The organism is Pseudomonas sp. B5(2017) (assembly GCF_002112825.1).
GTDB classification, from domain to species: Bacteria; Pseudomonadota; Gammaproteobacteria; order Pseudomonadales; family Pseudomonadaceae; genus Aquipseudomonas; species Aquipseudomonas putida_Z.
Genome location: NZ_NEIR01000013.1, coordinates 1 through 223509, shown reverse-complemented (window position 1 = coordinate 223509; position 223509 = coordinate 1). Strand labels below are relative to the sequence as shown.

Sequence of the window (223509 nt, the reverse complement as noted above, 5' to 3'; positions counted from 1 at the left end):
ACCATGACCGCATCAGGCTGAAACTCAATGGCCTGAGCCCTGTCAGCTACAGGACTCAGGCCACGGGCTAAAACTGTCCAACTTTTCGGGGGCAGTCCAAAAGACCGGTGCCTCACATCTGATCCGCTTTTTTTCCATAAACCTGAATCTGTAACGGTATCAGCCCAAGCCCGACAATATGCCCATTCCCGCATCACACTTGTAGAGGTTCCAATGGGCAAGCTCGCGCTATTCCTGGGTGGTTTTCTGCTGCTGACCATTCTGATCGGTATTCTTGGCACCATTCCGCCAAGCTGACGTTAACCACCTATATCCCTCGCGGCCTGCCTTTCCTTCGGGCGGGCCCATTCCTCTTCATTGTTGGCCGATTCACCCTACCGATTTGTACGATAAGTCGTTCTTTGCACTGGGAAAACTGTCCACAAAAAACGTGGGTAGGTCTGTGGATAAAGTGCTGCAAGCCAGGCCTGCGGCGGGCTCTGTTAAATTGAGCAGAATTTGAACAGCCATTTCAGGGCGTTGTTTCAGTAGGCCAGGCCGGCGCGGCGCAGGGCAGCCAGCAGGTCGCGTACCCGCGCCGGCAGCTCGCCGGCGGGGTACACGGCATGCATCTGCGGGTCCTGGCCGTTGCTGGAGGTCAGGCGGTACTGCGGGCATACCCGCACCAGCCGCCCGGCCTTGACCTGCGCTTCGCCGACCCAGGCGGCCAGGCGGGCGATACCGGCACCGGCCAGGGTGCTGTGGTACACCGCGTCACCTGAGTCCAGGCGCAGCCTGGGCCTGGGGCGCAGGCTGGTGATCTGGCCGTCGCGGCAGAAGTGCCAGGCCTTGAGTATGCGCGGGGCAGTGTGCAGGATCAGCGCGTGGCCTTCGAGGTCCTCGGGTTGTTGTGGCGTGCCGGCCAGTGCCAGGTATTCAGGGCTTGCATACAGGTGGCGCTGGTAATCCCACAGCGGGTAGCCGATCAGCTCGCTCGACTGCGGAAAGGCACCGCGCACCACGAAGTCGAACTTGCCTTGCAGCGGGTCCAGGGCCCCGTCGCTGTACTGCACGTCCAGGGTTACGTGGGGGTGGCAGCGGGAAAACTCGGCCAGCACCTGGGGCAGTACATGTTCACCCAGTACCTGCGGCACGGCGAAGCGGATCCAGCCTTGTGCACTACCGCTGAGCGCGGCCAGTTCGTCGGCGGCATCACGTTGCACATCCAGCAAGCGTTCGGCGTGTGGCAGCAGGCGCTCGCCGGCTTCGGTCAGGGTCACGGCATTGGCGTTGCGGTTGAGCAGTTTGCTCCCGGCGTTGTCCTCCAGGGTTTGTACCGCGCGGGTGACCGCGCTGGGTGAGCGCCCCAGGGCGCGTGCGGCGGCGACGAAGCTGCGCTTGTGCGCCACGCTGACGAACGCCTGGATTTCCCGCAGCATGTCCAATGCCATTGCCTGCTCCTCGTTGCAGTTTTTGCAATATGGCATTTCAACACAAGCGCGGCACTTTGATTAGCCTTGCAGCGTCTTCACTGCCTGGAACCGCGTCATGATGGATATCGCTGTGCTTTCCGTGTTCGCCTTCGCCGCAGGGCTGATCGACGCCGCCGTGGGGGGCGGTGGGCTGATCCAGATCCCGGCCTTGTTCAACGTGCTGCCCACCGCGCAACCGGCGGCATTGCTCGGTAGCAACAAGCTGGCGTCGGTGTGTGGCACGGCCTTCGCTGCGCGTTCGTTCATCCGCAGGGTGACGCTGGACTGGGGGTTGATCGTGCCGGCCGCGCTCAGTGCCTTCGTCATGTCGTTCGCCGGTGCCGCCACGGTGTCGCTGGTGCCGCCCAGCGTGATGCGCCCGGCGGTGCTGGTGCTGATCGTGCTGATGGCCATCTACACCTTCTGCAAGAAGGACTTCGGCACGTTGCACAAACCCACAAGGATCGGCTGCAAGGAGCAGTGCCTGGCGGTGCTGATCGGTGGCGCGATCGGCTTTTACGATGGCCTGTTCGGGCCGGGCACCGGCAGCTTCCTGATCTTCCTGTTCATCCGCTTCTTCGCTTTGGACTTCCTGCATGCCTCGGCATCGGCCAAGGTGGTGAACATCGCCACCAACCTGGCGGCACTGGTGTTCTTCGTGCCATCGGGCAACGTGCTGTACGCCATCGCCTTGCCCATGGCGGCGTGCAATATCCTCGGTGCGCTGACCGGTACCTGGCTGGCGGTGCGCAAGGGCGCGGGCTTTGTACGCGGGCTGTTCCTGGTGCTGTTGTGCGTGCTGATCGCCAAGTTGACGTGGGACTTGCTGGCCGGCTAGTTCACATCACCTGGCGTTGCGGCTCGGCCTGCTCGACGCGGTTGCGGCCATGGGCCTTGGCCCGGTACAGCGCCTGGTCGGCGCGCGCCAGCAGTTCGTCTAGGGTGGGGGCCGGCATGTCGGCGGCACAACCGGCCAGGCCGATACTCACGGTAATTTGCAGGTGTTGGTCGGCCTGCACCACATGCAGGTCCTGCACGGCGCGGCGCAGGCGTTCGGCAGTGAACTTGGCCCGGTCTGGTGCCAGGCCCGGGAGGATCACGACAAACTCCTCGCCGCCCAGGCGGGCGAACAGTTCGCCATCGTGCAGCTGGTCCTGCAGGGTGCCGGCGAACTGACGCAGCACCTGGTCACCGACCGCATGGCCGTGGGCATCATTGATCGACTTGAAGTGGTCGATATCCAGCATCATCAGGGTCAGCGGCAGCGCCTGGGCGTGTTGCTGGCGGCTTTCCAGCAGCGCGTTGGCGCGGCGGGTGAAGGCGCTGCGGGTGAGCACGCCGGTGAGGTGGTCGATGGTGGCCTGATGCGCCAGGCGGGCCATCAGGCTGCGGTTGGCCTGGCTGACGCAGGCCACCACCAGCGGCCCGAGTACCAGCATGGCGATGCCCAGGCGCGCCGACATCAGCGTGGTTACCCCGGGCTCGCTTTGCGGCACGCTGAAATGCATGAGGTTTTGCGCCACCGCCACGATCAGCGTGCTGCCGGCGGTGAGTGTCAGCAGTGAGACCAGGAACGGTGAATAAGTCCAGGCGCACCACAGCAGCGCGGCAATCGGGAAGGCAATGGCCCCGGGGCCGCCGAAGGCAATGCTGGACGCCAGCGAGGCCAGCAGCATCAACAACGGCGCCAGGCGGATGGCCTGGGCGCCACCGCGCACCAGGGCTCGCGCCGAGGGCGCCGTCAGCAGCACTGGCAGCACCAGCACGCTGGTCGAGAACTGTTCACTGAACCAGGCCAGCCAAGTGGCGCGCAAGGACTGTTCGAACCACGGCGCGGCCATTGCCGCCGCCATGCTGGCCGCCACTATCGCCCCGGCGGCACAGGCACCGAACACGCTGAGCACGCCGTGGGGGGTACGCATGCGCCGGTGCAGGCGCGGCAAGCGCGAGAGCAGTAGCCAGAGGGTGACCACCACGCCCAGGTTGCACAGGTTGAACCACAGGGCCGGTACCCAGGCGCTGCCACACAGCAGGTCGGCGCCGACCATGGCCAGCCAGACCAGGGCAAAGCCCGTCAGCGTGGCCTGGCGGGGGTAGCGCAGCAGCACGCCGGCCAATACCGCGTTGACCGGCCAGAACAGCGACAGGGATTCGATCGGGCGGGCGAGGATGCCGCCCAGCGTCAGGGCGAAGGTCAGGCCGAGTAGAACGACGTAGTGCAACAAGCGCGATTGGGCTGGAAAAACCATGGGCTCGACCGGCAAAGCGGAAACGAAATCCAGGACAACGGCTTGAAGCACCTGGGGCAATTGCGCATAAGTGTGTTTCGTCAGAGGACTTGATGTCAATCTGCCGCGATCGGTCGAGATAATGCCAAATTGCCTTCATTCGAGATGTGTCACCTCACAGCCCGAAGAACCACGGCACCATCAACACGGTCACCAGCATCACCAGTACGGTGAACGGCACGCCGACTTTGACGAAGTCGGCGAAGCGGTATTGCCCCGGGCCCAGTACCAGCGTGTTGACCGGCGATGACACCGGCGTCATGAACGCCGCCGAGGCGGCCAGCGCCACGGTCATGGCAAACGGGTAGGGCGACATGCCCAGCTGCGTGGCGGTGCTGACGGCCACGGGGGCCATCAGTACTGCAGTGGCCGTGTTGGAGATGAACAGGCCGATCACCGCCGTGACCGCGAACAGGCAGGCGAGGATGGCGCTGGGGCCGGCACCGCCCAGCACGCTGACCAGGCCGCCCACCGCCATGTCGATGCCGCCGGTTTTCTGCAGTGCCTGGGCAAAGGGCAGCATGCCGACGATCAGCACCAGGCTTTGCCAGTGGATGGCCCGGTAGGCGCTGTTCATGTCGATGCAGCGGCCTGCGCCCATCAGCAGGCATCCGATCAGCGCGGCAATCACATTGGGTACCGCGCCGCTGACCATCAGCCCGACCATCACCGCCAGGCTCAGCAGCGCCTGTGGTGCGCGGGTGCGGGCGGGCGCGACCAGGTCGATTTCCGCGGGCAGGCTCAGTACCAGGAAGTCCTTGGGCTTGCCTTGCAACTGGCGCACGGCCTTCCACGGGCCGACTACCAGCAAGGTGTCGCCCAGGCGCAGCTTTTCTTCCACCAGCTGTTCTTCGATCGCCACCTGCTCGCGGCGCAAGCCCACCACGTTGAGGTCGAAGCGAGTGCGGAAGGCCAGTTCGAGGATGCTCTTGCCGAGCAGTTTCGAGCCTGGTGGCAGCAATACCTCGGCCATGCCCAGCTCCTGGGACTGGTCGATGAAGTAGGCGGCCTTGAAGTGCAGTGGCTCCAGTTGCATGGTCTGGCACAGGCTGCGCAGGTCGTCGCGGTTGGCGAACAGGTCGAGCAGCAGCACATCGCCCTGGTGCAGCACGGTGCTGGAGTCGGCGGCGATCACCCGCGTGGTGAACTTGTGCTGGCGCTCGATACCGATCACGTTGGCGCCATGCCGGGTGCGCAGCTCCAGCTCGCCCAGGGTATGACCGATCAGCGGCGAGTGAGGGCGGATGCGCAGGCGCCGTTCGCGGCCGTTGAGCTTGTAGTCCAGCACCAGGTCCAGCAGGGTGCGGCGGCTTTCCACGCGGCCGTCCTTGCGCACTTCGCCATTCAGCCAGTGCCGGGTCAGCAGCATGTAGCCGATGCCCAGCACCAGCACCACCAGGCCGAACGGGGTGAAGCTGAAGAAGCTGAAGCCCGCTTCGCCATGGCGCACCAGTTCGCTGTGCACCACCACGTTGGGCGGTGTGGCCACAAGGCTGAGCATGCCGCTGATCAGGCCGGCGAAAGCCAGCGGCATCATCAGGCGGGCGGGTGATAGCTGCAGGCGTGCGGCGATGCTCAGCACCACCGGAATGAAAATGGCCACCACGCCGGTGGAGCTCATCATCGAACCCAGCCCCGCCACGGCCACCATCAGCAACACCAGCAGGCGCGCCTCGCTGTTGCCGGCCCGCTCGCTCATCCATTCGCCGATACGGTAGGCAATGCCGGTGCGCACCAGGCCTTCACCGATCACGAACAGGGCGGCGATCAACACCACGTTGGGGTCACTGAAGCCGGCCAGCGCCTGCTCCACGGTGAGGATGCCCGACAGCGGCAGGGCGAGGATCACCAGCAGCGCGACCACGTCCATGCGCGGACGGTTGATGACGAACAGGGTGATGACGATGGCCAGCAGGCCGAGGACCCAGAGCAGCTCTTGGTTCATGGGGAGGGGGTGTTCCTTCACACGGGGGCACGATAGACAGTAGCAGCCAGTGTGCCGGATTGCGGTGAAGGGGGTGTTGATGTGCTGCAACAAAAAGGGCCGCTAGGCGGCCCATCGCTGGCAAGCCAGGCTCCCACAATGACTGCGCATGGCTTGAGGTCAGGGAGCTGGCTTGCCGGCGATGGGCTGCGCAGCAGCCCCTCAGGTCACCGGATCAGTGACGGTGACGGCGGTGCTTGCCGTTGTTGTCGCCCAGGTGGTTGCCGATGGCACCACCGGCTGCGCCACCCAGGCCAGCGCCCACGGTGGAGCCGGTCTTGCCGCCTACCGCGCCGCCCAGCAGCGAACCGCCGGCCGAGCCCAGGCCACCGCCGATGGCGGCTTCGGTACGGTTGCCCTTGCGTGCACCTACCGCACTGCCGGCTGCGCCGCCGAGGCCGGCGCCGATGGCCGCCCCCGTTTTGCCGCCGATCTGTTGACCGACAACGTTACCCAGAACACCACCCAGGCCACCGCCAATGGCGGCGGTACCGTCACCGGCGAAAGCGCCCTGGCACAGCAGCAGGCCAAGGGCAAGGGAAGGCAGAGTCAGACGCATGATACGAACCTCAAAGGAATCATCAGGTTAAGGTGCCGCGCAACGGGCGGCGGGCCAGGGTTGAAAAAGACGCTTCAGCGGTAGTAGCGGTCACCACGGTATTGACGATTGTCATCATCGTCGTCGCGGTCATGCCGATGGTGGTGGCGATGGCCACGATCGCGATCACGGTCACGCCAGCCATCGTCGTCGTCATGGTAGCGATGGCTATGGCACCCTGCTGTCAGCAGGACAACGGCAATCAGCGAAAGGCTTGCAAGACGGGTCATCACGATATAGGTCCTTGATCCGCAAAGGTTTACGGCACACCCTCTGAGACTGGAAAGGATCCATTTGGTTTCGCTGGCAGGCAAAAATTTGTCGTGCCAGCGATGAGCGGCGGGGAAAATGTGGAATCAGTGGGTTGGCTGAATTGCCAGCACCACACCGTTGGTGATCTGCACCAGCACGTAGCGCCCCCCCATGTTTACCCAGTGGCTCTCCTTTTCCGGCGCTGGCAGGCCCTTGGTTTTCCAGTCCTTGATTGCCTGGTCATCGCGTTTGTACTGGTCGGGTGCCTTGTCGCCGACCTTGAGCTCGCGGTTGTGGGTTTCTGGCGCGGTGATGCTTTCTTCGCCGGAGGGGGCTGCGGTGGCAGCGAGGGGCAGGCAGGGAAGGGCGGCGAACAGCAGGTAGTGCAATTTCATGACGTTCTCCTTGTGGCGGAATGCCTTATCTGCGACAGCCACCTGCGCGTGACAATTCACTCGCGATGCTTGCCAGTGCTAGAGTCGCCTTCTTTTTTACCCTGAGGATGGAACATGCGTGCGATTCTGCCGATGGCTGCGGCGCTGATGCTGGTCGGTTGTGCTTCTGCGACCATGGAAACGGCCCGCGGCGGCAAGCCGACCGCGCAGCTCGACTCGCACAAGGCGCCGGAACTGGTGGCCCAGTGCATCCAGTTCAGCTGGCAGGAAGAGAAGGTTTTCGGTGACGACGCCAGTGGTTATCTGGAACCACGCAAGCAGGGTGGGTTCACGGTGTATACCCGTGAAGCCGAGGCGTTCGTGGATGTGTACCCGCAGGCGGGTGGGGCGCGGGTGGATTACTACGCGCAGAAGAACGACGGTGTGGCCCTGCAGCGCCGGGCGGCGGCGGCGACCTGCCTGTAAGGGCTGGCGACTTGGCAGGGGCTCTGTGGGGTCGGGTGGGAGCGGGCGCGCCCGCGAACACCGGCGTAGCCGGTGCCAGCCACCGCGTTGTTTCTTCGCGGGCACGCCCGCTCCCACAGGGACCGCACCAGCATTACAATTTTTAGCAAGGCTTTTGTGTCGCAGGGAGATTGGTGGAGGCTAGCATGAGCCCCCGCGAATCAAGGAAGACACCATGGACCGCTCACTGCAACTCAACCGCGCCAGCTGGGATGAACGTGCCCCGCTGCACGCTGCTTCCAACGACTACGAAGTCGAACGGCTCGTCCAGCATCCCGAACACCTTTCCGAAACCGTACGCTTCGACCTGCCGTTGCTTGGCAATATCGACGGGCTCAACGCCGTCCACCTGCAGTGCCACATCGGTACCGATACCCTCTCACTGGCGCGCCTTGGCGCCAAGGTCTGTGGCCTGGACTACTCCGCGGCTTCGCTGGCCGAGGCGCGGGCGCTGGCCCAGCGCTGTGCGGCACCCATCGCGTATGTCGAGTCCGATGTCTACGACGCCGACAAGGTGTTGCCGGCCGGCACGTTCGACCTGGTCTACACCGGCATCGGCGCGCTCTGCTGGCTGCCTCGCATCGAGCCGTGGGCGCGTACAGTCGCGGCCCTGCTGAAGCCGGGCGGGCGGTTGTTCCTGCGCGACGGGCACCCGATGCTGATGGCAGTCAACGAAGACCACCAGGACCGCCTGCAACTCGAATACCCGTATTTCGAGCACGAAGAACCGACGGTGTGGCACAACGACCAGACCTACGTCGAAACCGAGCAGCGCCTTTCCCACACCGAAACCCACGAGTGGAACCACGGCCTGGGCGAGGTGATCAGCGCCTTGCTGGCCCACGGTCTGCAGCTGACCGCCCTGGTCGAGCACCAGAGCATCCCCTGGGAGGCGCTGCCGGGGCAGATGGTCAAGGGCGACGACGGTGAATATCGCCTGCGCGAGCAGCCCGCACGCCTGCCCCTGAGCTACACCCTGATTGCAGTAAAAGCCTGATCAGGACAGGTAACCACCGTCGACATTGAGTGCGGTACCGGTGGTGTAGCTGGAGGCATCGCTGGCCAGGTACAACACGGCGCCGGCCATTTCCTTGGGGTCGGCCACGCGCTTGAGCGGGATCTGCTGCAGCGCGGCATTGAGGATGGCGTCGTTCTTCACCAGTGCCGAGGCGAACTTGGTGTCGGTCAGGCCTGGTAGCAGGGCGTTGCAGCGGATCCCGAACGGCGCGCATTCCTTGGCGAAGACCTTGGTCATGTTGATGACCGCCGCCTTGGTCACCGAATAGATGCCCTGGAACAGGCCGGGCGAAACCCCGTTGATCGAAGCCACGTTGATGATGCTGCCGCCACCATGCTCGCGCATCAGCTTGCCGGCCTCGACCGACATGAAGAAGTAGCCACGGATGTTCACGTCCACGGTCTTTTGGAAAGCTCCTGGGTCGGTATCCAGCACGTTGCAGAACTGCGGGTTGGTAGCGGCGTTGTTGACCAGGATGTCCAGCCGCCCGAATTGTTCGCGGATGCCGGCGAACACTTGCTGGATCTGCTCCAGTTCACCGATGTGGCAGGCCACCGCCGTTGCCTTGCCACCGGCGGCGATGATGGCATCGGCCACCTGCTGGCAACCGTCGAGCTTGCGGCTGGACACGATCACATGGGCACCTTGCTGGGCCAACAGGTGGGCGATGGCCTCGCCGATGCCACGGCTGGCGCCGGAAACGAAGGCAATCTTGCCGTCGAGGTCGAACAGGTGGGTCTTGGACATGCTGTTTTCCTTGTTATCCGTCGTCGAGGTCGGGGCTCAGAGGCAGGACTTGGCGATGACCTGCAAGGTCATCTGCTCCAGCAAGCGGTTCATGTGGATGAACTGGGCGAAGCGCTTGTCCTGGGTCTGGCCGTGGTAATAGCGGTAGTAGATCTGCTGGACGATGCCGGCCAGGCGGAACAGGCCATAGCAATAGTAGTAATCGAAGTTGTCCAGGCGGATGCCGGCGCGCTCGGCGTAGTAATCGACGAACTGGCGGCGGGTGAGCATGCCCGGCGCGTTGCTCGGCTGGCGACGCATCAGCTGCACCGGCGCCGGGTCATCGGCCTCGATCCAGTAGGCCAGGCTGTTGCCCAGGTCCATCAGCGGGTCGCCGAGGGTGGCCATTTCCCAGTCCAGCACACCGATGATGCGCATGGGGTTGTCGGCATCGAGGATCACGTTGTCGAATCGGTAGTCGTTGTGCACGATGCCGGGCCGCGGGTGGTCGGCGGGCATTTTCTCGTGCAGCCACGCGGTCACCTGTTCCCAGCGCGGGGCGTCGGGCGTCAGGGCCTTTTCATAGCGGCTGGTCCAGCCCTCGATCTGGCGCTGCACATAGCCTTCCGGTTTGCCCAGGTCGGCCAGGCCGCAGGCGTTGTAGTCCACCTGGTGCAGTTCCACCAGGCGGTCGATGAAGCTCTTGCACAGGGCCTCGGTGCGGTTGGCGTCAAGGTCCAGCTCGGCCGGGATGTCCGAGCGCAGGATGATGCCCTTGACCCGTTCCATCACGTAGAACTCGCCGCCGATCAGGCTGCTGTCGGTGCAATGCACATAGGCCTTGGGGCAGTAGGGGAAGCCGCTGTTCAGCTGGTTAAGGATGCGAAACTCGCGGCCCATGTCGTGGGCCGACTTGGCCTTCTGCCCGAACGGTGGACGGCGCAGCACGAAGTCGCGGCCCGGGTAGCTGACCAGGTAGGTAAGGTTGGAGGCGCCGCCAGGGAACTGGCTGATGCTCGGCAGGCCATCCAGGCCGGGGATGTTGGCTTTGAGGTAAGGGGCGATGACAGCCGCGTCGAGTTCTTCGCCGGGGCGTACCTGGGTGGACTGGTCGGTGAGCGTCATGCGTTTTCCTTATTCTCGATCGCAAGGACTATTGGCTAATCTAATGGTCCGCCGGGGATGGGACAAGCGTGCCAGATGCCATATAGGTGAGGGTGTTGCTGCCTGATCAACTGCCTTGATGAAGCGACTGCCCCTATCGCCGGCAAGCCAGTTCCCACAGGTACAGCGGCAACCTCGAGAGCAACGCTGTACCTGTGGGAGCTGGCTTGCCGGCGATAGGGCCCGAACAGGCGGGCAAAAAAAAACCGAAGCCGGTCAGGCTTCGGTTTTTCGATTATCCGCTATTTCCAGCCCTCAGGACGGGAACAGCTCGCTGAGCTTCATCGACAGCATCATGTCGCCTTCAACGCGCAGCTTGCCGCCCATGAATGCCTGCATGCCGTCGGTTTCGCCGCTGACGATACCCTTCAGGGTTTCGCTGTCCATTACCAGGGTGCAGTTGGCATCCGGGTTTTCGCCTTCCTGCAGGTCGCAGGTGCCGTCCTTGACGATCAGCGCGTAGTGCTTGTCTTCGTCGGTGATGTTGAAGCCGAACACCAGGTCCAGGCCGGCGGCAGCGGATGGGTTGAACTTCTCTTGCATCTTTTTGACGGCATCAGCTACGGAGGTCATGGCGCATTCCTTATAGAGTGATTTACACGTCCCCGCAGGGACACAACAAGCCGGGCTCATCGATAGGTGACAAGCTCCGGCGCCCTCAACAGCTGCACATGGGCCTGGCTGTTGAAGGAAGCCAGTGCCACGTCGCGGCCGCGGAACTTCAGCTGGCTGAGCGACGTGTTGATGATCTGCCAGTTCAGCGCGAACGCCTGGCCGGGGGTAATACGGGTAACCAGGTGGAGCAGGGCGGCAATGGTGCCGCCCGAGGTGAATATGGCGATATTGTCGCCGCTACCGGCGGCATCCAGTACGCGCTGCAGGCCGCCTTGCACGCGGGCGGTGAACGCCTGCCAGGTCTCCAGGCCATCGTCGGCATGTTCGCCATCGTGCCAGCGCTGCACCATCAGTGCGAACAGGCGCTGGAACTCGCTGCGGTGCTGCGCGCCATTGCGCAGGATGTGCAGGGCGTCGGGCTCCTGAGGCAGCAGCCCGGGCAACAAGGCGCGGATCACACCATCGGCATCGAACTCATTGAATGCTGCATCGGTCTCAACAGCCGGCACCGGGCAGCCATTGGCGTGCAATGCATCCAGGGCCAGGCGCGCGGTATCCTGCTGGCGGCGCAGGTCGCCTGCCACGCAGCGGTCCAGCCTTACACCGAGCTGGGCCAGGTGCTCACCCAGGGCCTGGCTCTGGCGCTCGCCCACGGGCGAGAGGACATCGTAGTCATCGGCGCCGAAGGAGGCTTGGCCATGTCGGATCAGGTAGAGGTTGCCCACGAAAGGTTCCGGCCTGTTGGAGGTTGCTGCGAGGTTAGGATGCGGCACACGGGCTGTCAACGAAAAAACATACAAGCGTTTGAAAAGGTTGTTTGAAAGGTGTTGCCAGCGTTTGCCACGGCTGGCAGCACCTCAGGCGCAACGGTATGCTTGCTACAGTTACGCGCCGTAGTGGCGCAAGTCTTTAAGGAGTCAACGTGGAGTTTCTTGCAGAATACGCAAGCTTTCTCGCCAAAACCGCCACCCTGGTCATCGCCATCCTGATAGTGCTGTCGGCCATCGCCGGGCTGCGCGGCAAGGGGCGGCGCAAATCGGGTGGGCAATTGCAGGTCACTCGCCTGAACGAGTTCTACAAGGACCTGCGCGAGCGCCTGGAATCCGGCCTGCTCGACAAGGCCCAGCTCAAGGCCTTGCGCAAGCAGCAGGCCAAGGCGGAAAAGCGGCAGAAGAAGGGCAAGGCCGAGGAAAAGGGCCGGGTCTTCGTGCTGGACTTCGATGGCGACATCAAAGCTTCTGCCACCGAAAGCCTGCGCAACGAAATCACCGCGCTGCTGACCCTCGCCACCCCGCGTGACGAAGTGGTGCTGCGCCTGGAAAGCGGTGGCGGCCTGGTGCATAGCTACGGCCTGGCTGCATCGCAGCTGGCGCGCATTCGCCAGGCCGGCATCCCGTTGACCGTGTGCATCGACAAGGTGGCCGCCAGCGGCGGCTACATGATGGCCTGCATCGGCGAGAAGATCGTCAGCGCACCGTTCGCGGTACTGGGTTCCATCGGCGTGGTGGCGCAGCTGCCCAACGTCAACCGCCTGCTGAAGAAGCACGACATCGATTTCGAAGTGCTGACCGCCGGTGAATACAAGCGCACCCTGACCGTGTTCGGCGAGAACACCGAGAAGGGCCGGGAGAAGTTCCAGGAAGACCTGGACATCACCCACCAGCTGTTCAAGGACTTCGTTGCCCGCTATCGCCCGCAGCTGCACATCGACGAAGTGGCCACCGGCGAAGTCTGGCTGGGCGTCGCGGCACTCAACCGCAAGCTGGTGGACGAGCTGCAGACCAGCGACGAGTACCTCAGCGAACGCGCGCGCAACGCCAACCTGTTCCACCTGCACTACGCCGAACGCAAGAGCCTCCAGGAGCGAATCGGCATGGCTGCCAGTGGCACCGTGGAGAACACAGTGGTGGGCTTGTGGAGTAAACTCGGCCGTCTGCGCTAACACCTTGAACCCGTTGAAATTTTTTTTCGTTCAGGGGGTTGCAAGGTTAAAGGAATGAAGACATAATGGCGCCCATCGAAACGCAGCAAACTTTGAAAAAGGTTCAGCGTTTCAAGGAGATAGCGAAGCGCAAGCTGCTAGATCCGACCTTTGAGGCCGAGTAGCAAAGTGGTTATGCTCCGGATTGCAAATCCGTCTACGCCGGTTCGATTCCGACCTCGGCCTCCACCATTCGAAAGCCCCGCAACCATTGAGGTTGCGGGGCTTTTTTAATGCCTGCGGATTTTGTTGACCCCGGCCATTTGGGACAATCCTGGGACACTCGAAGATATTGCATGTCCCACGGGTCCCCGGCAAGATCCGGTGCATGGTCACTATCGAGCAGCGCCCTACTCGGTCTATTGCGATGGCCAGGTACCCATCCTTGTCGAGTTGCCCAACCTTGCGGTTGTGATCGGGGCAAGTCCTCGTGAATTTGCCGGTGTCGGGGTCGTAGTGGATCTTCTCTTTCAGGCGCTCGTACGTGAGCTCTCGTGTTTTCATGAGTGCAAACGTCCTCGCCCGCGCATGTCGGCGGGCTTGAGTTGTAGGGGAGGGGTTAGGCGCGGTGGCCGCGTTCGCAGAACCAGTCGAGCGCGTCGTAGATTAGCGGGTTTTCGTACCAGTCTTCGATCTCGCGCTGCTCATGGCGGTCGCGGAAGAACATTGGCCCGAGGTAGTTGTGCCAGCTCATGAGCACCCTGGTGCCGTCGGCCAAGCGTTCACGATCCCGGCGCAATTCCTCGAGCTCCGCGCTGGACACGATGGTGAAGTGAGTTTTCTTCTTGCTCACGGCTGATACCTCTCATCAATCCAGCGCCCAGGCGCCAGAGCGGGTGTAGGTTCGGGTTGGGTTTCGTGCGGGGAAAGCTGGAGCTGGTTGCCGGCCTGCAGCTGGCTGTCGGGGATGCAGCTGATGCCGTCGCGCCAGTCGAAACCGAAGGTCCAGCAGGTTGCGCCGCGCTCGTCGTCGTGGAAGACGTCAACACCTTTGGGTAATTCGCCTGCGCTGGCGCCGGTGGCCAGCAGCAGGAGGCAGAGGGCGAGGCGGGTCATTAATAGTCATCCCAGTTCAGTTCTTTGATGAAGTCGCCACCCGAGCACAGTCGCTCGTCTGCAATCGCGTCCACGCCATTGAGATCTTCCAGAGCAGTCTTGGCACGCTCCATGGCGAGCTGGGCATGTCCGAGCTGGCGCCGCTTCCTCACTTTGTAGGAATGAAGGGCCTTCGCTTTATCCGGGTACGCAAACCGGCGCCTATACGATGCTCTCAGCACGCGCTTGATGTGCGGGCTCTTGCGACCTTCGGCCACGCACATCCGGCCAGGCCAACAAAGCGATAGGGAGCAATCCAATAGCAGTGTTCCGACTCGCGAACCACGACAAAGCGCTGGCAGACAATCGTCACCCCGTCAGGGCTAATCTCGTCGATATAGCGGAAGTGGTCCGGCCAAGCCGGTTGCTGTCTTCAGGCATGACTTCGTCCTTGGCAGCCATATCGCGGCAGTTGGCGAAAAAAGTTTAAGTTCTGGTGACTTTAATCTGTGGCGGGGTGTCCACCGGTCACGAGGAGTGCTTCGCTCCTCATCAGCTGTGGATCACATGAGCTCTATTAGCAAGGATCAACAGTTTCATGCGTACGAACTGCTTCGAAAGCTCGATACCTACACGGCTCAAACGATGAGTCAGGTTGTGTATGGTGTGACGTCCTCCTCCAACTGGCGATCGGATTGCGACCAGCACCGACGCATTTTTGAAGAATGGATGGCTTTTGCTGCAACGATGCACCTGCCTGAGCCGCCGGACGAAGACTGATCGCCGCTTGTCCGATTCAGTTTTCAGTATCTCCCGCTGCGGTTGATAACCGCTTCGTGTTCGCTATTGTGAAAGTTCACCTATCGCATACAACTAAAGTCGTAGGAGATCGACATGAGGATACGCGGTGAAGTTTTCTGGCAATGGGCTGATCCTTCGCTTCACCACCGCACTCATGACGAGACCCTTGGCGATGGAACGCACATAGATGTCCAGGTGCGACTGTCGCGCGCAGGTAGCACGCAAATGTTCATTGGAGTCTATGCCTCGACGGGCATGGCCCTTCACGAGGAGGCGTTCGATTCCCGTCCCGGTGAATCAATGACCAGGGCTTTAGCCTGGGGCGTTGGACGGGCTCGCCGCATTGCTACAGAAACTCTCCCAAAACTCGACCAGGTAGCCTGCTCGTGATAGGGGAGAGGGGTTGCTGGTGCGTTTCGCGGTAGCCAGCCAGGAACAGCAGGTAGTCGCTGCGGGGGCGCTGGTCTTCGAAGCCATTACTGTCCTTGCGCAGTTCTTGCTCGCTACCAGGATCAGAACCAGAGACAGGATGACGACCGTATAGGTCGAAAGCTTCGCATGCAGGCGCAGGCGCCGAGAGGCATGAAACCTTCCGCTGACCAGGCAAGCGCTCGGTAATTAGGCCGGTCCTGTCTGAACACCTGGCCGAACCGTTCTTCGGTGCCGGACCACCAGATCACCCGGGAAGGATCCTCCTGGATGGTCCTAATCAGCTTGGCCTCGTTCTTCTTCCAGCAAAGGTCGCAGTTGCCGTAGTCCGAGTCCATGCCAAGGTCAAAAGGTTGCTCGGCCCAGAAAGCTGCCACGTTCACCTTGATGACGCCGGCGACGTAGGATGGGCATACGCATCGGCGCTGAAGCCCAGCATGGACAGAGCTTTCTTGATGGCGTCGGTCAACGACTCCTTCGGCGCCTCACCATCAGTGGTCATGCCGTACTTGGTCTTGTACTGGTGCCGGGTGCACCCGTACTGCTCGACCTCGCCGCGCTGGCCGTCCTGCATGAACCAGAGCTGGACTTTGACGGTGTGGCCGATCCCCCGGCCCAAGCAGATTCGCTTGTCGCCTTCGCCGGAAAACACCTCGTGACCGTCGTCGAATCGCTCCTCAAGCGCCTTCCAGCCCCAACCGATACCGACCGGGCCGAACATTTCGGTCGCCTTCATGACCATCGCGGTGCCGTTCAGGCTGGTGATCTTCTGGCCGCCGACCTCGGCGTTCTTGGTGTAGCGGGTATCGGTGGTCTGCACCTGCTCCCAGATGCGCATGTTGGTTGTGGACATTGGAAAACCTCGCGCCAGGCCGGCGCCGTCAGTTGAAATAGGGGAAATGCCAGGTCAAGCCCTGATGTAGGCCAAGCGGCCTGGGCGTCGGCTATGGTTGTGCGCTCTGGCGGGCATTTGCGCCTCACCGAGACGCGAAGAAAAGCGGCGATAAATTCTTGCAGATGCTGCGTTATAGCGGCGGCGGATGGTTTGGTTTACGGATTTCTAAACAAAACTTGCAGGATTTTGCGTTTATTATGTCGGCATTTTTCAGTATCTGGCTCTAATTCCCATGGGTGCTTCAAATTCCCTGTATAGTGACTGCGTAGCCGTTTTCTGCGGCTTCTCACTAAGAGGTAGCTTTTATGCACCAGGCCATATCCCCAGAGACGCAGCGTGCCCATGAGCGCTTGAATGAACAGACTGACTTGTTCATCAAGCAGGGAGGCCAGATTGAAAGCGTTCCTTCTGGAGTCAGCGGCGTGCTAGCGAGCAAGCCGAAGGTCGTTTGGACGAACCCTCACACGGCCAAGCCGATTCACAAACGATAGCGCGCCCAGATGCACTGCTTGCTCGCTCCATGGTGAACGTGAGGGCACAACCGTGTTTGATGCGCCAAGTGATTCAGATATTTCCGTGCGGATTGGAGTGAGCGAGGCGGATGTAGCTCTTTACCGGGGTGATACATTTCGATTGAAAGATGGTTCGTGGCTCATCCATTTTTCCTTCGCAATGCCCCAAGAGCTACGGCAAAGCCTTACTGGCAGTTTCACCCTCCTTTTCAAGATTAAAGAAACAGGCGACAGGCGTATGAGTGAGCTGGATTGAGCATACGATCTGGACGCCAAGTCAGCCCAAGCCCTGTCCCAGTGGTCCGTTTTATCTCTTCTGGAAGAGTGGGAAGCGCATACTCAAATAGCTCAGGACTTCTGAGCATTGAGAGGTGTGTATGTCCAGAGATAGGTATGGCGTAGATAGTGACAGACAGGTCAGTCAGCCAGCCGATAATGAGGGGCGGCTACAGAGATCAGTCGATCAGAGTGAGAGCGCTTTCCAAGAGAACTGTGACGACAATTTCGACAGCCCTCCCTTTCGAAGAGGGCAGAAGCAGGGCCCGCCGGACCCATCGAGGGTATCCCATGCAGAGCGTTATAGTTATCACAAGCGCCCATTGGAATAACGTTCAGCTGTAGATGGGCCTAAATGTAAAAGCCTGGCCCGGTGCCGGGCTCTTTGGGTGTTGATTTCGCGCCAAATGACCAAGTGGCGGGCCCGCTGGTAGGAGTTCACACCCGAACCTCGTAGCCCACGGTCCACTCTCCGCAGATGCAGGCCCGGCAGTTCCAGGCCTGCGGATTTTCGATACTGGCCAGTTCGGCCTGGTGCATCGCGGCCGCGAAGGTCGGACCCTTGAACAACATCAGCACCCGGTCGCCGGGCATTGCCTGACTCTCGGGCAGTTCAGCGACCTGCTCATCAATGAGCGTGGTGATCAGTGGCGTTGTCATGCAGCCTCCTTGCGCCGAACGGCAATACGCCGAATGCGCTCGCAGTAATGTTTGAACTCGTTGGAGTCGATGACGAGGATCGAGGATGGAGAAGTAGGCGACGACCATCGTCTCGGCCTTCGCATCCTCCACCGGGCCAGAGCCCGGTAGAAGCATCGTCTCGATTGCTGCCTCGATGGCGCTCACCGCCACGCTGTGGGGATTCATTCCGCGTCCTCGGCCTGGGCCAGCACCGCTTCCTTGGCAAAAGGAGTGAGTAGCTGCCGGGCTATCTCTTCAAGCTGGACCATCGCGAACTCATCCACCGCTTGGGCGAAGCGCTCGTAGGTCACGCCACGCTGGTGGAAGTTGCGCTGGAAGACTACGTTACGGCGCGCCAACAGTTCCGCGATGCCATCGTCGAACCAGCGCGCCTCAGCTTCCTCAGCCGCGCTCTCGCTCACCGGAGGCGGCAACTGGTTGTCGTACTGCCATTGTGCTGCTCGAAGTGCGCCCATGGCGGTCCTCCTGGTGGTTGTGCGGCCGCATTGGCCAGGAGCCAGGCGAAGGTGACCAACCCCCCCCCCCGTGAAAGGTGGCCTGGCGCCTGCCAATGCGGTCGTATGTGAAGGAAGGGGATGCGGGATGCATAGGTGATTCATCTGTTCGGCTGAGCGGGATTCGAACCCGCGACCTCCCGTGCACTGGCCTCTACCTGACTGAGTTACCAGCCTCAAGCGGCATTGGCATGCCTGCCTTTTCCGCGAGCAGATGAATCACCGATACACCCTGCGATGGGGAGCAGGGCATCGGGCAGTTAACGTCAGGCGGACTTGGCGCTATCAGCCTTGATCGGTGCCGACGAGCAGCGTACGAACGTGCTGCAGAAGCTCGAGGCAGCCTGCGGCGGCCGGACGATCCGTGTTGGTGGCCGCTGGATGTTCCAGGCCGTGGCCTATTACGGCCCTTATGACTTCGAGATCACTGAAGACATGGTGGTCGGCACCATCACTGGCAGCACCGAACCGACCAATGACGATGTGCATGAGCGTTTTGTATGCCGTAGAAGCATCAGCCCAGTGCTCCAGCCCCTTGGTAAATCTCCGCTTCTCATCATCGGGCGTTCGCGCCCTTCATGTGAGTAGTTGGGCGGGTGTAAGGTACACAGATGGGGTGGATAGTAGGTTTGTTTGTGGGCGTGGTAAGTCGTGAATAGCGCTCGGATAAAGTCGCGTAGTGCGCTGATGTATGCAATTGCCTTAGAATGCTCGCCTTTCACCCCTCAAAGGAATGAATACGTGGTGAGCAATAACGCAATCTGCTGCCCGCAATGCCAAGGTCAAAACGTCCAGCTTCTGTCTATCATCCATGCTGCTGGCACTTCTCACATACAAGCAACCCACCAAGCGCAGTCCCAATCCGGATTCGGACCAAGCGTGACCGTTGAAACTTCAGGTCGGCATCAGACCAATTTGGCGGCAAGCGTCGGCCCACCTCCAGGTAAGCGCTTGCTTGGCCCGGTCATTCTTACGGGGGTTGGCGCAATCATCTTGTACGATGGCCTCAAGCTTATGAACACCTTCTGGGGCGTTGATTGGTCAAGGTTCTTCATAGGCGCGATATTTATCACCGTCGGTGTAATTGGCTTCGTTCGCCACTGGAAATTCAACGTCGCACAGTACGACAAATTGGAAGAGTGGCGCCGCACTTGGATGTGCCACGCTTGTGGCACTCGATTCATTCCGTAAACGGTATCGAGAGGGCACCTGCGGGTGCCTTTTCTTTTGGCAGAGCTGTTCAGTATTGCGCTGGAGGAGGGGAACGATGCCGGACGCTATCGTCCCATGGCATCCGTATCAGCGAACCCTTGATCAGCCTAAATCCCCCTCAACGATGAGCAACTCACGACGATAGGCGCGTAATGCCATCGCCTTTGCTTGCGAATAGGCGGGATCGGCATAGCACGCCTGGGCCTGGGCATAACTGTCGAACTCGACCGCCAGCGCCCGTGTGCTGGTATGCGACTCGACCAGCGCTGTCGAATCGAGAACCTTGAGCCTGGCGCCATAATGCTCGGCGATTGGCGCCCACAACCGGCCATATTCCTGCTGCGCCTGCGTGTCGGTAACAGCAGTCCCCAGAATGATCCAGTAACCTTTCATCAATTACTCCTGTTTGCATGTTCTGTACGAGAAGCCTGCCTCAGGGAGCCAGCCAGGAGGATTGCCACAATCCTTCATGGCGCAGGAAGCGCGCCCGTTGCTGAACGGGTCGTGTGAGATCCAACCACTCCAGCGCTCGTGGCTCGATGCATATGATTGCGAAGTGCTCGAAACCGCCCAGGATGCGTTCGTAGGCGACTTCAGGGCTTTCAATCACCTGTCCCGGCACAGCGCCATGACGGAACAATGCCTGTGTCTTGTCACGCGCCGCCGACCAGCAGCGTCGTCGATGCCCGATATCCTCGACCAGGGTGGCAAGCCCCTCCATGCGCACCTGGGTCAGGCCGCAGGGGCTCAGTGCCGTTAATGCAACGCGTGGGTCAACGGCTATCTGTGTGCATTTTGCCGAGCGCCTGTCCGCGTAAAAGTACAGCGCGCGTGCACGGGCATCGGCATCCCGCAGCACAACTGTCCTGGACACGGGCCATCCTTGCTCGTCCAGGGTGGACAGTTGCATGAGCCGATAAGGGTTGCGCACGGGGCCGACCGGGATCGCCAACTGCGCCCATATGGTCTGAAGCAGATCGTCCAGCATGAAAAAACCCATGTTCCATGAAACGAGGGCCGCAGCAATGCTGCGGCCACGGACGATCAAATGCTGCGTGTTACGCCGCCATCGACCCTGATGTTCTGCCCGGTGATGTAGGCCGCGCCTTCGCTAGCAAGGAACGCAATGGTCGCAGCGATTTCTTCGCTGGTGCCGTAGCGCTTGAGCGGCACGCTGTCGCGGCGTTGCTCGGTGCTCGGCAAGCTGTCGATCCAGCCAGGGAGGACGTTGTTGATGCGCACGTTATCGCCGGCGAAATTGTCGGCGAAGATCTTGGTAAACGCGGCAAGGCCCGAGCGGAATACAGCAGAAGTCGGGAACAGCTCGCTGGGTTCGAACGCCCAGGCAGTGGAGATGTTGATAATCACTCCGTTCTTCTGACGCTGCATGTAAGGCGTCACCAGGCGAGTCGGGCGAATGACATTGAGCAGGTAAGTATCCATGCCCTTGTGCCAATCCTCGTCGCTGATTTCCAGGATTGGCGCGCGCGGACCATGGCCGGCGCTATTGACCAGCACATCGATACGGCCCCACTTCTCCACGACAGCATCGACCAGGCGTTGCAGGTCTTCAACCGACTGATTGCTACCGGTTACACCAATACCGCCGAGTTCGGCAGCCAACGCCTCGCCCTTGCCCGAAGAGGAGAGAATCCCAACCTTGAAGCCGTCGGCGGCCAGGCGTCGTGCTGCCGCTGCGCCCATGCCGCTGCCACCCGCCGTGATAATCGCAACTTTTTCTACTGACATGCTACCTCCAATCTCTCAATGCTGATTTTTCAGGTGCATTCACCTTAGCAGCAGTCCTACTGGTGAGGGAGACAGCTAAACTTCACTGTTGCGATAGATTAACTATCGACAGCTTGTTGCTTGAGCCAGTGTTGGACGACGCTCAATGAGTCCGGCTGTTTCATCTTGCGTGGCCAGACCAGATAAAACGACTTGTCGACCCTGAGTTGCTGGGTAAAAACCTGCATCAGTCGGCCTGCGGCAATGTCATCACCGACGAACGCAGGGCTGGCCAAGGCAATGCCCTGGCCGCTGATTGCCGCTTCAATGGCCAATGAGGTCTGATTGAAGCGCAGATTTCTGGCTGTGGGTTGCAGGTGATGCGGGAACAGCTCTGCCAGGAACTGAGGCCAGAAATTATGGGCATCGTGCAACATGACGAAATCCTGCAACTGCGCAAAGCTGGCAGGTATTTCACTGCCTTCGAACAGCCTTGGGCTGGCCACCGCAACGATTCGCTGCTCCATCAGCAGCTCGCTATTCAAACCTGCTCCGAACTCGGGCTTGCCATAGCGGACAGCGATATCCACACCATCGGTGCTGAAGTGCGACAGCCGGTCGGTTGCCAGCACACGCAAATCGATGTCTGGGTGGCTCTGCGCAAAATTGCCGAGCCTGGGAATCAGCCATTTCGAGGCGAAGGTAGGTGTAACGCTGACTGTCAGGTGAGAAGTCTGCGGCCGAAGCAGGCGTGTTGCCTCGTCGATCATGGCCAGTGCACTGCGAATGCTTCCGCTGTAGCCCAGGCCCGCATCAGTCAACGCCAAGCCACGGGGCAGGCGTTCAAACAAACGCAGATCCAGGCTCGCCTCCAGCCCGCGTATCTGCTGGGCAACTGCCGCCTGGGTCACGCCCAGCTCCTCGGCAGCCACACGGAAGTTCAAGCGGCGAGCCACCACTTCAAAAACACGCAACGCGTTCAGCGAGGGCAAATCAGGGAAACCGTCTGGCATGGCAATGAAGATTCTATCGAGTTTGGCAATTGTTCTGTCTCTCTGATGCTTTCACAAGGTTGATAACCTGATCGGGCTCGAAAGATTCACTGTGCCGAGGCTACTCCCTGAAACTAGCTAAAGAAACCTGTGCCAATCGAAAGCATCGCTTGGCTAGCTTGCTGAAACGTTTCTTCGTGTCTATAAAGGGGAACAACTCCAAGAAAGGCAACCTGTCATGCCCCTCCTCAAATTCTTCGTTGCTCTCGGCGCCCTGTCCGCAGCCTCCCACACCATGGCCTGGGATTACGTTCTGCTCGACACAGACAAAGCCGCCCGGAACTGGCAGATCACCAGCCAGCAACTTGGCATAAAAACCGACAAGCCCTTCAGCGTTACCTTGCGCACTTTGCACGGAGGCCGGCAAGAGGGTGTCAGCATCGTCGACATCGATAACGGTACGATGAAACTTTCGGTAGTGCCGACCCGCGGAATGAACGTCTTGCAGGCGTCGGTCGGCAATGTGCGCATGGGCTGGGATTCGCCGGTCAAGGAAGTGGTCAACCCGTCCTTCATCGAACTCAATGGGCGCAATGGTCTGGGCTGGCTGGAGGGCTTCAACGAACTGGTCGCCCGCTGTGGTTACGAATGGGTCGGCCACCCCGGCGTCGACAATGGCGAGCTGCTGACCCTGCACGGTCGGGCCGCCAACATACCTGCGAACAAAGTCACGCTGCACATCGATGAGAAACCACCATACGCCATCAGCCTGCGTGGCGAACTGAAAGAGCAGGCGTTCAAGAAGGTCGACTTCTCCGTCGTGACCGAATTGGTCACCGAACCGGGCAGCGTGATGTTCGCCCTCAACGATACCCTGACCAACAACGGCGATTATCCGAAGGAATACCAGGCGCTGTATCACAGTAACTTCAGCACCCCGTTTCTGGAGCAGGGCGCTCGGTTCGCCGCGCCAGTGAAACAGGTGTCGCCGTTCAACGACAAGGCAAGGGAAGATCTGGCCGATTGGCAAACCTACCGAGCGCCCACCAAGGACTATGACGAAACGGTTTTTAACGTGGTGCCGTATGCCGATGCCCAGGGCAATACGTTGGCCGTGTTGCATGACAAGGCTGGCAGTCTGGGCGTTTCGGTCGGCTTCGATACTCGGACATTGCCTGTATTTTCACTGTGGAAAAATACCGATACCCAAGGCCAGGGTTATGTGACCGGGCTCGAGCCGGGGACGAGTTTTTCCTACAACCGCCGTTACCAGCGGCCACTGAACCTGGTGCCGACAATCGGACCGAAGGAACACAGGCAGTTCCACATCAGCTACAGCTTGTTGGCGGACAAGGTGGCAGTGGACAAGGCCTTGAAGCAGGTTGGCGAGATACAAGGAGGGCGCGAAACCGAGGTGCGGCAGACGCCATTGGTTGATCTGACCAAGGGGTAACGCCCGCCAGGGCATGTCGGCCTCGTCGACTAGTCAGAACTATCAAAGTTGTTGGTTTCATGCCTTTGCTGAAAGGCTGCTTTCGACCCAAAACGGACGCTAAAAGATAACTGGTTTCGTAAGCGCGACGCGTACTCTGTGGGAGCGGGTTTACCCGCGAAGCAGGCGCCGCGGTGGATGGCACCGGCGGTGCCGGTGTTCGCGGGTAAACCCGCTCCCACAATGATTGCTGTTGGGCAAAATGACAGCCAAGGGTCGATAGCTGTCTGTCGCCTACGGCCGCAGGATCCATCGCCCGCCGCTCCGTCCATTCAAACGCTAGCCTTCAGGCGGGGATATCCCGCAAACGAATTCATCCGATCCCAGGCGGTGCGAGCCGAACTCCACAACATAGCCAACCCCGCGGCGCTCCGCCTCGGCCCTGGCAGTCTTCTGGTCGGCATAAACATCGACGAAATGCCAGGGATGCCGGTCTCTCAGTACGCCCCATCCAAGCACCCAGCCGTCATTGTCCGGATCGGGTGGCAGGTTTTTCGCCAAGCTGCGGATACCCATACATTGACCCCGATGTGCTAGCCAGTTTGCGGCTTGCGAAGCAACTACAAACCACGACTTGGACAAAAACGTATATGGAGCATAGCGTTTACTCGAAACCAGAGCCCAAGGCGCGCCCATTGGTTCGCTTTACAAGGGACGGAAGCGATTTCTGACTGCCTGCGCTCGAATGCAGCAGGGTAGCGTGCGCTGCACCAACAGCCAGCGCACATGGGCCATCACCCCTCGAACTGAATCACCATCCGCCCTTTGATCTTGCCCTCCAGCATCTCTTCGAAGATCTGGTTGATATCCTCGATCGGCCGCAAGGTCACCTTCGGCACCACTTTCCCTTCCGCCGCAAACTGGAAAGCTTCCTGCAGGTCCTGGCGGGTACCGACCAGCGAGCCGATCACCTCGATACCGTCCAGCACCAAACGAGGGATATTCAGGTTCATCGCTTCCGAAGGCAGGCCGACCGCAACCAGGCGGCCACCCGCACGCAGGGCATCAACGGCCGAGTTGAAGGCAGCCTTGGCAACGGCGGTAACCACGGCGGCATGGGCGCCACCGGTCTTGGCCTGGATGACCTTGGCGGCATCCTCGGTGCGTGAATTGATGACCAGGTCGGCGCCCATCTCGCTGGCGAAGCGCAGTTGCTCTTCGTTGACGTCGATGGCGATCACTTTGGCGTTGAAGACGTTCTTGGCGTATTGCAGGGCAAGGTTGCCCAGGCCGCCAAGGCCGTAGATGGCGATCCATTGGCCAGGGCGGATGTTGGAGATCTTCACCGCCTTGTAGGTGGTGACGCCGGCGCAGGTAATGCTGCTGGCGGCAGCGGAGTCGAGCCCGTCGGGCACTTTTACCGAGTAGTCGGCCTTGACGATGCAGGCTTCGGCCATGCCGCCGTCCACGGTGTAGCCGGAGTTCTTCACTTCGCGGCACAGGGTTTCGTTGCCGCTGTTGCAATACTCGCAATGCCCGCAGCCCTGGTAGAACCAGGCCACGCTGGCGCGGTCGCCCGGTTTGAGCGAGGTGACGCCTGGCCCTACTGCCTGGACCACGCCGATGCCTTCGTGGCCTAGCACCACACCGGTCTTGTCACCGAAGTCGCCATTTTTCACATGCAGGTCGGTGTGGCACACACCGCAGCATTGCATCTTCAGCAGCGCTTCACCGTGCTCGAGGGGGCGCAGGGTTTTCTCCACCACATCCACGCGACGGCCTGGTGCAACAACAGCAGCTTTCATAGGAGCCTCCGTGTCTATCCGAATGAGCTTGGGTTATCGCCGGGTTTAGCATAGCCCTTGCCTGGTGGGGCAAAACTGCTTCAGGTCATGGTCTGGGGTGGGAGGCTTGTGCGCAGCAGGTACCTGCCCTGCGCGGGCACGTGTAGGAGCGGCCTTGTGTCGCGAAAGGGCCGCATAGCGGCCCCGGGGATTTCAGCGATGCCGCATAAGTTGTTGGGGCTGCTTTGCAGCCCATCGCGACACAAGGCCGCTCCTGCCGGGTTCTGCGTAAGGCTCGCCACAAAAAGAAAAGCCCGCGGCAATAATGCGGCGGGCTGCAAGAACATACGGAGCAGGGCCAGTGTGCCCATCCGGATGTCAGTATTTCGTGAAGGTCAGGTCATGAGGCTGTCATGCATGCATTTTGCCTGGTCTGGCCCTGCCGCCGACACAGTCATAAAAAAGCCCGCCTTGGAAGGCGGGCAAGCAACGTTTGAAGGGAGAGCCTGCAGAGTGGACCCGGCCGGTTAACCGAGCATTAAGCGGTAACGCATTGACCTGCGCAGCCGATCAGCCTATACAGGCCTGCCACCAGCCCAGGAGCCAGCATGCACGACGAAGACGACCTGCACGAACCCGAGCACGATCACCTGCTTGACCACGAATTCCTCTACGACGATATCGAGCCTGAAGCGGATGCCCAGGGCGCCGAGGACGAGGTTGAGGAAGACGAGGAAACGCTGGATGACCTCGATGACGAGGAGCGCGATCACCCAGCCTGGTTCGACGACTGCGAAGACGACTGACTCAGCGCCCGTCTACCGAGAAACGCCCTGGGCCGCTCACTGCCAGCATCAACAGGCCGCCCATGATGCTGAGGTTTTTCAGGAACTGGGTCATGTTGGCGCTGCGCTCAGGGTCGACCATGCTCCAGAACGGGTGACCCAGCAGCGCCGTGCCCAGCACGAACAGCGCCAGCAGGAAGGCCAGCGGCCGGGTGTAGAAACCGAGGATCAGCAGTATGCCGACGACGAACTCCATGAGCACGGCAACTGCCGCTGCCAGCATGGGGGCAGGGGCGCCCAGTGAAGTCATGTAGCCAACCGTGCCTTCGAACCCGGTCAGCTTGCCCCAGCCAGACAAGACGAACAGGATCATCAGCAGCACACGGGCAATCAGGATAATGATGTCGCGTTGACCATCGAACAGGGAGTAGCGCATGGCGGTGTTCCAGTGGACGGGTACAAGCTCCACTCTAGCAGCTGCGCAAAGGATTGCTGGCGGGCAGCAAAAAGGCGCCGCAAGGGCGCCTTCGCAAAGAATTTGGTGCGAGTGGCGGGACTCGAACCCGCAAGGCTCACGCCGACAGATTTTAAGTCTGCTGTGTATACCAATTCCACCACACTCGCACGCTTGAAGGGGTCGTGACGACCAGCTCGCTTCTAAGCAGAAGGGCTTCGCAATCAAGCGCGCTTTATAACCCATTGTTATAGTTGAGTCAACCACAGCACCTATGATCAACAGAGTGAAGGGTCGATCGATTGGGCAATTGACACCTTGCTGTCATTACGCCACTGTTGCCCCTTTATTGGATCCAAAGAGTATGCGGTGATGAATCAGTCCAGTGCTTCCGAGCGTATCGTACGCCCACGGCTGTTCTGGCGACTGTTGTTCGTGCTGGTAGTCGTGTTGGGGGCGTTTCTCTACCTCAGCCTGATCAGCCTGGGCGGTTACCTGCTGATGCTGGGGTTCGATGCCGAACACCCTCAACCGCAGCGCCTGATGGCCCTGGCCGGTGGCGGGCTTATCCTGCTGGTCGGCTTGTGGCTGCTGAAAGTGGCGATGCCGCGGCGCATCAGCCCGGTGCTGGTTGAGCCAGAGCGTTGAACCTCGCCCTATCTTCCCTCCTGCCGTACCGGTGGAGCTCGCATGGTTTCAGCTGACTGCCTCGACCACCCTGTCATGCCTGCCCACCGCTATGAACAGCTGGTTCAGTCGGTGGTGGATTACGCCATCTACATGCTCGACCCGTCCGGCCATGTGGTGTCGTGGAACGCAGGCGCGCAACGCATCAAGGGGTACCGTGCCGATGAAGTGATCGGCCAGCATTTCTCGTTGTTCTTCACCCCGCAGGATTGCACCGAAGGCCGCCCGGAGCGCTTGTTGCGCCAGGCGCTGGAGCAGGGCGTGGCGCAGGATGAAGGTTGGCGCGTACGCAAGGATGGCACGCAGTTCTGGGCGCTGGCCGCGCTGGATGTGATTCGCGATGACCAGGGCCAGGTCGTCGGCCTGGCCAAGGTGACCCGGGACATCACCGACCGCCGCGAGTCGGCGCTGCAACTGGACGCGGTACGCGCCCAGCTGTTCCAGGCACAGAAGCTGGAGGCCCTCGGTCAGTTGACCGGTGGCCTGGCGCATGACTTCAACAACATGCTTACCATCATCATCAGCTCGGCGCGCCTGGCGCTGGCCACACAGGACCCGGCACGCGCCCAGCGCATGCTGCAGCATATTCTGGATGCCGGGCAGCGGGGTACCGAACTGACCCAGCAGCTGCTCAGCTTTGCCCGCCACCGCAAGCTTGATGTGTCTTGCGTCGCCCCGGCGAACCTTATTGCCGCCACCCGTGGTCTACTGGAGCATGCGCTGCCCGGTTCGATTGACCTGGAGGTTGTGCTGCAGCCAGACCTGCCCCTGATCGAGGTGGATGCCGGGCAATTGCAGATGGTGCTGCTCAATCTGTTGTTCAATGCCCGCGATGCCATCACGGGGCAGGGCCGGATCGGCTTGACCGTCGATGTGGTCGAACTGGCCGGCGAGGTGGAAGGCCTGCACGGCGGGTTTGTGCGTTTCGAGGTGGAAGACAGCGGCGAGGGCATCGCGCCAGCGGTACTGCCGCGGATCTTCGAACCGTTTTTCACCACCAAGCCCTTTGGCAAGGGGACTGGCCTGGGCCTTAGCCAGGTGTATGGTTTTGCCAGGCAGAGCGGTGGTGCCATTTGCGTGGACAGTGAGCCCGGCCGGGGAACTTGCATGCAACTTTACTTGCCAATCTATCAGCAGGCGGACAGCCAACTCGACAGGTAGAACACCATGGCACAGGCACTCAGGCGGCTGGTGACGGGGATCGATGGGCTCGATGCGTTGCTCCAGGGTGGCCTGGTGGCTGGCGCGTCCTACATCATTCAGGGCCCGCCGGGCGCGGGCAAGACCATCCTCGCCAACCAGCTGGCCTGCGGGCATGTGCGCGGCGGTGGCAGGGTGCTGGTGGCCACCTTGCTGAGCGAGTCGCACGAGCGGCTGTTCCAGTACCTGGCGACCTTGGAGTTCTTCGACCCGGCACTGGTCGGCGACCCGATCCAGTTCGTCAGTGCTTTCGACACCCTGGAGCAGGAAGGCCTGGACGCCGTGGTACGGCTGCTGCGCCAGGAAATCGCCCGCCAGCAGGCCAGCCTGCTGATCGTCGATGGCGTGCTCAATGCCCGGGTGCGTGCGGAAACAGCGCTGGACACCAAGAAATTCGTTTCCGAACTACAGGGCCATGCGGCCTTCGCCGGTTGCACCGTGCTGCTGCTGACCAGTGCCCGGTTGGAGGAGGGCAGCCCGGAGCACACCATGGTCGACGGCGTGATCGAACTGGGCGAGCAACTGTTCGGCAGCCGCGCCGTGCGCCATATCCAGCTGCGCAAGACACGGGGCAGTGCGGCGTTGTCGGGGCGCCATGAATGCCTCATCGATGGAGCCGGCATGCATGTATACCCGCGCCTGGAGTCGCTGTTCAGCCACCCCAGCCAGGCGGGCAGCGCCACCTTGGAGCGCGTCAGTAGCGGGGTGGCGACCTTGGATGAAATGCTCGGTGGCGGCCTGGCCACGGGCTCGGTCAGCCTGCTGATCGGGCCCTCGGGTATTGGCAAGACGTCATTGGGCCTGGCTTTTCTCGGTGCCAGCAGCCCGCAGGCGCCGGGGCTGCATTTCGGCTTCTACGAAACGCCGGAGCGCCTGCGAATCAAGGCCGCGTCGCTGGGTTACGATTTTGCAGCCATGGAGCAGGGCGGCAGCCTGCAGCTGTGCTGGCAGCCGACCACCGAGGGCCTGCTGGACCAGGTCGGTGCGCGCCTGCTCGAGCGAGTCGAAGCGCAAGGCAGCAAGCGCGTGCTGATCGACAGCCTGGGGGCGTTCAGCCGCCTGGCCATCGACCCGGCGCGGCTCAATGCGTTTTTCCGCGCTCTGGCCGGCGAGCTGCGCGCACGCGATATCAGCGTGATGCTCACTTGGGAAATGCGCGACATCTTCGGCGCGGAGATCAGCGCCCCGGCCCCGGACCTGTCGAGTATCGTCGACAACCTGATGCTGATGCGCTTCGTCGAGCTGGATTCGCAGCTGCGGCGCATGCTGTCGATCCTCAAGGTGCGTGACAGCCACCATGACCCTGCCTTGCACGAGCTGCTGATCGGGCCGCAAGGCATTACCCTGCGCAAGGCGTTCGAAGGCGCCTGCGGTGTGCTCTCGGGAACGCCGGTGTCGCAGGGGAGCGGGTGACGGGGCGGGCGATGAACACCATCCTGATCGTCGATGACGAGTACCTGATTGCCGATATCCTCGGTTTTGCCCTGGAGGACGAAGGTTTTCTGGTGGAAAAGGCGAGCAACGGCTGCAAGGCGCTGGAGGCACTGAAGGAAAAGCGCGTTCAGCTGGTTATCACCGACTACATGATGCCACTGCTCAACGGTGAGGAGCTGGTGCGCTCGATGCGTGAGGACCCGGCCTTGAGCGAGTTGCCGGTCATCCTCATGAGTGGCGCGCAGGCCAACCAGGGATGCCCGGAACTGTTCGCCGCGGTGTTCGACAAACCGTTCGACATGGACTGTATGATCGCCAAGGTGCACGAACTGCTGGGCACCTGAGGCGCGGGGCGATCAAGCGCGTCCGTGCGGCTTGAGGCAGGTCGCTCAGTGCGAGTCGTCGTGCTTTTCCGGGGCCGGGCTGCCAGCCTGGATACGCTTGAAGATTTCTTCGCGGTGGACCTGGACGTCTTTCGGTGCATCGATACCGATCCTCACCTGCATCCCTTTGACGCCCAGAATGGTGACTTTGATGTCATCGTTGATGACGATGCTTTCGCCAACCTTGCGGGTGAGTATCAGCATGTAGTTCTCCTTGGTGATGTAAAAGTCCGTCGGGCTAGTTGCCACGGCGGCGGGAGCTTGTCCCTCTTCCTTCTCATTAAAGACGCTTTCGGCGGATAGTAATTCCCCGACAGACAAATTCTGTTGCGTGTCTTCAGTCGCAGGTGCCGAAGCAAACCGCCAGCGGTTTGTCGGCCAAGGTGCTCGGTGGCAAGAATAGGGGGCTTGGCGGCCAATGGGAAATTTCTTCGCATCATGGTCTGAATAGACCGGGTTAATGGTCATCCTGTTCCTCGAGTGCCTGAAGAAATAACAGCAAGGCTACTTCTTCACGGTCCAGGCCTTTGCGTACACGGTTCTTCGGCAAGTTGGCCAGGCGCCCCAGGGCATAGTGTTCAAGTACAGCCGGGTGGATGTAGCAGCGCCTGCACACCGCCGGCGTGTTGCCCAGGCGTGATGCTACCTGGCGGACGATGGCGGCGACCTGGCGCTTGGCTTCGCTCTCGGGTTCCCAGGCCAAGGGCCTGAGCAGGTCCAGGGCCAGGCTGCTACCGGCCCAGGTGCGGTAGTCCTTGGCGGTGAAGTCGGCGCCGGTCAGCTGCTGCAGAAACTGGTTGACCTCGCTGGAGCCGACACTGTGGCGCTGGCCGTCGTCGTCCAGGTACTGGAACAGCGCTTGCCCGGGCAGCTCCATGCAGCGCTTGAGCAGGTTGGCCAGGCGCCGATCGTTGAGGCTGACGTTATGCTCGACGCCACGCTTGCCGCGGAACTGGAAGCGGATGCTGCTGCCCTTCACCTCGACATGGCGGTTGCGCAGGGTGGTCAGGCCATAGGACTGGTTTTCACGCAGGTAGCGCTGGTTGCCGATGCGGATCAGGGTGTGGTCCAGCAGGCTGACCACCAGCGCCATTACCTTTTCCCGGTCCAGGCCTGGCCGGGCAAGGTGGGCGTGCAGTTGTGCACGCAGTTTCGGCAGGGCCTGGGCAAACGCCAGCATGCGCCCGTACTTGTGCTGGTCGCGTACTTCGCGCCACTGCGCATGGTAGCGGTATTGCTTGCGGCCACGGGCATCGCGACCTGTCGCCTGCAGGTGGCCTTGCGGGTCGGCGCAGATCCACACCTCGGTATAGGCCGGGGGGATTACCAGTGCGGCGATGCGGGCGAGGGTTTCGCTGTCGCGCACCCGCTGGCCGTCGGCATCCAGGTAGATGAAGCGGCCCCGCCAGCGCCGCCGGGTCAGGCCCGGCTGGCTGTCGTCGACGTAGTGCAGGGAGCGCGGCAGGGGGCAGTCAAGCATGGCTGGCAGGCCTCGATCAGGTCACTGATCAATGGACATCAGCCACGGGGCCGATGCTCAGCCCAGTAACGCCACCGACTTGATCTGGGCGAACAGCACCTGGCCCGGGTGCAGGCCGAGCTGGTCTGCCGAGAAGCGGGTGATGCGTGCGAGCAAGGCGTTGCCGCCGGCATCCAGGCTGACCAGCACATGCGCCGGGTTGGCGGCCGGGCGGCTTTCGCGCACGCGCACCGGCAGGCGGTTGAGGATGCTGGAAGTACTGTCGGCTGCCAGGGCCAGGCTGACGTCACGGGCCTGCACCTTGACCCGCAAGGTGCTGCCCATCGCCTGGGCCGGGTGGGTGATACGCAACAGTGGCCCATTGTTGCCGGGCAGGCGCAGGTCGAGCAGGTCGTAGTGCGGATCGTGCCCCACCACCAGGCCTTCGAACACCACGCCGGCATCCTCGCCCTCGGCAAGCGACAGGTCGAGACGGGCCAGGGTTTCGCCGATCGGGCCGCTGGCCACTGCCTGGCCTTGCTCCAGCAACACCAGGTGGTCGGCCAGCCGCGCCACTTCCTCCTGGGCATGGCTGACATACACCAGCGGGATGTCCAGTTCGTCGTGCAGGCGTTCCAGGTAGGGCAGGATTTCGCGCTTGCGCGGCCCGTCGAGGGCAGCCAGCGGCTCGTCCATCAACAGCAGGCGCGGGCTGCTGAGCAGGGCGCGGGCAATGCCCACCCGCTGTGCCTCGCCACCGGACAAGGTTGCCGGCCGGCGTGCCAGCAAGTGGCCGATGCCCAGCAACTGGCAGGCCTGGTCGAGGCTGACCTTGCGCTCGGCAGCGGCCACCCGGCGCCAGCCGAACTCCAGGTTGCCGCGTACCGACAGGTGCGGGAACAGGCTGGCCTCCTGGAACACGTAACCCACCGGGCGCAGGTGTGGTGCCTGGAAGTAGCCACGGGCGCTGTCTTCCCAGACTTCGCCGTTGACCTCGATGTAGGCGCTGGCGGCCCGTTCCAGCCCGGCCAGGCAACGCAGGCAGCTGGTCTTGCCAGAACCGGAGTGGCCGAACAGCGCGCTGATGCCTCGGCCGGGCAGGTGCAGGTCGACGTCCAGGGTGAAGTCGTCGCGCGCCAGTTTCAGGCGCGCCACAATCGATGCGCTCATATCAGCTCCAGCCAGCCTTGCCGCGGCGCCCAGCGTACAGCAGGAGCAGCACCAGGAACGAGAACACCAGCATGGCACCTGCCAGCCAGTGTGCTTGCGAATAGGCCATGGCCTCGACATGGTCGAAGATCTGCACCGAGACCACGCGTGTCTTGTCGGGGATATTGCCGCCAATCATCAACACCACGCCGAACTCGCCCACGGTGTGGGCGAAACCGAGGATGCTGGCGGTGATGAAGCCCGGGCGGGCCAACGGCAGCACCACGTGGACGAAGGTGTCCCAGGGGCTGGCGCGCAGTGTGGCAGCCACTTCCAGAGGGCGCTGGCCAATGGCGCCGAAGGCGTTCTGCAGCGGCTGGACCACGAACGGCATGGAATAGATCACCGAACCGATCACCAGGCCGGTGAAACTGAACACCACGCTGCCCAGGCCGAGCGCCTGGGTCGCCTGGCCCAGCCAGCCATGCGGGCCGAGGGCGATCAGCAGGTAGAAGCCGATCACCGTGGGTGGCAGCACCAGCGGCAAGGCCACTACCGCGCCCACCGGCCCACGCAGCCACGAGCGCGTGCGCGCCAGCCACCAGGCGATGGGCGTGCCGACGATCAGCAGGATCAGGGTGGTCAGGCTGGCCAGTTTCACGGTCAGCCAGATGGCACCCAGGTCACTGGCGTCCAGTGGCATCAGATTTCATAACCGTAGGATTTGATCACTGCCGCGGCTTTCGGGCCTTTCAGGTAGTCGACCAGGGCCTTGGCGGCGGGGTTGTCCTTGCCTTTTTCGAGGATTACCGCGTCCTGGCGGATGGGCTCGTGCAGGGTCGAGGGAACGATCCAGGCCGAACCGCTTTCGACCTTGCCGTCCTTGTAGATTTGCGACAGGGCGACAAAGCCCAGCTCGGCGTTGCCGGTGGAGACGAACTGGAACGCCTGGGTGATGTTCTGGCCTTCGACCAGCTTGGGCTTGGTGGTTTCGGTCAGTTTCAGCTTGTCCAGCACCTGGGTGGCGGCCAGGCCGTAGGGAGCGGTTTTCGGGTTGGCGATGGACAGGTGCTTGAACTGGTTCTTCTTCAGCACTTCGCCGTTGGCGTCGACATAGCCAGGCGTGGCCGACCACAGGGCCAGGGTGCCGATGGCGTAGGTGAAGCGCGAGCCCGGGACAATGGCCTTTTCCTGCTCGAGCTTGGCCGGGGTGCTGTCGTCGGCAGCCAGGAATACCTCGAACGGCGCCCCGTTCTTGATTTGCGTGTAGAACTGGCCGGTGGCGCCATAGGCGGCGACCAGCTTGTGGCCGGTGTCTTTTTCGAAGTCCTTGGCAATGGCCTGGATGGGGGCTGTGAAGTTCGCTGCGACCGCGACCTGGACTTCATCGGCCCAGGCAGTGTTGAAGGCGAGCAGGCTGGCCAGGGCGGTGGCAGCCAGGTGGGACGGGCGGATACGCATGAAGACAGTTCCTTGGGGGTTATCGTTATAGCCTGAACTATATAGCGATAGGCCGTGGGCCGGGAAGGGGCAAGGTAATGCGTAAGCAGGCCAGGCCCTTTCGCGGGTAAACCCGCTCCCACAGGGGCCCCCCAATATTCGAATTGTGGGAGCGGGTTCACCCGCGAAGAGGCCAGACCTGCTTATGCAGACGCCTGGCGGCCGATCACGGCCAGCGCCTTTTCGGCAATCTCCCGGGTCAGCTCGCCCGCCGGCATATGCCTAGCCAGCCGCAGCGCCTGCCCCGACCACAGGTTGCTGAAATCGCTATTGCCCTGCGGATCCGTAATCGCCCGCAAAGGCATCAGCGCTCCGCCGGCCAGTGGGAAGCGTGGCGCAAGGTCGCTCATCGGCCCCAGCTCACGCATGATGCGGTTGTTGATGCCGCGCGCCGGTCGGCCGGTGAACAGGTTGGTCAGCGCCGTGTCGCTGGCGGGTGCACTGTCCAGGGCCTGGCGATGCGCCGGCGAGACCTTGGCCTCGGGGCAGAACAGGTACGCTGTTCCGATCTGCACTGCCGAAGCACCCAAGGCCAGTGCCGCCAACAGGCCGCGGTGGTCAGCAATGCCGCCGGCGGCAATCACCGGCACGCTGACCGCATCGGCCACCTGTGGCACCAGGGCGAAGGTGCCGATCTGGCTGGTGATATCGTCGCTGAGGAACATGCCGCGATGGCCGCCCGCTTCATAGCCCATGGCAATGATCGCATCACAGCCGTGGTGCTCCAGCCACACGGCTTCCTCTACGGTGGTGGCGCTGGACAGCACCTTGGCACCGCTGGCCTTTACCCGTTGCAGCAGGTCGGCCTGGGGCAGGCCGAAGTGGAAACTCACCACCTCCGGGCGCAGTTGCTCGACCAGCTGGCAGCTCTGTTCGTCGAAAGGCGCGCGGTTGGACACCGGCGTGGGCGCCGCGAAGTCTGCGCCCACTTCGCTGTAATAGGGCTCGAGCGCCTGCTTCCAGCGTGCATCGCGCTCGGCATCGGGCGCTGGCGGCTGGTGGCAGAAGAAGTTCAGGTTCAACGGGCGGCCCGGGCAGCCGGCGCGGAAGGCGGCGATCTCGGCGCGCACCTGGTCGCCCGTGAGCATGGCGCAGGGCAGGGCGCCCAAACCGCCCGCCAGGCCCACGGCAATGGCCATGCCCGAGCCCGTCGCACCGGCCATGGGGGCCTGCAGAATGGGCAACTCGATGCCCAGCAGGTCGAGGATGCGGCGGTCGGGCCAGTGGCTCATGCGGTTCTCCTTGCGCGGGCGAGCGGTACGGCGGGGCGGGTGTTTACAAGGCTTTGCTGACCTGGATGTCGCTGATCTTGTCGGCGTCTTCGCCGTGAATCTTGCGCAGGGCTTCCAGGGCTTGTTCGAGGGAGGCGTCGGGCATCAGTGCGAAGTCCCAGCGGCGCTGGCCGTCGAGCTTGTACTTGATGACGTACTTGGTGGTCTGGGTCATGGTGGCCTTATCTGAGTTTCGACGATGAACGACGGACGATCTTGATCTTGTGGGTCAAGGTTGGCTTGCGGGTGACCGAGATCGGGCGGGTTGTCACGGTATCGATGGTGATGTTCCAGAAACCGGTGCTGGGCACGGTGATCTTCGCCGGGAACTTGTCGAAATGGCCACCGTGGTAGGTGTGACGGCCGCCGTTCTTGAAGCTGCGGAAGTTGGCGTCGTTCATCAGGCGGATGTTGCAGCGCTGGGAGCACTCGATGACGACGATGTCGTCCTCGTTCAGGTGCTCGCGCTGGTGTACGAATTTCATGTGATGCTCCGCAAGGATTGGTTCTGCAAAGGCGAAAGATACCACGATGTCGGGTTACACTGCCGCGCTGTTCCGCCAGGCGTAGATAAATCTGCCAAAGCAGGGAGCAAAACAGCCTGGCTGTGGTCGAAGCGGATTCTTGAAGGCAGAGGTGCTGCAAATGAAGTGGATGGTGGCGGCGTTGGCGGTGACGCTGGGTGGCTGTGTGAGTGTTACGGAACTGGAACAGTCGCGTGAAACGCTGGATGTGATCTCCGGCAAGTCCCCGCGCGCGTATGCCGATTGCGTCAAGCAGAAGCTGGCCGATACCCGCGACCCGCTGGTGGAAGAGCAGCGCGGCGATGGCCTGCGGCTGATCGTGCCGCAGAAGATCAGCTCGGGCGTAGGCCCGGCGGCGCTGGTGGATATCGACAAGCGTGGCAGCGGCAGCAGCATCAAGCTGCACGAGCGGCTGAACAACTTCCCGCTGCGCCTGGGCGACGTGCGCACCGCAGCCACCCAATGCATCTCCGGTAGTTGATCCAGGGCAACTGATCACGCTCCTTTTGCTTATATGTTTTAGGCCTAAGCATATAACAATAGAAAAGGAGATTCGTGATGACACCGTTGAGTCGCGTCGTGATCGGCAGCCTGCTGATCCTGGCCTGGCCCGCGGCGCATGCCGCCGATGGCCAGAAAGTCTTCACCCAGGGCGGGGCCAACCCCGCCGCCATGGCTTGCCTGGGTTGCCATGGCCCGGACGGCAAGGGCATTGCCGCTGCCGGCTTCCCACGCCTGGCCGGGCTGCCGGCCGCTTACCTCAGCAAGCAATTGCATGATTGGCGCAACGGCAGCCGCAAGCAGCCGGTGATGGAGCCGCTTGCCAAGGCCCTGAGCGAGGATGAGATCAAGGCTGTCAGCACCTATCTGGCCAGCCTGCCGGCAGACCCTGCAGGCGACCTGCGTCGCCAGCAGATTGCCGATGATCCCACCACCCGCATGGCCCTGTACGGTGACTGGAGCCGGCAGATTCCTGGTTGCGTGCAATGCCATGGCCCGGGCGGTGGCGGGGTTGGCGAACACTTTCCGCCCTTGGCCGGCCAGCCCGCCAGTTACCTGGTGGCGCAGCTCAATGCCTGGCGGGACGGCACCCGCAGCAATGACCCCAACCAGCTGATGGTCGGTGTGGCCAAGGCCATGACCGATGACGAGATCAAGGCCGTTGCCGAGTTCTTCGCCCGCCCCGCCAGCCAGGAGGTCAAGCCATGAAACCGATGATTCCAGCCCTGCTGCTGCTGGCCATGGGCAGCGCCCAGGCCGCCCAGATCGCCATGGAAGACCAGTCGCAGTTGAAAGTGCCTGGCGTGCAGGCCGCGCCGCAGTTCGTGCCGCCAGCGGAAAGCGAGTTGCCTGACAATGCCTTTGGCAAGATGGTGCGCGAGGGGCATGCTTTGTTCGTCGACACCCGCAGGTTGATGCCTGAGGCCGTGGGCAATGGCATGAACTGCAGCAACTGCCACCTTGACCAGGGGCGGCTGGCGCATTCCGCGCCGATGTGGGGGGCGTACCCGATGTACCCCGCGTACCGCAAGAAAAACGACAAGGTCAACACCTACGCCGAGCGTATCCAGGGCTGTTTCCAGTTCAGCATGAACGGCAAGCCGCCTGCGGCCGACAGCCCGCAGATGACGGCGCTGGCGGTGTATTCGTACTGGCTGTCGACCAAGGCGCCGACTGGCGTGGAGATTGCCGGGCGAGGTTACCCGGAGGTGCCGCAACCCAAGGGCGGGTACGACTTCAAGCGCGGCCAGCAGGTTTATCGCGAGCAGTGTGCGATCTGCCACGGCGACAACGGCGAGGGGCAGAAGGTGGCGGGCGAGTATGTGATGCCGCCGCTGTGGGGCAAGGACTCCTACAACTGGGGCGCCGGCATGCACCGCATCAACACCGCGGCGTCGTTCATCAAGTACAACATGCCGCTGGGCAAGCCGGGCAGCCTGAGTGACCAGCAGGCCTGGGATGTGGCGGCCTGGGTCAACCGCCATGAACGGCCGCAGGACCCGCGGCTGGTGGAAGGCTCCATCGAGAAGACGCGGGTGAAGTTCCATGCCAATGACGGGGTGAACCTGTATGGGCAGAAGGTCGATGGGGTGTTGATCGGGCAGGGCACGGGTAGCTGATGTATTGCCTGTGCCGGCCTCTTCGCGGGTAAACCCGCTCCCACAGGTACTGCACAGCATTCAGAGCCTGTGGTGATCCTTGTGGGAGCGGGTTTACCCGCGAAGAGGCCAGTACAGGCAACCCCGATTTCCTGTCATCCAACGGTCATGGATGACAGCAATATTTACGATCCCCCGGAACTATCTACACTGGGTTATCTCTATCTTCCCATCGATCGGCCACAGGTAGGGCATTGTAAGGTGACTGCCGCCTGATTAGACTGCGCCGAATTCCACAGGCCTAGCCTTTTGTAAGGACGTATATGATCAAAAAATGCTTGTTCCCGGCAGCCGGTTACGGCACCCGCTTCCTGCCCGCTACCAAAGCCATGCCCAAGGAAATGCTGCCGGTGGTCAACAAGCCACTGATCCAGTATGGCGTTGAAGAGGCACTGGATGCCGGTCTGAGCGAGATCTCCATCGTCACCGGGCGCGGCAAGCGTGCTCTGGAAGACCACTTCGACATCAGCTACGAGCTGGAAAACCAGATCAAGGGCACCGACAAGGAAAAATACCTGGTTGGTATCCGTCGCCTGCTCGACGAGTGCTCGTTCTCCTACACCCGCCAGACCGAAATGAAAGGCCTGGGCCATGCCATCCTGACCGGCCGCCCGCTGATCGGCGACGAGCCGTTCGCCGTGGTGCTGGCGGACGACCTGTGCGTGAACCCGGAAGGTGACGGCGTACTGACCCAGATGGTCAAGCTGTACAACCAGTTCCGTTGCTCGATCGTCGCCATTCAGGAAGTCGATCCGCAGGAAACCAACAAGTACGGCGTGATCGCCGGCGACATGATCCGTGACGACATTTTCCGCGTCACCAACATGGTCGAGAAGCCAAAGCCGGAAGATGCCCCGTCGAACCTGGCGATCATCGGTCGCTACATCCTGACCCCGGACATCTTCGACATCATCGCCAACACCGAGCCGGGCAAAGGTGGCGAGATCCAGATCACCGACGCCCTGATGCAACAGGCGCAGAACGGCTGCGTGATCGCCTACAAGTTCAAAGGCAAGCGTTTCGACTGCGGTGGCGCCGAGGGCTACATCGACGCGACCAACTTCTGCTTCGAGAACTACTACAAGACTGGCAAGGCTTACTGATAAGCCGCTACTTGTATCAAAGCTGATAACTGGGGCTGCTTTGCAGCCCTTCGCGGGCGCGCCCGCTCCTACAGGTATTGTGCAGGCCTTCAAGGTTGCGCCGGTACTGTGGGAGCGGGCGGGCCTGCGAAGGGTCGCAAAGCGGCCCCAGTGCGTTATGCTGGGCGCCTGCCTAGGGGAGTGAATACATGGCCTACGATTTTGATCTGTTCGTGATTGGTGCCGGGTCCGGCGGGGTGCGCGCGGCGCGGTTTACCGCCGGCTTTGGCGCAAAGGTGGCAGTGGCCGAGAGCCGCTACCTGGGCGGTACCTGCGTCAACGTGGGTTGCGTGCCGAAAAAACTGCTGGTGTACGGCGCACACGTCGCCGACGAACTGGAGCAGGCCGCAGGCTTCGGCTGGACCCTGGAAGAAGGGCATTTCGACTGGGGCACCCTGATTGCCAACAAGAACCGGGAAATCGAGCGCCTCAACGGCATCTACCGCAACCTGCTGGTCAACAGCGGGGTCACCCTGCTGCAGGGGCATGCGCGCCTGACCGGTGCCAACGAAGTGGAGGTGGACGGCCAGCGCTACACCGCCGAGCACATCCTCATCGCCACCGGTGGCTGGCCACAGGTGCCGGACATTCCGGGCAAGGAACTGGCCATCACCTCCAACGAAGCCTTCTACCTCAAGGACCTGCCACGCCGGGTGCTGGTGGTGGGCGGTGGCTACATCGCCGTCGAGTTCGCCGGCATCTTCCAGGGCCTGGGGGCGGCTACCACGCTGCTGTACCGTGGCGACCTGTTCCTGCGTGGTTTCGACGGTTCGGTGCGCACGCACCTGAAGGAAGAACTGGAAAAGCGCGGCCTCGACCTGCAGTTCAACGCCGACATCCAGCGCATCGACAAGCTCGAGGACGGCAGCCTCAAGGCCACCCTCAAGGATGGCCGCGAATTGGTCACCGATTGCGTGTTCTATGCCACCGGCCGGCGCCCGATGCTGGACAACCTGGGCCTGGAAAACACCGGTGTCGAGCTGGATGCACGCGGTTACATTCGGGTTGACCAGCAGTACCAGACCACCGCGCCGTCGATCCTGGCCATTGGCGACGTGATTGGCCGCGTGCAATTGACTCCAGTGGCTCTGGCCGAGGGCATGGCCGTGGCCCGGCGCCTGTTCAAGCCCGAGCAATACCGCCCTGTGGACTACCAGAACATACCCACCGCGGTATTCAGCCAGCCGCCCATCGGCACCGTGGGCCTGACCGAGGAGCAGGCGCTGGAGGCCGGGCACAAGGTGCAGGTATTCGAGAGCCGCTTCCGTGCGATGAAACTGACCCTGACCGACATCCAGGAAAAGACCCTGATGAAGCTGGTGGTCGATGCCGAGACCGACAAGGTGCTGGGCTGCCACATGGTTGGCCCCGACGCCGGCGAGATCATCCAGGGCCTGGGCGTTGCCCTGAAGGCCGGTGCGACCAAGCAGCAGTTCGACGAAACCATTGGCGTGCACCCGACCGCGGCCGAAGAGTTCGTGACCATGCGCACAGCGACACGCTGATCCCAACGCAACGCATACCGTTGTAGGAGCGGCCTTGTGTCGCGATGGGCTGCGAAGCAGCCCCAGTATTTCTGCAATCGTGAGATACACAGGGGCTGCTTCGCAGCCCATCGCGACGCAAGGCCGCTCCTACAGGAGTGATCCGACCATGGAGTCAGGAGGTACGACCCCGCAATCCTTTGCTCAGCCCATTCCCTTCTATTAATTATCCTCGGTTATAGCCAAAACCAATCACAAGCATGAGCTTTGCCAATGAGCCTTTGTCGGGACCAGCGGTTAGGATTCTCTCCATCAACTGATTCCAACCCCATGAAGGAGCGTCTCTCATGCCAATCATCAACAGCCAGGTCAAACCGTTCAACGCCACCGCCTACCACAAGGGCGAGTTCGTCCAGGTCAGCGAAGCCGACCTGAAAGGCAAGTGGTCTGTCGTGTTCTTCTACCCGGCCGACTTCACCTTCGTCTGCCCGACCGAGCTGGGTGACCTTGCTGACAACTACGCCGAGTTCCAGAAGCTGGGCGTGGAAATCTACGGCGTGTCCACCGACACCCACTTCACCCACAAAGCCTGGCACGACACTTCGGACACCATCGGCAAGATCCAGTACCCGCTGATCGGTGACCCGACCCACGTCATCTCGCGCAACTTCGACGTGCTGATCGAAGAAGCCGGCCTGGCCGATCGCGGTACCTTCGTGATCAACCCGGAAGGCCAGATCAAGATCGTCGAACTGAACGACGGTGGTGTAGGCCGCGATGCTGCCGAACTGCTGCGCAAGGTTAAGGCTGCCCAGTACGTTGCCGCTCACCCAGGCGAAGTTTGCCCGGCCAAGTGGAAAGAAGGCGAAGCCACCCTGGCTCCATCGCTGGACCTGGTCGGCAAGATCTAAGCCGATGCGCATATCGCGGGCGGTAGCCAGCCGCCAAAGCTGAAGTACCTACCGCCCCGTAAAAGCGCCCGGGCGACCTCGCCTGGGCGTTTTTGTATCCGAGTTTTGTAAAAGGAATCGCCCGTATGTTGGACGCCACGCTTAAATCGCAACTGAAAACCTACCTGGAGCGGGTCACCCAGCCGATCGAGATCGTTGCCTCCCTCGACGACGGCGCGAAATCCCGCGAATTGCACGACCTGCTGGTGGAAATTGCCAGCCTGTCGAACCTTATTACTTTCAGCGCGGACGGCAGCGATGCTCGTCGTCCATCGTTCTCGCTGAACCGCCCGGGAGCCGACATAAGCCTGCGCTTCGCCGGCATCCCCATGGGCCACGAATTCACCTCGCTGGTGCTGGCACTGCTGCAAGTCGGTGGGCACCCGTCCAAGGCCAGTGCCGAAGTGATCGAACAGATCCAGGCGCTGGAAGGCGAATTCACCTTCGAAACCTACTTCTCGCTGTCGTGCCAGAACTGCCCGGACGTGGTCCAGGCGCTGAACCTGATGGCGGTGCTCAACCCCAACGTGCGCCACGTGGCCATCGACGGCGCGCTGTTCCAGGCGGAAGTGGAATCGCGCAAGATCATGGCGGTGCCGAGCATCTACCTGAACGGCGAAGTGTTCGGCCAGGGCCGCATGGGCCTGGAAGAAATCCTCGGCAAGATCGACACCAACGCAGCCGGCCGCCAGGCCGAGAAGATCAACGCCAAGGACGCCTTCGACGTGCTGGTGGTCGGTGGTGGCCCAGCCGGCGCTTCGGCAGCCATCTATGCCGCGCGTAAAGGCATCCGCACCGGTATCGCGGCCGAGCGTTTCGGCGGCCAGGTGCTCGATACCCTGGCCATCGAGAACTTCATCTCGGTACAGGAAACCGAAGGGCCGAAGCTGGCCACGGCGCTGGAAGAACACGTCAAGCAGTACGACGTGGACATCATGAACCTGCAGCGCGGTGAAGCGCTGATCCCGGCCACCGATGGCGGCCTGCACGAAGTACGCCTGGCTGGCGGCGCCTCGCTCAAGGCCAAGACCGTGATCCTGGCCACCGGTGCCCGCTGGCGTGAAATGAATGTGCCGGGCGAGCAGGAATACCGCGCCCGTGGCGTGGCCTACTGCCCGCACTGCGACGGCCCGCTGTTCAAGGGCAAGCGCGTGGCGGTGATCGGTGGTGGCAACTCGGGTGTGGAAGCGGCCATCGACCTGGCGGGTATCGTCGCCCAGGTAACGTTGATCGAGTTCGACAGCCAGCTGCGTGCCGATGCGGTACTGCAGCGCAAGTTGCACAGCCTGCCGAACGTGAAGGTGATCACCAGTGCGCTGACCACCGAAGTGCTGGGCAATGGCGAAAAGGTGACCGGCCTGCGCTACAAGGACCGCACCACCGACCAGCAGCATGAAGTGGCGCTGGAAGGCATCTTCGTGCAGATCGGCCTGCTGCCGAACACCGACTGGCTGAAAGGCACCGTCGAGCTGTCGCCGCGTGGCGAGATCATCGTCGATGCCAAGGGCCAGACCAGCATCCCGGGTGTATTTGCGGCGGGTGACGTGACGACTGTGCCGTACAAGCAGATCGTGATTGCGGTGGGTGAGGGGGCCAAGGCATCGCTGGCGGCCTTTGACCACCTGATCCGCACTTCGGCACCGGCGTAAGCCTGTACCGGCCTCTTCGCGGCTAAAGCCGCTCCCACAGGTACTGCGCAGATTTTGCAAACTGTGCAGATCCCTGTAGGAGCGGCTTTAGCCGCGAAAGGGCCGGTACAAGCAAAGCAATAACCGAGGATGTCTATGATTACTGCAGACACCCTCAGGAATCACACCCATGACCCTGATCAGCCGCGAACCCTGGTGGCTAGTCCCCCCAAAACCCGGGCAGCAAGAGCAGGACCTGCACTGGGGCTATCTGGAAATCTACGCCGACGGCCGCACCGTGTTCGTCGACCAGCGCCCCAGTGACCGGGAGCTGGCCGAGCGCAAGAGCTGCCGCAACTTCCCCGACCCCGAGCCGTGACGGCTCAGCCTTCCAGTTCGGCCAGGCGTGCCTCCAGCGCCGCGATGCGCGCTTCGAGGGCTTCGATGCGCTCTTCCGACACATTGCCACCGCTGCTGCGTGCCCCGCCTTCCTGCTGCCGTGCGGCCAGGATCGCCTCGATTTCCGCCGGGTCGCCCAAGGCATGGGTGTAACGGTCTTCGCGCTGGCCGGCCTGGCGTGGCAGGTGCAAGGCCAGGCCGCGCGAGATCAGGCGCTCCAGCTGGTGCTGGATCTGCTCGGTGTCGTCGAAGTCGTGCAGGCGGTTGCTGCGGGTCAGCAGTTCGTTGAGGGTTTGCGGCCCGCGCAGGAACATCAGGCCCATCAGCACCAGTTGCGCCGGCACCAGCTCCAGCGCCTTGTCCACCCGTTGTTCCCAGCGGTCGGCGCGGCTGCCCATCTGCAGGCGGGTCATGTCTTGCCCCTCGAGGGCGCGCAGGGCCTGGCCTACCTGGCCTTGGGTGAGGTTCATCACCGGCTCGCGACTGGTTTTCTGGTTGCAGGCCAGGACCAGGGCGTTGAGGGTCAGCGGGTAGCTTTCCGGGCTGGTGGCCTGCTTTTCGATCAGCGAGCCGAGAATACGGATCTCGATGCTGTTGAAGCGGCCTTCGCCGGCGGTTTCGTGTTCTGACATGGCCCTGTCTCATTGCTGGGGAAAGGCCACTAGGGTAGGTAATGCCATCGTGTTAGGCAATTGGCACCTGTGGGAGCGGGTTCACCCGCGAACACCGGCGCAGCCGGTGCCATGCACCGCGTCGTCTGATTCGCGGGTGAACCCGCTCCCACAGGGCCCCGGCAAACTCAGGCTTTACGCTCTTCAGCCTGGCACGCCGCCGCGGTAAACAGCACATCGGTCGAAGAATTCAGCGCCGTCTCGGCCGAATCCTGTAGCACGCCGATGATGAAGCCAACCGCCACCACCTGCATGGCAATTTCGCTAGGGATGCCAAACAGGCTGCACGCCAGCGGAATCAGCAGCAGCGAGCCACCGGCCACACCCGAGGCGCCGCAGGCACAGACCGCCGCCACCACGCTGAGCAGCACGGCGGTCGGCAGGTCCACCGGAATACCCAGGGTATGTACAGCCGCGAGCGTCAGCACGGTAATGGTGATGGCGGCACCGGCCATGTTGATGGTCGCACCCAGCGGGATCGATACCGAGTAGGTGTCTTCATGCAGGCCAAGGCGCTCCGACAGGGCCAGGTTGACCGGGATGTTGGCCGCCGAGCTACGGGTGAAGAACGCGGTGATACCGCTTTCGCGCAGGCACAGCAGGGTCAGCGGGTAGGGGTTGCGGCGGATTTTCCAATACACGATCAGCGGGTTCATCACCAGCGCCACGAACAGCATGCAGCCGATCAGCACCGCCAGCAGGTGCAGGTAGCCGAGCAGGGCGTTCAGGCCCGACTGGGCCAGGGTGGCGCTGACCAGGCCGAAGATGCCCAGCGGGGCGAAGCGGATGACCACGCGCACGATCAGGGTCACGCCATTGGACAAGTCCTCGACCACGGTGCGGGTGGTTTCGCCGGCATGGCGCAGGGCCACGCCCAGGCCGATGGCCCAGGTCAGCACACCGATGAAGTTGGCGTTGAGCAGGGCGTTGATCGGGTTGTCCACCGCGCTCAGCAGCAGGTTCTGCAGCACCTCGGTGATGCCGCCCGGCGCGCTCAGCGTAGCGTCGCCGGTGCTCAGCACCAGGTTCGACGGGAACAGCATGCTGGCGACCACCGCGACTACCGCGGCGCCGAAGGTACCCAGCAGGTACAGCCAGAGGATCGGGCGGATGTGGGTTTCCTGGCCGTGGCGGTGGTTGGCGATCGAGGCCATGACCAGGATGAACACCAGCACGGGTGCCACCGCCTTGAGGGCGCTGACGAACACCTTCCCGAGGAAGGCCATGTCGCGGGCGATGGCGGGCGCGAGCAGGGCCAGGGCGATGCCGGCGATCAGGCCGATGACGATCTGCGTCACCAGGCTGGTGCGGTTGAGGAAGCGGAGGACGGGGGTCATGTGCAGCGATATCCCAGCATGTTCAAAAAGGGCGCGACTTTACCATAGACCTTCGTCGAGCAGGGCGGCCTGAAGAAGTCAGCGCCCGCGCCGCCGCGACACCCGCGCCTCGATGTTCTTGCGCCCGATCAGCAGCGGCGGCTTTTCCACTACCGGCTCGTCCGCCAGCCACTTGTACATCACCAGGCAGTCCACCAGCCCCAGGCGGGCATGGCGGTAGGCCTTGGGCAGGCGGCCAACGGTTTCGAAGCCCAACTTGTGCCACAGCGCCACTGCCACCTCATTGGTGGCCACCACCGAGTTGAACTGCAGGGCCAGAAAACCTTCCTGGCGCGCCTGTTTCTGTGAGTGCTCGCACATCAAGCGCGCGACGCCGCGGCCGCGTGCCGCTTCACAGACCATGTAGCCGCAATTGCCCACGTGCCCACCAGGCCCGGCGGCATTGGCCTTGAGGTAATACGAACCCAGCATCGCGCCGTCTTCCTCGGCCACGAATGTGCGCACGGGCAGTTCCAGCCACAGCTGGCGGGCCTGATCGAAGCTGAGGGCCGGGTCGAATGCGTAGGTTTCACGGGCCTGTACGACGGCCTGGAAGGTGGACCAGAAGTGTTCGAAGTCTTCCGGTGTCATGGGGCGGATGTGGATCATGCGGGTTCCTGCAAGGGCTGGGCCGCCAAGTCTGGGTGGCGCGGCGCCGTCGCGCAAGGGCGGCGACGCCAATTGCGCTCAGCCGTTGGCCTTGCCCACCGCATCCATGGCACGTGCCGAGTAGACCAGCGCGGCACCGGCGTTCATCGCCACGGCCACGCCAAGGGCCTCGGCGATTTCCTCGCGGCTGGCGCCGTGCTTGACGGCCTGCTGCGAATGCACCGCGATGCATCCATCGCAGCGTGTGGTCACGGCCACGGCGAGGGAGATCAGCTCGCGGGTCTTGGCGTCCAGGTGGTTGGTCTTGGCCCCTGCGCCGCTGGCAGTCATGTAGCCGGCCACGGTGTCAGGGGAAAGCTGCTTGAGATCGCCGATGCCGGCCATCAACTGCTTACGGTAGGCGTCCCAGTCCATCATGCTCATCGTCTTCACCTTGGGGAGGTTGCGAGTGGAGCTTTCAGGCTAGTCGAAGAGTGGAAAGTGTGAGGCTTGTACTTTGGTTGGTTGCGCGCAGGCCTTTTGGCTGCGCGCAACCACACCGATCAGATGTAGATGAACACCAGCACCAACGCCGCGACGAATGCCCACTTCTCCAGGTAGTAGCGCGTGCGGTTGCGCTTCTTCATTGCCTTGCCACGTTCGCGGATCTTGTAGATGCGGGTGAACAGCCGGTTGATGCCACCGGTCTTGTCGCCGGCATCATTGGGTGCGGCGGCAGCGGCCATGACGTTGCGGCTGAACCAGCGGTTGAACGCGGTCGCCCAGCGGTACTTGAGCGGGCGTTCCACGTCGCAGAACAGGATGATGCGGTTGTGCTCGGTGGTATTGGCCGCGTAGTGGATGTAGGTCTCGTCGAAGACCACGCCCTCGCCATCGCGCCAGGAATACTTCTCACCGTCCACGTCGATGTAGCAACCGTCGTCGTTCGGCGTGTCCAGGCCCAGGTGGTAGCGGTACGAACCGGCATACGGGTCACGGTGGCGCACCAGCTTGGCGCCCGGCGGCAGGGTGGCGAACATGGCGGCCTTGACCGTGCCGATACCTTTGAGCAACTCGGTGGTGCGTGGGCACAGGGTCATCGCCGACGGGTGGCTTTCGCCGTACCACTTCAGGTAGAAGCGCTTCCAGCCGGTCTTGAAGAATGAGTTGAAACCGACATCATCGTAATTGTCGGACTTCTTGATTTCGCCCACATGCAGCAGTTGTTGGGCTTCCTCGCGGATCTCCTGCCAGTGGTCCTGCAGCGTCTGCAGTTCAGGAAAGGCCTCTACTGGCAGGTAAGGCTTGGCCGGGTGCCTGGAAAACAGGTACAGGAAGCTGTTGACCGGGGCCAGGAAACTGGAGTGGTCGCCCAGCTGACGGGTCAGCTTGTGGCGAACGCGACCGCGCAGGTGAACATAGGCGATCGAGAGGACGAAGATGAGGACTAAGGCGATTTTCATGGGCGGATACGTCAAGTAATGGCCATGCGTGATGGCTAAGCCCGCCAGCATAAACAATCGAGCCGATGCTTTGTAGGAGAATGTTACGCAGCGATGGCAGACCTTGGTACAAGCGTCACCGCTGTACCAAGGTCTGCATGGCGATGCATCAGGCCAGAGTAACCTCGATGCTGCCATCGGTGATGCGATGGTCCTTGCCATCGTAGCTGATGACATAATCAGTGAATGTGGCGGTCAGGGTCCTGTTCTCCACGTTCCACTCATGCTGCAGGCGGCCCCCGGTCAGGGGATAGTACAAACCGCCAATCAAGAAGAGCAGGCGTGCATGTTGCTGATTGAACAGCATCATGATGCCTTGGGTCGCGTTGTCCATTTGCTGTTTTGCGGTGAGTCGGATGCGCCCGTCCTCCAACTCCTTGGATTTGATGGTTTGAGCGTCAAGGTTGCCTAGCAAGGGGAATATAGCGGGGTCGAGGTTGGCCTTGACCCAGCCGGTGCCGGAGATGTATTGCGTCGCATGGTCGGCCAGCGACAAGGACAGCGAGCCATCCACGATATCGACCTGGCCCATGGTGTCTACGATGGTGAAGTGGAACGTTGCCACTAGCGCCTTGGTAGTCTGATCCATCTGGACAATTCGGATTTCCCCTTCGGTCGCCCAGCCTGAGCGGCCAATCGAACTCGAGCCGAAATAGGCGTTGATCTCGGCTTTCTCGCCTGGACCGATCTTGTGGGATTCGCCTGTTACCAGGCGGCTTTCCGGGATATTCATGATTATGAAGCTATGAACGTTCTCTGAATTATCCTTGTAATGAGGGGCAAAGAACGAGCAGTTGCCAGAACTGATATTCGTATCTACTTCATTAGCCTTGAACGCGTATTCACGCTGGCCCCACTTCAGTTGCGCTTGCATGGCAGGCTGGGTATTCCGTGTTTGCTGGTGCTGTTTCATGACCGTATCTATGTGATTGAATTGAGGCCTCAGCGTATGGTTTGGGTCTCTGCCCGCGAAACTGACAGACCTGCGGGTTTCCCAACGCATCAGTACGTGCTTTGCATCTCGAGGAGCGGCACGATGACACCGGTCAGCGGACGAATCGAAAAACCATTCAAGCGCCTGTTCTTCGCCTTGCCGGTGAGCGATGCCCAGCGCCGCGCCCTGGCCCAGTGGCGACGTGGCCTGAGCCTGCGCAGCGGCAAGCCAGTGCCGGCCGCCAACTTCCATGTGACACTGCTGTTTCTCGGCGATGTGGATACCGCCCATGTGCCTGCGATTTGCGCGGCGGTCGACCAGCTGGCAGTACCGGCCACGGCACCACGACTGATACTGGACCGCTTGCAGGTGTGGCAGCGGGCCAGCGCCCTGGTGCTGGAGGCGCAACAGACCCCACCGGCCCTGCTGCAACTGGTGTACAGCTTGCAGCAGGCGCTGCTGCCGTTGGGGGTGGAAGCGGCCGACCGCGAGTATCGCCCGCACCTGACGCTGGCCAGGGATTACCGCGGCCAGCCGCCAGAAGCCAGCAGCGCGCCGGATTTCTACCTCGCCGCCCGCCATTTCACACTGTACGAGTCGCGCAAGGGCGCTTACTGGCCATTGGCGCAATGGCCGCTTTCAAGCTGATTCAGGCCATGGCCTCGCAGCCTGCGAACATCTGCTCGCCCAGCGTGCGTGCAGTGTGCAGATGCGCTGCCGGGGCTGCGCCCTCGCTGTCGTCCAGCAGGGTGGAGCTGAGTACTTCGGCGCCGCAGTAGTCGAAAATGCCGTGCTCGATCTGCACATGCATCGCCTTGCCATAGCCGTGACGCTCGAAAGTGCCGCTGTCGGCACCGGCGACGCCGACCAGGTGCACCTTCATGCCTCGCAGCTTCTTGACGGTGATGCCCCCTTCATAATCGAAGGCCCAGCCATTGCTGAACACCCGCTCGACCCAGCCTTTGAGCAAGGCCGGCAGCGACCACCAATAGATGGGGTAGACCAGCACCAACGCATCGGCGCGTTCGATACGCGCCTGCTCCCTGAGTACATCCGCCGGCGGGGCTGCCAGCCTGCGGTGCACCGCATGGTCGGCCAGGCCGAAACGCGGGTCGAAACCTTCACTGGCCAGGTCGGCGATTTCGCTGTCGTGGCCGGCGTTGGCCAGGCCGGCGGCGATCTGTCGGGCCAGGGCATGGGTGAGGGATTGCGGGTCGTGATGACCGACGACGATCAGGGCATGCATGGTGGGCTCTCCAAGATGGGGATGCAGGGTTACCCGGAGCGCTATATACTCAAGGTAAGTTACGTTTAGTAAGTTACTTTTGGTAGGTAAACGATGTCAAGCGATGATCAAGGCCGCTCGCGCAAGCGCCTGAGCCGCGAAGAGCGCCGTCGACAGTTGCTCGATGTGGCCTGGCAGCTGGTACGGGAGGAGGGCACCGATGCCTTGAGCCTGGGGCGTTTGGCCGAGCAGGCGGGGGTGACCAAGCCGGTGGTCTATGACCATTTCGAGACCCGCACCGGGCTGTTGGTGGCGCTGTACCAGCAATACGATGCACGGCAGTCGCGGATGCTGGAGCAGGCGCTGGCGTGTTGTGACGCTAGCCTGGCCAGTCGCGCCGGGGTGATTGCCGAGGCGTATGTGGACTGTGTGATGAGCCAGGGGCTGGAGATACTCGGAGTGTCGGCGGCATTGGCCGGCTCGCCGGAAATGGAAGCGCTGAAGCGGGCCTATGAGCAGCCGTTTCTGGACAAATGCCGTGAGGCGCTGGCCGGGTTTTCGCCCAGAGGCAACATTGGGGTGGCGGGCATGCGCCTGCTGGTGGGGGCGGCGGATGCCTTGTCGCAGGCGGCTGCCGCAGGGGAGCTGGAGGTGGGGCAGGCCAAGGCCGAATTGCGGGCAGCAATAGTGGCGATGGTCGAGCGGCAATGAAGCCTTGAGAGTGCCGGGGCTGCTCTGCAGCCCATCGCCGGCAAGCCGGCTCCCACATCAACCGCATCGGTTTCAAGCCATGTGCAGTCCCTGTGGGAGCCGGCTTGCCGGCGATGGGGCCAGGGCAGGCGATTACACTGGCAGGCTCTGGTACGGCAATTCATCCCCCGGGCTGCGGTCGAACTGGCGCTTGTACTCGCGGCTGAACTGCGAGGTGCTCTGGTACCCCACCCGGTGCGCGGTCTGCGCCACCCCCAGGCCTTCGCCGATCAGCATCTGCTGCGCCTTCAGCAGCCGCAGGCGCTTGAGGTACTGCATTGGTGCCATGTCGGTGCAGCGCTTGAAGTGCTCGTGGAAGGTCGAAACGCTCATGTTGGCGCGCGCGGCCAACGCTTCCACGCTCAGCGGCTCGGTGTAGTGTTCGCGCAGGTGGGCAAGGGCGGCGCCGATGCGGGCGAAGTGCCCTTGTTGCTCCACCAGCGCCCGCAATACGCCCGCCTGTGGGCCGCGCAAGGCGGTGTACAGCACCTCGCGTACCCGCGCCGGCCCCAGCACCTTGGCGTCCACTGGGTCCTGCAGGCAGCGCAGCAGCCGTTCCACGCATTCGCGCATCGGCGCATCGAGTGCCGCCGAGGTCATCGACTGCGGGGTTTGCGCCTGCACAGCGGCATCCGGCGCCAGGGCCATGCTTTGCACCAGTTCACCCAGGACGCCGCGGTCGATGTCCACCGCCACGCCCAGCAACGGTGCTTCGGGGGTGGCGAAGGTTTCGCACATGAACGGCACCGACAGTGCCTGCACCAGGTAATGCCCGGCGCCGTACTCCAGGGTACGCGGCCCCAGGCGCGCCAGCTTGCTGCCCTGGGCCAGGATCATCAGGCTGGGTTCGTAGATCTGCGGGCTGCTGGCCACATAGTGGTCCCAGCTCAGCACCTGCACCTGGGGCAGGTGCGTGGGCACGAAACCCGGGCGCGTGGCGAGACTGCGGATCAGTGTGCAAAGCGGCGCATTGGCGTCGACGTGGCGGGTCAGTTGCATGATGGACCTGGGCAGAGGATCAGACAGTCTGATCATCGCAGAATGAACGCTCGGCGCCAGGTGCTGCATGGCATCTTCGGAGAATCAGGCATCGATGCCGGAGAATCAGCCGTGGGCGAGGCGGCGCATGGCGCGCAGAATGCGCCGCCTGAATCGTTTCACTTCATAGCGAGGCCCTGCATGTACACCGCCATCGGTTACGCCGCCCAGACCCCCACCAGCCCTCTGGCTCCCATGACCTTCGAGCGTCGCAGCCCGCGCCCTGACGACGTCGCCATCGATATCCTGTACTGCGGCGTGTGCCACTCCGACATTCACCAGGCGCGCAACGAATGGGGCATTGCCGTGTACCCGCTGATGCCGGGCCACGAGATCATCGGCCGCGTCACCGCGGTGGGCGACAAAGTGACCGCGCACAAGGTCGGCGACCTGGTCGGCGTTGGCTGCATGGTCGACTCGTGCCGCCACTGCGAAGCCTGTGCCAAGGACCTGGAGCAATATTGCCTGGAAGGCCCGACCATGACCTACGCCACCCCGGACCGGGTCGACGGTAGCAACACCATGGGCGGTTACTCCAGCAGCATCGTGGTCAGCGAGCACTTCGTGGTGCGCATCCCGGCCGGCATGGACCTGCCAAGTGCCGCGCCAATCCTCTGCGCTGGCATCACCACCTATTCGCCGCTCAAGCACCACGGTGTCGGCCCCGGTCACAAGATCGGCATCCTCGGCATGGGCGGCCTGGGCCACATGGCTATCAAGCTGGCCAAGGCCTTGGGCGCCGAAGTGACCCTGTTCACCCGTTCCCAGGCCAAGGCCGAGGAAGCCCGTCGCCAGGGTGCCGACCATGTGATCGTGTCCACCGATGCCGAGCAGATGCACGCCGCGGCGGGCCGTTTCGACTTCCTGCTCGACACCATCCCGGTGCAGCACGACCTCAACCCGTACCTGGAAACCCTGAAATTCGATGGCGTGCACATTCTGGTTGGCCTGATCGAGCCGATCGACCCGGCGGTGCATGCGGCCAATCTGGTAATGAAGCGCCGGGTGCTGGCGGGGTCGTTGATCGGTGGTATTGCCGAGACCCAGGAAGTGCTGGACTTCTGTGCCGAGCACGCGATTCGTTGTGATATCGAGTTGCTGGATATCCGCAACATCAACCAGGCGTATGAGCGGATGATTGCCGGGGACGTGAAGTACCGGTTCGTGATCGATATGGCTACTTTGCAGGGCTGATGGTTGCCTGCCCCGGCCTATTCGCGGGTGAACCCGCTCCCACAGGTACTGCACAGACTTCGTAAGCTGTGATTTACCTGTGGGAGCGGGCGAGCCCGCGAATAGGCCAGTACAGGCAATGAAAATGCTGGATCTGTTACCAGGCCAATGCCCTGTCCCAGCCTTTCCAGAACAACCACCGCCGTACCTCGCCATGCGCCCCGGTACCGATCTGCCAGGCCGGCCGCCCGTTGTCCAGGGCAATCACCGAAACGAACCCGGCATGGCTCGCCGCTACCAGCGTACGCCCGTCCGCACTGATATCCAGCGCACTGATGGTCGACCCCAGGTAATGCTGCCAATGCTCCATGCCGTCTTCGCCAAATGCCCGCAGGTAACCATAGGCATCCCCCACGATGTACTCCCCGTCGCGCGCCACGCCGGCATACACCCGTGCGCCATCCTGTACCAGCGGGGTACGCGGGTCCTGGCTGTAGTAGTCGGTATCCAGCCCCGGCAAGTCGGCCACCCTGACAGCCAGCGTGGCACCGCTGTAGAAATGGCAGGCATTGACTATCAACTGGTCACCCGCGCGATTGAACAGCGCAAAGTGCGGATACTCGCTGGCCGGGCCGATTGCCGCCACGGGCCTGAGCTGGTCGTCCAGCACCAGGTGACGGCTGCCTTGCTCGCCGACCACGATCAACCGGCCATCCGCCGACACCGCACCGTGCTCCATGCTCAGCCCGAGGCTGATGTCGTCGGGGTCGGTGCCTTCGTCCAGCTCGTCGAGCACCCGCGCCTGGTGCGGCAGCAGGCGGGTCGCACCGTGGCGCGTCAGCAGGAAGATACCCTCGGCACTCACCAGCAGCACCCGCTGACCATCCGGGAAGGGGATCAGCGCGGTCGGCGTGGGCGGTAGGTCGAACGGCTCGAACGGGTAACCCGGCGGCAACCCCTCCAGCCCCGTGGGCCAGGCCAGGCGCAGCACCTGCGGGCCGCCCCAGCCATCGGTCACGCGTATGCCCTCGGCATTGGCCAGGGCGAAATAGCGGCGGGCCGGGCAACGGCCGAAGTGATCGACGCCGATCACCGGGGTCACCCCGACAGCGTCGATGCGCACTACCTGTCCTTTGTCATGCGGCATGCCGATGCGTGCCAGCAGGCAGCCATCCTCCAGCAGCAGGACGTTGCCGATGCCTTGCCCGTGCTCCTTGATCAGCGGCAGCAATGGGTGATGGGCGGGCGGCCAGGCTTCGCGGAAGGCTTGCTGTTCGAAGGCTTCGACGCCAGGCCGGTTGGCGGCTTGCAGGGCTTGCAGCCAGGCATCGAGCAAATGCTCGGTGGCTTGCGGCAGGGGCTCTTCGAGGTCATCCCAGCCTTGCGCGCGGCCCTGCGCGACATAGTCGTTGACGGCCTGGGCATAGGCGGTGACCGCCTGCTGCCACTGCTGCTGGGAGTGCTGCTGGTCCATGAGCGGATCGGGCTCCTTGTTGCATACGCGTTCGCACAAAGCGCGCATGTTACTCCTTCTGCCCGCCTCGCGGTTGTGAGCCCCCGGCTTGACGCGTACCATGCCGGGCATTCCTTCCAATAACAAAGCGTGCGTCCACACCCCGGCAAGCGGGTGGCTGGCGTGCGTCCTGTTGCCTTGCCTGCGGAGAAGCGGTTTGCACCCATGAACGGACCCACACCCACCAACATGCCACCCACGGCGGGTAGCGGCAGCTGGCTGAGCGTCATTGCCCTGGCCCTGGCGGCCTTCATCTTCAACACCACCGAGTTCGTCCCGGTGGCGCTGCTCAGCGACATTGGCCGCAGCTTCGACATGAGCACCGCGCAGGTCGGCCTGATGCTGACCATCTACGCCTGGGTGGTGGCGCTGGCCTCGCTGCCGATGATGCTGCTGACCCGCAACATCGAGCGGCGGCGCCTGTTGCTGTTAGTGTTCCTGGTGTTCATCGTCAGCCACCTGCTGTCGTGGCTGTCACAGAGCTTTGCCATGTTGCTGGTCAGCCGCATCGGTATTGCCCTGGCGCATGCGGTGTTCTGGGCCATCACGGCGTCCCTGGCGGTGCGCGTGGCGCCGCCAGGGCAGCAGGCCAAGGCGTTGGGCCTTTTGGCCACTGGCACCACCCTGGCCATGGTCCTGGGCATCCCGCTGGGCCGCGTGGTGGGCGAAGCGCTGGGCTGGCGCATCACCTTCCTGAGCATTGCCGGGGTGGCGCTGGCGACCATGCTGTGCCTGATGAAGTCGCTGCCGCTGCTGCCCAGCCAGAACTCGGGCTCGCTGCGCAGCCTGCCGATCCTGTTCAAGCGCCCGGCGCTGGTGATCACCTATGTGCTGGTGACGCTGGTGATTACCGCGCAGTTCACTGCCTACAGCTACATCGAGCCGTTCGCCCTGCACGTGGCGCAGATAGGCGGTGAGCGCACCACGTTGTTGCTGCTGCTGTTCGGCGGTGCCGGGGTGTTCGGCTCATTGCTGTTCAGCCGTTACAGCGACCGCTTCCCGCATGGCTTCCTGGTAGGGTCGATCGGCCTGCTGGCGGCGTGCCTTTTGCTGCTGTTGCCGCTGTCGGGCAACTTCTACATGTTTGCCGTGTTGAGCATGTTCTGGGGTGTGGCGATCCTCAGTTTCAGCCTATCGCTGCAGTCCAAAACCTTGAAGCTGGCGTCCGATGCCACCGATGTGGCCATGGCGCTGTTCTCGGGTATCTACAACATCGGTATTGGCGGTGGTGCGTTGCTGGGCAGTATCGTCAGCAGCCAGCTGGACGTGGCGGATATCGGCCTGGTGGGCGGTAGCGTGGCGGTGGCCGGGTTGCTGCTGGCGGTGGCCAGCACCCGGCGGTTCCGCGAGGCGCTGACGCACTGATCTGGGGCTGGCGCGTTCTTTGTAGGAGCGGCCTTGTGTCGCGATGGGGCGCGCAGCGGCCCCGGATTTCAGCGTTACAGCGGATATCGCCGGGGGCCGCTGCGCGCCCCATCGCGACACAAGGCCGCTCCTACAGGTCCTCTGCAGGCCTGTAGGAACACCTGTTGCAGGCTCAAGCCAGTACGGCAGCCCACGCAGAAATCAACAACACCCCCGCCAACACCTGGTTGAACACCCGCAACCGCCGCGGTGCCTGTAACCATCGCGCGCTGCCCACCCCCAGCAGCGCCCACGCCGCCATGCAGGGCAGGGCAATCAGCAAGAACACCAGCGCCAGCTGCCATACCGGCAACGACGGCGCGGCAAACACCCCGACCACCGCCACGGCCATCAACCACACCTTGGGGTTCACCACCTGCAACGAGGCTGCACTGAGTGCACTGAAGCCTTGCGCCGTAGGCGCCTGCAGCGGGGCGGCAGCACTGCGCAGCATCTTCCACGCCAGCCAGCTCAACCACAAAACCCCGGCCCAGCTCATCAACTGCTGGGTCAGCGGGTGGCGCAGCAGTAGTTCACCCAGCCCCAGGCCCACCATCAGCACGATCGCTGCTGCTGCACCGCAGGCCGCCACGATCGGCGCCAGGCTCGCGCGCAGGCCAACGCGGGCGCCATGGGCGAGTATCAACAGGTTGGTCGGCCCCGGGCTGATGCTGGACACCAGGGCAAACAGGATGAAGGGCAACAACGACTGCGACATGATCAAGGGCTCCGGATAAACGAAGCACCATGCTCGCTGCCTGCCGCCTTTCAGTCTGGAAGGTTTGAGCAGCGCCTGCGGTAGTCGGCCGGGGTCAGCTGGTAGGCACGGCGGAACCAGCGCCCCAGGTGGCTCTGGTCGGCAAAGCCCAGGGCCATGGCCACTTCGGTGGGTGTCTGGCCTCGGGCGAGCAGGCGCCGCGCCCGGGCCAGGCGCAGCTGGATCAGATAGGCATGTGGCGCCAGGCCGAATGCGGCCTTGAACGCACGGGTCAGGCGGAAGCGGTCGATGCCACAGGCCTGGGCCAGGTCTTCCAGGCCGATGTCGCGCTCCAGGTTGGCGTGCAGGTAATCCCGTGCGCGCTGCGCGGTCAGCGGCAGGCGCGGGTCCGGGTTCAGGCGCCGGCGCCAGTGCAGGTGGCGGGTCAGGCAGGCCAGCAGGTCGTCCATGGCCGTCTGCCGGACAATGCGCAAGTCCTGGGTATGCACGGCCTGGAAGGTGAGGGCAGTGGCACGCGCCAGGCGCTCATCGTGGCACAAGGTATCGGCGAAGCTGGGCAGGCTGTCGCTTGGCGCGTGTTCGAACAGTGCCCGCAGTTGGCTGTCCACCCAGGTGGGTTCCAGGTACAGGGTCGAATAGGTGAAGCCGTCCTCGGTGGGCGCATGGCCGTCATGGATTTCACCGGGCTCCAGCAGGAACACGTGCCCCGGCGTGCTGCGATGGCGTACTCGTCGGCAATCGAATTGCTGCACACCCTGCTCGGTAACGCCAACCAGGAAGCTGTCGTGCCAGTGCGGGTCGTAGGCATGCCCGACGAAATGCGCGCGGACCGACTCGATGCCGGTGTCGGCGTCTTGCTTGAGGTCGATCCAGTTGCTCATGGGGGCGTGCCGTGGCAGAAATCGCTACCTTAGCGCAACGGCCAGGCTCAGTCTGGAACGATTGTGCAGCCGTTGGTCAGTGCCCGGTTACGCAAGGCCTCGAAGCGTTCGCGCAGCCACAGGTGCAGTTGCGCCACCGCGGGCGTGAGCTGCTTGCGGTGCGGGCACACCAGGGTGACCGGGGCGGGCTCACCGAGGTGATCGGGGAGGATGATTTCCAGCTCGCCGGCCGCGATGTTGGCGCTTACGTCCAGCCACGACTTGTAGACGATGCCTTCGCCCTGCAAGGCCAGGCGGCGGATCACGTCGGCATCGTCGCTGACCAGTGGCCCGCGCACCTGCACGGTGCGGTTGCCCACCCGCCACTTGTCGTAGACCCGGTTGTGCTGCATGTACAGCAGGCAGGCGTGCTGCTGCAGGGCATCGGGCGTGAGCGGGCGGCCGTGACGGGCCAGGTAGTCGGGCGCGGCCACCAGCACCCGGCGGTTCCAGTCGGCCAGCGGCAGGGCAATATAGTTGGCGTCCTGGTTGAGGCCATAGCGGATCGCCACATCTACCGGGTCGCGGTTGAGGTCGGCGATCTGGTCGGACAGGAAGAAGCGCAGGTGTAGGGCCGGGTGCTCGCGGCGGAAGGCGCTCAGCCACGGCAGCAGCATGTTGCGGCCCAGGTCGGACGGTGCCGACACCTGCAGGGTACCGCGCAGGGTGTTGGCGTTGCCATGCAGGTCTTCACGCCCCTGGCGCAGGCTCTCCAGCACATTCAGGGCAGTAGGCAGGTACAGCTCGCCTTCGGCAGTCAGGCGCAGGCTGCGGGTGGTGCGGGCGAACAGGCGCACATCCAGGTCGCGCTCCAGGCGCTTGATCGCGGCGGCCACCTGGCCCGGTAGCAGTTCGGCCTCGTGGGCGGCGGCGGTGAAGCTGCCCAGCACGCTGCTGCGGACGAACAGTTCGAGGTCGGCGATGCGCAGCATTTTCACTCCTGGGATGAAAGTGTTGCTGCATTGTGCCGGTTTTTCTTTTCTGCAGGAAAGATAAGATGCCCGGCAAATCCCCTGTTCATTCCCGGAGTTGTTGCATGGATACCGTCTCGCTGGCCAAGCGCCGCTACACCACCAAAGCCTACGACGCCTCGCGCCGTATTCCCCAGGCCACTGTCGATGCCTTGCTCGAACAACTGCGTCACAGCCCGTCCTCGGTCAACTCGCAGCCGTGGCATTTCATCGTTGCCGACAGCGTCGAAGGCAAGGCCCGCCTGGCCAAGAGCACCACAGAGCGCTATGCCTACAATTCGCCGAAGATCCTCGATGCCTCGCATGTGATCGTGTTCTGCACCCGCACCGAAATGACCGAAGCGCACCTGAATGCCGTGCTCGACCAGGAAGCTGCCGATGGCCGCTTCCGCGATGATCAGGCGCGTGCCGGGCAGAACCAGAGCCGCCGGCATTACGTCGACCTGCACCGCTTTGACCAGAAGGACGTGCAGCACTGGATGGAAAAGCAGACCTACCTGGCGCTGGGTACTGCCTTGCTGGGGGCTGCGGCACATGGGCTGGATGCCACGCCGATCGAAGGCTTCGACAGCAAGATTCTCGATGCCGAGCTGGGCTTGCGCGAGCGTGGCTTCACCAGTGTGGTCATTCTCAGCCTGGGCTATCGCAGCGAGACGGACTTCAACGCTGGCTTGAACAAGTCGCGGTTGCCGGCTTCGCAGGTGTTCACCTTCCTGTGAGATTGCCCGGGGCCGCCCTGCGGCCCTTTCGCGGCGCAAGGCCGCTCCCACAGGATGGCATCGCCTTCAAGGCTTTCACAGGCCTCGTGAACTGGCATATGTCCGGCATATGCCGCATACTTGTCGGCAAACGCCGGAAAGGAGAGCGCCATGCTTGCCGAAGTGCTTCGCGACAACGGTTACCACGAGTACCGGGCGCGCCTGCATGCACTGCTGGAAATCCCCGAACTCGCCAGTGACTTCGAAATCCACACCCGCATCACCCATGGCTTCGCTGCCACCTGGCTGGTGAAACTGACCGAACTCGGCGTGTTCACCCCTGTGGAGCGTGACCAGATCATTCCCCTGCGCACGCTGAAAACCCGCATCGAACGTGACCAGCCACTGACCGTGGAAGAAAGCGACCGGCTGTTCCGCTCGGCCCATATCACCGCCATGGCCGAAGCCGTGTTCGGTGAGGCGGGCAAGGCCAAGCGCTGGCTGTCCAAGCCCAAGGAGCGCTTCTCGGGGCTGACGCCGATGCAGATGCTCACCACCCAGCAGGGCACCACTCAGGTCGAAGAGATGTTGCTGCAGATCGCCGAGGGCTTCGGCCTGTGATTCTGTGGCGTATCAGCGCCTATGCAGACTTGAGCGGAACGGGCGGCTTGCGTGTCAGCGGCCGCTGGCACCAGGCGGGTCGGCCAGTGGTGTATGCCGCCACCAGCCCGGCCGGTGCAATGCTGGAGGTGCTCGTGCACCTGGAGATCGACCCTGAGGATTTCCCCACCACCATGCGGCTGCTGCGTATCGAGTTGCCCGACACCGTTTCGCAAGCGCAGTTGCCCGCCTTGCAGCCTGGCTGGTCGAGCCAGACCGAACTGACCCGGGGCCTGGGCAACCGCTTTCTGGATGAGTGCTCGGCATTGCTGTTGCCGGTGCCGAGCGCGATCATGCCCAGCACCACCAATTACCTGTTCAACCCGCGCCATCCGCAGGCAAACAGCGCCAGGCTCGAGGTCGAGGACTTCACCCCGGACAGCCGGCTGTTCTAGGGCCGGTTCACCAAAGTGCCGCTGATGCCGCTGTCAGCACCCGGCCAAACACTTCGAGCGCCTTGTCCACTTCAGCGTCGTTGCTGAAACGCCCGATGCTCAGCCGCACGCTGTTGCGTGCCTGGCGTTCATCCAGCCCCAGCGCGAGCAGCACATGCGAGGCCGCATTGCTCGCCGAGTTGCAGGCCGAGGTGGTCGACAACGCCAGCTCACTGGCCAGCGCCGCGCTGTTGAAACCCTTGCTGTCGATACACAGGTTCAGCGTATGGGGAATGCGCTGGTTGGCGCAGCCGTTGAGGGTGACGCCGGGCAGGGCCAGCAGGCCTTCGCGCAGGCGCCTGGCCAGTTGCTCGAGGCGCAGGTGTTCGCTGTCGCCGGGCTGGCCGGCCAGGGCAAAGGCGCTGCCCATGCCGGCAATCTGGTGGGTCGCCAGGGTGCCGGAGCGCAGGCCTTGCTCATGGCCGCCGCCGTGCATCTGCGCACGCATCAGCGTGCGGGCGCGTGGCCCGACGTAGAGCGCACCGATGCCCTTGGGCCCATACACCTTGTGCGCCGAGAACGACATCAGGTCCACGGCCATGGCGCTCAGGTCGATGGCCAGTTTGCCCACCGCCTGCGCCGCATCCACGTGCAGCAGGGCACCGTGGGCACGTACCTGTTCGCCAATCGCGGCAAAGTCGGTGATCGTGCCCAGTTCATTGTTCACCGCCATCAGCGAAATCAGGCGGGTGTCGGCGCGCAACGCTGCCTGCACCGCCGCAGGCTGAATCAGGCCGACGGCATCCGGTGCCAGGCGGGTAACGGCCCAGCCCTGGCGCTCCAGTTCGGCCACCGTGTCGAGCACGGCCTTGTGTTCCAGTTGGCTGGTGATCAGGTGCCCGGGTTTGCCGAGACCCTGGGCAATGCCCTTGAGCGCCAGGTTGTTGGACTCGGTCGCACCTGAGGTCCAGATCAGTGCATCGGCCTGTGCGCCGACGCGTTCGGCCACTTGCTGGCGGGCCTGCTCCACGGCGTGGCGGGCGGCCTGGCCGAAGGCATGGCCACTGGACGCCGGGTTGCCGAAGTTGGCCTGGCTGCCAAGGCAGGCGAGCATGGTTTCGATGACCCGGTCGTCGACCGGAGTGGTGGCGGCGTAATCGAAGTAGAGCGGGGCGCTGGGCATTGGGGCGGGTCCGTTTCTGTCGCCGTGAAATCGGCGATCGTTGGGGCAAGCGTACCCGCTGTTCGAGAGACATTTTTTCCCTTCCAGCGGCTCTATTCTCAGGATGTGCAATAAAAATTTCTCTTTATTGAACTTTTCCTGGAAAATTTTTCTCCGCATCGCGAGGGGCTCAGCAAAGGCCCCTCGTCAGCCTCTTCAGGCTGGTTCCAAGGCCCTCTCTTCCTCGGCCACCACACGTTCGCACAACTCGGTGATCTGCTCGCGCATCCAGCGGTTGGCCGGGTCCTGATCGGTGCTTTCATGCCAGTACAGGTGCGTTTCCAGCGCAGGCACCTCCACCGGCAGTGGCTGGTAACGCAACTGATGGCGGCGGGCGAAGCGCTCGGGGACGGTCATCGCCATGTCGGTCTGCTGCAACACCTGCGAGGCCATCAGGTAGTGCTGCGAGCGCAAGGCAACCTTGCGCTGCACGCCCATCTTGCCCAGGGCCAGGTCGACATAGCCCAGGCCGTTGCGGCGGCTGGAGATATGGATGTGGGTCATGCCCAGGTAGTTGTCGAGGGTCAGCTTGCTGTCGGCCAGCGGGTGGCCCTGGCGCAGGGCGCAGACATAGCGGTCTTGCATCAGTTTGACGTGGCGTACCTGCGGGTCGGTGTTCAACGGTGCGTCGATGGCGAAGTCCAGGCGGCCGGCGGCGAGTTCCTTGGTGGTCTCGCGGCGCTTGCACAAAAAGCTTTCGATCAGCACCGCCGGCGCCAGGCGGCGCAAGCGCTGGAACAGCGGCGGCAGGATCACCGCTTCGGTCAGGTCGGTCATGCTGATGCGGAAGGTCTTGTTGGCCTGTTGCGGGTTGAAGATGCGGCTTTCCTGCACCGAGGTGCGCAGCAGTGCCAGGGCGTTGCGCACCGGGCCGATGATGTTCTGCGCCATGGGCGTGGGCACCATGCCTTGCGCGGTACGCACGAACAGCGGGTCGTTGAAGGTTTCGCGCAGCCGCGAAAGGGCGTTGGACACTGCCGGCTGGGTGATGCCGACGATCTGCCCGGCGCGGGTCAGGTTGGCTTCGGTGTAGATCGCATCGAACACGATGAACAGGTTGAGGTCGACCTTGCTGAGGTTCATGGGCGCCGCTCTTTGTTGGAATTATGGGCCGATCATATATCGGTTATGAATGTTTATACACGCGGAAAATAGACTAGGTGGATGGGGCCGTGCTGCTCTAGGCTCTGGCCCATGTACTCCGAACCGTGAAGGTAGCCCCGATGGATTTCGCCTATTCGCCCAAGGTCCAGGCACTGCGTGAGCGCGTCAGCGCGTTCATGGACGCCTATGTCTACCCCGCCGAGGCGGTGTTCGAGCGCCAGGTCGCCGAGGGCGACCGCTGGCAGCCCACCGCGATCATGGAAGAACTCAAGGCCAAGGCCCGCGCCGAAGGGCTGTGGAACCTGTTTCTGCCCGAATCGGAATACGGTGCCGGCCTGAGCAACCTGGAATACGCCCCGCTGGCAGAAATCATGGGCCGTTCGTTGCTCGGTCCGGAGCCGTTCAACTGTTCGGCGCCAGACACCGGCAACATGGAAGTGCTGGTGCGCTATGGCAGCGAAGCGCAGAAGCGCCAGTGGCTGGAGCCGCTGCTGCGTGGCGAGATCCGATCGGCGTTCGCCATGACCGAACCGGACGTGGCCTCCTCGGATGCCACCAACATGGCCGCCACCGCCGTGCGTGACGGTGACCAATGGGTAATCAACGGCCGCAAGTGGTGGACCTCCGGCGCTTGCGACCCGCGCTGCAAGGTGATGATCTTCATGGGCCTGTCCGACCCAGAAGGGCCACGCCACCAGCAGCACTCGATGGTACTGGTGCCCACCGATACGCCTGGGGTGAAGATTGTCCGCCCGCTGCCGGTGTTCGGCTATGACGATGCTCCCCATGGCCACGCCGAGGTGCTCTTCGAGAACGTGCGGGTGCCGTATGAGAACGTGATCCTGGGTGAGGGCCGTGGCTTCGAGATTGCCCAGGGGCGCCTTGGCCCCGGCCGTATCCACCACTGCATGCGCTCGATCGGCATGGCCGAGCGCGCGCTGGAACTGATGTGCAAGCGCTCGGTGGAGCGTACCGCCTTCGGCCGGCCACTGGCGCGTCTGGGCGGCAACGTCGACAAGATCGCCGACTCGCGCATGGAGATCGACATGGCCCGGCTGCTGACGTTGAAAGCGGCGTACATGATGGACACGGTCGGCAACAAGGTCGCCCGCAGCGAGATTGCGCAGATCAAGGTAGTGGCGCCGAACGTGGCACTGAAGGTGATCGACCGGGCGATCCAGATTCATGGCGGGGCAGGGGTAAGTGGCGATTTCCCGCTGGCTTACATGTACGCCATGCAGCGCACCTTGCGCCTGGCCGACGGACCGGATGAAGTGCACCGGGCGGCGATTGGCAAGTATGAGATTGGCAAGTATGTGCCGGCGGAGATGATGCGTAGCGGGCGGTGATTTTTGCCCGCTTGTTCCGGCCTCTTCGCGGGCTTGCCCGCTCTCATGGAACTGCACATAACTCATTGAATTAGCAGGGGCCCTGTGGGAGCGGCTTTAGCCGCGAACACCGGCGCAGCCGGTGCCATGCACCGCGTTGGATTCTTCGCGGCTAAAGCCGCTCCCACAGGGTACAAGGATCGCTTGCGAGTTCAGTTTTCTGTGCGACAGCGCAGCCCAAAGGGCTGGGCAATCTCCCACAGGTACTGTGCCGCCTCCAAGCTGTGCGCAATACCTGTGGGAGCGGGCAAGCTCGCGAAGAGGCCCTTGAAGGCTCACTCTGGATGGTCAGACCCGCATCTGCGGGTCTTCCTCCTTCTCGCTGACTGTGCGATCGGCATTTGAAGGCTGTCTGGATTGAGTACCCTTGATTTCCGGCTTCTCCCCCCGCGTCTTGACCAGCGAAACCACCACCCCACCCAGCAACAACCCGAACGTCACCCCCAACGACAGCAACGCCGGCACCTTGCCCACCATGCCGTGGTAGAAGATCTTGCAGCCAATGAAGATCAGCACCAGCGCCAGCGCATACTTGAGGTAAACGAACCGGTGCATCAGCGCCGCCAGCGCAAAATACAGCGAGCGCAAGCCGAGGATGGCGAAGATGTTCGAGGTATAGACGATGAACGGGTCCTGGGTGATGGCGAAGATTGCCGGGACGCTGTCGACGGCGAATACCAGGTCGGCCAGTTCGATCAGCACCAGCGCCATGAACAGCGGGGTGGCATGGCGTAGCGCCTTGTGCTGCCCGGGCGGGGTCTGCTGCACGAAGAAGTGCGAGCCGTGGATCTGCTCGGTGACCCGCATGTGCCGGCGCACGAACTTCAGGATCGGGTTGTTGGCCAGGTCGGGGCGGCTGTCCTCCTTCGACAGCGCCATCTTCACCCCGGTAAACAGCAGGAAGGCACCGAAGATATACAGTACCCAGGCGAAGTTCTGCACCAGCGCCGCGCCCACGCCGATCATGATCGCCCGCAGGAACACCACCCCGAGGATGCCCCAGAACAGCACGCGGTGCTGGTAGCGGCGGGGGATGGCGAAATAGCTGAAGATCATCGCCATGACGAACACGTTGTCCATCGACAGCGACTGCTCGACCAGGAAGCCGGTGTAGAACTCCAGCGCCGACTGCGCGCCCAACTGGTACCAGACCCCGGCGCCGAACAGCACGCCGACGCTGAAATAGCCCGAATACAGCAGCAGGCTCTCGCGCATTTCGATTTCCCGGTCGTGGCGGTGCAGCACGCCCAGGTCGAGTACCAGCAAACCGATGACGATGGCCATGAACACCAGCCACAACCAGGTGCTGGTACCGAGGAACGGGGTGGTGAGGAATGTGTGTAGAGCTGTCATGAGCCCCTCCTTGAATGTCGACGTTGCATGGCAACAGTGATCCGACATGGCGGCCTGGCAGCCGTCAGAGGGGCCCGGTATCACATGGGCTTGAGCCTAGACCCGTTTGCCGGTGATGCCGAATGGGGAGCTGTTACATTTCTTTGCCAGGGCGCTGTGTAGGAGCGGCCTTGTGTCGCGAACGGGGTGCGCAGCGCCCCCACGGTCTTGGCATCGCCACAGAATTGCCGGGGCCGCTTTGCGGCCCTTTCGCGACACAAGGACGCTCCTACACCGGTCAGGCCAGAGCAGGCCTACCGTTCAATAAACCCACACTTCCACCCGGCGATTACGCAGTCGCCCTTGCTCCAGTTCGTTCCCTGCCACTGGCAGTTCATCCCCCATCCCCGTCACCTCCAGCACCTCCACGCCATCGCGCGCCAGCTCACGACGCACCGCCTGTGCCCGCAGGCGGGAGAGCAGGGCGGCGCGGCCGGGTGTCTCCTTGGGGTCGCCAAAGCCCACCAGCACCGCCTTGCGCCGCAACTTGCCCGCTTGGCGCAGGTAGTCGGCCACCCGCTGCACATCGCGCAGGGCCTTGTTGTCGAGGCTGGCGCTGCCTTCCTGGAAGCGGAAGTTAACGCTCAACCGCTGCGCCTGCTGGGCCAGGGTGCGATAGCGCGGCGGCATGTCGGCCTGGGGGTCTACAGGTTGGGCCTCGATCTGCTGCGCAACGAAACCCTGCTGGGCGACGATCGCCTGGCCCGCCGGGCTCTGAGCGAAATCGGCCAGGGCCTTGGCCTGGGGCTTGGGGTTGGCCGGCAGGTAGAAGTACAGGCGCCGCGATAGCGGGTAATCCTCGCTGGCCACCAGTGCACGCTCCGGCAGCATGGCCGGCGCGTCACCTTCGGCCACCGCCAGCACCTTGGCCCCATGCACCGCCGCCAGGCTGCTGAAACCGATGGCCTGGCGGTCGGTGCTCACTCGCGCGGCCAGCTCGTCGCTGGACTCGAAGCGTTGGGCCTTGGGCGAAAGCTCGCCGTGCTGAAGCTCCAGCACCAGTGCCTTGAAGGTCTCAAAGGTACCGGAGCGGTCGTCACGGGCGTAAAGGTGGATGGCCCCGCCGGCAACACCCAATTGCTCCCAGCGCTGGATCTGCCCGGCAAAGATCTGTGCCAGTTGCCCTGTGGTGAGCTGTGGCAGCGGGTTGTCGGGGTGAACGATGACGGCAACGCCATCCAGGCCGATGACCTGTTCGGCGGCAGCGGCGCGCAGGTCGCCCAAAGCCTGCAGTTGGCTTGCTTCGTTGTCGTTGATCGGCCGCGACGCGGCGGCCAGGTCGGCCTCGCCATGGCCCAGGGCGACGAAGCCGGTGCTGGAACCGTGTGCGGCGATGTCGATGCGCAAAGGCTGGCCACGCGTATCGCGAGCGGTGATGACAGTCTCGTTGGCCAGCTTGCCCGGGTATTGTTCGATGGCGGTAGCTTGCTGTGCGCGCAGTTGCCCTTGCACCAGCGCTGGCAGCAAGGCCGCGCCGATGGTGTTGGAACCTTGCACGCGCAGGTGAGCGGGCTCGGCCAGGGTCGCCAGCGGCAGCAGGGTGAGCAGCAAGACAAGCAGGCGGGGCATGCCGGAAGGCCTATGGCATAGAGATGGCCGGCAGATTACGACAGTGGCGTGATGATAATGTGACGGTGTTGTTCACATCTTGGGTTGTGCGGCGCCTGGTAGATCGAGCGCCGCCCGCGCGGCGCTCGATCTGCCAGGCGTCGCAGCACTCAAGATGCTAATGCGCCCCGGCAGACTTGCTCAGGTCACTTTCTGCCCACTCGGTATAGATGCACGCATCCGCCACCGCCCAGCGCACCTTCACGGTATCCCCCGGCTGCATCGGCATGCCCGCCGCCGACAAAGCCTTGACCATCAGCTCGGTACCGCCCGCGGTCACCACATGGCAGGTCTGGCTCTCGCCCAGGAACAGCACTTCGCCAACCTTGGCGCTGACCTCGTTCCAGCCCGCCGGCAGCGGCTCGCGCGCGGCCTGTTCGGCGGTCAGGGCCAAGGCCTTTTCCGGGCGCACCATGATCAGTGCATCCTGCGAGGCGGCCAGGCCCGGGGTCAGGCGGATGGCTACAGGCTGGCCCTCGAAGTTGCCCGCGCCATTGCTGCTGGCCTTGATCCGCAGGAAGTTGGAGTTGCCCAGGAACGAGGCGACGAAGGCATTCGGCGGGTTCTGGTACAGGTCGTAACCGGTGCCCAGGCCGACGATCTTGCCATGGCTGAAGATGGCGATGCGCTGGGACAGGCGCATGGCTTCTTCCTGGTCGTGGGTGACGTAGACGATGGTGATGCCCAGGCGCCGGTGCAACTGGCGCAGTTCATCCTGCAGGTCTTCGCGCAGTTTCTTGTCCAGCGCGCCGAGCGGTTCGTCCATCAGCAGGATGCGCGGTTCGTACACCAGCGCCCGGGCAATCGCCACGCGCTGCTGCTGGCCACCGGACATCTGCGACGGCTTGCGGTGGGCGAACTTCTCCAGCTGCACCAGCTTGAGCATGGCGTCGACGCGCTTGCTGGTTTCGCTGGCGCCGAGCTTGCGAATGGCCAGCGGAAAGCCGATGTTGTCGCGCACGTTCAGGTGCGGGAACAGCGAATAGCGCTGGAACACCATGCCAATGTCACGCTTGTGTGGCGGCACGTTGACCAGTGACTGGCCATCGACCAGGATCTCGCCGCTGCTCGGTGTTTCGAAGCCGGCCAGCATCGACAGGGTGGTGGACTTGCCCGACCCGCTGGAGCCGAGGAAGGTCAGGAACTCGCCGTCCTGGATTTCCAGGTCGAGGTTGTCCACGGCGGTGAAGTCGCCGTAGTGCTTGTTCAGGCCGCGCAGGCTGACCAGGGTCTTGCCGTGCGCGTTGTCTTTGATCACTGCACTCATTGTTGTTTTCTCCGCGCGCTCAGGCGTTGGCTTCGGTGCGCCGGCGCAAGGCGGCGGCAATGAACATGACAAGCAGCGACAGGCCGATCAGCAGGGTCGAGGCCACGGCGATGACCGGGCTGAGGTCCTGGCGCAGGGTGGTCCACATCTTCACCGGCAGGGTCTGCAGGTCGGGGCTGGCCATCATCACGCTCAGCACCACTTCATCCCACGACACCAGGAAGGCAAACAGGCCGCCGGCGATCATCCCTGGGCGAATGGCCGGGAAGGTCACCTTGAAGATCGCCTGCAGGCGCGAGGCGCCGCAGATCACCGCGGCATCCTCGATCGACTGGTCGAACAGCTTCAGCGAGTTGATGATCGAGATGATGGTGAAGGGCAGGGCGACGATCACGTGGCTGACCACGAAGGCGAACAGCGTGCCGGTGTAGCCGAGCTTGAGGAACAGCGCGTACACCGCCACGGCAATGATCACCAACGGCACGATCATCGGCATGGTGAACAGCCCGTACAGCAGCTCGCGGCCGGGGAAGCGGCCACGCACCAGGGCAAACGCGGTGGGCAGGCCGAGCAGCACGGCGGCGATGGTGGTCAGCACGGCCACCTTCAGGCTTGCCAGCGCGGCGTCCATCCACTCCGGGTTGGAGAAGAACTGGCCGTACCACTTGAAGGTCCAGCCCGGTGGCGGGAACACCAGCCACTGCGACGAGCCGAACGACAGCAACACGATGAACACCACCGGCAGCAGCAGGAAGGCCGCGATGACCCCGGTGGTCAGGTACAGGCCCGTACGCAGCGGGCGGCCCATGGCATTGGGAGACAGGAGCATGGCGGTTTACCTCGCGTTGCCGACCGGGGATTCCGGCTGCAGCTTCAGGTACAGGTAGAAGAGCACCAGGGTGATCACCACCAGCAGTGCGGCGGCGGCGCTGGCCAGGCCCCAGTTGAGGAACGACTGCACCTGCTGGATGATGAATTCGGGCAGCATCATGTTTTGCGCACCGCCCAGCAGGGCCGGGGTGACGTAGTAACCGAGCGACATCACGAATACCATCAGTGCCCCGGAGAACAGCCCCGAGCGGCACAGCGGCAGGAACACCTTCCAGAAATTGGTCCATGGGCTGGCGCCGCAGATCGAGCCGGCCTGCAGCACCATCGGGTCGATGGCGTGCATGGTCGCCTGCAGCGGCAGCACGATGAACGGGATCATGATGTAGCTCATGCCGATCACCACGCCGGTCAGGTTGTGCACCATTTCCAGCGGGGCATCGATGATACCCATGGCCATCAACGCCTTGTTGATCACCCCCGAGCTCTGCAGCAGCACCAGCCACGAGTAGGTGCGCGCCAGCAGGCTGGTCCACATCGACAGCAGCACGATGTTCAGCAACCAGCGGCCCCAGCCCTTGGGCACCAGGGTAATTGCCCAGGCCAGCGGGAAGCCCAGCAGCACGCTGATCAGGGTGACCACGCCGGCCACCGAGAAGGTGTTGAACAGTACCCGCGCATAAGCCGAGTTGGCGAACAGCTGCTCGTAGTTGCCCAGGCCCGGCGTTGGCTCCAGCACCCCGCGCAGCAACAGGCCGGCCAGCGGGGCAAAGAAGAACAGGCCAAGGAACAGCAGCGCCGGGAGCAAATTGCGGCTGCCTTTCCAGCGCTGGCTCAGGCTGACGCGGCGGGGGGCCGTTCCCGGGGCGCCGGTGCCCGTGGGGGCACCTTGCGCGTTATGCAGGGCGTTGATGGCGACTTTCATTTGACCAACCACTCATTCCAGCGGGCTGCGATGGCCTGGCCGTTCTTGGCCCAGTAGGCGAAGTCGAGGGTGACCTGGTCCTGGGCGTAGGCGGTCGGCAGGTTCTGCGCGAGGTCTTTGTCCAGCTTGGCCACGCTGTCGACGTTCACCGGCGCGTAGGCAGTCTTGTTGGCGAACTCGGCCTGGCCTTCGGCGCTGCTGGCGTTGGCCAGGAACTTCATGGCCGCGTCCTTGTTCTTGGCCCCTTTGGGGATGACCAGGAAGTCGGCCATGACCAGGTTCTGCTTCCAGCTCACGCCCACCGGTGCACCGTCTTGCTGCAGGGCATAGACGCGGCCGTTCCAGAACTGGCCGAGCGAGGCTTCACCCGAGGCCAGCAGTTGCTGCGACTGGGCGCCACCGCCCCACCAGACGATGTCTTTCTTGATGGTGTCGAGCTTCTTGAAGGCGCGGTCCAGGTCCAGCGGGTAAAGCTTGTCGGGGGCTACGCCGTCGGCCAGCAGGGCCAGTTCCAGTACGCCTGGGCTGGGCCATTTGTACAGGGCGCGCTTGCCGGGGTAGGTCTTGGTGTCGAACAGTGCGGTCCAGTCCACCGGTTTGTTGGCACCGAGCTTGCCTTCGTTGTAGCCGAGCACGAAGGAGAAGAAGAACGAGCCGACGCCATGGTCGGAGACGAAGCGCGGGTCGATCTTGTCGCGCTTGATCTGGGTGAAATCGAGGGGTTCGAGCAGGCCTTCGCTGGCGGCACGCAGGGCGAAGTCGGCTTCGACGTCGACCACGTCCCACTGCACGTTGCCGCTCTCGACCATGGCCTTGAGCTTGCCGTAGTCGGTAGGGCCGTCCTGGACGACCTTGATATCGGTGGCTTTGGTGAAGGGTGCGGCCCACGCTTCTTTCTGGGCGTCCTGGGTGGTACCGCCCCAGCTGACGAAGTTCAGGCTGTCGGCGGCCTGGGCGGCCTGACATGCCAGGGTCAGCAGGCTGGCGGACAGCACTGCGGTTACACGTTTGCTCAACAGCATGGTTACGCCCTCGTTGCTTTTGTTATTCGAGGCGGGGCTTGTGGTGCGCCCGCCAACAGTGTTCGGGGAGCAGCTAAAACAAAGTGTCTTGTGGCCGTTTTTTGATTGTAGGTGCCGGCCTGCAGATTCAAGGTCTACGGGATATCATATTATGGTATTCCAAACTTTTGGCAAGAGGTATGAGGCTACCGGCCATCACTCCGTCCTCTGCAATTTGCCGCGAACCTTTGTAGGAGCGGCCTTGTGTCGCGAAAGGGCCGCAAAGCGGCCCCCGGATTTCAGCGTCGACACATGAATTGTCGGGGCCGCTTCGCGGCCCTTTCGCGACACAAGGCCGCTCCTACAGGGGCCTGTATCAGCTCGCCAGTCCGGGCTCGAAGGAGATGCTTTGCACGACCTCCAGCTCATACCCCGCCAGCCCCGCGTATTTCAGCGGCGGGCCCAGGTGGCGCAGCTTGCCCACGCCCAGGTCCTGCAGGATCTGCGCGCCTGTACCCACCTCCGAGTACACCTTCGATTGCCCACGCTGGTAAGGCCGCACCGGCTGGGTCAGCTGCGGCACGCGCTCCAGCAGCGCCTGCGAGGACTCATGGTTGGCCAGGATCACCACCACGCCGGCGCCTTCCTCGGCCACTTTCTGCAGCGCCGCCCACAGCGTCCAGTTGGCAGGGCCGGCGTATTCGGCGCCGACCAGGTCGCGCAGCGGGTCGATCACGTGCACCCGCACCAGGGTCGGCTGCTCGCGGCGGATATCGCCCATGACCATGGCCATGTGTACGCCGCCTTCGATGCGGTCTTCGTAGGTGACCAGGCGGAAGGTGCCGTGCACGGTCGGCAGTTCGCGTTCGCCGATGCGCTTGATGGTCTGCTCGGTGCTCAGGCGGTAGTGGATGAGGTCGGCGATGGTACCGATCTTGATGCCATGCCGGGCAGCGAACACCTCCAGGTCCGGGCGACGGGCCATGGTGCCGTCGTCGTTGAGCACTTCGACGATCACCGACGCCGGGGTGAACCCGGCCAGGCGCGCGAGGTCGCAGCCGGCTTCGGTGTGGCCGGCGCGGGTCAGCACCCCGCCTTCGCGGGCACGCAGGGGGAAGATGTGGCCGGGTTGCACCAGGTCTTCGGGGCGGGCGTCGGGGGCCATGGCCGCCGCCACGGTACGCGCCCGGTCGGCAGCGGAAATACCGGTGGTAACGCCCGTGGCCGCCTCGATCGACACGGTGAAGGCGGTGCTGAACACGCTGCCGTTGGCCGGCACCATCTGCTCCAGGCCCAGGCGTTGGCAGTGATCGTCGGTCAGGGTCAGGCAGATCAGCCCGCGCGCTTCACGGGCCATGAAGTTGATGGCCTGGGCGTCGCAACGCTCGGCGGCGATCAGCAGGTCGCCTTCGTTTTCCCGGTCCTCGTCATCCACCAGCAGGACCATCTTGCCTTGCCGGTAGTCCTCGAGAAGTTCTTCGATGGTGTTGAAAGCCATGTTGCACGCTCACTGTGGCGGGGTGATGATTATGGTATACCATCATACACAAATATCGCCGTAACAGGAGAGCAACGCATGAAGGCCTATTGGATCGCCCATGTGGACGTGACCGACCCCGAGCAATATCAGCAGTACACCCAGCGCGCCCCGGCTGCCTTCAAGGCATTCGGCGGCCGTTTCCTGGCCCGTGGCGGGCGTAGCGAGGCGATGGAAGGGCGGCCTACCCCTCAGCGTAGCGTGGTGATCGAGTTCGATTCGTACGAGCAGGCGCTGACGTGTTACCGGTCCGAGCTGTACCAGGAGGCTTGCAGCCATCGCCAGGGGGTGGCGAAGGCTGAGGTGATCATCGTCGAAGGGTTCGAGCCCTGAGTTGAACTTGCGGCCTCTTCGCGGGTAAACCCGCTCCCACAGGTACGCCACAGATTTCGAAGACTGTGGCGTACCTGTGGGAGCGGGTTTACCCGCGAAAGGGCCGGACCTGCCTTATGGCATGCCAGGCAATTCATGCGGCCGCAGGTCGAACACCAGCACCTCGGCATCCACCCCGTTGCTTAGCTCCAGCACCTGTTCCTGCCTCACCCGCACCCCGTCCCCTTCGTTCAGCACTTGCCCATTGAGCTCGATGCTGCCCCGGGCCACATGCACATAGGCATGGCGGTTTTCCGGCAAGGTCAGGGTGGCACGCTCGTCACCGTCGAACAGGCCGGCATACACCCGCGCATTCTGCCGTACCTGCAACGACCCCTCGGCGCCATCCGGCGAAATGATCAGGCGCAGCTTGCCGCGCTTTTCCTCGGCACTGAAATGCTGTTGCTGGTAACGCGGCGTTGCGCCTTGCACGTTCGGTACGATCCAGATCTGCAGGAAGTGCACCGGCTGCACCTGGCTGTGGTTGAACTCGCTGTGGGCCACGCCGTGGCCAGCGCTCATCAGCTGCACATCGCCCGGGCGGATCACCGAGCCGGTGCCCAGCGTGTCCTTGTGCTCCAGCGCGCCTTCCAGCACGTAGGAGAAAATCTCCATGTCGCGGTGCGGGTGTTGACCAAAGCCCTTGCCGGGTATGACGCGATCGTCGTTGATCACCAGCAGGTCCGAGAAACCTTGCTCGTCGGGGTTGCGGTAGTGGCCGAAGGAGAAGGTGTGGAACGATTTCAGCCAGCCATGAAAGGCCAGGCCGCGGTCTTTGGCGTTACGGACGGTGAGCATGGTGATTCTCCTTGAATGCCGGGGCCGGGAGGGCTGCCGTGCTGTCTATGGAGATAACTTTACTGTCACCTATTTCTTTAAAAAATAGTGTCTGAAAGGAATGACTGTCTTGTAATTCGTGACAGTTGCCTCAGGTTTTTGTAGGGCAATTCTGAGTTTTCCGCCGCTCGGTCTCTTTCTGTTTTGCCGGTGATAGCGTCGGGATTTCCATACAGGGAGTTGCTCATGACACGCATATCGATACATGGCAAAGGACAGGCACTCGATGGCGACCTCACCACCACCGGGGCGCTCTGCATAGCCAGCAGTACCAATTATCGGGGGAACGACCAGCGTGCTCTGCGCCTGGGGGACACCACGACAGAGTGCCCGGAATGCAAGAAGCCCGGTGTAATCGTTGAAGGGCTGCCTTTCTTCAACATTGAAGGAAAACCAGCTGTGGTAGACGGGGCGCTGGTCAAGTGTGGCTGTCCAGAGGGCAATAACCGGGTCATGGCCATGGGAGGACCTGGCTTAGCGGCAAGCCCCTCAGCGGCACAGCAGGCAAGCCAGGCGGTAACATCAGGTCAAGGCGATTCCACTTCCCCCATCAAAACTTCGCTAGCAGAAGCAAAATCGCAGCCTGTGATCTGCAAAGATCCTGACATGATGGAGCAGGTTGCCAGCTATATTGCCGGAGAAATGAATCGCAACATCACACACCCATCCGTGCTGAAAATGCGGAAGCTAACCAGCTTTGACGCGACAGAGGAACATGCAAAATTTCGAAAGCTTCCTTGGTACGCACGTCTTTTACCGCCTGACTTTCAAGCAATGATGGTTGGCAACACTGCTGCCGCGATGGCGCTTTGGACAGAGCGGGTGGGTCAGAACAGACCATGGGATCACAAGGTGGCGATTGCACAACGGTTCGGCAGGGTTTGGCATAAGCAAGGTGAAGTCGACTACTACTACGACATCTGGTCGAACATCCACTATGGCTATGTAGGACGGGCGGGGGGCCTTTCAGAAAGTGTACTTCTGGATGGTGCCGGGCTTGAGCAGATTGCATCAGACAGCATTCGGAAGGTTCAAGATTGGGATGAACAAGATGGGCCTCGTCGCTACGCAGACATCGACGGGATGCGGGCTTGGGATGATATAGGCGATCATGTCTCCATCAGTATTGGCATCAAACTGTATACGCAGCACCCAAACGGTGGGATTACGGCAAAGGTGCTCATGGAAGAGGTATTAGCATTGCCACTGTCAAGCTGGGGAGGTAGCGTACGTGATCATGTCTGCAACTAAACCGAAACGGCATCTCTGGCGCTGGGTGGTTGCGATAATGCTCGCCCCAATCGTCTTTTGGTATGTCGCCACACCCTGGGTAAGTTTTCATTTTTCTGACAAAGGCCAGGGGCGTCTTGGCTACATCCTGAATGTCCAGCACGATATATCAAAAGGTGAGATCTACCCAGGTGAAACCACCGGCGGCCCCGGTCACATCTTCCCGAACGACCAATTTTTCATGCAGCTCGATTGGAACAACCGTGGAAAGTGGCACTGCATTCGGGCCAAACCCAAGTGGCCCAGGATCGATATTTACATCGGGGCGGACGGTGCCATCGATAGCCGCACCGATGGCAGATTCATTGAAGCCTGCGGGCCATTTCCGCAATAGAAGCAAAAGACCCGCCTAGGCGGGTCTTTTGCTTATCGACTCACTGCAGATGCACTTTAAGTTCGGTACCCGCCTGCCTCATCGCCGCCTTCACCGCCGGCACCTGGCTCAACGGGTTCAACAGCCCATAGTCATGAATCATCCCGTTGTAGCGCACCGAGGTCACGGTCACGCCGGCCGCATTCAGCTTGCGGGCATACGCTTCACCCTCATCGCGCAGCACATCGAATTCGGCGGTCTGCACCAGTGCTGGCGGCAACCCTTTCAGCTGTTCACTGCTGGCCCGCAGCGGCGAGGCGTAGATTTGGTCCCGTGCCTTGGCATCGGTGGTGTAGTTGTCCCAGAACCATTTCATCATCCCGGTGGTCAGGAAGTGCCCTTCGGCAAACTGTTTGTACGATGCCGTCTCGAAGCTGGCGTCGGTCACCGGCCACAGCAGCAACTGGAAGCGCAGGGCAGGGGTGCCGGCTTCTTTGGCCTTGAGTGCTACCACCGCAGCCATGTTACCGCCCACGCTGTTGCCGGCTACGGCCAGACGTTTGCCGTCAACGCCGATTTCCTTGCCATGCTCGGCCACCCAGCGGGTGGCGGCATAGGCCTGGTTGATCGCCGTCGGGTAGTGCGCTTCTGGCGAGGGGGTGTAGTCCACATAAACCGCCACCGCACCGGAGCCGACCACCAGGTCGCGGATCAGTCGCTGGTGGGTAGGGAAGTCGCCGAGTACCCAGCCGCCACCATGGAAGAACATGAACACCGGCAGGTCACCCTGCACATTGGCCGGGCGTACCACTTGCAGCTTGATCGACTTGCCGTTGGCCTGGATGGTGCGTTCCTTCACCTCGATACCCGACAGATCGACCTTGACCGAGGCCTGGGCACCGGTCAGCACCGCGCGGGCGTCTTTCGGGCTGAGCTGTTCCAGTGGCTTGCCGCCGCCTTGTTCCAGGGCTTCGAGGAAGGCCTGGGTGTGCTGTTCGATACCCGGGCTGCCAGCAGCGAAGGCGCTGGAAACGGACAGGGCCAGAAGGGAAGCGGTAAGGGTTTTGTGGACAATGTTCATGAGCGAATCCTTTTCTGTTGAATGTTGGTAATGGGCGTCTTGCCTGGCCTTCAGGGCCATCGCTGCGACTTGTGCGTAAATTAGGGAGATGCGCTGATGGGAAAAAGCCGCTATAAAGCGTTTGACTGTCACCAAGAGCGAGACAATGAACCCTTACGAAGACATGCGCATCTTTGCCCAGGTCATGGAGGCCGGCAGTTTCACTGCGGCCGCCGACCGCCTGGGGATGTCCAAGCAGTCGGTCAGCCGGCGCCTGATGCAGCTTGAGGAGCGCCTGGGCGTGCGCCTGCTCAATCGCTCCACCCGGCGCCTGGACGCCACGCCGCTGGGCCAGCACTACTACCAGTCGGCGCTGCGCCTGCTCGGCGAAGTGCAGCAGGTGGAGCACGACATCAGCGGCCAGGCCCAGGCCTTGCGTGGCACCTTGCGCCTGAGTGCGCCGCTGTCGTTCGCCATGGCGCACCTGGGCTGCCTGCTGACCGAGTTCCTGCAGTTGCACCCGCAGGTGGATGTGGAAGTGGACTTGAGCGACCGCGCTGTTGACCTGATCGGCGAGGGCTATGACCTGGCGCTACGGATTGGTGCGCTGGAGGACTCCAGCCTGATTGCGCGGCGCATTGCCAGTGTCGAGCGGGTGTATTGCGCGAGCCCGGCGTACCTGGAAGCGCGGGGCGTGCCGGCCAGGCCGGAGCAGTTGGCTGGGCATGATTGTCTGCCATATGGGCATTCGCGGCAGGTGCAGTGGCAGTTCAGCCAGGGCGGCAAGGCACAGGCGATCCAGGTGGCCGGGCGGATGCGGGCGAACAATGGCGAGCTGCTCAGGGATGCGGCGATTGCCGGGATGGGGGTGACTTATCTGCCAACCTTCATCGTGGGCCAGGCGCTGGCGGATGGGCGGCTGGTGACGGTGCTGGATGAGTGGCGACCGCCGGCGCTGCAGCTGTCGGCGGTGTACCCGCAGCACCGACAGGTGGCGCGGCCGGTGCAGGGTTTTGTGAACTTCCTGCGCGATCGGTTGGTGCAGCTCTGACCTTCGGTACCGAGTGAGCTTCTTCGCGGGCACGCCCGCTCCCACAGGTACTCCCCAGCCCCCAAGCCTTGTGATGACCCTGTGGGAGCGGGCATGCCCGCGAACACCGGCGCAGCCGGTGCCAGCCACCGCGCTGGCTTCTTCGCGGGTGAACCCGCTCCCACAGGTACCCCGCAGCACCCAAGCCTTGTGATGAGCCTGTGGGAGCGTGCCCGCGAACACCGGCGCAGCCGGTGCCAGCCACCGCGTTGGCTTCTTCGCGGGTGAACCCGCTCCCACAGGTACCCCGCAGCCCCCAGCCCAGTGATGACCCTGTGGGAGCGGGCGTGTCCGCGAACACCGGCGCAGCCGGTGCCAGCCACCGCGTTGGCTTCTTCGCGGGTGAACCCGCTCCCACAGGTACCCCGCAGCCCCCAGCCCAGTGATGGCCCTGTGGGAGCGGGCGTGCCCGCGAACACCGGCGCAGCCGGTGCCAGCCACCGCGTTGGCTTCTTCGCGGGTGACCCCGCTCCCACAGGTACCCCGCAGCACCCAAGCCTTGTGATGCCCCTGTGGGAGCGGGTTTACCCGCGAAGAGGCCGGTGCAGGTCAATGCATCAGTTCATCCACCCCGACCCACCCACCATCGAACTCATCCATGGCATCCAGCACCGCTTCACGGAAATACGCCAGCGACGCCCGATCAAACAGCAACTGCAACGCCGGCCTCTCATCGCTCCCCACATTCAGCACGATCACGTTGATCCGCGCCGCCGAGGTCTGCGCCACCGCTCCAACGGGAAATGCCTGGGCGCGCAAGTCCACCCCGCACAACTTGGCCATCACCGCGCTGCAATACTCCCCGGACAGCTGCAGCCAGGCATGGCTATCCTGGCGCGGCAGCAGGTAGTTGCGCCGGGCATCCTGCACCCACCCGGCCTCTTCGCCAGCCACCCGTGCACCGCCGTCCGCCAGGCTGCCCAACAGCAGGTACTCGGTCTGCGACAAGCGCGCTACCCAGCCACCGTCTTGCTGGCGCACGGCCTGGTTGGGTAGCGATGGCAAGCGGTAGCCACGCGCCTGCAGGCAAGCGGCACTGTCGCCACCGCGAAACCCGACCCGTGCCAGATCGGTCAGGTCAGTCAACGCGCAGGTATGCAGCAGTTCGGCCCACGGGCCGGGTGAAATAAAAGCTTTGGCTTGCAAACTGGTCATGGCTCAGAGCTCCTGGCGCAGGTTGTCGGGATCGTGGAACGGCAGTGGCACCACCTTGGCATTGACCATCACACCGCCCTCAACGCGGATCGGGATGTGCATGCCAGGCGTGGCCTGATGGGCACCGGCGTAAGCCAGGCCGATGATCTGCCCCAGGGTTTGCGAGTATTCGCAGGATGTGACGTTGCCGCTGATGTCCGCCCCGTCCAGCACCAGATGCCCCTCCAGCGGCTGCGGGCTGCCCTTGGGCAGGGTGAAGCCGACCAGTTTGCGCTTGAGCGGCTGCGCTTCGAGGATCTCGATCGAGCGTTTGCCGACGAAGAATGGCTTCTTGCGGCCGATGGCCCACTGCATGTCGATCTCCGCCGGGTGGGTCATGCCGTCGGTGTCCTGGCTGATGATCACGTGGCCCTTTTCCAGGCGCAGCAGGCGTTGGGTCTCGACGCCGAACGGGCGAATGCCCAACCCCGCGCCGGCCTGCATCAAGGTATCCCACAGGCGCTCGGCGTGGCGCGCCGGCACGTGCACTTCGTAGCCCAGTTCACCCACAAAGCCCACCCGCAGGATGCGCGCGGCAATGCCGGCCACTGTGCCCTGGCGTACGCCGAGATAAGGGAAGGCCTTGGCCGACAGGTCCACATCGTCACACACCTTGGCCAGCACCTGGCGTGACAGCGGCCCGGCCAGGTTGACCGCGGCCAGCGCGGCGGTGACGTTGGTGACGTCCACATCCAGGCGCCATTGCGCGTTCCACTTCAGCATCTGCTGGTAGATGCGGTCGACGCCGCTGGTGGTGGCGGTGACGTAGAAGTGCTGCTCGCCCAGCCGGGCGCACACGCCGTCATCGATCACCACGCCATGCTCGTTGGTCATCAGCGCGTAGCGGGTGCGGCCGATGGCCAGCTTGGCGAAGCCGAAGGTGTAAAGGCGCTCCAGCAGTTCGGCGGCGTCGGGGCCGCGCACATCCAGGCCACCGAGGGTGGAAACGTCGATCAGGCCGACCTTCTCGCGCACATGGCGGGCTTCCTCCTGCATGCAGCGTTCGCGGTCCTCGGGCTTGCCATAATAGGCCGGGCGCTGCCAGATGCCGGCCGGCATCATCTTCGCCCCGGCTTCCAGGTGGCGGCGGTGCATTGGCGTTTGCCGGTACGGGTCGAAGGCGCGGCCGGCGACGTGGGCCAGTTTTTCCGCCTGGAACGGTGGACGGGCGGTGGTCACCCCGGTTTCGCTGATGCTGCGCCCGGTGGCGTGGGCCACCAGGCGGGCGGTCGGCAGCGCCGAGTGGCGGCCCTGGGACGGGCCCATGCCGACCGTGGAGAAGCGCTTGACCAGCTGCACATCGCGGTAGCCGCTGCGCGTGGCGTTGACGATGTCGCGCACTTGCAGGTCTTCGTCGAAGTCGACGAAATCCTTGCCCTTGGGGTGGGGGAAGATCGGCCAGGGGAAGTTGACCTTGGCTTCGGCACTGAACACGGGCTGCACCGGCGCTTCCAGGCCCAGCGCTGCCAGCGCATCGGCAGCCCCGCGAGTGGCGTCGGCCAGCACATTGCCCAGTGCGTGACGGCCGTTCACCGAGCCGGCGATATCCAGCCCGGCCGGCAGGTTGCTGATGGCGAATTCGTCGCGGTTCACATCGTAGGCCAGCTTGCCGCCAGCCTGGCACAGCAACTGGTACACCGGCATGTAGCCTGCCGACATGCACAGCAGGTCGCAGGCCAGGCGCAGGCCATGCGGGCCGACCTTGCCCTGGCCGGTGATCGGGCGAATATCCACGCCACTCACGTGGCGCATGCCCGCTTCGTGCAGGGCTTCGTACACGGTGCTGCCCAGGTGCACGGGTATATCGCGGCGCTTCAGTTCGGCGGCCAATGCGGCATCGGCTGGCGCGGCGCGCATGTCGACCACCGCGGCCACGGCCACGCCTTGCTCCTGCAGGTCGAGGGCGGCGAGGTAGCCGTCATCGTGGCCGGTGAGGATTACCGCACGCTGGCCCGGCTTGACCGCGTACAGCTTCATCAGCCGCTGCGCGGCGCTGGTCAGCATGACCCCCGGCAGGTCGTTGTTGCGGAACACCACTGGCTGGTCGAACGAACCGGCCGCCACCAGGCAGCGGCTGGCGCGCACCTTGTACAGGCGTTTGTGCTGGATCACCGGCAGGTAGTTGTCGGTGAACCAGCCGTTGCAGGTGGCTTCCAGCAGCACCTGGATGTTCGGGTGGCCCTCGACGGCTGCCAGCAGTTCCTGGCGCAGGCCGGTGGCGCGGGTGCCGGCAATGTCGAAGCGGGCGTAGGTGAGCGAGCCGCCCAGCACCGGCTGTTGCTCGATCAGCAAAACCTTGGCCCCGGCATTGGCCGCGTCCAGTGCCGCACGCAGGCCCGCCGGGCCAGCGCCGATGACGGCCAGATCGACGAACAGATAGGCCTTGTCGTAATACTGCGGCCTGAAACCGAGGTCGAGCACGCCGAGGCCAGCCTTCTTGCGAATCAGCGGCTCCCACACCTTCCACATGCCCTTGGGCTTGTAGAACGAGCGGTAATAGAAGCCCACCGGCATGAAGCGCGAAAACTTGCCCAGGTAGGCGTCGCGGTCGTGCGCCAGGCTACCGTTGAAGTTCTGCCCTTCGACCACCTGGCCATCGCGGGCGGCTTCCAGGTCGGCCAGCACATTGGGCTCGTCCGGCAGCTGCACCAGGGTGTTGGCATCCTGCCCGGCCATGCTCAGCGGGCCGCGCGGGCGGTGGTACTTGAACGAGCGCGACAGCAACCAGCGGCCGCTGCCGAGCAAGGCGCTGGCGATGCTGTCACCGGCAAAGCCCTGGCAGGCCTGGCCGTCGAACTGGAAGTGCAGGGGCCGCTCGCGGTCGATCAGCAGGCCCATGGGCGCGGGGAGGCGAGTGTGGATGTTCATCCGGCAATCTCCGGGGTGGCGGCGGGGGTGAAGTCGACGCGGCGGTCGAACAGTTCTTTCGGGTCGAAGGTGCGCAGCACCTGGTCGCTCACGGTGTGGCGTTCGGCCAGGAACCAGTAGCTGGAGGCGTTGTGCAGCCACCACTCGGTCACCACCCCGGCCAGGTTGTCGCTGTTGAACACATAGTCGGCCCATTCGGCGTCGCTGCAGCTGGCCGGGTCGGGCATGTGCCTGAATTCGCCGCCGTAGGTGAACTCGCTGATATTGCGCGGGCCGTTCAAGGGGCAGGTCAGGATCTTCATCGTCGTCGCTCCTTAGTGGCTGGCCGCGGTGGCGCCCATTTCGTTGACTTGCTGGAAGCGGCTGAAGCGCTCCAGGGCAAAGGGTGCGATCAGTTCCGGCACCTTGCCGCCACTGGCGACCAGCTCGGCCATGGTCTTGCCGCAGATCGGCGTGGCCTTGAAACCCCAGGTGCCCCAGCCGGCGTCCAGGTAATAGTTGTGCACCGGCGACAGGCCCATGATCGGGCTGTAGTCCGGTGTCATGTCGGTGATCCCGGCCCATTGGCGCATCAGCTTGGCGTTGGCCATGAACGGAAACATCTCGATGGCGTGGGCCAGCAGGCTTTCCTTGAGGTCGAGGGTGGAGCGGGTGTTGTACAACGGGTAGGGGTCGGAGCCGCCGCCAAAGACGATCTCGCCACGGCTGGTCTGCTGCACGTAGCAGTGCAGCGCCGACGAGCTGACCAGCGGATCGAGGAACGGCTTGAACGGCTGGGTGACCATGGCCTGGAGCGGGTAGGTATGGATCGGCGCACGGATGCCGGCCTTGGCCATCAGCAGCGAACTGGCCCCGGCCACGGCCTGCACCACGCAACCGCACTGCACGGTGCCACGGTTGGTCTTCACCGCCTCGATGCGCCCGTTGCGGATCAGCAGGTCCTGCACTTCGGTCAGCTGGTGGATCTCGACGCCGCGCTTGGCCGCCTGCTTGGCGTAGCCCCAGGCCACTGCGTCGTGGCGCGCGGTGGCGCCGTCGATGTGCCACAGGCCAGCCAGCACCGGCAGGTGCCCCGGGTCCAGGTTCAGGCTGGGCACCAGTTCGCGGATCTGCTGGCGGTCGATCATTTCCGTGCGGCCACCGAAGTGCTTGTTGACCTCGGCGCGCTGGCGGAAGGCGCGCACGGTGGCGTCGGTATGCGCCAGAGTGAGCTGGCCGCGCTCGGAATACATGATGTTGAAGTCGAACTCGTTCGACAGGTTCTGGAACATGCGCACCGATTCTGCGTAAAAGCGCACACCCTCACTGGTGAGGTAGTTGGAGCGGATCACCGCAGTGTTGCGTGCAGTGTTGCCGCCACCGAGATAGGCCTTTTCCAGCACGGCGACATTGGTGATGCCGTGGTACTTGGCCAGGTAGTAGGCGATGGCCACGCCGTGGCCGCCGCCGCCGATGATCACCACGTCATAGCGTGGCTTGAGTTCGCACGGTGGTGGCAGGTCGACCTCCACCGGGTAGTCGGCGCTCAGGCCGTATTTCAGCAGGGCGAAAGGCATGGGGTGCGCTCCTGGTGGGCGGCCTGTTGTTGCAGGTCGAGGGCGAGCAGGGTGTTTTTCATCAGGTAGGCGATGGTCATCGGGCCGACGCCGCCGGGCACCGGGGTGATGCCGGCCACCTGGGGCAGGGCGGCGGCGAAGTCGACATCGCCGACCAGGCGGCTGTGGCCGCCTTCGTCGATGCGGTTGATACCGACATCGATCACCACCGCGCCGGGCTTGAGCCAGTCGGCACCGATCAGCCGCGGCTTGCCCACTGCGGCCACCAGGATGTCGGCCTGGCGGCACAACGCCGGCAGGTCGCGGCTGCGCGAGTGCACCACGGTCACCGTGCAATCGGCCTGCAGCAGCAGGGCGGCCATGGGCTTGCCGACGATGTTCGAGCGGCCGACCACCACCGCATGCTTGCCGCGCAGCTCGCCACAGGCATCGCGCAGCAGGCGCATGCAGCCGCTGGGCGTGCACGGGGTGAGCACATCGCGGCCCTGGGCCAGGCCGCCGACGTTCTCGCTGTGGAAACCGTCCACATCCTTCAGTGGGCTGATCGCCTGGAGAATGCGGTGTTCGTCGATATGGGCCGGCAACGGCAGTTGCACGAGGATGCCGTTGACCTCGGGGGCGCGGTTGAGGCGCTCGATCAGGGCCAGCAGCTCGGCCTGGCTGGTGTCGGCGGGCAGGCGATGCTCCAGCGAGTGGATGCCCACCTCTTCAGCACGCAGCACCTTGTTGCGCACATACACCTGGCTGGCAGCGTCGGCACCCACCAGCACCACCGCCAGGCCCGGCTGCACGCCGCCCTGGCGCAGTTCCTGCACCTGCTCGCGTACCTCGGCCAGCACCCGCGCCGCGGTGGCCTTGCCGTCGATCAGCTTGATACCGGGAATGGCGTTCATTTGAAGATCACCGTGCGGTCGTGGTTCAGGAACACCCGGTGCTCAAGGTGGTATTTCACGGCGCGGGACAGGGCGATGGTCTCGGTGTCGCGGCCGATGGCCACCAGGTCATCCGGTGCGTAGGCATGGTCCACGCGCTGCACTTCCTGCTCGATGATCGGGCCTTCGTCGAGGTCGCTGGTGACGTAGTGGGCGGTGGCGCCGATCAGCTTCACCCCGCGCTGGTAGGCCTGGTGGTAGGGCTTGGCGCCTTTGAAACCAGGCAGGAACGAATGGTGGATGTTGATCGCCCGGCCCGACAGCTGGCGGCACAGGTCGTCGGAGAGGATCTGCATGTAGCGCGCCAGCACCACCAGTTCGGTGCCGGTGTCCTCGACGATGCGCAGCAGCGCGGCTTCCTGTTCGGCCTTGGTGTCCTTGCTGACCGGCAGGTAGACGAAACGGATGCCTTGGCGCTCGGCCATCGGGCGCAGGTCCAGGTGATTGGAGACCACGGCGGTGATCTGCATGTCCAGCTCGCCCTTGGCATGGCGGTACAGCAGGTCGGACAGACAGTGGTCGAACTTGCTCACCATCAGCAGCACGCGCATCGGTCGGGCACTGCTGTGCAGGCTCCACTGCATGTCGAAGCGCTGGGCGACATCGGCAAAGCCGGCTTCCAGCTGCGGTGTGTCACCCGTGACACCGGTGTTGTAGCGGAACACCGCGCGCATGAAGAAGCGCCCGTTGTCCTCGTCGTCGAACTGCGCCATCTCGCTGATGTAGCAACCGTGCTCGGCCAGGTAGGTGGTCACCGCGGCGACGATGCCGGACACGGCCGGGCAGCTGACGCGCAGGATGAAATGATCGGGAGCGGGATGCATGTCGGATAGGCCTCGTGATGGAGTGGGGCAGGTCGGGCACAAGGGCAAAAGAGGCTTCGCGAGAGGCGAAGTTATGTTTCTTGGCAGGAATATAAATTTCCTTTTGGCGATTTATAGGCGAAGTCAGGGGTAGCGGTCTAGAGGTTTGTGAAATTTTTTATCCTGACAGGAAAGTTTTTTAACGCCATCGTGGCTGCTGTGGGAGCCGGTTTGCCGGCGATTGGGTCCGCACAGGCGGCACAAAAACTGGCTATGCTTGCCCCATGACCAGTTCTCCATCCCTGCGCCAACCCTGCCCACCTGGCGCCTGCATTTGTGGCCGCGAACACTTGGCCGACCACCCGCAGACAGCCCAGCGCATCCTCCTGCTGACCCGCCAGGAAGAAAAGCGCCTGCTCGACCGCCTGGAAAACCTCAAGGACCTGGAAGACCTGCAACGCCTGCAGCAACGGATGTACGAAAACCTGGGCATCCGCGTGCATATCGCCCCTGGCTTCAATGAAGTACGGACCATGCGCGGGATTGTCATCGAACTGGACGACCAGCCCGGGCTGTGCCGCAAGACCCGGCAGTCGATCCCGGCGGCGATCCGCCGTGGGCTGGAGCGCAACCCGCAGGTGGCCTTCCGCTTGCTCGATACCCACGACCTGTTGCGGGATACCTGAAGACCTGCGCGGCGCGGTCCTTGTAGGAGCGGCCTTGTGTCGCGATCGGGCGCGCAGCGGCCGCAAAGCCTGCAACCCCGGTCTTCCTGGCAGGTCTGGGTCGCCTGGATTACGGCCGCTGCGCGCCCGATCGCGACACAAGGCCGCTCCTACAAGGACCGCGTCAGCCCCACTAATTTTTTCGCCGCACGCTACGTCTACTTGAAAGCCCCCCTGCGCCAGGCGCGCAGCGGCATTCATCACTCAAGGAGACAGGCAATGACTTCCGTTTTCGACCGCGACGATATCCAGTTCCAGGTAGTGGTCAACCACGAAGAGCAATACTCGATCTGGCCCGACTACAAAGCCATCCCCAACGGCTGGCGTGCCGTAGGCAAGAGCGGCCTGAAGAAGGAATGCCTGGCCTATATCGATGAAGTCTGGACCGACATGCGCCCTCTGAGCCTGCGCCAGAAAATGGCCGAAGCCGCCGCCCAGTGACTGCAATGAACCTGCTGTGCCTGCCGTATTCCGGGGTCAGCGCCATGGTCTACAGCCGCTGGCGGCGCAAGCTGCCGACGTGGCTGCAGGTACGCCCGGTGGAACTGCCCGGGCGTGGTGCGCGCATGGCCGAGCCACTGCACACCAACATGCAGGCCCTGGCCCGGCAACTGGCCGCCGAACAGCGCCTGGCGGCCAGCACCCCCTACGCGCTGCTCGGCCATAGCCTGGGCGCCTTGCTGGCATTTGAACTTGCCCATGAGTTGCAGGCGCTGGGCTGCCCGGCGCCACTGGCCCTGTTCGCCTGCGGTACCGCAGCGCCGACCCGCCGCGAGGACTACGACGGCAAGAACTGGCGCGAGCCGAAAAGCGACGCCGAGTTGATCGGCGAGTTGCGCGAGCTTCAGGGCACGCCCGAGGAAGTGCTGGCCAACGCCGAGCTGATGAGCCTGACCTTGCCCACCCTGCGCGCGGACTTCCTGCTGTGTGGTACCTACGCCTACCGCCAGCGGCCGGCCTTGCAGTGCCCGCTGCACGTGTTGGGCGGCATGCAGGACCGCGCCAGTGACGAGCAGTTGCAGGCCTGGCGCAAGGAAACCCACGGGGCGTTCTCGCTGCAGATGTTCCCTGGCGGCCACTTCTTCATCCATGAGCATGAGGACCGGGTGCTCGCTGCGCTGACCGCGTCGCTGGAACCGCTTCGGCTGTCCGCCTGATTGACGTCACCGCTTGCCTGGGGGAGGCTAGGCCTTTTCCCAGGCAAGAGGCAGACAATGCTGATCGATCCCCACAAGGCCACGCTGCTGGTCGTCGACATCCAGGAAAAACTCATCGGCGCCATGAGCGACCCTGAAGGCACCCGCGCGCGGGCCCGCTGGTTGCTGGCGGCGACGAACGAGCTGGAACTGCCGACGGTGATTTCCGAGCAGTACCCCAAGGGCCTGGGCCATACCCTGGCCGAACTGCTGGCCGCAGCGCCGGCCGCCGAGGTGGTGGAGAAAAGCCATTTTTCCTGCGTGGCCGCCGAGTGCCTGCCAGCGAGTTTGATGGCGCGCGAGCAAGTGATTGTCTGTGGCATGGAAACCCACGTGTGTGTGCTGCAGACCGTGCTCGGCCTGCTGGCGCTGGGCAAGCAGGTTTTCGTGGTCGAGGATGCCTGCGACAGCCGTACCCCGGCGAGCAAGGCCGCAGGGCTGGCGCGCATGCGGGCTGCGGGGGCGCAGGTGGTGACCCGCGAAATGGTTTTGTTCGAGCTTATGGGCAGTGCCGGCCACCCGCTGTTCCGGCACATCAGCAAGACCTACCTGGTCGGTGAACAGCCCTGAACGGCCGGTTACTGGCTGCCGGGTTGATGGCCCTGGCGCTGCTGCAAGGCTGCGCCGGGCGCCGTGAGGAAGCACCCGAGGCGGACCCGGCCAAGGTCCGCGCCCAACTGCTGCGGCTGTTACCTGCCCAGGCCAAGGACCGCGAGGGCTGGGCCCGGGACATTCAGGTGGCGTTCGAGGCCCAGCGTATTGCCCCCAGCAAGAGCAACCTGTGTGCGGTGCTGGCGGTGACCGAACAGGAATCGACCTTCAATGCCGACCCGCAGGTGCCCAACCTGGGGCGTATCGCCCGGGAGGAAATCGACCGCCGCGCCGCGCGCCTGCATATCCCCAAGCTGCTGGTCGATGGTGCACTGAAGACGCCGTCGGGTAATGGCAAGAGCTACCAGCAACGTTTGCAGGCGGTGCGCAGCGAGAAGCAGTTGAGCGAACTGTATGACGAAGTCATCGCTCGCGTGCCGCTGGGCAAGACCTTGCTGGGCGGGCTGAACCCGGTGCATACCGGTGGGCCGATGCAGGTCAGCATCGACTTTGCCGAAAAGCATGCGCGGGATTACCCCTACAGCCACGACGGCAGCATTCGCCAGGAAGTGTTCACCCGGCGCGGCGGCATGTATTTCGGTATCGCCCACTTGCTGGGCTATTCGGCCAACTACGATCGCCAGCTGTACCGCTTTGCCGATTTCAACGCAGGCTGGTACGCCAGCCGCAATGCGGCATTTCAGGCGGCACTGAGCAAGGCGACGGGGGTGACGCTGGCGCTGGACGGCGACTTGGTGGCGCCGGGCTCGATCATGCCCGGGACCACGGAAAAGGCGGCGCGCAAACTGGGAGGGAAGCTGGGCCTGCGCAACCCGCAGATCCGCAGCCAGCTGGAGGAGGGCGATAGCTTGGCCTTCGAGGACAGCGAGCTGTACAGCGGGGTGTTTGCCCTGGCAGATGCCGCAGCCGGCAAGCCGATGCCACGGGCGGTGCTGCCGGGGATTCAGCTGAAAAGCCCGAAGATCACCCGCAAGCTGACCACGGCGTGGTTTGCCGGGCGGGTTGATGAGCGTTATCAGCGGTGCATGAAGCGTTAATGGTGGCCTGGCTGTCGAGCGCGGTCTGTAGGAGCGGCCTTGTGTCGCGATGGGCTGCGCAGCAGCCCCAAGATTGTGCATCACCGCTGAACCCTTGGGGCTGCTGCGCAGCCCATCGCGACACAAGGCCGCTCCTACACAGGGACCGTGCAGGCCTGTGGGACTGCGAGGAGAACATCAGCTTTCGCCCAGTGCTCCAACCACCTGATCCACACTGGCCTTCAACCCCGCAAACGCATCCTCAGGGTCACTTTCCACCACCACCAGCTTCGCCCCGGACGCCTTGATCACCTCGGCCACCGCTGCCTCCGGCTGCCGATGGTCCAGCACCAGCGCCACATCCTGCGCCTTCAGGTTGTCCTCCAGCGCCTTCAGCGCAGCGGCATCCCACTCGGCCGGCAGCGGCTGCTCGACCACGTCCAGGTTCAACCCGCTGGCCAGATAACTCAGCCGCTCCGACAGGCTCAGCACCGTCAGGTTGTCGACCTTGGCCAAGCGTGTCTGGCTGTTGGCCGAGAGCTCCAGCAACTGGCGTTTGAGCCCGGCCAGGTTGCCCTGGATCTTCGCCTTGTCGCCCGGCGCCAACCGCTCCAGGTCATTGGCTACCACGTCGGCCATGCGCCCGAAGTTGGTCGGGTTGAGCCAGGGGTAGGCGCCATAGGCCTCGTCGCCGCTCACCGCAATACCCGGCAGTGCGCCATCCACCGGCCGTGCGGCGTCGATCTCGACGATCCGGATATTGCTGCGCCGGGCCATCGGATACAGCGGGTCGTCACGCCAGATCGAGCGCACGCCGATCACCGCGTCGGCCTGCTGTGCGGCCTTGTGCAGGCTGGCGCCACCGCGCCCGCTGAAATAGGAAGGTTGGCGGCTGGCAGGCAGGTTGGCGGGGGCTGCACGCGTGAGCTGCACCGTGGTGCCGTCGAGCAGGGCACTGGCCAGGCTGTGGGTGACGGGCAGGGTGGTCAGTACTTGCGTGGCGAAGGACAGCGACGGCAGGCCGGCCAGGGCCAGCGCCAGGGTCAGGCGTTTCAGGTTCATGCCGGGTTTCCTTGCAGGCGGGGGACGAGGGCGCGGGCCAGCGCCGCCAGGGCGAAGCAGATGCCTGCGACCAGAATGATCGCGGCGCCGGACGGCACCGGCAGGTCGAAAACGATCGGCAGCAGGATGCCGAGCAACGTGCTCAGCGTGGCGATCAGCACCGACAGGAAGAAAAAGCCCTTCAGCGACTGGCTGACCAGGCGTGCGGCGGCAGCGGGAATCACCAGCAGCGCCCCGACCAGGATCGCCCCGATCACCTTCACCGAGGCCACGGTGACCAGGGTCACCAGCACCACGAACAGGTAGTCCAGGGATTTCACCGCCACCCCGCGCACGGCCGCCAGCTGTGGGTTGAAACTGGCCAGCATGATGCGGTTGTACAGCGGCACGGCCAATGCCAGCACCAGCACCGCGACGATGCCCAGCACCACCAGGTCCTGGCCGCTGACGGTCAGCACCGAGCCGAACAGCACGTTCTCGAGGATGTGCACATTGATCTTGCCCGCCAGCATCAGCAGCAGGCTGGCGCCCAGCGCCAGCGACACCGACAGGAATACGCCGATCAGTGTGTCCGGCGACAGCCCGGTGCGGTTGCGCAGGAAGTTGAGCAAGATGCCGAACAGCAGGCAGTAGCCGAACAGGCTGCCGTAGGGGCCGGTGTAGGGCTCGCCCAGCAGGATGCCGATGGCCACGCCGGTCAGCGCGGCATGGCCGACCGCCTCGGAGAAGAAGGCAAAGCGCTTGACCACCACCAGGGTGCCCAGGCCGCCCAGCACCGGGCCGATCATCAAACCGGCCAGCAGAGCGTTGACCACGAAGCCGTAGGCCAGCGCCTCGGGCAGGTAGCCGGCAGTGGCCCAGTCCTGGACCGTTTGCCGAAAGATTTCGAAACTCATCAGGCAAGGCTCTCGCTACGCGGGTGAACGGAGAACAGGCCGAGCAGGCGCTCTGGGGTAAGGGCCTGGGCGGGCGGGGCGTCGAACAGTACCTGGCGGCTCAGGCCGGTAACCCGGTCGGCCAGGCGCAGCACGGCTTCCAGGTCGTGTTCGATCCACAGCACGGTGGTGCCGGCCTGGCGCCAGCCCTGCAGCAGTTGTTCGAACACCTGGATGCCGGCTTCATCCAGGGCCGACATCGGCTCGTCCAGCACCAGCAGTTGCGGCTCGGGGATCAGGCCCTGGGCCAGCAGCACGCGTTGGCGTTCGCCACCGGAAAGCGCGCCCATGCGCCGTTTGCGCTTGTCGAGCATGCCGACCCGCGCCAGGGCTGCGTCGATGGCCGGCTGCACACGGCGCGACAGGCCGAGGAAGGCGGGGCGGCGCTGGCACATGGCAGCCATGAAATCGTCCACGGTCATCGGCAGGCCACGGTCGAACTCCAGCGCCTGCGGCACATAGCCGATCACTTCGCGTTCGCCGGGCCAGTGCAGGGTCAGCTGGCCCTGGTGCGGCATCTGCCCGAGCAGGGTCTTGATCAGCGAACTCTTGCCGCCGCCGTTGGGGCCGACGATGGCATGCACGCTGCCGGCGGCGACGTTGAAGCTGACCTTTTCGAGGATGCGGGTGCGGCCCAGGGTCAGGTCGATGCCGGCAAACTCGATGCGCGGCCCGCAGGCTGTCACCAGGTTGGCGGCGGCGGTCATGCGCGGTTCTCCTGGATGGCGCGGACCACGGTGTCGAGGTTGCGCTTCATCTCCACTTCGTACTTGTCCTTGGTGTATTCGCCGTAGGAAATGTGCGTCAGCGGGTACAGGCGCACGCCGGATTCACGCTGGATGGTTTCGACATAGGCCGACGGGAAGTCCATTTCCGAGAAGATCACCCGCACATCCAGCGCCTTGAGCTGGTCGATGGTCTTCTTCAGCTGGGCCGGGCTGGGTTCGATGCCATGGGCTGGCTCGACCACCGCAGTCACCTCCAGGCCGAAGTCGCGCACCAGGTAGTCGTAGGCGGCATGGATGGTGGCGACCCGGAAGGTGGCGCTGGGCGCCTCGGTGACCTTGGCCAGTGCGTCGGCACGCAGTGTGCGCAGGCGCTTGGCATAGGCGCGGGCGTTTTGCGTGTACAGCTTGGCGTTGTCCGGGTCGAGCTTGCCCAGTTCGCGGGCGATGTTGTTGACCTGGGCGATGGTGGTGCTGATCGACAGGAAGGTGTGCGGGTTGACCACCTTGCCGGCGCCACGGGCGGCAATGCCGGTGGCCGCCAGCAAGGGTACGTTCTGGTTGGCCTCGATGGTGTTGATGCCGGGCTTTTCGCTGGCGGCGATCATGCGGTCGGCGAAATCGTCATGGCCAACGCCGTTGAGCACCACCACGTCCAGGGTGCCGATGCGCTTTATGTCCTCGGCCCGTGGTTCGTAGGCATGGGGGTTGAACCCCGCCGGAATCAGCGGCACCACTTCGGCCTTGTCGCCGACGATGTTGCTCACATAGCTGTAGTAGGGGTGCAGGGTAATGCCGATACGCAGGGGCTTGCCGTTATCGGCCAGGGCCTGTGCCGGCAGGGCAAGGGCCAGGAGCAGGGCGAGGGCGGAGCGGAGCATGGGGGAGTCCTTGGGTTCAGTGACGGTGTTCGCGGGTGACCCCGGCGTCGTAATGGCTGACCACCTGCTGCCAGCCGGCGGCGATCAGGGCGGCCTGGCCAAGGTCGTCAGGGGGCACGGCGGCGCTGTCGCGGCGCAGCCAGACATCGGCTTGGCCGGTGCTGTCGGCCGGCAGGATCAGCAGCAGGCTGCCGGCCACTTCCGGGGCCTGGCTGCGGCCGAGGTAGGCCCCGGTCTCCAGCCACGACCATTGGTGGCTGCCGCGGCTCTGGCTGCCGGCATCGACCACGAACGGCGGCAGGCCTTCCTCGGCCAGGGCCTGCACGCTGGGCGCGGCGGCGTTTTCTTCACGCAGCAGCTGGATTTCGTCGAAGGCCACCCGCAGGTCGGTGTACAGGCCTTGCTCGGCGGCGGTGAGGTCGCGACGGGCGTCGATCTGGTGGCTGGCGATGGCCTGTTCATCCTCGCGTTCGCCGCGCAGCAGCACCACGCTGGTGGCGAGTACCACGATCAGCAGGCTGACCAGCAGCACGTACAGGGTTTCGTGCCCGGCACCGGCCGGGCGAATCACTTGGGCGCGGCTCATGGCTGGGCGATATCGGCGTGGTCGACTTCCACCACGTGCCCGGGGCCGGCATCGAACAGCACGTAGAATTCGCCGTCCGGGCGCTTGAAGGTCAGGGTCGAATCATCACCGAGCTTGCCGCCGACCAGCACCTGTTCGTCGTAGGCGATCACGTCCAGGGTTACCCCGGGGGCACCGCTGCCATCCGAGAAGCCGCCGGTGCACTTGACCTGGCCGCCAGGCAGTTCTTCGCACTCGCACATCGGGTTGTGCGCCAGGGTCGGGCCGGCGGCCAGCACCAGCAAGGGCAGGGCGAGGGTGCGCATCAGGTGTTTCATTTATTGCCTCCTTGTTTCTCGAGCCAGGCCACGGTGGCTGGCGATGCCTTGGCCAGGGGGACCGACGCCTGGTGCATGCTGCCGTCCCAGCCTTCCAGGGTGATCCAGATCTGCGCGTCGGGCTTGGTGCGTGGCGGGATCGGCAACGAGGTGCCCATGTTGTACGGCGCACCGAAGAAAATCGTGCCGGCGGCGCGCAGGCTGCGCGGTTTGCCGATGCGCAGGTAGGCCGCCTTGACGCCGTTGACGCAGGCCTTGCACAGCGATGCATTGAAGACCTTGAAGTGGCCGGCAGGGCCGTCGGCGCGGGGCGCCTCGTCACGCATCTCGGCCAGGTCCAGGGTATAGGGACCGACCTGGATGTCGTTGATCACATTGGCGCCGAGCCCCGCTTCGCCGCGGAACAGCTTGGCGTCGGCGAAGTACTTGGGCATGAAGCCCAGCGGGATGAGGATCAGCAGGATGTTCAGGTGAAAACGCCACTTCAGCCACAGTTGCTTCAGCGGGCTGACGGGCACGGCTTGGGCCTGGCTCATGGGCGGATCTCCGCGGTGGGTTCATGGCGCGCCATGCGCGGTGCGCGCTCGCTGCGCTTGAGGGCGGCGGCGGTGGCCTGGGCGGTGCGTTTGGTCCAGATCAGCAAACCGCTGAACACCATCAGGGTGAGGACCAGGCCGAAGAAGAACCACACCAGCTTGATCGGCAGGCCGCCGAAATCGCCGGTGTGCAGCGGGCGCATGGATTCGGTGACGAACTCCAGGGCGGAGCGGTCGCTGATCAGGAACTGGCTGTCGACATTACGCGTGTACGGGTTTACCGAGGCGCTCTGGAACATCAGCGGGTACCAGCCTGGCCCCGCCAGGGTGATGTGGCTGTAGGCGGTGGCCGGCAGCGAGATGAAGCTGATATCCAGCCCCGGGACCGCCAGGCCGGCGATGCGTGCCGCTTCATCCAGGTCGATGCGCGTTGCCGGGCTGCCATTCGGGGTTTGCGGCACGTCCTCACGGGCGATCACCGGCACGATGGGCCGGCTGGAAATGGTGATGTGGTTGTCGGCCAGGATCGCCTGGATCAGGAACCAGGTGCCGGTGATGGAAATGACCGCAATGAACCAGATCGACCAGACCCCGGCCAGGCGGTGCAGGTCGCCCCAGAAAATCCGCGAACCATGGCCGGTGCGCACCGGCTTGAAGAAGCCCTTCCAGAACTTCTTGTACACCACCAGGCCGGTGACCAGCGAAGCCAGCATGGGCAGACCGAGCAGCGACACCAGGTACCAGCCCCAGCTGAAACCGTTGGTAAACGGCACCAGCCACCAGCCGTGCAGGGCGCGGGTGAAGGCTTCGAAGTTGAAGTCCGGGGTCTTGCCCTGGATGGCCCCGGTGTAGGGGTTTACATACAGCGTCGGGCTGGTGCCGTCAGGCAGGGTGACATTGGCTTTGACCGCGAAATGCGAACCGTCGGGCTGAATCAGCCGCTCCACCACCATGTCCGGCTCGGCCTTGTGCAGGGCGTCCAGTACCTGCTGGAAGCTCAGGCGCTCGGCGTCGGCGTCGGGCTTGTTGGCGCGCACGGCGGGGTCGGCCAGCCAGACGATTTCCTGGCTGACCACGGCGAGCATGCCGGTGAAGCAGACGATCAGGACAAAGAACCAGATCGGCAAGGCGAGCCAGCTGTGGACCAGGAACCACAGCCTGGATTTGGATTTTTTCGGTGATTTGGCCATCTGACGGTCTTCTGCAATGGGGAGTCGAGCGTGTGCCCAGCCAAAGAGGGGCTGTATTGATAAGGACGAATGAGAATCGAAAACCTGCCGTTTTAAATGCAAGCAAATGTTTCGGGCAAAGAAACCTGAAAGCTGGCGCGACCCTGTAGGAGCAGCCTTGTGCTGCGAAGAGGCCGGTACTGACAACAGAGATGCACTGTCAGTACCGGCCTCTTCGCAGCACAAGGCTGCTCCTACAGGTGCTGTTAAATGCCTAGGGGATCAGGCGCGGGTCAGAGCCACTGCCGGTTGCGGCTTGCCGTGCAGCTGCGCCAGGTCCTGGTACAGCGCGCGGCCAATTTCCGCAGCGCGCGCCGGCAGCACCGAGAGCAGGGTGTCACTCAGGCCGTGGCTGTTTTCGCAGAAGCCCTGCAGGTACACCGAGGCCTGCAGGTCGGGGCTGGTCAGCACGCGGTAGTTGCGGTCGACGTTGAAATCGTCCAGGTAGCCGGCCAGGGGCGCCAGCAGGTCACGGTGCGAGCGGCGCTCGTAACCGGTGGCGAGTATCACCGCATCGTAGCGGTGGGTCTGCTGCTGGCCGGTGGCGAGGTCGCGCAGTGTCAGCTCCAGGCCTTCGCGGGTGGCCACCACGGCTTCGACCTGGCGCCGGCACAGCACATTGTGGCGGTACTGGTGGGCGACCTTCTGCCGGTAGAGGATGCCGTAGATGCGTTCGATCAGGTTGAGGTCGACCACCGAATAGTTGGTGTTGTGGTATTCGCCCAGCAGCTTGCTGCGCTGGTCGGCCGGTTCGTTGTAGACCAGGTCGGTGTAGTCCGGCGAGAAGATCTCGTTGACGAACGGGCTGTCATCGGCAGGCTTGAGCGCCGAACCGCGCAGGATCATGTCGACCTTGACCGACGGGTAGCTGTCGTTGAGGTCGATGAACGCCTCGGCGGCGCTCTGGCCCGAACCGATCACGGCAATGCGCATCGGCTTGCCGGCGGTGCACGGCAGCTTGTTCAGGCTGCTCAGGTACTGGGAGTGATGGAATACCCGCGGGTCGTCCTTGAAGGCGCCGAACTTTTCCGGGATTTTCGGCGTGCCGCCGCTGCCGACCACCACCGAACGGGTGCGGCGGCTGTATTCGCGGCCTTGGGCGTCGCGCGAGACCAGGCGCAGGTGCTCGACCCGGCCCGCCTGCACGTCCGGCTCGATGCGCAGCACTTCCTCGCCATATACCGCCTGGGTGGCGAAGTGCTCGGCGGCCCAGCGCAGGTAGTCGTTGTACTCGAGGCGGCAGGGGTAGAAGGTGCCGAGGTTGATGAAGTCGGCCAGGCGCTGCTTCTGGTGCAGGTAGTTGACGAAGCTGTAGGGGCTGGTGGGGTTGCGCAGCGACACCAGGTCCTTGAGGAACGAGATCTGCAACTCGCTCTGGGTGGCCAGGGTTTCGCCGTGCCAGCGATAGTCCTGCTGTTTGTCGATGAACAGCGCGTCGAGGGCATGGCCCTGGGACTCGGCGAGTTCTTCCAGGGCGATGGCCAGGGCCAGGTTGGAAGGGCCGAAGCCCACGCCGATCAGGTCCTTGATGGTTTCCGGGTTTGCAGACTGGCTCATGGCTGCGGTTCCATAATGGTCGAATGTTGACGCTCGCCGGGAGAGGCCGGCGCCTGCGTTTGTACATTGGGTGGAACGAGCCAAACGATGGGGAATTTACTGGCGGGCGACCTGCCACTTGCAACAGGGGGCTAAAGGCTTGCGCCTGTCGGCCGATAGGCAGAACAACCCAAGGACCCATTTGCAACGCAGGGAGTAAGACATGACAGGTATTGCAGCAGTCAGCATCAGCACCACGGCCCAGGCGGTGAGCACAACCCAGGTCGCTGACAGCCAGGATGCGCAAAAGACTGAAGAGAGTGGAGCCGGCACTCAGGCCGACACGTCGAAATTGAACGGTGGCGGCCAGGCTCAAGGCGCCCAGGGCAGCAGTGAAAGTTCGGAGCCTGCGCACATCAGGCAATTGCGCGAGATGATCAAGAAGCTGCAGAAGCAATTGGCCGAGGAACAGAAGCAACTGGCCCAGTTGATGGCGCAGAAGATGGACGAAACCACCAAGCTGGCAGTTGTGTCCGCCAAGCAGGCTAGCATCGCCACCATCAATGGTGAAATCCTGCAGGCCACCGCGCAGTTGCTCGAAGCGCTACAGAAAACGGGTGGCAGCAGCGCGGGCGGGATGGTCAGCACCACGGCCTGACAGCGGATACGGTCCCCTGTAGGAGCGGCCTTGTGTCGCGATGGGCTGCGAAGCGGCCCCGGGATGTTGGCATCAATGCACAAATCGTCGGGGCTGCGTTGCAGCCCATCGCGACACAAGGCCGCTCCTACCAGGGCCGGGTAGCATCAGGCGGCGGTCATTCGGCCGCCAGGCGTCCCTTGTTCTGCCGCTCTGCCTTGTACTGCATGGCCACCGCCGGCGCCGGCTTGGCAGCACCGGTTTCCAGCCACTGACGCATGCGGCTGGCATCGGCGAAGTGGGTGTACTTGCCAAAGGCGTCGAGGATCACCATGGCCACCGGGCGGTTGTCCATGCGGGTCAGCAGCACCAGGCAGTGCCCGGCTTCATTGGTGAAGCCGGTCTTGGTCAGCTTGATGTCCCAGTTGCTCTTGTTCACCAGGTGGTCGGTGTTGCGGAAGCCCAGGGTGTAGTTGGGCTTGCGGAAGGCCACGGTCTTCTCGCGGGTGGTCGACAGTTCGCTCAGCATCGGGTACTTGCGCGACGCCATCAGCAGCTTGGCCAGGTCACGGGCCGTGGACACGTTCTGCGTCGACAGGCCGGTCGGCTCGACGTAGCGGGTGTGCGCCATGCCTAGGCTGCGGGCCTTGGCGTTCATCGCCTTGATGAACGCCGGGTAGCCGCCGGGGTAATGGTTGGCCAGGGTGTTGGCCGCACGGTTTTCCGATGACATCAGGGTAATCAGCAAGGTTTCGCGGCGGTCGAGCTGGCTGCCCAGCCGCACACGCGAATACACGCCTTTCATTTCCGGGTTGTTGGCAATGGTCATGGTGAGCATCTCATCCATGGGCTGCTTGGCATCCAGCACTACCATCGCCGTCATCAGTTTGGTCACCGACGCAATCGGTACCACGCGGTCGGGGTGGCTCGAATACAGCTCCTGGTTGGTGTTCAGGTCGATCAGCAGGGCGCTGCCCGAGGCGAGGTGCAGCTTGGAAGGGTCACGTTGAACCTGGGCCGGGGGTTGTGCAGCAGCGGTCGACGGAAGGGTCGCAGTACCTGTGAGCAACAGCAGCAGGCTGAGGATGGACAGGGATGTTTTCACGTTGAGGCTCACTAAAAGTTGGTATGTCGTTGGCTGTGCAAGGGTTTTCCCCCAAAAACCGCTGCATTCTGGAGTATGGCTGAATTGCTGTCGAATGCCTTATGACTAAAGGGCGCAACGTGAACGAAATTTAATCCTGTACCAATTCTGTACCAATTACGTTCGCTTCCAGCTTCGCCAGTTCGGCCCAGTCAAACACAGCCGCGCGGAACATCGCCTTGACCCGGGCGATAGCGGCGCGCTTGACTGTCGAACTCTTCCACTCGGTCTTCGCGACCATGCCTCTGCATCGCGAGGTGCGACGTTCCAATTCGTGCTGCTCACTGCTCATTGCAGACGCTGGAGAAAAGTAGCGTACGGCTATCAGGTCGAACGCCGTTCTCTGCCTACAATGCCCTTCCGTTTCCCGATTCGTACAAGCCAAACTGAACGCCTATCATGGATGGCTTTTCGAGCTTCATATGGAGAGAGCAATGATTCCTGGCAAGGTATGCCCTGTAGTGCTGTCGTCTTCGCCACCGTCCAGGCTTCTACTATTCCGACACCCTATGGCAGGCACGCAACTGGTAAAAGGCACTATTGAGAGTGGGGAAGCTCCCAGCGAGGCCGCCTTGCGTGAGCTGGCAGAGGAGTCTGGCATCGACGACGCGATAGTTGAAACGGACTTGGGGTGCTGGAATGCCGAACATCTAGATCAAATATGGTCGTTTCAACTTTGTCGAGCATTGCGTGATCTCCCAGAAAGCTGGACCCATCAGACACTAGATGACCACGGCCATGTGTTCGAGTTTTTCTGGGCTCCGCTAGATGAGCTTCCCTACGCCGATTGCCATCCCGTATTCCAGCGAGCACTGGAGTTCTTAGGGCGTAGACTCAAGGAATTTGAGTCGTTGGAATAGCGAGGGGAAATCAGATGGCAGTCGAAGGGCAACTTCACACCTTGAGGAAGTCAGTCATCCACGATCCGTGGCTTTCGACCCAAAGCGGCCCTTGGTGGAGGACAGCATACGATCTGCTGAATCGCCGTACTGCCGAGGTTTTCGTAAGCAGTCCCTGGAGAATGCACATTTTTTGAGGGAACATTCAGGGCTTAGATACTAGCCGCCAAGGAACGGAAATGGCACTGACCAGCAAGATCACTCCCTACAACCCCATGTGGCCCGCTCGCTTTCTGGCAGACAAGCCAATCATCGCTTCGGCCTTTGGCGATGAACTGATTGCCATACACCATGTTGGTAGTACCTCTGTTCAGGGGCTCGCGGCGAAGCCCGAGATCGATGTGCTCATCGAAGTTCGCGATCATAGCAATGCCTCGCAGCGGGACGAGATTTTGATGGGTTTGGGATATGTACGAGGAAGTGATCTATCGGAGGGGCATCATTTCTACCGGCGTAATGTGGATGGAATTCGCACGCACAAGCTCCACGCTTGTACCCGTGGCCACCTTACGATCACCCAGATGCTGGGGTTCAGAGATTTGCTTAGGCGTGATGCCTTGATCCGCCAGCAGTATGAAGCGCTGAAGCTACAATTGGAGGCGAGCAATACGGGTGGGATGGCTGAATACCTGGAGAAAAAGTCTCCGTTTATTATTGCGGCACTATTTCATGCCGGTATATCAATTCCTGAATGACCGATGGGTCGCGAAGCGGCCTTGGCATCAGGTGTCTGCTTTGGGTCGAAAGCTGCCGGGTCGTGAATGACCGCTATCGACCCAAAGCGGACGCTAAAAGATAACTGGTTTCGTAAGCGCGACGCGTACTCTGTGGGAGCGGGTTTACCCGCGAAGCAGGCGCCGCGGTGGATGGCACCGGCGGTGCCGGTGTTCGCGGGTAAACCCGCTCCCACAATGATTGCTGTTGGGCAAAATGACAGCCAAGGGTCGAGAGCGGCCACTCGTGATTGGCAGCTTTCGACCCAAAGCAGATGCTAACCCTCCGGCGCATTTTCCTTGATCAAAACCTTTGTTATTGGTTCTTTGAGCGGTCACTTCTTTCTGACTTGGACCTGCTTGAAAGTCACCTGTCCTGTACCCATCATCACTCTGCCGAAGACAGCAGAACAACCTCGAAGGTCGTCCCTTCCTCTTCGGTCGACTCCACCTCAATTCTGCCACCGTGGTTCGCCACGATCTCCGATGCGATGAACAGGCCGAGGCCGAGCCCCGCTGCGGAGCCCCGCTCTCCGGATGAGTAGCTCGAGTATCGCCCTTCCGGCTTGAAGATGTAGGGCATCACCTCGGGTGGAATAGGCTCTCCGGAATTCTGGACGCTGCCCCGTGGAACACCATCCACCCTGGCCTCCGTGACCTTGATCGGGGCCGTCGCATCGCCATGGCGCAGGGCATTGCCTATCAGGTTGGAGAAAACCTGAGAGATGCGGTCAGGGTCGAATTGCCCGGTGATGTGCGCCTGCTCATCCAGGATGATCCGCGCGTGCGGGAATGCCGTGCGCAGTTCGTCAATGACAGCCTGGCAGATAGAGTTCAGATCCATTTTCCGCTATCGCGCCCAAGGGCGAACGCAAATCATGACCGAGCACGGCGAGCACCATTTTCCGGGTCGCCTCGACTGCCGTTCCGTAGGCCGCGATCGACTCTGCGAGCGCCTGGTCAATCGCTTCATTGAACCGGATCATGTCCTTAACATGATGCGCGTCTGCGAACGACTCCTGGGTAAGCCAGAGTGACAGAACGCTTGCGCGCAATGCCCGGTATTCGGACACCATCTGGTCCATCGAGAACCCAGCTATCAAGCGAGCAACCGCGTGGGTCTGCGCTGCGGTTTCGCTGGAACTCCTGGGGCCTCTCCCTTGTGCTTTCTCGGACTGTTGTTGCCTGCTCTGGGGCGTTCTCATATCTGCGGCCACGGTGCGGAGCATCTTCTCGGCATGATTGCGCAAGCCGATGGAGTCCTGCTTCGGCAGCTCTGTTTCAACCGAGCGGGCGTAATTTTCCCAAGCCTGGAGAATGGGTTCCATACTGCCATCAATGAAATCGAACAGTCTCATGGGGGCCTAACCCTGATCTGGAAAAAAGACATCCGATTAGCTTAGTTCATCTGGGAAACAGGAAGTTTGAGCGGCAGCCATGAGCGGCCCACCTGGAGTTCAGCCAAAGGCGATCCCGATGCAACCTGCGTCGGGGGCAGGGGCATCGGGAAGTCTTGCCGGCGGCCTGGGTTCAGGCATGGATCAGCGAGAGGTCGCTGATGATGCAGATCGAGCCGTCATCGGCGGGCGTGGTATCGGTGTAGTCCACCTGGTTGTAGACCCCGCCGTGGAACTCGAATAGCTGTGTAGCCCAGGTGCTGTCGAACTGCAGATCGCCGGACGTACCGCTCACGCCATTGCACTTGGCCGTAACGTTGACCACGCCTGCTGCGGTGGCATGGATGCTCACCTCGAACTTTGCCCCCAGCGGTACCCCCTTGAGCACCGTCGAGTTGATCGGGTCAGTCTGGTTGTAGGTCCGCCGAAAACCCAGGGTGATGTCGCCCTTTTTCCAGAACACCTTCACGGGCGGGCTGTCGTCCCCGTAGACGTGCATCTGCGCGATTACCACCTTCTGCGCCCAGTTGACCTTGGTCAGCGTCATTTCCTGGCGATTCCAGTGATTTGGGGCACCGCCCAAGGTCCAGTATTTCGGCTCCGACCACTCGCAGCGGGTCCTGCGGGTGCTTTTGCTCGAAGCGCCTTTGGTGGGGGCAGACAACTGGACCGAACCATCGCTGAGCACTGTCACGTAGTTCGGGTACAGGGCAATCGCTTCGCTGCCGGTGAGTTCGACCGCTACGGTGCTGATCGACGATTCAGCTACCGGAACGGCGAGGGTAAGGTTGCGGATGTCTACGCTCATGGGGAGAACTCCTGAATGAAAATGACGGTGGGTGCCGCAGCAGCACGATGGCGGCTGCTGGAATGAAATTTAGCCTTACGCTAAATCATCGTCAATAGCTCATGGCTAAAATTATTTCGCCGGGCGACAAATTACCTGTTGGCGAAAATTTTCCACATCGGGGGCTTTACGCTTGATTTGGCGGTGAGATAAGCTTTCCTTGAATACTGTACGAATATACAGATGTCAGGATAAGAATATGTCTAAGCCCTTGAAGTCGACGCCCCATCAGCGCCAGGAAATGACCGGAATAGAGCGGCTGAGCTTGCGGGTATCAGCGATGATCAACCACCCGCTCGCGCAGACGCAGCGCTGGGTGACGGTGCATCGCCTGGATACCGACGGTGATGCCGAGTGGGAGGAGGTGATGGGCCTGCTGGCCGAGACGCCCGAGCTGGAACTGACCTTCAACGACGACGAGAGCGTGACGGTGCGCTGGGAGCGCGGCAGCGTGGAGGAGCGCGATGACTTTATCGTCGAGCAGGACAGCGAGCAGCAGGTCGAGGAGGCGGCACCTTTCTGAAGGTCAGAAAGAGCCTGCGGGTTGCGTAATGCTGTTCACTCAAGACTGATGTGACATCGATTGGGGCTGCCTTGCAGCCCTTCGCGGGCAAGCCCGCTCCCATAGAACTGCGCATAACTCATTAAATTAGCAGGGACTTTGTGGGAGCGGCTTTAGCCGCGAACACCGGCGCAGCCGGTGCCATGCACCGCGTTGGATTCTTCGCGGCTAAAGCCGCTCCCACAGGGTACGCGTACCGCTTGGCTGTGGGAGCGGGCTTGCCCGCGAAGGGCCGCAAGGCGGCCCCAGTTGCGCGAATGGACAGCATTACACCGGGGTGGTGGGCTTCGCTTTACACAAGGTGTGCATTCCAAACCAGCAGCACCCTGGCCTGGATGTAGGTCTCTTCCCGGCGAATCATGCGGTCCTTGTGCCGCGAGTTGTCGGAAATCATCTCGAAATGGTCTTCGTCGGCAATCTGCAGCCGCTTGATGTAGATGTGGTCGCCCCAGGAGAAGAAGTAGATTCCATCGCCGACGAACTCGCGAATGCTGACGTCCACGATCAGCGGGTCGCGGTGCTTGATGGTCGGTTCCATCGACTGCCCCCAGCCGGTCACCATCTTCAGGTGGTGGTGCTCGCTGAACTCCACGCCCAGCTCGCGCAGGTGGCTTGGGCTGACGCGAACATCCTTGAACATCTCGGGGTAGTCGTGGGGGATCTGCCCGCCGCCCATGGCCGCACGGACGTCGTAGTGGGCAATCCACACTTCGTCGCCCACCAGGCCTGGCCGAACAAGTTCAGCCGCCACCAGCGTCGAGTCTGCCGGCTCCTCGGCGGCGGCCAGCAGCCTTTGCCGGGTTTCTTCGGGGATGCCCCTGCCGCTTCTGGCAAGCATCTGCTTGACCAGGTCGGCCGCGGAAAGCTTGCTGTCGCCAGCCTCGACCGGCGACTGCGCCTGGTCGCCCGCTGCCATCGCGTCGAACCACCCCCGCGGCAAGCCTTCGATGCCCTCGATCCTGCGGGCCACGTCATCGCCCAGGTTCTTCGCTGTCTTGTCCGAGAGGATCTGGCTCAGGTGCGCAGGCGCCATCCCCCAGCGCTCTGCGCAGGATCCCTTCCTTTGGCTGCCGATCAGCTTGACCAGGTTGTGCTTGCGAATTTCGTAGATGTCCATGGGGCGAAGCATGCCAGTGTTTAGCTTGCTGCTAAATATGCTCAAGGCTAAATTTCTCTTGTCATGATATTAGCTGTAGGCTAAATTAAATGTGCAAGCAAGGAAAGCCACCGAGAAGCTGTTCTCCAGGCTTACGACATCACCATCCGTTATGAGGTTTTCATGGACCCGACTGACCTCGGCCCAGGCACCATCACCTGGCTGGGCGGAACAGGCACCGTGTTGCTGGGTGCATTCCTCTGGCTGCGCAAGTGGCTGTCCAGGGATGCGGCTGACCGTGCCATGGACAACGCTGATATTGGCGTGGTCCGGCGCCTGAACGAGCTGCTCGATATCGAGCGTGACGCCCGAAGAGAAGCGCAGGCCAGGGCCGATCAGTTTGCCAAGGAGCGCAATGAGCTGGTGGTCACCGTAGGGCGCCTGGAAGGCAAGATCGAAGCGCTGACCAGTCGGGGCGGCCATCCTCCCCGGCAGGTCACCGTCCAGGGCGAGGGGATCGCCCGCCTGCGCGGGAAGCAGGGTGAGTGAGGCGGCCCGCAAGACAAATTCTGTTCATGCCCATGCGTATGGGCCCTTTTCTGTATGGAGACAACATGGCTCGATTGGATTCTGCCGCTGCCGGCGGCGCGAACGTGCTCGCATTCCTGGACATGCTGGCCTGGTCCGAGGGTACCTCGACCATCGCTGCCAGTGACGATGGCTACAACGTCCTGGTCGGCGGCCAACTGTTCAATGACTACAGCAGGCACCCGAGGCAGAAGGTGTGGTTGCCCAGCTACGGCATCCACAGCTCTGCGGCAGGGCGGTACCAGATTTTGGCCGGTACCTGGGATGCCATCGTGAGCACTTATGGCTTCAATGGCCGCTTTACCCCTGAGGCCCAGGACCTGGCGGCCATCAAGTTGCTGAGCGAGTGTGGCGCAATGGCAATGATCAAGGCCGGCCGCATTGCCCAGGCGATCGCCAAGGCCGCGCCGATCTGGGCCAGCCTGCCTGGCGCGGGCTATGGTCAGCGCGAGCACCAGTTGGCCGCGTTGTTGGCAATGTTCATAGCCTGCAGCGGGGAGGTTCAGGCGTAACGCCCAGGCAAAAAAAGACCCGCCAGGTAGGCGGGCCAGAAGGGCGTAGGGAGCAACGCACAACAAATACGGGTCAGGCGACCAGGGTGCCTGGTTGCAACTGTTCGACCAGGGCCTGGGCCGAGGCGAGGGTCGGCATCGGGCCGCTTACGGCTTCGCCGTTGCGTACCAGGTACCAGCATGCCAGCAGGCCCTGCTGACGCAGCGAAGCGGGGACGGCACTGCCGACGACGGACATGATCTGGATAGTGGCCATGTGGACCTCCTGTAAAACATGGCCCTACCTTACGCAGCAGCCGGGGCGGTTTGAAATTAACTTCCTCGATAGTGGTCATTGGTTCTATCAACATTTACCACCGCGGCGGGCCGTAATACACCGGTGGCGGGCCGTAGTAGGTGCGGTAGCCCGGGGGCGGTGGTGCTGGCACGTAGTACGGCTGGTAGTACACCGGCGGTGGTTGCACGTACACCGGTGGCGGCCCGTAGTAGACCGGTTGGCGCTCGACGTACACGGTACGGTCACGCCCGCCATAAACCGTCGCCCCGACCACGGCGCCAACCACGGCCGCACCCAGCAGCGGGCCGGGGCCATACCAACCGCCATGGCCATGGCCGCCGTGGGCGACAGCGGGCGCGCTGATGGCCAGGGCGCCGACCAGCAGGGCGATTCCGGGAATGTGACGGTTCATGAAGAAACCCTCGCAAGGACACCCCAAGTGTGGGGTCCTATTACTATGACTCCACTTTTCGTCAGCTGAGCACGGGGGAACGGTAAAGGTTGTGTAAGCGACGACCAGCGGTTACGTCTGTTACGCTGAACAAACGTTTCAGTTATGACAAAGGAGCAGGTTATGTCGACAACTCCCAGCAGAGACACCGTGCTGTGCATCTCCCTGGCGGGCCGCCCCGGCACCTTCGGGGTACGGTTCCACAACCACCTGTACCAGCAGCTGGGCCTGGACTTCTACTACAAGGCCATGCGCACCGATGACCTGCCGGCGGCGGTGGCGGGCATACGTGCCTTGGGTATCCGCGGTTGCGGGGTATCGATGCCGTACAAGGAGGCCTGCATGGCCCTGGTCGACGAGATCGACCCATCGGCGGCGGCCATCGAGTCGGTCAATACCCTGGTCAATAGCAATGGTCACCTGAAGGCTTACAACACCGATTACCTGGCCGTGCGCCAGTTGCTGGAGCAACACCAGGTCGACCCGACCACGGCGTTTGCCCTGCGCGGCAGTGGCGGCATGGCCAAGGCGGTAGCCAGTGCCTTGCGCGATGCCGGGTTCGCCGAAGGCATCATCGTTGCGCGCAACGAGCAGGCGGGGCGGCAGCTGGCGGATGTGTGTGGTTATCGCTGGGTGGCGGAGCTGGGCGACCTGTGCCCACCCATGCTGGTGAACGTGACGCCGATCGGCATGGCGGGCGGGCCCGAGGCCGAGGAGCTGGCGTTTTCCGAGAACGCCATCGCCGCGGCGGCGCGGGTGTTCGACGTGGTGGCGATGCCGGAGAGCACACCGTTGATCCGACGGGCGCGGGCGTTGGGCAAGCCGGTGATCACCGGGCTGGAGGTGATTGCGCTGCAGGCGCTGGAGCAGTTCGTGCTGTACACCGGGGTGCGACCCACCTTGGCGCAGGTGGAGGCGGCGGTGGCGTACGCCCGGGATATCTGATTACTCCGGTGCCGGCCCTTTCGCGGGTAAACCCGCTCCCACAGGGATAGCGCACGCATGTAGCAGCGGCGCTACCCCTGTGGGAGCGGGTTTATCCGCGAAGAGGCCGGCACAGGCATCGACAAGGTCAGAACACCTTGTGCCCTTCATCCAGCTGCTGGTCGACCAGCGCCCGGCCATGGGCCAGCGACACATGCTGTGCGTTCTCGAGGTCGGAGAAGAACTTCATCGGCATCGACATGCGCCTGCTGGTGTGTCCGTCGGGGTCGGTGATCAGGCACCCGGCGGCATAGGGCAGGGGGGAATCGGGGTGGGGCATCACGCTGGCGGTGATGGTGTGCTTGCGATATTCACAGTGAAGAGATTGCATCGTCCTTACCTCGCTGTGGCATGTGAAGCAGTTACCTTCATATACCACAGCAAGGGGCCGGGAGTTCCCGGCCCGACGAGCGAGCCGCGATGAGCGCTCAGCCTTTGAGTTCGGTCGGCTGGATTACTTCGACCCAGTAACCGTCCGGGTCCTTGACGAAGGCCAGGTGGTTCATGCGCCCGTCCTGCAGGCGCTTCTGGAACGGTACGTCCAGTGCCTCGAAGCGTGCGCAGGCGGCGCGTACGTCCGGTACCGAGATGCAGATGTGGCCAAAGCCGCGTGGGTCGGTGTTGCCGTTGTGGTAGGCAAACTCGGCATCGTTTTCGGTGCCGTGGTTGTGGGTCAGCTCCAGCACGCCCGGGATCGACTTCATCCACTGGTGGCGTTCGCTGTCATCGGCCGGGATCTGCGCCGGGTCGACCAGGGCCAGGAAGTACAGGCTGAAGGCAGCTTCGGGGAAGTCGCGCTTGTCCACCAGGCGGAAGCCCAGCACGCGGGTATAGAAGTCCAGGGACTTCTCGATGTCCTTGACCCGCAGCATGGTGTGGTTGAAGACGAACTGGGCGGTGGCGGCGTCCGGTTGGGCGGTGACGCCAGGCAGGGTTTGCAGATCATGCAGGCTCATGGGAACTCCTGAGACGGGGCCGGGCGCAGGGCGCCGGCAAAACAGACAGGCCGGCCATGATACGGCAGTGTGCCGATTGCGCAAATGAAAGCGCCCTGCACGAGGCAGGGCGCTGGAATTAGAGGCCCGCATGTGCGGGCGCGTGATGGGGTCGCTAGTCCTTTAGCTGTCTCGATACTGAGCCAGCCCTTGTGAAAAAAGTGTGAAGCACGTGTGGACGTTTCATCAGCGTACCCAGCTTTCTACCGTGGCGGCTCCGTATTGTTCTTTCCAGGCCTTGAGCCCGCGGTGGTTGCCGCCTTTGGTCTCGATCCGCTCGCCGGTGTGCGGGTTGGTGTAAACCTTCACCACGCGCGCGCGGCGCTGTTGCTTGGGTGCTGCACTGGAAACCCGGGCCACTGCCTTCGGGTCGAGGATGGCGATGATATCGCGCAGGCTCTTGTCGTAGCTTTTCATCAGGCCGACTAGTTTCTGCTCGAATTCGATTTCGCGTTTGAGGCCGGCATCCTTTTTCAACGCTTCCAGTTGCGCCATCTGTTCCTGGAGCGCTTTTTCGGCAGCACGAAACTCTGCAAGTCTGGACACTGTAATCACTCCTGTACGTCGGTCGTGGCAGGGCGTGACGAACATTGAAGAAGAATAAAAACGCCGGCCACGCGGGTGGGTTCCGCTGTTCGCTGATATCGAGTGTAGTCATTCATGGGTACTGGGTAAACTGCAAACTTTTTGTAAGTAAGCCGGGAACTTTCCTAGTTTTGCGCGCGGTATTGTCCGGTTTTTTCGCGGTTGCCTTGCGGTGCGCTTAGACCATGGTCCAATGGCCCGTGCCAGAGCCTTCGCGCGATAATTTCAGATGATGGCCGGCTATTGTTCGGCCCCCTCGCAGTACCGTGGCCAGCACGTGCCACAGGTTGTTTACTCGCCTTGATTCTGGATGTTTTCTCCCATGTTTGCCCCTTTCCCCATCGCCCCCGGGCGTCGTGTTGCCGGCTTGTTCCTGTTGTGTGCCGGCGTCAATGCCCAGGCCGCCGGTTTTCTTGAAGACAGCAGTGCTAAGGTCGAAGCACGCAATGTCTATTTCAACCGGGATTTCCGTGACGGCCACAGCAGCTCCAGCCAGGGAGCGTCCAAACGCGAAGAATGGGCACAAGGTTTCATCCTCAATGTGCAGTCGGGTTATACCCAGGGGCCGGTAGGTTTTGGCGTGGATGCGCTGGGCATGTTCGGCTTCAAACTTGACTCCAGCCCGGCAGACAGCAACAGCGGCCTGTTGCCGTCTTCCGGCCATGACCCACGGCACTCGGCGGACCAGTACGCGAAGATGGGCCTGGCGGCCAAGGTCAAGGTTTCCAATACCGTGCTCAAGTACGGTTCGATGATGCCGGATGTGCCGCTGCTCAAGTACAACGATGGCCGCCTGCTGCCGACCATGTTCCATGGCGCCATGCTCACCTCCGAAGAAGTGCGCGACCTGAAGTTCACCCTGGCCCGCCTGGACAAGTACACCGCACGGGATTCCACCGACCGCCAGGACATTCGCGTGCATTGCAAGAACAAGCGCTATGCCTGCGATATCGAGGCTGACCACTTTGACCTGGCCGGTGTCGACTACCGTTTCAACGAGCGCTTCAGCGCCCAGTACCAGGTGGCCAAGCTGGAGAACATCTACCGCCAGCACTTCCTCGGCCTGGTGGCCAGCCAGCCATTGGCGGTGGGCAGCCTGTCGGCAGACCTGCGCTTGATCAAGAGTGACGACATCGGCAATGCCCGCGCCGGCGAAATCGACCATCGCGCGTTCAGCGGCATGCTCGGCTACAGCCTGGGTGGCCACAAGCTCAGTGCCGGCTGGCAACGCATGTATGGCGACAGTGCCATGCCATACCTGGATGGCACCAACCCGTACCTGGTCAACTATGCCCAGGTCAACGACTTCGCCGCCGCCGAGGAACGTTCCTGGCAGGTGCGTTATGACTATGACTTCAAGGCCCTGGGCGTGCCCGGCCTGACCTTCTTCACTCGTTACATCAACGGTGACAATATCAAGGTGCCGGGCAGCACGGCCGAAGGCAAAGAATGGGAACGCGACACCGAGTTCAAGTACCAGGTGCAAAGTGGCACGTTCAAGGACGTCAGTGTGCGCCTGCGTAATTCCACTTACCGCAGCAACTATGAAAAGTGGGCGCGTGACATGGACGAGACACGGGTCATTGTCAGCTACAACTTCTCCATCTTCTGACGGGGCGCTTTGCCAAATACCGGCAGCCACCTGACAATGGCTGCTGGTTCCCGCAAAGGGCAGGGCAATGAAAGACCTGTTGTTGATCGGCATCGGCCCGGGTGACCCGCGCCAGGTCACCTACGAGGCGGTCGATGCGCTGCGCCAGGCCAGCGTGTTCTTCGTGCTCGACAAGGGCGGCGACAAGGATGAACTGGTGCACCTGCGCAAGGCCATCCTGCAACGCTACCGGCCCGAGGGCGGCTACCGCCTGGTGCAGGTGGCCGACCCTGCACGCGATGGCCAGGCCGATGACTACCTGGGCGCGGTGCAGGACTGGCACCGGCAGCGTGCGGCGCTGTACGCCCAACTGATCGAACAGGAGATAGGCATTGGGGAAACCGGCGCCTTTCTGCTGTGGGGCGAGCCGACGCTGTACGACAGCACCCTGCGCATCCTTGGCCTGGTCCGCGAGCGTGGTGTGGCGCTGCGCCTGCAGGTCATTCCGGGCATCAGCAGCGTGCAGGCGTTGGCGGCGCGCCATCAGGTGCCGCTCAACCGCATCGGTGAGCCATTGACCGTATTGCCAGGGCGGCGCCTGGCCGGGCAGGGGCAGATCGACAATGTGCTGGTGATGCTCGACGGGCAGTGCGCGTTTGCCCGGCTCGATGACCCGGCGTTGATGATCTACTGGGGCGCGTACCTGGGGACCGCGGATGAGGTGCTGATTGCCGGGCCGTTGCAGACGGTGAAGGCGCAGATCCTGGAAGTGCGTGAGCGGGAGCGGGCGCGCAAGGGGTGGATCATGGATAGCTACCTGTTGCGCAGGGAGCTGTGAGGTGTACTGCCTGTTCCGGCCCCTTCGCGGGTTCACCCGCGAAGCAGACGACACCTTGCTCACGGTGTACCCAGAATGGCCTGCACCTTCTCCCGCAACTGGTCGATGCTGAACGGCTTGCCGATGAGGTGCATGCCCTCCGGTACATCGACGCTTTCGGCATAGCCACTGGCGAACAGCACCGGCAACAGCGGGCGCAGTTCGCGCGCCTTGGCCGCCAACTCTTCGCCACGCATGTCCGGCAGCCCCACATCGGTCATCATCAGCGCCAGTGCCTGGTTCGGGTCCTCGAGAATGCGCAGCGCCGCGTTGGCATGCTCCGCTTCGATGACGGTGTAGCCCAACTCGTCGAGCACTTCGACCATCAGCATGCGTACGATGTCGTCGTCTTCGACTACCAGAAGGTGCATGGTTGCGATCCTGTGCAGAATGAATGTCTTTAATCTGTGCTCCGGATGGCAGCAGAAGTTCCCCGAGGATACCGGTCCGTGCAATCAGATGGAACGATTGGCGCACATCACCTTCAAATACTGGCTAAATGCCCTGCCAGACCCGCCAAAGCTGGTTAGACTCGCTTTACGGGACAGAGCAGTGGCAGACAACTACAACGATCGATTTGCCACACTTTCAATGGACTTTACTTGCTCGGGCGTTTTCACATGATTCAAGCAGCCTCGATGGACCAGCGGAGCTTCCGCAAGCTGTTGAGCCGCAACGTCGGCCTACCCCTGGGGGTTGGCCTGCTGGGGGCCGTTGCCTTCGTCGCGGTGATCAACTACCTGCTTTCGGCCTTGCAGTGGGTCGAGCACACCGACCGGGTGATCGGCAATGCCAACGAAACGGTCAAACTGTCGATCGACATGGAAACCGGCATGCGTGGCTTCCTGATCACCGGCGACGAGCGTTTCCTCGACCCCTACGAGGTGGCCAAGCCGCGTATCTTCGGTAGCCTGCAGAGCCTGCGCGGCATGGTCGAGGACAACCCGCAACAGGTCGAACGCATCGACCGGCTGATCGCCCTGCAGCAGGCGTGGAACACCTTCGGTAGCGAGATGATCAACTTGCGCCGCAGCCAGGGTGATTACCGCGCCTTGATCGGCAACGGCCGCGGCAAGCGCCTGACCGACGAGATCCGCAAGGAGTTCGACAACCTGATCGCCAGCGAACAACAGTTGCGCATGGCGCGCAACGAGCGGGTCAACAGTGTGACCGTCACGGTCATGTCGTCCTTCGTGCTGTTCATCATCGGCCTCAGTGCCTTGCTGGCCTACCTCGGGCGGCGCGACCTATTGGCGCTGTCGGGTACCTATGACGAAAACTTCAAGGCCCAGCAGCGCGCGGCCGAGCGCCTGGAACACCAGGCCTGGCTGCGCAACGGGCAGACGCAACTGGCCGAACAGGTGCTCGGCCAGCTGACCCTGCCCATGCTCGGTGACAACATCCTGCGTTTCTTCGGCGGTTACCTGGGCAGCGTGGTCGGCGCGCTGTACGTGCGTGACGAGCATGGCCGCCTGGTGCGTGTGGCCAGCTATGGCCTGGATGCCGAGGAGCAGGCCCGCGAGCAGGTGCTGGGCGATCACGAAGGCCTGCTGGCCCAGGCCGTGCGCGAAGCGCGGCTGCTGCGCCTGGACGACTTGCCCGACGACTATTTCCACCTCAGTTCCGGCCTGGGCCGGGGCCTGCCGCGCAGTGCCATGCTGATGCCCTGCAGTGATGACGGGCAGATCAACGGTGTGCTGGAGCTGGGCTTCCTGCGGCCGCTGCAGGAGCGTGACGAAGAGATGCTGCAGCGGGTCCGTGGCAACCTCGGTATCTCCATCGAAAGCGCCCGCTACCGGCAGCGCCTGCAGGAAGTGCTGGCCGAGACCCAGCAACTGAACGAAGAGCTGCAAGTGCAGCAGGAAGAGCTGAAAACCGCCAACGAAGAGCTCGAAGAGCAATCCCGCGTGCTCAAGGAGTCCCAGGCCCATCTGGAAACCCAGCAGGCGGAACTGGAGCAGACCAACGAGCAATTGTCCGAGCGCACCGAGGCCCTGGACCGCAAGAATGACGAACTGCTCCAGGCCCAGGATGAGCTGCAGGCGCGCGCCGAGGAGCTGCAGCGTTCGAGCAAGTACAAGTCCGAGTTCCTCGCCAACATGTCCCACGAGCTGCGCACGCCGCTGAACAGTTCGCTGATCCTGGCCAAGCTGCTGGCGGAGAACGGCGAGGGCAACCTCAGCGACGAGCAGGTCAAGTTCGCCGAGTCCATCTACTCGGCCGGCAACGACCTGCTCAACCTGATCAACGACATCCTCGACATCGCCAAGGTGGAAGCCGGCAAGCTCGAAGTGCGCCCCGAAAGCACCCAGGTGGAACGCCTGGTCGAAGGCCTGCGTGGCATGTTCGAGCCGTTGGCCGGGCACAAGGGCCTGGCCTTCGAGGTGACCGCCGAGGCGCAGGTGCCGGCCACGCTGTTCACCGACCGCCAGCGCCTGGAGCAGATCCTCAAGAACCTGCTGTCCAACGCCATCAAGTTCACCGAGCGCGGCAAGGTCAGCCTGAACATCGGTTACCAGCCCGGCACCGGCATCGTCTTTGCCGTGCGCGATACCGGCATCGGCATCGCCGCCGACCAGCAGCAGGCGATCTTCGGCGCCTTCCACCAGGTCGATGGCACCAGCAACCGCCGTTATGGCGGCACTGGCCTGGGCCTGTCCATTTCCCGCGACCTGGCGCACCTGCTGGGTGGGCAGATCAGCGTCGACAGCAGCCCCGGCCAGGGCAGCGTGTTCAGCCTGATCCTGCCGGAGCGCTATGAGCGCGTGGCGCAGGATATCGAGCCGCTCAGCCTGCGCCCGGCGGTCGACAGCCTGCCACCCGCGCCGCAGGCACCGGCGGTGGCGGCGCCGAAACGCCAGGCACCGGCATTCGCCGACGACCGCGAGCGCGCGCCGTTCGGCAACCGCTGCATCCTGGTGATCGAGGACGAACCGAACTTCGCCCGCATCCTCTTCGATCTGGCCCACGAGCTGGGTTACAGCTGCCTGGTGGCGCAGGGCGCCGACGAGGGCTTCGAGCTGGCCGCCCAGTACATCCCCGATGCCATCCTGCTGGACATGCGTTTGCCCGACCATTCCGGCCTGACCGTGCTGCAACGCCTGAAGGAGCAGGCGAGCACCCGGCACATCCCGGTGCATATCATTTCCGTGGAGGACCGGGTCGAGGCTGCCATGCACATGGGCGCCGTCGGCTACGCGGTCAAGCCCACCAGCCGCGAACAACTCAAGGAAGTGTTCGCCCGCCTGGAGGCCAAGCTGACCCAGAAGCTCAAGCACATCCTGCTGGTGGAAGACGACGACCTGCAGCGCGAAAGCATTGCCCGCCTGATCGGCGACGACGATGTCGAGATCACCGCCGTGGCCATGGCCCAGGATGCCCTGGCGTTGCTGCGCGAGAACATCTACGACTGCATGATCATCGACCTCAAGCTGCCCGACATGCTCGGCAACGAGCTGCTCAAGCGCATGACCGCCGAGGACATCCGTGCCTTCCCGCCGGTGATCGTGTATACCGGGCGCAACCTGACCCGCGAAGAAGAAGCCGACCTGCTCAAGTACTCGCGCTCGATCATCATCAAGGGCGCCCGCTCGCCGGAGCGCCTGCTCGACGAAGTGACGCTGTTCCTGCACAAGGTCGAGTCGCAGCTGTCCAACGAACGCCAGCGCATGCTCAAGACCGCGCGCAGCCGCGACAAGGTATTCGAAGGCCGCAAGGTGCTGCTGGTGGACGACGATGTGCGCAACATCTTCGCCCTGACCAGCGCGCTGGAACACAAGGGCGCGATCGTCGAAATCGGCCGCAACGGCCGCGAAGCCATCGAGCGCCTGGAGCAGCATGACGACATCGACCTGGTGCTGATGGACGTGATGATGCCGGAGATGGACGGCTTCGAGGCCACCCGGCTGATCCGCCAGCAATCGCGCTGGCGCAAGCTGCCGATCATTGCCGTGACCGCCAAGGCGATGAAGGATGACCAGCAGCGTTGCCTGCAGGCCGGCGCCAACGATTACCTGGCCAAACCGATCGACCTGGACCGCTTGTTCTCGCTGATCCGTGTGTGGCTGCCGCAACTGGAGCGAATTTGACTAGCGAACGTAACACCGATATCGAAATCCGCTTGCTGATCGAGGCCATCTACCTCAAGTACAGCTACGATTTCCGCAACTATTCCGGCGCGTCGATCAAGCGCCGGATCCTGCATGCGCTGCGCCAGTTCGACTGCCTCACGGTGTCGGCGCTGCAGGAGCGCGTGCTGCACGACCCTGGCATGTTCATGCAGTTGCTGCAGTACCTGACGATCCCGGTCAGCGAGATGTTCCGCGACCCGGGGCACTACCTGGCGCTGCGCAACGAAGTGGTGCCGCTGCTGCGCACCTGGCCGTCGATCAAGGTGTGGATCGCCGGCTGCAGCACGGGCGAGGAGGTGTATTCGATGGCCATCCTGCTACGCGAGGAGGGCCTGCTGGAGCGCACCATCATCTACGCCACCGACATCAACCCGCATTCGCTGGACAAGGCCAAGCAGGGCATCTACTCGATGCAGAGCATGCGCGAGTACGCCGAAAACTATCGCATCGCCGGCGGCCGGCGGGACTTTGCCGAGTACTACACGGCGGCCTACGGCAACGCCATCATGGACAGCACCCTGCGTGACAACGTGACCTTCGCCGACCACAGCCTGGCCACCGACAGCGTGTTTTCCGAAACCCAGCTGGTGTCGTGCCGCAACGTGCTCATCTACTTCAACAAGGAACTGCAGGACCGCGCCCTGGGCCTGTTCCACGAGTCCCTGTGCCACCGCGGCTTCCTGGTGCTGGGCAGCAAGGAATCGGTGGATTTTTCCGCGTACAGCGAGCGCTTCGAGCCGCTGGTCAAGCCTGAACGGATCTACCGCAAGTCATGAAAGGCGTACGCGCGATGGTGGTCGGCGCCTCGGCGGGCGGCGTGACGGCACTGTTCAGCGTGCTGGGCGCGTTGCCGGCCGGCTTCGCCATTCCGGTAATTTGCGTGCTGCACCTGCCCGATGACCGCCACAGCCAGCTGGCCGAGGTGCTGCAGCGCCGCCTGCGGCGGCCAGTGTGCGAGGCCCGCGACAAGCAGCCGCTGCGCGCCGGGCAGATCTACGTGGCCGGGCCGGGTTACCACCTGTCGGTGGAGCGTGACCTGACCCTGTCGCTGAGCCAGGAGCCGCCGGTGCATTTTTCCCGGCCGGCGATCGACTACCTGTTCATGTCGGCGGCCGATGCCTACGGTGCCGGCCTGCTGGGCATGCTGCTCACCGGGGCCAATGAAGATGGCGCCGAAGGCCTGGCCTATATCAAGCACAACGGGGGCCGGACCGTGGTCCAGGACCCTTGTGACGCACAGGTGGCGCTGATGCCGGAGGCCGCACTGGCCCTGCACCAGCCCGACCATATTCTTTCTCTGAGTGGCATCGAGCGATTGCTCGCCGCCCTGGAACCCAGCGCATGCTAAGCCACACCATCGCCAAACTGCTGATCGTCGACGACCTGCCAGAAAACCTGCTGGCCCTCGACGCCCTGATCCAGGGCCAAGACCGCGAGGTGCACCAGGCACAGTCGGCCGAGGCAGCGTTGTCGCTGTTGCTCGAGCACGAGTTCGCCCTGGCCATCCTCGACGTGCAGATGCCGGGCATGAACGGTTTCGAGCTGGCCGAGCTAATGCGCGGCACGGAAAAGACCCGCAACATCCCCATCGTGTTCGTCACTGCCGCCGGGCGCGAGATGAACTACGCGTTCAAGGGCTATGAAAGCGGCGCGGTGGACTTTCTGCACAAGCCGCTCGACACCCTGGCGGTGAAGAGCAAGGTATCGGTTTTCGTCGACCTGTACCGCCAGCGCAAGGTGCTCGACCGCCAGTTGCAGGCCCTGGAACGCAGCCGCCAGGAGCAGGAGCTGCTGCTGGCCCAGCTGCAAACGGCGCGGGGTGAACTGGAGCATGCCGTGCGCATGCGCGATGACTTCATGTCGATCGTGTCCCACGAGGTGCGCACCCCGCTCAATGGCCTGATCCTGGAAACCCAGCTGCGCAAGCTGCACCTGGCACGCGGCAACCTTGCCGCCTTCAGCGGCGACAAGCTGCAGGCCATGGTCGAGCGCGACGAGCGGCAGATCAACAGCCTGATCCGCCTGGTCGAAGACATGCTCGATGTATCGCGCATCCGCACCGGCAAACTGTCGCTGCGGCCCAAGGCGTTCGACCTGGGCCAGCTGGTGCGCGGCCTGGTGGAGAACTTTGCTGCCCAGGCCAGCGCACTGGATACCCATTTCGAGTTGCAACGCTGCGAGCCACTGCAGGGTGAGTGGGACGAGTTTCGCATCGAGCAGGTGCTGGCCAACCTGCTGTCCAATGCCTTGCGTTATGGTGAGCGCAAACCGGTGCAGGTGCGGGTGTTCGAGCAGGACGGCCTGGCCTGCGTGCAGGTGCAGGACCATGGCATCGGCATCTGCGTTGCCAACCAGCAGCGCATCTTCCAGCAGTTCGAGCGGGTCGCCACCCAGCAGGCCAGTGGTGGGTTGGGCCTGGGGCTGTACATATCGGAGCAGATCGTCCAGGCACACGGCGGGCGCATACTGGTGGAGAGTGAAGAGGGCAAAGGCGCTACCTTTACCTTGCAGTTGCCACTGGCAACCTACGAACAACAAAACGACCAGGCACGGGCAACCTCTGCCTGAGCCTGGGGTCTGATGGCCAGCTGTAAGTATTTCAAGGCGTTGACATGAGTGAAGATGCACAAGATGTAGTACTGGTGGTCGAGGACGAACCGGCGATTCGCATGATCCTGCGTGATTACCTGGCAGGCGAGGGCTACCACGTGCTGGTGGCCGAGGATGGCGAGCAGGCGTTCGCGATCCTGGCGAGCAAGCCGCACCTCGACCTGATGGTGACGGACTTCCGCTTGCCGGGCGGGATTTCCGGGGTGGACATTGCCGAGCCGGCGGTGAAATTGCGGCCGGACCTGAAGGTGATCTTCATCAGCGGCTACCCGGCAGAGATTCTCGAATCCGGCAGCCCGATCACCCGCAAGGCACCGATCCTGGCCAAGCCGTTCGACCTGGATACCTTGCACGACCAGATCCAGTCGCTCCTGCGCTAGCCTGCACTGGCCCTTTCGCGGGTAAACCCGCTCCCACAGGAACTGTGCAAGTCTCGAGGTTTGCACAGTTCCTGTGGGAGCGGGTTTACCCGCGAAAGGGCCGGAACAGGCTAGCGCAGTGTCCGCTCCAGCCCACCCACCAGCATGCTTTCCATCAACCCCAACCCCTGTTCTTCGGGCAAGGCCTTCAACAACTCTGGCAACTGGTTCAGCAGCGTCGCCACCACATGCGCCGTGGCCACCAGGGCCTGCCCCTGCAACTTCGCCTGCGGTGCGATCAACCTCAGCAACCCCGCCTCATAGCGCTTGCGCAGCAAGGCCAGGCGCGCCTGCTGGTCTTCGTTCAGGCAACAGAAGTCGCGCTCTGCCAGGCGAAACTGCATGGGCCGCTCGGCATGCAGCTGCCAGTGCGCGGCAATCAGGCAGCTCAACGCCGACGTCCCGCGCGCCATGGCCCTGCGCCCCTGGTCCAGGGTGGCCTGCAACTCTTCGTACAACTCCTCGATCAGGTCGAACAACAAGTCCTGCTTGCTGGGAAAGTGGTGGTACAGCGAGCCTGCGGTAAGCCCCACATGGGCCGCCAGCTCGCGCATGCTGACCTGGCCAAAGCCCTTTTCGGCAAACAGCGCCATGGCCCGGTCACGTCGCTCTTCAAAGTTGGCACAGCGCATCGCGGCATTGACCGGGGGCATGGCGTTCGCTCCTCAGTAGGTGAAGAAACCGCGGCCGCTCTTGCGCCCCAGCCAACCGGCCGCGACCATTTCCTTGAGCAACGGGGCAGGGCGGTACTTGCTGTCGTTGAAGCCTTCATGGAAGGCCTCCATGATCGCCAGCAGGGTGTCCAGGCCGATGAGGTCGGCCAGGGCCAGCGGGCCGATCGGCTGGTTGCAGCCCAGGCGCATGCCGGTGTCGATGTCCTCGGCACTGGCCAGGCCTTCCTGGCGCACGAAGATCGCTTCGTTGATCATCGGCACCAGGATGCGGTTGACCACGAAGCCCGGGCGGTTGCCGGCGGTGATCGGGGTCTTGCCGACCTTTTCGGTCACCACCAGCGCCTGGGCGTAGGTGCTGTCGCTGGTCTGCAGGCCGCGAATGATCTCGACCAGCGCCATCATCGGCACCGGGTTGAAGAAGTGCACGCCAATGAAACGCTCGGGGTGCTCGATGCTGGCCGCCAGCTGGGTGACCGACAGCGACGAGGTGTTGGTGGCGATCAGGCAGTCGGCGGCGACGTTGGCCGCCACCTGCTGCAGGATGCGCTGCTTGAGCTGCAGGTTCTCGGTGGCGGCCTCGATCACCAGCTGCGCGCCACTCAACTGGGCGTAGTCGGTGCTGGTGCGAATGCGCGTGCGTGCGGCTGCCGCCTGGTCGGCGTCGAGGGTGCCTTTGCCGACCTGGCGCTCGAGGTTCTTGCTCAAGGTGGCCACGCCGCGCTCCAGCGCAGCGTCGGAAACATCCACCAGCAGTACCTGGTAGCCGGCCACGGCACACACCTGGGCAATGCCGTTGCCCATGGTGCCAGCGCCGATCACGGCAATCTGTTCAATGCTCATGTGTCAGGCTCCCTCAGACGCGCTCGAAGACCACGGCGATGCCTTGGCCACCGCCGATGCACATGGTGGCCAGGGCGTAGCGGCCCTGGATGCGCTGCAGCTCATGGATGGCCTTGGTGGCGATGATCGCGCCGGTGGCGCCCACCGGGTGACCCAGGGAAATGCCCGAGCCGTTGGGGTTGACCTTTTCCGGGTCGAAGCCCAGTTCGCGAGCCACGGCGCAGGCCTGGGCGGCGAAGGCTTCGTTGGACTCGATCACATCCAGGTCCTGCACCTTCAGGCCGGTCTTCTCCAGCACCTTGCGGGTGGCCGGGATCGGGCCCAGGCCCATCAGTTCAGGCTCGACGCCGGCATGGGCGTAGCCCACCAGGCGTGCCAGCGGCTTCAGGCCCAGGCGGCGCACCGCATCACCACTGGCCAGTACCAGGCCGCCAGCGCCGTCGTTGATGCCACTGGCGTTGCCGGCGGTAACGGTGCCGTCTTTCTTGAACACGGTCTTCATCCCCGCCAGTTGCTCGGCGGTCACCTCGCCACGCACATGCTCGTCGATGCTGAACTGCACGCTGCCCTTGCGGGTTTTCAGTTCCAGCGGGACGATCTGGCTGGCGAAGCGGCCTTCGGCAATGGCGCGGGCAGCGCGGCGCTGGCTGGTCAGGGCCAGTTCGTCCTGCATTTCGCGGGTAATGCCGTGCTTGGCCGCAACGTTCTCGGCAGTGATGCCCATATGGAAGTGTTCGAACGGGTCCTGCAGCACGCCGACGGTGTAGTCGATGCCTTGCAGGTCACCCATGCGAGCGCCCCAGCGTGCCTGCGGCAGCAGGTACGGGCCACGGCTCATGGATTCAGCGCCGGCTGCCACGGCCACATCGGTGTCGCCGAGCAGCAGGCATTGGGCTGCCGAGACGATGGCCTGCAGGCCCGAGCCGCACAGGCGGTTGACGTTGAATGCCGGGGTTTCCTTGGGGATGCCAGCGTTCATTGCCGCTACGCGGGCCAGGTAGGCGTCACGCGGTTCGGTGGGGATCACCGTGCCCATCACCAGGTGGCCGACTTGCTCGGCGGCCACGCCCGAGCGCTCGATGGCGGCGCGGGTGATGGCGCTGGCCAGGTCGGCCAGCGGCAGGTCCTTTAGGGAACCGCCAAAGCCACCAATGGCTGAACGGACGGCACTGACGACGTAGATTTCTGCGCTGCTCATAGGGGCTCCGATTGCGAAGGCATGGCGGGACCGGGCCAGGCTCTGCGAGAATGGCCGGCGATCCCGGAGTGGGACCGAGTCTAGGCAAAGGCTCTGTTGCAGCCTATGCCGGAACTGTTCAGACAACCTGGCACTTTTTGCCACTCAGCATAGACAGCGAAAACCGCCATGCGCGATAGCGATTCGGTCGCCGTGTACTTCCTCAATGCCATGCTCCACGCCCTGCGCGACTGCCCCGCCGAACGCGATGCGCAGCTGCGTGCGGTGGGCATCGACCCGCAACTGCTCGAGCAGCCCCAGGCCCGGGTACCGGCCAAGGCCTTCGCCCAGCTGTGGCTGGCGCTGATCCAGCGCCTGGACGACGAGTTCTTCCGCCTCGACAGCCACGGCATGCCGCCGGGCAGTTTCGCCCTGATCTGCCGGGGCCTGATCCTGGAGCCGAACCTGGAAAAGGCCTTGCGCCAGTGCATGGGCGGTTTTGGCCTGTTCCTGCGCGATTTGCGCGGCAGCCTGACGCTGCGTGGCGGGCGGGCGCTGATCAGCGTGCAGTCAAGCATCGCCGACCCGCTGACCCGGGTGTATGCCGAGGAAACCTACCTGGTGCTGATGATCGGCATGCTGTGCTGGCTGGCCGGGCGACGGATCGCCATCGACCGCACCGAGCTGGCGGTGTCGCGCCCGGCCCAGGAGGACGACCTGCTGCTGTGGGGGCCGGACCTGCGCCTGGGCAGCGGACGCACCGAGGTGGAGTTCGACAGCGCCTACCTGCGCCTGCCGGTGGTGCAGGACGTGGCGGCCCTGAAAACCTTCCTGCGCAGCGCGCCGCAGGGGCTGGTGATTCGCTTTCGCAACCAGAACGGGCTGGTGGCCGAGGTGTACCGGCACCTGCGGGCGCGGCGCTATGGGCAGTGGCCGACGCTGGCGGCGCTGGCGCAGCAGCAGGGGGTCAGTGCCAGTACTTTCCGTCGGCAGCTGGAGCGGGAAGGGCGTTCGTACCAGCAGATCAAGGATGAGGTGCGCCGGGCAATGGCCTTCGAGCGGTTGCGCGAAGGGGAGCTGAGCATTGCCGAGATTGCCGAGCAGACCGGGTTCCAGGAGCCCAGTGCGTTTCACCGGGCGTTCAAGAAATGGACCGGGCAGAGCCCCGGCAGCTACCGGGCGCGGTTGGCCGGGCGTTGAGATGTTGCCTGTGCCGGCCTCTTCGCGGGTAAACCCGCTCCCACAGGGGACTCACAGAATCTGAAAAATGTGCTGTACCTGTGGGAGCGGGTTCACCCGCGAAGAGGCCGGTACAGGCTACCGATCAATGATCAGGCCGGCACCATGGCAAACCCGACCCCGAAGCGGTTCCAGGCATTGATGGTGGCAATTGCCAGGGTCAGGTTGGCCACCTCGGCCGGCTCGAAGTGTTCCTGCAAAGCTTCATATTCGCCCTGCGGCGCGCCGTGCTCGGGCAGCCGGGTCAGGCTCTCCACCCAGGCCAGCGCAGCACGCTCGCGCGGGGTGAAGTAGGCGGTTTCCTGCCAGACGCACAAGGTCTGCAGGCGTGCCTCGGTTTCACCGGCCTTGCGCGCGTCGTTGGCGTGCAGGTTGACGCAGTAGGCGCAGCCGTTGATCTGCGAGGCCCGCAGGCGCACCAGTTCCAGCAGGGAATTCTCCAGGCCGCTCTTGGCCAGGGCCTGCTCCAGGCCGACCATGGCTTTGTAGGCCTCGGGGGCGTGCTTGGCCCATTCGATACGGTTGTGCATGGCTGTCTCCAAAGGGTGTGGGGTGGGGATGGCGCTACTGTAGCGCCGCACGTTGGCCTCCCCGATAGCCAATCACGCGCATAAGCGGGAGGCCAATCGGCCATTTGGGAGGCCACTGACAGGCATCCAATCTCTTCATTTCTGCCAGGCTGCCGAAGCCCGGATAATGATCAGGTCTTGCAACAGGGGAACCGATTCATGTCCGAAGAACGCTACATGCGCGAAGCGCTCGACCTTGCCCGCGCCAACATTCAGGCCGGTGGCCGGCCCTTCGGCGCCGTGCTGGTGTACCAGGGGCAGGTGCTGGCGCGTGCGGTCAACGAGATCCACAGCACCCAGGACCCGACCGCCCACGCCGAGATGCAGGCCATCCGCAAGGCCAGCCATGCCCTGGGTCAGGCACGCCTGGACGGCGCCGTAGTCTACGCCAGCGGCCACCCATGCCCGATGTGCCTGGCGGCCATGCACCTGTGCGGCATCGAGCGGGCCTGGTTTGCCTACGACAACGCCGAGGGCGAACCCTATGGCTTGTCCACCGCGGCGGTATACGCGCAGATGGCTTGCCCGCCCCAGCAGCAGAGCTTGCCGCTGCGCGCACTGAAGCCCAGCGGCGAAGCCAGTCTGTACCTTGAATGGAAACAGGCCAACGCACAATGAGAGCGGCATTGAACCTGTTGCTGGTCATGCTGCTGGCACTGAACCTGCGGCCGATCCTGACCAGCATCGGCCCGTTGCTCGAACCCATGCGCGCCAGCACTGGCCTGGGTTACCAGCAGGCGGCCTTGCTGACGGCGTTGCCGGTGCTGTGCATGGGCCTGGTGCCCTTGCTGCAACCCTGGTTGCGGCGCTGGATCAGCGAACATGGCGGCATGCTCGCTGGCCTGTCTGCCATCGCCCTGGCCTGCCTGTGGCGCCTGCAACTGGACAGCGTCTGGGCGCTGATTGCCAGTGCGGTGGTGGCCGGCCTGGGGGTGGCGGTAGTGCAGGGCATGATGCCGGGGCTGGTCAACCGCTGGTTCCCCGGCCGCCTGGCGGGGGCGATGGGCCTGTATTCGGCAGCGCTGATGAGCGGCGGCGGCCTGGCCGCCGTGCTCGGGCCGCACATCAGTGGCTACTTCGGCCACTGGCAGGTCGGCCTGGGCGTGTGGGCGATCCCGGCTGTGCTGGCGGTGCTGGCCTGGGCCGTGCTGCGGCCACGCCAGCAGGCGCCGAAGCTGGCCGGTGCCACCGGCGGTCACTGGTTCGGCACGCGCCGGGCCTGGTTGCTGGCGCTGTACTTCGGCTTGATCAACGGCGGCTACACCAGCATGGTGGCCTGGTTGCCGGCCTATCACATCGAGCATGGCGGCAGCGCCCAGGGCGGTGCCGACCTGGTGGGCCTGATGACCATCTTCCAGGTGGCCGGCGCACTGGGCCTGCCGCTGTTGTTGCGGCGCTGGGCAGACCGGCGCCCGGGCCTGTGGCTGGCCTTGGCGATCCAGCTGGTGGGTTTCCTCGGCCTGCTGCTGGCACCCACGCTGGCCTCGGGGCTGTGGGTGGCGATGATCGGTTTCGGCCTGGGCGCCTGCTTCAGCCAGAGCCTGACGCTGACCCTGGAGCACCTGAAAACGCCTGCCGAGGCTGGCAGCCTGGCGGCGTTCGTGCAGGGCATCGGCTTCATCATCACCGGCATCGTGCCGTACGTCACCGGCTGGTTGCGCGACATGAGCGGTGATTTCCAGGCCTCGTGGACGCTGCTGACCGTGACCGTGGTGGCAATGCTGCTGGTTACCGCCTGCTTCAACCCACGCGGTTATGCCGCGGCCATTGCCCGCCCGGTAGTGGCGGGCAAGGCCGCGCCGGTCAACTGAGGCGCTGCAGGGTGTCGCGCACCCGGTCCAGCGCTGGGTCGATGTCCAGCAGCTCGATGGCGCCGAAGCCCAGCAACAGCCCCGGGCGCACTGGCGCTTCGCTGAAGAACGGCGCCAGCGAGTACAGGCCGACCTCCACCTTGCGTGCGAGGTTGGCCAGCAACTCGACATCGACCCCAGGTTTGGCCAGGGCGCTGAGGTGGAACCCGGCGCTGGCGGGGATGGCGCTGAACCACGGTGACAGGTCGCCGCCCAGCCGTGCGAGGATGCGTTCGCGACGGGCGCTGTAGACCTCGTGGCAACGGCGGATGTGCTTGTTCAGGTGGCCTTCGCCGAGAAACCGCGCCAGTGCCCACTGCAACAGGGTCGGGCTGTGCCAGTCGCTGAGGTGCTTGGCCACGCAGGCGGCCTTCAACACGGCGGGCGGCAGTACGGCGTAGCCCAGGCGCAACTCGGGCAGCAAGGTCTTGGAAAAGGTCCCCACATAGGCCACCAGGCCATGGCGGTCGAGGCGCTGCAACGCCTCCGCGGCTGGGCCGTGGTAGCGGAACTCGCAGTCGTAGTCGTCTTCGATGATCAACGCACCCAGCTCGGCGGCCCGTGCCAGCAGGGCGTGCCGGCGTGGCTCGCTCATCGGCATGCCCAGCGGGAACTGGTGCGAGGGCGTCACGTAGATCAGCCGGGTGCCGTCGGCGATCTGTTCCACGCACAGGCCTTCATCGTCCACCGGTACCGATTGCAGGCGCGCGCCCAGGGCCAGGAACAGTTGCCGCGCTGGCGGGTAGCCCGGGTCTTCCATGGCCACCTGGCAACCCGGCTCGACCAGTACCCGGGCGATCAGGTCCAGAGCCTGCTGGGCGCCGTTGCACACCAGCAGGTCGGCGGCGCTGCAGTGCACGCCGCGGGCGTAGGCGATGTGATGGGCAATGGCCTCGCGCAGCTCTGGCAGGCCCTGGGCCGGGAACTGTCGCTCGGGGTGGCGCTGGCTGCGGCGCAGGGCATGGTTCAGGCAACTGCGCCACTGGTCGAAGGGGAACTGCGCCTTGCTCGAGGCCCCGCCGATGAAGTCGTAACGCGAGGGCGCGTCCAGCTGACGTTGGCTCAGCACGGTGGCGCGCTGCTGCCAGCGCTCGAGGGACGCGGCAGCGGCCAGGGGAATGGCGTTCGATTCGCTGCTGCGCAGCGGCTGGCGCGGGGTGATGAAGGTGCCCCGGCCGACCACGCCGCTCAGCAGGTTGTCGTAGGTCAGCCGGGAATAGGCCTCGGCCACGGTCTTGCGCGACACGCCCAGCTGCTCTGCCAGCAGGCGGCTTGGCGGCAGTTGGGTGCCCGCGGCCAGGTGGCCGCTATCGATGCCGGCGCGCAGTTGCTGGTAAAGCTGGTCGGCCAGGCCTTTGCGGCCTTCCAGGCGAATGTGCAGTTCCATGGAGCGGTCCGGAGCGGGGAAGTGCTCAGGATAGCGGATTGGCTGTGTAGGAGCGGCCTTGTGTCGCGAAAGGGCTGCGCAGCAGCCCCGGCGATATCTGCGTTGAGGCTGAATTCCCGGGGCTGCTGCGCAGCCCTTTCGCGACACAAGGCCGCTCCTACAAGAGCGAGACCGCAAGCTGATGCACAGATCCGGGCAGTACTCACCGTGATGTAGCCCTTGTCCGCCAGCGCGATACGTATCACCGTCTCGTCCGCCGGCGCCTTGCGGTTGCGCTTGATGCGCACGCCTTCCACCGCCGCCGCTTTCATATGCTCGGTAATGGCCCGCCCGTTCGGGTCGAAGAACAACTCGCTGGCCAGCAACTCGATACGCTCGATCAGTTGGCGGGAGCGTTCATCGGTGGCGCAGAAGAACATCACCCCCGACAGGTGGGGGTCTTCGTCCGGGTTGTTCATGTCATGGGCCAGCAGTTCGCGCAGGGTGCTGCGCAATTCGGCAGTGGGGCGGGCGTACAGGTGCATGCAAAACCTCCTCTGGATCGCGACCTTGCGTCATCCAGTGCCGATCATGTTTTCAGTAGGCAGGGGGCAACAAGTAGGACGCATCCGAGCAACGCGTAGGAGTTTTCTGAAGATGCAGGAGTGACACCCCAAGCTGGCGGGAGGACGGCGCCTGCGGCACAATTTGCCGCCCGCTACCCGCCTTGCCGAGGATTGCCATGAACAGCCATTTCCAAGCCGTCGACCTGAAAAAGGCCTATCGCCTGCTGAACCACGGCCCGACGGTGCTGGTGTCGGCCAGCCACGAAGGGGTGGACAATGTGATGGCGGCCGCCTGGGCCTGTGCGCTGGATTTCGACCCACCCAAGGTGACCGTGGTACTCGACAAGACCGCCCGCACCCGGCAGCTGGTGGAGGGCAGTGGCTGGTTGGTGATCCAGGTGCCAACCGCGGCGCAGGCGCAGCTGACCCACCAGGTGGGTTCCCGCAGCCTGTTCGACCAGCCCGACAAGCTCGCCAGCATTGGTGTGCAGCTGGCGCGGGTCGAGGGGCATGCGGCGCCGTTGGTGGAGGGCTGTTCGGCCTGGTTGATGTGCCGGGTGATCGACGAGCCGCACAACCAGAACACCTACGACCTGTTCATTGGCGAGGTGGTGGCGGCCTGGGCCGATGACCGGGTGTTCCGCGATGGCCACTGGGCCTACGAGCATGCCGACCCGCAGTGGCGCAGTTTGCACTACGTGGCGGGTGGGCATTTTTATGCGATAGGCGAGCCGGTGGTGGTCGATTCGCAAAGTTGATTACACCTGTCCCGGCCTCATCGCCGGCAAGCCAGCTCCCACAGGTATCACACCAGGCCTGAAGCCTGTGCAGTACCTGTGGGAGCTGGCTTGCCGGCGATAGGGCCGCATGGCGGCCCCTGTCAGCATCAGCGCCCGACCTCCTGCTTGAAGCGCAAGCGCCAGCCATGCAGCAACGGTTCGGTATAGCCACTGGGCTGCTGCCGCCCCTTGAACACCAGCTCCCGTGCAGCGCGGAAGGCATGCGATGCCTCGAAACCGGCGGCCATCGGCCGGTACGCCGGGTCCCCGGCATTCTGCTGGTCGACCACGCCGGCCATGCGTTGCAAGGTCGCCTCGACCTGCTCGGCATCGACCACCCCGTGGTGCAGCCAGTTGGCAATGTGCTGCGCGGAAATCCGCAGGGTCGCGCGGTCTTCCATCAGGCCCACATCATGGATATCCGGCACCTTGGAACAGCCGACCCCTTGCTCGACCCAGCGCACCACGTAACCGAGGATACCCTGGCAGTTGTTGTCCAGCTCGGCCTGGATTTCGGCTGCGCTCCAGGGCCGCTCGGGGCTGACCGGGACACTGAGCAAGTCATGCAGCAACTCGGCGCGCTGGGCATTCAGGTCAACCTGTTCCAGCGTTTGCTGCACGGCCGCCACATCCACCTGGTGGTAGTGCAGCGCATGCAGTGTCGCGGCTGTGGGCGAGGGCACCCAGGCCGTGTTGGCGCCGGCCCTGGGCTGGGCGACTTTCTGTTCCAGCATGGCCGCCATCAGGTCGGGCATGGCCCACATGCCCTTGCCGATCTGCGCCTTGCCGCGCAGGCCACAGGCCAGCCCCACCAGTACGTTGCTGCGCTCGTAGGCCTGGATCCAGGCACTGCCTTTCATGTCGCCCTTGCGCAGCATGGCGCCGGCTTCCATGGCCGTGTGCATCTCGTCACCGGTGCGGTCGAGGAAGCCGGTGTTGATGAACACCACCCGTGACTCGGCGCTGGCGATGCAGGCTTTGAGGTTGACGCTGGTACGCCGCTCCTCGTCCATGATGCCCATCTTCAGCGTGTGTGCGGGCAGGCCCAACAGGGCTTCGACACGGCCGAACAGCTGGTCGGCAAAGGCCACCTCGGCCGGCCCGTGCATCTTCGGCTTGACGATGTACAGGCTGCCCTCGCGGGAATTGCCACGGCGCTTGAGGTCATGCAGGCCGATCAGGCTGGTGACCACAGCATCGAGGATGCCTTCCGGGATTTCCCGGCCATCGCGGTCGTGGATGGCGGGGTTGGTCATCAGGTGGCCGACGTTGCGGATGAACAGCAGCGAGCGGCCTGGCAGGGTCAGTGGCTGGTCGTCTGCGCCGTGGTAGTGGCGGTCTTCGGCCAGGGTGCGTTCAAAGGTCTTGCCGCCCTTGCTGACCTGTTCGCTGAGGTCGCCCTTCATCAGGCCGAGCCAGTTGCGGTAGACGTTGACCTTGTCGTCGGCATCCACGGCGGCTACCGAGTCTTCGCAGTCGATGATGGTGGTGAGCGCGGCCTCCAGCAGGATGTCCTTGACCCCGGCCGGGTCCTGCTGGCCGATGGTGTTGGCCGGGTCGACCTGGATTTCGAAATGCAGCTGGTGATGCTGCAACAGGATCGCTGTTGGCGCGTTCGGCTCACCTTGGTAGCCACGCAGTTGCGCGGGGTGCCTGAGGCCGACCTGGCGGCCATCGGCCAGGGTTACCTGCAGCGTGCCCTGGCTGATCGCGTAGGCCTTGGCGTCGTTGTGCGACGCACCGTCGAGAGGGGCCGCGGTGTCGAGGAACTGCCGGCCATAGGCGATCACCTTGGCGCCGCGTTGCGGGTTGTAACCCTGGCCACGCTCGGCGCCCTCGGTTTCGGCGATGGCATCGGTGCCATACAGGGCATCGTACAGCGAGCCCCAGCGGGCGTTGGCGGCGTTGAGGGCGTAGCGGGCGTTGCTCAGTGGCACCACCAGTTGCGGGCCGGCCTGCACGGCGATCTCGCGGTCGACGTTGCGGGTGCTGACCTGCACGCTTGCCGGGGGCTCCACAAGGTAGCCGATGCCTTGCAGGAAGTGCTGGTAGGCGGCCATGTCACGGATCGGGCCGGGGTGCTGGCGGTGCCAGTTGTCCAGTTCTGCTTGCAGGCGCTCGCGTTCGGCGAGCAGGGCGCGGTTTTGTGGTGCGAGGTCGTGGATCAGGGTGCTGAAGCCTTGCCAGAAGGTGCGGGCTTCGATGCCGGTGCCGGGGAGGGCTTCGTCTTCGATGAAGCGCTGCAGGGTGGGGGCGATCTGGAGTGGATGGTTTGGCATTGTCTGTTCGCTCGATGTTCAGTCTTCTGGGTAAATGTTGCTTTTGCCGGCCCTTTCGCGGGTGAACCCGCTCCCACAGGGCTTTCACAAGGCCTGAGGCCTGTGCAGCACCTGTGGGAGCGGGTTTACCCGCGAAGAGGCCGGCACAGGATTCAGAGGGCAGCCGCCCCGGCCTTGGCCACCTCGGCATCCTGCTCGGCCTTGACCCCGGACACGCCGATCGCCCCCACCACCTGCCCATCCACCCGCAGCGGCACGCCACCTTCCAGGCTGGTCAGCAGCGGCGCGGTGACGAAAGCGGTACGGCCACCATTGACCATCTCCTCGTAATCCCGCGTCTCCTTGCGCCCCAGCGCGGCAGTGCGGGCCTTTTCCATTGCGATGTAGGCGCTGGCCGGCGCGCAGCCGTCCAGGCGCTCCAGGGCCAGCGGGTGGCCGCCATCGTCGACCACGGCGATGGTCACGTTCCATTGTTGCGCCTGGGCTTGCTGGCGGGCGGCGGTCAGCACGCGGGCGACTTCGGCCTGGCCGATCACGGACTTGCTATGCATGGTGGTTCTCCGGGTTCAAGGCTGCTTCGACGATTTCGATCCAGTGCCGCACCGGTGTGCGCCCGGCCCCGTCGAGGTGGGCCTGGCAGCCGATGTTGGCGGTGGCGATGACTTGCGGTTTGCCGCTTTCCAGGGCGTTGAGGCGGTTGTCGCGCAGTTGTAGCGACAGCTCGGGCTGGGTCAGCGAATAGGTGCCGGCCGAGCCGCAGCACAGGTGGCCGTCCGGTACCGGGGTCAAGGTAAAGCCCAGGCGTGTCAGCAACGCCTCCACCGCACCCCCCAGCTTCAGCGCGTGCTGCAGGGTGCATGGGCAATGGAAGGCCAGGCGCTGTTCGGCGCACAGGCCCAGTTGCTCGACCGGCTCGTCGCGCAGCACCTCCACCAGGTCGCGGGACAGGGCGCTGACCCGTGCGGCCTTGGCGGCGTAGCGTGGGTCCTTTTCCAGCAGGTGGCCGTAGTCACGCACGAACGCGCCGCAGCCGCTGGCGGTTTGCACGATGGCCTCGGCGCCGGCTTCGATGGCTGGCCACCAGGCATCGATATTGCGCCGCGCCCGTTGCAGGCCTTGTTCCTGGGCATTGAGGTGATAGTCCACCGCGCCACAGCAGCCGGCCTGCTGGATCGGCACCACGCTGATGCCCAGGCGGTCCAGCAGGCGTGCGGCGGCGGCATTGGTGTTGGGCGACAGGGCCGGTTGCACGCAGCCTTCCAGCATCAGCACCCGCCGCGCATGGCGCGGTGCGGGGCGTTGGCCCGGGGCGGCGACCCGCGCCGGCAGCTTGCGCTTGAGCGTGGCCGGCAGCAGCGGGCGCAGGGCCTGGCCGCTGCGGGTCAGGGCCTTGAACAGCGCCGGCCGTGGCACCACTGCACGCAGGCCCTGGCGCAGCAGGCGCTGGCCGAGCGGGCGTGGCACCTGCTGTTCGACCACGGCGCGGCCGATGTCCAGCAGGTCGTGGTACTTCACCCCGGAAGGGCAGGTGGTTTCACAGTTGCGGCAGGTCAGGCAGCGATCCAGGTGCAACTGGGTGCTGGCGGTGATCGGCGCGCCTTCGAGCATCTGCTTGATCAGGTAGATGCGCCCGCGTGGGCCGTCCAGTTCATCGCCCAGCAGCTGGTAGGTGGGGCACGTGGCGGTGCAGAAACCACAGTGCACGCAGGAGCGCAGGATGCTTTCGGCTTCGTCGGCGCGGGCCAGTTGCCGGGCGGTTTCGCTCAGGTTGGTTTGCATGGTCTGGCCTCACAGGTCCGGGTACAGGCGGCCAGGGTTGAACACCCCCTGGGGGTCGAGTTGCTGCTTGAGCGCACGGTGGTAGCGCATCAGCGCGGCGGGTAGCGGTGGGCTGCTGGCAGCGCCAGGGGCATGGCAGGTGGCGTGGCCGCCGACCTTGGCGACCTGCTCGCGGATCTCTTGTGCTGGTGCCGTGGACTTGAGCCAGCGCTGCGCGCCACCCCAGTCGATCAGCTGCTGGCCGGGCAGGTCCAGCTCGCCGGTGGCGTTGGGCACGGACAGGCGCCACAGCGGCGCGGGGCCGGCAAAGAACGCCAGGCGCTGCTCGCGCAGGTCGCTCCAGAAGCAGCTGTCCAGTGCCTCGCCGCCCAGGCGCTGGCGTGCCGACTGCACCGAGCCTTCGCCGCCTTCCAGGCGCAGGTACAGCGCGTCGCCGTCATGGCAGGCCGCGCTGATCGGCAGCGGCTGCTGGCCCCATTCAGCCAGCTCCGCCAGCGCCTGCTGGCGGCCCATCGGCAGGCGCAGGCTGAGGCACTGGCGCGGGCGTGGCAGCACTTTCAGCGACACCTCGGTCAGCAGCCCGAGGCAGCCGAAGCTGCCCGCCATCAGCCGCGACACGTCGTAGCCGGCAACGTTTTTCATCACTTCGCCACCAAAGCGCAACAGCTTGCCGTGGCCGGTGATCACCCGCGTGCCCAGCACATAGTCGCGCACCGACCCGGCCCACGGCCGCCTTGGGCCGGACAGCCCGGCCGCGACCATGCCACCCAGGGTGGCGTCGGGGCCCAGGTGCGGTGGTTCACAGGGCAGCATCTGGCCAGCTTCGTGCAGTGCCGCCTCGATCTCGCGCAGCGGCGTGCCGGCGCGGGCAGTCAGCACCAGTTCGGTCGGGTCGTAGCTGACGATGCCGCGGTGGCTGCGGGTGTCCAGCACCTCGCCGGTCACCGGGCAGCCGAGCATGGCCTTGCTGTTGCCGCCCTGGATACGCAGCGGCGTGGCCTGGTTCAGCGCCTGGTTGACCTGCTCCAGCAGGGCCTTGCTGATGTCGCGGTCCATGCTCATCAGAAACGCTCCAGTTCGGGAAAGGGCAGTTGCCCATGGTGCACGTGCATGGCGCCGAATTCGGCGCAGCGGTGCAGGGTGGGGATGTTCTTGCCGGGGTTGAGCAGGCCTTGCGGGTCGAAGGCGGCCTTGATCGCATGGAACAGGGTGATTTCGTCGCTGTTGAACTGTGCGCACATCTGGTTGATCTTCTCGCGCCCCACGCCGTGTTCGCCGGTGATGCTGCCGCCTACGGCCACGCACAGCTCGAGGATCTTGCCGCCGATGGCTTCGGCACGTTCCAGCTCGCCTGGCAGGTTGGCATCGAACAGGATCAGCGGGTGCATGTTGCCGTCGCCGGCATGGAACACGTTGGCCACGCGCAGGCCGTATTCGGCGGACAGGTCGCTGATGCCCTTGAGCACCCGTGGCAGTTCGCGGCGCGGGATGGTGCCGTCCATGCAGTAGTAGTCCGGGGAGATGCGCCCCACCGCCGGGAAGGCGTTCTTGCGCCCGGCCCAGAAGCGCACGCGCTCGGCCTCGTCGCAGGCCAGCCGCACATCACGCGCACCGGCCTGGGCCAGCACGGCGGCGACCCGTTCGCAGTCATCGTGCACATCGGCTTCGACGCCATCCAGTTCGCACAGCAGGATGGCCGCAGCGTCAACCGGGTAGCCGGCGTGGATGAAGTCCTCCGCAGCGCGGATCGCCAGGTTGTCCATCATCTCCAGGCCGCCGGGGATGATCCCGGCAGCGATGATCTCGGCCACAGCCCGGCCGGCGTCCTCGACGCTGTCGAAGCTGGCCAGCAGCACCCGCGCCACCTGGGGCTTGGGCAGCAGCTTGACGGTGACTTCGGTGACGATGCCGAGCATGCCTTCGGAGCCGGTGAACAGTGCCAGCAGGTCGAAACCGGGGCTGTCCAGGGCATCGCTGCCGAGGGTCAGGCGTTCGCCCTCGACCGTGAGGATTTCCACCTTGAGCAGGTTGTGCACGGTCAGGCCGTACTTGAGGCAGTGCACGCCACCGGCGTTCTCGGCGACATTGCCGCCGATGGAGCAGGCAATCTGCGAGGACGGGTCCGGCGCATAGTACAGGCCGTGGGGCGCGGCCGCCTGGGAGATGGCCAGGTTGCGCACGCCGGGCTGCACACGGGCGAAGCGGCCCTGCGGGTTGACTTCGAGAATGCGGTTGAACCGCGCCATCACCAGCAGGATGCCTTTGGCCAGTGGCAGGGCGCCACCCGACAGGCCGGTACCGGCGCCGCGTGCCACCACAGGCACGCCACGCTGGTGGCAAAGCCTGAGCAGCGTCTGCACCTGCTCCAGGCGCTCGGGCAGCACCACCAACAGCGGCACCGTGCGGTAGGCCGAGAGGCCGTCGCATTCATAGGGCTTGAGGTCTTCCTCGCGGTGCAGGATCTCGAGGTCCGGCAGGGCAGCGCGCAGCGCTTGCAGCAGCGCCGCCTGGTCCACGTCGGGCAGCGCGCCATCGACGCGTTCGTCATACAGGATATTCATCGGCTCACTCGGCAACGGTTTTTGTTGTTGTTGGCAAAGCGCTCACCCTTGCAGCCTGCGCGTGGCAGCCGCCGCGGTCGAGCACGGGGTTAACTGGTCCTACCAGTTTTTGCGACGGGTACTGGTTATTGACGGCTTTGCCCGGCTAGATTGAGGCAGGTGGTCGAAGTGGTCCTACCAGCAGGAGGGTACGCAGTGGGTACTGAAGGCAAGGCCAAGGTCGCCGACCAGGTGGCCGAACGGGTCGAGCGGCTGATCGTCGAAGGCGTGCTCAAGGTGGGCCAGGCCCTGCCGTCGGAGCGGCGCCTGGTGGACAAGCTGGGCTGCTCGCGCTCGGCGCTGCGTGAAGGCCTGCGCATCCTGCGCGGGCGCGGCATCATCGACACCGAGCAGGGGCGGGGCTCGTTCGTTGCCGACCTGACGGGCCATGCGGGAGCCACGCCGTTGATGCACCTGTTCGGTTCGCAGCCGCGCACGCTGTTCGACCTGCTGGAAGTGCGGGCGTTGCTGGAGGCCGAATCGGCGCGCCTGGCGGCGTTGCGGGCCACCGAGGTCGACCGTTTGCTGATCCGCCGGCGCTATGAAGAAATGCTGGCTGCGCACGACGCCCCCGAAGCGATCGATGCCCGTGAACATGCCCGCCGCGACCATGCCTTTCACCGGGCGATCAGCGAGGCGTCGCACAACCCGGTGCTGGTGCATACCTTGCAATCGCTCAGTGACCTGACCTTGAGCACGGTGTTCGCTTCGGTCAACAACCTGTATTGCCGGCCAGCGCAGAAGCGCCAGATCGACCGCCAGCATGCGCGGTTGTATCACGCGGTGATGGAGCAGCTGCCCGAGCAGGCGCAGCGCGCGGCGCGCGAACATATCAACGGGATCCGCGACAGTTTGCGGGAGATCGAGCAGGAAGAGCAGCGGCTGGTAAGGGCTACCATGCGCATGGATGGCTGGGGTTGAGGTTTTGCCTGTGCCGGCCCTTTCGCGGGTAAACCCGCTCCCACAGGGGACCGCACTGCGTTTGAAGTGGGTGCGGTTCCTGTGGGAGCGGGTTTACCCGCGAAGAGGCCGGTGCAGGATTACCTCACTCAATGATCGGCTATGCGGTCATCCTGCGAGAGGAGGGCCCGGGCCAGTTCTTCATCATTGGCCTGCAGGCCTGGGTTGTCCTTGCGGGCTTGTTCCAGCGCCGACTCCACATAGGCGCCACGGATTGCACCACCGCTGGCGACGTAGGCCGAAAGCTCGTCACGCGCCGGGATGATCCGTTTGTCGTCCTTGAAGGTCGAGTAAAGCGAGGCGGAAACACCGGCCGAGGTTGCGACGTCGCCTGCGTCGACGTCAGCCAGGGCAGCACCGGCAGGCAGCAGGAGCAGCAGCGCAGGGGCGAGGAGTAGGTGGCGCATGGTGTGATCTCCAGTAGCATGAAGCCCAAGTAATTGAACCACTCAGTGTTTAAGAAAGCGCAGGTGGGGTGGTAGTTCCCTTGTTCAACGCTGGAGATTGCCGGGGCTGCTGCGCAGCCCATCGCCGGCAAGCCAGCTCCCACACGACCGCGCAGCCCTTGAGGGCTGTGCAGTACCTGTGGGAGCTGGCTTGCCGGCGATAGGGCCCTGTCAGGCGAGTTGGTAAGTAGTCTTCACCCGGGTAAAGAGTGGTGCTCGGGTGGGGACTATGACGGGAGGGACGGGGAATAAGATGTTCTGGCTGCGCGCATTGACCCTGTCGGGCCAGGCGTGATCTGCTCGGCCCGATGGCCCAATCATTCAATGGATACTGAAGGATCTCACCCATGCCCGACTACAAGCTGCATTGTTTCGCCGAATCCGGTAACGCCTACAAGGCCGCCCTGATGCTTGAGCTCACAGGCCAGGACTGGCAGCCGGTGTTCGTCGATTTCTTCAATGGCCAGACTCGTGAACAAGCCTGGCGCGACGAAGTGAACGAGCAGGGCGAGGTGCCGGTGCTGGAGCACGCCGGCAAATCCTTCACCCAGTCTGCGCTGATCCTTGACTACCTCGCGGAGAAAACCGGGCAGTTCGGCCCCCGCGACGAAGACGAAAAGCGCGAGATCTGGCGCTGGATGCTGTTCGACAACCACAAGTTCACCAGTTACTACGCGGCGCTGCGCTTTCTTTTCTGCCTGAAGAAAACCGGTGAAACGGACGTGACCCGGTTCCTGCGTGAACGTGCCTTGGCGGCCTACCGTATTGTCGACGCGCACTTGGCGAAGACGCCATTCATGGTCGGTGGCCGGCTGACGATCGCTGACCTGTCGCTGGCCGGGTATGTGTTCATGCCGGAGGACACTGGCATTGCGTTGGCGCAGTTCACCCACATCGAGGCATGGAAGGCGCGAATCCAGGCGTTGCCAGGGTGGAAGCACCCGTATGATCTGATGCCCCGCGCAGCCTCCTGAGCAACCCGGCTCGACAGGCCATGGTGCAGCGGCCTTTGGCGAGCCAGCCATTCTGATGACCGGTCGGTGACAAGCGAAGCGGTGTAGCTACGCTCAAAAAATCAAGAAACATTCTGAAATATATGGCCGGCAGGCCCAGATGGATCTCGTTCAACCGCTAGATGGATGGCCGCGCTGGTTAGCAGGTCGCCCCATGGGGGGCCGGAAATCACCGGGTGCGTAGTGCAGCCCGGTGCTACTCCAAGCGGAGGCTCATGATGCTCAGGAAATGTTTGTTGGCTTTGGCTATCGGTGCAGTGTTGTCGGCTTCGGCCGTGTTGGTGCCTGACTCCATTGGCGGTACCTCCAGCGCATATGCGAAGGATGGTGGTGGTGGCGGAGGCGGTGGTGGTCACGGTGGTGGTGGCGGAGGCAGCGGCGGTGGTGGTGGCCATGGCGGCGGAGGTGGTGGTAGCGGTGGCGGCGGTGGCCATGGTGGCGGGGGTGGTGGTAGTGGCGGCGGCGGTGGTCATGGCGGTGGAGGTGGTGGTAGCGGCGGCGGTGGCTCGGGTGGTGGCCACGGCGGCAGTGGCAGCGGGCATAGTGGCGATGGTGGTGGGCATGGCGGCCCAGGCCATGATGGCCGCGGGCGCAATGGTGCTGATGATGGCGCCGACCACGAGGCCAACCACGAAGCAAATCATGAAGCCAATCACGAAGCCAACCATGAGGCGAATCACGAAGCGAATCACGATGTGGGCGAGCCCCACGGTGTAGGGCATGGCGCTGATGATGGGGCTGACCATGATGTTGGGGATGATCGCGGAGGCGACCGGAACTAGCAATTTGGGTGTCTGTGCCGGCCCTTTCGCGGGTAAACCCGCTCCCACAGGTACTGTGCCGATCTCAAGCTTGGCGCGGCCCCTGTGGGAGCGGGTTTACCCGCGAAGGGGCCGGCACAGGTTTACAAGCATTCAGATCGACAACCGCACCACCCGGTTATCCAGCACCTGCTGCTCCTGCCCCCGCCGCTTGTTCACCACCAACTCGCCGATCGCAATCAGCCGGGTACGGGTGATGTTGCGCGACAACCCCAGCAACTGCGCGGTATGCACCTGGTTGTAATGGCAGAACCGATACGCCGACCGCAGCAGGGCATTTTCCACCTTCTCGTACAGGTCACCCGACTGCTCTTCGAACAAGCGGCTGAACGCACGCTGCAGCAGATCCTCCACACCATTGCCCGCAGGCTCTTCCTCCTGCCGTTCGATACGCAGGTTGGACAAGCGCAGGTCCTGCGCCTGCACCGTACCGTCGCCGCAGGTCAGCAAGCTGTGGTGAATCACGTTCTCCAGCTCGCGGATGTTGCCCGGCCAACTGTATTCCACCAGCTTGGCCTGGGCCTTGGCGCTCAGCTCCACCGCCCCGTAGCCCAGCCGGTCGCTGTAGCTGCGGATGAAGTGCCGGGCCAGCGGCAGGATGTCACCCGGGCGGTCGCGCAACGGGTGCAACTGCAAGGTCACCACGTTCAGCCGGTAGTACAGGTCTTCGCGAAAATGCCCGGCGTTGATGGCCTTTTCCAGCTGCACGTTGGTCGCCGCCAGTACCCGCACATTGATCGGGATGCTCTTGCGCGACCCCAGCCGCACCACTTCGCGCTCCTGCAGCACGCGCAGCAGCTTGACCTGGATCGGCAGCGGCAGGTCGCCGATTTCGTCGAGGAACAGCGTGCCGCCGTTGGCTTCCTCGAACCAGCCGGCCTTGGCCGCCAGGGCACCGGTGAAGGCGCCTTTTTCATGGCCGAACAGCTCCGCCTCGACCAGCGATTCGGAAAAGGCACCGCAGTTGACCGCGACGAACGGGCCGTTGCGCCGGCCGCTGAGGTTGTGGATGTGGCGTGCGACCAGCTCCTTGCCCGTGCCGGTTTCGCCGATGATCAGCACGCTGGCCTCGCTGGGGGCGACCTGTTGCAGGTGGGCGAGCAGCGCCTGCGACCTGGGGTCTTCGAAAACCTGTGCGGTGGCCCGGATCGAGGTGGCCAGTGTCGGGGACGGGGGGAGGGTCAGCAGTTGCATGGGCAATCCTCAGGAATAGAAGGATGGGGCAGGGCGCTTGTCGTTGAGGGCCCACTCGCCGAGTTCGTGGATGCGGTAGTCCACCGGGTCGTGCAGGGTTTGCGTGCGCAGGTTGCGCCAGTGCCGGTCGAAGCGTAGCGAAGCATGGGTGGCGCGGGCGCCGGTGACCTCGAACAGGCGGTTGCAGATGTCCAGGCCATGGCGGCTGGCGGCAACCTTGGCGGTGCCGATGGCCAGGGCCAGGTCGCCGCGCTCTTGCGCCGTGAGGGCGTGCTCCCTGGCCCAGGCGGCATCGAGCTGGCGTGCGGCCCGTTCGATCAGCAGGCGCACGCTCTCCAGGCCGACCCAGAACTCGCCGTAATGGCGCAGCACGTATGGGTCTTCGGCGCTGCTGGCGGCGCTGGAGCGGAACCACGGCCGGCTTTCTTTGAGCGTGTACTGGCGGGCCTCCTCGAACGCCCCCTCGGCGATGCCGAGGAACAGGTTGGCGAAGTGCAACTGGGCAATCAGCGGGCGCAGGGCGGCGAACGGCGTGCTCAGGGGGCCTGGGTCGAGCAGCAGTTCGTTGTGCTCCACCCGTACCCGCTCGAAGGTGGCGCTGCCGCTGTCGGTCTGGCGCTGGCCGATGTTGTTCCAGTCACTGTGCAGGCTGATGCCGGTACGGCCACTGGGGATGGCGGCGATCAGCAGCTTGCCACCGGCACGTTCGTCCACCGCCGAGGCGATGAGCATTTCCGAATCGCTGGCGCCGGAGCAGAAGCTTTTCTTGCCGGAAAACTCGCACCAGCCATCGAAGTGCTTGACCACGGTGCGGGTGTCCAGCGGGTTCAGGGCATTGCCCCAGAACCACTGCTTGCGGGCGGTCTGCTCGAACCACGGTTGCCATTGGTCCGGGCGCGAGAACAGGCGCACGGTGGCCAGCATCAGGTGATGGAAGCCGAACACGTGGGCGATGGAGCTATCGACCCGGGCGAACTCGCGCACCACCGCGAAGGTGTCGTGCCAGTTGGCGCCCTGGCCGCCGAAGGCCTGCGGGATCACCAGCGACAGCAGGCCGCTGTCACGCAGGGCGTCGCGCTCGGCTTTTGGCGTGCCGCCGCGCTCGTCGCGCTCGACGGCGGTCTGGGCAAACTGCCCGGCCAGTTCGCGGGCGATGGCCAGGGCAGGGCGCCGGGGGGTGTTCACAGGTGCATTCATGGCCGCTCCTCAGGCGCTCTTGCGCAGCGCATGATGGGCGCCGAACAGCGGCACGGCGCGCTCGGCGGCCAGGCGGATACGGGCGGCAAGGGCTGCGCTGGACACCCGGTAGTCGGCCATTTCCGCCTGGCTGGCGAACACGCCGATGGGCAGGGTCAGGGCTTGCAGGAAGCTGAACAGTGGGCGCAGCTGGTGGTCGAGCACCAGCGCGTGGCGCTCGCTGCCGCCGGTGGCTGCGAGCAGCACCGGGGTGTCGACCAGGGCGTCCTGGCCGATCAGGTCGAACAGGTGCTTGAAGTGGCCGGTGAAGCTGCCGCGGTACACCGGCGTGGTCACCACCAGCAGGTCGGCTTTTTCCACCAGGCGCAGTTGCTGTTCCACGGCCTCGGGCAGTTCGCTGCGCCACAGGGCGCTGCCCAACGGGCGGGCGATCTCGCCCAGTTCGATCAGGTGCGGCTTGATGTGCAGGTGCTGGGCCAGTTCGGCGAGGATCGCCTCGGTCAGGGCCAGGGTGCGCGAAGGGCGGGCAGTGCCGCCGGACAGGGCTACGACGTTCAGTGGGGTGCTCATGGGCAGGTCTCCGGTTCTGGTTGAGCGGGGGACTTTGCTTGAGCAATCGTCGTGCCGAGTTTGAATATTCTTTTATTTCAACTGGTTAGCGCATTTTTGATGCTTGCGGCGCTGTTGCCGTGCGGGCGTTGCCTGTTGATCGTGTGTTGCGCTGCAGACAGTTGGCCAAGTGTTGGCGGCTGTGCAGTTGGGGGATTTATAGAGGATTACGGGATGATGAAAAAGGAATAAGATTTTATATTATTATTCCTTTTTGTTTTTGTGTGCTGGGGCCGCTTCGCAGCCCTTCGCGACACAAGGCCGCTCCTACAGGCGGACGCGGTCTCTTGTAGGAGCGGCCTTGTGTCGCGATGGGGCGCGAAGCGGCCCCAAAGACCTAAGTGTGCGGCACGCTGCGAGGCACTACCCCACCCGCATACTCCGGCTTCAGATGCCCCTGCTCATCCAGCAGATAGGCATCCATCACCTCCCGCACCACCGGTCCTGCCACCCGCCCGCCGGCTTCACCGTTCTCGATCATCACCGCCACCACCACACTCGGGTGATCAGCCGGGGCAAAGCCGACGAACAGGGCATTGTCGCGGTGCCGCTCCAGGGTCTTGTCGCGGTTGTAGCGTTCGCCCTGCTTGATCGCCACCACCTGCGCGGTGCCGCTCTTGCCGGCAATCCGGTATTGCGCACCGGCCGCGGCAGCGCGGGCGATGCCGCGCGGGTCGTGCATGACCATCTGCATGCCCTGGCTGACCTGGTCCCAGGCGTGCCTGTCGTGCAGCACGATATTGGGCATCGGGTTGGGGTCTACCGGCGCATCGCCACCTACGGTCATGGCCAGGTGCGGGCGGTGCCACACGCCCTTGCTCGCCAGCAGGCTGGTGGCCTGGGCCAGCTGCAGCGGGGTGACCTGCATGTAGCCCTGGCCGATGCCCAGGATCAGCGTCTCGCCCGGGAACCAGGCCTGGCGCCGGGTGGCGCGCTTCCACTCGGCCGACGGCATCAGCCCGGACGCCTCCTCGAACATGTCCAGCGACACCTTCTGGCCCAGGCCGAACTCGGCCATGTAGTCGTGCAGGCGGTCGATGCCCAGCTTGTGCGCCAGGTCGTAGAAGTAGGTGTCGTTGGAACGCATGATGGCGGTGTACATATCCACCCAGCCATCGCCGCTGCGGTTCCAGTTGCGGTACTTGTGGTCGTAGTTGGGCAGCTCGTAGTAGCCCGGGTCGAACACCCGGCTGCCCGGGGTGATCACGCCGCTGTCGAGGCCGGCGATGGCCACCTCCGGCTTCACCGTCGAACCGGGGGCATACAGGCCGCGCAGCACGCGGTTGAACAGCGGGCGGTCGATGGAATCGCGCAGGGCGGCGTACTGTTTGAAGCTGATGCCCTTGACGAACAGGTTGGGGTCGAAGCTGGGGTTGCTGACCATCGCCAGCACGTCGCCATTGGCCGGGTCGAGCACCACCACCGAGCCGCGGCGGTCACCCAGGGCCTTTTCCGCGGCCAGTTGCAGGTGGGCGTCCAAGGTCAGGACGATGTCCTGGCCCGGGGTCGGGGCCTTGTGGTTGAGCACACGCATCACCCGGCCCTGGGCGTTGGTCTCGACCTCCTCGTAGCCCACATGACCGTGCAGCTGGCTTTCGTAGAAGTGCTCGATGCCGGTCTTGCCGATCGACTGGGTGCCCCGGTATTCGGTGCTGTCGAGGGTCTTGGCCTCTTTCTCGTTGATGCGCCCCACATAGCCCACCGAGTGGGCGAAATGCTCGGCCAGCGGGTACTCGCGGATGAACTGTGGTTCCACCTCCAGGCCTGGCAGGCGGAACTGGTTCACCGCCACCAGGGCTATCTGCTCTTCGCTCAGGCCGACCATCAGGGTCACCGGTTCGAACGGCTTGCGGCCACGGCGCAGGTCCTTGTCGAACTGCTTGCGATCGTCGTCGGTCAGGCTCAGCACCTGCGCCAGGGTATCGAGCACCTTGGCCGTGTCACCGCCGGCCCGCTCGCGGGTCATGGTCAGGTCGAAGCTGGGCTTGTTGTCGGCCAGCACCACGCCGTTGCGGTCGTAGATCAGCCCGCGCTCGGGGGCGATGGGCAGCACGTGCACGCGGTTGTTTTCCGATACGGCGGTCTGCTGGTCGTGCTGCAGCACCTGCAGCACATAGAGCCGGCCCACCAGGACGGCGACCAGGCTGAAGACCAGGGCGGCGCAGGCCAGAAGCCGGCGGTTGACCAGGTGCTTTTCCTTTTCGTGGTCCTTGAGGGGTATGGGTTGCGGCATCGGGGTTCTGTCTGCTGATGGTGTGGCTGGGTGAGGTGTGAGCGCTGTGGGCACGCGCCTGTGGGAGCGGGCGTGCCCGCGAATGGGCCGCGCAGCGGCCCCGGGGGGCGGTGATGCTACGCAAGGTAGTGAGCCCCCTCAAGGTGAAGGCCTGCGGCTGCAGAAGCGAAGAGGGCTGCCACGCCCGCAATCAGGGCGCTCGTCAGCAAAATGAAGATTTGTTCATGGCGGCAGTGCGTTGGTGCGGTTGGCTGTAAGCCGGACGTGATTGAGCGGAGGTATTGGTCAAGCGCTAGAACGCTTGTCCGTGCCTCTGCGGGAGAAACTGTCGGGCGCAATGTGGGAGATTGCCCAGCCTTTTGGGCTGCGCTGTCGCGCAGAGAACAAATATCGCTCTTTGTAGGAGCAGCCTTGTGCTGCGAAGAGGCCGGTACTGACAAAGCCTGTCTATTGGCTGTACCGGCCTCTTCGCAGCACAAGGCTGCTCCTACAGTACCTCGCTGAACCAACGAGTCATGTGTTGTTCTACGAGAGCGGGCGATCCCGCGAACACGGGCACAGCCCGTGCCATTATTTTGCAGCATCGAGTGATAAACCTCTATTCGTTCGTTTTCAAACCTTGAGGCGGTACTTGCTGTGAAATCGTTATGCTTCCACTTTCTTGGCGTAATGGTGGGCGCTGAAAAAGCGCAAAAAATAGTTCGTTTATGTACTCTTCTTTGTCATCTACGTCGTCTAAAGGTATTTCGTGCGGTATTAGATCTCGCCAGTAATTTTCGTAGCTCCGCGTAAAGATTACGTACTCAAGGCAGTCTGAAATATTTTCTGCTGCAATTGGTCCGAATGTTTTCAATAGTGCGCTCATTAGGCGGAAGAGTCTGTATCTATCTTTCCTGTTGTTTATTTCGAATTTGCTAATTTCTTCGTCTGTCATCGAGATTAGCGGGTAATATAGGTGGTGAATATAATTTATGTTTGCAATTTTCATTGGAATTTTTGGGTGAGTGTTAGTGGTCGGTTATTTTTACGAGCTATGACGGCTATTGAGAGCTCTTCACGATTGCTGTCGCCCGTGAGGTAATCTTAGGCAGTTACGCAATTAATATTTAGTATGGCGCTGTTGCTTCAGTGGAGTTCGCCTGGGCGACACCAGGTTTTATTGCATTCTGCTGATAAATATTTCTTTGAAAGCGTGCCGATTCTGTCAGTTTTGGTTTTTGATACAAGTTTAATCGAAGGGCGTCAAACCTCTTTTTTTATTATTGCTGGAAAGAGTTTGGCTTGCTTTAGTCTGCGGACTTCTTTTCTGTCTCCATGATTGCGGGCGAAAAGTATTATGGATTCTAATGCGATGAAGATTATATTTTCTATTGCCATGGCATCGTGGCTAGATGCAGCGGCATCAATTCCAGCTTGCGTAATGGGGCTATTGGGAACGTTTTCTGCTCTAAAGTCTACATGGATTGGGAATTGAGTGGATTGGTTGTTGTAGGCTGAAAATGGAGAGCACACTAAATCACTGCTTGAAAGCAGGTCTATATAGCTTAGCCCGCCATTGATGTAAAAGCTGCAGTTGCCGGAAGCTTTTTGCAAATTGACTATTAAGTAAGCGTCGCCATGTCTCATGAAAAAGGTTTTGTCTCTCCCGCAAAGGCCAAACTTGGCGGCAACTCGCTGAAAGATTTTTTTGTAGATTCTTTCTTCATGACTTATTTATGACCTCTCGGATGGTTCGCACGCCAGTTTCGGAATCCAATACGTCCAGAATTCCCTCAGTGCTTGAATGGCTCCTTGAACACCTTCGGTATCGACCTATGCAGCCATCATCCGTACTGCGCTCCAGCAGCGCTGGAGAAGGGCCGGCATGTCGCTCCTTAGTTGGTGTCTTAGCTGTTTTTAAATTTATTCTGATTAACCAGAATTATATCAACATGTTTTTTGTGTGAGAAGTTAGAGGATAGATCTTGAAGATGTATATGCTCAGCATCGTTTTCCTCCATTTCATAAGCTGCGGTTATCAAAAATACACCCAAGGTACGAATCATGGCTGGCGTTGTAAGTAATGAAATCTCATCGAGCCTCAAAGTTTCATCGCTACCGACTTCGGTGCCCCATGCTCTCATGTTGTTGAGCTTGATCATAGATTGAATCCTTTTTCTCCAAGAATATCTTTTGCAGTTCCTGTAAGCGCTGTCAGGTTTTTACATGACTTGTGGATCTGAGAATCGCATAAGAAGTGCTGATGCTCGCGGAGGTCGCGCTTTCCCTCTCCTTACCACCGGGCTGGCCGCCATGGCTTTTCACCAGTCGGCCGATAGTGTCGTTTGCTTAAAATATTCAAGATGGTTTTTAAAGAGCAAAATATGTCGGCATGGTTGTCGCTGGATAACTAATGAATATTGCTCGGTTGCATCGCCCTTGTTTTATGTTACCCCTGGTTTTCTTGCTTATCTATCCATTTGTTTACATCGTTAGTTACACGATCTAAATCGGAAATCTTAATAATTAAGCATGGTTCTTCGGCTCCATCTATTTTATTATGAATTGTGGAGTAGCTTTTGACGGCTTCATGGATTACTACTCTCAGAATGTTCTGAGTGCTTGTGTTGCGAACGGAAAATATCGGGTTGGCCTCCATTAATCGTGTCCCGTCAACGCATGTGGTGTTGTAGTAAGGTGTGCGGTATTTGGCTGGGTTGATTCTTTTGGAGTAAAGGTGTTCATTGAGCGCTGAAGTGAAAAATGACTCCAGTTTTTGGTATGTGTCTGGGTTGCTAAGGTAATCTTTAAACATCATTTTTCCTTGCGGGTATGGTCGAAAATTATTTCAATGTCTGTGCATTTATGGTTATGGCGTAATATTTCGTTATTGTTTGCTGTTAATTTCTAGGGTTGTTTAGTCCAATTGTCTAGGAAGGCTATAAGTTCTGGGAGGTTTGATACCCCGCCGAATACTATGGTCTCGACTCCATGCTCGGTGTTTTTGTACGCTGTAGAAATTTCGTTTTCGTCCTCGTCTATGATAATTCTAATTATCTTTTTGCGTTTTGCATTTCTGGCTGAGAATATTGGGTTTGCATCACCAAAAGATTGTCCGTTGTTGTATGTGGTTCTGTAAAAAGGTGCGGTGTACTCTTCCTGGTTGTTGTATTCGCTAATGGTTTTTATAAATGCATCCAGAAATAACTGCTCGAGCGCCATGTAGGTGCTTGGATTGGTTAAGTAGTCGTCATGCATTATGTCTACTCCTCGAATGCGCTTCCAGTAATGTTCTCCATGTCAACGCGTTCGCCTGATAGCTGTCCAGTTCGTGCTCGTCGAACTTGAGGCTGAGCAGATCGCCGCTGCAATAGGTGAGCCAGCTGACCCGATGGCCATCAGAACGGGATGGTCGCGATACGCATAATGTAATGAAAATTGTGATCCCCCGTTCTTTATGTCGGTCTAATTCCATAGCATTTCTGAATTAATTCTGATCTGGCAATTATGACCGCGCCTCCCTCCGTGTCATCAAATTCACCTATGGGGGTAATTAGAAAAACTGACTCATTTTCTAAATGGTATAGTATTTTGTCGGGATGTTTTCTCGAGCCATAGCTCCATCCATCGTCAAGTATTTTCTCCACGACAGAATTGCTCTTTGATAATATGAGATGCGTTGAAGAGTGAGTTGAGATTAGTTTGGCGATGTGAAAGAAATTAGGATTTTCCAATTGTATGGCTCCAAAATACTGAATTTCATTCCCGTTCTTTAAGCTATACTCCTTGGTTCTTTGCCCTAGGGGGAGGGTGATCCCACCTTTATCCAGCCCGCCCCAAAGTCGATAGCGCTCGACAATTCTGCTAGATTTAACCATTCCGCCATTGCTTAATAGGAGCCAGCAAGTATATTCAGGTAAATAGGAAATTACTTGATGGTAGAGCTGGTCCATTGCGCTCGCGTGGCAGTTCAAAAGATTCGTTGATCTATATTCCACCAGTGCTGCAGATAAAGCAGTTCTGACTCGCGCAGGCTTGCTGCTGACATTGAATACGTCATTTTGTTCGTAGATATTTTTCGCTATCTCTATTTTGTTGTCAGTAATCATATGGATGGTGGGTTATCTTTGCTGTTTTCATTGGTTTTTGGGCGCGCTGTTAGGAGTTGGTTGCTTTTGCTAGTGCTAGAGAGGGACCTGCCTGCCGGTTCCTTTCGTTGTAGTGTAGCCTCGTCTCCATATTAAAATGCTGCCAAAAAAGTAGTAGATTGCGAGTTCTACTCACTTGGCCTCGTCGCGCCGTGTATCCTCCGCTAAGTAATTCCCGCCTAAGACAATCTCCCCATATTCGTCCTCACCCCCCGCCATCCGGACCCTGTTGCTCTGCTTTAGCGCCATTTAATTAAGTATTCATAGTAGGGAGGGTAGTGGTTGTGAATGTAATCTATTGATGCAAATGTAGAGAGGTCTGCAGAAATAAATCTAATTTCATCGCTTTCGTTTTCGTCAAAATTGAAATTTTTATTTAATTCGCAGTTATCCTTTGCAAGTATTGCTCCGCAATATCTCCAGTCATCATCAATTAGTATGTGGTATTCCTTTTGTTTTAATTTGTTTTCGATGTAATTAAAGAAATCTGCGGTGGATGGAAAGGCTGCACTGGTGAACGAAGACCAGTGTGCTGCCCCGATTGTTTGGATTAGTTTATCGGTTTCTTTTAGGTTAAGTTGTGTGGCGCAATTTTTTGCGTTTGAAATCAAATTCTCTTTTTTTGACTCAAATTTGTTCAGGCGCTTATTTCCCTGTGCTTTTCGGTAAAGTAATTCTTTTTTATAGTGGTCGGCTTTCATTGGCAGCACTCCTTTTCATAAAATGCTTTGCCTTTTCCATTTTGAATTTGCGGGCGTGAGTGTTTGCTCATTCTTGGGTTGCCTTGATCATCAAGTTTAACCGTTCCTGCCTCCCAGTGAGGCTTATCTGGGTGGCTTAGATCCATTGTTTGTTGCTGTACCGATGCCAATCCCTTTCCTCCTCCAGCTTGGGATGTTTCAAAGCGATATTCAAATCCTGACTGGTTTCTCGATTGGCTGACAGGTTGCTGGCTCGTCGGTAAACGTATTTGTCTCATGGCTTCACGTCGCGCTCCTCGGGATGTAGCAAAGGGATTTTTTTCACTGCCTAAAGCAGGTGTTTTTTTTACTAACCCTAGCGGATCTGTAAATTCAATTGGATTCGGAGCAAAGGCATAGAAATTGATCCCACCCCAGAAACCAATTGGGTCCTTACCTATGAACCGCCCGACCTGCGGGTCATAGTACCGATGTCGGTTATAATGCAGCCCCGTCTCAACATCCCAATACTGCCCCTGAAAGCGTAGCGGATTACGAATCTCCGCCCACTTCGCCCCGTCACTCCGCTGCTCCTCCGCCAAACCCCAGGCCTTGTACCTCCCGCTCCAGGCAATCTCCCCATCTTCACCGGTCAACTCCATCGGCGTCCCCAGCTGATCGCACTGGTACCAAGCCATCGCATCAAACGCTTTCGGCATCGGCTTATGCAGCCACACCGGATCCTTGTCGATGTCATACGGGAACACATACACCGGCTGCCGCAACAACTCGACGACATGGTTGGACACCGCCTGCGCCACCGGCACGAAGGTCCCGGGCTCGAACACATAGTGAGTGGTGTGGCCTTTGCCTTCCCGGTCCCGGCACTCGAATGCCAGCGTGTCGCCTTCCCACACATACCAGGTGTACCCACAACCCAACTCTTCATCCCGCTGCCGCCGGGCATTCTGGTTCCACACCGGGCCGGCCTGTGGTCGGTCGCGGTACTTGGAGCGTGAGTGCTTGTACAACCGCCGCCCGAGCGCGTCGTAGGCAAAGGTGACAATCAGTCGGTCATCCTCGTACCGCCGCAGGCGGTTGTAGAGGTCCCAGTCAAAGTGGCCTTTCTTGCTGCCCGTGGTGCGCTCCGCCAGGTTGCCGCGTTCGTCATAGCGGTACTGCGTGCCGCAGTAGCTGCGCAGTACGTTGTCGTTGATCCGGCGGGGTGAGTGTGGGTTGGGGCCGGGCGGGGCTTGCGGGTCGAGCAGGTTGCTCGCCGGGTCGAAGGCGAAGAGCTCTTTCTTGTAGAAATCGCCCGCTTCCAGCAGGCGGCCGACCGGGTCGTAGCGGTAGTAGGTGTCACCACGGTTCAGGTCATCCACGCGGGTGAGCTGGCCGCTGAGGTCGTACTCGTAGTCGCGCACCGCGATGCGCCGGGTGGCGCCGCGTCGGGCCAGAGTCTGCTGCTGCAACTGGCCATTCGGGGTCCAGGTCTGGCGTTGAACCAGGCCGTTGCCTTGCTCGCGGCCAATTTCCCGATGCAGGTCGTCGCGCTGGTAGCTGAGCAGTTCGTGCTCGTCGAGCTTGAGGCTGAGCAGGTGGCCGCTGCCATAGGTGAGCCAGCTGACCCGATGGCCATCAGGGCGGGTGGTCGCGATACGCAGGTTGGTCAGGGTCGCCATCGAGGAAACTGACCACCACTTCCTGGCCAATGCGGGGTATGGCCATATGGCCCCAGGTGGCACCGGCCCAGGCCTGGGTCACCCGCACCCAGCACGAGCTCTTGTCGTCGTCCTGGCCCAGGCGGTCCCAGGGGAACTGCACGCGCACGCGGCCGTGCTCGTCGCAGTAGATTTCCTCGCCGGGCGGGCCGACCACCTTGGCCATCTGCGGGCCGTCGATCACGGGCTTGGGGCACGCAGGGGCATGCCATTCGACCCGGGCTGGAATCAAGGTGGCGGTGAGGGTGTAGGAGGTGCCGACTTCAGCTTCGGCGGCATCCTCTTCCAGCGCTGTGAACTGCTGCCCCTTGTGCTTGATCTGCATCGGCCGCCAGAGGATGTTCATGTCCTCACGGGCATGGCCGGCCAGCTGGAAGGCAATGCCCGGCTGCAGGCGCGCGTCGTCGCCTTTGACCTGGGCCACCCGGGCATCGCCGAACAAGGCGTTGACGCGGGTCTGGGTAAACGGCTTGCCGGCGTTGTCGTGCTTGTAGCGGCCGGGGTAGAGGTTGCGATAGGTGACGAACGAGGGGGTGTCCTGGGTGGTCACATCGACTTCGCCAACCCTGAGCTGCTGCGCAAGGCGCCCGTTGCTGCAGGTAAGGTCGATGTTGAGTTCTTCGTGCAGGCCAAGGTAGGGCGCAAGGTTGTGATGCACCAGGCTAATCCTGTGTTGCACCTTGTCATTGACGGGTTCCTGCTCGATGTCCAGCTTGTAGTAGCGGGCGGGCGTCGGCTCGGCCAACGGGAAGTCGCGGTCCAGGGCCTCGAAGGGTTTGAAGTCCTGTACGTGATCGCTGGATTTCTGGCGTTGGCTGCTGACCCGATCAATGCTGAAAATTTCACCTTTCTTGCCGCCCTGGCGCCCCATTCGCACGGTTTCACACAGCGCCTGGCCATTCAACGGGATGGGCTCTGCCGTACATTGCTGGCATGGAGCGCGTGGGTGCATCGGCGCAACCGCTCGATCGTACGCGAACAGAAACGGCAGCGGCGCGAGGTGGAAGACCCGAGCCTGGTGTATCTGCAGGCCCAGCAGCGCTCCCTCGACAGCAGCCTGGCCCGCTTGCGCGACAGCCAAGGTGGCCGCGGGCACCGTTACGATGTGCCGTGGTACCTCATCCTTGGCGAACAGAATGCGGGCAAGTCGAGCTTCGTCAGCCGTTCGGATCAGCGTTTTGCACTCGCCCGCACCGATGGCGCCACCCAGCGGGCCAGTACGGATCCGGACCTGGCTTTTGGCATCGACTGGTGGGTAGGTGACGACGCGGTGCTGATCGATCCGCCGGGCGAGTTCATCAGCCAGCCTGAGCGCCCGGCGTATGTGGTCAAGCCCATCAAGGAGGAGGGGGGCGAAAACAACACCCTGCCAGCTGTGCAGGAGGCGGCACTGAAAGGGAGAGAACTGGCCGAGCCCACAGGCCTGCCGGCGGGCGTCGAGCGACGCCTGTGGCGGCACATGATTGGCTGGCTTGCCCAGAACCGCAGCCGACGGCCACTCAATGGCGTGGTCTTGCTGGTGGATATGGTCAACCTGTTCGGGCGATCGGCGAAGGCGCGACGTGACCTGGCATTCATGCTGCGTGCGCGCCTGACGGAGCTGGGCGGTGAGCTGGGTACGCGCTTGCCGCTGTACGTGGTGATGAGCAAGTTCGACTTGCTGGACGGTTTCGAGGAACTGTTCGCCGCGCTCCCGGCCCGTGAGCGGGAAGAGGTGCAGGGCTTTACCTTCACGCTGGGTTCGGTAAAGGACTTCGATGCCTGGCTGCAGGAGCTGGAGGGAGCCTATCAGGGCTTCCTGGGGCGCCTCGGCAGGCATCTGATGAGCGCTACCGTGGAAGCGCCTGGCAGCACGGGCAAGAGCGCCTGCTCGCTGCTTCGGGAGCTGAGCGGGGCGCAGGAGATGTTGCTGAATTTCCTTGGTGATGTACTGGTCAGTGACCGCTACAGCAGCCCACCCCTGGTGCGCGGCCTGTACTTTTCCTCGGTCTACCAGCGAACTCAGGCAAGACAGTGAATACCGCCGTGACAAATGATCCGTCCAATAAAGAAATGAGCATCCTGTGAAGGCCGAACCAGGCACCGGAACAAACAGACAACGAATCCCGACCCAGGCCACTGGTATCAGGATTCTTGGGTGGCCTGCGCCGTGCCCTATCGCCCGGCCACTTCGCTGGCCGTGCCGTCACGCAACAACCGCTGCGGCAGGGCGAACCCTGCAAAGAGCTGGCGGGTGAAGGGGTTGTTTGCGCCCGTGGTGTGAACCTTGTAGCGCGCCGTATCAACGGCGTTGTTCTCGAAGTGAACGTGTACGGTATGGTTGTAACCGCGTGCCTGGATGCGTACTGCATCTTTCCAGCGGCCCTTGGGGTTATCGCCCAGGCGAGCAACGACGGCGATGTAGCGGGTGCGCTCGTTGATTTCTTCGTGTTCGATGAACTTGAACTGGCCAGGGGTCAGACGGTAGTCATCGACGCTGATCAGCGTGGTGCCCAGCGCTTTATCCAGGTCTTCTTCGACTTGCTCATAAGTGGCATCCAGCAACAACGAATCGTCCCGGAGCTGAAGTACCTTGAAAACGATGGATGACGGGGCCTGGTGTTGTGGTTGCAGGCCGAGTTCCTCAGGCAAAGCAGTTTGGGGCGTTGCGTAACTGGCCAATGCCGCAGGCGCCTTCGGCCCGACGATGGCTTGCTCGCCCTCGACAGAAGCGGGGTAGTTGCGGTGCAGCTGCTCCGCCAATGAGCTCAGCTTGTCAGTCAACTCGACAGGACTTGTGGCGCTGAGGTTGGCCGCCAGCTGTTCCGGGTGGCCATGCAGCGGTACCTGTGTGCCTGAATCTGTCGGTTCGAGGCTGACAGGCGCAGGCGGGTCTGCGGCGTAGAGGCTTAGCGCCAGGTGGCTGATGTCATTGTTGGGGCCACCGACAGGCAGAGCCGGATCCATCGCCACCTGGTAGATCTTGCTGATCGAAGTACAGCCACTGATCGCCAGGCAGGCCAGTAGCAAACCTACAGGCTTGTTCATTGCACCTCCTTGCCGAAGATTTCGACTATGGCCGGGTCAACCCGGGCTTGTGCGGCCCTGTCCAGATAGGCCAACGGATCAAGCTCATCCACAGGCCCAGGCATTGAGGCCTGGAAAAATCCGGCGATATCCGTAATCGGTACGCCAAGTACCTGCAGCGGGCACATCTGCTGATCAACCCCCACCTCGGAGAGCGGGTCCCTGCGGGTATGCGGCTGCGGCTCTTCCTCGTCCTCGCCCAGGTGTATGGCAATCTGATAGTCACCCATCTGCAGTCTGTCGTTGTGCCTGAGGCGGACAGGCGTACCCGAAAGCAACTGGGTGTCACTGCCATTCATGAAACTCTTGCCGCTGTGGTCAACGATGCAGAAATGGCCTTCATGCCAGCTGATTTCGCAGTGCACCGGCAGGATGCGAACGCCGCGATCATGCAGGCGCCAGTCACCTTGACTGCCGATGGAGCCGCCAGCCCGATCGAAGCGATGCCGCGGTTCGCTGCCGTGCAAGAGTTTTTCCGGGTTGAGGACGGTGAGCGTGACGCTGGGGGAGAGAACATTTGTACTCATGTGCGTACCGTGATGCGAACAGGGGGAGGCGTGGGGTCATTGCGGTTGGCGATGAAGCTTGTCCAACCGAGGTGGGTGCCTTGCTCGGCCCGTAGGCTGAAGGGTGGGGCTTGCTCGGCGCACATGCGTAACTCCAGGTCATAGGCCCCGACATCACGGAGCAGGAATTCCACCAGCCGTGCCAGCCTCTGGTAGTTGTCACCGCTGGGCAGGAATTCGTGGAACTGCTGCTGATTCAGGCCTGTGATCACAATGGTGAACTTGCTGCTGCGTGACTCGATGCTGTCGCCAACCAGGAAGTTGTTGCCGAGTTGGTAGTTTCTGGCCCCCAGGCAGTTGCGTTGGGAAGTGGGAATCGAGACGGTGCGCTTTTCGAATTCGCGGATGGCAACCTGCTGGAGGTCGAAGCAATGCGCGATCATGCCGGCTACCATGCCGGGGGAGCGGCTGCGGCTGGCGATCATTCCCACGAAACTGAGCAAGCGGCTCCAGGGTAGCGGCGTAGCGCCGCGTAGTGCTGAGTCGTCCAGGCCGATCAGGGCGAAGACATAGCGGGAGAAACCGTCCTTCGCGCCCGGTTGGAAGCGTACGTAGTAGCGGTACTTGCGCCACGCTTGATGGAGCAGGGTATGAAGGCGATGGTTGAAGAAATTGAGGAAAGCCGGGCGTAAACCGATGCCGTGTGCGTTTTCGTAGGCGATCTCGTCAAGGTAGTAAGTGGGCAGTGGCGAGTCTGTGCCATGCAGGCCCAGAAAACTTGCCTGGATGCGGTAGCGGTCGTCCTTCAAGCGATCGGCGCGCAACACGTCGGCAACAGGGAAAGACAGGCTGGGGGACACTTCCAGCCGTAATCGGCGTCTCGTCTCTCGAGCAAGTGGGCGTTGTTCCAGATCGTCGTCGTGTACGTGATACAGCAATTCCAGTAGCTGGAAATAGGCGTACTGGTGGGCGCTTTCCAAAGCGATATCGACCTGGCCAGCGGCGTGCAGAACTACTGGTTTTTCCATGGTTGAGTCTCTTGCCGTAACTAACGGGTGCAAAGTGAATGCTGATCGTAGTCGATGGTTTCTGATTCAGATCATTGTTTTCTCGTACGAAAGTGGATATCGACCAATAAAAAGAACTTTCTGTAGGAAGTGTCTTTTTTTATTGGTGCGGGGCTGTTTATGTTGACTTTTCGGTAAGGCTTTCAGGGGCGTGGATTTAATAAGTTCATCTAGGGTTGAAGTTGGAAACCGCTTTTCGAATAGAGCCGGAAATTGCTTTATCGAGGAAAACGACGAGTGTTCGTTCACGCCGCGATGAACCTGCTATTCCTAAGAAAACACCTGAACCTACCAAGGCCCGTCGATGCTGGTCATCGAGCAACTGTACAAATCATTCCCTACCCCCCAGGGCCCGCTCCCCGTGCTGCAGGGCGTCGACCTGCGCCTGGCGCGCGGCAGCAGCCTGGCGCTGATGGGCGAGTCGGGTAGCGGCAAGAGTACCTTGCTGCACCTGGTGGCCGGCCTGGACCGTGCCGACAGTGGCCGCATCCTGATCGCCGATACCCCGCTCGACAGCCGTTCCGAGGCGTCGCTGGCGTTGTGGCGGCGAGAGGGCATAGGCCTGGTGTTCCAGCAGTACAACCTGATCAGCAGCCTGGACGTGGGGGCCAATCTTGCGTTCCAGGCGCGGCTGGCCGGTCGGCATGATCCCGATTGGCTGGCCTATCTGGCGCAGCGCCTGGGGCTGGCGGATTTGCTGGTGCGTTACCCGGAGCAATTGTCTGGCGGCCAGCAACAGCGGGTTGCCATCGGCCGCGCCCTGGCCGGGCGCCCGGCCTGGTTGCTGGCCGACGAACCCACCGGCAGCCTCGATGAAACCAGCAGCGATGAGGTGTTGAGCCTGCTGTTGCAGCTGGTCGCCGAGACTGGCAGTGGGGTGCTGATGGTGACCCACAGCCCGCGGCTGGCGGCGCGCTTGCAGCAGCGTTGTTACCTGCAGGCCGGCCGTGTGCGGCCCGAGCAGGGCGGATGAGGCTTCTATCGCTGGCCCTGCTGGCGCTGCTCAGCCACTGGCGGCGCCATCGCGTGCAGTTTTTCAGCATCTTCACCGGCCTGTGGCTGGCCACGGCGCTGTGGACCGGCGTGCAGGCGCTGAACAGCCAGGCACGCAGCGACTATGCCCGGGCCAGCGCGGTGCTGGCCGGGCCGTTGCAGGCGCAACTGGTGCCGCGCCGTGGCGAGCGCTTCGACCAGGCACTGTACGTGCAGTTGCGCAGGCTGGGCTGGGCGGTGACGCCGGTACTGGAAGGGCGCTTGCGCTTTGCTGGTGAGCCGGCGCGCAGCGTGCGGTTGATCGGCATCGAGCCGTTGAGCCTGCCGCCGGCCAGCAGCATCGCCGGTGTGCAGCCCGGAACGTTCGATCTGCAGGCCTTTGTCGGCATGCCCGGGCAAGCCTGGGTCGGGCCGGACACCTTGCGCCAGCTGCATGCCGGCCCCGGGGCCTCAGCACGCGACAGCGAAGGGCAGCTGCTGCCGCCGTTGGTTCTACAGCCAGCGCTGGCCCCAGGGGTGATCGTGGTCGATATCGGCCACGCCCAGGCGTTGCTGCATGCACCCGGTCAGTTGTCGCGCTTGCTGGTGGCTGCCACGCCGGGGCCGCTGCCGGCGGATATCGCGCCTTACCTTGAGCTGCAACCCCGGCAGGACGATGGCGGCTTGCAGCGGCTGACCGACAGTTTCCACCTCAACCTGACCGCCCTTGGCCTGCTGGCGTTCGTCGTCGGCCTGTTCATTGCCCATGCCGCAATCGGTTTGGCACTGGAACAGCGGCGCGGCCTGATTCGCAACCTGCGCGCCTGTGGCATCAGCCTGCAAACCTTGCTGTGCGCCTTGGTGCTGGAGCTGGGGCTGTTCGCGGTGCTGGGCGGTCTGGCCGGCGTGGCCAGTGGTTACGGGCTGGCCGCGTGGTTGCTGCCCGATGTGGCCGCCAGCTTGCGCGGCCTGTATGGCGCCCAGGTCGCCGGGGCGCTGAGCCTGCCCGCCGGGTGGTGGCTGATGGGCGTGCTGGTGAGCGTGCTGGGGGCGCTGCTGGCGGGTTTGGGCAGTGTACTGCGTGCGGCGCGCTTGCCGTTGCTGGCGCTGGCGCAACCTCAGGCTTGGCGGTTGGCCCAGGGGCCTTGGTTGCGGCGCCAGGCCATGGTGGCCGGCCTGTTGCTTTTGCTGGCCCTGGGCTGTGGTGTGCTGGGCGACAGCCTGCCCAGCGCGTTCGGCCTGCTGGCAGGCTTGCTGCTGGCGGCGGCGCTGCTGCTGCCAGCCTTGCTCGACCGGGTGCTGGCCTGGCTGGCGCGCCATTGCCAGCGGCCTTTGGCGCAATGGTTCGTCGCCGACAGCCGCCAGCAATTGCCGGCCCTGAGCCTGGCGTTGATGGCGCTGTTGCTGGCGCTGGCGGCCAGTGTCGGGGTGGGCAGCATGACCGAGGGCTTTCGCAAGACCTTTGTCGGCTGGCTTGACCTGCGCCTGTCCGCCGACCTGTATGTCACGCCAAGGGATACCGCCCAGGGCTTGCAGATAGCCGAGTGGCTCGGGCAGCAACCTTCGGTGGAGGTGGTATTGCCCGGCTGGCGTGTGGAAACACAGCTGCAGGGCTGGCCGGTGCAGGTCCAGGGCATCGTCGATCATCCTGTCTATCGCACACGCTGGCCATTGCTGGCGCAGCAAAAGCAGGCCTGGCAACAACTGGCCGCTGGGCAGGCCGTGATGCTCAGTGAACAGCTGGCCAGGCGACTGAAGCTGCAGCTGGGTGATCGCCTGAGGCTGCCCGCAGACACTTCGCCAGCCCTGAGCGTTGTGGGCATCTATGCCGATTACGGCAACCCCAAAGGGCACATGCTGGTCAATGCCGGCTGGCTGCGCGGGCACTGGCCACAGGCAACCCTGACCGGGTTGAGTGTCGATCTGGTGGGCGACCAGGTGTCGGCACTCGAGGCCGCATTGCAACAGCGCTTCACCCTGGACGACAGCCGCGTGGTCGAGCAGGCGCGTCTCAAACGCTGGTCGACCGATGTGTTCAACCGCACCTTCGCCGCCACCGCCGCGCTCAACAGCCTCACCCTTGGCGTGGCAGGCGTGGCGCTGTTCATCAACCTGCTGACCCTGGGCCACACCCGCCTGGGCCAGCTGGCGCCGCTGTGGGCACTGGGTGTGCGGCGCACGCATCTGGTGTGGCTGAGCCTTGGGCAGACACTGTTGCTGAGCAGCCTTACCGTGCTGCTGGCGATTCCGCTGGGCATCCTGCTGGCCTGGTGCCTGGTCGCGGTGGTGAACGTGCAGGCATTCGGCTGGCGTTTGCCGCTCTACGTGTTCCCTGCGCAACTTCTGCACCTGGCCGTGCTGGGCATGTTTACCAGCCTGTTGGCCAGCGCCTGGCCACTGTGGCAGCTGGCGCGTCGCCAGCCGCGCGAACTGTTGAGGCCGTTTGCCGATGAAACGTAGCGCCTGGCTGTTGCTGTGTGGGTTGCTGGGCGGCTGTGACCAGCCCGCCGAGCAAAGCTATGCCGGGCTCGGGCAGCAGGCGGGCGAGTTCAGCCAGGTAAGCCGCGGCCATCGCCTGGAATTTCCGCGGGACCACGGGGCCCACGATGGCTTTCGCATCGAATGGTGGTATGTCACCGCCAACCTTCAGGACCTCCAGGGGCGGGACTGGGGCGCGCAGTGGACGCTGTTTCGCTCGGCCCTGCGCCCAGGCCCCGAGACTGCTGGCTGGAACAGCCCGAACCTGTGGATGGGGCACGCGGCGTTGACCGGTCCCGGGGGGCATCGGTCTGGCGAAACCTTGGCGCGTGGGGGTATCGGCCAGGCTGGCGTGCAAGCCCAGCCGTTCCGGGCGTGGATCAATGACTGGTCGTTGCAGGGCAGCAGTGGCATCGAGCATCTGCAAATGGTCGCCGGTGGTGACGGCTTTCGCTATGACCTGCAACTGCACAGCGATCGGCCCTTGGTGCTGCACGGGGACCAGGGCTACAGCGAGAAGTCCGGCAAGGGGCAGGCTTCGTACTATTACAGTCAGCCGTTCTATCGGGTGAGTGGGGAAGTGCAGCGTGGCGGCCAGTGCATTGCAGTCACCGGCCAGGCCTGGCTGGACCGGGAATGGAGCAGCCAGCCGCTGGCTGCCGGGCAGACGGGTTGGGACTGGTTTTCCCTGCACCTGGACAGTGGCGCCAGGCTGATGCTGTTCCAGGTGCGCGAAATGCAGGGGGAGGCGTATCGCGCCGGGACCTGGGTTGGCCCGCAGGGTGAGGTGGTAGCACTGCAGGGTGCGCAGATCCAGCTGCAGGCGCTGGCCTGGGCCCGGCAGAAGAACGGCAAGCAGGTGCCGACGCGATGGCGGGTGCAGGTGCCGGGGCATGGCGTGGATGTGCAGGTCGAGGCTGTGGAGTCGCAGGCCTGGATGGAGACGCGGTTCCCGTATTGGGAGGGGCCAGTGCGCTTGACCGGGAGTGCGGGTGGGCGTGGGTATCTGGAGATGACCGGCTATTAGCACCTCATATCCCGGCCATGAGCCCAGCCCTTTGGGCTGCGCTGTTGCACAAGGAGCTATGCTCGAGAGCGTGTCATATTACCTGTGGGAGCGGGCGTGCCCGCGAAGAGCCCAACACGGTGCATGGCACTGTCTGCTGGCCGGCTTGTTCATATATCGGGCATGACGCGGTCCCGTGTAGGAGCGGCCTTGTGTCGCGAAAGGGCCGCAAAGCGGCCCCGGCAATGTTGTGGTGATGCGAAGATCCTGGGGGCGCTTCGCACCCCTTTCGCGACACAAGGCCGCTCCTACAAGGGACCGTGTCAACCTATTCAATTCTTGATTAGCCCCCGCACATTGCCTGCTGGCCGACCTTTAGCATTTGCTTGCTCATATCTCGTGTAGGAGCGGCCTTGTGTCGCGAAAGGGCCGCAAAGCGGCCCCGGCAATGTTGTGGTGATGCGAAGATCCTGGGGGCGCTTCGCACCCCTTTCGCGACACAAGGCCGCTCCTACAAGGGACCGTGTCAACCTATTCAATTCTTGATTAGCCCCCGCACATTGCCTGCTGGCCGACCTTTAGCATTTGCTTGCTCATATCTCGTGTAGGAGCGGCCTTGTGTCGCGAAAGGGCCGCAAAGCGGCCCCGGCAATGCTGTGGTGATGCGAAGATCCTGGGGGCGCTTCGCACCCCTTTCGCGACACAAGGCCGCTCCTACAAGGGACCGTGTCAACCTATTCAATTCTTGATTAGCCCCCGCACATTGCCTGCTGGCCGACCTTTAGCATTTGCTTGCTCATATCTCGTGTAGGAGCGGCCTTGTGTCGCGAAAGGGCCGCAAAGCGGCCCCGGCAATGCTGTGGTGATGCGAAGGTCCTGGGGGCGCTTCGCACCCCTTTCGCGGCACAAGGCCGCTCCTACAGGGAATCGCGCCAACTTTTGGAATTTGAACAAGACAGTTGCTCGCACAGGTATTGCACAAGGCTTGAGGTCGATGCAGTCGAGGTGGGAGCTGGCTTGCCGGCGATGGGCCGCAACGCGGCCCCAGGCTTTCAATCTTTGATCAACCCTCGCAACACCGCTCGCGCTTCTTCAGTGCGCAAGCACTCGATGAACAACCGGCTTTCCCGCGCCACTGTCGCCTCAAGCTCGGCCCGTTGGCCGTCCTTGAGCAGCCGCTTGCTGATGCGCAGCGCCGCCTGCGGGTAGCCTTGCAGCTGCCGCGCCAGGCGCCGGGCAGCTGCCAGGCACTGTTCACCGTCTTCATGCAGTTCATTGGCCAGCCCCCAGGCCACCATCCGTTCGCCATCAAGCAACTCGTTTGCCAGCAGCAGGCGAGCCGCCCGGGCATGGCCAAGCAAGCGCGGCAGCAGCAGGCTGGAACCAAACTCCGGGCACACGCCCAACGGCGCGAAAGGGATGCGCAGCTTGGTCGTACGGCTGACCAGCACCTGATCGCAATGCAACAGCAAGGTGGCACCAATACCTATCGCCGCACCACTGACCGCGGCAATCAGCGGTTTGTCCAGGCCCATCACCACCCGCATCAGGCGGAACACCGGGCTGTCCAGGTCGGCGGGCGGGTTGTCGAGAAAGTCGCGCAAGTCATTGCCGGCGCTGAAGCAGTGCGGCCCACCGGTGATGATGATGGCTTCGACATCAGGGTCTTCACCTGCCGCCAGCAGCAGGTCGCCCAGCTGTTGGTACATGGCGGTGTTCAAGGCGTTGAGCTTGTCGGGGCGGTTGAAGGCCAGGGTCAGCAGGCCCTGGTCCAGGTCACGTGTGATCAGGTCGTTCATGGCAGCCGCTTTTGTTGTTGTGGGCATGGGTGCCAAGGGTTTATCACGCAGTCCGGCTTGTTGTACAGTCGTTCAGTCCAGCCCCAGCCCGAGAGCCGCCGATGAACCAGGAAGCCCGCTACCACCGCATGCTGCCGGAATTGCGCAAAGCCAACCTGGTCGAGGCGACCCTGGTATGCCTCAAGCGCCATGGCTTCCAGGGCGCGTCGATCCGCAAGATTTCGGCCGAGGCCGGGGTCTCGGTCGGGTTGATCAGCCATCACTACGCCGGCAAGGATGAGCTGGTGGCCGAAGCCTACATGGCGGTCACCGGCCGGGTGATGGGCCTGCTGCGCGAGGCCATGGCCCAGGCCGCGCCCAATGCCCGCGAGCGGTTGTCGGCGTTCTTCCGCGCCTCGTTCTGCGCCGAGCTGCTCGACCCGCAATTGCTCGACGCCTGGCTGGCGTTCTGGGGCGCGGTGAAGACCGCCGACGCGATCAACCAGGTGCATGACCATTCCTATGGCGAATACCGCAACGAACTGAGCGGGCTGCTGGCCACGCTGGCCGGGGAGGAGGGCTGGCAGGGCTTCGATGCCGACCTCGCGGCCATCAGCCTGAGCGCCTTGCTCGATGGCCTGTGGCTGGAGTCGGGGCTCAACCCCGGTACCTTCACCCCCGAGCAGGGCGTGCTGATCTGCGAGGCCTGGGTCGATGGCCTGCAGGCCGGTGGCCGGCGCCGCTTCAGCCTGCCGGAGGGCTGTTGATCGCCTGTTCAGTAACGAGTACGCTGCTGTCGCGAGTGTGTAGAACAAACCAATAAAAAAAAGAGACGACACGCAATGACGCCTCGGGTATTGATCGTCGATGACGATCCGCTTATTCGTGACTTGCTGCAGGCCTATCTGTCTCAGGAAGGCTATGACGTGCACTGCGCCGACACCGCGGAAAAGGCCGAAGCCCTGCTCGGCAGCCAGGATGTCGACCTGGTGCTGCTGGACATCCGCCTGCCCGGCAAGGACGGCCTCACCCTGACCCGCGAGCTGCGGGTACGTTCGGAGGTCGGCATCATCCTCATCACCGGCCGCAACGACGACATCGACCGTATCGTCGGCCTGGAATGCGGCGCCGACGACTACGTGATCAAGCCGCTCAACCCCCGCGAACTGGTATCCCGCGCCAAGAACCTGATCCGCCGCGTGCGCCATGCCCGCGAGGTGCACCCGGCGCCGGCCTGCGCGCAATCGCTGAAGCAGTTCGCCGACTGGGCACTGGACACCGACCGCCGGCGCCTGATCGACGCCCGTGGCGGGCAAACCCTGCTGACCCATGGCGAGTTCCAGTTGCTCAGCGTGTTCCTGCGCAACAGCGGCCACACGCTCAGCCGCGACCAGTTGATGGACCAGATCCGCAACCGCGAGTGGGTGCCCAACGACCGCTCCATCGACGTGCTGGTCGGCCGCCTGCGGCGCAAGTTGCACGACGACCCGGCCGAGCCCCAGCTGATCATCACCATCCACGGCACCGGCTACCTGTTCACCGCCAGCGTGGCGGCATGACCCGCAGCGCCTGGGTGCTGGCCTTGGCATTGTTCGCCGTGCAAGCCAGTGCAAAGCAGCCGGTGCGCTATTGCGACTACCCGGTGTACCCGCCGATTTCCTGGAGTGACGGCCACCAGGTGCGTGGCCTGGCCCCCACCGTGGTGCGAGAGCTGTTCGCGCGCATGGGCTACGAAGTGCAGACCGTGGTGCTGGGCAACTGGAAGCGCTGCCTGATGGACGCCGCCGCCGGGCGGGTGGACGTGGTGCTGGCCTACAACAGCGACCAGCGTGACCAACGCATGCGCTTTTCCACGGTGCCGGTGGTGCGTGAGGAAGTGGCGGTGTTCTACAACCGCCTGCGGCCAGTGCAGTTCCAGCGCCTGGAGGACCTGGCCAGCTACCGCGGCGGCCTGTTGTACGGCGAAAGCTACGGCGCCGATTTCGATCGCTTCGTCGCCCGCCACCAGAACATCGAACGGGTGTCGTCCAGCCAGCAGAACTTCGGCAAGCTGATCCGTGGGCGCATCGACTACGTGATCCAGGAGCGGCGCACCGGCCAGCTGTTCATCGAAAACCTGCCCGGGGCGCAGGACATCCGCGTATTGCCCACGGCCCTGAGCGTGGACTACCTGCGCGTTGCGATATCACGGCAATCGCCCTTGAGCCAGCATATGGACGAAATCGACGCGCAGTTGCTGCGCATGAACCAGGCCGGCGAGATCGAGCGCTGGCTGGAGCAAAGCGAAGTGACCTACCGCGACATGGTCAACCTGCCGGCGGACACCCGATGATCCGCCTGCGCACCGATGGCTTGCTGCGCCGCCTGCTGCTGTTCATCCTGCTGTTCAGCCTGTGCTTCACCGTGCTGGCCAGCTCGGTGCAGCTGTATTTCGAGTACCGCCGCGAGATGCGCGATATCGAGGCGCGCATGGCGTTGATCCGCGCCGGTTACCTGGCCAGCCTGGAGCGCAGCCTGTGGGACCTGGACGAGGCACAGCTGGACACACAACTGCGCGGCCTGGTGGACTTTTCCGATGTCGCCCGGGTGCGCCTGGTCAGCGACGATTTCCAGCTTTTGCGCGGCGCCGCCGAGCCCAAGGGGCCGCTGCGCATCGAACGCTTCCCCCTCGATTACCAGCCGCCCTCGGGGCCGGCCAGGCACCTGGGCGAGCTGGAAGTGAGCATCGACCTGGGCGCGGTGCACAGGCGCCTGTATGCCACTGGCCTTGCCAGCCTGCTGTGGATGGGCGTGTTCCTGTGTGGCCTGGCGGTGGCGCTGTCGGGGCTGTTCTACCGCCTGGTCACCCGCCACCTGCAAGTGATGGCCGAGTTCGCCCGGCGTATTGGCGCCGGCCAGTGGCAGGAACCGTTGCGCCTGGGGCGCCGCACCTCGACGCGCCCGGACGAGATCGACACCGTGGCCAATGCCCTGGATGACATGCGCCGCGCCATCCTCAGTGACATCGAGCGCCGCGAGCGCGACCGCCTGGCGTTGCAGGACAAGCGCGACGAACTGCAGGCCATGGTCGAGCGGCGCACCGCCAGCCTGGCCCGGGCCAAGGACGAGGCCGAAGCCGCCAACCTGGCCAAGTCACGCTTCCTGGCGACCATGAGTCATGAGCTGCGCACACCGCTCAACGGCATTCTCGGCATGGCCGAGCTGCTGCGCGGAAGCCGGCTGGAGGCGGCCGACCGCCAGCGCGTCGAGGCCTTGTACAAGGCCGGCGAGGGGCTGCTGGCGATTCTCAACGAGGTGCTGTATTTCGCCCGCCTCGAGGAGGGCGAGAGCCGCGCCGAGCTGGTCGGTTTTTCGCTACGCCAGTTGTGCCAGGAAGTGCTGGCGCTGCTCGAACCCATGGCCCGGGACAATGGCGACGCCCTGCAGCTGGACATCGACGAGCAATTGGCCGAGTACCAGCACGGTGCCGAACAGTACCTGCGCCAGGTGCTCAGCAACCTGCTGGCCAACGCCATCAAGTTCACCGAACACGGCCAGGTGCGGCTTGCGGTGCAGGTACTGGCCAGTGACCAGGGATCGCAGCGCGTGCGGGTGTCGGTCAGCGACAATGGCATCGGCATCGAGCCGGCTGTGCAGGCCAGGGTCTTCGACCGCTTCGTCCAGGCCAGCGAGGCGGTGGCCCGGCGCTACGGCGGCACCGGCCTGGGCCTGGCGATCTGCAAGCACCTGGTGAAAAAACTGGGGGGCTGCATTGGCCTGGACAGCGTGCAAGGGCAGGGTAGTTGCTTCTGGTTCGAACTCGACATGGCTCGCGGGCAGCCAGTGCAGGCCAACTCACCAGCCCCTTCGCCCCTGGCCAGCCTGGATATCCTGGTAGTCGAGGACGTGGCATTGAACCGCGAGGTGGCCGGTGGGTTGCTGCTGCGCGATGGCCACCGGGTGAGCTTTGCCGAGGACGCCGGGCAAGCCCTGCTGGCCTGCGCACAGCGGCGCTTCGACCTGATCCTGCTCGATGTGCACCTGCCCGGCATGAGCGGGGTGGAGCTGTGCCGGCAACTGCGTGCCACGCCCGGGCCGAACCGCCACAGCCGGGTCCTGGCACTGACGGCTGGCGTGCAACCGGGGCAAGTGCCAGGGTACCTGGATGCCGGCATGCAGGGAGTGCTGGCCAAGCCCCTGCGGCTGGACAACCTGCGCCGGGCGCTGGCCGAAGCGGCGCCCGCTGAAGTGGCGGGCGTCGACGCGACAATGGACTGGTCATTGCTGGACACCCACCGCTCGCTGCTGGGTGAACAGAAGCTGCAAGGCCTGTTGAAGGTGCTGCGCCAGTCGCTGGAACATCACGCCACGGCGTTGGCCGAGGCGCTGCCTGCCCAGGACTTTACCGAAGTGCTGCACCTGGCCCACCGTCTGGCCGGCAGTTGCGACTCCCTGGGTTTTTCTGGCCTGGCTGCGTTGTTGCGACGCCTTGAGGACGCTGCCCGGCAGCATGACGAACAGGCATTGAAAGCGCTCGGCGCGCCGCTGGCCACCGAGCTCGCCCAGGCCCGCGTCACCCTGGAACAGCTGATCCAGAGCTGACGTACAAAAAACTTACGACTTTTTACATCTTCGATCCGTTCGTACAACGGCACCTTACATCCGTTTCCAATAATCCATGGCAACCGTGTTGCACGCGGTCCATGAGGCTTATTGGAGACAAGAATAATGACATGCCGTAGCGCTCAGCCCCTCCTTCCTACCACTCCGCGCGGCACCCCCGCGCGGCCTGGCACCAGCCGCAAAGGCGAGGTGCGCCATGACTGACAACCGCGAAAAGATCCAGCTCACCCGCGCGCTGAAAAGCCGGCACATCTTCATGCTGTCGCTGGGCGGGGTGATCGGCACCGGGCTGTTCATGGGCTCGGGCGTCACCATCAACCAGGGCGGCCCGATAGGCGCGATCCTGGCCTACCTGGTCGCGGGTTTGCTGATGTACCTGGTGATGGTCTGCCTGGGCGAGCTGTCGGTGCAGATGCCGGTGTCCGGTTCGTTCCAGGCCCACGCCACCAAGTTCATCGGCCCGGCCACCGGCTTCATGATCGGCTGGGTGTACTGGATGAGCTGGGCCACCACCGTGGGCCTGGAGTTCACCGCCGCCGGCATGCTGATGACCCGCTGGTTCCCCGAGGTACCGATCTGGTATTGGTCGGCGCTGTTCGTGGTCGTGCTGTTCGGCCTCAATGCCCTGGCCACCCGTGCCTTCGGCGAGGCGGAGTACTGGTTCTCGGGGATCAAGGTGGCGACCATCCTCGGCTTCATCATCATCGGCCTGCTGGTGATCTTCGGCGCCATCCCGCTGAGCAGCGGGGCGCCGGCACCGATGCTGGACAACCTGATGGGCGAGTCGCTGTTCCCCCATGGCCTGTCGGCGGTGTTCGCGGTGATGATGACCGTGGTCTATGCCTTCCAGGGCTGTGAAATCATGGGGGTGGCGGCCGGCGAGACCGAGCACCCGGAAAAGAGCATCCCACGGGCCGTGCGCAACGTGGTGTTCCGCGTGCTGATCTTCTACGTGCTGGCGATTGCCGTGCTCTCGGCCATCGTGCCGTTCGAGCAGGCCGGGCTGATGGAAAGCCCGTTCGTGCAGGTGTTCGACATGGTCGGCATCCCCTTTGCCGCCGACCTGATGAACTTCGTCATCCTCACGGCCATCCTTTCGGTGGGCAACTCCGGGTTGTATGCCTCCACGCGCATCCTCTGGGCCATGTCGAAGAGCGGCATGGCGCCGAAAAGCCTGTCGCCGCTGAGCAAGCGTGGCGTGCCGTTGCGGGCGCTGAGCATCACCCTGTGCTTTGCGCTGATCTCGCTGATGACCAGTTTCGTTGCCGCCGACACCCTGTTCATGGTGTTGATGGCGGTGAGTGGCATGTCCGGCACCGTGACCTGGATCGTCATCGCCCTGGCGCAGTACCGCTTCCGCAAGGTCTACCTGCGTGAAGGTGGGCAACTGCAGGACCTGAAGTACAAGGCGCCGCTGTACCCGCTGGTGCCGCTGCTGTGCATCACCCTGTGCAGCTCGCTGTTCGTGTTCCTGGCGCTGGATGAAACCCAGCGGCCGTCGTTGTACTGGGGCTTTGGCTTCATTGCCCTGTGCTATGCGGCGTACTTCTTCGTCAACCGCCGTCGGCAGGGGGCCTTCGAGCCGAGTGTGCCGGGGGTTTGATTCGGGTGTTGGGCTGAAGATTGCCGGGGCCGCTTTGCGGCCCATCGCGACACAAGGCCGCTCCTACAAGAGATCGCGCGAGGCCGGGCCTATGCGCGATTCCCCTGTAGGAGCGGCCTTGTGTCGCGATGGGGCGCAAAGCGCCCCCAGCAATCCGTCAGTTGTACAAAGTTGTAACAATCACCTCCTATCTCAACCTTGATTCAACAAATAAGACCAATAAAAACAACGACATATATCGTTTTCAAGCGTTGTTACAGCCCCACCCCCGCCCAATTGCCGCCTTGTTGAACACTCGTTTAGTATCTCCCTCATCAAGCCCTCTCAAACCATCACAACAACACCGAGGCCCCCCATGACCACCCCGTCGTCGTCACTGTTGAGCAAGGTCGAAGCCGGCGTTGCCTGGATCACCCTCAACCGCCCCGAGCAGCGCAACGCGTTGGACATCCCCACCCTCAAGCAACTGCACGCCCTGCTGGAAACCTGCAACAACGACCCGGCCGTGCGCGTGGTGGTGCTGACCGGCAGCGGGCGCAGCTTCTGTGCCGGTGCCGACCTGGCCGAATGGGCTGCGGCCGAGGCCCAGGGCACCCTGGAAAGCTACGGCTGGACCGAAACCGCCCACGCCCTGATGTTGCGCCTGCACAGCCTCGACAAGCCCACCATCGCTGCCATCAACGGCACTGCCGTGGGCGGTGGCATGGACCTCAGCCTGTGCTGCGACCTGCGCATCGCCGCGGCCTCGGCGCGCTTCAAGGCCGGCTACACCAGCATGGGCTACAGCCCCGATGCCGGTGCCAGCTGGCACCTGCCACGGCTGATCGGCAGCGAGCAGGCCAAGCGCCTGTTGTTCCTCGATGAACTGTGGGGTGCCGAACGTGCCCTGGCGGCCGGGCTGGTCAGCGAAGTCTGTGCCGACGAGCAACTGCCCGCCGTGGCCGCCGAGCTGGCCGGGCGCCTGGCCAACGGCCCCACCTTCGCCTACGCGCAGACCAAGCGGCTGATCCGCGACGGCGCCCGGCGCACCCTGGCCGAGCAGCTGGAGGCCGAGCGCCAGGCCGGCCTGCTGTGCGGCCGCAGCCAGGACGGTGCCGAGGCGCTGCAAGCCTCGGTGGAACGCCGCGCCCCCCGTTTCACTGGCCAGTAACCCGATAACCGACCCTCACCAGGACCTTCGCAGATGAATTTCCAACTGACCCAAGAACAAGAAATGTTGGTGGAAGCGGTACGCAGCTTTGTCGCCAAGGAGCTGTTGCCCCATGAGGAGGCAGTGGACCGCGCCGATGCCGTGTCGCCCGAGCTGGCTGCGCAGATCCGCGGCAAGGCCATCGCTGCCGGGTTCTATGCCTTCAACATGCCCGAGGAGGTCGGCGGCGGTGGCCTGGACTATCTGTCCCAGGCGCTGATCGAGCGCGAACTGTCCAAGGTGTCCTGGGCCCTGCATGTGTTCGTCGCGCGGCCATCGAAAATCCTCATGGCCTGCAAGGACGAGCAGATCAACGACTACCTGTTGCCCTGCGTGCAGGGCGAGAAGATCGACTGCTTCGCTCTCACCGAGCCGGGCGCCGGCTCCGATGCCAACGCCATCAAGACCCGTGCCGTGCGCCAGGGTGACGACTTCGTCATCAACGGCAGCAAGCACTTCATCAGCCATGCCGGCCACGCCGATTTCGCCATCGTCTTCGCCGTCACCGACACCTACGAGCACAACGGGCGCAAGCGCAACGCGGTAACGGCCTTCCTGGTCGACCGGGGCACGCCGGGCATGACCATCCGCCGTGGCCCCAAGTGCGTGAGCAACCGTGGCTACCACACCTACGAGCTGTTCTTCGACGACTGCCGGGTGCCGGCCAGCAAGGTGCTGGGCGAGGTCGGCAAGGGCTGGGAGGTGGCCAACGCCTGGCTCACCGCCGGCCGGGTGATGGTCGCCGCCAACTGCGTGGGCCAGGCCCAGCGTGCCCTCGACCTGTCGCTGCAATGGGCCGCCGACCGCAAGCAGTTCGGCCAGGCCATCGGCAGCTACCAGGGCGTGTCGTTCAAGCTGGCCGACATGGCCACGCAGATTCGCGCTGCGGAAATGCTCACCCTGCACACCGCCTGGAAGATGGACCAGGGCAGCATGACCGACGGCGAGGCCGGCATGGCCAAGCTGTTCGCCAGCGAGGTGCTGGGCAAGGTTGCCGACGAAGCCGTGCAGATCTTCGGCGGCATGGGCCTGATGGATGAAGGGCCGGTCGAGCGCATCTGGCGCAACGCACGCATCGAGCGCATCTGGGAAGGCACCTCGGAAATCCAGCGGCACATCATCGCCCGCGAACTGCTGCGCCCGCTGCTGCGCTGAGCGCCAGGAGAACACCCATGTCGCATTCGATTCGTGACAACCTCAAGCGCCTGCTGGCCCCCCGGCACTTGGCCTTCGTCGGCGGGCGCAGCATGGCGCGGGCGCTCAAGCGCTGCGCCGAAGGTGGCTTTGGCGGCGAGCTGTGGCTGGTCAACCCGCAGCATGACAGCCTCGAAGGTATCCCCTGTGTGGCGCGGGTGGCCGACTTGCCCCATGCCCCGGACGCGGTGTTCATCGCCACCAACCGCGAACTGACCCTGCAGTGCGTTGCCGAGCTGGCCGCACGCGGCGCCGGTGGCGCCATCTGCTATGCCTCGGGCTTTGCCGAAAGCGGCGAAGAGGGCCGCCAGCTGCAGCAGCGCCTGCTCGCCGCCGCCGGCAACATGGCCTTGCTCGGCCCCAACTGCTACGGCCTGCTCGACTACCTGCACGGCGCTGCCCTGTGGCCGGTGGCCCATGGTGGCCAGCAGGTGGAGAAGGGCGTGGCGATCCTCACCCAGAGCGGCAACTTCGCCTACAACCTGTCGATGAGCGACCGCTCGCTGCCGGTGGCCTACATGGCCTCGGTCGGCAACCAGGCGCAACTGGGCGTGGCCGAGCTGATGGACGTGCTGCTCGACGACCCACGGGTAACCGCCATCGGCCTGCACCTGGAAGGCCTGAAGAACGTGCCGGGCTTCGCCCGTGCCGCCTGCAAGGCATTGCAGCAGGGCACGCCGATCATTGCGTTGAAGACCGGCGTGTCGCAGATCGGCGCCGAACTGGCGCTCAGCCACACCAGCTCGCTGTCCGGCTCCGATGCCTTGTACGACAGCCTGTTCCAGCGCCTGGGCGTGATCCGCGTCAGTGGCCCGGTAAGCTTCGTCGAAACCCTCAAGGCCGCCGCCTGTGGCCGCCTGCCGGTGAATGGCGAGCTGATCGCCCTGGCTTGTTCCGGTGGCGATGCCGGCTTGATCGCCGACTATGCCGAGCGCAACCAGCTGGTCCTGCCGAAGCTTGCACAAGGGCAGGTGGCGCAGTTGGCCGAGGTGCTGCCGGCCTATGCCAACCTGGTCAACCCGCTGGATTTCACCACTGCCATCTGGGGTGATGCAGCGGCCCTGCAACGCATGCTCGACAGCACCCTGAGCGGCGCAGCCGACGCGGCCATGCTGGTGCTGGACTACCCGGCGGCGTTCACCGGCGAACGCAAGGAATGCGACCTGCTGCTGGCGCTGTACTGCGATGCACTGGAACGCCACGGCAAGATCGGCTTCGTCACCTCGGCATTCCCGGAGCTGTTGCCCGCCTGCGCGCGCGAGCGTTTGCACGCGCGTGGCATTGCCGCCCTGCAGGGTGTGGAGGATGGCCTGGCAGCCTGGGGTCGCATCGTCGCCTACCAGCGCAACCGCCAGCGGCTACTGGAACAGGGTGAGGCCACGCGGGTGCCGCTGTGCCCGCAGGCCCTTGGGGGCGAGGGCCAGCTGCTGGACGAATGGCAATCCAAGCAAGCCCTGCGTGGCTTCGGCCTGCCGGTACCGGCTGGGGTGCTGAGCACACCCGAGCGCGCCGTGGCAGATGCCGCCCGCGTCGGCTACCCGTTGGTATTGAAGGCGGTCAGCGCGCAACTGCCGCACAAGACCGAGGCCGGTGCAGTGGCGCTGAACCTGCGCGATGCCGCCGCCCTCGAGGTTGCGCTGGTGCAGATGCGCCAGCGCATCGCCGCCTACGCCCCGCAGGTAGCGTTCGACCAGGTGCTGCTCGAACCGATGGCCGAGCCGCCGCTGGCCGAACTGATCGTCGGCATCAAGCGCGAGCACGACTTCGCCCTGGCCCTGGTGATCGGTGCCGGTGGCGTGCTGGTCGAGTTGCTCAAGGACAGCGTCAGCCTGTTGCTGCCGACCACCGACGATGCCATCCGCAGCGCGCTGCTCGGCCTGCGCAGCGCCAGCCTGCTGCAAGGCTTCCGTGGCCGCCCGGCCGCCGACCTCGACGCACTGGTTGCGGCTATCCGCGCGGTGGCCGACTACGCCTGCGAAAACGCCGGGCAACTGCTGGAGCTGGATGTGAACCCATTGATGGTCGGTGCCCACGGCACCACCGCGGTCGACGCGCTGATCCGCCTCGGCCAGGCGCAAGGAGAACGACATGAATAAGCACACCCCGACCGCCGGCCAGGCGTTGGTGCGCCTGCTGGCCAACTACGGCGTGGAGACGGTATTCGGCATCCCCGGCGTGCACACCCTGGAGCTGTACCGCGGCCTGCCGGGCAGCGGCATCCGCCATGTGCTGACCCGCCACGAGCAGGGCGCCGGCTTCATGGCCGACGGCTATGCACGGGTAAGCGGAAAGCCGGGGGTGTGCTTCGTCATCACCGGCCCGGGCGTGACCAATGCCGCCACCGCCATCGGCCAGGCCTACGCCGACTCCATCCCGATGCTGGTGATTTCCAGCGTCAACCACACTGCCAGCCTGGGCAAGGGCTGGGGCTGTCTGCACGAAACCCAGGACCAGCGCGCCATGACCGCGCCGATTACCGCGTTCTCTGCCGTGGCCCTGCGCGGCGACGACCTGCCCGAGCTGATCGCTCGTGCCTGGGCCGTGTTCGACAGCGAACGGCCGCGCCCGGTGCACATCTCGGTGCCGCTGGATGTACTGGCCGCGCCGGTCAGCCGTGACTGGAGCGCTGAGGTGGTGCGCCGCCCCGGGCGTGGCCGGCCGTGCCGCGACATCCTCGATCAGGCCGCCGTGAAGCTGGCCGCCGCCAAGCGGCCGATGATCATTGCCGGTGGTGGGGCATTGCACGCGGCCGAGCAGCTGCAGCAGCTGAGCACCCGGCTGGCAGCGCCATTGTTCACCAGCGTGGCCGGCAAGGGCCTGCTGCCTGCGGACGCACCACTGAATGCCGGCGCCAGCCTGTGCGTCGAGCCCGGCTGGCAGCTGATCAGCCAGGCCGACGTGGTGCTGGCAGTGGGTACCGAAATGGCCGACACCGACTTCTGGCGCGAGCGCCTGCCGATCAGCGGCGAGCTGCTGCGCGTGGACATCGACCCGCGCAAGTTCAACGACTTCTACCCCTGTGCCATCGCCCTGCACGGTGATGCCCGGCAAACCCTGGCCGGCCTGCTCGAGCACCTGCCAGCGCTGGACCGTGACCCGGCCCAGGCCAGCGAAGCAGTGGCCAACCTGCGCCTGGCCATTCGCAGCGGGCATGCGCCGCTGCAGGCCGTGCACCAGGCAATCCTCGACCGCATTGCCGCCGTGCTGCCCGACGATGCCTTCATCAGCAGCGACATGACCCAGCTGGCCTATACCGGCAACTACGCCTTCGCCAGCCGGGCGCCGCGCAGCTGGCTGCACCCCACCGGCTACGGCACCCTCGGCTACGGCCTGCCGGCCGGCATCGGCGGCATGTTCGCCAGCGACCACCGCCCAGGCCTGGTGCTGGTGGGCGACGGCGGCTTCCTCTACACCGCCCAGGAACTGGCCACGGCAGTCGAGGAACTGGACCGACCGTTGGTCGTGCTGTTGTGGAACAATGACGCCCTTGGCCAGATCCGTGACGACATGCTCGACCTGGACATCGAGCCGGTCGGCGTACTGCCGCGCAATCCGGACTTCATCGGCCTGGCCCGTGCCTTTGGTTGCACGGTGCGCCAGCCGCGTGATCTGGATGCGCTGCAGGCCGATCTGGCCAGCGGTTTCGCCACCCCCGGCGTCACCTTCATCGAACTCAAACACACCTGCGTCTGCTAAGCGGCAGACACCACGAACAACAAGAGAAACCACCATGCCATTTCGCCGTACCCTCCTGGCTGCATCCCTCGCTCTGCTGATCACCGGCCAGGCCCCGCTGTACGCCGCACCACCCCTGTCGATGGACAACGGCACCGCCGCCCTGACCGCGCAAAACAGCAACGCCTGGGTCGAAATCAGTGCCGGCGCGCTGCAACACAACATCCGTACCTTGCAGGCCGAGCTGGGCGGCAAGTCCAAGCTGTGCGCCGTGCTCAAGGCCGACGCCTATGGCCACGGTATCGGCCTGGTGATGCCGTCGATCATCGCCCAGGGCGTGCCTTGCGTGGCAGTGGCCAGCAACGAGGAGGCCCGCGTGGTCCGCGCCAGCGGCTTCACCGGGCAACTGGTGCGGGTGCGCCTGGCCAGCCTCAGCGAAGTGGAAGATGCCTTGCAGTACAACATGGAAGAACTGGTCGGCAGTGCCGAGTTCGCCCGCCAGCTCGATGCCCTCGCCGAACGCCACGGCAAGACCCTGCGCATCCATCTGGCGCTCAATTCCAGTGGCATGAGCCGCAACGGCGTGGAGATGGCTACCTGGTCCGGCCGGGGTGAAGCGCTGCAGATCACCGACCAGAAGCACCTCGAGCTGGTCGCGCTGATGACTCACTTCGCCGTGGAAGACAAGGACGATGTGCGCAAAGGCCTGGCAGCGTTCAACGAGCAGACCGACTGGCTGATCAAGCACGCGAAACTTGATCGCAGCAAGCTCACCCTGCACGCCGCCAACTCCTTCGCTACGCTGGAAGTGCCGGAAGCGCGCCTGGACATGGTGCGCACCGGCGGCGCGCTGTTCGGCGACACCGTGCCGACGCACACCGAATACCAACGTGCCATGCAGTTCAAGTCGCACGTGGCAGCGGTGCACAGCTACCCGGCAGGCAACACCGTCGGCTATGACCGCACCTTCACCCTGGCGCGTGATTCGCGCCTGGCCAACATCACCGTCGGCTACTCCGATGGCTACCGCCGGGTGTTCACCAACAAGGGCCATGTGCTGATCAACGGCCACCGTGTGCCGGTGGTGGGCAAGGTGTCGATGAACACGTTGATGGTCGATGTCACCGACTTCCCCGATGTGAAGGGTGGCAACGAAGTGGTGCTGTTCGGCAAACAGGCCGGGGGTGAAATCACCCAGGCCGAAATGGAAGAAATCAACGGCGCGCTGCTCGCCGACCTGTACACCGTATGGGGCAGTTCCAACCCGAAGATTCTCGTCGACTGAAACCGCCAATGAAGGGAGATTGCCATGCGCTACGCCAAGCTCACTCAACGCATCGCCGGCGACGGGGCCGCGGCCTGGGACATCCACTACCGCGCCCTGGCGCTGCAGGCCGAGGGCAAGGATATCCTGCTGCTGTCGGTGGGTGACCCGGACTTCGACACCCCCGCGCCGATCGTCGAGGCGGCCATCGACAGCCTGCGTGAGGGCCACACCCATTACGCCGATGTGCGCGGCAAGCTGGCGCTGCGCCAGGCCATCGCCAACCGCCACCGGCAGCGCAGCGGCCAGGCCGTCGATGCCGACCAGGTAACGGTGCTGGCGGGGGCCCAGTGCGCGCTGTACTGCGTGGCTCAGTGCGTGCTCGACCCGGGTGACGAGGTAATTGTCGCCGAGCCCATGTACGTGACCTACGAGGCGGTGTTCGGGGCCTGTGGCGCCAAGGTGGTGCCGGTGCCGGTCAAGCCGGAGAACGGCTTTCGCGTGTGCCCGCGTGACGTGGCCGCGCGCATCACCCCGCGCACCCGCGCCCTGGCCCTGAACAGCCCGCACAACCCTTCGGGGGCGAGCCTGCCGCGCGCCACCTGGGAAGCGCTGGCCGAGCTGTGCATCGCCCACGACCTGTGGCTGATTTCCGATGAGGTGTACAGCGAGCTGTTGTACGACGGCGAGCATGTCAGCCCTGGCAGCCTGCCGGGCATGGCCGAGCGCACCGCCACCCTCAACAGCCTGTCGAAGTCGCATGCCATGACCGGTTGGCGGATGGGCTGGGTGGTCGGTTCGACCGAGCTTGCCACCCACCTGGAAAACCTCGCCCTGTGCATGCTGTACGGCTCGCCGGACTTCATTCAGGACGCCGCCGTGGTTGCACTGGAGCAGCAGCTGCCGGAACTGGATGTCATGCGCGAAGCCTATCGCCAGCGTCGCGACCTGGTGTGCGAGCAGTTGGCCGACTGCCCGGGCATCAAGGTGCTCAAGCCCGATGGCGGTATGTTCGTGATGGTCGATATCCGCGAGACCGGCGTATCTGCCCAGACCTTTGCCGACTATCTGTTGGACAGCCAGGGCGTGTCGGTGCTTGCCGGCGAAGCGTTCGGCCCCAGCGCTGCCGGGCATATCCGCCTGGGCCTGGTGCTGGGCAATGCGGCCCTGATCGATGCCTGCCGGCGCATCGCCTGTTGTGCCGACGAACTGAAACGGGACTACGGCCATGCGTGAGTATGCGCGGCTGTACATCGACGGCGCCTGGCAGGTACCGAGCGGGCAGCGTATGGCCGAGGTGATCGACCCGGCCACCGAACAGGCCATCGGCCGGGTGCCGCTGGGCGCCGAGGCCGATGTCGAACGGGCGGTGATGGCTGCGCGGCGGGCCTTCGATGGCTGGTCGCGCACACCGTCCAGCGTACGCGCCGGGTACATAACGGCGCTGGCCGCACAGCTGAAGAGCCGCGCCGCGGAAATGGCCTCGCTCATCACCGATGAACTGGGCATGCCGGTGCAGTGGTGCCAGGCGGTACAGGTCGAGGGCCCGATTGCCGGGCTGGAGCAGTACGCCGAACTGGCCGGGCTGATGGATGAGGTGCGCGAAGTCGGCAACTCGCTGGTGTACCGCGAGGCCGTTGGCGTGTGCGCGTTCATCAACCCTTGGAACTACCCGCTGCACCAGATGATCGGCAAGCTGGCGCCGGCCCTGGCCGCCGGCTGCACGGTGGTGGTCAAGCCCAGCCAGGAAACACCGCTGCATGCGTTCCTGCTGGCCGAGATGATCGAGGCCATCGGCCTGCCGGCCGGGGTGTTCAACCTGGTCAGCGGGCCGGGGGCCAAGGTTGGCGAGGCACTGGCCCGGCACCCGCAGGTGGACATGGTGTCGTTCACCGGCTCCACCGGCGCCGGGGTGCGCGTGGCCCAGGCGGCCGCGCCGACGGTCAAGCGGGTGTGCCTGGAGCTGGGCGGCAAGTCGCCGCTGCTGATCACCGCCGACGCCGACCTGCACGCGGCGGTGCGCCATGGCGTGCAGGACGTGATGATCAACTCGGGGCAGACCTGTACGGCCCTGACCCGCATGCTGCTGCCGGCCAGCCGCTACGCCGAGGCGCTGGAGATTGCCGAGGCCGAGACCCGTGCGCTGGTCATGGGCGACCCGCGTGACCCGGCCAGCTTCCTCGGGCCGATGTGTTCGGCAGGCCAGCGGCGCACCGTGCTCGACTACATTCGCCTGGGGCAGGAAGAGGGCGCGCGCCTGCTGTGCGGCGGTGATACGCCGGCCGGCTTCGAGCGCGGCTTCTACGTGGCGCCGACGTTGTTCGCCGATGTCGACAACCGCATGCGCATCGCCCAGGAGGAAATCTTCGGCCCGGTGCTGTGCCTGATCCCCTATGTCGACGAGGCCCAGGCGCTGGCCCTGGCCAACGATTCACCGTTCGGCCTGTCCAGCGCGGTGTGGGCCGGTAGCCGCGAGCACGGCCTGGCCCTGGCGCGGCAGATACGCGCCGGGCAGTGCTTCATCAACGGTGGCGGGTTCAACTACCAGGCACCGTTTGGTGGCTACAAGCAGTCGGGCAACGGGCGCGAGTGGGGCGAGGAAGGCCTGGCGGAGTTCGTCGAGGTGAAAGCGGTGCAGTGCTGAGCCACAGCTGGAAGACAACCTGTTTTGTGTGAGGAGAATGTTTGTGAATGTACTGATCGTCCACGCTCACCCCGAGCCGCAATCGTTCACTGCTGCCCTGCGTGACCAGGCCGTGGAAACCTTCCGCGCCCAGGGCCACCAGGTGCAGGTCAGCGACCTGTATGCCATGGGCTGGAACCCGGTGGCCAGTGCCGATGACTTCAGCCAGCGCGAGAACCCCGAGTACCTGGTGTATGCCCTGGAGCAGCGCCAGGGGGTGAAGCGTGGCGCCATTGCCGCGGACATCCAGCAGGAGCTGGACAAGCTGCTGTGGGCCGACTTGCTGGTGCTGAACTTCCCGATCTTCTGGTTCTCGGCGCCGGCCATGCTCAAGGGCTGGATCGACCGGGTGCTGGTGTCGGGGGTGTGCTATGGCGGCAAGCGCTTCTACGACCAGGGCGGGTTGGCGGGCAAGAAAGCGCTGGTGACCGTGACCCTGGGCGGGCGCGAGCACATGTTTGGCGACGGGGCGATTCATGGGCCGCTGGAAGACATGCTGCGGCCGATCTTGCGCGGCACGCTGGCCTACGTGGGGTTCGAGGTACTGCCGCCGTTCGTGGCCTGGCATGTGCCGTACATCAGTGACGAGGCGCGGCAGGCGTTTTTGCAGCAGTACCGGCAGCGCCTGGAGCAGCTCTCGGACGACCAGCCTTTGGTGTTCCCGCGTCTGGAGCAGTTTGATGAGGCGTTGTATCCGCTGCCGTGAGCTTTTGCTCGAACCACTGGGGCCGCGTTGCGGCCCATCGCGACACAAGGCCGCTCCTACAGGATCCGCGTACCCTGTAGGAGCGGCCTTGTGTCGCGAAAGGGCTGCAAAGCAGCCCCAGAATTCTGTCGGCATACGACATTCTGCCAAAAAACGACCACCCACACATTCGGGGTATGTCCCCCTCCGGCAAATCCCTCGATAGTGCCCCCATCGGCTCGATCCCGAGCACTCACACGATGGAGTTGCCATGCGCAAGGTACTGAAGGTGATTGGCGGTCTGCTGCTGGCGTCTGGCGCCAGCCTGGCCCAGGCGGCAGAGGTGGACAGCGGTAACACGTTGCGGTTGTACAACTGGACCGACTATATCGGCGAAACCACCCTGGCCGACTTCGAGAAGGCCACCGGCATCAAGGTCATCTACGACACCTTCGACGGCTACGAAACGGTACAGACCAAACTGCTCACCGGCCGCTCCGGCTACGACCTGGTCATGCTCAACGCTTCCCTGGTCCCCCCGCTGATCAGCGCCGGGGTGTTCCAGGCGCTGGACAAGCAGCAACTGCCCAGCTGGCACAACCTCGACCAGCAGGTGGTGAACAACCTGCAAGGCTACGACCCCGGCCTGAAATACTCGGCGCCCTACACCTGGGGCAGCTCGGGGGTAACCTACAACGTCGACAAGATCACCGCGCGCATGCCCGATGCCCCCATCGGCTCGCTGGCCATGCTGTTCGACCCCAGGATCGTCTCGCGCTTCGCCGACTGTGGCGTCACCCTGATGGACGCGCCGACCGAAGTCATCCCGCTGGCCCTGCAGTACCTGGGCAAGGACCCACGCAGCGCATCGCCGGCCGACCTCAAGGCGGCCGAACAACTGCTGCTGGGCATTCGCCCATACATTCGCAAGTTCGACTCGGTCAACTACCTCACCAGCCTGCCCAACGGCGATGTCTGCCTAGCCCTGACCTGGTCCGGCGACTACGCCACCGCCCAGGCCCGCGCGGTGGAAGCGAAGAAGGACATCAAGCTGTCGTTCTTCATCCCCCAGGAAGGCTCTTTGATCTGGTTCGACAACCTGTACATCCCCAAGGATGCGCCGCACGCGGCCAACGCCCACCGCTTCATCGAGTTCCTGCTGCAGCCGCAGACCATGGCCAAGGTCACCGACTACATCCACTACGCCAACAGCAACGCCGCCGCCACCACGCTGGTGCGCGACGAGATCCGCCAGGACCCGGCCATCTACCCTGACGCGCAAACCCGCGAGCGCCTGTTCGCGCAGAAAACCCAGAGCCCGAAGGACATGCGCGCCATCACCCGGGTCTGGAGCACGGTCAAGACCGGTTTCTGAACACTGCCCAACGATCACTGCCAAGGAGCTGCCCATGGCCACCCCAAGCAAAGCATTTGCTATTGCCCACGACCCGCTGGTGGAAGCCGACAAGGCCCACTACATGCACGGCTACCACGTGTTCGACGAGCACCGCGAGCAAGGCGCGCTGAACATCGTTGCCGGCGAGGGCGCCTACATCCGCGATACCCACGGCAACCGCTTCCTCGATGCCGTCGGCGGCATGTGGTGCACCAACATTGGCCTGGGACGCGAGGAAATGGCCCTGGCCATCGCCGACCAGGTACGCCAGCTGGCCTATTCCAACCCGTTCTCCGACATGGCCAACGATGTGGCCATCGAGCTGTGCCAGAAGCTTGCGCAGCTGGCGCCGGGTGACCTGAACCATGTGTTCCTCACCACCGGCGGCTCGACCGCGGTCGACACTGCCTACCGGCTGATCCAGTACTACCAGAACTGCCGAGGCAAGCCGCACAAGAAGCACATCATCGCCCGCTACAACGCCTACCATGGCTCCACCACCCTGACCATGTCGATCGGCAACAAGGCCGCTGACCGGGTGCCGGAGTTCGATTATCAGCACGACCTGATCCACCATGTGTCCAACCCCAACCCGTATCGCGCCCCGCACGACATGGACGAGGCCGAGTTCCTCGACTTCCTGGTGGCCGAGTTCGAGGACAAGATTCTCTCGCTGGGGACCGACAACGTGGCGGCGTTCTTCGCCGAGCCGATCATGGGCTCGGGCGGCGTGATCATTCCGCCCAAGGGCTACTTCCAGCGCATGTGGCAGCTGTGCCAGACCTACGACATCCTGTTCGTCGCCGACGAAGTGGTGACCTCGTTCGGGCGCCTGGGCACCTTCTTCGCCAGCGAGGAACTGTTCGGCGTCACCCCCGACATCATCACTACCGCCAAGGGCCTGACCTCGGCCTACCTGCCGCTGGGGGCGTGCATCTTCTCCGAGCGCATCTGGCAGGTGATCGCCGAGCCGGGCAAGGGCCGCTGCTTCACCCACGGCTTCACCTACAGCGGCCACCCGGTGTGCTGCACCGCGGCGCTGAAAAACATCGAGATCATCGAGCGCGAGCATCTGCTGGAGCACGTCAAGGATGTTGGCGGCTACCTGGAACAGCGCCTGCAAAGCCTGCGCGAGCTACCGCTGGTGGGGGATGTGCGCTGCATGAAGCTGATGGCCTGTGTCGAGTTCGTTGCCGACAAGGCCAGCAAGGCGCTGTTCGCCGATGAGGTGAACATCGGCGAACGCATCCACAGCAAGGCCCAGGCCAAAGGGCTGCTGGTGCGGCCGATCATGCACCTGAACGTGATGTCGCCGCCGTTGATCGTCACCCATGCGCAGGTGGACGAGATCGTCGAAACCCTGCGCCAGTGCATCATCGAAACCGCGCGCGAACTCACGGCGCTTGGCCTGTACCAGGGCCGATGAACCTGGCGCAAAGGGCTGTGCGCGGGCGTGCCTGGCAGGCTAGACTGCCGGGCATGACCCAGGCCTCTCCCGACACCCCGCTTACCCTTTCACTGGGCGCGCTGCAGCAATGGCATGCGGCGCTGCAGCGCGCACTGGCCCACAGCGAAACGCCCGAGGCGCTGGCGCATGTGGCGGCCGCCATCGGCCAGCTGGTGCAGGTGGAATCGATGATGATCAGCCTCGAGTGCCAGGGGCGGGCACCGCAACTGCTGTACCAGCAAGGCATCCCCGACCTGCACCGCGCCGCCGTGCTGGAGCGCTACTTCACTGCCGGCTACCTGCTCGACCCGTTCTGCCTGGCCGTGCAGAGCGGCCTGGCCGAGGGCTTTTACCATCTGCAGGAAATCGCCCCGGACAACTTCTTCGACAGCGACTACTACAAGGCCTATTACCTGGGGACCGGTTGCAGTGAGGACAGCTACTACATCGTCGACCTCAGCGCTGGCCGCAAGTTGTCGCTGAGCCTGTTCCAGGGCTGCAGCGGCACGCGGCTGAGTACAGGGCAGATCGACCTGCTGCGTGCGCTGGAGCCGATGGTACGCGAGCTGCTGGGGCGCTATGCCCGGCACCAACTGGAGCCCGGCCCCGCATCGACGGAGCGTGGCAGCCTGCAGGCGGCGTTCGACAGTTTCGGCTGCCAGGTGCTGACCGACCGTGAGCGGGAGGTGGCGCACATGATCTTGCGTGGGCATTCGGTAAAGTCCACCGCGCTGGAGCTGGGCATCTCGCCGGAAACCGTGCGCATGCACCGCAAGAATCTGTACCTGAAGCTGGAGATCAACTCGCAGTCGGAGTTGTTTGCGCGGTTTATCGACTGGCTGCGTGGCGATCATTTGCCGGCCCGGCAGCAAAGGAGCAACTGCCTTACTCAAATCTGAAAGCTGGCGCGGTCCCTGTGGGAGCGGGTTCACCCGCGAAGCAGGCACCGCGGTGGATGGCACGGGCTTCGCCCGTGTTCGCGGGTGAACCCGCTCCCACACGGATCGCGACAGACTTGGGTTTTCGGGTAAGCCTTGTCACGAAGCAGCCAGGCGGGCCTCCAGCGCGGCAATGTGCGCCTGCAGCCGTTCATGCTCCTGGCGCTCGGCGCTGATGTCTTCGAACACGCTGATCAGGTGCTCCGGCTCGCCGTTGTCGCGGCGTTGCAGCGAGGTGCGGGCGCGTACCCAGATGTACTCGCCGTTCTTGTGGCGTACGCGTTTTTCCACCTCGTAACGCTCGGTTTCGCCGGCCAGCATGCGCTGCAGCAATTGCAGGTTCTGCGCTAGGTCATCGGCGTGGGTGATCTGCTGGAAGGTCATGCCGTACAGCTCCTCGGCACGGTAGCCCAGCAGCTCGCACAGGCTGTTGTTGACCCGTTGCCAGGTGCCGTCGGGGTCGATGTAGGCGAGGGCGCCCCAGGCCAGCTCGAAGATCGTGCGGAAGCGTTCCTCGCTTTGGCTCAAGGCCTGCTGGGCCATCTGGCGCTCGGTGTTGTCCATGCTGATGCCGACCATCTTCACCGATCGCCCGGCGCTGTCGCGTACCACCGTGGCGCGGGAGGAGATCCAGCGTACTTCACCGTCGGGGCGGGTGATGCGGAAGTCGCACTCGCAGCCGCTGCCCTTGGCCACTGCCTCGGCATACATCGCCTGCATGTGCTGCACGTCTTCGCCCGGCAGGTGTTTCCAGAAGTCTTCGTTATGGTGCACCGGCCAGCCATATACCTGCTCGACATTGGGCGAGTAGGTGACCTCGTCGCTGATCAGGTTCCATTCCCAGGTGACGATGCGTGCGCCTTCCTGGGCCAGTTTCATGCGCGTTTCGCTTTCCATGATCTCGGCCGTCAGGCGCCGGCGCAGATCGGTCATCGGCAGCTCGACCACCTGTGGTTGCTGGATGTTCTGCAGCGCCTCGTCGCCATAGCGCAGCCAGATCCAGTTGACCTTGAGAAAGTCGGCCAGCTTGCGCAGGTTGTCGTAGTCGATCTCGCCGCCACGGGTCCACTTGTGCACCGCAGTGCGCGAAATGCCCAAGGCCGTGCCCACGGCTTGCAGGGTCAGCTTGTGATGCTCGAGCAGTTCCTTGAGGCGGAAGGCGAAGCTGTTTTCCAACATCGGCAGGGTGTCCTGATCTGGGCCAAGAGCCTGCCAGTATACGTAACTTGTCAACTTTTGGTTGACGGTTTTGGAAGCCTTACCCAGTCAATGTGGGAGCGGCCTTGTGTCGCGAAAGGGGTGCGAAGCGCCCCCCATATCTCGACCCGACGCGAAATTGCCGGGGCTGCCATGCAGCCCTTTCGCGACACAAGGCCGCTCCCACAGGGGGTCGCGACAAGCTGGAAATACCAGTTACAGGTCCAGCACCAACCGCGCCGAGCGAGCACGCGAGACGCACAGCATGATGCTCTGCTGGGCAGCCTTTTCTTCGTCGCTCAGGTACTGGTCGTAATGCTCGGCTTCACCCTCGAGGATGGCCGTCTCGCAGGTGCCGCACACGCCTTCGCGGCACAGGCACTCGACCTTGGCGGCTTTGGACTTCTCGATGGCCTGCAGGATGGTCATGCCTTCTTCCACCTGCAGCTCCACACCCGACTGCGCCAGCACCACGGTAAAGGCACTGCCGGTGACCGGAGTGGCGGCAAACTGTTCCCAATGCACGCGGTGCTCGGCAATGCCGGCCTGGGCGGCGCAGGCGATGACCGCGTCGATCAGTGGTTTGGGGCCGCACACGTACAGGTGCGCCTGCTCGTCCAGCCCCGCGCACAAGGCGGCCAGGTCGAGCTTGCGGTCGAGGCTGTCGATGTAGAAACGGGTGTTGGCGGCATGCGGGCCGTTGGCCAGCTGGTCCTGGAACGCCCCGTGCTCCGGCGCGCGGAAGGCATAGTGCAGTTCGTAGTCGGCACTGGCGCCTTCCAGTTCATGCAGTTGCGCCAGGAACGGGGTAATGCCGATGCCGCCGGCAATCAGCACATGGCGGCCGGCGGTCGGGTCCAGCGCGAACAGGTTGTTGGGCGAGGAAATGGTCAGGCGGGTGCCCACTTCCACCTGCTGGTGCATGAACGCCGAGCCGCCCTTGGACTGCTCCTCCAGGCGCACGCCAATCTGGTAGCTGCGGGTGTCGCGCGGGTCGCTCATCAACGAGTAGGCGTTGCTGAACTGGCTGCCGTCGGTGCCGTGCATCTGCACGATGACGTGGCTGCCACCGGTGAAGGCGGGCATCGCCGCGCCGTCTTCGCGGGCCAGGGTAAAGCGCTTGATCAGCGGCGTGGCTTGTTCCACTGCAGTAACCTGCACGCTGAACATTTCATATGTGTTGGCCATGGTTCACCTCGACTGCCTGGGTGCGCGGCAGGCCCTGCCGCGCACCTTTACGTGCAAAAAACGTGGAGCGGTTGCCATCAATCGTCGAGGTGGGCCACGGCGATCAGGTTGTGGAAGTGGGCAATGCCGTGTTCGCTCATGCCGCTGCGCTCGCGGTCGGCCATGATCCGGCCTTGGCCTCGGTAGCCACGGGACTTCAGGCCCTTCTGCACGCTTTCGACCAGGCGCAGGTCTTCCGGGCGAAACACTTCGCGGTACCAGTCGATCAGCTTCTGCTGCTCCTCGCTGATGTCCTTGTTGAGGAAGTAGATGTCGTAGTGCTGCAGGGTGGTTTCGGCATCGACCGGGAACTCGTAGATCACGGTCATGAAGTTGGCTCCTGGCGGCACGTTGAACATGGTGCAAGGCCAGGCCCAGAAACCGGCGAACGATGGGTCTTTCACATTCTCGTCGAACTTGAACGACTGCTCCGAAGGCTTGGCCAGGCCGTACTGCAGGGTCCAGTTGCCGTGCAGGCTGTGGCTGTACTGGCCAACGTCCACCGAGTCGGAGAAGCCCGGGTGGGCAGGGGCGCAGTGGTAGCACTCCAGGTAGTTGTCGACGATCGACTTCCAGTTGGCCGGGGTGTCGCTGACGAAGCGCGCGGCCAGGTGCAGGTCGTCGATCACCGCGCAGGCTTCACGCATGCGTGCCTGCATGCCTGGCAACTGGTCTTCTACCGAGCCTGCGTCCATGTCCATGTTGATGAAGATGAAACCGGCGTATTCCTCTACGCGCAGCTGCACCAGGGTGGAGTTTTCCTTGTCGAAGTTGACCACGTTGTCGCAGTTGCGGGCGTGGGCCAGTTCGCCGTCGAGCTTGAAGGTCCACGCGTGGTACGGGCAGGTGATGACGTTCTTGGCCTTGCCGCTGCCGCTGAGCAACTGGTGACCGCGGTGCGGGCAGACGTTGTAGAACGCGCGCAGTACGCTGTCACGGCCACGTACGATGATGATGCTTTCGCCAATCACTTCGCGGGTGATGTAGGCGTTGTTCTCTGCCACTTCACTCCGGTGGCCCACGCAGATCCAGCTGCGAGCGAAGATCGCTTCCTTCTCGTGCTCGAACACCGCGGCCTGGGTGTAGAAATTGGCGGGGATGGTGAAGGCCTCGTCGGCGTTCGCGCAGAAATCGGCGGGCAGGCGTTTGAAGTCGTTCATGACAGGTTTCTCACAAGCTCGGTTTGTATTTATTGGTTAACGCGTATCTGTTGGTTAACAGATCAGGCAAAAAAATTTGCAGCTATCCTGGGGCTGCCTGGCAGCCCCATCGCGAGCAAGCTCGCTTCTACAGCATCGGTCAGTGCACCGCAGCGGCGCTGCGCGGGGCCTGCTCGGTTGGCTCTTCGCCAGCCATGCGGGCCGCTTCTTCGTCGATCAGGTGAGCCGATACCTGGCCGTAGTCGGCGATCATCCACTTGAAGAAGCCGTAGATCTTCACCAGCAGGATCACCATGAACGGGATGGCGGTCAGCACCACGGCGGTCTTCATGGTCGACAGCGAGGCCTTGGCGAACAGCATGGCCAGTGGCACCAGGGTCAGCACCACGCACCAGAACAGGCGGTGGGTCGGTGTCGGGTCGTCGCCTTCACGCAGGTTGCGGGTGCTGGTGGCGGCTACCGCATAGGCTGCGGCATCCATGTGCGAGGCACAGAAGATGGCCATGATGAACAGGTACACACCGAGGAACACCTGGCCCCATGGCAACGCCAGCAGCAGGTGGGTCACGGCCGATTCGCCGCCTTGTTCGGCGAGCATCTTCGGTACATCCACCGCACCGGTGATGAACTGGTGCATGCTGTAGCTTTCCAGCGCGCCGAAGAAGAACCAGCAACCGAAGCTGCCACCCAGCAGCAGGGCCAGCACCACTTCCTTGATCTGCCGGCCGCGCGAAAGGCGGGTCACGAACATGGCCACGCCTGGTGCGTACGACACCCACCACAGCCAGTAGAACACCGTCCAGTTGCGGGTGAAGGCACCGTCGCCGGCCGGGTCGGTGAACAGGCTCATGTGCACGTAGTTCTGGATCATCAGGCCAATCGAGTTGGCGGTGTTGTTGATGGTGAACTGGGTCGGGCCGACCAGCAGGATCACCGCGGCGAACACCAGCGCGCCGATGCACACCATCTTGCTCAGGCGCTGCAGGCCGCCATCGATGCCGATGTAGGAACTGAGCGAGAACATCACTGCCACGCCACCGATCACCAGCAGCTGCACGGTGAAGGTGTCCGGGGTGCCGGCCAGGTCGTGCAGGCCGCGGGTGAGGGTGGAGGCGGTGAGTGCCAGCGACACGGTCAGCGCGCCCATCATGGTCAGCAGGAAGATCAGGTCGACGCTACGGCCTACCGGCCCGGTAGCCTTGAAGCCGGTCACCGCTTCGACGATCGAGGCCAGGTTCAGGCCGCTGTTCTTGCGCACATGGAAGTGGTAGGCCATGGCCAGCGAGGCCAGGGCATAGATCGACCAGGCGCTGATGCCCCAGTGGAAGAACGAGTAGCCAACGCTGTACTCGAGCGCCTTGGGGCTGGCCGCGGCGATGTTCAGGCCTGGGGTCTGGTAGTAGTAGGCCCATTCCATCACGCCCCAGTACAGGGTCGACGAGCCCATGCCGGCGCAGATGAACATGAACACCCAGGTGGCGGTGGCGTATTCAGGCTTGCCGCTGCCCAGGCGGATGTTGCCGTACTTGCTGAAGGCCAGGTACAGCACGGCCAGGGTACTGCCGAACACCAGCACCTGCACGCTGGTACCGAAGGTGCGGGTGGACAGTTCGAACAACTGGTTGGCGGCGCTTTCCGCCTGGGCGGGGAAGGCTGCAAGGCCGATCACGGTGAGCAGCACGGCAATCAGGCTCACGGTAATCAGGAACACATCAATCTTTTTATTCTTGTGCGACATCATCGTCTCCTGGGACGTTGGCGTACTTGTTTTGCCCGGCAGGCATCCGGGGTGTTGCAGTACCACTCCTTCCTTGGTCGTTAACCTATAGTTTACGAATATCTAATGGTTAACAGATTTTGCATACAATCCGCGCCGCTCGCAAGAGCCAAAGGGCCGATTGTCAGACACTTCTGACAATCGGCCCTGATGGATCAGGCCTCGACCAGCGCGGTGATGGCCTGGCCCACTTGCTGGGTGGACTGCTGCCCGCCCATGTCGCGGGTCACGTCACCGGCGGCGATGACCTGCTCGATGGCCTTGAGGATGTCGTCGTGGGCGGCGCGATAGCGCGGGTCGGCGCCGTCGTTGCCGAGGAAGTCGAGCATCAGCGCACCGGACCAGATCATCGCGATCGGGTTGGCGATGTTCTTGCCGTAGATGTCCGGCGCCGAACCGTGCACCGGTTCGAACAGCGACGGGAACTTGCGCTCGGGGTTGAGGTTGGCCGATGGCGCGATGCCGATGGTGCCGGCGCAGGCTGGGCCGAGGTCGGAGAGGATGTCGCCGAACAGGTTCGAGGCCACCACCACGTCGAAGCGGTCCGGTTGCAGCACGAAGCGCGCGCAGAGGATATCGATGTGCTGCTTGTCCCAGCTGATTTCCGGATAATTGGCAGCCATCGCCGCCGTGCGCTCGTCCCAGTACGGCATGCTCACGGCCATGCCGTTGGACTTGGTGGCCGAGGTGACATGCTTGCGCTGGCGGGTCTGTGCCACATCGAAGGCGTACTTGAGGATACGGTCGACGCCGCGGCGGGTGAACACCGACTCCTGCAGCACGAACTCGTTCTCGGTGCCTTCGAACATGCGCCCGCCCAGCGACGAGTACTCGCCCTCGGTGTTCTCGCGAATGACCACGAAGTCGATGTCACCTGGCTCACGGCCAGCCAGTGGGCAAGGTACGCCGGGGAACAGGCGCACCGGGCGGATGTTCACGTACTGGTCGAAGTCGCGGCGGAACTTGAGCAGTGAGCCCCACAGGGAGATGTGGTCCGGTACCTTGTCAGGCCAGCCCACTGCGCCGAAGTACAGGGCGTCGAAACCTTTGAGCTGTTCGAACCAGTCGTCCGGCATCATCTTGCCGTGGGCCAGGTAGTAATCGCAGCTGGCCCACTCGAAGAACTCGAAGCTGATGTCCAGGCCGTGCTTGCGCGCAGCGGCCTCGACCACGCGAATGCCTTCAGGCAGTACTTCGTTGCCGATGCCATCGCCGGGGATTGCCGCGATTCTGAAAGTCTTGCTCATGGGGTGCACTCGTTGTCTAGGGAACAGGTGCTGGCCATGCTATAAGGGCTTGATCCGGAGATAATCTAGCCATTCATGGATTCTTGGAACACGCTACGTGAATAATCTGCCCAACCTCGACGACCTCAACATCTTCCTGCAAGTGGCCAGGCGCGCCAGCTTCGCGGCCGTGGCCGATGAGCTGGGCATGTCGGCGGCGTACATCAGCAAGCGCATTCGCATGCTCGAGCAAACCCTGGAAGTGCGCCTGTTGCACCGCACCACCCGGCGGGTGACGGTGAGCGAGGAGGGCGAGCGGGTGTACCAGTGGGCGTTGCAGATTTTCGATGCGGTGCAGCGCATGGGTGATGACATAAGCGCCCAGCACCGCGAGCCGGCCGGGCAACTGCGCATCGCCAGCAGCCTGGGCCTGGGCCGGCGCTTCGTGGCGCCAGCCTTGTCGGAGCTGGCCGAGCGCTACCCGCGGCTGGACATTCGCCTGGACGTGCATGACCGCCTGGTGGACCTGATCGCCGAAGGCGTCGACCTGGATATCCGCGTGGGCAACGCCATCGCCCCCAACCTGATTGCCAAGCCGCTGGCGCGCAACCGCCGGGTGCTGTGCGCCGCGCCGGCGTACCTGGCCCGGCGCGGCACGCCCAAGGTGCTGGGCGATCTGGCCAGCCATGACTGCCTGGTGATCAAGGAGCGCGACCACCCGTTTGGCGTGTGGCAGCTGATGGGCCCGGAGGGTGAGGAGGGGGTGCGGGTGACCGGCGGTTTGTCGAGCAACCATGGCGAAGTGGCGCACCAGTGGTGCCTGGACGGGCGCGGGATATTGCTGCGTTCCTGGTGGGATGTGCACGACAGCCTGCAGGACGGGCGCCTGGTGCAGGTGCTGGAGGACTATCACCAGCCGGCGGATATCTGGGCGGTGTACACCACTCCGCTGGCCAGTTCGGCCAAGGTGCGAGTGGCAGTGGACTTTTTCCGGCAGTACTTTGCCGAGCGTTATAGCCTGCCGGGGTAGAGCCTACCTGCAACACCCGCTTTGTGTAGGAGCGGCCTTGTGTCGCGAAAGGGCTGCAAAGCAGCCCCGGCGAAATTAGCGGCAAAGCTGAAAATGTGGGGCCGCTGCGCGCCCCATCGCGACACAAGGCCGCTCCTACAGACATCAAAAGCAGAGACGATTCCTCAGCCCCTTCCTTTGGCCAGATAGGCTGCGAACTCTGCCTCCGGCACCATGCTGCCACCGGTTCCCCACACCAGGTGCGTGGCCCGCTCCATGCGCCCAGCCGACAGGCCCATGCGCGCCAGGTATTCAGGCGATTCAAGCACCTTGACCATGCCCGGCATCCCCGCCAGCGCCGAAGGCTCCAGCCGCGCGTTCTCCTGGTCATGGGCCAGTACCAACAGCCGGTACAGCGCCTCGTCGCTGACCGTGTAATAACCATCGAGCAAACGCTGCATCGCCTTGCCGACAAAGCCGGAAGGGCGGCCCACCGCCAGGCCGTCGGCGGCGGTCAGGTTGTCGATGCCGAAATCCTGCACGCTGGTGGCGTCATGCAAACCGCTATACACCCCCAGGAACATGCAGGGCGAGTGGGTGGGCTCGGCGAAGATACAGTGCACATGGTCGCCCCAGATCAGCTTCAGGCCGAACGCCACGCCACCCGGGCCGCCGCCGACCCCGCAGGGCAGGTAGACGAACAGCGGGTGCTCGGCATCCACCTTGATACCCGCGGCCTCGAACTGGACGGCCAGCCGCTCGGCCGCCACGGCATAGCCGAGGAACAGGTGTGGCGAGTTCTCGTCGTCGACGAAGTAGCAGCTCGGGTCCGCCGCCGCCTGCTGGCGCCCTTGCTCCACTGCCACGCTGTAGTCGCTTTCGTACTCGACCACCTTCACGCCATGGGCGCGCAGCTTGTCCTTCTTCCACTGGCGGGCATCGGCCGACATGTGCACGGTCGCCTGAAAGCCCAGCCTGGCGCTCATGATGCCGATCGACAGGCCGAGGTTGCCGGTCGAGCCGACCGCAACCTTGTACTGGCTGAAGAATTGCCGGGCCTGGTCGCTGGCCAGTTCCCGGTAATCGCTGTCGAGGTTGATCAGGCCGGCTGCCAGGGCAAGGTCTTCGGCATGCTTGAGCACTTCATGAATACCGCCGCGGGCCTTGATCGAACCGGAGATCGGCAGCTCGCTGTCGGCCTTGAGCCAGAGCGAACCGCTGGCTGGCAGGCCCGCTTCCTGCAGCAAGGTGGCGTGCAGGGTGGGCAGCGGGCGCAGTGGCGACTCGATGATGCCGCCGGTGGCGGCGGTATCCGGGAACACGCTGGCCAGGTACGGGGCAAAGCGTGCCAGGCGGGCACTGGCGGCACTGACATCGGCGGCGTTCAGGCCGACATCGGCCAGGGCCTGGGCGGCAGGGGCAATGTGCGGGTTGAACCAACGGGTTTCGCGCAGGGCCACCAGGTCTTCGATCAGGGGGTGGGAGCTGCACCATGCTTGCAGTGTCTTGCCGTGAATCATGCTGGTTTTTCCTGTTGGTTGATGATGACCCGGGGGGCGCATTCTTCTGGCCTGCGCAGGCCCTTGTAGGAGCGGCCTTGTGTCGCGAAAGGGCTGCAAAGCAGCCCCGGCAATTTGTGCATCTGCGCTGAAACCCTGGGGCTGCTTTGCAGCCCTTTCGCGACACAAGGCCGCTCCTACAACCGACCGCGTGAGGTCAGGGAGCGCGCTCATTCGGCCTGTTGTGCAATCAATGCCAGGCAGCGCTGCACGATCGGGCTCACATCGCCCTTGCGTCGGCTGAGGATGATCGGGCTGACGGCGCCGCTGTCGAGCAGGCTTACATATTCGATATCGGTGCGGTGCTGCTGCTGCACCGACGCCGGCACCAGGGTGACGCCTACGCCGACGGCCACCAGGCCGATGGCGGTCTGCAGTTCGTTGGCCCACTGGCTGACGCGGATGCTCATGCCGTGGTGGGCGAACAGTGCCAGCACATGGTCGGCATAGCTGGGCCGCGGGTTGGCCGGGTAGAGGATGAACGCCTCGCCAGCCAGCTGGGCAAGGGTAAGCGGGCTGCTCGCCAGCGGGTGGCCCTTGGGCAGTACAGCCACCAGCGGGTCCTCGCACAGCACTTGCTGGTGAATGGCCGGGTCATCGATGCGAATGCGCCCGAAGGCGATGTCGATGCGCCCGCTTTTCAGCGCCTCCACCTGCTGCAGCGTGGTCATCTCGTTCAGGCCCAGTTCCAGCTCGCTGTCCTGGCGCAGCTCGCGGATCAGCTCCGGCAGCACCTTGTACAGGGTCGAGGGGGCAAAGCCGATCCCCAGCCACTGGCGCTGGCCCTGGCCGATGCGACGGGTGTTGTCGCTGATGTTCTCCAGCTGCTGCAGCACGGTGCAGCTCTGCTCGTAGAAGAAGCGGCCCGCCTCGGTCAGCCGCAGCGGGCGCTCGCGCGCCACCAGCAAGGTACCGAGCTGGTCCTCGAGTTGGCTGATCTGCCGGCTCAGCGGTGGCTGGGCAATGTGCAGCAGCTCGGCGGCGCGAGTGAAGTTCAGGGTTTCGGCCAGGACCTTGAAGTAACGCAGGTGGCGCAGCTCCATCAGACCTCCAGGGTATGGTGGGAGATTCATTCGATATTGGACGGCTATCAGGGTCTCGCGCAATCCTTGAACAAGCAAGTAAATGCACCACTCGGGCCTGCGGCTGGCAGCCCGAAACAACGGGACCTGGCAACAATGACAAGCGCGCTGATTGAACGTATAGAGGCAATTATCGTCGACCTGCCGACCATTCGCCCGCACAAGCTGGCGATGCACACCATGCAGCAGCAGACCCTGGTGGTATTGCGTGTTCGCTGCAGTGATGGCGTGGAAGGCATCGGCGAGGCCACCACCATCGGCGGCCTGGCCTATGGCTACGAAAGCCCCGAAGGCATCAAGGCCAACATCGATGCGCACCTGGCGCCGGCGCTGATCGGCCTGGCGGCAGACAACATCAACGCCGCCATGCTCAAGCTGGACAAGCTGGCCAAGGGCAACACCTTTGCCAAGTCGGGTATCGAGAGCGCCTTGCTCGATGCCCAGGGCAAGCGCCTGGGCCTGCCGGTCAGCGAACTGCTGGGTGGCCGCGTGCGCGACAGCCTGGAAGTGGCCTGGACCCTGGCCAGCGGCGACACCGCCCGTGACATCGCCGAAGCCCTGCACATGCTGGAGATTCGCCGGCATCGGGTGTTCAAGCTGAAGATCGGCGCCAACCCGTTGGCCCAGGATCTCAAGCACGTGATGGCGATCAAGCGCGAGCTGGGCGACAGTGCCAGCGTGCGGGTCGACGTCAACCAGTACTGGGACGAATCCCAGGCCATCCGTGCCTGCCAGGTGCTTGGCGACAACGGCATCGACCTGATCGAGCAACCGATTTCGCGCATCAACCGCAGCGGCCAGGTGCGCCTGAACCAGCGCAGCCCGGCGCCGATCATGGCCGACGAGTCGATCGAAAGCGTCGAGGACGCCTTCAGCCTGGCCGCCATTGGCGCGGCCAGCATCTTCGCCCTGAAAATAGCCAAGAACGGTGGCCCGCGCGCCGTGCTGCGCACCGCGCAAATCGCCGAGGCTGCCGGCATCGCCCTGTATGGCGGGACCATGCTCGAAGGCTCGATCGGCACCCTGGCTTCGGCTCACGCCTTCCTGACCCTGCGCCAGCTCACCTGGGGCACCGAGCTGTTCGGGCCGCTGCTGCTGACCGAAGAAATCGTCAACGAGCCGCCGCAGTACCGCGACTTCCAGCTGCACATTCCACGTACCCCAGGCCTGGGCCTGACCCTGGACGAACAGCGCCTGGCGCGCTTCGCCCGCTGCTGAGTCACGCTGGCTGAAAGAACACACAACCCCTGTGGGAGCGGCTTTAGCCGCGAAGCAGGCGACGCGGTGGATGGCACGGGCTTCGCCCGTGTTCGCGCCAAATCAGAGAAAGGAGATACCAGCATGCTGTTCCACGTGAAGATGACCGTGAAACTGCCGGTCGACATGGACCCGGCCAAGGCCGCCCGGCTCAAGGCCGACGAAAAGGAACTGGCCCAGCGCCTGCAGCGCGAAGGCATTTGGCGCCACTTGTGGCGCATTGCCGGGCACTACGCCAACTACAGCGTGTTCGACGTGCCCAGCGTCGAGGCGCTGCACGACACCCTGATGCAGCTGCCGCTGTTCCCGTACATGGACATCGAGGTCGACGGCCTGTGCCGGCACCCCTCGTCGATTCACAGCGACGACCGCTGAGTCGCACCTGTCTACCTGACAAGAACAAGATGAGGCAAGCACGATGACCGTGAAAATTTCCCATACTGCCGATGTTCAGGCGTTCTTCAAGGAAGTGGCCGGCCTGGGCCATGCCGAAGGCAACCCACGCTTCAAGCAGATCATCCTGCGTGTGCTGCAGGACACTGCACGCCTGGTCGAAGACCTGGAAATCACCGAAGACGAGTTCTGGCATGCCGTCGACTACCTCAACCGCCTGGGTGGCCGTAACGAAGCCGGCCTGCTGGCGGCGGGGCTGGGCATCGAGCACTTCCTCGACCTGCTGCAGGATGCCAAGGACGCCGAGGCCGGCCTGACTGGCGGCACCCCGCGCACCATCGAAGGCCCGCTGTATGTGGCGGGGGCGCCGCTGGCGCAGGGCGAAGCGCGCATGGACGACGGCAGCGACCCGGGCGTGGTGATGTTCCTCCAGGGCCAGGTGTTCGATACCGAAGGCAAGCCGTTGGCCGGCGCCACCGTTGACCTGTGGCACGCCAACACCAAGGGCACCTATTCGTACTTCGACTCGACCCAGTCCGAGTACAACCTGCGCCGGCGCATCATCACCGATGCCGAAGGGCGTTACCGCGCGCGCTCCATCGTGCCGTCGGGGTATGGCTGCGACCCGCAGGGGCCAACCCAGGAATGCCTGGACCTGCTTGGCCGTCACGGCCAGCGCCCGGCGCACGTGCACTTCTTCATCTCCGCGCCGGGGCACCGCCATCTGACCACGCAGATAAACCTGGCTGGCGACAAGTACCTGTGGGATGACTTTGCCTATGCCACCCGTGACGGGCTGGTCGGCGAGCTGCGCTTTGTCGAGGATGCGGCGGCGGCGCGTGATCGCGGTGTAGAGGGCGAACGCTTTGCCGAACTGGCGTTCGACTTCCACCTGCAGGCGGCCAAGGCGCCGGACGCCGAGGCGCGCAGCCACCGCCCGCGTGCGTTGCAGGGGGCCTGAGTGGTGTTATTGCTCCGGTTGTAGAGGTCGTTGTGGGAGCGGGTTTACCCGCGAAGAATGCGACACGGTGTATGGCACCGGCTGTGCCGGTGTTCGCGGGTGAACCCGCTCCCACAGGGGCCTGCTAAATCAATGAGTGATGTGCTTGTGATGGTTTTGCCTGGGCCTTTCCGTGCGGGGAGGGTCTGGGCTTTTTGCTGCCAGGGGCTGTTGATCTAGAATCCGCCTTTTTACCCGAGCCCCCGCACCATGCTGCCCATCGAACTGCTGGCAACCACTGCCGACCAGGCCCCGCTGATTCGCAACCTCTACCAGTTCTACGCCTACGAGTCCTCGGACTGGGAGCAGGAAGACGTCGAAGTGGACGGCCGCTTCTATATCCATGACGAGCACCTGCAACGTTACTGGCAGGCCGATGGCTGGGGCGCGTACCTGGTGCTGGCAGATGGTTTCATCGCCGGTTTCGTGCTGGTCGAACGCAGCGAGCTGCCGGGCATCGACGCGTTCGAACTGGCCGACCTGTTCATCCTGAAAAAGTACCGCCGACAGGGCATCGGCCGGGCGGTGGCATTGCAACTGCTGGGCGGCGAGGGCGACTGGCTGATGCGCTGCTACGCCCAGGACATGCCTGCCGTGGCCTTCTGCGATGCCGTGCTGGCCGAGCTGTCGCGCCCGGCGCAGCCCATAGCCCTGGATGACGAACCGGGCTTGCTCAATTTCCTGGTGACGGGCGCCCGCCATTGAGGGGTTGCCAGCCTTCGTTCGCAAATTGAAGGGATCGTGGCTTTTTGTGAGCCACTTCACAAAATCGTCATCGGAGGCATAATGCCACCAATCCTTTTCACGCCTTTCGAAGGCCCAGGTAAAGTTCATGTCGCTAGTCGCAAGCCCCGACATCATGTACCGGCTGTTGATCCAGAGTGTGGTGGACTATGCCTTCTACCTGCTCACCCCTGAAGGAATCGTCGCCAACTGGAACCCCGGCGCCCAGCGCGCCAAGGGCTACCTTGCCGAGGAAATCGTCGGCCAGCACTACTCGTTGTTCTACACCGATACCGAGCGCGCCGCCGGGCTGCCCGCGCTCAACCTTGAGCAGGCGCGCAGCACCGGGCGCTTCGAAGAGACCGGTTCGCGCGTGCGCAAGGACGGCACGACCTTCCATGCCCATGTGGTGATCGATGCGGTGTACGACGATGCCGGGCAACTGGTGGGCTTCGCCAAGGTCACCCGCGACATTTCCGAGCACCACCGGCAAGAGCTGGAACTGCTGCAGGCCAAGGAACTGGCCGAGCAGTACAGCCAGGAAATGACCAAGCTGTCGCAGTTCCTTGATTCGGTGATTGCCAACATCCCCGCCAGCGTCATTGTCCAGGACCTGGAAAGCCAGCGCATCCTGCTGGCCAACCAGCAGGCCGAACGCCTGTTCGGCGGGCCGCAGCGCAGCATGACCGGGCAGTTGCCCGGCGAATGCCTGGCACCGGGTGCTGCCGGTTACCTGGAACAGCAACTGGCCCGTGGCGCCCGCAGCACCAAGGGCCATGCCGCCGAAACCCGGGTCGACACGGCCTGCGGCCCACGCACCCTGCGCAGCCGCACCTTGCTCAGCCAGAACCGTGAAGGCCAGGCCGACTACGTGCTGTTCGTTGCCGAAGACGCCACCGAAGAGCTGGCCGCCCACGCGCAGATCCACCACATGGCGCACCACGATGCGCTGACCGGGCTGCCCAACCGCACCCTGTTCAACGAACGCCTGCGCCAGGCGCTGGTGCGTGACAGCGAGCACGCCAAGCTGACCGCCGCCCTGTGCCTGGACCTGGACAACTTCAAGAACATCAACGATTCGCTGGGCCACGCCTTTGGCGACAAGCTGCTGCGCGCGCTGGGCAAGCGCCTGCGGCGCGAACTGCGCGAACACGACACCCTGGCCCGCCTGGGCGGCGACGAGTTTGCCGTGGTGCTGACCGGCCTGGAGGGCCGGGAGGCCGCATGCAACACTGCGCAGCGCCTGATCAACGCGATCTGCCCACCGTTCCAGATCGAGGGGCACCAGTTCACGGTGGGGGTGAGCATCGGTATTGCCATTGCGCCTGATGACAGCGACCAGGCCGAGCAACTGCTGGGCTACGCCGACATGGCGCTGTACGAGGCCAAGCGCAATGGCCGCAACCGCTACGAGTGCTTCAACGTCGAACTGGACGTCGCCGCCCGCCAGCGCCGCCTGGTGGAAACCGACCTGCGCACCGCGCTGCACCTGGGCCAGTTGCAGCTGCACTACCAGCCGGTGGTCGACCAGCAGACCAGCAGCGTTACCGGCTATGAGGCGTTGCTGCGCTGGGAGCACCCGACCCGTGGCATGGTCATGCCCATGGACTTCATCCCCATCGCCGAGGAAACCGGGCTGATCCACGAACTGGGCAACCGGGCGCTGAACCTGGCCTGCCAGGAGGCGGCCAGTTGGGACAGTGAGCAGACAGTGTCGGTCAACCTGTCGGCGGTGCAGTTCAAGAATGCCAACCTGGTGCACACCGTGGCCCTGGCGCTGGCCGACTCAGGCCTGCCGCCACAGCGGCTGGAGCTGGAGGTCACCGAGTCGGTGCTGTTGGGCAACAGCGAGGAGAACGTGCGTACCCTGCGTGCACTGAAGGACCTGGGCGTGTCCATTTCGCTGGACGATTTCGGCACCGGGTATTCCTCGCTGGGCTACCTGCGTTCGTTCCCGTTCGACCGGATCAAGATCGACAAGTCGTTCGTGCATGACATGTGCGACAGTCGCGAGGCGATGTCGATCATCCGCGCCATTACCGACCTGTCCAACAGCCTGATGATCAAGACCACGGCCGAGGGGGTTGAGTCGGAAGAGCAGATGCGCCGGTTGGCGGCGGAGGGGTGCTCGCACTTCCAGGGTTACCTGTACGGGCGACCGGCACCGGCGAACGAGCGGTTGAAGCAGGTCGTGACGCCAATATAACGGCCTACGCGGCCCATTGTGGGAGCGGCCTTGTGTCGCGATTGGGGCGCGCAGCGCCCCCATCATTTTCAGCTTCGCCGCAAAAATTGCCGGGGCCGCTTTGCGGCCCTTTCGCGACACAAGGCCGCTCCCACAGAGATCGTGTCAGCTTTCAGATATTGAGCCGCAATCAGCTGTTCCAGTCCGGCGCAAACGCCGGGCTCACCACCCGCTGGTCCTTCGGCAACCCGGCGATCGCCGCGCGGTCCTCGTCATCCAGTTGCACGTTCGACGCCGCCAGGTTGGCCAGCTGGTTCTCGCGGCTGCCGGCCTTGGGGATCACCGCCACGCCGTCCTGGTCCAGCAACCACTTCAGCGCCACCTGGCTGGGCAGTACGCCATGCTTGCGGGCGATCGCCTGGATCACCGGCTGCGCCGCCGCCTGCCCACGGGCCAGCGGGGTGTAGGCGGTGAGCAGCAGGTCGTGGCGACGGGCATAGTCCAGCAGCGGTTGCTGGCCGAGCAGCACGTGGTATTCCACCTGGATCGCCGACAATGGCGCGCCCAGGGTTTCCACCACCTGGCGCAGCAGCCCCAGCGGGAAGTTGGCCACGCCGATGCTGCGCGCCTTGCCCTCGTCACGCAGGGCCACCAGGGTTTCGATGCTGCGGGCCAGGTCCCAGTCCTGGCCGGGCCAGTGGATGTGGAACAGGTCGACCTGCTCGGTACCCAGCGCGCGCAGGCTGTCCTCCAGCGACTGGCGCATGGCCTTGGGCGCCAGGCGATCCCACCATACCTTGGTGGTCAGGTGAATCTGCTCGCGCGGTACATCGCTGTCGCGCAGGGCCTGGCCGACGGCGGCTTCGTTGTCATAGGCAGTGGCGGTGTCGATGTGCCGGTAACCCACTTCAAGCGCCTGGCGCACGGCCTGGGTGCACTCGCTGCCGGTCATTGGCCAGGTGCCCAGGCCGATCGCGGGCAGGTCCAGGCCGTTTCGGGTGGTGAGCCTTTGCATGTAAATTCCTTGTAGGGTGGGCAGGGTTCGCATTCGATGGTCGGCGATCAGCACGGCACGGGCCATGCGCGCGGGGCGGAAAGTGGTCGATCAGCGAACAGAAATTGCAGTCGGCCTTGGCTGGCGGCAATTGAACTTCCTTATTCTTCGGCATCTCTTCTAGAATCCGAGCTGTTGCATCCGCCAGGCAACGCCTGCGCGGCCTTCCCTGGGCGCCGCATCCAGCCGCGCCGTCATCGAGAGTGCCATGAGTTCCAGCACACCGCTGTCCGGAGTCAACCAACCCCTGCGCGGCATCGCCCTGGTGGTGGTGGCGACGTTCCTGTTCGCCAGTCACGATGCCCTGTCCAAGTTCCTCGGCGGCCTGTACCCGATCATCATGGTGGTTTGGGCGCGGTATGTGGTGCACACGCTGTTGATGGCCGGCATCTTCCTGCCCAAGGCCGGCCTCAACGTGCTGCGCACCCGCCGCCCGCTGTTGCAGACGTTACGTGCCCTGAGCCTGTTGAGTACCAGCCTGCTGTTCACCACCGGCCTGCAGTACTTGCCGCTGGCCGAGGCCACGGCGGTCAACTTCCTGGCCCCGGTGCTGGTCACCGCGCTGTCGGCGCCGTTGCTGAAGGAGCGGGTGACGGTGGGGCAGTGGGTGGCGGTGGTGATGGGCTTCATCGGTGTGCTGGTGGTGGTGCACCCGGGCGGGGCGATGTTCACCCCGGCCATCCTGTATCCGTTCGGTTCGGCGCTGGGCTTCTGCTTCTATCAGTTGCTGACGCGCATCCTGGCCGCGCATGACAGCCCGACCACCAGCAACTTCTATGCGGGGTTGTGCAACACCCTGGCGATGAGTGCGCTGGTGCCGTTCTTCTGGCAGATGCCGCGTTGGGACCATGCGCTGCTGATGCTGGCGCTGGGTGGCTTTGGCATGACTGCGCACCTGCTGCTGACCCAGGCCTTTCGCCATGCGGCACCGGCCTTGCTGGCGCCGTTCAGTTATTGCCAGATCGTGTTTGCCGGGTTGCTTGGGTTGGTTGTCTATAGCCAGGTGCCGGATACCCTGAGCCTGGTGGGCATCTCGGTGATCTGCCTCAGTGGGCTGGGGGCGGCGTGGATGCAGCGGGGTAAGTGACAACCTGTAGTGGCCTCTTCGCGGGTAAACCCGCTCCCACAGGTACAGCGCAGTCCGTGGACAGGGCGCTGTACCTGTGGGAGCGGGTTCACCCGCGAAAGGGCCCTCAAACGCGACCCTTCAACAACGCCTGTAACGAATCGTCAAAGTCGCGCAAGGCATCCGCCTGCACCGCCCGTTCATCCTCGGCCACCCGCGCCACATCGCCCAGGCGCTTGCTGGCCCGCCCTTCAGCACGGCCGATATAGGTCAGCTGGTCATCGAAAAAGCGCGCTACCACCCGGCTTTCGATATCCGCGCTGGCCAAACGGCTTTCGGTGTCCAGCAGCACGATCACATCCGGGTGGTCGCCCAGCAGCGTGTCCAGGTCGTCATAGAAGGTCACTTCGGCAAACTGCTGCGCCAGTGACCGCGCCAGCCAGTCATACGCCTGGCTCTCGCTGCCAAGGGTCGCAACAGGGGCACGCTGGCCCTGGGTCGGCGCGGCTGCCTGGGTGCGATGGCTGCCGAGGTATTCGAGGGTTGCTTCGGCGTCACGCCCCAGCAGCACGGCCACCCGTTGGCCGGGGGCCAGGGCGACACTGGAAATGGCCGTGGCCGAATAGAAGTGCCCGTAGGGCTGCGCGTCGGTAGCGGCAGGGCTGGCACAACCGCCAAGGGCGGCCAGCAAGGCGAGCAGGGCAGCGATCATGCCGGTTTTCATGGGAGGCCTCATCAATCAGCGAATGCCGCCATCTTCCGCCCGGGCTGGCCGCAGCGGAACTTGATGGCATTCATGGTGGCTATCGATGAGGTCGATGCATCACTGCGTGGCCATGAACTGCAGGATGCGCTCGCGCAGCCAGCGCTCGGCCGGGTCATTGTCCTGGGCGCCGCTCCAGACCATCGACAGTTCGGCCTCGGTGATGTCGAACGGCGCCGGGTCGGCGCGCAGGCTGCCGTCGTCGGCCAGGGCGCAGGCGGCATAGTCCGGCACCGTGGCGATCAGCTCGGTGTTGCGCAGCAGGGCGCGCAGGCTGCCGAACTGCGGCACCGCCAGCACCACCTTGCGGCAGCGGCCGATGCGCGCCAGGTCGAGGTCGATATTGCCGCTCATGTCGCCGGAAAACGACACCATTACATGCGGGCGGGCGCAGTATTCGTCGAGGGTCAGCGGGCCCGGGCGGTCATCGGCGCGAAGCACCCGCACGCCGATGTTGCGCAGCTTGCGGCGCTTGGCGGTGGCCGGCAGGTCCGTGGTGTAACTCACGCCCACCGAGATCTCGCCGCTGGCCAGCAGCCCCGGCATCAGCAGGAAGTTGGCCCGGCGCACCACCACGCTGATGTTCGGGGCATCTTCGCGCAGGGCCTGCAGCAGGGCCGGGAACAGGCCGAACTCGGCATCGTCAGACAGGCCCAGGCGGAACACGTTGCAGCTGTTGACCGGGTCGAACTCGCGGGCGCGGCTGATGGCGGCGGAAATCACATCCATGGCCGGCCCCAGCTCGGCGAAGATCTGCATGGCCCGTGGCGTGGGCTCCATGGCCCGGCCGTTGCGGATCAGCAGCGGGTCGTCGAACAGCTCGCGCAGGCGGGCAAGGGCGGCGCTGACGGTGGGCTGGGTGATGAACAGCTTTTCGCCGACCCGGGTCAGGTTGCGTTCGATCATCAGGGCTTCGAACAGTACCAGCAGGTTCATGTCGACGCGGCGCAGGTCGTTGCGGTTCATGAGGGGGGCGGGTTCCGGAGTAGAGGGGGTGGCGGTGTATTGAAGCATGTGGCCAGCCTGGTTGCCTTGTATGGATGTGCCGGCCTCTTCGCGGGTAAACCCGCTCCCACAGGATCACCACAGGTCTTGAGGGCTGTACCGTACCTGTGGGAGCGGGTTTACCCGCGAAGAGGCCGGCACAGGAAGGCTGACAGAGCCAACCTATCACCCCTCAATAGCCACTCTATTAGAACTCTGTCCAAGCTCGGCTAGTCTTTCCCCTGGCCCCGCGAATTCCGCGAGCGGGCGGCGTGTCAGCACTTGCGTGCAAGACCGCACCAACCCCGTCGTGACAGCTTCGCAAGCCCCGTGTAGACCTGATGAGGGGTAGCACGAGCCCACGCGCTCGGCTGAAAGAACACCTGGCAAAGACCGGAAATCTGGATAACCGACCCAAAGGTACCCGCAGATGTCGAACGAATCGAAATGCCCGTTCCATCAAACCGCAGGTGGCGGCACCACCAACCGTGACTGGTGGCCTGACCAGCTCAACCTGAGAATTCTTCACCAACATTCCTCCAAGTCCGACCCGATGGACCCGGGTTTCGACTATGCCAAGGCGTTCAAGAGCCTCGACTTCCAGGCCCTGAAGAAAGACCTGAACGCCTTGATGACCGACTCCCAGGACTGGTGGCCCGCCGACTTCGGCCACTATGGCCCGCTGTTCATCCGCATGGCCTGGCACAGCGCCGGTACCTACCGCATCGGCGATGGCCGGGGTGGTGCAGGCTCTGGCCAGCAGCGCTTCGCCCCGCTCAACAGTTGGCCGGACAACGTCAGCCTGGACAAGGCCCGGCGCCTGCTGTGGCCGATCAAGCAGAAGTACGGCAACAAGATTTCCTGGGCCGACCTGATCGTGCTCACCGGCAACGTCGCCCTCGAATCCATGGGCTTCAAGACCTTCGGCTTCTCCGGCGGGCGTGCCGACGTGTGGGAGCCGGACGAAGATGTGTACTGGGGTTCGGAAAAGGTCTGGCTGGGCGGAGACATTCGTTATGGCAATGAGCAGGTCAAGGCCCAGCCGCCAGGCCAGGGTGACCTGGTAGCAGAGCCAGCCAAGCACCCAGAGGAGCAAAGCCGGGACCTGTCCGGCGAGCGTAACCTGGAAAACCCCTTGGCTGCTGTGCAGATGGGCCTGATCTACGTGAACCCGGAAGGCCCGGACGGCAACCCCGACCCGGTGGCCTCGGGCAAGGACATCCGTGACACCTTCGGCCGCATGGCCATGAACGATGAAGAAACCGTGGCGCTGATTGCCGGTGGCCACGCCTTCGGCAAGACCCACGGTGCCGGCCCTGCCGACAACGTCGGCCCGGAACCGGAAGCTGCAGGCCTGGAGCTGCAGGGGTTGGGTTGGGCCAACAAGTTCGGCAGCGGCAAGGGTGGCGATACCATCACCAGCGGCCTGGAAGTGACCTGGACTTCGACCCCCACCCGATGGAGCAACGAGTACCTCAACAACCTGTTCAACTTCGACTGGGAACTGACCAAGAGCCCGGCCGGTGCCCACCAGTGGCGGCCGAAGGAGGGCAAGGGGGCAGGCACCGTGCCGGATGCCCATGACCCGGCCAAGCGCCACGCGCCTTCCATGCTCACCTCCGACCTGGCGCTGCGCTTCGACCCGATCTACGAGCCGATCGCCCGCCGCTTCAAGGACAACCCTGACCAGCTGGCAGACGCCTTCGCCCGTGCCTGGTACAAGCTGATCCACCGCGACATGGGCCCATTGGCGCGCTACCTGGGCCCGGAAATGCCCAACGAAGAGCTGCTGTGGCAAGACCCGCTGCCAAAAGTCGACCACCCACTGGTGGGTGAGCAGGACATTGCCGCGCTCAAGGCCAAGGTGCTGGCGGCGGGCCTGAGCGTTGGCGAGCTGGTGGCCACAGCTTGGGCGGCGGCGTCGACCTTCCGCGGTTCGGACAAGCGTGGCGGGGCCAATGGCGGCCGCCTGCGCCTGGCGCCGCAGAAGGACTGGCCGGCGAACCAGGGCACAGGCAAGGTGCTGGCGGCGCTGGAGAAGATCCAGGCCGAGTTCAATGCCGGTGGCAAGAAAGTCTCCCTGGCCGACCTGATCGTTCTGGCTGGCGCCGCCGCAGTGGAAAAGGCTGCCAAGGACGCCGGGCACAACGTCAGCGTGGCGTTCCGCCCGGGGCGTACCGATGCCTCCCAGGCGCAGACCGACGTCGAGTCGTTCGCCGTGCTGGAGCCGCTGGCCGATGGCTTCCGCAACTTCACCAAGGCCCGCTACAGCGTCAAGGCCGAGAAGCTGCTGCTGGACAAGGCGCAGTTGTTGACCCTGACCGCGCCGGAAATGACCGTGCTGATCGGCGGCCTGCGCGTGCTCGGCGCCAACCATGGCGGCAGCCAGCAGGGCGTGTTCACCGACAAGGTCGGTACCCTGAGCAACGACTTCTTCCGCAACCTGCTGGACATGGGCATTGAGTGGAAGCCGACCTCGGCGGATAACGAAACCTTCGAAGGGCGCGACCGCAAGACCGGGCAGGTGAAGTGGACCGGTAGCCGGGTTGACCTGGTGTTCGGCTCCCATGCCCAGTTGCGGGCGTTGAGCGAGGTGTATGGCAGCAGTGATGGCCGGGACAAGTTCGTGCGGGACTTTGTGGCGGCCTGGGAGAAAGTGATGGAGCTGGATCGCTTTGACCTGAAATAGCTTCGTCAGAAATGGGGGCGCTTTGCGCCCCTATCGCGACACAAGGCCGCTCCTACAAGCCATCGCCGAATCCACATGCGGCGCCGAACCTGTAGGAGCGGCCTTGTGTCGCGACAGGGCTGCAAAGCAGCCCCATGCTCTCCGGGGGCTGGACCATTTCAATCTTCCTGTGCAAGCTGATGCACGACAGTGATTGCACACAGAAGGTGATCGTTCGTGAACCCCGAAACCATGCTGGCGGCATTGCCAGGCTACGCCATGTCGGCCGAGTCGATACAGGTGCTGCCCGATGCCAAGGCCTACCGCGCCTGCCTGCTCGAGCGCATCCGCGCCGCAACCCGGCGTATCGTCATCGTTGCGCTGTACCTGCAGGAAGACGAGGCCGGCCAGGAAGTGCTGGATGCCTTGTACCAGGCCAAGGCCGCGCGGCCGGGGCTGGAAATCACCATCGTGGTCGACTGGTTCCGTGCCCGCCGCGGCTTGCTGGGCGCCGGGCGCCAGCCGGGTAACGCCGCCTGGTACCAGGCCCAGCGCCAGCACCATGGGCTGGACATCATCATCCATGGCGTACCGGTGCAGACCCGCGAGCTGTTTGGCGTGTTGCACCTGAAGGGCAGCATCATCGACGACTGCGTGATCTACACCGGCGCCAGCCTTAACAACGTGTACCTGCACCGTTTCGACCGTTACCGCCTGGACCGCTACCACCTGTTCCAGTCACCAGAGCTGGCCGACGCGATGGTCGGGCTGGTGCGGCGCCTGCTGCACCACACCGCCACGCCGCGCCTCGACCTGCCAGAGCCACCCTCCACCCGCAGCCTGCGCGGCGACATCCGGCGCTTGCGCGCGCGGCTGCGGCGCATGGCCTATGAGGCACCGGCCAGCGCAGCGGGGCAGGGCCTGCGGGTTATTCCGCTGTTGGGTGTGGGCCGTGGCAACCCGCTGAACCGGGCACTGTGCGCCTTGCTGGCGGCGGCGCGCACGCAGGTCATCATCAGCACGCCGTATTTCAACCCGCCCCGGGTGCTGATGCGCGAGCTAGACCATGCCCTGGCGCGTGGCGTGCGGGTGGAGCTGATCGTTGGTGACCGCACGGCCAACGACTTCTATATCGCCCCCGGCGAGCCGTTCAGTGCCAGCGGTGCGTTGCCCTACCTGTACGAAGACAACCTGCGCGCCTTCACCCGACGTCGCCACGCTGCGATTGCCAGCGGCCAGCTGCAGGTGCGGATCTGGAATGACCCCGGGCATACCTTTCATGCCAAGGGCGTGTGGGTAGACCAGCGCTATTCGTTGCTGACCGGTAACAACCTGAACCCGCGCGGCTTCAACCTGGATCTGGAGAACGGCCTGCTGATCGATGACCCGCAAGGGCAATGGCTGGGGCCACGGGAGGCAGAGTTGACCGAGTTGCGCCGGCATGCGCCGAAGATCGGCTCGGCAGAGGAGTTGGGGGTCAAGGCCGAGCACCCCAAGGAAGTGCGCAAGTTCCTGCGGCGGCTGCGCTATAGCCGGCTGGAGCCGCTGATCAAGCGGGTGCTCTGAGGGAATTCAAGCGTTTTTGTGGGAGCGGCCTTGTGTCGCGAAAGGGCCGCAAAGCGGCCCCAGACGTTGGTGTTGCTACCAAAATTGCCGGGGCTGCTCTGCAGCCCTTTCGCGACGCAAGGCCGCTCTCATAGAACTGCACATGACTCATTGAATTAGCAGGGACCCTGTGGGAGCGGCTTTAGCCGCGAACACCGGCGCAGCCGGTGCCATGCACCGCGTTGGATTCTTCGCGGCTAAAGCCGCTCCCACAGGGTACGAGGATCGCTTGCGAATTCAGTTATCTGTGCGACAGCGCAGCCCAAAGGGCTGGGCAATCTTCCACAGTGACCGCAGTCAGGCTGCTGCACCTTTGGCCTCAGCCACCTTTGTTTCCTGTTTGCCCCGCGGCTTGAGCCGCGACACCGCAAACAGCACCACCGCCAACCCGACGACCTGATACAGCGAAATCTCCTCGCTCAGGATCGCCCACGATGCCAGCACCGTCAGCACCGGCCCCAGGTTGCCCACTGCCGCAGTATGGGTCGGCCCCAGGCGCTGTATCGCCAGCGCCACCCAGTAGATCGGCAGCACCGTGGAAAACATCGCCATCAACCCGGCATTGGCCCACACTGCGCCCGGCAACTGCCACAACTGCCCGACCGGTGCCACCACCAGGTAATGCGCCAGCACCATCAGCGAGGACGCAGTACCGCACAGCCCGGCCAGGCGCATCGAGCCCATGCGCTTGAGCATCATTCCGGTGCCGGAGTAATACAGCGCGTAGGTCACTGCACTGGCGAACACCCACAGCGAGCCCAGCACTACCTGCTGGCCAGCCCCGGCCACACTGACGTCGTGGACAAAGGCAATGCCCAGCCCCAGGTAGCACAGGCCCATGGCCGACAAGGTGCGCAGGCTTGGCCGCTCACGCAGGGCGATGGCCTGGAACACCAGCACCAGGGTCGGGTAGGTGAACAGAATCAGCCGCTCCAGCCCGGCGCTGATGTACTGCAGGCCATAGAAGTCGAACAGGCTGGCCAGGTAGTAGCCCAGCAGCCCGAGCAACGCGACACGCAGCCCATCGCCCAGGTTGAGCGGTGCGCTGCCCTGACCACGGCTGGCCCATACCAGCCAGGCGAACATCGGCAGCGACAGCCCCATGCGCAATGCCAGCAGGCTGATGGCGTCCACCGGCCCTGCGGCATAGGCGAGCTTGACGAAGATGGCCTTGAAGCTGAAACCCAGGGCCGCCAGCACGGCGTAAAGGGCGCCGCTTTGCAGTTGGCGCTGGATCAGGCTGCGTAATGCGTTCATGGGTACCCGCGGCAGAAGAAAGACAGGGTTATTCTGAACTGAAGGCAGCCCCACTAGCAGCGCTTTATCGAGGAATTGGCGATGAACCTGGCAATGCTGCCCGAACAGCCGCCGTGCGCGCCGAGCAGGAGCTGCCGGCGCGTCGGGTGGCCCTGGCGGAAAGCTGGGCCACCCTGGAGCTACGTTTGTGTTTCCGCGACTGGGAGCGCCTGAGCTCACATGGGCGGCAACTGGTGAGCTTTTTGTCCGGGCAACGGCTTACTGCGCCGGGGCCAGGCGAATACCACTCACCTGCACCTGATCACCGGGCTTGAAGCGGGCATTGGGCGAGCGATAGCGCTGGGTACTGCCGTCGTCATGGCGTACCACGTACGCTGCATCGCTGTGCCCGCTGCCTTGTTGCACGGCGGCGCCGCCAAATGCACCCAGGGCTGCACCGACGATGGCGCCGAACGGGCCACCGAGCGCGGCGCCGACCATCAGGCCGGTGACGCCCCCGGCGCCATAGCCCACCGTGTTGTCGGGGCTTTCCGAGAGCACCTCGTCGGCGCAGGCGGGCAGGGCGATGGACAGGGACATTGCCAGAGGGAGGAGGATATTTCTCATGATGGTTATTTCCGCAAGGCAGGTAGTGGCGAAAGAGAATGGTTCAGCTTTCGTGCCAGCTGGGCAGCCCCTGCAGATGGGCGTGTTGCGCTGGTGCGTTGTCATAACGACAGCGGTTTTTGTGGTGCAAATGACACGCTGATGTCAATATGACATTTCACCCGCATGGGTATTGGCCAGGGCTGGGCTATCATTTGCAGGCTGGTGGTGTAAGGCTCCTCTGAAAAGTCATCACGAGCGCATACAATCGGGCCTTTTCCTCGTTAACCAGATAGGCCAATCCGTTTATGGCGCTTGATCCACCCACGATGCTGACTATCTCGATCGCCCTGGCTGCCGCGGCTGCGTTGTACCTGGCGATCGAGTGGCGCAGCGTTCGCGAGCCGTCGCTGCTGTTCTGGAGCGCAGGCTTTGCCACCATCACGATTGGTTCCACCCTGGCCTTGCTGCGCGGTATCGGTTTGTTGCTGATCGGTATCTGGTTCGCCAACGGCTTGCTGGTGGTGGCGCACTGGTTCTTCCTGATGGGCGTGTTGCGCTTCACCCAGGTGCGGCTGTCGCGTATCTGGTTATCGGTGGTGCTGGTGTGGTTCGCCTTGCTGCTGTTGCCTGTGGGGCCGCAGTGGTCGAAGGTGATGCTGATGGTCAACTCGTTGCTGGTGGCGCTGTTGACGCTCAAGGCCAGTTGGCTTTTGCGGCCGCATGGCAAGTCGCTGAGTGTTGGTGCCGTGCAGTTGCGCTACGTTTTGCTGGTTCATGGGTTGTTCTATGTGGCCAAGGCGATCATTGCGATCACACCGGGTACGCTGATTGACCTGGCCACCTTCGGTGGGTTGATCATTCAGGTTTCGTTGGTCGAAGGTGCGATGGCGATCATGCTGATTGCCTTGTCGATGACCGGCACCGTGCGTTACCGCCGAGAGGAGCGGATTGCCCGTCTGGCGGCCCGGGATCCGTTGACGGCGCTGTACAACCGGCGCGCACTGGAGGTTCGGGCGGGGCCTTTCTTCAAGGCAGTGGATTCAACGCAGCCCGGGGCCTTGCTACTGATCGACATCGACAACTTCAAGCTGGTCAACGACCTGCACGGGCATGTTGCAGGGGACCGCTTGCTGATTGCCCTGAGCGAGATGATTCGCACGGTGCTGCCCGAGCGCTCGCTGGCGGCGCGGCTGGGCGGTGATGAGTTCGTCATTCTGCTGTGTGGTACGAGCAGCGAGCGGGTCATGGAGCTGGGTGGACTGCTGCGCGAGCAGTTTCAGCAGTATGCAAGCAAGACGGTGCCTACGCCGCAGCCGGTCACCTTGAGCATCGGCGCCAACCTGTTCGACCAACCGCCGACGAGCCTGGCAGCCTTGATCGAGCAAGGGGATGTCGCCTTGTACCAGTCCAAGCGCGGTGGGCGCGACAGCATCCGCTTCGTCGAACGGCCGATGGCCGACCTCAGTTAGTAGCAGTTTTGCCTTTGCTTTTGCTTCTAAGCGCCTGAACTATCGCGCGCTTAGAAGCAAATGCCGAAGCAACAACAAGAATGGCGAATCAGGTCACCACCTGGTAGCACGGTACATACGCCGCGCCGCCAGGCAACTTCATCCGATGCTGGTCGACGAACGCCTGCAACAGCCGGCCCAGTGGGTCCAGCACGGCGCTGTCGCCACGGATCTGATACGGCCCGTGTTCCTCGATCAGGCGGATGCCCTTGTCCTTCACGTTGCCGGCGACGATGCCGGAAAACGCCCGGCGCAGGTTGGCGGCCAGTTCGTGGGCCGGCAGCTCGCGGCGCAGGTCGAGGTCGGCCATGGCCTGGTGGGTCGGGTCGAACGGGCGCTGGAAGCTCTCTTCTATCTTCAGCAGCCAGTTGAAGTGGAAGGCATCGTTGCGCTCGCGGCGGAACTGCTTCACCGCCTTGAGCCCTTCGACCATGTGCCGGGCAACTTCCGCCGGGTCATCGATGATGATCTCGTACAAGCGATGCGCCGCTTCACCCAGGGTGGCGCCGACGAACGCGTGCAACTGTTGCAGGTACGGCTCGGCACTGCGCGGGCCGGTGAGTACCACCGGGAACGGCAGGTTCTGGTTGTCCGGGTGCATGAGGATGCCCAGCAGGTAGAGAAACTCCTCGGCCGTGCCGGCACCACCCGGGAAGATGATGATGCCGTGGCCGACACGGACGAAGGCTTCCAGGCGCTTCTCGATGTCCGGCAGGATCACCAGTTCGTTGACGATCGGGTTGGGCGCTTCGGCGGCGATGATGCCCGGCTCGGTCAGGCCCAGGTAGCGGCTGCCGTGCATTCGTTGTTTGGCGTGGGCAATGGTGGCGCCCTTCATCGGGCCCTTCATCACACCCGGGCCGCAGCCGGTGCACACATCCAGCTTGCGCAGGCCCAGCTCGTGGCCGACCTTCTTGGTGTATTGGTATTCCTCACTGCTGATCGAATGGCCACCCCAGCACACCACCATCTTCGGCTCCACGCCCGGGCGCAGGGTGCGAGCGTTGCGCAGCAGGTGGAAGACATAGTCGGTGATGCCCTGGGAGCTTTCCAGGTCGATGCGCTGGCTGGCCAGCTCGCTTTCGGTGTAGACGATGTCGCGCAGGGCGCTGAACAGCATTTCACGGGTGCTGGCGATCATTTCGCCATCGACGAAGGCGTCTGCCGGGGCATTCAGCAGCTCCAGGCGCACGCCGCGGTCCTGTTGATGAATACGCACCTCGAAGTCCTGATAGGCCTCGAGGATGGTCTTGGCATTGTCGACATGGGCGCCGGTGTTGAGGATGGCCAGGGCGCACTGGCGGAACAGGGTGTAAAGGCTACCGGTACCGACTTCACTCAGTTGCTGCACTTCACGTTGTGACAGCGTCTCCAGGCTGCCTTTGGGGCTGACGGATGCATTGATGACATTGCGTTGAGGCATCTAAGTCTTTCCTGTGCGGGTAAAACATCCTTCTTTGACAACACCATACCGAGAAATGTGGACGGCAACGAGGGGGGGCAACAAAAACCTCATCAGACCGAGCCGCCTGCTTCGCGGGTAAACCCGCTCCCACAGGTACGGCGCAGGTTCCGAAAGCAGCGCGATACCTGTGGGAGCGGGTTTACCCGCGAAGCAGGCGACTCGGTCTCAAGTCATCCCAACAGCTTCTGCACACCAAGGGTAATCGCCACGCCACCAAACACCAGCCAGAGGTTGAGAAGCGCCCCGGTGGCCAGCGCCCGCGGCCCGGCCTGGCGAATCTGGCTGAGGCGCGTCTCCATCCCCAGCGCGGTCATGGCCATGGTCAGGGCGAAGGTATCCAGGCTGTTGACCGCCTGGGTCACGCTGCCCGGCAACACCTGCAGCGAATTCACCAGCACCAGCGCGAGGAAGCCGAAGGCGAACCAGGGCATGGCGATGCGCCCGTTGCCCTGTGCCTGGCCCGGCTGGCGCGCGCGGCTGATCCAGAGGCCCACCACCAGCAGCACCGGTACCAGCAGCATCACCCGGGTCATCTTGACGATGGTGGCGATATGCGTGGCCTCTGGGCTGACGTTGCTGGCGGCACCGACCACCTGGGCCACCTCGTGAATGGTGCCACCCAGGAACAGCCCGGCGCCCATGGTATCCAGGTGCAGCCAGCCGGCATTGATCGCCAATGGGTAGAGGAACATCGACAGGGTGCCGAACAGCACCACGCTACCAACCGCCATGGCGCTTTTATGCGGTGCGCTGCGCAGGGCCGACTCGAAGGCCAGAACTGCAGCGGCGCCGCAGATGGCGCTGCCTGCGGCGGTCAGCAAGGCGGTATCGCGGTCCAGCTTGAACAGCTTCATGCCACACCACAGGCCGATCAGCAGGGTGCTGGACACCACCAGCAACGACACGATGAGCCCGGACCAGCCGACTTCGGCTATTTCCTGCAGGCTCACCCGCAGGCCGAAGAAGGCCACGGCAATGCGCAGCAGGCCGCGGGCGGAAAAGTTGATACCCGCCGCCCAGCTGGCGGGAACGCCGTCACGCAGTGCATTGCCGTAAAGCGCACCGGCGACGATACCGACGATCAGCGGGCTGATACCCAGGTTGGCGATGGCGGGCAGGGCGGCCAACTGGGTGACCGCAAGCGCGAACAGCGCGACGAACAGAATGCCATTGAGCCGCCCTCGGGTAGAGAGGGTAGGTGCAAAGGCGGGGTTGGACGGAGCCGTGGCCATGTGAGTCCTCCGGAAAGGTGTTTCGATATGGCTTACGTTAATCTGGTTATAAGCTTATAAAAAATCGTAATTTAGGATGGCAAATATCCGTTTAGCTGATACTTTTCATTCATGACACCAGAACAACTGATAACGTTCGCCACCGTCGCCGAGCACGGCAACATCAGCCATGCGGCCCAGGCCCTGCATTTGTCGCAGCCGGCGGTGTCTGGCCAGCTCAAGCTGCTGCAGGAGGCCTTTGGCGAGCCGCTGTATCAGCGCGCCGGCCGTGGTGTGCGGCTGACAGCAGCCGGCGAGCAATTGCTGGCCCATGCCGAGCGCCTGCGCGAAACCTTCCGTCAGGCCCAGGCATTGCGCGAGGCCATGCGCGGGTTGGAGCGCGGTACCTTGCGCATCGGCGCCAGTACCACGCCGGCCAGCTACCTGCTGCCTTACCTGATTGCCGATTTCCATGCCCGCTACCCGGAGGTGCTGGTGAGCACTTCCAACGGCAATACGGCAGAAATCGTCGCTGCGCTGGACAGCGTCGATATCGCCCTGATCGAAGGGCCGCCTGGGCAGGAACTGCCATTGGGCACGGCGGTGACGGCGTGGCGGGAGGACGAGATCGTGGCCATCGTGCCGCGTGGTCATCCGCTGGCTGGCAGTGACCGACAGACGCTGGCGTCGCTGGGGGCTTACCCGTTGGTATTACGCGAGAGCGGCTCGGGTGTGCGGCAGATCGTCGAGCGGGCATTTGCCCGCAGTGGCGTGGCGATGCGCGTGGCGCTGGAGATTGCCGGGGTGGAGGGGGTGAAGGAGGCAGTGCGGGCCGGGATGGGGATTGGTTTTGTGTCGGCGATGTCGATCCGGCATGAGGATGGGGCGTTGCAGCGGTTGCAGGTTGTGCCGCAGGCGTTGGTGCGGCGGTTTTCCATTCTGGTGCCGCATGCAGCCACCCCGTCGCGGGCTGCGGCGCGGTTTCTGGAGTTGTGTGTTGGCCTGCAAGAGGTGGGGTGACTGTGCTGGCCTCTTCGCGGGCTTGCCCGCTGCCACAGGTTTCTCACGGTTCTTGAATGCGGTGCAGTACCTGTGGGAGCGGGCGAGCCCGCGAAGAGGCCTGCACAGGCAACCTCAATCCACCCGAAAGACATGCTTCAGATAGGCCACGAAGTTCTCATCCCGGCACTGTGTCTTGCCCGGGCTGTCGGAAATCTTGGCCACCGGTGCCCCATTGCAGGCCGTCATCTTGATCACGATGTTCATCGGCTCCACCCCCGGGATATCGCAGGTCAGCCTGGTACCAATGCCAAAGCTCACATTGATCCGCTCATGCAGCGCCCGGTACAGCCCCAGCGCCTTGGCAAGGTCCAGCCCGTCGGAAAAGATCAGGGTCTTGCTCTTCGGGTCGATCCCCAGCCGCTCATAGTGGGTGATGGCCTTTTCCGCCCAGGCCAGCGGATCGCCCGAATCGTGCCGCAGGCCATCGAACAGCTTGGCGAAGTACAGGTCGAAGTCGCCCAGGAACGCGTCCATGGTGATGCAGTCGGTCAGGGCGATGCCCAGCAGCCCCCGGTATTCCCGCACCCAGCATTCCAGCGCGGCAGCCTGGCTGTCGACCAGGCGCGGGCCGAGTTGCTGGTGGGCCATGAACCACTCGTGCGCCATGGTGCCGATCGGCTTGAGCTGGTATTCGCGGGCCAGGTGCACGTTGCTGGTACCGACAAAGCGGCCCGGGAAGTCACGCTTCAGAATGTGCACCACCTCTTCCTGCACCCGGTAGGAGAAGCGCCGCCGGGTGCCGAAGTCGGCCAGTTGGAAACCGGCCAGTTCTTCGGCGCTGGCCTCGGCCTTCAGCCAGTCGAGGTTCTGATACAGGCGCTCGCGGACCTGCTCGATCACCACCTCGCGATAGCGGTAGCGGTTGCGCACCTCGCTGATGATCGCCAGCAGCGGGATCTCGTAGAGAATCACGTGCAACCACGGCCCGCGCACGCGAATCGCCAGTTGCCCGGCATCATCCAGGCCTACCTGTACATAGCGCAGGTTGAAGCGGAACAGGCTGAGAAAGCGGATGAAGTCCGGCCTGATGAACGGGATCTTCTCCAGGTAGGCGAGCTGGTCATGCGTGACGCTGACATCGGCCAGTTGCTCGACCTGGTAACGGATCTCCGCCAGGTAAGGTGCGAGGTTCTCGCCGTTACGGCAGCGGAATTCCCATTCCACCTCGGCGTTGGGGTAGTTGTGCAGCACCGCCTGCATCATGGTGATCTTGTAGAAGTCGGTGTCCAGCAGGTTCTGGATGATGCGTGGGCCGAAAACGCTTTCGCTCATGGGCGGTCCTCCTTGATCAGAGAGAGCTGGTGGTCGAGCGCGGCTTCGTCGCCGCAGAGGATCACGCCGTCGGCGGCCAGGGCGCCACACGCCTCGATCGCGCCTGCCTGGGTGAGCGCGCGGCAGGCCGGCAGGTACAACAGCACCTGGAAGCCGGCCTGGCGCAATTGGCGCGCGGTGGTCCTGACGCAATAGTCCAGGGCCAGGCCACCGACGATCACCGCGCCCACCTGCTGCACCTTGAGGTACTCGATCACCCCGGTGGAGCGGCGTTCGGCCAGGTCGTGGTAGCAGGCGCCGTAGGGGTGCAGGTCGGGCTCGACGCCTTTCCACACGAAATAGTCGTAGTCGATGGGGGCCGGCAGGCCGGACAGCAACTCGAAGCCGGGTGTGCCGGGGACGCAGTGGCTGACCCAGGTCAGGTCGGCGTTGGCCAGTTGCAGGGGCTGCAGCATGTGCGCGGGGTCGGCGACCACCCAGGCGGCGTTGGCCGGGTGGGCGTCCTTGCTGCCCAGGCGCAGGTCGGCGCGCGAGGCCATGGTATTAAGATCTTCCGCGATTTCATTGCCTTCGGGAACCGGCAGCTCTTGCGGCACGTTGCTGGTGAAGCCGTTCTGGGCGTCGACATCGAAACTGGCGATCTTCATGGCGGTTCTCCTCGCTGGAATGGATACATAATTCACTTGGTGTAATAAGTGTGTCAAGCAACTTTTGAAATGGGCTTTCTGCTTGCCTTACTTAGATGCTCTGGTGAATTATGGTGAGCTTGAACAAGGAGTCGCCCGGTGAATGCAGTCGAAGTCCTGGCCAGCGTCGATATCGTCGCCCTGCGCATGGCCCCCGAAGCTCAGCATCTGCAGGTGCTGTTGCACCGTCGTGAGCGTGAACCGCATGCCGGCCAGTGGGCCTTGCCCGGGGTGATCGTCAATGGCCGCACCCCCGACACCAGCCTGGAAGCTGCTGCCGAACGCGCGCTGCGCGAGAAAACCCAGGTCGTACCGTGCTACATGGAACAGGTGGGCACCGAGGGCAATGCTTTCCGCGACCCGCGTGGATGGTCACTCAGCACCTATTACCTGGCATTGCTCGAACCCGGGCAGGTCGTCGAGGGCGAGCAACTGGCGTTTTTCGACTTGGACAGCGTATTGGCGCGCAAGGTGCTGTTGCCCTTTGATCACAACCTGTTGGTGGAGCGGGCCCGTGAGCGGCTGGCGGCGAAGACGGTGTACAGCAGCCTGCCGCTGTACCTGCTGGCGGAGAAGTTCACTGTGCTGGATGCGCTAGGTGCGGTGCAGGCGTGCCTGGGGCAGGCGGTGAACAACACCTCGCTGCGCAAACGCCTGGAGCGCTTGCGCGAGCTGGGGTGGGTGAGGGACACCGGGGAGAAGAACCAGCCCAGGCTGGGCCGGCCGCAGCAGTTGTATCAGTACACACCACAGGGGGAGCGGGCGTTCATGTTTGACCGCAGCCTGCTGCCTGAGGGCGCTTAGTCGCCTGTACCGACCTCATCGCCGGCAAGCCAGCTCCCACAGGTACTGCACAATGCTTGAGGTCTAAGCGGCCGGGTGGGAGCCGGCTTGCCGGCGATGAGGCCCGTTCAGGCAACCACATTCATCGATGCGCGCAGCGGCTGGTATCGCCTTGTTCCGCTGGTGCCTTGCGCGCCGCCGCCAGGATGGTCGCCAGCACGATCAGCGCAGCGCCAGCGGCCATGCGCAGGCTTGGTTGCTCACCGAACAGCCACCAGGCGCCGATGATCGCGTACACCGGCTCCAGCGCGATGATCATGCCGGCCGTGCGCGCTTCCAGGCCTTCCAGGCTCTTGACGAACAGGAACTGCGACAGCCCGGTGCAGAACACGCCCAACAGCGCCAGGTTGACCCAGTCACTGCCAGCCAGGCTGGTGTTGCCCAGGTGAGTGAAGGCAAACGGCGCCACCAGCGCAGCCACCACCACGTTCTGCCAGAACGCCACCTGCATCGCGTTCATGCTCGAGCCGTTGCGGCGGTTGGCCACGGTCAGCAGGGCGAACGCCAGGCCCGAGCCCAGGCCCCAGAGCAGGCCGACGGTGCCTTTGTCGAGCAGGTCGAAGGTCGGTACCACCAACACCAGACCGGCCGTGACCATCAGCAGCAGCAAACCTTGCACGGCACCGATACGCTGGCCGAACACGCCGCGCTCGATCATGGCGATGAACGCCGGGAAGCTGGCGAAGCCCAGGGTGGCCACGGCCACGCCGCCAACCTTCACGGCGATGAAGAAGGTTACCCAGTGGGCAGCCAGCAGGGCGCCGGTCAGGCCCAGCACCGGCAGGTTGCGCAGGGTGAGGGCGTCGAGCAGGCGCGTGCCCTTGAGCCCGGCGACGAAGCCCAGGGCGATGAAGGCGAAGGTGGCGCGGCCGAAGGTGATGATGCTGGCGTCGGCCTCGATCAGGTGACCGAGGATACCGGTCAGGCCGAACAGCACAGCGGCGATATGGGCAACGCACAGGGCGTTACGGTGGCCGGTGGCAGCACCGGCTACGGGGATTGAAGTCGCGATCATGGCAGTCAAGTCTTCACAATGTGGCGCGCGCAAACACTCCCGGCTGGCGCGGCGCGGGTTTCTGATACTGGGAGTTTTATCGTTATGAGCCCGGACGAACTGCCCGGTGCAAAAAGGCGCCACAGCGTTGGAATTGTGAAGCGAGGCTGTTTTACTCGCGAATACCGCACCGATCAGCCCACGGCGCGGGGCTGGTCGATGTGTGTATTATTTTTGTAGACACAGTTCTGAAGCCGATCGCGGGCGACGTGTGCTTGTCTGATCACGACATCGGTTGTTGCCTTGCTGCGCCGCGTCACTCGTCGCCGTAGTTCATTATCGACAACAGGCGGATGGGTACCTGCACCAGCTGCTCGGGGCCGTGCGGGGTCTCGCCGTCGAAGGTCAGGCTGTCGCCGGCCTGCATGTGATAGAGCTGGTTGCCGTGGCGGTACACCAGTTCACCCTCCAGCAAGTGGAGGAACTCGGTGCCGGGGTGGGCGAAGGTCGGGAACTCTTCGCTGGCGTCGTCCATGGTCACCATGTACGCCTCGAAGTTCTTCTTCGGCCCCCTGGCGTGATTGAGCAAATGGTAGGTGTGGCCTTTCTCGGTACCGCGGCGCACCACCTCCAGCCCTTCACCGGCTTTCACCAGCAAGGCATTGCCGTCGGGCTGGTCATATTGGCTGAACAGCTTGGCCATCGGCATGCCCAGCACGTCGCACAGGCGGCTGAGGGTGTCGAGGCTGGTGGACACCTGGGCGTTCTCGATCTTGCTCAGCATGCCTTGGCTGATGCCGGCGATGCGCGCCACGTCGGCGAGCTTGAGGGACTGGGCCTGGCGCTGGCGCTTGATCTGCAGGCCCAGGTACTGCTCCAGGCGAAGGCGCGGTTCGGTTTCGGTTGGCATCGAATGTCCTGCACGGTTTCAGTTCAAGAATAAAGTTTTCGCACTGGGAAAGTGCGAAATGCAGCTACGGTGGCTGCATCTTTCCTCGGGTGAAAACAAGTTTCCCATAAATGGAGCATGGAAATCTGCTTGGGTTTTGGGTTGCCGGTGCGGGCCTCGTCGCGGGTGAACCCGCTCCCACAGGCCCGCGAAGAGGCCCGAACAGGCAACACAAGGTTGCACCCTGAACAAAGTTGGCAAGCACATTGCATTCCTGTGAGGAAAGTAAGTTTCCCATGCGGAATCATTGCCCCTTGCCCAGGAGTGTTCAACCCATGTTGCCAGCAGAAACCCAGCGCACCCTCGATCAGCACGGCATCAAGTACGTGCTGGCGCAGTTCGTCGATATCCATGGCTCGGCGAAGACCAAATCGGTGCCGGTCTCGGGCCTGAAGATGGTGGCCGAGGAGGGCGCCGGCTTTGCCGGGTTCGCCATCTGCGGCATGGGCATGGAACCGCACGGCCCCGACTTCATGGCCCGCGGCGACCTTTCCACCTTGATCCCGGTACCGTGGCAGCCGGGTTACGGCCGGGTGGTGTGTGTAGGCCACGTAAACGGCCAACCCTGGCCCTACGACAGCCGCTACGTGCTGCAGCAGCAGGTGCAGCGCCTGGCCGACAAAGGCTGGACCCTGAACACCGGCCTTGAGCCCGAATTCAGCCTGTTCCGCCGCGACGAGGATGGCAAGCTGCAACTGGTGGACGCCTCCGACAACCTCGACAAGCCGTGCTACGACTACAAGGGCCTGTCGCGCTCGCGGCTGTTCCTCGAGCGCCTGACCGAGGCGTTGCAGCCGGTGGGCTTCGACATCTACCAGATCGACCACGAGGACGCCAACGGCCAGTTCGAGATCAACTACACCTACAGCGACGCCATGGAGTCGGCCGACCGCTTCACCTTCTTCCGCATGGCCGCTGGCGAGATCGCCAACGACCTGGGGATGATCTGCTCGTTCATGCCCAAGCCCGACCCCAAGCGCGCCGGCAATGGCATGCACTTCCACCTGTCGCTGGCCAGCAGCACCAACAAGAACCTGTTCCATGACCCGTCCGACAGCAGCGGCATGGGCCTGTCGAAGCTGGCCTACCACTTTGCCGCAGGCCTGTTGGCCCATGGCCCGGCGCTGTGCGCCTTCGCCGCGCCCACGGTCAACTCGTACAAGCGCCTGGTGGTCGGCCGCTCGCTATCCGGCGCCACCTGGGCCCCGGCGTTTGTCGCCTACGGCGCCAACAACCGCTCGGCGATGGTGCGCATCCCCTATGGCCGCCTGGAGTTCCGCCTGCCGGACGCTGGCTGCAACCCGTACCTGGTCACCGCCGCGATCATCGCTGCCGGCCTCGATGGCATCGACCGTCAGCTGGAGCCGGGGGAGATGTGCAACGAGAACCTCTACAACCTGAGCCTGGAAGAGATCGCCGCACGCGGCATCAAGACCTTGCCGCAGTCGTTGAAGGAAGCCGCCGACGCCCTGGAGGCCGACCCGCTGTTCCGCGAAGTGCTGGGCGCCGAGATCGTCGACGAGTTCATCAAGCTCAAGCGCATGGAGTGGGTGGAGTACTGCCGCCATGTCTCCGACTGGGAAATCCAGCGTTACACCGAATTCTTCTGACCGCCCCCCAATCCCTTGGGCGGCCAGCACGAACGCGGTCGCCCACTGCCTAGTAAGGAGCATCACCATGTGTGGAATCGTAGGTCTGTACCTGAAAAAAATCGAGCTGGAAGCCCAGCTCGGCAAGCTCTTCGAACCCATGCTCGAAGCCATGACCGACCGTGGCCCGGACAGCGCCGGCTTTGCCATCTACGGCGACGAAGTGGCCGATGGCTGGATCAAGCTGACCCTGCAGGCCACTGACATCAACTACCCCTGGGCGGCGCTGATGGGCCAGCTGGAAGGGCGCCTGGGCTGCTCGCTGGACTGGTTCCAGAACGCCAGCGCCGCCGTGCTCAAGGTGCACACCCGCGAGGCATCGGCCCGCCAGGCCCTGAGCGAACTGGCCCCTGACGTGCGCATCATGAGCGCCGGGCAGAGCATCGAGATCCTCAAGGGCATGGGCCTGCCGGCGGAAATCTCCAGCCGCTTCGGCCTGGCCGGCATGAAAGGCAGCCACATCATCGGCCATACCCGCATGGCCACCGAAAGCGCCGTGACCATGGAAGGCAGCCACCCGTTCTCCACCGGCGCCGACCTGTGCCTGGTGCACAACGGCTCGCTGTCCAACCACTTCCGCCTGCGCCAGGAGCTCAAGCGCGAAGGCATAAGCTTCGAGACCGACAACGACACCGAAGTGGCCGCCGGCTACCTGACCTGGCGCCTGCAGCAGGGTGACAGCCTGGCCCAGGCCCTGGATGGCGCCCTGGAAGACCTGGACGGCTTCTTCACCTTCGCCATCGGCACCCGCAACGGCTTTGCCGTGATCCGCGACCCGATCGCCTGCAAGCCCGCCGTGCTGGCCGAGACCGACGACTACGTGGCCATGGCCTCGGAGTACCAGGCGCTGGCCAGCCTGCCGGGCATCGAGAACGCCAAGGTCTGGGAACCGGCCCCGGCCACCCTGTACGTCTGGGAACGCGAAAGCGCCTGACCTGCCACCGAACCACTGGAGAACCACATGAAGACGATCGACCTTTCCAGCACCTCGGTGCGTGTCCTCAACCAGTCCTTGCACGGTGAGGTGCAGGACCACGAATGGCGGGTGACCCACCCCGACGGCAAGCACAACCTGGCCGTGGGCATCAACGCCGCCGTGGCCGTGGATATCGAAGGCCACGCCGGCTACTACTGCGCCGGCATGAACCAGCAGGCCAGCGTCACCGTGCATGGCAACGTCGGTGTCGGCGTGGCCGAGAACATGATGTCCGGCTCGGTGCGGGTCAAGGGCAGTGCCTCCCAGGCTGCCGGCGCCACCGCCCATGGCGGGCTGCTGGTGATCGAGGGCGACGCCGGCGCGCGTTGCGGTATTTCCATGAAGGGCGTGGATATCGTCGTTGGCGGCAGCATCGGCCACATGAGCTGCTTCATGGGCCAGGCCGGGCGTTTGGTGGTGTGTGGCGATGCCGGCGATGCGCTGGGCGATTCGCTGTACGAGGTGCGCATCTACGTCAAGGGTGCGGTGCAGTCGCTGGGCTCGGACTGCATCGAGAAAGAGATGCGCGCCGAGCACCTGCAAGAGCTGCAGGAACTGCTGAACAAGGCCGGCCTGCACCACAAGGCTGCCGATTTCAAACGCTACGGCTCGGCTCGCCAGCTGTACAACTTCAAAGTCGACAACGCCAGCGCGTACTGATCCAGGAGCATTCCCATGAGCGAGCAATTCCCCCCGGTACTGCGTGAGTCGGCCACCTTCGACCGCCTGACCATCCAGGAAATCCAGCGTGCCGCCGAAACCGGCATCTACGACATCCGCGGCGGCGGCACCAAGCGCCGCGTGCCGCACTTCGACGACCTGCTGCTGCTGGGTGCCAGCGTGTCGCGCTACCCGCTGGAAGGCTACCGCGAAAAATGCGGCACCGATGTGCTGCTGGGCACCCGCTTCGCAAAGAAGCCGATCCACCTGAAAATTCCGGTGACCATCGCCGGCATGAGTTTCGGCGCGCTGTCGGCCAACGCCAAAGAGGCGCTGGGCCGTGGTGCGACCATCGCCGGCACCAGCACCACCACGGGCGACGGCGGCATGACCCCGGAAGAACGCGGCCAGTCGCAACACCTGGTGTACCAGTACCTGCCGTCGCGCTACGGCATGAACCCCGACGACCTGCGCAAGGCCGATGCCATCGAGATCGTCCTCGGCCAGGGTGCCAAGCCGGGCGGTGGCGGCATGCTGCTGGGCATGAAGGTGACCGAGCGCGTGGCCGGCATGCGCACCTTGCCGATCGGCGTCGACCAGCGCAGCGCCTGCCGCCACCCGGACTGGACCGGCCCGGATGACCTTGCGATCAAGATTGCCGAGATCCGCGAGATCACCGACTGGGAAAAACCCATCTACGTGAAGATCGGCGCCAGCCGCCCGTACTACGACGTAAAGCTGGCGGTGAAGGCCGGTGCCGATGTGATCGTGCTCGACGGCATGCAGGGCGGTACTGCCGCGACTCAGGAAGTGTTCATCGAACACGTTGGCATTCCGATCCTGCCGGCCATTCCGCAGGCAGTGCAGGCGCTGCAGGAAATGGGCATGCACCGCAAGGTGCAGCTGATCGTCTCCGGTGGTATTCGCAATGGTGCCGACGTTGCCAAGGCCATGGCCCTCGGGGCTGATGCGGTGGCCATTGGCACTGCGGCGCTGATCGCGCTGGGTGACAACCACCCGCGGCTGGATGCCGAACTGAAGAAGATCGGCTCGGCGGCCGGTTTCTATGACGACTGGCAGAACGGCCGCGACCCGGCCGGCATTACCACCCAGGACCCGGAACTGGCCAGGCGCCTGAACCCGGAGGAGGCCGGGCGCCGCCTGGCCAACTACCTGCGGGTGCTGGTGCTGGAGGCGCAGACCATGGCGCGGGCGTGTGGCAAGTCGCACTTGCACAACCTCGACCCGGAGGACCTGGTGGCGTTGACCGTGGAGGCTGCGGCGATGGCGCGAGTGCCGTTGGCGGGGACCGCCTGGGTGCCGGGGCAGGCGCAGTACTGAGTTATTGGTAATTGGGGCCGCTTTGCGGCCCTTTCGCGACACAAGGCCGCTCCTACAGGGGACCGCGTATCGCCCCCCCCTGTAGGAGCGGCCTTGTGTCGCGATGGGCTGCAAGGCAGCCCCAGGGCACCCCCACCATTCACACAGGAGTGACACCATGAAGCACCTCACCCTCGCTGTAATGTTGTTAGCCCTGACCACCCGGGCCCACGCCGCCGACCCCACCCTGGACACCGGCAACACCGCCTGGATGATCTGCGCCGCGATGTTCGTGCTGATGATGTGCATCCCGGGCCTGGCACTGTTCTACGGTGGCATGGTCCGGGCCAAGAACTTCCTCTCGGTATTCACCCAGCTGTTCGCCATTGCCGGGGTGATCGGCATTCTCTGGGTGCTGTTCGGCTACAGCCTGGTGGTAGACACCACCGGCATGGTGGAGGGGCAGTTGACCGTCAACAGCTTCATCGGCGGGCTGGACAAGGCGCTGATGCTGGACATCGGCCATGACAGCCTGGTCGGTAGCATTCCCGAAGGCGTGTTCGCGGTGTTCCAGCTGACCTTCGCCATCATCACCCCGGCGCTGATTGCCGGTGGTTTTGCCGAGCGCATGAAGTTCAGTGCTTCGTTGCTGTTCATGGCCGCCTGGTTCGTGCTGGTGTACGCGCCGATCGCGCATATGGTCTGGGGCGGGCCGGGGGCGTTGATGGTCAACTGGGGCGTGCTGGACTTTGCCGGTGGTACCGCCGTGCATATCAACTCCGGTGTGGCAGCGCTGGCTGCGGCGTTGATGCTGGGCAAGCGCAAGGGCTATCCGCAGGTGGCCATGCCGCCGCACAACCTCGGTTTCACCCTGGTGGGCGCCGGGTTGCTGTGGGTGGGCTGGTTCGGCTTCAACGTCGGCTCGGGGCTGGCGGCCAACCAGGCGGCGGGGGTGGTGATGCTGGCGACCATGGTGGCGGCCTGTGCGGGGATTGTCGGCTGGTTGCTGACCGAGAAGGTGGCGCATGGTCGGCCGACGGCCTTGGGTGCGGCTTCAGGGGCTTTGGCAGGGTTGGTCGGGATTACCCCGGCCTGTGCATTTGTCGGGCCGCTGGGCGCGCTGGTGATCGGGTTGTTGACCGGGGCCATCTGTTTCTTTGCCGTGACCCGGTTGAAGCAGGCGCTGGGCTACGACGACAGCCTGGATGTGTTCGGCCTGCATGGCGTGGGCGGAATGGTCGGCGCGATCCTTACCGGGGTCTTTGCCGCGCCTTCGTTGGGCGGTTATGTGGAGGGTGCGTCACCGGTCGGGCAGGCATTGGTGCAGTTGAAGGGGGTGGCGTTCACCTTCGTGTATTGCTTTGTGGTGAGTTGGGCGATTCTGGGGGTGATCAAGCTGACCATCGGGCTGCGGGCCAGCCGGGAAGAGGAAGAACAGGGGCTGGACCTGGCTGAGCACAATGAGCGGGCCTACAACCCCTGATTGATGTGTTGCCTGTACCGGCCTATTCGCGGGTAAACCCGCTCCCACAGGGAAAGCACAGATCCTGAGACATGCGATATCCCTGTAGGAGCGGGCAAGCCCGCGAAGAGGCCGGCACTGGTTGAATCAGTGCCCCATGGCCACCTTGGCACTCATCTGCCGGCGACGGTAGGCGCTGTCACGGCTGGCCAGCCACCAGTACAGCGGCGAAGTAACCGCCAGCCCTACCAGCCACGACAGGTCCGCTCCGTTGATATGCTCGGAAATCGGCCCGACATACAGCGGCGTGTTCATGAACGGGATCTGCACCACGATGCCCACGGCATAGGCAATCAGCGCCTGCGGGTTGTAGCGCCCGTAGATGCCGCCATCGACCTGGAAGATCGACTGGATATCGTAGTCACCCTTGTGGATGGCATAGAAGTCGATCAGGTTGATCGCTGTCCAGGGCACCAGCACCACCAGCAGCACCAGCACCATGTCGACGAAGTGGCCGATGAAGTCCGCCGAGGCGAACACTGCCACCACGCAGCAGGCCGTCAGCACTACCAGCGACAGCACGGCGCGGCTCTTGGCGGTGGGGATCCAGCGGTGGGCGAAGGTTTGCACCAGGGTGATGATCGACAGCACTGCGCCATACAGGTTGAGGGCGTTGTGGCTGATCACGCTGAGCAGGAACAGCACCAGCATGATCGGGCCGAGGGTGCCGGTGGCCAGTTTGACCGCGTCCATGGTGTCCATGCCGGCCGGGATCGCCAGCACCGCCACGGCGCCGAAGATGAACGACAGGCTCGAACCCAGGGCCGAGCCCAGGTAGGTAGTCCAGAACGTCGAGCTGACCTTCACGTCCGCCGGCAGGTAGCGCGAGTAGTCCGACACGTAGGGCGCAAAGGCGATCTGCCACAGTGCCGCCAGCGACACGGTGGCCAGCCAGCCGGCCAGGTTGAAGCCGCCGCGGGTGAGGAAGTCGTCGCTTTGCACGTGGCTGAAGATGTAGCCGAAGCCGACCACGATGCCGATACCCAGCACCCAGGTGCCGATGCGGTTGAGCACGTGGATGAAGCGGTAGCCGATGATGCCGATGATACCCGAGCCCAGCGCACCGATGACGATGCCCACCGGTACCGGCACGGCATCGACCACGCCGTGCAGCGACTTGCCGGCGAGGACGATGTTGGAGGCGAAGAAGCCGATGTACATGACCCCGGCGATCACCACCACCAGCAGCGCGCCGAGCGAGCCGAACTGGGCGCGGCTCTGGATCATCTGCGGGATGCCCATCTGCGGGCCCTGGGCCGAGTGCAGCGCCATCAGTACGCCACCGACCAGGTGGCCGACCAGGATGGCGACGATGCCCCAGACCAGGTTCAGGTGGAACAGTTGCACGCCCAGCGCGCCTGTGACGATGGGCAGCGGCGCGATGTTGCCGCCGAACCACAGTGTGAACAGATCCCTTACCTTTCCATGGCGGTCTTGCGGGGGCACGTAGCCGATCGTGTGTTTTTCTATGAGGGGTGCCGAATTGGCTGCACTGGTCATGACTGACTCCAAGGCAAGGTAGGGCATCGGGAGCTGCCCGGGGGCGTGCCGGCGAAGGGCGACGCGTTCTTGTTGGAGCGATGATGCGGGGCGCGGGGATAACGAGAAATTAGTAAATATGTGCCCATAAACCTTAAAAAACCTAAGGCTGACAAAAGGTTAAGCGGGGGACGGTAGCAAGGAGGGTGCCAGGGGG

219 protein-coding genes, 3 tRNA genes and 6 pseudogenes are annotated in these 223509 nt (G+C 63.5%); 99 read left to right on the top strand and 129 right to left on the bottom strand.

All coding sequences use genetic code 11. The features are described from left to right. Positions 1–524 precede the first annotated feature (524 nt). Entirely contained in the window at positions 525–1430 is a 906-nt protein-coding gene (locus CAG00_RS20625) for a LysR family transcriptional regulator (protein WP_085665219.1), read from the bottom strand. 97 nt (positions 1431–1527) lie between these two features. Between CAG00_RS20625 and CAG00_RS20620 the strand changes: the two genes are divergently transcribed. After that, a complete protein-coding gene (locus CAG00_RS20620) occupies positions 1528–2289 on the top strand; it encodes a TSUP family transporter (protein WP_085665218.1) in 762 nt (253 codons plus the stop codon). Position 2290: 1 nt separating this feature from the next. On the opposite strand, the gene CAG00_RS20615 is transcribed toward CAG00_RS20620, so the two are convergent. From CAG00_RS20615 to CAG00_RS20595, 5 genes are all read right to left on the bottom strand, one after another. Beyond that, positions 2291–3715, bottom strand: a complete 1425-nt coding sequence (locus CAG00_RS20615) for a GGDEF domain-containing protein (protein WP_085665217.1) — start codon at positions 3713–3715, stop codon at positions 2291–2293. Between the two features lie 139 nt (positions 3716–3854). After that, positions 3855–5684, bottom strand: a complete 1830-nt coding sequence (locus CAG00_RS20610; RefSeq protein ID WP_085665216.1) for an SLC13 family permease — start codon at positions 5682–5684, stop codon at positions 3855–3857. A gap of 214 nt (positions 5685–5898) precedes the next feature. Next, positions 5899–6282 (bottom strand): glycine zipper domain-containing protein, encoded by a 384-nt coding sequence (locus CAG00_RS20605; protein ID WP_025339704.1) that lies wholly within the window; start codon positions 6280–6282, stop codon positions 5899–5901. A gap of 74 nt (positions 6283–6356) precedes the next feature. Next, on the bottom strand, positions 6357–6551 hold the full coding sequence (locus tag CAG00_RS20600; protein ID WP_085590806.1) for a hypothetical protein: 195 nt from the start codon (positions 6549–6551) through the stop codon (positions 6357–6359). Positions 6552–6677: 126 nt separating this feature from the next. Next, positions 6678–6968: an RcnB family protein gene (locus tag CAG00_RS20595; RefSeq protein WP_025339702.1), complete on the bottom strand. Its 291-nt coding sequence runs from the start codon at positions 6966–6968 to the stop codon at positions 6678–6680. A 114-nt stretch (positions 6969–7082) separates the two neighbouring features. Here CAG00_RS20595 and CAG00_RS20590 point away from each other — a divergent pair, with 114 nt between their 5' ends. After that, on the top strand, positions 7083–7433 hold the full coding sequence (locus CAG00_RS20590; protein WP_016498900.1) for a hypothetical protein: 351 nt from the start codon (positions 7083–7085) through the stop codon (positions 7431–7433). Between the two features lie 214 nt (positions 7434–7647). Continuing rightward, complete coding sequence (locus tag CAG00_RS20585; RefSeq protein WP_085665215.1) at positions 7648–8469, top strand: bifunctional 2-polyprenyl-6-hydroxyphenol methylase/3-demethylubiquinol 3-O-methyltransferase UbiG; 822 nt, start codon at positions 7648–7650, stop codon at positions 8467–8469. On the opposite strand, the gene CAG00_RS20580 is transcribed toward CAG00_RS20585, so the two are convergent. From CAG00_RS20580 to CAG00_RS20565, 4 genes are all read right to left on the bottom strand, one after another. Then, positions 8470–9237, bottom strand: a complete 768-nt coding sequence (locus tag CAG00_RS20580) for an SDR family oxidoreductase (protein WP_085615066.1) — start codon at positions 9235–9237, stop codon at positions 8470–8472. A 36-nt stretch (positions 9238–9273) separates the two neighbouring features. Continuing rightward, entirely contained in the window at positions 9274–10341 is a 1068-nt protein-coding gene (locus CAG00_RS20575; protein ID WP_085665214.1) for a phosphotransferase family protein, read from the bottom strand. Positions 10342–10635: 294 nt separating this feature from the next. Further along, positions 10636–10953, bottom strand: a complete 318-nt coding sequence (locus CAG00_RS20570) for an SCP2 sterol-binding domain-containing protein (RefSeq protein WP_003257405.1) — start codon at positions 10951–10953, stop codon at positions 10636–10638. Positions 10954–11009: 56 nt separating this feature from the next. After that, on the bottom strand, positions 11010–11720 hold the full coding sequence (locus CAG00_RS20565) for a histidine phosphatase family protein (RefSeq protein WP_085665213.1): 711 nt from the start codon (positions 11718–11720) through the stop codon (positions 11010–11012). Positions 11721–11917: 197 nt separating this feature from the next. On the opposite strand from CAG00_RS20565, the gene sohB reads away from it, so the two are divergent. After that, complete coding sequence (gene sohB, locus CAG00_RS20560; protein ID WP_023662815.1) at positions 11918–12937, top strand: protease SohB; 1020 nt, start codon at positions 11918–11920, stop codon at positions 12935–12937. Between the two features lie 154 nt (positions 12938–13091). After that, positions 13092–13165: transfer RNA gene (locus CAG00_RS20555), tRNA-Cys, on the top strand. A 370-nt stretch (positions 13166–13535) separates the two neighbouring features. Here the strand turns inward: CAG00_RS20555 and CAG00_RS20550 are convergent. Genes CAG00_RS20550 through CAG00_RS20540 form a run of 3 tightly spaced genes read right to left on the bottom strand, consistent with a single transcriptional unit; the run spans position 13536 to position 14289 of the window. Continuing rightward, positions 13536–13769, bottom strand: coding sequence for a hypothetical protein (locus CAG00_RS20550; RefSeq protein WP_256579069.1), 234 nt, complete (start codon positions 13767–13769; stop codon positions 13536–13538). Next, positions 13766–14032 (bottom strand): hypothetical protein, encoded by a 267-nt coding sequence (locus CAG00_RS20545; RefSeq protein WP_054572105.1) that lies wholly within the window; start codon positions 14030–14032, stop codon positions 13766–13768. Before CAG00_RS20545 ends, CAG00_RS20550 begins: the two co-directional genes overlap by 4 nt. Then, positions 14032–14289 carry a hypothetical protein gene (locus CAG00_RS20540; protein WP_238066546.1) on the bottom strand — a complete coding sequence of 86 codons (258 nt, stop codon included), beginning with the start codon at positions 14287–14289 and terminating at the stop codon, positions 14032–14034. The genes CAG00_RS20545 and CAG00_RS20540 overlap by 1 nt, the downstream gene beginning before the upstream one ends. Before the next feature lie 289 nt (positions 14290–14578). Between CAG00_RS20540 and CAG00_RS20535 the strand changes: the two genes are divergently transcribed. Together CAG00_RS20535 and CAG00_RS29140 are read left to right on the top strand one after the other, a co-directional pair. Continuing rightward, complete coding sequence (locus tag CAG00_RS20535) at positions 14579–14791, top strand: hypothetical protein (RefSeq protein ID WP_085665212.1); 213 nt, start codon at positions 14579–14581, stop codon at positions 14789–14791. Positions 14792–14905: 114 nt separating this feature from the next. Beyond that, the gene (locus CAG00_RS29140) at positions 14906–15202 is read left to right on the top strand and encodes a hypothetical protein (RefSeq protein WP_085665211.1); all 297 of its coding nucleotides are present in this window, start codon (positions 14906–14908) and stop codon (positions 15200–15202) included. Positions 15203–15653: 451 nt separating this feature from the next. Here the strand turns inward: CAG00_RS29140 and CAG00_RS20520 are convergent. Then, positions 15654–16094: pseudogene (locus tag CAG00_RS20520) on the bottom strand (Rad52/Rad22 family DNA repair protein); the annotation flags it as partial. Between the two features lie 347 nt (positions 16095–16441). Between CAG00_RS20520 and CAG00_RS29330 the strand changes: the two are divergent. After that, on the top strand, positions 16442–16627 hold the full coding sequence (locus CAG00_RS29330) for a hypothetical protein (RefSeq protein WP_015270896.1): 186 nt from the start codon (positions 16442–16444) through the stop codon (positions 16625–16627). A 735-nt stretch (positions 16628–17362) separates the two neighbouring features. Here the strand turns inward: CAG00_RS29330 and CAG00_RS29325 are convergent. From CAG00_RS29325 to CAG00_RS20485, 3 genes are all read right to left on the bottom strand, one after another. After that, on the bottom strand, positions 17363–17791 hold the full coding sequence (locus CAG00_RS29325) for a hypothetical protein (protein WP_371915771.1): 429 nt from the start codon (positions 17789–17791) through the stop codon (positions 17363–17365). Continuing rightward, positions 17788–18081, bottom strand: a complete 294-nt coding sequence (locus tag CAG00_RS20490) for a hypothetical protein (protein WP_085665208.1) — start codon at positions 18079–18081, stop codon at positions 17788–17790. The genes CAG00_RS29325 and CAG00_RS20490 overlap by 4 nt, the downstream gene beginning before the upstream one ends. 148 nt (positions 18082–18229) lie before the next feature. After that, positions 18230–18297: transfer RNA gene (locus tag CAG00_RS20485), tRNA-OTHER, on the bottom strand. Between the two features lie 108 nt (positions 18298–18405). Here CAG00_RS20485 and CAG00_RS29320 point away from each other — a divergent pair. Beyond that, positions 18406–18600: pseudogene (locus CAG00_RS29320) on the top strand (hypothetical protein); the annotation flags it as partial. A gap of 264 nt (positions 18601–18864) precedes the next feature. Next, positions 18865–19311, top strand: a complete 447-nt coding sequence (locus CAG00_RS28380; RefSeq protein WP_137137585.1) for a hypothetical protein — start codon at positions 18865–18867, stop codon at positions 19309–19311. 123 nt (positions 19312–19434) lie between these two features. On the opposite strand, the gene CAG00_RS20470 is transcribed toward CAG00_RS28380, so the two are convergent. From CAG00_RS20470 to CAG00_RS20455, 4 genes are all read right to left on the bottom strand, one after another. After that, entirely contained in the window at positions 19435–19725 is a 291-nt protein-coding gene (locus CAG00_RS20470) for a DUF1330 domain-containing protein (RefSeq protein ID WP_085665207.1), read from the bottom strand. 40 nt (positions 19726–19765) lie between these two features. Then, positions 19766–20320 (bottom strand): pyridoxamine 5'-phosphate oxidase family protein, encoded by a 555-nt coding sequence (locus tag CAG00_RS20465; RefSeq protein ID WP_085665221.1) that lies wholly within the window; start codon positions 20318–20320, stop codon positions 19766–19768. Positions 20321–20376: 56 nt separating this feature from the next. Continuing rightward, entirely contained in the window at positions 20377–21081 is a 705-nt protein-coding gene (locus tag CAG00_RS20460) for an SDR family oxidoreductase (protein ID WP_085599320.1), read from the bottom strand. Positions 21082–21179: 98 nt separating this feature from the next. Then, positions 21180–22073 carry a LysR substrate-binding domain-containing protein gene (locus tag CAG00_RS20455; protein WP_025339684.1) on the bottom strand — a complete coding sequence of 298 codons (894 nt, stop codon included), beginning with the start codon at positions 22071–22073 and terminating at the stop codon, positions 21180–21182. Between the two features lie 217 nt (positions 22074–22290). On the opposite strand from CAG00_RS20455, the gene CAG00_RS20450 reads away from it, so the two are divergent. Next, the gene (locus CAG00_RS20450; RefSeq protein ID WP_085665206.1) at positions 22291–23505 is read left to right on the top strand and encodes an aldose 1-epimerase family protein; all 1215 of its coding nucleotides are present in this window, start codon (positions 22291–22293) and stop codon (positions 23503–23505) included. A gap of 318 nt (positions 23506–23823) precedes the next feature. On the opposite strand, the gene CAG00_RS20445 is transcribed toward CAG00_RS20450, so the two are convergent. Beyond that, the gene (locus CAG00_RS20445) at positions 23824–24060 is read right to left on the bottom strand and encodes a hypothetical protein (protein ID WP_075045625.1); all 237 of its coding nucleotides are present in this window, start codon (positions 24058–24060) and stop codon (positions 23824–23826) included. 218 nt (positions 24061–24278) lie between these two features. Beyond that, positions 24279–25289 (bottom strand): alcohol dehydrogenase AdhP, encoded by a 1011-nt coding sequence (gene adhP / locus CAG00_RS20440; RefSeq protein ID WP_075045624.1) that lies wholly within the window; start codon positions 25287–25289, stop codon positions 24279–24281. 587 nt (positions 25290–25876) lie between these two features. Here adhP and CAG00_RS20430 point away from each other — a divergent pair. Then, positions 25877–26074, top strand: a complete 198-nt coding sequence (locus CAG00_RS20430) for a hypothetical protein (protein WP_025339680.1) — start codon at positions 25877–25879, stop codon at positions 26072–26074. 1 nt (position 26075) lies between these two features. Here CAG00_RS20430 and CAG00_RS20425 read toward each other — a convergent pair whose 3' ends face one another. Together CAG00_RS20425 and CAG00_RS20420 are read right to left on the bottom strand one after the other, a co-directional pair. Continuing rightward, positions 26076–26489 carry a DoxX family protein gene (locus CAG00_RS20425; RefSeq protein ID WP_025339679.1) on the bottom strand — a complete coding sequence of 138 codons (414 nt, stop codon included), beginning with the start codon at positions 26487–26489 and terminating at the stop codon, positions 26076–26078. Between the two features lie 103 nt (positions 26490–26592). Beyond that, positions 26593–26677, bottom strand: a tRNA-Leu gene (locus CAG00_RS20420). Positions 26678–26879: 202 nt separating this feature from the next. Between CAG00_RS20420 and CAG00_RS20415 the strand changes: the two genes are divergently transcribed. From CAG00_RS20415 to CAG00_RS20400, 4 genes are read left to right on the top strand one after another with little or no spacing between them, the layout of a single operon-like run. Next, entirely contained in the window at positions 26880–27155 is a 276-nt protein-coding gene (locus CAG00_RS20415) for a hypothetical protein (RefSeq protein WP_085615096.1), read from the top strand. Positions 27156–27197: 42 nt separating this feature from the next. After that, positions 27198–28355, top strand: a complete 1158-nt coding sequence (locus CAG00_RS20410) for a nitrogen regulation protein NR(II) (RefSeq protein ID WP_085615098.1) — start codon at positions 27198–27200, stop codon at positions 28353–28355. A gap of 6 nt (positions 28356–28361) precedes the next feature. After that, positions 28362–29807, top strand: coding sequence for an ATPase domain-containing protein (locus CAG00_RS20405; RefSeq protein ID WP_085665204.1), 1446 nt, complete (start codon positions 28362–28364; stop codon positions 29805–29807). An 11-nt stretch (positions 29808–29818) separates the two neighbouring features. Then, positions 29819–30172, top strand: coding sequence for a response regulator (locus CAG00_RS20400; protein ID WP_013973192.1), 354 nt, complete (start codon positions 29819–29821; stop codon positions 30170–30172). A 45-nt stretch (positions 30173–30217) separates the two neighbouring features. Here the strand turns inward: CAG00_RS20400 and csrA are convergent, their stop codons facing one another. From csrA to CAG00_RS20365, 8 genes are all read right to left on the bottom strand, one after another. After that, entirely contained in the window at positions 30218–30415 is a 198-nt protein-coding gene (gene csrA / locus CAG00_RS20395; protein ID WP_004375914.1) for a carbon storage regulator CsrA, read from the bottom strand. Positions 30416–30668: 253 nt separating this feature from the next. Further along, positions 30669–31691, bottom strand: coding sequence for a DNA topoisomerase IB (locus tag CAG00_RS20390; protein WP_085665203.1), 1023 nt, complete (start codon positions 31689–31691; stop codon positions 30669–30671). A gap of 57 nt (positions 31692–31748) precedes the next feature. Next, complete coding sequence (gene modC / locus CAG00_RS20385) at positions 31749–32840, bottom strand: molybdenum ABC transporter ATP-binding protein (RefSeq protein ID WP_085665202.1); 1092 nt, start codon at positions 32838–32840, stop codon at positions 31749–31751. Position 32841: 1 nt separating this feature from the next. Beyond that, positions 32842–33522 (bottom strand): molybdate ABC transporter permease subunit, encoded by a 681-nt coding sequence (modB, locus tag CAG00_RS20380; protein WP_025339672.1) that lies wholly within the window; start codon positions 33520–33522, stop codon positions 32842–32844. Further along, positions 33522–34280 carry a molybdate ABC transporter substrate-binding protein gene (modA, locus tag CAG00_RS20375; protein ID WP_085665201.1) on the bottom strand — a complete coding sequence of 253 codons (759 nt, stop codon included), beginning with the start codon at positions 34278–34280 and terminating at the stop codon, positions 33522–33524. The genes modB and modA overlap by 1 nt, the downstream gene beginning before the upstream one ends. A 182-nt stretch (positions 34281–34462) precedes the next feature. Then, the gene (locus CAG00_RS20370; RefSeq protein ID WP_085665200.1) at positions 34463–35551 is read right to left on the bottom strand and encodes a nitronate monooxygenase family protein; all 1089 of its coding nucleotides are present in this window, start codon (positions 35549–35551) and stop codon (positions 34463–34465) included. A gap of 43 nt (positions 35552–35594) precedes the next feature. After that, the gene (locus CAG00_RS28865; RefSeq protein WP_176240905.1) at positions 35595–35765 is read right to left on the bottom strand and encodes a hypothetical protein; all 171 of its coding nucleotides are present in this window, start codon (positions 35763–35765) and stop codon (positions 35595–35597) included. Positions 35766–35772: 7 nt separating this feature from the next. Further along, complete coding sequence (locus tag CAG00_RS20365) at positions 35773–36075, bottom strand: DUF1883 domain-containing protein (protein WP_004375922.1); 303 nt, start codon at positions 36073–36075, stop codon at positions 35773–35775. Between the two features lie 160 nt (positions 36076–36235). On the opposite strand from CAG00_RS20365, the gene CAG00_RS20360 reads away from it, so the two are divergent. The 8 genes from CAG00_RS20360 to CAG00_RS20325 all read left to right on the top strand — a co-directional run bounded on the left by CAG00_RS20360 (position 36236) and on the right by CAG00_RS20325 (position 43856). Then, entirely contained in the window at positions 36236–36595 is a 360-nt protein-coding gene (locus tag CAG00_RS20360; protein ID WP_025339668.1) for a hypothetical protein, read from the top strand. 77 nt (positions 36596–36672) lie between these two features. Further along, the gene (locus tag CAG00_RS20355; protein ID WP_085665199.1) at positions 36673–37323 is read left to right on the top strand and encodes a cytochrome c; all 651 of its coding nucleotides are present in this window, start codon (positions 36673–36675) and stop codon (positions 37321–37323) included. Next, complete coding sequence (locus CAG00_RS20350) at positions 37320–38234, top strand: c-type cytochrome (protein ID WP_046614978.1); 915 nt, start codon at positions 37320–37322, stop codon at positions 38232–38234. The genes CAG00_RS20355 and CAG00_RS20350 overlap by 4 nt, the downstream gene beginning before the upstream one ends. 302 nt (positions 38235–38536) lie before the next feature. Next, a complete protein-coding gene (gene galU, locus CAG00_RS20345; RefSeq protein ID WP_085590936.1) occupies positions 38537–39376 on the top strand; it encodes a UTP--glucose-1-phosphate uridylyltransferase GalU in 840 nt (279 codons plus the stop codon). Between the two features lie 188 nt (positions 39377–39564). Then, complete coding sequence (gorA, locus tag CAG00_RS20340; protein WP_085665198.1) at positions 39565–40920, top strand: glutathione-disulfide reductase; 1356 nt, start codon at positions 39565–39567, stop codon at positions 40918–40920. 326 nt (positions 40921–41246) lie between these two features. Continuing rightward, positions 41247–41810, top strand: a complete 564-nt coding sequence (gene ahpC / locus CAG00_RS20335) for an alkyl hydroperoxide reductase subunit C (protein ID WP_004375926.1) — start codon at positions 41247–41249, stop codon at positions 41808–41810. A gap of 125 nt (positions 41811–41935) precedes the next feature. Then, entirely contained in the window at positions 41936–43498 is a 1563-nt protein-coding gene (gene ahpF, locus CAG00_RS20330) for an alkyl hydroperoxide reductase subunit F (RefSeq protein WP_075045611.1), read from the top strand. Between the two features lie 169 nt (positions 43499–43667). Beyond that, positions 43668–43856, top strand: coding sequence for a hypothetical protein (locus tag CAG00_RS20325; RefSeq protein ID WP_013973178.1), 189 nt, complete (start codon positions 43668–43670; stop codon positions 43854–43856). Between the two features lie 4 nt (positions 43857–43860). Here CAG00_RS20325 and CAG00_RS20320 read toward each other — a convergent pair whose 3' ends face one another. The 6 genes from CAG00_RS20320 to CAG00_RS20295 all read right to left on the bottom strand — a co-directional run bounded on the left by CAG00_RS20320 (position 43861) and on the right by CAG00_RS20295 (position 48926). Next, positions 43861–44508: a YceH family protein gene (locus CAG00_RS20320; protein ID WP_025339663.1), complete on the bottom strand. Its 648-nt coding sequence runs from the start codon at positions 44506–44508 to the stop codon at positions 43861–43863. A gap of 167 nt (positions 44509–44675) precedes the next feature. Continuing rightward, on the bottom strand, positions 44676–45884 hold the full coding sequence (sstT, locus tag CAG00_RS20315; protein WP_075045610.1) for a serine/threonine transporter SstT: 1209 nt from the start codon (positions 45882–45884) through the stop codon (positions 44676–44678). Between the two features lie 78 nt (positions 45885–45962). Beyond that, positions 45963–46532 (bottom strand): GNAT family N-acetyltransferase, encoded by a 570-nt coding sequence (locus CAG00_RS20310; RefSeq protein WP_085665197.1) that lies wholly within the window; start codon positions 46530–46532, stop codon positions 45963–45965. Positions 46533–46610: 78 nt separating this feature from the next. Beyond that, a complete protein-coding gene (locus CAG00_RS20305) occupies positions 46611–46955 on the bottom strand; it encodes a carboxymuconolactone decarboxylase family protein (protein ID WP_013973174.1) in 345 nt (114 codons plus the stop codon). 119 nt (positions 46956–47074) lie between these two features. Beyond that, on the bottom strand, positions 47075–47974 hold the full coding sequence (gene lpxO / locus CAG00_RS20300; RefSeq protein WP_013973173.1) for a lipid A hydroxylase LpxO: 900 nt from the start codon (positions 47972–47974) through the stop codon (positions 47075–47077). 148 nt (positions 47975–48122) lie between these two features. Continuing rightward, positions 48123–48926 (bottom strand): hypothetical protein, encoded by an 804-nt coding sequence (locus tag CAG00_RS20295; protein WP_085665196.1) that lies wholly within the window; start codon positions 48924–48926, stop codon positions 48123–48125. A 123-nt stretch (positions 48927–49049) separates the two neighbouring features. Between CAG00_RS20295 and thpR the strand changes: the two genes are divergently transcribed. Then, positions 49050–49595, top strand: coding sequence for an RNA 2',3'-cyclic phosphodiesterase (thpR, locus tag CAG00_RS20290; RefSeq protein ID WP_085665195.1), 546 nt, complete (start codon positions 49050–49052; stop codon positions 49593–49595). Position 49596: 1 nt separating this feature from the next. On the opposite strand, the gene CAG00_RS20285 is transcribed toward thpR, so the two are convergent. Next, entirely contained in the window at positions 49597–50193 is a 597-nt protein-coding gene (locus CAG00_RS20285) for an NAD(P)H-dependent oxidoreductase (RefSeq protein WP_085665194.1), read from the bottom strand. A 93-nt stretch (positions 50194–50286) separates the two neighbouring features. On the opposite strand from CAG00_RS20285, the gene CAG00_RS20280 reads away from it, so the two are divergent. Beyond that, positions 50287–50883 (top strand): TetR/AcrR family transcriptional regulator, encoded by a 597-nt coding sequence (locus tag CAG00_RS20280; protein ID WP_085665193.1) that lies wholly within the window; start codon positions 50287–50289, stop codon positions 50881–50883. A 132-nt stretch (positions 50884–51015) separates the two neighbouring features. On the opposite strand, the gene CAG00_RS20275 is transcribed toward CAG00_RS20280, so the two are convergent. Beyond that, entirely contained in the window at positions 51016–51921 is a 906-nt protein-coding gene (locus CAG00_RS20275) for an AraC family transcriptional regulator (RefSeq protein WP_054572090.1), read from the bottom strand. 180 nt (positions 51922–52101) lie between these two features. On the opposite strand from CAG00_RS20275, the gene calA reads away from it, so the two are divergent. Then, positions 52102–53154 (top strand): vanillin reductase, encoded by a 1053-nt coding sequence (gene calA / locus CAG00_RS20270; RefSeq protein WP_085615128.1) that lies wholly within the window; start codon positions 52102–52104, stop codon positions 53152–53154. 136 nt (positions 53155–53290) lie between these two features. Here calA and CAG00_RS20265 read toward each other — a convergent pair whose 3' ends face one another. After that, the gene (locus tag CAG00_RS20265; protein WP_085665192.1) at positions 53291–54607 is read right to left on the bottom strand and encodes a hypothetical protein; all 1317 of its coding nucleotides are present in this window, start codon (positions 54605–54607) and stop codon (positions 53291–53293) included. 204 nt (positions 54608–54811) lie between these two features. On the opposite strand from CAG00_RS20265, the gene CAG00_RS20260 reads away from it, so the two are divergent. Next, the gene (locus CAG00_RS20260) at positions 54812–56011 is read left to right on the top strand and encodes a sugar transporter (protein WP_085665191.1); all 1200 of its coding nucleotides are present in this window, start codon (positions 54812–54814) and stop codon (positions 56009–56011) included. A gap of 172 nt (positions 56012–56183) precedes the next feature. Here the strand turns inward: CAG00_RS20260 and CAG00_RS20255 are convergent, their stop codons facing one another. The 3 genes from CAG00_RS20255 to CAG00_RS20245 are packed head-to-tail and all read right to left on the bottom strand — an operon-like array spanning position 56184 to position 58620. After that, positions 56184–56768: a LysE family translocator gene (locus CAG00_RS20255; protein WP_085665190.1), complete on the bottom strand. Its 585-nt coding sequence runs from the start codon at positions 56766–56768 to the stop codon at positions 56184–56186. Between the two features lie 50 nt (positions 56769–56818). Further along, positions 56819–57649: an AraC family transcriptional regulator gene (locus CAG00_RS20250; RefSeq protein WP_085665189.1), complete on the bottom strand. Its 831-nt coding sequence runs from the start codon at positions 57647–57649 to the stop codon at positions 56819–56821. 47 nt (positions 57650–57696) lie between these two features. After that, positions 57697–58620 carry a LysR family transcriptional regulator gene (locus CAG00_RS20245; protein WP_085665188.1) on the bottom strand — a complete coding sequence of 308 codons (924 nt, stop codon included), beginning with the start codon at positions 58618–58620 and terminating at the stop codon, positions 57697–57699. A gap of 104 nt (positions 58621–58724) precedes the next feature. Here CAG00_RS20245 and nfsB point away from each other — a divergent pair, with 104 nt between their 5' ends. The 3 genes from nfsB to CAG00_RS20230 all read left to right on the top strand — a co-directional run bounded on the left by nfsB (position 58725) and on the right by CAG00_RS20230 (position 60412). Beyond that, positions 58725–59378: an oxygen-insensitive NAD(P)H nitroreductase gene (gene nfsB / locus CAG00_RS20240; protein ID WP_085665187.1), complete on the top strand. Its 654-nt coding sequence runs from the start codon at positions 58725–58727 to the stop codon at positions 59376–59378. Between the two features lie 150 nt (positions 59379–59528). Next, on the top strand, positions 59529–59978 hold the full coding sequence (locus CAG00_RS20235; protein ID WP_013973163.1) for an antitoxin Xre/MbcA/ParS toxin-binding domain-containing protein: 450 nt from the start codon (positions 59529–59531) through the stop codon (positions 59976–59978). Further along, the gene (locus CAG00_RS20230; protein WP_015270851.1) at positions 59975–60412 is read left to right on the top strand and encodes an RES family NAD+ phosphorylase; all 438 of its coding nucleotides are present in this window, start codon (positions 59975–59977) and stop codon (positions 60410–60412) included. The genes CAG00_RS20235 and CAG00_RS20230 overlap by 4 nt, the downstream gene beginning before the upstream one ends. Positions 60413–60419: 7 nt before the next feature. Here the strand turns inward: CAG00_RS20230 and CAG00_RS20225 are convergent, their stop codons facing one another. Together CAG00_RS20225 and CAG00_RS20220 are read right to left on the bottom strand one after the other, a co-directional pair. Continuing rightward, entirely contained in the window at positions 60420–61574 is a 1155-nt protein-coding gene (locus CAG00_RS20225) for a cysteine desulfurase family protein (protein WP_085665186.1), read from the bottom strand. A 195-nt stretch (positions 61575–61769) separates the two neighbouring features. Beyond that, positions 61770–62696, bottom strand: a complete 927-nt coding sequence (locus CAG00_RS20220; protein WP_013973160.1) for a LysR family transcriptional regulator — start codon at positions 62694–62696, stop codon at positions 61770–61772. 140 nt (positions 62697–62836) lie between these two features. On the opposite strand from CAG00_RS20220, the gene CAG00_RS20215 reads away from it, so the two are divergent. Beyond that, entirely contained in the window at positions 62837–64066 is a 1230-nt protein-coding gene (locus CAG00_RS20215) for an acyl-CoA dehydrogenase (RefSeq protein WP_085665185.1), read from the top strand. 327 nt (positions 64067–64393) lie between these two features. Here the strand turns inward: CAG00_RS20215 and CAG00_RS20210 are convergent, their stop codons facing one another. The 7 genes from CAG00_RS20210 to ribBA form a co-directional block, all read right to left on the bottom strand. Continuing rightward, positions 64394–65458, bottom strand: coding sequence for a TerC family protein (locus CAG00_RS20210; protein ID WP_085665184.1), 1065 nt, complete (start codon positions 65456–65458; stop codon positions 64394–64396). A gap of 300 nt (positions 65459–65758) precedes the next feature. Continuing rightward, the gene (locus CAG00_RS20205; RefSeq protein ID WP_085665183.1) at positions 65759–67066 is read right to left on the bottom strand and encodes a substrate-binding domain-containing protein; all 1308 of its coding nucleotides are present in this window, start codon (positions 67064–67066) and stop codon (positions 65759–65761) included. A 157-nt stretch (positions 67067–67223) separates the two neighbouring features. Further along, positions 67224–68372: an ABC transporter ATP-binding protein gene (locus tag CAG00_RS20200; protein WP_085665182.1), complete on the bottom strand. Its 1149-nt coding sequence runs from the start codon at positions 68370–68372 to the stop codon at positions 67224–67226. A 19-nt stretch (positions 68373–68391) separates the two neighbouring features. Then, a complete protein-coding gene (locus CAG00_RS20195) occupies positions 68392–69201 on the bottom strand; it encodes an ABC transporter permease (RefSeq protein ID WP_015270845.1) in 810 nt (269 codons plus the stop codon). 6 nt (positions 69202–69207) lie between these two features. Beyond that, positions 69208–70125: an ABC transporter permease gene (locus CAG00_RS20190; protein ID WP_015270844.1), complete on the bottom strand. Its 918-nt coding sequence runs from the start codon at positions 70123–70125 to the stop codon at positions 69208–69210. Next, a complete protein-coding gene (locus tag CAG00_RS20185) occupies positions 70122–71147 on the bottom strand; it encodes an ABC transporter substrate-binding protein (RefSeq protein ID WP_025339643.1) in 1026 nt (341 codons plus the stop codon). The genes CAG00_RS20190 and CAG00_RS20185 overlap by 4 nt, the downstream gene beginning before the upstream one ends. A gap of 355 nt (positions 71148–71502) precedes the next feature. After that, the gene (ribBA, locus tag CAG00_RS20180; RefSeq protein WP_085665181.1) at positions 71503–72624 is read right to left on the bottom strand and encodes a bifunctional 3,4-dihydroxy-2-butanone-4-phosphate synthase/GTP cyclohydrolase II; all 1122 of its coding nucleotides are present in this window, start codon (positions 72622–72624) and stop codon (positions 71503–71505) included. A gap of 78 nt (positions 72625–72702) precedes the next feature. Here ribBA and CAG00_RS20175 point away from each other — a divergent pair, with 78 nt between their 5' ends. Further along, positions 72703–72996, top strand: coding sequence for a DUF1330 domain-containing protein (locus tag CAG00_RS20175; protein ID WP_085665180.1), 294 nt, complete (start codon positions 72703–72705; stop codon positions 72994–72996). Between the two features lie 114 nt (positions 72997–73110). Here the strand turns inward: CAG00_RS20175 and CAG00_RS20170 are convergent, their stop codons facing one another. Then, positions 73111–73833 (bottom strand): pirin family protein, encoded by a 723-nt coding sequence (locus CAG00_RS20170; protein ID WP_085665179.1) that lies wholly within the window; start codon positions 73831–73833, stop codon positions 73111–73113. Positions 73834–74058: 225 nt separating this feature from the next. On the opposite strand from CAG00_RS20170, the gene CAG00_RS20165 reads away from it, so the two are divergent. Both CAG00_RS20165 and CAG00_RS20160 read left to right on the top strand, forming a co-directional pair. Next, on the top strand, positions 74059–75123 hold the full coding sequence (locus tag CAG00_RS20165) for a polymorphic toxin type 44 domain-containing protein (RefSeq protein ID WP_085665178.1): 1065 nt from the start codon (positions 74059–74061) through the stop codon (positions 75121–75123). Next, positions 75110–75496 carry a hypothetical protein gene (locus CAG00_RS20160; protein ID WP_236222574.1) on the top strand — a complete coding sequence of 129 codons (387 nt, stop codon included), beginning with the start codon at positions 75110–75112 and terminating at the stop codon, positions 75494–75496. Before CAG00_RS20165 ends, CAG00_RS20160 begins: the two co-directional genes overlap by 14 nt. 40 nt (positions 75497–75536) lie before the next feature. On the opposite strand, the gene CAG00_RS20155 is transcribed toward CAG00_RS20160, so the two are convergent. Further along, the gene (locus CAG00_RS20155; protein WP_085665176.1) at positions 75537–76556 is read right to left on the bottom strand and encodes an alpha/beta hydrolase; all 1020 of its coding nucleotides are present in this window, start codon (positions 76554–76556) and stop codon (positions 75537–75539) included. Between the two features lie 145 nt (positions 76557–76701). Between CAG00_RS20155 and CAG00_RS20150 the strand changes: the two genes are divergently transcribed. Further along, complete coding sequence (locus tag CAG00_RS20150; RefSeq protein WP_085615154.1) at positions 76702–77586, top strand: LysR family transcriptional regulator; 885 nt, start codon at positions 76702–76704, stop codon at positions 77584–77586. Between the two features lie 588 nt (positions 77587–78174). On the opposite strand, the gene CAG00_RS20135 is transcribed toward CAG00_RS20150, so the two are convergent. From CAG00_RS20135 to purU, 6 genes are read right to left on the bottom strand one after another with little or no spacing between them, the layout of a single operon-like run. Beyond that, positions 78175–78780, bottom strand: coding sequence for a sarcosine oxidase (locus tag CAG00_RS20135; RefSeq protein WP_085665175.1), 606 nt, complete (start codon positions 78778–78780; stop codon positions 78175–78177). 3 nt (positions 78781–78783) lie between these two features. Further along, entirely contained in the window at positions 78784–81687 is a 2904-nt protein-coding gene (locus tag CAG00_RS20130) for a 2Fe-2S iron-sulfur cluster-binding protein (RefSeq protein ID WP_085665174.1), read from the bottom strand. Next, on the bottom strand, positions 81684–81989 hold the full coding sequence (locus CAG00_RS20125) for a sarcosine oxidase subunit delta (RefSeq protein ID WP_075044863.1): 306 nt from the start codon (positions 81987–81989) through the stop codon (positions 81684–81686). Before CAG00_RS20125 ends, CAG00_RS20130 begins: the two co-directional genes overlap by 4 nt. Before the next feature lie 12 nt (positions 81990–82001). After that, entirely contained in the window at positions 82002–83243 is a 1242-nt protein-coding gene (locus CAG00_RS20120) for an FAD-dependent oxidoreductase (RefSeq protein WP_013973144.1), read from the bottom strand. Further along, on the bottom strand, positions 83225–84136 hold the full coding sequence (folD, locus tag CAG00_RS20115) for a bifunctional methylenetetrahydrofolate dehydrogenase/methenyltetrahydrofolate cyclohydrolase FolD (protein ID WP_085665173.1): 912 nt from the start codon (positions 84134–84136) through the stop codon (positions 83225–83227). The genes CAG00_RS20120 and folD overlap by 19 nt, the downstream gene beginning before the upstream one ends. Continuing rightward, on the bottom strand, positions 84133–84999 hold the full coding sequence (gene purU / locus CAG00_RS20110) for a formyltetrahydrofolate deformylase (RefSeq protein ID WP_013973142.1): 867 nt from the start codon (positions 84997–84999) through the stop codon (positions 84133–84135). Before purU ends, folD begins: the two co-directional genes overlap by 4 nt. Positions 85000–85262: 263 nt before the next feature. On the opposite strand from purU, the gene CAG00_RS20105 reads away from it, so the two are divergent. From CAG00_RS20105 to CAG00_RS20085, 5 genes are all read left to right on the top strand, one after another. Beyond that, on the top strand, positions 85263–85664 hold the full coding sequence (locus CAG00_RS20105; protein ID WP_025338667.1) for a hypothetical protein: 402 nt from the start codon (positions 85263–85265) through the stop codon (positions 85662–85664). Positions 85665–85922: 258 nt separating this feature from the next. Further along, positions 85923–86144, top strand: a complete 222-nt coding sequence (locus CAG00_RS20100) for an MbtH family protein (protein ID WP_016711157.1) — start codon at positions 85923–85925, stop codon at positions 86142–86144. After that, complete coding sequence (locus CAG00_RS20095; RefSeq protein WP_085665172.1) at positions 86141–86860, top strand: thioesterase II family protein; 720 nt, start codon at positions 86141–86143, stop codon at positions 86858–86860. The genes CAG00_RS20100 and CAG00_RS20095 overlap by 4 nt, the downstream gene beginning before the upstream one ends. Before the next feature lie 57 nt (positions 86861–86917). Further along, entirely contained in the window at positions 86918–87469 is a 552-nt protein-coding gene (locus CAG00_RS20090; RefSeq protein ID WP_025338669.1) for a hydrolase, read from the top strand. Between the two features lie 26 nt (positions 87470–87495). Then, positions 87496–88548 carry a DUF1615 domain-containing protein gene (locus tag CAG00_RS20085; protein ID WP_085665171.1) on the top strand — a complete coding sequence of 351 codons (1053 nt, stop codon included), beginning with the start codon at positions 87496–87498 and terminating at the stop codon, positions 88546–88548. Positions 88549–88725: 177 nt separating this feature from the next. Here the strand turns inward: CAG00_RS20085 and CAG00_RS20080 are convergent, their stop codons facing one another. From CAG00_RS20080 to CAG00_RS20040, 9 genes are all read right to left on the bottom strand, one after another. Beyond that, on the bottom strand, positions 88726–89589 hold the full coding sequence (locus tag CAG00_RS20080) for a metal ABC transporter solute-binding protein, Zn/Mn family (RefSeq protein WP_085665170.1): 864 nt from the start codon (positions 89587–89589) through the stop codon (positions 88726–88728). Further along, positions 89586–90485, bottom strand: coding sequence for a metal ABC transporter permease (locus tag CAG00_RS20075; protein ID WP_085665169.1), 900 nt, complete (start codon positions 90483–90485; stop codon positions 89586–89588). The genes CAG00_RS20080 and CAG00_RS20075 overlap by 4 nt, the downstream gene beginning before the upstream one ends. Further along, positions 90485–91231, bottom strand: coding sequence for a metal ABC transporter ATP-binding protein (locus CAG00_RS20070; RefSeq protein ID WP_085665168.1), 747 nt, complete (start codon positions 91229–91231; stop codon positions 90485–90487). Before CAG00_RS20070 ends, CAG00_RS20075 begins: the two co-directional genes overlap by 1 nt. Further along, the gene (locus tag CAG00_RS20065) at positions 91228–92130 is read right to left on the bottom strand and encodes a metal ABC transporter substrate-binding protein (protein ID WP_025338673.1); all 903 of its coding nucleotides are present in this window, start codon (positions 92128–92130) and stop codon (positions 91228–91230) included. Before CAG00_RS20065 ends, CAG00_RS20070 begins: the two co-directional genes overlap by 4 nt. A 16-nt stretch (positions 92131–92146) precedes the next feature. Beyond that, positions 92147–92716 (bottom strand): DUF6162 family protein, encoded by a 570-nt coding sequence (locus tag CAG00_RS20060; protein WP_085665167.1) that lies wholly within the window; start codon positions 92714–92716, stop codon positions 92147–92149. After that, positions 92713–93033, bottom strand: coding sequence for a hypothetical protein (locus CAG00_RS20055; RefSeq protein ID WP_085665166.1), 321 nt, complete (start codon positions 93031–93033; stop codon positions 92713–92715). The genes CAG00_RS20060 and CAG00_RS20055 overlap by 4 nt, the downstream gene beginning before the upstream one ends. Beyond that, complete coding sequence (locus tag CAG00_RS20050; protein WP_025338676.1) at positions 93030–93569, bottom strand: hypothetical protein; 540 nt, start codon at positions 93567–93569, stop codon at positions 93030–93032. Before CAG00_RS20050 ends, CAG00_RS20055 begins: the two co-directional genes overlap by 4 nt. Further along, the gene (locus CAG00_RS20045) at positions 93566–94759 is read right to left on the bottom strand and encodes a PepSY domain-containing protein (RefSeq protein WP_085615173.1); all 1194 of its coding nucleotides are present in this window, start codon (positions 94757–94759) and stop codon (positions 93566–93568) included. The genes CAG00_RS20050 and CAG00_RS20045 overlap by 4 nt, the downstream gene beginning before the upstream one ends. Positions 94760–95020: 261 nt before the next feature. Beyond that, positions 95021–96355 carry a lysine N(6)-hydroxylase/L-ornithine N(5)-oxygenase family protein gene (locus CAG00_RS20040; protein ID WP_085665165.1) on the bottom strand — a complete coding sequence of 445 codons (1335 nt, stop codon included), beginning with the start codon at positions 96353–96355 and terminating at the stop codon, positions 95021–95023. A gap of 202 nt (positions 96356–96557) precedes the next feature. On the opposite strand from CAG00_RS20040, the gene CAG00_RS20035 reads away from it, so the two are divergent. Next, positions 96558–96992 (top strand): hypothetical protein, encoded by a 435-nt coding sequence (locus tag CAG00_RS20035; RefSeq protein ID WP_054572072.1) that lies wholly within the window; start codon positions 96558–96560, stop codon positions 96990–96992. Between the two features lie 157 nt (positions 96993–97149). On the opposite strand, the gene pbpG is transcribed toward CAG00_RS20035, so the two are convergent. Further along, positions 97150–98076 carry a D-alanyl-D-alanine endopeptidase gene (gene pbpG, locus CAG00_RS20030; RefSeq protein ID WP_025338679.1) on the bottom strand — a complete coding sequence of 309 codons (927 nt, stop codon included), beginning with the start codon at positions 98074–98076 and terminating at the stop codon, positions 97150–97152. Positions 98077–98206: 130 nt separating this feature from the next. Continuing rightward, positions 98207–98356, bottom strand: coding sequence for a hypothetical protein (locus CAG00_RS20025; protein ID WP_176240902.1), 150 nt, complete (start codon positions 98354–98356; stop codon positions 98207–98209). A gap of 193 nt (positions 98357–98549) precedes the next feature. Here CAG00_RS20025 and CAG00_RS20020 point away from each other — a divergent pair, with 193 nt between their 5' ends. Next, positions 98550–98975, top strand: a complete 426-nt coding sequence (locus tag CAG00_RS20020) for an NUDIX domain-containing protein (RefSeq protein WP_085615180.1) — start codon at positions 98550–98552, stop codon at positions 98973–98975. A gap of 218 nt (positions 98976–99193) precedes the next feature. Continuing rightward, positions 99194–99709 (top strand): GrpB family protein, encoded by a 516-nt coding sequence (locus CAG00_RS20015; RefSeq protein WP_085665163.1) that lies wholly within the window; start codon positions 99194–99196, stop codon positions 99707–99709. 406 nt (positions 99710–100115) lie between these two features. Here CAG00_RS20015 and CAG00_RS20005 read toward each other — a convergent pair. Then, a pseudogene (locus CAG00_RS20005) lies at positions 100116–101085 on the bottom strand (sensor histidine kinase). 172 nt (positions 101086–101257) lie between these two features. After that, entirely contained in the window at positions 101258–101932 is a 675-nt protein-coding gene (locus CAG00_RS20000) for a polysaccharide lyase family 7 protein (protein ID WP_085665161.1), read from the bottom strand. Positions 101933–102170: 238 nt separating this feature from the next. Here CAG00_RS20000 and CAG00_RS19995 point away from each other — a divergent pair, with 238 nt between their 5' ends. Continuing rightward, positions 102171–102494, top strand: a complete 324-nt coding sequence (locus CAG00_RS19995; protein WP_025338682.1) for a DUF1654 domain-containing protein — start codon at positions 102171–102173, stop codon at positions 102492–102494. Positions 102495–102825: 331 nt separating this feature from the next. Here the strand turns inward: CAG00_RS19995 and CAG00_RS19990 are convergent, their stop codons facing one another. Next, a complete protein-coding gene (locus tag CAG00_RS19990) occupies positions 102826–103650 on the bottom strand; it encodes a S24 family peptidase (RefSeq protein WP_085615186.1) in 825 nt (274 codons plus the stop codon). Between the two features lie 162 nt (positions 103651–103812). On the opposite strand from CAG00_RS19990, the gene CAG00_RS19985 reads away from it, so the two are divergent. Together CAG00_RS19985 and CAG00_RS19980 are read left to right on the top strand one after the other, a co-directional pair. After that, positions 103813–104178, top strand: a complete 366-nt coding sequence (locus CAG00_RS19985; protein WP_085665160.1) for a chemotaxis protein — start codon at positions 103813–103815, stop codon at positions 104176–104178. A gap of 65 nt (positions 104179–104243) precedes the next feature. After that, positions 104244–104729, top strand: coding sequence for a glycoside hydrolase family protein (locus tag CAG00_RS19980; RefSeq protein ID WP_085665159.1), 486 nt, complete (start codon positions 104244–104246; stop codon positions 104727–104729). 73 nt (positions 104730–104802) lie between these two features. On the opposite strand, the gene CAG00_RS19975 is transcribed toward CAG00_RS19980, so the two are convergent. Both CAG00_RS19975 and CAG00_RS19970 read right to left on the bottom strand, forming a co-directional pair. Further along, the gene (locus tag CAG00_RS19975; protein ID WP_025338686.1) at positions 104803–104985 is read right to left on the bottom strand and encodes a hypothetical protein; all 183 of its coding nucleotides are present in this window, start codon (positions 104983–104985) and stop codon (positions 104803–104805) included. A 94-nt stretch (positions 104986–105079) separates the two neighbouring features. Continuing rightward, positions 105080–105418, bottom strand: a complete 339-nt coding sequence (locus CAG00_RS19970; protein WP_085665158.1) for a hypothetical protein — start codon at positions 105416–105418, stop codon at positions 105080–105082. Positions 105419–105580: 162 nt separating this feature from the next. On the opposite strand from CAG00_RS19970, the gene CAG00_RS19965 reads away from it, so the two are divergent. After that, the gene (locus CAG00_RS19965) at positions 105581–106402 is read left to right on the top strand and encodes a shikimate 5-dehydrogenase (RefSeq protein ID WP_085665157.1); all 822 of its coding nucleotides are present in this window, start codon (positions 105581–105583) and stop codon (positions 106400–106402) included. A gap of 127 nt (positions 106403–106529) precedes the next feature. On the opposite strand, the gene CAG00_RS19960 is transcribed toward CAG00_RS19965, so the two are convergent. From CAG00_RS19960 to CAG00_RS19950, 3 genes are all read right to left on the bottom strand, one after another. After that, positions 106530–106772, bottom strand: a complete 243-nt coding sequence (locus CAG00_RS19960; RefSeq protein WP_013973119.1) for a hypothetical protein — start codon at positions 106770–106772, stop codon at positions 106530–106532. A 97-nt stretch (positions 106773–106869) separates the two neighbouring features. Beyond that, positions 106870–107397 carry a lactoylglutathione lyase gene (gene gloA / locus CAG00_RS19955; protein WP_025338689.1) on the bottom strand — a complete coding sequence of 176 codons (528 nt, stop codon included), beginning with the start codon at positions 107395–107397 and terminating at the stop codon, positions 106870–106872. Between the two features lie 225 nt (positions 107398–107622). Next, a complete protein-coding gene (locus tag CAG00_RS19950) occupies positions 107623–107982 on the bottom strand; it encodes a histone-like nucleoid-structuring protein, MvaT/MvaU family (protein ID WP_015270810.1) in 360 nt (119 codons plus the stop codon). 361 nt (positions 107983–108343) lie between these two features. Here CAG00_RS19950 and CAG00_RS19945 point away from each other — a divergent pair, with 361 nt between their 5' ends. Continuing rightward, a complete protein-coding gene (locus CAG00_RS19945; RefSeq protein WP_085665156.1) occupies positions 108344–109633 on the top strand; it encodes an OprD family porin in 1290 nt (429 codons plus the stop codon). Positions 109634–109700: 67 nt separating this feature from the next. After that, positions 109701–110450 (top strand): precorrin-6A synthase (deacetylating), encoded by a 750-nt coding sequence (gene cobF, locus CAG00_RS19940; RefSeq protein ID WP_085665155.1) that lies wholly within the window; start codon positions 109701–109703, stop codon positions 110448–110450. Between the two features lie 59 nt (positions 110451–110509). Here the strand turns inward: cobF and CAG00_RS19935 are convergent, their stop codons facing one another. Further along, positions 110510–110860: a response regulator gene (locus CAG00_RS19935; protein WP_085665154.1), complete on the bottom strand. Its 351-nt coding sequence runs from the start codon at positions 110858–110860 to the stop codon at positions 110510–110512. A 249-nt stretch (positions 110861–111109) separates the two neighbouring features. On the opposite strand from CAG00_RS19935, the gene CAG00_RS19930 reads away from it, so the two are divergent. The 5 genes from CAG00_RS19930 to CAG00_RS19910 are packed head-to-tail and all read left to right on the top strand — an operon-like array spanning position 111110 to position 117609. Then, on the top strand, positions 111110–114577 hold the full coding sequence (locus tag CAG00_RS19930) for a response regulator (RefSeq protein WP_085665153.1): 3468 nt from the start codon (positions 111110–111112) through the stop codon (positions 114575–114577). Next, a complete protein-coding gene (locus tag CAG00_RS19925) occupies positions 114574–115395 on the top strand; it encodes a protein-glutamate O-methyltransferase CheR (protein ID WP_003259474.1) in 822 nt (273 codons plus the stop codon). The genes CAG00_RS19930 and CAG00_RS19925 overlap by 4 nt, the downstream gene beginning before the upstream one ends. Further along, positions 115392–115967 (top strand): chemotaxis protein CheB, encoded by a 576-nt coding sequence (locus CAG00_RS19920; RefSeq protein WP_085591023.1) that lies wholly within the window; start codon positions 115392–115394, stop codon positions 115965–115967. Before CAG00_RS19925 ends, CAG00_RS19920 begins: the two co-directional genes overlap by 4 nt. Continuing rightward, positions 115961–117187, top strand: coding sequence for a hybrid sensor histidine kinase/response regulator (locus tag CAG00_RS19915; protein ID WP_085665152.1), 1227 nt, complete (start codon positions 115961–115963; stop codon positions 117185–117187). Before CAG00_RS19920 ends, CAG00_RS19915 begins: the two co-directional genes overlap by 7 nt. Positions 117188–117231: 44 nt before the next feature. Then, entirely contained in the window at positions 117232–117609 is a 378-nt protein-coding gene (locus tag CAG00_RS19910; RefSeq protein ID WP_075044893.1) for a response regulator, read from the top strand. A 110-nt stretch (positions 117610–117719) separates the two neighbouring features. On the opposite strand, the gene CAG00_RS19905 is transcribed toward CAG00_RS19910, so the two are convergent. The 3 genes from CAG00_RS19905 to CAG00_RS19895 are packed head-to-tail and all read right to left on the bottom strand — an operon-like array spanning position 117720 to position 120360. Next, positions 117720–118301 (bottom strand): TetR/AcrR family transcriptional regulator, encoded by a 582-nt coding sequence (locus CAG00_RS19905; protein ID WP_085665151.1) that lies wholly within the window; start codon positions 118299–118301, stop codon positions 117720–117722. A gap of 12 nt (positions 118302–118313) precedes the next feature. Beyond that, positions 118314–119162 carry a 3-hydroxybutyryl-CoA dehydrogenase gene (locus CAG00_RS19900; protein ID WP_085665150.1) on the bottom strand — a complete coding sequence of 283 codons (849 nt, stop codon included), beginning with the start codon at positions 119160–119162 and terminating at the stop codon, positions 118314–118316. Positions 119163–119175: 13 nt separating this feature from the next. Beyond that, complete coding sequence (locus tag CAG00_RS19895; RefSeq protein WP_085665149.1) at positions 119176–120360, bottom strand: acetyl-CoA C-acyltransferase family protein; 1185 nt, start codon at positions 120358–120360, stop codon at positions 119176–119178. Positions 120361–120528: 168 nt separating this feature from the next. On the opposite strand from CAG00_RS19895, the gene CAG00_RS19890 reads away from it, so the two are divergent. Next, positions 120529–121539, top strand: a complete 1011-nt coding sequence (locus tag CAG00_RS19890) for an AraC family transcriptional regulator (protein ID WP_025338699.1) — start codon at positions 120529–120531, stop codon at positions 121537–121539. 131 nt (positions 121540–121670) lie between these two features. On the opposite strand, the gene CAG00_RS19885 is transcribed toward CAG00_RS19890, so the two are convergent. Beyond that, positions 121671–122108 (bottom strand): carboxymuconolactone decarboxylase family protein, encoded by a 438-nt coding sequence (locus CAG00_RS19885; protein ID WP_025338700.1) that lies wholly within the window; start codon positions 122106–122108, stop codon positions 121671–121673. Positions 122109–122306: 198 nt separating this feature from the next. On the opposite strand from CAG00_RS19885, the gene CAG00_RS19880 reads away from it, so the two are divergent. Both CAG00_RS19880 and CAG00_RS19875 read left to right on the top strand, forming a co-directional pair. Then, positions 122307–122765: a nucleoside deaminase gene (locus tag CAG00_RS19880; protein ID WP_085665148.1), complete on the top strand. Its 459-nt coding sequence runs from the start codon at positions 122307–122309 to the stop codon at positions 122763–122765. Next, positions 122762–123958, top strand: a complete 1197-nt coding sequence (locus tag CAG00_RS19875) for a CynX/NimT family MFS transporter (RefSeq protein ID WP_085665147.1) — start codon at positions 122762–122764, stop codon at positions 123956–123958. The genes CAG00_RS19880 and CAG00_RS19875 overlap by 4 nt, the downstream gene beginning before the upstream one ends. Here the strand turns inward: CAG00_RS19875 and CAG00_RS19870 are convergent. Both CAG00_RS19870 and CAG00_RS19865 read right to left on the bottom strand, forming a co-directional pair. Continuing rightward, entirely contained in the window at positions 123951–125384 is a 1434-nt protein-coding gene (locus CAG00_RS19870) for a PLP-dependent aminotransferase family protein (RefSeq protein WP_085665146.1), read from the bottom strand. The two genes, CAG00_RS19875 and CAG00_RS19870, sit on opposite strands and share 8 nt — an antisense overlap. A 188-nt stretch (positions 125385–125572) precedes the next feature. Next, positions 125573–125908 (bottom strand): annotated as a pseudogene (locus tag CAG00_RS19865) (hypothetical protein); the annotation flags it as partial. Between the two features lie 197 nt (positions 125909–126105). Here CAG00_RS19865 and CAG00_RS19860 point away from each other — a divergent pair. Continuing rightward, positions 126106–126687 carry a flavin reductase family protein gene (locus tag CAG00_RS19860; RefSeq protein ID WP_085665145.1) on the top strand — a complete coding sequence of 194 codons (582 nt, stop codon included), beginning with the start codon at positions 126106–126108 and terminating at the stop codon, positions 126685–126687. A 128-nt stretch (positions 126688–126815) separates the two neighbouring features. Here the strand turns inward: CAG00_RS19860 and CAG00_RS19855 are convergent, their stop codons facing one another. The 5 genes from CAG00_RS19855 to glcD form a co-directional block, all read right to left on the bottom strand. Further along, complete coding sequence (locus CAG00_RS19855; RefSeq protein ID WP_085665144.1) at positions 126816–128987, bottom strand: malate synthase G; 2172 nt, start codon at positions 128985–128987, stop codon at positions 126816–126818. 152 nt (positions 128988–129139) lie between these two features. Next, a complete protein-coding gene (locus CAG00_RS19850) occupies positions 129140–129538 on the bottom strand; it encodes a heme-binding protein (protein WP_085665143.1) in 399 nt (132 codons plus the stop codon). Continuing rightward, positions 129531–130766, bottom strand: a complete 1236-nt coding sequence (glcF, locus tag CAG00_RS19845) for a glycolate oxidase subunit GlcF (protein WP_085665142.1) — start codon at positions 130764–130766, stop codon at positions 129531–129533. Before glcF ends, CAG00_RS19850 begins: the two co-directional genes overlap by 8 nt. 9 nt (positions 130767–130775) lie before the next feature. Next, entirely contained in the window at positions 130776–131828 is a 1053-nt protein-coding gene (gene glcE, locus CAG00_RS19840; protein WP_085665141.1) for a glycolate oxidase subunit GlcE, read from the bottom strand. Beyond that, positions 131828–133327 (bottom strand): glycolate oxidase subunit GlcD, encoded by a 1500-nt coding sequence (glcD, locus tag CAG00_RS19835; protein ID WP_085665140.1) that lies wholly within the window; start codon positions 133325–133327, stop codon positions 131828–131830. The genes glcE and glcD overlap by 1 nt, the downstream gene beginning before the upstream one ends. A 195-nt stretch (positions 133328–133522) precedes the next feature. Here glcD and glcC point away from each other — a divergent pair, with 195 nt between their 5' ends. Then, entirely contained in the window at positions 133523–134287 is a 765-nt protein-coding gene (gene glcC, locus CAG00_RS19830; RefSeq protein ID WP_085665139.1) for a transcriptional regulator GlcC, read from the top strand. Positions 134288–134415: 128 nt separating this feature from the next. On the opposite strand, the gene CAG00_RS19825 is transcribed toward glcC, so the two are convergent. Beyond that, entirely contained in the window at positions 134416–134733 is a 318-nt protein-coding gene (locus tag CAG00_RS19825) for a DUF2388 domain-containing protein (protein WP_003260922.1), read from the bottom strand. Positions 134734–135119: 386 nt separating this feature from the next. On the opposite strand from CAG00_RS19825, the gene CAG00_RS19820 reads away from it, so the two are divergent. Beyond that, positions 135120–135746, top strand: coding sequence for a glutathione S-transferase family protein (locus tag CAG00_RS19820; RefSeq protein WP_085665138.1), 627 nt, complete (start codon positions 135120–135122; stop codon positions 135744–135746). A gap of 372 nt (positions 135747–136118) precedes the next feature. Beyond that, positions 136119–136502: a hypothetical protein gene (locus CAG00_RS29205; RefSeq protein WP_371915770.1), complete on the top strand. Its 384-nt coding sequence runs from the start codon at positions 136119–136121 to the stop codon at positions 136500–136502. A gap of 197 nt (positions 136503–136699) precedes the next feature. Here the strand turns inward: CAG00_RS29205 and sfnR are convergent, their stop codons facing one another. The 12 genes and pseudogenes from sfnR to CAG00_RS29305 form a co-directional block, all read right to left on the bottom strand. Next, positions 136700–137800, bottom strand: coding sequence for a sigma54-dependent transcriptional activator SfnR (gene sfnR / locus CAG00_RS19810; RefSeq protein WP_085665137.1), 1101 nt, complete (start codon positions 137798–137800; stop codon positions 136700–136702). A gap of 9 nt (positions 137801–137809) precedes the next feature. Then, a complete protein-coding gene (locus tag CAG00_RS19805; protein ID WP_085615236.1) occupies positions 137810–138997 on the bottom strand; it encodes an acyl-CoA dehydrogenase family protein in 1188 nt (395 codons plus the stop codon). A gap of 9 nt (positions 138998–139006) precedes the next feature. Continuing rightward, positions 139007–139567, bottom strand: coding sequence for an FMN reductase (msuE, locus tag CAG00_RS19800; RefSeq protein ID WP_025338724.1), 561 nt, complete (start codon positions 139565–139567; stop codon positions 139007–139009). A gap of 376 nt (positions 139568–139943) precedes the next feature. Continuing rightward, a complete protein-coding gene (mrdA, locus tag CAG00_RS19795; protein ID WP_025338725.1) occupies positions 139944–141839 on the bottom strand; it encodes a penicillin-binding protein 2 in 1896 nt (631 codons plus the stop codon). Positions 141840–143081: 1242 nt separating this feature from the next. Continuing rightward, complete coding sequence (locus CAG00_RS28320; RefSeq protein WP_139832812.1) at positions 143082–143465, bottom strand: hypothetical protein; 384 nt, start codon at positions 143463–143465, stop codon at positions 143082–143084. A gap of 260 nt (positions 143466–143725) precedes the next feature. Beyond that, positions 143726–143980 (bottom strand): hypothetical protein, encoded by a 255-nt coding sequence (locus tag CAG00_RS19790; protein ID WP_054572610.1) that lies wholly within the window; start codon positions 143978–143980, stop codon positions 143726–143728. Between the two features lie 745 nt (positions 143981–144725). Further along, a complete protein-coding gene (locus CAG00_RS19785; protein ID WP_054572611.1) occupies positions 144726–145076 on the bottom strand; it encodes a hypothetical protein in 351 nt (116 codons plus the stop codon). Positions 145077–145273: 197 nt separating this feature from the next. Next, the gene (locus tag CAG00_RS28315; RefSeq protein ID WP_139832811.1) at positions 145274–145927 is read right to left on the bottom strand and encodes a hypothetical protein; all 654 of its coding nucleotides are present in this window, start codon (positions 145925–145927) and stop codon (positions 145274–145276) included. A 278-nt stretch (positions 145928–146205) separates the two neighbouring features. Beyond that, positions 146206–146667: a hypothetical protein gene (locus tag CAG00_RS28310; protein ID WP_139832810.1), complete on the bottom strand. Its 462-nt coding sequence runs from the start codon at positions 146665–146667 to the stop codon at positions 146206–146208. Beyond that, positions 146664–147344, bottom strand: coding sequence for an RHS repeat domain-containing protein (locus CAG00_RS29315; RefSeq protein ID WP_371915772.1), 681 nt, complete (start codon positions 147342–147344; stop codon positions 146664–146666). Before CAG00_RS29315 ends, CAG00_RS28310 begins: the two co-directional genes overlap by 4 nt. Positions 147345–148308: 964 nt before the next feature. Further along, positions 148309–148872: pseudogene (gene tssI, locus CAG00_RS29310) on the bottom strand (type VI secretion system tip protein TssI/VgrG); the annotation flags it as partial. 57 nt (positions 148873–148929) lie between these two features. After that, positions 148930–149238 (bottom strand): annotated as a pseudogene (locus tag CAG00_RS29305) (type VI secretion system baseplate subunit TssF); the annotation flags it as partial. Between the two features lie 75 nt (positions 149239–149313). On the opposite strand from CAG00_RS29305, the gene CAG00_RS19770 reads away from it, so the two are divergent. After that, positions 149314–150384, top strand: coding sequence for a type VI secretion protein IcmF/TssM N-terminal domain-containing protein (locus CAG00_RS19770; RefSeq protein WP_256579068.1), 1071 nt, complete (start codon positions 149314–149316; stop codon positions 150382–150384). A 137-nt stretch (positions 150385–150521) separates the two neighbouring features. On the opposite strand, the gene tssJ is transcribed toward CAG00_RS19770, so the two are convergent. From tssJ to tssG, 3 genes are read right to left on the bottom strand one after another with little or no spacing between them, the layout of a single operon-like run. Further along, positions 150522–151394: a type VI secretion system lipoprotein TssJ gene (gene tssJ / locus CAG00_RS19765; RefSeq protein WP_085665135.1), complete on the bottom strand. Its 873-nt coding sequence runs from the start codon at positions 151392–151394 to the stop codon at positions 150522–150524. Then, positions 151391–151960 carry an FHA domain-containing protein gene (locus tag CAG00_RS19760; protein ID WP_085665134.1) on the bottom strand — a complete coding sequence of 190 codons (570 nt, stop codon included), beginning with the start codon at positions 151958–151960 and terminating at the stop codon, positions 151391–151393. The genes tssJ and CAG00_RS19760 overlap by 4 nt, the downstream gene beginning before the upstream one ends. Next, complete coding sequence (tssG, locus tag CAG00_RS19755; RefSeq protein WP_085665133.1) at positions 151957–152967, bottom strand: type VI secretion system baseplate subunit TssG; 1011 nt, start codon at positions 152965–152967, stop codon at positions 151957–151959. Before tssG ends, CAG00_RS19760 begins: the two co-directional genes overlap by 4 nt. Positions 152968–153310: 343 nt before the next feature. On the opposite strand from tssG, the gene CAG00_RS19750 reads away from it, so the two are divergent. From CAG00_RS19750 to CAG00_RS19740, 3 genes are read left to right on the top strand one after another with little or no spacing between them, the layout of a single operon-like run. Next, positions 153311–153979: an ABC transporter ATP-binding protein gene (locus CAG00_RS19750; RefSeq protein WP_085665132.1), complete on the top strand. Its 669-nt coding sequence runs from the start codon at positions 153311–153313 to the stop codon at positions 153977–153979. After that, positions 153976–156438, top strand: a complete 2463-nt coding sequence (locus CAG00_RS19745) for an ABC transporter permease (RefSeq protein WP_085665131.1) — start codon at positions 153976–153978, stop codon at positions 156436–156438. The genes CAG00_RS19750 and CAG00_RS19745 overlap by 4 nt, the downstream gene beginning before the upstream one ends. Next, the gene (locus CAG00_RS19740) at positions 156428–157483 is read left to right on the top strand and encodes a lipocalin-like domain-containing protein (protein WP_085665130.1); all 1056 of its coding nucleotides are present in this window, start codon (positions 156428–156430) and stop codon (positions 157481–157483) included. Before CAG00_RS19745 ends, CAG00_RS19740 begins: the two co-directional genes overlap by 11 nt. A 1031-nt stretch (positions 157484–158514) precedes the next feature. Here CAG00_RS19740 and CAG00_RS19735 read toward each other — a convergent pair. Further along, positions 158515–159261 carry an enoyl-CoA hydratase gene (locus CAG00_RS19735; protein ID WP_085665129.1) on the bottom strand — a complete coding sequence of 249 codons (747 nt, stop codon included), beginning with the start codon at positions 159259–159261 and terminating at the stop codon, positions 158515–158517. A gap of 101 nt (positions 159262–159362) precedes the next feature. Here CAG00_RS19735 and CAG00_RS19730 point away from each other — a divergent pair, with 101 nt between their 5' ends. The 16 genes from CAG00_RS19730 to CAG00_RS19655 all read left to right on the top strand — a co-directional run bounded on the left by CAG00_RS19730 (position 159363) and on the right by CAG00_RS19655 (position 179877). After that, the gene (locus CAG00_RS19730) at positions 159363–160007 is read left to right on the top strand and encodes a TetR family transcriptional regulator C-terminal domain-containing protein (RefSeq protein ID WP_015270774.1); all 645 of its coding nucleotides are present in this window, start codon (positions 159363–159365) and stop codon (positions 160005–160007) included. Positions 160008–160082: 75 nt separating this feature from the next. Then, positions 160083–160799 (top strand): response regulator, encoded by a 717-nt coding sequence (locus tag CAG00_RS19725; RefSeq protein WP_012271826.1) that lies wholly within the window; start codon positions 160083–160085, stop codon positions 160797–160799. After that, entirely contained in the window at positions 160796–161572 is a 777-nt protein-coding gene (locus tag CAG00_RS19720; RefSeq protein WP_085665128.1) for an ABC transporter substrate-binding protein, read from the top strand. The genes CAG00_RS19725 and CAG00_RS19720 overlap by 4 nt, the downstream gene beginning before the upstream one ends. Next, the gene (locus CAG00_RS19715; protein ID WP_085665127.1) at positions 161569–163821 is read left to right on the top strand and encodes an ATP-binding protein; all 2253 of its coding nucleotides are present in this window, start codon (positions 161569–161571) and stop codon (positions 163819–163821) included. The genes CAG00_RS19720 and CAG00_RS19715 overlap by 4 nt, the downstream gene beginning before the upstream one ends. Before the next feature lie 217 nt (positions 163822–164038). Next, positions 164039–165445: an amino acid permease gene (locus CAG00_RS19710; protein WP_075044924.1), complete on the top strand. Its 1407-nt coding sequence runs from the start codon at positions 164039–164041 to the stop codon at positions 165443–165445. A 355-nt stretch (positions 165446–165800) separates the two neighbouring features. Continuing rightward, positions 165801–166595: an enoyl-CoA hydratase/isomerase family protein gene (locus tag CAG00_RS19705; protein WP_085665126.1), complete on the top strand. Its 795-nt coding sequence runs from the start codon at positions 165801–165803 to the stop codon at positions 166593–166595. A gap of 33 nt (positions 166596–166628) precedes the next feature. Further along, positions 166629–167789 carry an acyl-CoA dehydrogenase family protein gene (locus tag CAG00_RS19700; RefSeq protein ID WP_015270769.1) on the top strand — a complete coding sequence of 387 codons (1161 nt, stop codon included), beginning with the start codon at positions 166629–166631 and terminating at the stop codon, positions 167787–167789. A gap of 17 nt (positions 167790–167806) precedes the next feature. Continuing rightward, positions 167807–169924: an acetate--CoA ligase family protein gene (locus tag CAG00_RS19695; protein ID WP_085665125.1), complete on the top strand. Its 2118-nt coding sequence runs from the start codon at positions 167807–167809 to the stop codon at positions 169922–169924. Then, positions 169917–171524, top strand: coding sequence for a 5-guanidino-2-oxopentanoate decarboxylase (locus tag CAG00_RS19690; protein ID WP_085665124.1), 1608 nt, complete (start codon positions 169917–169919; stop codon positions 171522–171524). Before CAG00_RS19695 ends, CAG00_RS19690 begins: the two co-directional genes overlap by 8 nt. 34 nt (positions 171525–171558) lie before the next feature. Then, entirely contained in the window at positions 171559–172788 is a 1230-nt protein-coding gene (gene alr / locus CAG00_RS19685) for an alanine racemase (protein ID WP_085665123.1), read from the top strand. 24 nt (positions 172789–172812) lie between these two features. Next, a complete protein-coding gene (locus CAG00_RS19680) occupies positions 172813–174003 on the top strand; it encodes a pyridoxal phosphate-dependent aminotransferase (protein WP_085615313.1) in 1191 nt (396 codons plus the stop codon). Further along, the gene (locus tag CAG00_RS19675) at positions 173996–175411 is read left to right on the top strand and encodes an aldehyde dehydrogenase family protein (RefSeq protein WP_085665122.1); all 1416 of its coding nucleotides are present in this window, start codon (positions 173996–173998) and stop codon (positions 175409–175411) included. Before CAG00_RS19680 ends, CAG00_RS19675 begins: the two co-directional genes overlap by 8 nt. Positions 175412–175454: 43 nt before the next feature. Further along, the gene (locus CAG00_RS19670) at positions 175455–176156 is read left to right on the top strand and encodes an NAD(P)H-dependent oxidoreductase (protein ID WP_085665220.1); all 702 of its coding nucleotides are present in this window, start codon (positions 175455–175457) and stop codon (positions 176154–176156) included. A gap of 250 nt (positions 176157–176406) precedes the next feature. Continuing rightward, positions 176407–177510: a polyamine ABC transporter substrate-binding protein gene (locus CAG00_RS19665; protein ID WP_085665121.1), complete on the top strand. Its 1104-nt coding sequence runs from the start codon at positions 176407–176409 to the stop codon at positions 177508–177510. A gap of 34 nt (positions 177511–177544) precedes the next feature. After that, entirely contained in the window at positions 177545–178957 is a 1413-nt protein-coding gene (locus CAG00_RS19660) for an aminotransferase (protein WP_085665120.1), read from the top strand. 53 nt (positions 178958–179010) lie between these two features. Beyond that, positions 179011–179877, top strand: a complete 867-nt coding sequence (locus CAG00_RS19655) for a LuxR C-terminal-related transcriptional regulator (protein WP_256579064.1) — start codon at positions 179011–179013, stop codon at positions 179875–179877. 138 nt (positions 179878–180015) lie between these two features. Here the strand turns inward: CAG00_RS19655 and CAG00_RS19645 are convergent, their stop codons facing one another. From CAG00_RS19645 to CAG00_RS19625, 5 genes are all read right to left on the bottom strand, one after another. Further along, positions 180016–181095: a helix-turn-helix transcriptional regulator gene (locus CAG00_RS19645; protein ID WP_085665118.1), complete on the bottom strand. Its 1080-nt coding sequence runs from the start codon at positions 181093–181095 to the stop codon at positions 180016–180018. Positions 181096–181329: 234 nt separating this feature from the next. Further along, the gene (locus CAG00_RS19640; protein WP_085665117.1) at positions 181330–182301 is read right to left on the bottom strand and encodes a PDR/VanB family oxidoreductase; all 972 of its coding nucleotides are present in this window, start codon (positions 182299–182301) and stop codon (positions 181330–181332) included. A 77-nt stretch (positions 182302–182378) separates the two neighbouring features. Continuing rightward, positions 182379–183500: an aromatic ring-hydroxylating dioxygenase subunit alpha gene (locus CAG00_RS19635; protein WP_085665116.1), complete on the bottom strand. Its 1122-nt coding sequence runs from the start codon at positions 183498–183500 to the stop codon at positions 182379–182381. 139 nt (positions 183501–183639) lie between these two features. After that, a complete protein-coding gene (locus tag CAG00_RS19630; RefSeq protein WP_139832809.1) occupies positions 183640–185238 on the bottom strand; it encodes a BCCT family transporter in 1599 nt (532 codons plus the stop codon). 194 nt (positions 185239–185432) lie between these two features. Then, on the bottom strand, positions 185433–186524 hold the full coding sequence (locus CAG00_RS19625; RefSeq protein ID WP_025338756.1) for a tartrate dehydrogenase: 1092 nt from the start codon (positions 186522–186524) through the stop codon (positions 185433–185435). Positions 186525–186621: 97 nt separating this feature from the next. Here CAG00_RS19625 and CAG00_RS19620 point away from each other — a divergent pair, with 97 nt between their 5' ends. Further along, complete coding sequence (locus tag CAG00_RS19620; RefSeq protein ID WP_025338757.1) at positions 186622–187533, top strand: LysR substrate-binding domain-containing protein; 912 nt, start codon at positions 186622–186624, stop codon at positions 187531–187533. Positions 187534–187697: 164 nt separating this feature from the next. Here CAG00_RS19620 and CAG00_RS19615 read toward each other — a convergent pair whose 3' ends face one another. Together CAG00_RS19615 and catR are read right to left on the bottom strand one after the other, a co-directional pair. Next, entirely contained in the window at positions 187698–189032 is a 1335-nt protein-coding gene (locus tag CAG00_RS19615) for a D-serine ammonia-lyase (protein WP_085665114.1), read from the bottom strand. 209 nt (positions 189033–189241) lie between these two features. Beyond that, positions 189242–190114: an HTH-type transcriptional regulator CatR gene (gene catR, locus CAG00_RS19605; RefSeq protein ID WP_085615336.1), complete on the bottom strand. Its 873-nt coding sequence runs from the start codon at positions 190112–190114 to the stop codon at positions 189242–189244. Positions 190115–190249: 135 nt separating this feature from the next. On the opposite strand from catR, the gene CAG00_RS19600 reads away from it, so the two are divergent. The 5 genes from CAG00_RS19600 (at position 190250) to CAG00_RS19575 (ending at position 195732) form a co-directional block, all read left to right on the top strand. Next, positions 190250–191371 carry a muconate cycloisomerase family protein gene (locus CAG00_RS19600; protein ID WP_085665112.1) on the top strand — a complete coding sequence of 374 codons (1122 nt, stop codon included), beginning with the start codon at positions 190250–190252 and terminating at the stop codon, positions 191369–191371. Positions 191372–191494: 123 nt separating this feature from the next. Next, positions 191495–191785 (top strand): muconolactone Delta-isomerase, encoded by a 291-nt coding sequence (gene catC / locus CAG00_RS19595; RefSeq protein WP_075044941.1) that lies wholly within the window; start codon positions 191495–191497, stop codon positions 191783–191785. A 43-nt stretch (positions 191786–191828) separates the two neighbouring features. Beyond that, positions 191829–192764 carry a catechol 1,2-dioxygenase gene (catA, locus tag CAG00_RS19590; RefSeq protein WP_085665111.1) on the top strand — a complete coding sequence of 312 codons (936 nt, stop codon included), beginning with the start codon at positions 191829–191831 and terminating at the stop codon, positions 192762–192764. Positions 192765–193013: 249 nt separating this feature from the next. Next, positions 193014–193508: a GNAT family N-acetyltransferase gene (locus tag CAG00_RS19580; RefSeq protein WP_085665110.1), complete on the top strand. Its 495-nt coding sequence runs from the start codon at positions 193014–193016 to the stop codon at positions 193506–193508. A 127-nt stretch (positions 193509–193635) separates the two neighbouring features. Continuing rightward, the gene (locus tag CAG00_RS19575) at positions 193636–195732 is read left to right on the top strand and encodes a bifunctional diguanylate cyclase/phosphodiesterase (RefSeq protein ID WP_085665109.1); all 2097 of its coding nucleotides are present in this window, start codon (positions 193636–193638) and stop codon (positions 195730–195732) included. A gap of 169 nt (positions 195733–195901) precedes the next feature. On the opposite strand, the gene CAG00_RS19570 is transcribed toward CAG00_RS19575, so the two are convergent. Continuing rightward, positions 195902–196726 carry an aldo/keto reductase gene (locus CAG00_RS19570; RefSeq protein ID WP_085593104.1) on the bottom strand — a complete coding sequence of 275 codons (825 nt, stop codon included), beginning with the start codon at positions 196724–196726 and terminating at the stop codon, positions 195902–195904. 247 nt (positions 196727–196973) lie between these two features. Between CAG00_RS19570 and CAG00_RS19565 the strand changes: the two genes are divergently transcribed. After that, positions 196974–197852, top strand: a complete 879-nt coding sequence (locus CAG00_RS19565) for a DMT family transporter (protein ID WP_085665108.1) — start codon at positions 196974–196976, stop codon at positions 197850–197852. A 106-nt stretch (positions 197853–197958) separates the two neighbouring features. Here CAG00_RS19565 and CAG00_RS19560 read toward each other — a convergent pair whose 3' ends face one another. Both CAG00_RS19560 and CAG00_RS19555 read right to left on the bottom strand, forming a co-directional pair. Continuing rightward, positions 197959–198555 (bottom strand): hypothetical protein, encoded by a 597-nt coding sequence (locus CAG00_RS19560; protein WP_085615348.1) that lies wholly within the window; start codon positions 198553–198555, stop codon positions 197959–197961. Between the two features lie 99 nt (positions 198556–198654). Then, a complete protein-coding gene (locus tag CAG00_RS19555; RefSeq protein ID WP_085665107.1) occupies positions 198655–199560 on the bottom strand; it encodes a LysR family transcriptional regulator in 906 nt (301 codons plus the stop codon). Between the two features lie 448 nt (positions 199561–200008). Between CAG00_RS19555 and katG the strand changes: the two genes are divergently transcribed. Both katG and pssA read left to right on the top strand, forming a co-directional pair. Then, the gene (katG, locus tag CAG00_RS19550) at positions 200009–202267 is read left to right on the top strand and encodes a catalase/peroxidase HPI (RefSeq protein WP_085665106.1); all 2259 of its coding nucleotides are present in this window, start codon (positions 200009–200011) and stop codon (positions 202265–202267) included. Positions 202268–202483: 216 nt separating this feature from the next. Next, positions 202484–203812 (top strand): CDP-diacylglycerol--serine O-phosphatidyltransferase, encoded by a 1329-nt coding sequence (gene pssA / locus CAG00_RS19545; RefSeq protein ID WP_085665105.1) that lies wholly within the window; start codon positions 202484–202486, stop codon positions 203810–203812. A 336-nt stretch (positions 203813–204148) separates the two neighbouring features. Here pssA and CAG00_RS19540 read toward each other — a convergent pair whose 3' ends face one another. After that, positions 204149–205108, bottom strand: coding sequence for a DMT family transporter (locus tag CAG00_RS19540; RefSeq protein ID WP_015270749.1), 960 nt, complete (start codon positions 205106–205108; stop codon positions 204149–204151). 258 nt (positions 205109–205366) lie between these two features. Beyond that, a complete protein-coding gene (locus tag CAG00_RS19530; protein WP_015270748.1) occupies positions 205367–205687 on the bottom strand; it encodes a hypothetical protein in 321 nt (106 codons plus the stop codon). Between the two features lie 335 nt (positions 205688–206022). Here CAG00_RS19530 and CAG00_RS19520 point away from each other — a divergent pair, with 335 nt between their 5' ends. Continuing rightward, positions 206023–207165, top strand: coding sequence for a GGDEF domain-containing protein (locus CAG00_RS19520; protein WP_054572596.1), 1143 nt, complete (start codon positions 206023–206025; stop codon positions 207163–207165). 88 nt (positions 207166–207253) lie between these two features. Here the strand turns inward: CAG00_RS19520 and ppnN are convergent, their stop codons facing one another. Both ppnN and CAG00_RS19510 read right to left on the bottom strand, forming a co-directional pair. After that, positions 207254–208627 carry a nucleotide 5'-monophosphate nucleosidase PpnN gene (gene ppnN, locus CAG00_RS19515; RefSeq protein WP_025338773.1) on the bottom strand — a complete coding sequence of 458 codons (1374 nt, stop codon included), beginning with the start codon at positions 208625–208627 and terminating at the stop codon, positions 207254–207256. Between the two features lie 212 nt (positions 208628–208839). Then, the gene (locus tag CAG00_RS19510) at positions 208840–209901 is read right to left on the bottom strand and encodes a YeiH family protein (protein WP_085665104.1); all 1062 of its coding nucleotides are present in this window, start codon (positions 209899–209901) and stop codon (positions 208840–208842) included. 111 nt (positions 209902–210012) lie between these two features. On the opposite strand from CAG00_RS19510, the gene CAG00_RS19505 reads away from it, so the two are divergent. After that, on the top strand, positions 210013–210900 hold the full coding sequence (locus CAG00_RS19505; RefSeq protein ID WP_015270743.1) for a LysR family transcriptional regulator: 888 nt from the start codon (positions 210013–210015) through the stop codon (positions 210898–210900). 114 nt (positions 210901–211014) lie between these two features. On the opposite strand, the gene pncB is transcribed toward CAG00_RS19505, so the two are convergent. Then, entirely contained in the window at positions 211015–212214 is a 1200-nt protein-coding gene (gene pncB / locus CAG00_RS19500; RefSeq protein ID WP_085665103.1) for a nicotinate phosphoribosyltransferase, read from the bottom strand. Beyond that, the gene (locus CAG00_RS19495) at positions 212211–212861 is read right to left on the bottom strand and encodes an isochorismatase family protein (protein WP_085665102.1); all 651 of its coding nucleotides are present in this window, start codon (positions 212859–212861) and stop codon (positions 212211–212213) included. Before CAG00_RS19495 ends, pncB begins: the two co-directional genes overlap by 4 nt. Positions 212862–212999: 138 nt before the next feature. Here CAG00_RS19495 and CAG00_RS19490 point away from each other — a divergent pair, with 138 nt between their 5' ends. Beyond that, positions 213000–213704 (top strand): NUDIX domain-containing protein, encoded by a 705-nt coding sequence (locus CAG00_RS19490; protein WP_025338779.1) that lies wholly within the window; start codon positions 213000–213002, stop codon positions 213702–213704. 121 nt (positions 213705–213825) lie between these two features. Here CAG00_RS19490 and CAG00_RS19485 read toward each other — a convergent pair whose 3' ends face one another. Beyond that, positions 213826–214758: a DMT family transporter gene (locus CAG00_RS19485; RefSeq protein WP_085665101.1), complete on the bottom strand. Its 933-nt coding sequence runs from the start codon at positions 214756–214758 to the stop codon at positions 213826–213828. Between the two features lie 295 nt (positions 214759–215053). Next, the gene (locus CAG00_RS19480) at positions 215054–215647 is read right to left on the bottom strand and encodes a cupin domain-containing protein (protein WP_025338781.1); all 594 of its coding nucleotides are present in this window, start codon (positions 215645–215647) and stop codon (positions 215054–215056) included. Positions 215648–215961: 314 nt separating this feature from the next. On the opposite strand from CAG00_RS19480, the gene glnT reads away from it, so the two are divergent. The 5 genes from glnT to CAG00_RS19455 all read left to right on the top strand — a co-directional run bounded on the left by glnT (position 215962) and on the right by CAG00_RS19455 (position 221774). Beyond that, positions 215962–217296: a type III glutamate--ammonia ligase gene (glnT, locus tag CAG00_RS19475; protein ID WP_015270738.1), complete on the top strand. Its 1335-nt coding sequence runs from the start codon at positions 215962–215964 to the stop codon at positions 217294–217296. 67 nt (positions 217297–217363) lie between these two features. Next, the gene (locus tag CAG00_RS19470) at positions 217364–218269 is read left to right on the top strand and encodes a glutamine amidotransferase family protein (RefSeq protein ID WP_085665100.1); all 906 of its coding nucleotides are present in this window, start codon (positions 217364–217366) and stop codon (positions 218267–218269) included. A gap of 27 nt (positions 218270–218296) precedes the next feature. Further along, a complete protein-coding gene (locus CAG00_RS19465; RefSeq protein ID WP_085665099.1) occupies positions 218297–218971 on the top strand; it encodes a protein glxC in 675 nt (224 codons plus the stop codon). Between the two features lie 15 nt (positions 218972–218986). Next, positions 218987–220312: an FMN-binding glutamate synthase family protein gene (locus tag CAG00_RS19460; RefSeq protein ID WP_013973039.1), complete on the top strand. Its 1326-nt coding sequence runs from the start codon at positions 218987–218989 to the stop codon at positions 220310–220312. Positions 220313–220469: 157 nt separating this feature from the next. Beyond that, a complete protein-coding gene (locus CAG00_RS19455) occupies positions 220470–221774 on the top strand; it encodes an ammonium transporter (protein ID WP_085665098.1) in 1305 nt (434 codons plus the stop codon). Between the two features lie 126 nt (positions 221775–221900). Here CAG00_RS19455 and CAG00_RS19450 read toward each other — a convergent pair whose 3' ends face one another. After that, positions 221901–223313 carry a cytosine permease gene (locus tag CAG00_RS19450; protein ID WP_025338785.1) on the bottom strand — a complete coding sequence of 471 codons (1413 nt, stop codon included), beginning with the start codon at positions 223311–223313 and terminating at the stop codon, positions 221901–221903. Positions 223314–223509 lie beyond the last annotated feature (196 nt).

Coding starts and splice junctions, on each gene's coding strand:
- CAG00_RS20625 (WP_085665219.1), bottom strand. CDS start 1,430: ATGGCATTGGACATGCTGCGGGAAATCCAGGCGTTCGTCAGCGTGGCG.
- CAG00_RS20620 (WP_085665218.1), top strand. CDS start 1,528: ATGATGGATATCGCTGTGCTTTCCGTGTTCGCCTTCGCCGCAGGGCTG.
- CAG00_RS20610 (WP_085665216.1), bottom strand. CDS start 5,684: ATGAACCAAGAGCTGCTCTGGGTCCTCGGCCTGCTGGCCATCGTCATC.
- CAG00_RS20605 (WP_025339704.1), bottom strand. CDS start 6,282: ATGCGTCTGACTCTGCCTTCCCTTGCCCTTGGCCTGCTGCTGTGCCAG.
- CAG00_RS20600 (WP_085590806.1), bottom strand. CDS start 6,551: ATGACCCGTCTTGCAAGCCTTTCGCTGATTGCCGTTGTCCTGCTGACA.
- CAG00_RS20595 (WP_025339702.1), bottom strand. CDS start 6,968: ATGAAATTGCACTACCTGCTGTTCGCCGCCCTTCCCTGCCTGCCCCTC.
- CAG00_RS20590 (WP_016498900.1), top strand. CDS start 7,083: ATGCGTGCGATTCTGCCGATGGCTGCGGCGCTGATGCTGGTCGGTTGT.
- CAG00_RS20585 (WP_085665215.1), top strand. CDS start 7,648: ATGGACCGCTCACTGCAACTCAACCGCGCCAGCTGGGATGAACGTGCC.
- CAG00_RS20580 (WP_085615066.1), bottom strand. CDS start 9,237: ATGTCCAAGACCCACCTGTTCGACCTCGACGGCAAGATTGCCTTCGTT.
- CAG00_RS20575 (WP_085665214.1), bottom strand. CDS start 10,341: ATGACGCTCACCGACCAGTCCACCCAGGTACGCCCCGGCGAAGAACTC.
- CAG00_RS20570 (WP_003257405.1), bottom strand. CDS start 10,953: ATGACCTCCGTAGCTGATGCCGTCAAAAAGATGCAAGAGAAGTTCAAC.
- CAG00_RS20545 (WP_054572105.1), bottom strand. CDS start 14,032: ATGACCCGCCTCGCCCTCTGCCTCCTGCTGCTGGCCACCGGCGCCAGC.
- CAG00_RS20535 (WP_085665212.1), top strand. CDS start 14,579: ATGAGCTCTATTAGCAAGGATCAACAGTTTCATGCGTACGAACTGCTT.
- CAG00_RS29140 (WP_085665211.1), top strand. CDS start 14,906: ATGAGGATACGCGGTGAAGTTTTCTGGCAATGGGCTGATCCTTCGCTT.
- CAG00_RS29330 (WP_015270896.1), top strand. CDS start 16,442: ATGCACCAGGCCATATCCCCAGAGACGCAGCGTGCCCATGAGCGCTTG.
- CAG00_RS29325 (WP_371915771.1), bottom strand. CDS start 17,791: ATGAATCCCCACAGCGTGGCGGTGAGCGCCATCGAGGCAGCAATCGAG.
- CAG00_RS20490 (WP_085665208.1), bottom strand. CDS start 18,081: ATGGGCGCACTTCGAGCAGCACAATGGCAGTACGACAACCAGTTGCCG.
- CAG00_RS20470 (WP_085665207.1), bottom strand. CDS start 19,725: ATGAAAGGTTACTGGATCATTCTGGGGACTGCTGTTACCGACACGCAG.
- CAG00_RS20465 (WP_085665221.1), bottom strand. CDS start 20,320: ATGCTGGACGATCTGCTTCAGACCATATGGGCGCAGTTGGCGATCCCG.
- CAG00_RS20460 (WP_085599320.1), bottom strand. CDS start 21,081: ATGTCAGTAGAAAAAGTTGCGATTATCACGGCGGGTGGCAGCGGCATG.
- CAG00_RS20455 (WP_025339684.1), bottom strand. CDS start 22,073: ATGCCAGACGGTTTCCCTGATTTGCCCTCGCTGAACGCGTTGCGTGTT.
- CAG00_RS20450 (WP_085665206.1), top strand. CDS start 22,291: ATGCCCCTCCTCAAATTCTTCGTTGCTCTCGGCGCCCTGTCCGCAGCC.
- CAG00_RS20445 (WP_075045625.1), bottom strand. CDS start 24,060: ATGGGTATCCGCAGCTTGGCGAAAAACCTGCCACCCGATCCGGACAAT.
- adhP (WP_075045624.1), bottom strand. CDS start 25,289: ATGAAAGCTGCTGTTGTTGCACCAGGCCGTCGCGTGGATGTGGTGGAG.
- CAG00_RS20430 (WP_025339680.1), top strand. CDS start 25,877: ATGCACGACGAAGACGACCTGCACGAACCCGAGCACGATCACCTGCTT.
- CAG00_RS20425 (WP_025339679.1), bottom strand. CDS start 26,489: ATGCGCTACTCCCTGTTCGATGGTCAACGCGACATCATTATCCTGATT.
- CAG00_RS20415 (WP_085615096.1), top strand. CDS start 26,880: ATGAATCAGTCCAGTGCTTCCGAGCGTATCGTACGCCCACGGCTGTTC.
- CAG00_RS20410 (WP_085615098.1), top strand. CDS start 27,198: ATGGTTTCAGCTGACTGCCTCGACCACCCTGTCATGCCTGCCCACCGC.
- CAG00_RS20405 (WP_085665204.1), top strand. CDS start 28,362: ATGGCACAGGCACTCAGGCGGCTGGTGACGGGGATCGATGGGCTCGAT.
- CAG00_RS20400 (WP_013973192.1), top strand. CDS start 29,819: ATGAACACCATCCTGATCGTCGATGACGAGTACCTGATTGCCGATATC.
- csrA (WP_004375914.1), bottom strand. CDS start 30,415: ATGCTGATACTCACCCGCAAGGTTGGCGAAAGCATCGTCATCAACGAT.
- CAG00_RS20390 (WP_085665203.1), bottom strand. CDS start 31,691: ATGCTTGACTGCCCCCTGCCGCGCTCCCTGCACTACGTCGACGACAGC.
- modC (WP_085665202.1), bottom strand. CDS start 32,840: ATGAGCGCATCGATTGTGGCGCGCCTGAAACTGGCGCGCGACGACTTC.
- modB (WP_025339672.1), bottom strand. CDS start 33,522: ATGCCACTGGACGCCAGTGACCTGGGTGCCATCTGGCTGACCGTGAAA.
- modA (WP_085665201.1), bottom strand. CDS start 34,280: ATGCGTATCCGCCCGTCCCACCTGGCTGCCACCGCCCTGGCCAGCCTG.
- CAG00_RS20370 (WP_085665200.1), bottom strand. CDS start 35,551: ATGAGCCACTGGCCCGACCGCCGCATCCTCGACCTGCTGGGCATCGAG.
- CAG00_RS28865 (WP_176240905.1), bottom strand. CDS start 35,765: ATGACCCAGACCACCAAGTACGTCATCAAGTACAAGCTCGACGGCCAG.
- CAG00_RS20365 (WP_004375922.1), bottom strand. CDS start 36,075: ATGAAATTCGTACACCAGCGCGAGCACCTGAACGAGGACGACATCGTC.
- CAG00_RS20360 (WP_025339668.1), top strand. CDS start 36,236: ATGAAGTGGATGGTGGCGGCGTTGGCGGTGACGCTGGGTGGCTGTGTG.
- CAG00_RS20355 (WP_085665199.1), top strand. CDS start 36,673: ATGACACCGTTGAGTCGCGTCGTGATCGGCAGCCTGCTGATCCTGGCC.
- CAG00_RS20350 (WP_046614978.1), top strand. CDS start 37,320: ATGAAACCGATGATTCCAGCCCTGCTGCTGCTGGCCATGGGCAGCGCC.
- galU (WP_085590936.1), top strand. CDS start 38,537: ATGATCAAAAAATGCTTGTTCCCGGCAGCCGGTTACGGCACCCGCTTC.
- gorA (WP_085665198.1), top strand. CDS start 39,565: ATGGCCTACGATTTTGATCTGTTCGTGATTGGTGCCGGGTCCGGCGGG.
- ahpC (WP_004375926.1), top strand. CDS start 41,247: ATGCCAATCATCAACAGCCAGGTCAAACCGTTCAACGCCACCGCCTAC.
- ahpF (WP_075045611.1), top strand. CDS start 41,936: ATGTTGGACGCCACGCTTAAATCGCAACTGAAAACCTACCTGGAGCGG.
- CAG00_RS20325 (WP_013973178.1), top strand. CDS start 43,668: ATGACCCTGATCAGCCGCGAACCCTGGTGGCTAGTCCCCCCAAAACCC.
- CAG00_RS20320 (WP_025339663.1), bottom strand. CDS start 44,508: ATGTCAGAACACGAAACCGCCGGCGAAGGCCGCTTCAACAGCATCGAG.
- sstT (WP_075045610.1), bottom strand. CDS start 45,884: ATGACCCCCGTCCTCCGCTTCCTCAACCGCACCAGCCTGGTGACGCAG.
- CAG00_RS20310 (WP_085665197.1), bottom strand. CDS start 46,532: ATGATCCACATCCGCCCCATGACACCGGAAGACTTCGAACACTTCTGG.
- CAG00_RS20305 (WP_013973174.1), bottom strand. CDS start 46,955: ATGAGCATGATGGACTGGGACGCCTACCGTAAGCAGTTGATGGCCGGC.
- lpxO (WP_013973173.1), bottom strand. CDS start 47,974: ATGAAAATCGCCTTAGTCCTCATCTTCGTCCTCTCGATCGCCTATGTT.
- CAG00_RS20295 (WP_085665196.1), bottom strand. CDS start 48,926: ATGAAACAGCACCAGCAAACACGGAATACCCAGCCTGCCATGCAAGCG.
- thpR (WP_085665195.1), top strand. CDS start 49,050: ATGACACCGGTCAGCGGACGAATCGAAAAACCATTCAAGCGCCTGTTC.
- CAG00_RS20285 (WP_085665194.1), bottom strand. CDS start 50,193: ATGCATGCCCTGATCGTCGTCGGTCATCACGACCCGCAATCCCTCACC.
- CAG00_RS20280 (WP_085665193.1), top strand. CDS start 50,287: ATGTCAAGCGATGATCAAGGCCGCTCGCGCAAGCGCCTGAGCCGCGAA.
- CAG00_RS20275 (WP_054572090.1), bottom strand. CDS start 51,921: ATGCAACTGACCCGCCACGTCGACGCCAATGCGCCGCTTTGCACACTG.
- calA (WP_085615128.1), top strand. CDS start 52,102: ATGTACACCGCCATCGGTTACGCCGCCCAGACCCCCACCAGCCCTCTG.
- CAG00_RS20265 (WP_085665192.1), bottom strand. CDS start 54,607: ATGGACCAGCAGCACTCCCAGCAGCAGTGGCAGCAGGCGGTCACCGCC.
- CAG00_RS20260 (WP_085665191.1), top strand. CDS start 54,812: ATGAACGGACCCACACCCACCAACATGCCACCCACGGCGGGTAGCGGC.
- CAG00_RS20255 (WP_085665190.1), bottom strand. CDS start 56,768: ATGTCGCAGTCGTTGTTGCCCTTCATCCTGTTTGCCCTGGTGTCCAGC.
- CAG00_RS20250 (WP_085665189.1), bottom strand. CDS start 57,649: ATGAGCAACTGGATCGACCTCAAGCAAGACGCCGACACCGGCATCGAG.
- CAG00_RS20245 (WP_085665188.1), bottom strand. CDS start 58,620: ATGCTGCGCATCGCCGACCTCGAACTGTTCGTCCGCAGCAGCGTGCTG.
- nfsB (WP_085665187.1), top strand. CDS start 58,725: ATGGATACCGTCTCGCTGGCCAAGCGCCGCTACACCACCAAAGCCTAC.
- CAG00_RS20235 (WP_013973163.1), top strand. CDS start 59,529: ATGCTTGCCGAAGTGCTTCGCGACAACGGTTACCACGAGTACCGGGCG.
- CAG00_RS20225 (WP_085665186.1), bottom strand. CDS start 61,574: ATGCCCAGCGCCCCGCTCTACTTCGATTACGCCGCCACCACTCCGGTC.
- CAG00_RS20220 (WP_013973160.1), bottom strand. CDS start 62,696: ATGAACCTCAGCAAGGTCGACCTCAACCTGTTCATCGTGTTCGATGCG.
- CAG00_RS20215 (WP_085665185.1), top strand. CDS start 62,837: ATGGATTTCGCCTATTCGCCCAAGGTCCAGGCACTGCGTGAGCGCGTC.
- CAG00_RS20210 (WP_085665184.1), bottom strand. CDS start 65,458: ATGACAGCTCTACACACATTCCTCACCACCCCGTTCCTCGGTACCAGC.
- CAG00_RS20205 (WP_085665183.1), bottom strand. CDS start 67,066: ATGCCCCGCCTGCTTGTCTTGCTGCTCACCCTGCTGCCGCTGGCGACC.
- CAG00_RS20200 (WP_085665182.1), bottom strand. CDS start 68,372: ATGAGTGCAGTGATCAAAGACAACGCGCACGGCAAGACCCTGGTCAGC.
- CAG00_RS20195 (WP_015270845.1), bottom strand. CDS start 69,201: ATGCTCCTGTCTCCCAATGCCATGGGCCGCCCGCTGCGTACGGGCCTG.
- CAG00_RS20190 (WP_015270844.1), bottom strand. CDS start 70,125: ATGAAAGTCGCCATCAACGCCCTGCATAACGCGCAAGGTGCCCCCACG.
- CAG00_RS20185 (WP_025339643.1), bottom strand. CDS start 71,147: ATGCTGTTGAGCAAACGTGTAACCGCAGTGCTGTCCGCCAGCCTGCTG.
- ribBA (WP_085665181.1), bottom strand. CDS start 72,624: ATGGCTTTCAACACCATCGAAGAACTTCTCGAGGACTACCGGCAAGGC.
- CAG00_RS20175 (WP_085665180.1), top strand. CDS start 72,703: ATGAAGGCCTATTGGATCGCCCATGTGGACGTGACCGACCCCGAGCAA.
- CAG00_RS20170 (WP_085665179.1), bottom strand. CDS start 73,833: ATGCTCACCGTCCGTAACGCCAAAGACCGCGGCCTGGCCTTTCATGGC.
- CAG00_RS20165 (WP_085665178.1), top strand. CDS start 74,059: ATGACACGCATATCGATACATGGCAAAGGACAGGCACTCGATGGCGAC.
- CAG00_RS20160 (WP_236222574.1), top strand. CDS start 75,110: ATGTCTGCAACTAAACCGAAACGGCATCTCTGGCGCTGGGTGGTTGCG.
- CAG00_RS20155 (WP_085665176.1), bottom strand. CDS start 76,556: ATGAACATTGTCCACAAAACCCTTACCGCTTCCCTTCTGGCCCTGTCC.
- CAG00_RS20150 (WP_085615154.1), top strand. CDS start 76,702: ATGAACCCTTACGAAGACATGCGCATCTTTGCCCAGGTCATGGAGGCC.
- CAG00_RS20135 (WP_085665175.1), bottom strand. CDS start 78,780: ATGACCAGTTTGCAAGCCAAAGCTTTTATTTCACCCGGCCCGTGGGCC.
- CAG00_RS20130 (WP_085665174.1), bottom strand. CDS start 81,687: ATGAACATCCACACTCGCCTCCCCGCGCCCATGGGCCTGCTGATCGAC.
- CAG00_RS20125 (WP_075044863.1), bottom strand. CDS start 81,989: ATGAAGATCCTGACCTGCCCCTTGAACGGCCCGCGCAATATCAGCGAG.
- CAG00_RS20120 (WP_013973144.1), bottom strand. CDS start 83,243: ATGCCTTTCGCCCTGCTGAAATACGGCCTGAGCGCCGACTACCCGGTG.
- folD (WP_085665173.1), bottom strand. CDS start 84,136: ATGAACGCCATTCCCGGTATCAAGCTGATCGACGGCAAGGCCACCGCG.
- purU (WP_013973142.1), bottom strand. CDS start 84,999: ATGCATCCCGCTCCCGATCATTTCATCCTGCGCGTCAGCTGCCCGGCC.
- CAG00_RS20105 (WP_025338667.1), top strand. CDS start 85,263: ATGACCAGTTCTCCATCCCTGCGCCAACCCTGCCCACCTGGCGCCTGC.
- CAG00_RS20100 (WP_016711157.1), top strand. CDS start 85,923: ATGACTTCCGTTTTCGACCGCGACGATATCCAGTTCCAGGTAGTGGTC.
- CAG00_RS20090 (WP_025338669.1), top strand. CDS start 86,918: ATGCTGATCGATCCCCACAAGGCCACGCTGCTGGTCGTCGACATCCAG.
- CAG00_RS20085 (WP_085665171.1), top strand. CDS start 87,496: ATGGCCCTGGCGCTGCTGCAAGGCTGCGCCGGGCGCCGTGAGGAAGCA.
- CAG00_RS20080 (WP_085665170.1), bottom strand. CDS start 89,589: ATGAACCTGAAACGCCTGACCCTGGCGCTGGCCCTGGCCGGCCTGCCG.
- CAG00_RS20075 (WP_085665169.1), bottom strand. CDS start 90,485: ATGAGTTTCGAAATCTTTCGGCAAACGGTCCAGGACTGGGCCACTGCC.
- CAG00_RS20070 (WP_085665168.1), bottom strand. CDS start 91,231: ATGACCGCCGCCGCCAACCTGGTGACAGCCTGCGGGCCGCGCATCGAG.
- CAG00_RS20065 (WP_025338673.1), bottom strand. CDS start 92,130: ATGCTCCGCTCCGCCCTCGCCCTGCTCCTGGCCCTTGCCCTGCCGGCA.
- CAG00_RS20060 (WP_085665167.1), bottom strand. CDS start 92,716: ATGAGCCGCGCCCAAGTGATTCGCCCGGCCGGTGCCGGGCACGAAACC.
- CAG00_RS20055 (WP_085665166.1), bottom strand. CDS start 93,033: ATGAAACACCTGATGCGCACCCTCGCCCTGCCCTTGCTGGTGCTGGCC.
- CAG00_RS20050 (WP_025338676.1), bottom strand. CDS start 93,569: ATGAGCCAGGCCCAAGCCGTGCCCGTCAGCCCGCTGAAGCAACTGTGG.
- CAG00_RS20045 (WP_085615173.1), bottom strand. CDS start 94,759: ATGGCCAAATCACCGAAAAAATCCAAATCCAGGCTGTGGTTCCTGGTC.
- CAG00_RS20040 (WP_085665165.1), bottom strand. CDS start 96,355: ATGAGCCAGTCTGCAAACCCGGAAACCATCAAGGACCTGATCGGCGTG.
- CAG00_RS20035 (WP_054572072.1), top strand. CDS start 96,558: ATGACAGGTATTGCAGCAGTCAGCATCAGCACCACGGCCCAGGCGGTG.
- CAG00_RS20025 (WP_176240902.1), bottom strand. CDS start 98,356: ATGGTCGCGAAGACCGAGTGGAAGAGTTCGACAGTCAAGCGCGCCGCT.
- CAG00_RS20020 (WP_085615180.1), top strand. CDS start 98,550: ATGATTCCTGGCAAGGTATGCCCTGTAGTGCTGTCGTCTTCGCCACCG.
- CAG00_RS20015 (WP_085665163.1), top strand. CDS start 99,194: ATGGCACTGACCAGCAAGATCACTCCCTACAACCCCATGTGGCCCGCT.
- CAG00_RS20000 (WP_085665161.1), bottom strand. CDS start 101,932: ATGAGCGTAGACATCCGCAACCTTACCCTCGCCGTTCCGGTAGCTGAA.
- CAG00_RS19995 (WP_025338682.1), top strand. CDS start 102,171: ATGTCTAAGCCCTTGAAGTCGACGCCCCATCAGCGCCAGGAAATGACC.
- CAG00_RS19990 (WP_085615186.1), bottom strand. CDS start 103,650: ATGGACATCTACGAAATTCGCAAGCACAACCTGGTCAAGCTGATCGGC.
- CAG00_RS19985 (WP_085665160.1), top strand. CDS start 103,813: ATGGACCCGACTGACCTCGGCCCAGGCACCATCACCTGGCTGGGCGGA.
- CAG00_RS19980 (WP_085665159.1), top strand. CDS start 104,244: ATGGCTCGATTGGATTCTGCCGCTGCCGGCGGCGCGAACGTGCTCGCA.
- CAG00_RS19975 (WP_025338686.1), bottom strand. CDS start 104,985: ATGGCCACTATCCAGATCATGTCCGTCGTCGGCAGTGCCGTCCCCGCT.
- CAG00_RS19970 (WP_085665158.1), bottom strand. CDS start 105,418: ATGAACCGTCACATTCCCGGAATCGCCCTGCTGGTCGGCGCCCTGGCC.
- CAG00_RS19965 (WP_085665157.1), top strand. CDS start 105,581: ATGTCGACAACTCCCAGCAGAGACACCGTGCTGTGCATCTCCCTGGCG.
- CAG00_RS19960 (WP_013973119.1), bottom strand. CDS start 106,772: ATGCAATCTCTTCACTGTGAATATCGCAAGCACACCATCACCGCCAGC.
- gloA (WP_025338689.1), bottom strand. CDS start 107,397: ATGAGCCTGCATGATCTGCAAACCCTGCCTGGCGTCACCGCCCAACCG.
- CAG00_RS19945 (WP_085665156.1), top strand. CDS start 108,344: ATGTTTGCCCCTTTCCCCATCGCCCCCGGGCGTCGTGTTGCCGGCTTG.
- cobF (WP_085665155.1), top strand. CDS start 109,701: ATGAAAGACCTGTTGTTGATCGGCATCGGCCCGGGTGACCCGCGCCAG.
- CAG00_RS19935 (WP_085665154.1), bottom strand. CDS start 110,860: ATGCACCTTCTGGTAGTCGAAGACGACGACATCGTACGCATGCTGATG.
- CAG00_RS19930 (WP_085665153.1), top strand. CDS start 111,110: ATGATTCAAGCAGCCTCGATGGACCAGCGGAGCTTCCGCAAGCTGTTG.
- CAG00_RS19920 (WP_085591023.1), top strand. CDS start 115,392: ATGAAAGGCGTACGCGCGATGGTGGTCGGCGCCTCGGCGGGCGGCGTG.
- CAG00_RS19915 (WP_085665152.1), top strand. CDS start 115,961: ATGCTAAGCCACACCATCGCCAAACTGCTGATCGTCGACGACCTGCCA.
- CAG00_RS19910 (WP_075044893.1), top strand. CDS start 117,232: ATGAGTGAAGATGCACAAGATGTAGTACTGGTGGTCGAGGACGAACCG.
- CAG00_RS19905 (WP_085665151.1), bottom strand. CDS start 118,301: ATGCCCCCGGTCAATGCCGCGATGCGCTGTGCCAACTTTGAAGAGCGA.
- CAG00_RS19900 (WP_085665150.1), bottom strand. CDS start 119,162: ATGAGCATTGAACAGATTGCCGTGATCGGCGCTGGCACCATGGGCAAC.
- CAG00_RS19895 (WP_085665149.1), bottom strand. CDS start 120,360: ATGAGCAGCGCAGAAATCTACGTCGTCAGTGCCGTCCGTTCAGCCATT.
- CAG00_RS19890 (WP_025338699.1), top strand. CDS start 120,529: ATGCGCGATAGCGATTCGGTCGCCGTGTACTTCCTCAATGCCATGCTC.
- CAG00_RS19885 (WP_025338700.1), bottom strand. CDS start 122,108: ATGCACAACCGTATCGAATGGGCCAAGCACGCCCCCGAGGCCTACAAA.
- CAG00_RS19880 (WP_085665148.1), top strand. CDS start 122,307: ATGTCCGAAGAACGCTACATGCGCGAAGCGCTCGACCTTGCCCGCGCC.
- CAG00_RS19875 (WP_085665147.1), top strand. CDS start 122,762: ATGAGAGCGGCATTGAACCTGTTGCTGGTCATGCTGCTGGCACTGAAC.
- CAG00_RS19870 (WP_085665146.1), bottom strand. CDS start 125,384: ATGGAACTGCACATTCGCCTGGAAGGCCGCAAAGGCCTGGCCGACCAG.
- CAG00_RS19860 (WP_085665145.1), top strand. CDS start 126,106: ATGAACAGCCATTTCCAAGCCGTCGACCTGAAAAAGGCCTATCGCCTG.
- CAG00_RS19855 (WP_085665144.1), bottom strand. CDS start 128,987: ATGCCAAACCATCCACTCCAGATCGCCCCCACCCTGCAGCGCTTCATC.
- CAG00_RS19850 (WP_085665143.1), bottom strand. CDS start 129,538: ATGCATAGCAAGTCCGTGATCGGCCAGGCCGAAGTCGCCCGCGTGCTG.
- glcF (WP_085665142.1), bottom strand. CDS start 130,766: ATGCAAACCAACCTGAGCGAAACCGCCCGGCAACTGGCCCGCGCCGAC.
- glcE (WP_085665141.1), bottom strand. CDS start 131,828: ATGAGCATGGACCGCGACATCAGCAAGGCCCTGCTGGAGCAGGTCAAC.
- glcD (WP_085665140.1), bottom strand. CDS start 133,327: ATGAATATCCTGTATGACGAACGCGTCGATGGCGCGCTGCCCGACGTG.
- CAG00_RS19825 (WP_003260922.1), bottom strand. CDS start 134,733: ATGCGCCACCTACTCCTCGCCCCTGCGCTGCTGCTCCTGCTGCCTGCC.
- CAG00_RS19820 (WP_085665138.1), top strand. CDS start 135,120: ATGCCCGACTACAAGCTGCATTGTTTCGCCGAATCCGGTAACGCCTAC.
- sfnR (WP_085665137.1), bottom strand. CDS start 137,800: ATGCAACTGCTGACCCTCCCCCCGTCCCCGACACTGGCCACCTCGATC.
- CAG00_RS19805 (WP_085615236.1), bottom strand. CDS start 138,997: ATGAATGCACCTGTGAACACCCCCCGGCGCCCTGCCCTGGCCATCGCC.
- msuE (WP_025338724.1), bottom strand. CDS start 139,567: ATGAGCACCCCACTGAACGTCGTAGCCCTGTCCGGCGGCACTGCCCGC.
- mrdA (WP_025338725.1), bottom strand. CDS start 141,839: ATGCCGCAACCCATACCCCTCAAGGACCACGAAAAGGAAAAGCACCTG.
- CAG00_RS28320 (WP_139832812.1), bottom strand. CDS start 143,465: ATGAGACATGGCGACGCTTACTTAATAGTCAATTTGCAAAAAGCTTCC.
- CAG00_RS19790 (WP_054572610.1), bottom strand. CDS start 143,980: ATGATCAAGCTCAACAACATGAGAGCATGGGGCACCGAAGTCGGTAGC.
- CAG00_RS19785 (WP_054572611.1), bottom strand. CDS start 145,076: ATGCATGACGACTACTTAACCAATCCAAGCACCTACATGGCGCTCGAG.
- CAG00_RS28315 (WP_139832811.1), bottom strand. CDS start 145,927: ATGATTACTGACAACAAAATAGAGATAGCGAAAAATATCTACGAACAA.
- CAG00_RS28310 (WP_139832810.1), bottom strand. CDS start 146,667: ATGAAAGCCGACCACTATAAAAAAGAATTACTTTACCGAAAAGCACAG.
- CAG00_RS29315 (WP_371915772.1), bottom strand. CDS start 147,344: ATGGCTTGGTACCAGTGCGATCAGCTGGGGACGCCGATGGAGTTGACC.
- tssJ (WP_085665135.1), bottom strand. CDS start 151,394: ATGAACAAGCCTGTAGGTTTGCTACTGGCCTGCCTGGCGATCAGTGGC.
- CAG00_RS19760 (WP_085665134.1), bottom strand. CDS start 151,960: ATGAGTACAAATGTTCTCTCCCCCAGCGTCACGCTCACCGTCCTCAAC.
- tssG (WP_085665133.1), bottom strand. CDS start 152,967: ATGGAAAAACCAGTAGTTCTGCACGCCGCTGGCCAGGTCGATATCGCT.
- CAG00_RS19750 (WP_085665132.1), top strand. CDS start 153,311: ATGCTGGTCATCGAGCAACTGTACAAATCATTCCCTACCCCCCAGGGC.
- CAG00_RS19745 (WP_085665131.1), top strand. CDS start 153,976: ATGAGGCTTCTATCGCTGGCCCTGCTGGCGCTGCTCAGCCACTGGCGG.
- CAG00_RS19740 (WP_085665130.1), top strand. CDS start 156,428: ATGAAACGTAGCGCCTGGCTGTTGCTGTGTGGGTTGCTGGGCGGCTGT.
- CAG00_RS19735 (WP_085665129.1), bottom strand. CDS start 159,261: ATGAACGACCTGATCACACGTGACCTGGACCAGGGCCTGCTGACCCTG.
- CAG00_RS19730 (WP_015270774.1), top strand. CDS start 159,363: ATGAACCAGGAAGCCCGCTACCACCGCATGCTGCCGGAATTGCGCAAA.
- CAG00_RS19725 (WP_012271826.1), top strand. CDS start 160,083: ATGACGCCTCGGGTATTGATCGTCGATGACGATCCGCTTATTCGTGAC.
- CAG00_RS19720 (WP_085665128.1), top strand. CDS start 160,796: ATGACCCGCAGCGCCTGGGTGCTGGCCTTGGCATTGTTCGCCGTGCAA.
- CAG00_RS19715 (WP_085665127.1), top strand. CDS start 161,569: ATGATCCGCCTGCGCACCGATGGCTTGCTGCGCCGCCTGCTGCTGTTC.
- CAG00_RS19710 (WP_075044924.1), top strand. CDS start 164,039: ATGACTGACAACCGCGAAAAGATCCAGCTCACCCGCGCGCTGAAAAGC.
- CAG00_RS19705 (WP_085665126.1), top strand. CDS start 165,801: ATGACCACCCCGTCGTCGTCACTGTTGAGCAAGGTCGAAGCCGGCGTT.
- CAG00_RS19700 (WP_015270769.1), top strand. CDS start 166,629: ATGAATTTCCAACTGACCCAAGAACAAGAAATGTTGGTGGAAGCGGTA.
- CAG00_RS19695 (WP_085665125.1), top strand. CDS start 167,807: ATGTCGCATTCGATTCGTGACAACCTCAAGCGCCTGCTGGCCCCCCGG.
- CAG00_RS19690 (WP_085665124.1), top strand. CDS start 169,917: ATGAATAAGCACACCCCGACCGCCGGCCAGGCGTTGGTGCGCCTGCTG.
- alr (WP_085665123.1), top strand. CDS start 171,559: ATGCCATTTCGCCGTACCCTCCTGGCTGCATCCCTCGCTCTGCTGATC.
- CAG00_RS19680 (WP_085615313.1), top strand. CDS start 172,813: ATGCGCTACGCCAAGCTCACTCAACGCATCGCCGGCGACGGGGCCGCG.
- CAG00_RS19675 (WP_085665122.1), top strand. CDS start 173,996: ATGCGTGAGTATGCGCGGCTGTACATCGACGGCGCCTGGCAGGTACCG.
- CAG00_RS19665 (WP_085665121.1), top strand. CDS start 176,407: ATGCGCAAGGTACTGAAGGTGATTGGCGGTCTGCTGCTGGCGTCTGGC.
- CAG00_RS19660 (WP_085665120.1), top strand. CDS start 177,545: ATGGCCACCCCAAGCAAAGCATTTGCTATTGCCCACGACCCGCTGGTG.
- CAG00_RS19655 (WP_256579064.1), top strand. CDS start 179,011: ATGACCCAGGCCTCTCCCGACACCCCGCTTACCCTTTCACTGGGCGCG.
- CAG00_RS19645 (WP_085665118.1), bottom strand. CDS start 181,095: ATGTTGGAAAACAGCTTCGCCTTCCGCCTCAAGGAACTGCTCGAGCAT.
- CAG00_RS19640 (WP_085665117.1), bottom strand. CDS start 182,301: ATGGCCAACACATATGAAATGTTCAGCGTGCAGGTTACTGCAGTGGAA.
- CAG00_RS19635 (WP_085665116.1), bottom strand. CDS start 183,500: ATGAACGACTTCAAACGCCTGCCCGCCGATTTCTGCGCGAACGCCGAC.
- CAG00_RS19630 (WP_139832809.1), bottom strand. CDS start 185,238: ATGTCGCACAAGAATAAAAAGATTGATGTGTTCCTGATTACCGTGAGC.
- CAG00_RS19625 (WP_025338756.1), bottom strand. CDS start 186,524: ATGAGCAAGACTTTCAGAATCGCGGCAATCCCCGGCGATGGCATCGGC.
- CAG00_RS19615 (WP_085665114.1), bottom strand. CDS start 189,032: ATGATTCACGGCAAGACACTGCAAGCATGGTGCAGCTCCCACCCCCTG.
- catR (WP_085615336.1), bottom strand. CDS start 190,114: ATGGAGCTGCGCCACCTGCGTTACTTCAAGGTCCTGGCCGAAACCCTG.
- CAG00_RS19600 (WP_085665112.1), top strand. CDS start 190,250: ATGACAAGCGCGCTGATTGAACGTATAGAGGCAATTATCGTCGACCTG.
- catC (WP_075044941.1), top strand. CDS start 191,495: ATGCTGTTCCACGTGAAGATGACCGTGAAACTGCCGGTCGACATGGAC.
- catA (WP_085665111.1), top strand. CDS start 191,829: ATGACCGTGAAAATTTCCCATACTGCCGATGTTCAGGCGTTCTTCAAG.
- CAG00_RS19580 (WP_085665110.1), top strand. CDS start 193,014: ATGCTGCCCATCGAACTGCTGGCAACCACTGCCGACCAGGCCCCGCTG.
- CAG00_RS19575 (WP_085665109.1), top strand. CDS start 193,636: ATGTCGCTAGTCGCAAGCCCCGACATCATGTACCGGCTGTTGATCCAG.
- CAG00_RS19570 (WP_085593104.1), bottom strand. CDS start 196,726: ATGCAAAGGCTCACCACCCGAAACGGCCTGGACCTGCCCGCGATCGGC.
- CAG00_RS19565 (WP_085665108.1), top strand. CDS start 196,974: ATGAGTTCCAGCACACCGCTGTCCGGAGTCAACCAACCCCTGCGCGGC.
- CAG00_RS19560 (WP_085615348.1), bottom strand. CDS start 198,555: ATGAAAACCGGCATGATCGCTGCCCTGCTCGCCTTGCTGGCCGCCCTT.
- CAG00_RS19555 (WP_085665107.1), bottom strand. CDS start 199,560: ATGAACCGCAACGACCTGCGCCGCGTCGACATGAACCTGCTGGTACTG.
- katG (WP_085665106.1), top strand. CDS start 200,009: ATGTCGAACGAATCGAAATGCCCGTTCCATCAAACCGCAGGTGGCGGC.
- CAG00_RS19540 (WP_015270749.1), bottom strand. CDS start 205,108: ATGAACGCATTACGCAGCCTGATCCAGCGCCAACTGCAAAGCGGCGCC.
- CAG00_RS19530 (WP_015270748.1), bottom strand. CDS start 205,687: ATGTCCCTGTCCATCGCCCTGCCCGCCTGCGCCGACGAGGTGCTCTCG.
- CAG00_RS19520 (WP_054572596.1), top strand. CDS start 206,023: ATGCTGACTATCTCGATCGCCCTGGCTGCCGCGGCTGCGTTGTACCTG.
- ppnN (WP_025338773.1), bottom strand. CDS start 208,627: ATGCCTCAACGCAATGTCATCAATGCATCCGTCAGCCCCAAAGGCAGC.
- CAG00_RS19510 (WP_085665104.1), bottom strand. CDS start 209,901: ATGGCCACGGCTCCGTCCAACCCCGCCTTTGCACCTACCCTCTCTACC.
- CAG00_RS19505 (WP_015270743.1), top strand. CDS start 210,013: ATGACACCAGAACAACTGATAACGTTCGCCACCGTCGCCGAGCACGGC.
- pncB (WP_085665103.1), bottom strand. CDS start 212,214: ATGAGCGAAAGCGTTTTCGGCCCACGCATCATCCAGAACCTGCTGGAC.
- CAG00_RS19495 (WP_085665102.1), bottom strand. CDS start 212,861: ATGAAGATCGCCAGTTTCGATGTCGACGCCCAGAACGGCTTCACCAGC.
- CAG00_RS19485 (WP_085665101.1), bottom strand. CDS start 214,758: ATGATCGCGACTTCAATCCCCGTAGCCGGTGCTGCCACCGGCCACCGT.
- CAG00_RS19480 (WP_025338781.1), bottom strand. CDS start 215,647: ATGCCAACCGAAACCGAACCGCGCCTTCGCCTGGAGCAGTACCTGGGC.
- glnT (WP_015270738.1), top strand. CDS start 215,962: ATGTTGCCAGCAGAAACCCAGCGCACCCTCGATCAGCACGGCATCAAG.
- CAG00_RS19470 (WP_085665100.1), top strand. CDS start 217,364: ATGTGTGGAATCGTAGGTCTGTACCTGAAAAAAATCGAGCTGGAAGCC.
- CAG00_RS19465 (WP_085665099.1), top strand. CDS start 218,297: ATGAAGACGATCGACCTTTCCAGCACCTCGGTGCGTGTCCTCAACCAG.
- CAG00_RS19460 (WP_013973039.1), top strand. CDS start 218,987: ATGAGCGAGCAATTCCCCCCGGTACTGCGTGAGTCGGCCACCTTCGAC.
- CAG00_RS19455 (WP_085665098.1), top strand. CDS start 220,470: ATGAAGCACCTCACCCTCGCTGTAATGTTGTTAGCCCTGACCACCCGG.
- CAG00_RS19450 (WP_025338785.1), bottom strand. CDS start 223,313: ATGACCAGTGCAGCCAATTCGGCACCCCTCATAGAAAAACACACGATC.